This window comes from Curtobacterium sp. MCLR17_036, from assembly GCF_003234445.2.
In the GTDB taxonomy this organism is placed as follows: Bacteria; Actinomycetota; Actinomycetes; order Actinomycetales; family Microbacteriaceae; genus Curtobacterium.
Genome location: NZ_CP126269.1, coordinates 2,617,229 through 2,840,712, shown reverse-complemented (window position 1 = coordinate 2,840,712; position 223,484 = coordinate 2,617,229). Strand labels below are relative to the sequence as shown.

At 72.7% G+C, this 223,484-nt stretch carries 224 protein-coding genes, 3 tRNA genes, 3 pseudogenes and 1 riboswitch (2 of these 231 running past the window's edge); of the genes and pseudogenes, 123 read left to right on the top strand and 107 right to left on the bottom strand.

What is annotated here, in order from left to right; genetic code table 11:
* Together DEI99_RS13340 and DEI99_RS13335 are read left to right on the top strand one after the other, a co-directional pair.
* Positions 1-307 carry the 3' end of an HAD family hydrolase gene (locus tag DEI99_RS13340; protein WP_111041913.1) on the top strand. It extends 557 nt beyond the left edge of the window, so 307 of the gene's 864 nt are visible here — the last part of the coding sequence; the start codon falls outside the window, past its left edge; the stop codon is at positions 305-307.
* Between the two features lie 88 nt (positions 308-395).
* A tRNA-Ser gene (locus DEI99_RS13335) sits at positions 396-483 on the top strand.
* Between the two features lie 56 nt (positions 484-539).
* Here the strand turns inward: DEI99_RS13335 and DEI99_RS13330 are convergent.
* On the bottom strand, positions 540-1,502 hold the full coding sequence (locus DEI99_RS13330; RefSeq protein WP_111041914.1) for a helix-turn-helix domain-containing protein: 963 nt from the start codon (positions 1,500-1,502) through the stop codon (positions 540-542).
* 33 nt (positions 1,503-1,535) lie between these two features.
* Positions 1,536-2,021 (bottom strand): hypothetical protein, encoded by a 486-nt coding sequence (locus DEI99_RS13325; RefSeq protein WP_111041915.1) that lies wholly within the window; start codon positions 2,019-2,021, stop codon positions 1,536-1,538.
* Between the two features lie 99 nt (positions 2,022-2,120).
* On the opposite strand from DEI99_RS13325, the gene DEI99_RS13320 reads away from it, so the two are divergent.
* On the top strand, positions 2,121-2,696 hold the full coding sequence (locus tag DEI99_RS13320; protein ID WP_111041916.1) for a GNAT family N-acetyltransferase: 576 nt from the start codon (positions 2,121-2,123) through the stop codon (positions 2,694-2,696).
* Complete coding sequence (locus DEI99_RS13315) at positions 2,693-3,256, top strand: GrpB family protein (protein WP_111041917.1); 564 nt, start codon at positions 2,693-2,695, stop codon at positions 3,254-3,256. The genes DEI99_RS13320 and DEI99_RS13315 overlap by 4 nt, the downstream gene beginning before the upstream one ends.
* 3 nt (positions 3,257-3,259) lie before the next feature.
* Here DEI99_RS13315 and DEI99_RS13310 read toward each other — a convergent pair whose 3' ends face one another.
* The 4 genes from DEI99_RS13310 to DEI99_RS13295 form a co-directional block, all read right to left on the bottom strand.
* The gene (locus DEI99_RS13310) at positions 3,260-3,658 is read right to left on the bottom strand and encodes a hypothetical protein (RefSeq protein WP_111041918.1); all 399 of its coding nucleotides are present in this window, start codon (positions 3,656-3,658) and stop codon (positions 3,260-3,262) included.
* On the bottom strand, positions 3,655-3,909 hold the full coding sequence (locus DEI99_RS13305) for a hypothetical protein (protein WP_111041919.1): 255 nt from the start codon (positions 3,907-3,909) through the stop codon (positions 3,655-3,657). Before DEI99_RS13305 ends, DEI99_RS13310 begins: the two co-directional genes overlap by 4 nt.
* Positions 3,910-3,927: 18 nt before the next feature.
* Positions 3,928-5,466 carry a glycoside hydrolase family 36 protein gene (locus DEI99_RS13300; protein WP_220037157.1) on the bottom strand — a complete coding sequence of 513 codons (1,539 nt, stop codon included), beginning with the start codon at positions 5,464-5,466 and terminating at the stop codon, positions 3,928-3,930.
* Between the two features lie 105 nt (positions 5,467-5,571).
* Entirely contained in the window at positions 5,572-6,411 is an 840-nt protein-coding gene (locus DEI99_RS13295) for a DeoR/GlpR family DNA-binding transcription regulator (RefSeq protein ID WP_258369422.1), read from the bottom strand.
* Positions 6,412-6,495: 84 nt separating this feature from the next.
* Between DEI99_RS13295 and melA the strand changes: the two genes are divergently transcribed.
* The 6 genes from melA to DEI99_RS13265 are packed head-to-tail and all read left to right on the top strand — an operon-like array spanning position 6,496 to position 13,258.
* Complete coding sequence (gene melA, locus DEI99_RS13290; RefSeq protein ID WP_111041920.1) at positions 6,496-7,812, top strand: alpha-galactosidase; 1,317 nt, start codon at positions 6,496-6,498, stop codon at positions 7,810-7,812.
* A gap of 46 nt (positions 7,813-7,858) precedes the next feature.
* A complete protein-coding gene (locus DEI99_RS13285; protein WP_258369423.1) occupies positions 7,859-9,202 on the top strand; it encodes an ABC transporter substrate-binding protein in 1,344 nt (447 codons plus the stop codon).
* Positions 9,203-9,210: 8 nt separating this feature from the next.
* Positions 9,211-10,170, top strand: coding sequence for a carbohydrate ABC transporter permease (locus DEI99_RS13280; protein ID WP_111041921.1), 960 nt, complete (start codon positions 9,211-9,213; stop codon positions 10,168-10,170).
* On the top strand, positions 10,170-11,072 hold the full coding sequence (locus DEI99_RS13275; RefSeq protein ID WP_111041922.1) for a carbohydrate ABC transporter permease: 903 nt from the start codon (positions 10,170-10,172) through the stop codon (positions 11,070-11,072). Before DEI99_RS13280 ends, DEI99_RS13275 begins: the two co-directional genes overlap by 1 nt.
* Before the next feature lie 39 nt (positions 11,073-11,111).
* Entirely contained in the window at positions 11,112-12,260 is a 1,149-nt protein-coding gene (locus tag DEI99_RS13270) for an SIS domain-containing protein (protein WP_111041923.1), read from the top strand.
* A complete protein-coding gene (locus tag DEI99_RS13265; RefSeq protein ID WP_111041924.1) occupies positions 12,257-13,258 on the top strand; it encodes an N-acetylglucosamine kinase in 1,002 nt (333 codons plus the stop codon). Before DEI99_RS13270 ends, DEI99_RS13265 begins: the two co-directional genes overlap by 4 nt.
* A 624-nt stretch (positions 13,259-13,882) precedes the next feature.
* On the opposite strand, the gene DEI99_RS13260 is transcribed toward DEI99_RS13265, so the two are convergent.
* Together DEI99_RS13260 and DEI99_RS13255 are read right to left on the bottom strand one after the other, a co-directional pair.
* Positions 13,883-14,905 carry a LacI family DNA-binding transcriptional regulator gene (locus DEI99_RS13260; protein ID WP_111041925.1) on the bottom strand — a complete coding sequence of 341 codons (1,023 nt, stop codon included), beginning with the start codon at positions 14,903-14,905 and terminating at the stop codon, positions 13,883-13,885.
* A 68-nt stretch (positions 14,906-14,973) separates the two neighbouring features.
* Positions 14,974-16,206: a Gfo/Idh/MocA family protein gene (locus DEI99_RS13255; RefSeq protein WP_502867008.1), complete on the bottom strand. Its 1,233-nt coding sequence runs from the start codon at positions 16,204-16,206 to the stop codon at positions 14,974-14,976.
* A gap of 201 nt (positions 16,207-16,407) precedes the next feature.
* Between DEI99_RS13255 and DEI99_RS13250 the strand changes: the two genes are divergently transcribed.
* The 5 genes from DEI99_RS13250 (at position 16,408) to DEI99_RS13230 (ending at position 21,061) form a co-directional block, all read left to right on the top strand.
* Entirely contained in the window at positions 16,408-17,382 is a 975-nt protein-coding gene (locus DEI99_RS13250) for a carbohydrate ABC transporter permease (protein ID WP_258369426.1), read from the top strand.
* A gap of 11 nt (positions 17,383-17,393) precedes the next feature.
* A complete protein-coding gene (locus DEI99_RS13245) occupies positions 17,394-18,335 on the top strand; it encodes a carbohydrate ABC transporter permease (protein WP_220037158.1) in 942 nt (313 codons plus the stop codon).
* Positions 18,336-18,361: 26 nt separating this feature from the next.
* On the top strand, positions 18,362-19,735 hold the full coding sequence (locus tag DEI99_RS13240) for an ABC transporter substrate-binding protein (RefSeq protein WP_181434453.1): 1,374 nt from the start codon (positions 18,362-18,364) through the stop codon (positions 19,733-19,735).
* A gap of 89 nt (positions 19,736-19,824) precedes the next feature.
* Positions 19,825-20,295, top strand: a complete 471-nt coding sequence (locus tag DEI99_RS13235; protein ID WP_111041927.1) for a BLUF domain-containing protein — start codon at positions 19,825-19,827, stop codon at positions 20,293-20,295.
* Between the two features lie 94 nt (positions 20,296-20,389).
* Positions 20,390-21,061: a ScbR family autoregulator-binding transcription factor gene (locus DEI99_RS13230; RefSeq protein WP_181434454.1), complete on the top strand. Its 672-nt coding sequence runs from the start codon at positions 20,390-20,392 to the stop codon at positions 21,059-21,061.
* A gap of 23 nt (positions 21,062-21,084) precedes the next feature.
* Here the strand turns inward: DEI99_RS13230 and DEI99_RS13225 are convergent, their stop codons facing one another.
* Entirely contained in the window at positions 21,085-21,513 is a 429-nt protein-coding gene (locus DEI99_RS13225) for a BLUF domain-containing protein (protein ID WP_111041929.1), read from the bottom strand.
* Between the two features lie 77 nt (positions 21,514-21,590).
* Positions 21,591-22,745 (bottom strand): AI-2E family transporter, encoded by a 1,155-nt coding sequence (locus DEI99_RS13220; RefSeq protein ID WP_111041930.1) that lies wholly within the window; start codon positions 22,743-22,745, stop codon positions 21,591-21,593.
* 52 nt (positions 22,746-22,797) lie between these two features.
* Between DEI99_RS13220 and DEI99_RS13215 the strand changes: the two genes are divergently transcribed.
* From DEI99_RS13215 to DEI99_RS13205, 3 genes are read left to right on the top strand one after another with little or no spacing between them, the layout of a single operon-like run.
* Positions 22,798-23,532, top strand: a complete 735-nt coding sequence (locus DEI99_RS13215; protein ID WP_111041931.1) for an MSMEG_4193 family putative phosphomutase — start codon at positions 22,798-22,800, stop codon at positions 23,530-23,532.
* A 33-nt stretch (positions 23,533-23,565) separates the two neighbouring features.
* Positions 23,566-24,093 carry a DUF3090 domain-containing protein gene (locus DEI99_RS13210; RefSeq protein WP_071260632.1) on the top strand — a complete coding sequence of 176 codons (528 nt, stop codon included), beginning with the start codon at positions 23,566-23,568 and terminating at the stop codon, positions 24,091-24,093.
* Entirely contained in the window at positions 24,090-24,848 is a 759-nt protein-coding gene (locus DEI99_RS13205; protein WP_111041932.1) for an SCO1664 family protein, read from the top strand. Before DEI99_RS13210 ends, DEI99_RS13205 begins: the two co-directional genes overlap by 4 nt.
* A 31-nt stretch (positions 24,849-24,879) precedes the next feature.
* On the opposite strand, the gene DEI99_RS13200 is transcribed toward DEI99_RS13205, so the two are convergent.
* Both DEI99_RS13200 and DEI99_RS13195 read right to left on the bottom strand, forming a co-directional pair.
* Positions 24,880-26,898: a vWA domain-containing protein gene (locus DEI99_RS13200; RefSeq protein ID WP_111041933.1), complete on the bottom strand. Its 2,019-nt coding sequence runs from the start codon at positions 26,896-26,898 to the stop codon at positions 24,880-24,882.
* Positions 26,891-28,306 carry a MoxR family ATPase gene (locus DEI99_RS13195; RefSeq protein WP_111041934.1) on the bottom strand — a complete coding sequence of 472 codons (1,416 nt, stop codon included), beginning with the start codon at positions 28,304-28,306 and terminating at the stop codon, positions 26,891-26,893. The genes DEI99_RS13200 and DEI99_RS13195 overlap by 8 nt, the downstream gene beginning before the upstream one ends.
* Positions 28,307-28,521: 215 nt before the next feature.
* Here DEI99_RS13195 and DEI99_RS13190 point away from each other — a divergent pair, with 215 nt between their 5' ends.
* The 6 genes from DEI99_RS13190 to DEI99_RS13165 all read left to right on the top strand — a co-directional run bounded on the left by DEI99_RS13190 (position 28,522) and on the right by DEI99_RS13165 (position 36,640).
* A complete protein-coding gene (locus DEI99_RS13190) occupies positions 28,522-29,967 on the top strand; it encodes an MFS transporter (protein WP_349774914.1) in 1,446 nt (481 codons plus the stop codon).
* A 149-nt stretch (positions 29,968-30,116) separates the two neighbouring features.
* The gene (locus DEI99_RS13185) at positions 30,117-30,797 is read left to right on the top strand and encodes a GntR family transcriptional regulator (protein ID WP_111041935.1); all 681 of its coding nucleotides are present in this window, start codon (positions 30,117-30,119) and stop codon (positions 30,795-30,797) included.
* A 470-nt stretch (positions 30,798-31,267) separates the two neighbouring features.
* Positions 31,268-31,357: transfer RNA gene (locus tag DEI99_RS13180), tRNA-Ser, on the top strand.
* A gap of 611 nt (positions 31,358-31,968) precedes the next feature.
* On the top strand, positions 31,969-32,961 hold the full coding sequence (locus DEI99_RS13175) for an AAA family ATPase (protein ID WP_258369428.1): 993 nt from the start codon (positions 31,969-31,971) through the stop codon (positions 32,959-32,961).
* Positions 32,961-34,292, top strand: coding sequence for a DUF58 domain-containing protein (locus tag DEI99_RS13170; RefSeq protein ID WP_284180826.1), 1,332 nt, complete (start codon positions 32,961-32,963; stop codon positions 34,290-34,292). The genes DEI99_RS13175 and DEI99_RS13170 overlap by 1 nt, the downstream gene beginning before the upstream one ends.
* Complete coding sequence (locus tag DEI99_RS13165; protein ID WP_111041938.1) at positions 34,289-36,640, top strand: transglutaminase TgpA family protein; 2,352 nt, start codon at positions 34,289-34,291, stop codon at positions 36,638-36,640. Before DEI99_RS13170 ends, DEI99_RS13165 begins: the two co-directional genes overlap by 4 nt.
* Positions 36,641-36,791: 151 nt before the next feature.
* Here DEI99_RS13165 and DEI99_RS13160 read toward each other — a convergent pair whose 3' ends face one another.
* The 4 genes from DEI99_RS13160 to DEI99_RS13145 form a co-directional block, all read right to left on the bottom strand.
* On the bottom strand, positions 36,792-37,400 hold the full coding sequence (locus DEI99_RS13160; protein WP_111041939.1) for a TetR/AcrR family transcriptional regulator: 609 nt from the start codon (positions 37,398-37,400) through the stop codon (positions 36,792-36,794).
* Positions 37,401-37,608: 208 nt separating this feature from the next.
* Positions 37,609-38,382 (bottom strand): trimeric intracellular cation channel family protein, encoded by a 774-nt coding sequence (locus DEI99_RS13155; protein WP_111042895.1) that lies wholly within the window; start codon positions 38,380-38,382, stop codon positions 37,609-37,611.
* Positions 38,383-38,669: 287 nt separating this feature from the next.
* Positions 38,670-41,054 (bottom strand): bifunctional metallophosphatase/5'-nucleotidase, encoded by a 2,385-nt coding sequence (locus tag DEI99_RS13150; RefSeq protein ID WP_284180825.1) that lies wholly within the window; start codon positions 41,052-41,054, stop codon positions 38,670-38,672.
* 90 nt (positions 41,055-41,144) lie between these two features.
* Positions 41,145-42,305 carry a Gfo/Idh/MocA family protein gene (locus DEI99_RS13145; RefSeq protein WP_111042897.1) on the bottom strand — a complete coding sequence of 387 codons (1,161 nt, stop codon included), beginning with the start codon at positions 42,303-42,305 and terminating at the stop codon, positions 41,145-41,147.
* 77 nt (positions 42,306-42,382) lie between these two features.
* Here DEI99_RS13145 and DEI99_RS13140 point away from each other — a divergent pair, with 77 nt between their 5' ends.
* From DEI99_RS13140 to DEI99_RS13120, 5 genes are all read left to right on the top strand, one after another.
* Positions 42,383-43,804 carry a glucose-6-phosphate dehydrogenase gene (locus DEI99_RS13140; protein ID WP_111042898.1) on the top strand — a complete coding sequence of 474 codons (1,422 nt, stop codon included), beginning with the start codon at positions 42,383-42,385 and terminating at the stop codon, positions 43,802-43,804.
* 54 nt (positions 43,805-43,858) lie between these two features.
* A complete protein-coding gene (locus DEI99_RS13135) occupies positions 43,859-44,644 on the top strand; it encodes a dienelactone hydrolase family protein (RefSeq protein WP_111042899.1) in 786 nt (261 codons plus the stop codon).
* A 98-nt stretch (positions 44,645-44,742) separates the two neighbouring features.
* Positions 44,743-44,815, top strand: a tRNA-Arg gene (locus DEI99_RS13130).
* A gap of 73 nt (positions 44,816-44,888) precedes the next feature.
* Positions 44,889-45,356: a GNAT family N-acetyltransferase gene (locus DEI99_RS13125; protein WP_111042900.1), complete on the top strand. Its 468-nt coding sequence runs from the start codon at positions 44,889-44,891 to the stop codon at positions 45,354-45,356.
* Positions 45,357-45,557: 201 nt separating this feature from the next.
* The gene (locus tag DEI99_RS13120; protein WP_111042901.1) at positions 45,558-46,109 is read left to right on the top strand and encodes a hypothetical protein; all 552 of its coding nucleotides are present in this window, start codon (positions 45,558-45,560) and stop codon (positions 46,107-46,109) included.
* On the opposite strand, the gene DEI99_RS13115 is transcribed toward DEI99_RS13120, so the two are convergent.
* Together DEI99_RS13115 and DEI99_RS13110 are read right to left on the bottom strand one after the other, a co-directional pair.
* Complete coding sequence (locus DEI99_RS13115; protein WP_146247195.1) at positions 46,096-46,290, bottom strand: hypothetical protein; 195 nt, start codon at positions 46,288-46,290, stop codon at positions 46,096-46,098. The genes DEI99_RS13120 and DEI99_RS13115 overlap by 14 nt on opposite strands.
* Positions 46,291-46,319: 29 nt before the next feature.
* Positions 46,320-48,434, bottom strand: a complete 2,115-nt coding sequence (locus tag DEI99_RS13110; RefSeq protein ID WP_111042903.1) for an acyltransferase family protein — start codon at positions 48,432-48,434, stop codon at positions 46,320-46,322.
* A 163-nt stretch (positions 48,435-48,597) separates the two neighbouring features.
* Between DEI99_RS13110 and DEI99_RS13105 the strand changes: the two genes are divergently transcribed.
* The 4 genes from DEI99_RS13105 (at position 48,598) to DEI99_RS13090 (ending at position 53,225) form a co-directional block, all read left to right on the top strand.
* Positions 48,598-49,770, top strand: a complete 1,173-nt coding sequence (locus tag DEI99_RS13105; protein ID WP_111042904.1) for an ROK family transcriptional regulator — start codon at positions 48,598-48,600, stop codon at positions 49,768-49,770.
* 180 nt (positions 49,771-49,950) lie between these two features.
* Positions 49,951-51,066: a sugar ABC transporter substrate-binding protein gene (locus DEI99_RS13100; RefSeq protein WP_111042905.1), complete on the top strand. Its 1,116-nt coding sequence runs from the start codon at positions 49,951-49,953 to the stop codon at positions 51,064-51,066.
* 129 nt (positions 51,067-51,195) lie between these two features.
* Positions 51,196-51,960, top strand: coding sequence for an ATP-binding cassette domain-containing protein (locus DEI99_RS13095; protein WP_071260693.1), 765 nt, complete (start codon positions 51,196-51,198; stop codon positions 51,958-51,960).
* Positions 51,957-53,225 (top strand): sugar ABC transporter permease, encoded by a 1,269-nt coding sequence (locus DEI99_RS13090; RefSeq protein WP_111042906.1) that lies wholly within the window; start codon positions 51,957-51,959, stop codon positions 53,223-53,225. Before DEI99_RS13095 ends, DEI99_RS13090 begins: the two co-directional genes overlap by 4 nt.
* A gap of 85 nt (positions 53,226-53,310) precedes the next feature.
* On the opposite strand, the gene DEI99_RS13085 is transcribed toward DEI99_RS13090, so the two are convergent.
* The 5 genes from DEI99_RS13085 to DEI99_RS13065 form a co-directional block, all read right to left on the bottom strand.
* The gene (locus DEI99_RS13085; protein ID WP_071260697.1) at positions 53,311-54,405 is read right to left on the bottom strand and encodes an alkene reductase; all 1,095 of its coding nucleotides are present in this window, start codon (positions 54,403-54,405) and stop codon (positions 53,311-53,313) included.
* A gap of 52 nt (positions 54,406-54,457) precedes the next feature.
* A complete protein-coding gene (locus DEI99_RS13080; RefSeq protein ID WP_111042907.1) occupies positions 54,458-54,670 on the bottom strand; it encodes a hypothetical protein in 213 nt (70 codons plus the stop codon).
* 57 nt (positions 54,671-54,727) lie between these two features.
* Entirely contained in the window at positions 54,728-55,168 is a 441-nt protein-coding gene (locus DEI99_RS13075) for a MarR family winged helix-turn-helix transcriptional regulator (protein ID WP_071261959.1), read from the bottom strand.
* A 418-nt stretch (positions 55,169-55,586) separates the two neighbouring features.
* Positions 55,587-58,277 carry an MMPL family transporter gene (locus tag DEI99_RS13070; protein WP_111043135.1) on the bottom strand — a complete coding sequence of 897 codons (2,691 nt, stop codon included), beginning with the start codon at positions 58,275-58,277 and terminating at the stop codon, positions 55,587-55,589.
* 83 nt (positions 58,278-58,360) lie between these two features.
* The gene (locus tag DEI99_RS13065; RefSeq protein WP_181434558.1) at positions 58,361-58,999 is read right to left on the bottom strand and encodes a TetR/AcrR family transcriptional regulator; all 639 of its coding nucleotides are present in this window, start codon (positions 58,997-58,999) and stop codon (positions 58,361-58,363) included.
* A 140-nt stretch (positions 59,000-59,139) separates the two neighbouring features.
* Between DEI99_RS13065 and DEI99_RS13060 the strand changes: the two genes are divergently transcribed.
* Complete coding sequence (locus DEI99_RS13060) at positions 59,140-59,637, top strand: AAA family ATPase (protein ID WP_181434559.1); 498 nt, start codon at positions 59,140-59,142, stop codon at positions 59,635-59,637.
* Between the two features lie 7 nt (positions 59,638-59,644).
* Here DEI99_RS13060 and DEI99_RS13055 read toward each other — a convergent pair whose 3' ends face one another.
* The 3 genes from DEI99_RS13055 to DEI99_RS13045 form a co-directional block, all read right to left on the bottom strand.
* Positions 59,645-60,202: a GNAT family N-acetyltransferase gene (locus DEI99_RS13055; RefSeq protein ID WP_111043138.1), complete on the bottom strand. Its 558-nt coding sequence runs from the start codon at positions 60,200-60,202 to the stop codon at positions 59,645-59,647.
* Between the two features lie 9 nt (positions 60,203-60,211).
* Complete coding sequence (locus DEI99_RS13050; protein ID WP_111043139.1) at positions 60,212-61,207, bottom strand: alpha/beta hydrolase; 996 nt, start codon at positions 61,205-61,207, stop codon at positions 60,212-60,214.
* Positions 61,208-61,283: 76 nt separating this feature from the next.
* A complete protein-coding gene (locus DEI99_RS13045; protein WP_111043140.1) occupies positions 61,284-62,216 on the bottom strand; it encodes an NADP-dependent oxidoreductase in 933 nt (310 codons plus the stop codon).
* A 93-nt stretch (positions 62,217-62,309) separates the two neighbouring features.
* Between DEI99_RS13045 and DEI99_RS13040 the strand changes: the two genes are divergently transcribed.
* Positions 62,310-62,804, top strand: coding sequence for a MarR family winged helix-turn-helix transcriptional regulator (locus DEI99_RS13040; RefSeq protein ID WP_111043141.1), 495 nt, complete (start codon positions 62,310-62,312; stop codon positions 62,802-62,804).
* A 182-nt stretch (positions 62,805-62,986) separates the two neighbouring features.
* On the opposite strand, the gene DEI99_RS13035 is transcribed toward DEI99_RS13040, so the two are convergent.
* Entirely contained in the window at positions 62,987-63,178 is a 192-nt protein-coding gene (locus tag DEI99_RS13035; protein ID WP_111043142.1) for a hypothetical protein, read from the bottom strand.
* Between the two features lie 146 nt (positions 63,179-63,324).
* Between DEI99_RS13035 and DEI99_RS13030 the strand changes: the two genes are divergently transcribed.
* Together DEI99_RS13030 and DEI99_RS13025 are read left to right on the top strand one after the other, a co-directional pair.
* Positions 63,325-65,379 carry a transglycosylase domain-containing protein gene (locus tag DEI99_RS13030; protein WP_284180824.1) on the top strand — a complete coding sequence of 685 codons (2,055 nt, stop codon included), beginning with the start codon at positions 63,325-63,327 and terminating at the stop codon, positions 65,377-65,379.
* 113 nt (positions 65,380-65,492) lie between these two features.
* Positions 65,493-65,693: a PLDc N-terminal domain-containing protein gene (locus DEI99_RS13025; protein ID WP_111043182.1), complete on the top strand. Its 201-nt coding sequence runs from the start codon at positions 65,493-65,495 to the stop codon at positions 65,691-65,693.
* Between the two features lie 91 nt (positions 65,694-65,784).
* Here DEI99_RS13025 and DEI99_RS13020 read toward each other — a convergent pair whose 3' ends face one another.
* From DEI99_RS13020 to DEI99_RS13005, 4 genes are read right to left on the bottom strand one after another with little or no spacing between them, the layout of a single operon-like run.
* Positions 65,785-66,789, bottom strand: coding sequence for an ABC transporter substrate-binding protein (locus DEI99_RS13020; RefSeq protein ID WP_111043181.1), 1,005 nt, complete (start codon positions 66,787-66,789; stop codon positions 65,785-65,787).
* A gap of 11 nt (positions 66,790-66,800) precedes the next feature.
* Entirely contained in the window at positions 66,801-67,754 is a 954-nt protein-coding gene (locus DEI99_RS13015; RefSeq protein ID WP_258369695.1) for an ABC transporter ATP-binding protein, read from the bottom strand.
* Positions 67,751-68,953 carry a FecCD family ABC transporter permease gene (locus DEI99_RS13010; protein WP_284180823.1) on the bottom strand — a complete coding sequence of 401 codons (1,203 nt, stop codon included), beginning with the start codon at positions 68,951-68,953 and terminating at the stop codon, positions 67,751-67,753. Before DEI99_RS13010 ends, DEI99_RS13015 begins: the two co-directional genes overlap by 4 nt.
* Entirely contained in the window at positions 68,950-70,029 is a 1,080-nt protein-coding gene (locus DEI99_RS13005; protein ID WP_502867007.1) for a FecCD family ABC transporter permease, read from the bottom strand. The genes DEI99_RS13010 and DEI99_RS13005 overlap by 4 nt, the downstream gene beginning before the upstream one ends.
* 28 nt (positions 70,030-70,057) lie before the next feature.
* Between DEI99_RS13005 and DEI99_RS13000 the strand changes: the two genes are divergently transcribed.
* Together DEI99_RS13000 and DEI99_RS12995 are read left to right on the top strand one after the other, a co-directional pair.
* Positions 70,058-70,897 carry a siderophore-interacting protein gene (locus DEI99_RS13000; protein ID WP_111041466.1) on the top strand — a complete coding sequence of 280 codons (840 nt, stop codon included), beginning with the start codon at positions 70,058-70,060 and terminating at the stop codon, positions 70,895-70,897.
* Positions 70,898-70,916: 19 nt separating this feature from the next.
* A complete protein-coding gene (locus DEI99_RS12995) occupies positions 70,917-71,666 on the top strand; it encodes a hypothetical protein (RefSeq protein WP_111041467.1) in 750 nt (249 codons plus the stop codon).
* A 721-nt stretch (positions 71,667-72,387) separates the two neighbouring features.
* On the opposite strand, the gene DEI99_RS12990 is transcribed toward DEI99_RS12995, so the two are convergent.
* Genes DEI99_RS12990 through DEI99_RS12980 form a run of 3 tightly spaced genes read right to left on the bottom strand, consistent with a single transcriptional unit; the run spans position 72,388 to position 75,673 of the window.
* Positions 72,388-73,299: a carbohydrate ABC transporter permease gene (locus DEI99_RS12990; protein WP_111041468.1), complete on the bottom strand. Its 912-nt coding sequence runs from the start codon at positions 73,297-73,299 to the stop codon at positions 72,388-72,390.
* 1 nt (position 73,300) lies between these two features.
* On the bottom strand, positions 73,301-74,272 hold the full coding sequence (locus DEI99_RS12985) for a carbohydrate ABC transporter permease (RefSeq protein WP_111041469.1): 972 nt from the start codon (positions 74,270-74,272) through the stop codon (positions 73,301-73,303).
* A gap of 45 nt (positions 74,273-74,317) precedes the next feature.
* The gene (locus DEI99_RS12980) at positions 74,318-75,673 is read right to left on the bottom strand and encodes an extracellular solute-binding protein (protein ID WP_111041470.1); all 1,356 of its coding nucleotides are present in this window, start codon (positions 75,671-75,673) and stop codon (positions 74,318-74,320) included.
* A 244-nt stretch (positions 75,674-75,917) separates the two neighbouring features.
* Between DEI99_RS12980 and arfA the strand changes: the two genes are divergently transcribed.
* On the top strand, positions 75,918-77,420 hold the full coding sequence (gene arfA, locus DEI99_RS12975) for an arabinosylfuranosidase ArfA (RefSeq protein ID WP_111041471.1): 1,503 nt from the start codon (positions 75,918-75,920) through the stop codon (positions 77,418-77,420).
* 333 nt (positions 77,421-77,753) lie between these two features.
* On the opposite strand, the gene DEI99_RS12970 is transcribed toward arfA, so the two are convergent.
* A complete protein-coding gene (locus DEI99_RS12970; RefSeq protein ID WP_111041521.1) occupies positions 77,754-78,746 on the bottom strand; it encodes a LacI family DNA-binding transcriptional regulator in 993 nt (330 codons plus the stop codon).
* Between the two features lie 255 nt (positions 78,747-79,001).
* Here DEI99_RS12970 and DEI99_RS12965 point away from each other — a divergent pair, with 255 nt between their 5' ends.
* The 4 genes from DEI99_RS12965 to DEI99_RS12950 all read left to right on the top strand — a co-directional run bounded on the left by DEI99_RS12965 (position 79,002) and on the right by DEI99_RS12950 (position 84,255).
* Positions 79,002-79,937: a carbohydrate ABC transporter permease gene (locus DEI99_RS12965; RefSeq protein WP_111041472.1), complete on the top strand. Its 936-nt coding sequence runs from the start codon at positions 79,002-79,004 to the stop codon at positions 79,935-79,937.
* Positions 79,934-80,905: a carbohydrate ABC transporter permease gene (locus DEI99_RS12960; protein ID WP_220037137.1), complete on the top strand. Its 972-nt coding sequence runs from the start codon at positions 79,934-79,936 to the stop codon at positions 80,903-80,905. The genes DEI99_RS12965 and DEI99_RS12960 overlap by 4 nt, the downstream gene beginning before the upstream one ends.
* Positions 80,906-81,003: 98 nt before the next feature.
* The gene (locus tag DEI99_RS12955; RefSeq protein ID WP_111041473.1) at positions 81,004-82,338 is read left to right on the top strand and encodes an ABC transporter substrate-binding protein; all 1,335 of its coding nucleotides are present in this window, start codon (positions 81,004-81,006) and stop codon (positions 82,336-82,338) included.
* A gap of 87 nt (positions 82,339-82,425) precedes the next feature.
* Positions 82,426-84,255 carry a glycoside hydrolase family 35 protein gene (locus DEI99_RS12950; RefSeq protein WP_111041474.1) on the top strand — a complete coding sequence of 610 codons (1,830 nt, stop codon included), beginning with the start codon at positions 82,426-82,428 and terminating at the stop codon, positions 84,253-84,255.
* Between the two features lie 147 nt (positions 84,256-84,402).
* Here DEI99_RS12950 and DEI99_RS12945 read toward each other — a convergent pair whose 3' ends face one another.
* Positions 84,403-84,708: a biopolymer transporter Tol gene (locus DEI99_RS12945; protein WP_111041475.1), complete on the bottom strand. Its 306-nt coding sequence runs from the start codon at positions 84,706-84,708 to the stop codon at positions 84,403-84,405.
* Between the two features lie 44 nt (positions 84,709-84,752).
* Here DEI99_RS12945 and DEI99_RS12940 point away from each other — a divergent pair, with 44 nt between their 5' ends.
* The gene (locus tag DEI99_RS12940; RefSeq protein ID WP_258369333.1) at positions 84,753-85,826 is read left to right on the top strand and encodes a spore photoproduct lyase family protein; all 1,074 of its coding nucleotides are present in this window, start codon (positions 84,753-84,755) and stop codon (positions 85,824-85,826) included.
* 82 nt (positions 85,827-85,908) lie between these two features.
* On the opposite strand, the gene DEI99_RS12935 is transcribed toward DEI99_RS12940, so the two are convergent.
* The 3 genes from DEI99_RS12935 to DEI99_RS12925 form a co-directional block, all read right to left on the bottom strand.
* Entirely contained in the window at positions 85,909-86,085 is a 177-nt protein-coding gene (locus DEI99_RS12935; RefSeq protein ID WP_111041476.1) for a CsbD family protein, read from the bottom strand.
* Positions 86,086-86,238: 153 nt separating this feature from the next.
* A complete protein-coding gene (locus tag DEI99_RS12930) occupies positions 86,239-87,339 on the bottom strand; it encodes an SDR family oxidoreductase (protein ID WP_111041477.1) in 1,101 nt (366 codons plus the stop codon).
* A gap of 37 nt (positions 87,340-87,376) precedes the next feature.
* A complete protein-coding gene (locus tag DEI99_RS12925) occupies positions 87,377-87,775 on the bottom strand; it encodes a DUF3253 domain-containing protein (protein ID WP_111041478.1) in 399 nt (132 codons plus the stop codon).
* An 81-nt stretch (positions 87,776-87,856) separates the two neighbouring features.
* On the opposite strand from DEI99_RS12925, the gene DEI99_RS12920 reads away from it, so the two are divergent.
* Complete coding sequence (locus tag DEI99_RS12920) at positions 87,857-89,197, top strand: alpha-amylase family glycosyl hydrolase (protein ID WP_111041479.1); 1,341 nt, start codon at positions 87,857-87,859, stop codon at positions 89,195-89,197.
* A 93-nt stretch (positions 89,198-89,290) separates the two neighbouring features.
* Here the strand turns inward: DEI99_RS12920 and mmsB are convergent, their stop codons facing one another.
* The 3 genes from mmsB to chvE form a co-directional block, all read right to left on the bottom strand.
* Positions 89,291-90,472 carry a multiple monosaccharide ABC transporter permease gene (mmsB, locus tag DEI99_RS12915; RefSeq protein ID WP_111041480.1) on the bottom strand — a complete coding sequence of 394 codons (1,182 nt, stop codon included), beginning with the start codon at positions 90,470-90,472 and terminating at the stop codon, positions 89,291-89,293.
* Entirely contained in the window at positions 90,459-92,012 is a 1,554-nt protein-coding gene (gene mmsA, locus DEI99_RS12910) for a multiple monosaccharide ABC transporter ATP-binding protein (RefSeq protein ID WP_111041481.1), read from the bottom strand. The genes mmsB and mmsA overlap by 14 nt, the downstream gene beginning before the upstream one ends.
* 105 nt (positions 92,013-92,117) lie before the next feature.
* Complete coding sequence (chvE, locus tag DEI99_RS12905) at positions 92,118-93,251, bottom strand: multiple monosaccharide ABC transporter substrate-binding protein (protein WP_111041482.1); 1,134 nt, start codon at positions 93,249-93,251, stop codon at positions 92,118-92,120.
* A gap of 180 nt (positions 93,252-93,431) precedes the next feature.
* On the opposite strand from chvE, the gene DEI99_RS12900 reads away from it, so the two are divergent.
* On the top strand, positions 93,432-94,472 hold the full coding sequence (locus DEI99_RS12900) for a LacI family DNA-binding transcriptional regulator (RefSeq protein ID WP_181434412.1): 1,041 nt from the start codon (positions 93,432-93,434) through the stop codon (positions 94,470-94,472).
* Between the two features lie 5 nt (positions 94,473-94,477).
* Here DEI99_RS12900 and DEI99_RS12895 read toward each other — a convergent pair whose 3' ends face one another.
* Positions 94,478-96,460, bottom strand: coding sequence for a glycoside hydrolase family 127 protein (locus DEI99_RS12895; protein ID WP_111041484.1), 1,983 nt, complete (start codon positions 96,458-96,460; stop codon positions 94,478-94,480).
* A gap of 173 nt (positions 96,461-96,633) precedes the next feature.
* On the opposite strand from DEI99_RS12895, the gene DEI99_RS12890 reads away from it, so the two are divergent.
* From DEI99_RS12890 to DEI99_RS12860, 7 genes are all read left to right on the top strand, one after another.
* Positions 96,634-97,632, top strand: a complete 999-nt coding sequence (locus DEI99_RS12890; RefSeq protein ID WP_111041485.1) for a LacI family DNA-binding transcriptional regulator — start codon at positions 96,634-96,636, stop codon at positions 97,630-97,632.
* A gap of 557 nt (positions 97,633-98,189) precedes the next feature.
* Positions 98,190-99,896, top strand: coding sequence for a xylulokinase (locus tag DEI99_RS12885; RefSeq protein ID WP_111041486.1), 1,707 nt, complete (start codon positions 98,190-98,192; stop codon positions 99,894-99,896).
* Positions 99,893-100,609: an L-ribulose-5-phosphate 4-epimerase gene (locus tag DEI99_RS12880; RefSeq protein WP_111041487.1), complete on the top strand. Its 717-nt coding sequence runs from the start codon at positions 99,893-99,895 to the stop codon at positions 100,607-100,609. The genes DEI99_RS12885 and DEI99_RS12880 overlap by 4 nt, the downstream gene beginning before the upstream one ends.
* Positions 100,606-102,147, top strand: a complete 1,542-nt coding sequence (gene araA / locus DEI99_RS12875; RefSeq protein WP_111041488.1) for an L-arabinose isomerase — start codon at positions 100,606-100,608, stop codon at positions 102,145-102,147. Before DEI99_RS12880 ends, araA begins: the two co-directional genes overlap by 4 nt.
* A 3-nt stretch (positions 102,148-102,150) precedes the next feature.
* Positions 102,151-103,404 (top strand): D-arabinono-1,4-lactone oxidase, encoded by a 1,254-nt coding sequence (locus tag DEI99_RS12870; protein ID WP_111041489.1) that lies wholly within the window; start codon positions 102,151-102,153, stop codon positions 103,402-103,404.
* A gap of 103 nt (positions 103,405-103,507) precedes the next feature.
* Positions 103,508-104,407, top strand: coding sequence for a cation-transporting ATPase (locus DEI99_RS12865; protein WP_111041490.1), 900 nt, complete (start codon positions 103,508-103,510; stop codon positions 104,405-104,407).
* Between the two features lie 120 nt (positions 104,408-104,527).
* Positions 104,528-105,052 (top strand): DUF2510 domain-containing protein, encoded by a 525-nt coding sequence (locus DEI99_RS12860; RefSeq protein ID WP_111041491.1) that lies wholly within the window; start codon positions 104,528-104,530, stop codon positions 105,050-105,052.
* Positions 105,053-105,086: 34 nt separating this feature from the next.
* On the opposite strand, the gene DEI99_RS12855 is transcribed toward DEI99_RS12860, so the two are convergent.
* The gene (locus DEI99_RS12855) at positions 105,087-106,043 is read right to left on the bottom strand and encodes an ArsR/SmtB family transcription factor (RefSeq protein ID WP_111041492.1); all 957 of its coding nucleotides are present in this window, start codon (positions 106,041-106,043) and stop codon (positions 105,087-105,089) included.
* A 56-nt stretch (positions 106,044-106,099) separates the two neighbouring features.
* On the opposite strand from DEI99_RS12855, the gene DEI99_RS12850 reads away from it, so the two are divergent.
* A complete protein-coding gene (locus DEI99_RS12850) occupies positions 106,100-107,398 on the top strand; it encodes an MFS transporter (protein WP_181434413.1) in 1,299 nt (432 codons plus the stop codon).
* Positions 107,399-107,410: 12 nt separating this feature from the next.
* Here DEI99_RS12850 and DEI99_RS12845 read toward each other — a convergent pair whose 3' ends face one another.
* A complete protein-coding gene (locus DEI99_RS12845; RefSeq protein WP_111041494.1) occupies positions 107,411-107,896 on the bottom strand; it encodes a DUF2087 domain-containing protein in 486 nt (161 codons plus the stop codon).
* The gene (locus tag DEI99_RS12840; protein ID WP_111041495.1) at positions 107,896-109,218 is read right to left on the bottom strand and encodes a GNAT family N-acetyltransferase; all 1,323 of its coding nucleotides are present in this window, start codon (positions 109,216-109,218) and stop codon (positions 107,896-107,898) included. The genes DEI99_RS12845 and DEI99_RS12840 overlap by 1 nt, the downstream gene beginning before the upstream one ends.
* Before the next feature lie 80 nt (positions 109,219-109,298).
* Between DEI99_RS12840 and DEI99_RS12835 the strand changes: the two genes are divergently transcribed.
* The 3 genes from DEI99_RS12835 to DEI99_RS12825 are packed head-to-tail and all read left to right on the top strand — an operon-like array spanning position 109,299 to position 111,204.
* On the top strand, positions 109,299-109,673 hold the full coding sequence (locus DEI99_RS12835) for a GntR family transcriptional regulator (protein ID WP_111041496.1): 375 nt from the start codon (positions 109,299-109,301) through the stop codon (positions 109,671-109,673).
* Positions 109,658-110,548: an ABC transporter ATP-binding protein gene (locus tag DEI99_RS12830; RefSeq protein WP_111041497.1), complete on the top strand. Its 891-nt coding sequence runs from the start codon at positions 109,658-109,660 to the stop codon at positions 110,546-110,548. Before DEI99_RS12835 ends, DEI99_RS12830 begins: the two co-directional genes overlap by 16 nt.
* The gene (locus tag DEI99_RS12825; RefSeq protein ID WP_111041498.1) at positions 110,545-111,204 is read left to right on the top strand and encodes an ABC-2 transporter permease; all 660 of its coding nucleotides are present in this window, start codon (positions 110,545-110,547) and stop codon (positions 111,202-111,204) included. The genes DEI99_RS12830 and DEI99_RS12825 overlap by 4 nt, the downstream gene beginning before the upstream one ends.
* A gap of 319 nt (positions 111,205-111,523) precedes the next feature.
* Here the strand turns inward: DEI99_RS12825 and DEI99_RS12820 are convergent, their stop codons facing one another.
* The 7 genes from DEI99_RS12820 to DEI99_RS12790 form a co-directional block, all read right to left on the bottom strand.
* Entirely contained in the window at positions 111,524-112,999 is a 1,476-nt protein-coding gene (locus DEI99_RS12820) for a cryptochrome/photolyase family protein (RefSeq protein ID WP_111041499.1), read from the bottom strand.
* A gap of 241 nt (positions 113,000-113,240) precedes the next feature.
* Positions 113,241-114,560 carry an MFS transporter gene (locus tag DEI99_RS12815; RefSeq protein WP_111041500.1) on the bottom strand — a complete coding sequence of 440 codons (1,320 nt, stop codon included), beginning with the start codon at positions 114,558-114,560 and terminating at the stop codon, positions 113,241-113,243.
* Between the two features lie 53 nt (positions 114,561-114,613).
* The gene (locus DEI99_RS12810) at positions 114,614-115,348 is read right to left on the bottom strand and encodes a signal peptidase I (RefSeq protein ID WP_111041523.1); all 735 of its coding nucleotides are present in this window, start codon (positions 115,346-115,348) and stop codon (positions 114,614-114,616) included.
* Entirely contained in the window at positions 115,345-116,208 is an 864-nt protein-coding gene (locus DEI99_RS12805) for a hypothetical protein (RefSeq protein ID WP_111041501.1), read from the bottom strand. Before DEI99_RS12805 ends, DEI99_RS12810 begins: the two co-directional genes overlap by 4 nt.
* Positions 116,205-116,798 (bottom strand): TasA family protein, encoded by a 594-nt coding sequence (locus DEI99_RS12800; RefSeq protein ID WP_111041502.1) that lies wholly within the window; start codon positions 116,796-116,798, stop codon positions 116,205-116,207. Before DEI99_RS12800 ends, DEI99_RS12805 begins: the two co-directional genes overlap by 4 nt.
* A gap of 79 nt (positions 116,799-116,877) precedes the next feature.
* Positions 116,878-117,432 (bottom strand): alternate-type signal peptide domain-containing protein, encoded by a 555-nt coding sequence (locus tag DEI99_RS12795; protein ID WP_111041503.1) that lies wholly within the window; start codon positions 117,430-117,432, stop codon positions 116,878-116,880.
* Between the two features lie 356 nt (positions 117,433-117,788).
* Positions 117,789-118,616 carry an ornithine carbamoyltransferase gene (locus DEI99_RS12790; protein ID WP_111041504.1) on the bottom strand — a complete coding sequence of 276 codons (828 nt, stop codon included), beginning with the start codon at positions 118,614-118,616 and terminating at the stop codon, positions 117,789-117,791.
* Positions 118,617-118,860: 244 nt separating this feature from the next.
* Here DEI99_RS12790 and DEI99_RS12785 point away from each other — a divergent pair, with 244 nt between their 5' ends.
* Positions 118,861-119,244: an SdpI family protein gene (locus tag DEI99_RS12785; protein ID WP_181434414.1), complete on the top strand. Its 384-nt coding sequence runs from the start codon at positions 118,861-118,863 to the stop codon at positions 119,242-119,244.
* Here the strand turns inward: DEI99_RS12785 and DEI99_RS12780 are convergent.
* The 4 genes from DEI99_RS12780 to DEI99_RS12765 all read right to left on the bottom strand — a co-directional run bounded on the left by DEI99_RS12780 (position 119,219) and on the right by DEI99_RS12765 (position 121,235).
* On the bottom strand, positions 119,219-119,689 hold the full coding sequence (locus DEI99_RS12780; protein ID WP_111041506.1) for a tetratricopeptide repeat protein: 471 nt from the start codon (positions 119,687-119,689) through the stop codon (positions 119,219-119,221). The genes DEI99_RS12785 and DEI99_RS12780 overlap by 26 nt on opposite strands.
* Positions 119,686-120,099 (bottom strand): hypothetical protein, encoded by a 414-nt coding sequence (locus tag DEI99_RS12775; RefSeq protein ID WP_111041507.1) that lies wholly within the window; start codon positions 120,097-120,099, stop codon positions 119,686-119,688. The genes DEI99_RS12780 and DEI99_RS12775 overlap by 4 nt, the downstream gene beginning before the upstream one ends.
* Positions 120,096-120,641, bottom strand: coding sequence for a cysteine hydrolase family protein (locus DEI99_RS12770; RefSeq protein ID WP_111041508.1), 546 nt, complete (start codon positions 120,639-120,641; stop codon positions 120,096-120,098). Before DEI99_RS12770 ends, DEI99_RS12775 begins: the two co-directional genes overlap by 4 nt.
* 66 nt (positions 120,642-120,707) lie before the next feature.
* Complete coding sequence (locus tag DEI99_RS12765; RefSeq protein ID WP_146247095.1) at positions 120,708-121,235, bottom strand: hypothetical protein; 528 nt, start codon at positions 121,233-121,235, stop codon at positions 120,708-120,710.
* Positions 121,236-121,336: 101 nt separating this feature from the next.
* On the opposite strand from DEI99_RS12765, the gene pnuC reads away from it, so the two are divergent.
* From pnuC to DEI99_RS17260, 3 genes and pseudogenes are all read left to right on the top strand, one after another.
* Positions 121,337-122,002, top strand: coding sequence for a nicotinamide riboside transporter PnuC (gene pnuC / locus DEI99_RS12760; RefSeq protein ID WP_111041510.1), 666 nt, complete (start codon positions 121,337-121,339; stop codon positions 122,000-122,002).
* 79 nt (positions 122,003-122,081) lie between these two features.
* On the top strand, positions 122,082-122,714 hold the full coding sequence (locus DEI99_RS12755; RefSeq protein WP_111041511.1) for a hypothetical protein: 633 nt from the start codon (positions 122,082-122,084) through the stop codon (positions 122,712-122,714).
* A pseudogene (locus DEI99_RS17260) lies at positions 122,681-122,857 on the top strand (hypothetical protein); the annotation flags it as partial. The gene DEI99_RS12755 and the pseudogene DEI99_RS17260, both read left to right, overlap by 34 nt.
* Here DEI99_RS17260 and DEI99_RS12750 read toward each other — a convergent pair.
* The 4 genes and pseudogenes from DEI99_RS12750 to DEI99_RS12735 form a co-directional block, all read right to left on the bottom strand.
* Positions 122,809-123,876 (bottom strand): annotated as a pseudogene (locus DEI99_RS12750) (ABC transporter permease); the annotation flags it as partial. The pseudogenes DEI99_RS17260 and DEI99_RS12750 overlap by 49 nt on opposite strands.
* 41 nt (positions 123,877-123,917) lie before the next feature.
* Positions 123,918-124,856 (bottom strand): ABC transporter ATP-binding protein, encoded by a 939-nt coding sequence (locus DEI99_RS12745; protein ID WP_111041512.1) that lies wholly within the window; start codon positions 124,854-124,856, stop codon positions 123,918-123,920.
* Between the two features lie 125 nt (positions 124,857-124,981).
* A complete protein-coding gene (locus tag DEI99_RS12740; RefSeq protein ID WP_111041513.1) occupies positions 124,982-126,643 on the bottom strand; it encodes a glycoside hydrolase family 13 protein in 1,662 nt (553 codons plus the stop codon).
* A gap of 164 nt (positions 126,644-126,807) precedes the next feature.
* Positions 126,808-127,536 (bottom strand): NUDIX hydrolase, encoded by a 729-nt coding sequence (locus DEI99_RS12735; RefSeq protein WP_258369341.1) that lies wholly within the window; start codon positions 127,534-127,536, stop codon positions 126,808-126,810.
* Between the two features lie 101 nt (positions 127,537-127,637).
* Here DEI99_RS12735 and DEI99_RS12730 point away from each other — a divergent pair, with 101 nt between their 5' ends.
* Complete coding sequence (locus DEI99_RS12730; protein ID WP_146247096.1) at positions 127,638-128,192, top strand: hypothetical protein; 555 nt, start codon at positions 127,638-127,640, stop codon at positions 128,190-128,192.
* A 116-nt stretch (positions 128,193-128,308) separates the two neighbouring features.
* Here DEI99_RS12730 and DEI99_RS12725 read toward each other — a convergent pair whose 3' ends face one another.
* Together DEI99_RS12725 and DEI99_RS12720 are read right to left on the bottom strand one after the other, a co-directional pair.
* The gene (locus tag DEI99_RS12725; protein ID WP_258369343.1) at positions 128,309-129,280 is read right to left on the bottom strand and encodes a family 16 glycosylhydrolase; all 972 of its coding nucleotides are present in this window, start codon (positions 129,278-129,280) and stop codon (positions 128,309-128,311) included.
* Between the two features lie 706 nt (positions 129,281-129,986).
* A complete protein-coding gene (locus DEI99_RS12720; RefSeq protein ID WP_258369345.1) occupies positions 129,987-130,997 on the bottom strand; it encodes a threonine aldolase family protein in 1,011 nt (336 codons plus the stop codon).
* 59 nt (positions 130,998-131,056) lie between these two features.
* Between DEI99_RS12720 and DEI99_RS12715 the strand changes: the two genes are divergently transcribed.
* Together DEI99_RS12715 and DEI99_RS12710 are read left to right on the top strand one after the other, a co-directional pair.
* A complete protein-coding gene (locus DEI99_RS12715; RefSeq protein WP_111041515.1) occupies positions 131,057-131,971 on the top strand; it encodes a metallophosphoesterase in 915 nt (304 codons plus the stop codon).
* Between the two features lie 168 nt (positions 131,972-132,139).
* Positions 132,140-133,216 (top strand): NADP-dependent oxidoreductase, encoded by a 1,077-nt coding sequence (locus tag DEI99_RS12710; protein WP_111041516.1) that lies wholly within the window; start codon positions 132,140-132,142, stop codon positions 133,214-133,216.
* Between the two features lie 121 nt (positions 133,217-133,337).
* Here the strand turns inward: DEI99_RS12710 and DEI99_RS12705 are convergent, their stop codons facing one another.
* From DEI99_RS12705 to DEI99_RS12695, 3 genes are read right to left on the bottom strand one after another with little or no spacing between them, the layout of a single operon-like run.
* On the bottom strand, positions 133,338-134,180 hold the full coding sequence (locus DEI99_RS12705; RefSeq protein WP_111041517.1) for an ABC transporter permease: 843 nt from the start codon (positions 134,178-134,180) through the stop codon (positions 133,338-133,340).
* Entirely contained in the window at positions 134,167-135,177 is a 1,011-nt protein-coding gene (locus DEI99_RS12700) for an ABC transporter ATP-binding protein (protein WP_502867006.1), read from the bottom strand. The genes DEI99_RS12705 and DEI99_RS12700 overlap by 14 nt, the downstream gene beginning before the upstream one ends.
* A complete protein-coding gene (locus DEI99_RS12695) occupies positions 135,174-136,241 on the bottom strand; it encodes a LolA family protein (protein WP_111041518.1) in 1,068 nt (355 codons plus the stop codon). Before DEI99_RS12695 ends, DEI99_RS12700 begins: the two co-directional genes overlap by 4 nt.
* Before the next feature lie 130 nt (positions 136,242-136,371).
* Between DEI99_RS12695 and DEI99_RS12690 the strand changes: the two genes are divergently transcribed.
* A complete protein-coding gene (locus DEI99_RS12690) occupies positions 136,372-137,334 on the top strand; it encodes a sugar-binding transcriptional regulator (RefSeq protein WP_111041519.1) in 963 nt (320 codons plus the stop codon).
* Positions 137,335-137,538: 204 nt separating this feature from the next.
* On the opposite strand, the gene DEI99_RS12685 is transcribed toward DEI99_RS12690, so the two are convergent.
* Positions 137,539-138,564 carry a GTP-binding protein gene (locus tag DEI99_RS12685; protein WP_111041520.1) on the bottom strand — a complete coding sequence of 342 codons (1,026 nt, stop codon included), beginning with the start codon at positions 138,562-138,564 and terminating at the stop codon, positions 137,539-137,541.
* A 44-nt stretch (positions 138,565-138,608) separates the two neighbouring features.
* Here DEI99_RS12685 and ykgO point away from each other — a divergent pair, with 44 nt between their 5' ends.
* A complete protein-coding gene (ykgO, locus tag DEI99_RS12680) occupies positions 138,609-138,731 on the top strand; it encodes a type B 50S ribosomal protein L36 (protein ID WP_056224971.1) in 123 nt (40 codons plus the stop codon).
* 28 nt (positions 138,732-138,759) lie between these two features.
* Positions 138,760-139,416 (top strand): histidine phosphatase family protein, encoded by a 657-nt coding sequence (locus DEI99_RS12675; RefSeq protein WP_071260892.1) that lies wholly within the window; start codon positions 138,760-138,762, stop codon positions 139,414-139,416.
* Positions 139,417-139,506: 90 nt separating this feature from the next.
* Here DEI99_RS12675 and DEI99_RS12670 read toward each other — a convergent pair whose 3' ends face one another.
* Positions 139,507-141,234, bottom strand: a complete 1,728-nt coding sequence (locus DEI99_RS12670; protein ID WP_284180822.1) for a glycerol-3-phosphate dehydrogenase/oxidase — start codon at positions 141,232-141,234, stop codon at positions 139,507-139,509.
* A 191-nt stretch (positions 141,235-141,425) separates the two neighbouring features.
* Here DEI99_RS12670 and DEI99_RS12665 point away from each other — a divergent pair, with 191 nt between their 5' ends.
* From DEI99_RS12665 to ald, 3 genes are all read left to right on the top strand, one after another.
* Entirely contained in the window at positions 141,426-142,388 is a 963-nt protein-coding gene (locus DEI99_RS12665; RefSeq protein ID WP_258369559.1) for a sugar-binding transcriptional regulator, read from the top strand.
* 60 nt (positions 142,389-142,448) lie between these two features.
* Entirely contained in the window at positions 142,449-143,408 is a 960-nt protein-coding gene (locus DEI99_RS12660) for a helix-turn-helix transcriptional regulator (protein WP_111042674.1), read from the top strand.
* A 124-nt stretch (positions 143,409-143,532) separates the two neighbouring features.
* Positions 143,533-144,633: an alanine dehydrogenase gene (gene ald / locus DEI99_RS12655; protein WP_111042673.1), complete on the top strand. Its 1,101-nt coding sequence runs from the start codon at positions 143,533-143,535 to the stop codon at positions 144,631-144,633.
* A gap of 409 nt (positions 144,634-145,042) precedes the next feature.
* Here the strand turns inward: ald and DEI99_RS12650 are convergent, their stop codons facing one another.
* Positions 145,043-145,873 carry a TspO-related membrane protein gene (locus DEI99_RS12650; RefSeq protein WP_111042672.1) on the bottom strand — a complete coding sequence of 277 codons (831 nt, stop codon included), beginning with the start codon at positions 145,871-145,873 and terminating at the stop codon, positions 145,043-145,045.
* Between the two features lie 167 nt (positions 145,874-146,040).
* On the opposite strand from DEI99_RS12650, the gene DEI99_RS12645 reads away from it, so the two are divergent.
* The 8 genes from DEI99_RS12645 to DEI99_RS12610 all read left to right on the top strand — a co-directional run bounded on the left by DEI99_RS12645 (position 146,041) and on the right by DEI99_RS12610 (position 154,172).
* The gene (locus DEI99_RS12645) at positions 146,041-147,024 is read left to right on the top strand and encodes a magnesium and cobalt transport protein CorA (protein ID WP_111042671.1); all 984 of its coding nucleotides are present in this window, start codon (positions 146,041-146,043) and stop codon (positions 147,022-147,024) included.
* 74 nt (positions 147,025-147,098) lie between these two features.
* On the top strand, positions 147,099-149,210 hold the full coding sequence (locus DEI99_RS12640; protein WP_111042670.1) for an alpha-galactosidase: 2,112 nt from the start codon (positions 147,099-147,101) through the stop codon (positions 149,208-149,210).
* A gap of 190 nt (positions 149,211-149,400) precedes the next feature.
* Positions 149,401-150,684, top strand: a complete 1,284-nt coding sequence (locus tag DEI99_RS12635; RefSeq protein WP_284180821.1) for a chloride channel protein — start codon at positions 149,401-149,403, stop codon at positions 150,682-150,684.
* A gap of 95 nt (positions 150,685-150,779) precedes the next feature.
* Complete coding sequence (locus DEI99_RS12630) at positions 150,780-150,992, top strand: Rv0909 family putative TA system antitoxin (protein WP_071260932.1); 213 nt, start codon at positions 150,780-150,782, stop codon at positions 150,990-150,992.
* Between the two features lie 136 nt (positions 150,993-151,128).
* Positions 151,129-152,421 (top strand): aminotransferase class V-fold PLP-dependent enzyme, encoded by a 1,293-nt coding sequence (locus DEI99_RS12625; protein WP_111042668.1) that lies wholly within the window; start codon positions 151,129-151,131, stop codon positions 152,419-152,421.
* Positions 152,418-152,867: a Fe-S cluster assembly sulfur transfer protein SufU gene (gene sufU, locus DEI99_RS12620; protein ID WP_111042667.1), complete on the top strand. Its 450-nt coding sequence runs from the start codon at positions 152,418-152,420 to the stop codon at positions 152,865-152,867. The genes DEI99_RS12625 and sufU overlap by 4 nt, the downstream gene beginning before the upstream one ends.
* Before the next feature lie 135 nt (positions 152,868-153,002).
* Positions 153,003-153,470 (top strand): GNAT family N-acetyltransferase, encoded by a 468-nt coding sequence (locus tag DEI99_RS12615; protein ID WP_111042666.1) that lies wholly within the window; start codon positions 153,003-153,005, stop codon positions 153,468-153,470.
* 198 nt (positions 153,471-153,668) lie between these two features.
* Positions 153,669-154,172, top strand: a complete 504-nt coding sequence (locus DEI99_RS12610) for a GNAT family N-acetyltransferase (protein ID WP_111042665.1) — start codon at positions 153,669-153,671, stop codon at positions 154,170-154,172.
* Here the strand turns inward: DEI99_RS12610 and DEI99_RS12605 are convergent.
* The gene (locus DEI99_RS12605; protein ID WP_111042664.1) at positions 154,165-154,977 is read right to left on the bottom strand and encodes a hypothetical protein; all 813 of its coding nucleotides are present in this window, start codon (positions 154,975-154,977) and stop codon (positions 154,165-154,167) included. The two genes, DEI99_RS12610 and DEI99_RS12605, sit on opposite strands and share 8 nt — an antisense overlap.
* 18 nt (positions 154,978-154,995) lie before the next feature.
* Positions 154,996-156,048, bottom strand: a complete 1,053-nt coding sequence (locus DEI99_RS12600) for a zinc-binding alcohol dehydrogenase family protein (protein ID WP_111042663.1) — start codon at positions 156,046-156,048, stop codon at positions 154,996-154,998.
* A 92-nt stretch (positions 156,049-156,140) separates the two neighbouring features.
* Here DEI99_RS12600 and DEI99_RS12595 point away from each other — a divergent pair, with 92 nt between their 5' ends.
* Positions 156,141-156,716 carry a TetR/AcrR family transcriptional regulator gene (locus DEI99_RS12595; RefSeq protein WP_111042662.1) on the top strand — a complete coding sequence of 192 codons (576 nt, stop codon included), beginning with the start codon at positions 156,141-156,143 and terminating at the stop codon, positions 156,714-156,716.
* On the opposite strand, the gene DEI99_RS12590 is transcribed toward DEI99_RS12595, so the two are convergent.
* Positions 156,670-157,125, bottom strand: coding sequence for a GNAT family N-acetyltransferase (locus DEI99_RS12590; protein WP_111042661.1), 456 nt, complete (start codon positions 157,123-157,125; stop codon positions 156,670-156,672). The genes DEI99_RS12595 and DEI99_RS12590 overlap by 47 nt on opposite strands.
* A 53-nt stretch (positions 157,126-157,178) precedes the next feature.
* Here DEI99_RS12590 and DEI99_RS12585 point away from each other — a divergent pair, with 53 nt between their 5' ends.
* On the top strand, positions 157,179-157,748 hold the full coding sequence (locus DEI99_RS12585) for a uridine kinase family protein (protein WP_111042660.1): 570 nt from the start codon (positions 157,179-157,181) through the stop codon (positions 157,746-157,748).
* On the opposite strand, the gene DEI99_RS12580 is transcribed toward DEI99_RS12585, so the two are convergent.
* Positions 157,736-158,218 carry a MarR family winged helix-turn-helix transcriptional regulator gene (locus DEI99_RS12580; protein WP_111042659.1) on the bottom strand — a complete coding sequence of 161 codons (483 nt, stop codon included), beginning with the start codon at positions 158,216-158,218 and terminating at the stop codon, positions 157,736-157,738. The genes DEI99_RS12585 and DEI99_RS12580 overlap by 13 nt on opposite strands.
* Positions 158,219-158,279: 61 nt before the next feature.
* Between DEI99_RS12580 and DEI99_RS12575 the strand changes: the two genes are divergently transcribed.
* The 3 genes from DEI99_RS12575 to DEI99_RS12565 all read left to right on the top strand — a co-directional run bounded on the left by DEI99_RS12575 (position 158,280) and on the right by DEI99_RS12565 (position 161,069).
* Positions 158,280-158,648, top strand: coding sequence for a VOC family protein (locus DEI99_RS12575; protein WP_111042658.1), 369 nt, complete (start codon positions 158,280-158,282; stop codon positions 158,646-158,648).
* Between the two features lie 509 nt (positions 158,649-159,157).
* On the top strand, positions 159,158-160,561 hold the full coding sequence (locus DEI99_RS12570) for an LLM class flavin-dependent oxidoreductase (protein ID WP_220037173.1): 1,404 nt from the start codon (positions 159,158-159,160) through the stop codon (positions 160,559-160,561).
* Positions 160,562-160,565: 4 nt separating this feature from the next.
* Positions 160,566-161,069: a GNAT family N-acetyltransferase gene (locus DEI99_RS12565; RefSeq protein ID WP_071260953.1), complete on the top strand. Its 504-nt coding sequence runs from the start codon at positions 160,566-160,568 to the stop codon at positions 161,067-161,069.
* Here DEI99_RS12565 and DEI99_RS12560 read toward each other — a convergent pair.
* Both DEI99_RS12560 and DEI99_RS12555 read right to left on the bottom strand, forming a co-directional pair.
* On the bottom strand, positions 161,042-161,797 hold the full coding sequence (locus tag DEI99_RS12560) for an SGNH/GDSL hydrolase family protein (protein ID WP_258369554.1): 756 nt from the start codon (positions 161,795-161,797) through the stop codon (positions 161,042-161,044). The genes DEI99_RS12565 and DEI99_RS12560 overlap by 28 nt on opposite strands.
* Before the next feature lie 210 nt (positions 161,798-162,007).
* The gene (locus tag DEI99_RS12555) at positions 162,008-162,466 is read right to left on the bottom strand and encodes an SRPBCC family protein (RefSeq protein ID WP_111042657.1); all 459 of its coding nucleotides are present in this window, start codon (positions 162,464-162,466) and stop codon (positions 162,008-162,010) included.
* 74 nt (positions 162,467-162,540) lie between these two features.
* Here DEI99_RS12555 and DEI99_RS12550 point away from each other — a divergent pair, with 74 nt between their 5' ends.
* From DEI99_RS12550 to epsC, 5 genes and pseudogenes are all read left to right on the top strand, one after another.
* Positions 162,541-163,578, top strand: coding sequence for a dipeptidase (locus DEI99_RS12550; protein WP_111042656.1), 1,038 nt, complete (start codon positions 162,541-162,543; stop codon positions 163,576-163,578).
* An 80-nt stretch (positions 163,579-163,658) separates the two neighbouring features.
* A pseudogene (locus DEI99_RS12545) lies at positions 163,659-164,324 on the top strand (PDDEXK nuclease domain-containing protein); the annotation flags it as partial.
* Between the two features lie 70 nt (positions 164,325-164,394).
* Entirely contained in the window at positions 164,395-164,673 is a 279-nt protein-coding gene (locus tag DEI99_RS17220) for a PDDEXK nuclease domain-containing protein (protein ID WP_349774913.1), read from the top strand.
* Positions 164,674-164,824: 151 nt separating this feature from the next.
* A complete protein-coding gene (gene cysK, locus DEI99_RS12540) occupies positions 164,825-165,763 on the top strand; it encodes a cysteine synthase A (RefSeq protein WP_111042655.1) in 939 nt (312 codons plus the stop codon).
* Positions 165,760-166,341 (top strand): serine O-acetyltransferase EpsC, encoded by a 582-nt coding sequence (epsC, locus tag DEI99_RS12535; RefSeq protein WP_502867005.1) that lies wholly within the window; start codon positions 165,760-165,762, stop codon positions 166,339-166,341. The genes cysK and epsC overlap by 4 nt, the downstream gene beginning before the upstream one ends.
* A gap of 19 nt (positions 166,342-166,360) precedes the next feature.
* Here epsC and DEI99_RS12530 read toward each other — a convergent pair whose 3' ends face one another.
* Entirely contained in the window at positions 166,361-166,660 is a 300-nt protein-coding gene (locus DEI99_RS12530) for an excalibur calcium-binding domain-containing protein (protein ID WP_220037195.1), read from the bottom strand.
* Between the two features lie 141 nt (positions 166,661-166,801).
* On the opposite strand from DEI99_RS12530, the gene DEI99_RS12525 reads away from it, so the two are divergent.
* Positions 166,802-167,185, top strand: coding sequence for an MmcQ/YjbR family DNA-binding protein (locus DEI99_RS12525; protein WP_111043173.1), 384 nt, complete (start codon positions 166,802-166,804; stop codon positions 167,183-167,185).
* Positions 167,186-167,225: 40 nt separating this feature from the next.
* Here the strand turns inward: DEI99_RS12525 and DEI99_RS12520 are convergent, their stop codons facing one another.
* Complete coding sequence (locus DEI99_RS12520; RefSeq protein ID WP_111043174.1) at positions 167,226-167,705, bottom strand: MarR family winged helix-turn-helix transcriptional regulator; 480 nt, start codon at positions 167,703-167,705, stop codon at positions 167,226-167,228.
* An 89-nt stretch (positions 167,706-167,794) separates the two neighbouring features.
* Between DEI99_RS12520 and DEI99_RS12515 the strand changes: the two genes are divergently transcribed.
* Positions 167,795-168,586: an SDR family NAD(P)-dependent oxidoreductase gene (locus DEI99_RS12515; protein WP_111043175.1), complete on the top strand. Its 792-nt coding sequence runs from the start codon at positions 167,795-167,797 to the stop codon at positions 168,584-168,586.
* Here the strand turns inward: DEI99_RS12515 and DEI99_RS12510 are convergent.
* Complete coding sequence (locus DEI99_RS12510; RefSeq protein ID WP_111043176.1) at positions 168,570-169,211, bottom strand: MOSC domain-containing protein; 642 nt, start codon at positions 169,209-169,211, stop codon at positions 168,570-168,572. The genes DEI99_RS12515 and DEI99_RS12510 overlap by 17 nt on opposite strands.
* A gap of 199 nt (positions 169,212-169,410) precedes the next feature.
* Here DEI99_RS12510 and DEI99_RS12505 point away from each other — a divergent pair, with 199 nt between their 5' ends.
* From DEI99_RS12505 to DEI99_RS12495, 3 genes are read left to right on the top strand one after another with little or no spacing between them, the layout of a single operon-like run.
* Positions 169,411-169,965 (top strand): RNA polymerase sigma factor, encoded by a 555-nt coding sequence (locus DEI99_RS12505; RefSeq protein ID WP_071260970.1) that lies wholly within the window; start codon positions 169,411-169,413, stop codon positions 169,963-169,965.
* Complete coding sequence (locus DEI99_RS12500) at positions 169,962-170,627, top strand: hypothetical protein (RefSeq protein WP_111043177.1); 666 nt, start codon at positions 169,962-169,964, stop codon at positions 170,625-170,627. Before DEI99_RS12505 ends, DEI99_RS12500 begins: the two co-directional genes overlap by 4 nt.
* Positions 170,624-170,932 (top strand): hypothetical protein, encoded by a 309-nt coding sequence (locus DEI99_RS12495; protein WP_111043178.1) that lies wholly within the window; start codon positions 170,624-170,626, stop codon positions 170,930-170,932. Before DEI99_RS12500 ends, DEI99_RS12495 begins: the two co-directional genes overlap by 4 nt.
* A gap of 91 nt (positions 170,933-171,023) precedes the next feature.
* On the opposite strand, the gene DEI99_RS12490 is transcribed toward DEI99_RS12495, so the two are convergent.
* The 7 genes from DEI99_RS12490 to DEI99_RS12460 form a co-directional block, all read right to left on the bottom strand.
* Entirely contained in the window at positions 171,024-171,905 is an 882-nt protein-coding gene (locus tag DEI99_RS12490; protein WP_284180820.1) for an aggregation-promoting factor C-terminal-like domain-containing protein, read from the bottom strand.
* Positions 171,906-172,184: 279 nt separating this feature from the next.
* Positions 172,185-172,640, bottom strand: coding sequence for a MarR family winged helix-turn-helix transcriptional regulator (locus DEI99_RS12485; protein ID WP_284180819.1), 456 nt, complete (start codon positions 172,638-172,640; stop codon positions 172,185-172,187).
* A gap of 176 nt (positions 172,641-172,816) precedes the next feature.
* Positions 172,817-173,467, bottom strand: a complete 651-nt coding sequence (locus DEI99_RS12480; RefSeq protein ID WP_284180818.1) for a GntR family transcriptional regulator — start codon at positions 173,465-173,467, stop codon at positions 172,817-172,819.
* A gap of 135 nt (positions 173,468-173,602) precedes the next feature.
* Positions 173,603-174,049, bottom strand: coding sequence for a DUF1810 domain-containing protein (locus DEI99_RS12475; RefSeq protein ID WP_284180817.1), 447 nt, complete (start codon positions 174,047-174,049; stop codon positions 173,603-173,605).
* Complete coding sequence (locus tag DEI99_RS12470; protein ID WP_284180816.1) at positions 174,046-174,837, bottom strand: YqjF family protein; 792 nt, start codon at positions 174,835-174,837, stop codon at positions 174,046-174,048. Before DEI99_RS12470 ends, DEI99_RS12475 begins: the two co-directional genes overlap by 4 nt.
* A complete protein-coding gene (locus tag DEI99_RS12465; RefSeq protein WP_284180815.1) occupies positions 174,834-175,232 on the bottom strand; it encodes a DoxX family protein in 399 nt (132 codons plus the stop codon). The genes DEI99_RS12470 and DEI99_RS12465 overlap by 4 nt, the downstream gene beginning before the upstream one ends.
* Before the next feature lie 39 nt (positions 175,233-175,271).
* Positions 175,272-176,537: a bifunctional phosphopantothenoylcysteine decarboxylase/phosphopantothenate synthase gene (locus DEI99_RS12460; RefSeq protein WP_284180997.1), complete on the bottom strand. Its 1,266-nt coding sequence runs from the start codon at positions 176,535-176,537 to the stop codon at positions 175,272-175,274.
* Between the two features lie 61 nt (positions 176,538-176,598).
* Here DEI99_RS12460 and DEI99_RS12455 point away from each other — a divergent pair, with 61 nt between their 5' ends.
* Positions 176,599-177,411, top strand: a complete 813-nt coding sequence (locus DEI99_RS12455) for an NRDE family protein (protein WP_284180814.1) — start codon at positions 176,599-176,601, stop codon at positions 177,409-177,411.
* Positions 177,412-177,471: 60 nt separating this feature from the next.
* Here DEI99_RS12455 and DEI99_RS12450 read toward each other — a convergent pair whose 3' ends face one another.
* On the bottom strand, positions 177,472-178,377 hold the full coding sequence (locus tag DEI99_RS12450) for an SDR family oxidoreductase (RefSeq protein WP_111043190.1): 906 nt from the start codon (positions 178,375-178,377) through the stop codon (positions 177,472-177,474).
* A 167-nt stretch (positions 178,378-178,544) separates the two neighbouring features.
* Between DEI99_RS12450 and DEI99_RS12445 the strand changes: the two genes are divergently transcribed.
* From DEI99_RS12445 to DEI99_RS12435, 3 genes are all read left to right on the top strand, one after another.
* Complete coding sequence (locus DEI99_RS12445) at positions 178,545-179,654, top strand: LLM class flavin-dependent oxidoreductase (RefSeq protein ID WP_083404819.1); 1,110 nt, start codon at positions 178,545-178,547, stop codon at positions 179,652-179,654.
* Positions 179,655-179,906: 252 nt separating this feature from the next.
* Positions 179,907-180,530: a hypothetical protein gene (locus tag DEI99_RS12440; protein ID WP_111043189.1), complete on the top strand. Its 624-nt coding sequence runs from the start codon at positions 179,907-179,909 to the stop codon at positions 180,528-180,530.
* A 638-nt stretch (positions 180,531-181,168) separates the two neighbouring features.
* Positions 181,169-181,660, top strand: coding sequence for a pyridoxamine 5'-phosphate oxidase family protein (locus tag DEI99_RS12435; RefSeq protein ID WP_071260992.1), 492 nt, complete (start codon positions 181,169-181,171; stop codon positions 181,658-181,660).
* 148 nt (positions 181,661-181,808) lie between these two features.
* Here DEI99_RS12435 and DEI99_RS12430 read toward each other — a convergent pair whose 3' ends face one another.
* Positions 181,809-183,047: a putative hexosyltransferase gene (locus DEI99_RS12430; protein ID WP_284180813.1), complete on the bottom strand. Its 1,239-nt coding sequence runs from the start codon at positions 183,045-183,047 to the stop codon at positions 181,809-181,811.
* Between the two features lie 216 nt (positions 183,048-183,263).
* Here DEI99_RS12430 and DEI99_RS12425 point away from each other — a divergent pair, with 216 nt between their 5' ends.
* Complete coding sequence (locus DEI99_RS12425; protein ID WP_284180812.1) at positions 183,264-183,650, top strand: RidA family protein; 387 nt, start codon at positions 183,264-183,266, stop codon at positions 183,648-183,650.
* A gap of 136 nt (positions 183,651-183,786) precedes the next feature.
* Here the strand turns inward: DEI99_RS12425 and DEI99_RS12420 are convergent, their stop codons facing one another.
* The 5 genes from DEI99_RS12420 to DEI99_RS12400 are packed head-to-tail and all read right to left on the bottom strand — an operon-like array spanning position 183,787 to position 188,972.
* Entirely contained in the window at positions 183,787-185,367 is a 1,581-nt protein-coding gene (locus tag DEI99_RS12420; protein WP_284180811.1) for an N-acyl-D-amino-acid deacylase family protein, read from the bottom strand.
* Positions 185,364-186,014 carry a bifunctional 4-hydroxy-2-oxoglutarate aldolase/2-dehydro-3-deoxy-phosphogluconate aldolase gene (locus DEI99_RS12415; protein ID WP_284180810.1) on the bottom strand — a complete coding sequence of 217 codons (651 nt, stop codon included), beginning with the start codon at positions 186,012-186,014 and terminating at the stop codon, positions 185,364-185,366. The genes DEI99_RS12420 and DEI99_RS12415 overlap by 4 nt, the downstream gene beginning before the upstream one ends.
* A gap of 29 nt (positions 186,015-186,043) precedes the next feature.
* Positions 186,044-187,021, bottom strand: a complete 978-nt coding sequence (locus DEI99_RS12410; RefSeq protein ID WP_284180809.1) for a sugar kinase — start codon at positions 187,019-187,021, stop codon at positions 186,044-186,046.
* Positions 187,018-187,839, bottom strand: a complete 822-nt coding sequence (locus tag DEI99_RS12405) for an IclR family transcriptional regulator (protein WP_284180808.1) — start codon at positions 187,837-187,839, stop codon at positions 187,018-187,020. The genes DEI99_RS12410 and DEI99_RS12405 overlap by 4 nt, the downstream gene beginning before the upstream one ends.
* The gene (locus DEI99_RS12400) at positions 187,836-188,972 is read right to left on the bottom strand and encodes an alanine racemase (RefSeq protein WP_284180807.1); all 1,137 of its coding nucleotides are present in this window, start codon (positions 188,970-188,972) and stop codon (positions 187,836-187,838) included. The genes DEI99_RS12405 and DEI99_RS12400 overlap by 4 nt, the downstream gene beginning before the upstream one ends.
* A gap of 199 nt (positions 188,973-189,171) precedes the next feature.
* Between DEI99_RS12400 and DEI99_RS12395 the strand changes: the two genes are divergently transcribed.
* Entirely contained in the window at positions 189,172-190,584 is a 1,413-nt protein-coding gene (locus DEI99_RS12395) for an MFS transporter (protein WP_111042618.1), read from the top strand.
* 133 nt (positions 190,585-190,717) lie between these two features.
* Positions 190,718-191,494 (top strand): endonuclease/exonuclease/phosphatase family protein, encoded by a 777-nt coding sequence (locus tag DEI99_RS12390; protein ID WP_111042617.1) that lies wholly within the window; start codon positions 190,718-190,720, stop codon positions 191,492-191,494.
* Between the two features lie 612 nt (positions 191,495-192,106).
* Here the strand turns inward: DEI99_RS12390 and DEI99_RS12385 are convergent.
* The 3 genes from DEI99_RS12385 to DEI99_RS12375 are packed head-to-tail and all read right to left on the bottom strand — an operon-like array spanning position 192,107 to position 194,768.
* Positions 192,107-192,778, bottom strand: a complete 672-nt coding sequence (locus tag DEI99_RS12385; protein WP_071261009.1) for a methionine ABC transporter permease — start codon at positions 192,776-192,778, stop codon at positions 192,107-192,109.
* On the bottom strand, positions 192,775-193,815 hold the full coding sequence (locus DEI99_RS12380) for a methionine ABC transporter ATP-binding protein (protein ID WP_111042615.1): 1,041 nt from the start codon (positions 193,813-193,815) through the stop codon (positions 192,775-192,777). The genes DEI99_RS12385 and DEI99_RS12380 overlap by 4 nt, the downstream gene beginning before the upstream one ends.
* Positions 193,815-194,768, bottom strand: a complete 954-nt coding sequence (locus DEI99_RS12375) for a MetQ/NlpA family ABC transporter substrate-binding protein (RefSeq protein ID WP_111042614.1) — start codon at positions 194,766-194,768, stop codon at positions 193,815-193,817. The genes DEI99_RS12380 and DEI99_RS12375 overlap by 1 nt, the downstream gene beginning before the upstream one ends.
* Before the next feature lie 138 nt (positions 194,769-194,906).
* On the opposite strand from DEI99_RS12375, the gene DEI99_RS12370 reads away from it, so the two are divergent.
* Entirely contained in the window at positions 194,907-195,401 is a 495-nt protein-coding gene (locus DEI99_RS12370; protein WP_071298046.1) for a 2'-5' RNA ligase family protein, read from the top strand.
* A 94-nt stretch (positions 195,402-195,495) separates the two neighbouring features.
* Here the strand turns inward: DEI99_RS12370 and DEI99_RS12365 are convergent, their stop codons facing one another.
* From DEI99_RS12365 to DEI99_RS12355, 3 genes are all read right to left on the bottom strand, one after another.
* Positions 195,496-196,740 carry an FAD-binding protein gene (locus tag DEI99_RS12365; RefSeq protein ID WP_111042613.1) on the bottom strand — a complete coding sequence of 415 codons (1,245 nt, stop codon included), beginning with the start codon at positions 196,738-196,740 and terminating at the stop codon, positions 195,496-195,498.
* 65 nt (positions 196,741-196,805) lie between these two features.
* Positions 196,806-198,287, bottom strand: coding sequence for an MDR family MFS transporter (locus DEI99_RS12360; RefSeq protein ID WP_111042612.1), 1,482 nt, complete (start codon positions 198,285-198,287; stop codon positions 196,806-196,808).
* 113 nt (positions 198,288-198,400) lie between these two features.
* Entirely contained in the window at positions 198,401-198,682 is a 282-nt protein-coding gene (locus tag DEI99_RS12355) for an acylphosphatase (RefSeq protein ID WP_111042620.1), read from the bottom strand.
* Positions 198,683-198,814: 132 nt separating this feature from the next.
* On the opposite strand from DEI99_RS12355, the gene DEI99_RS12350 reads away from it, so the two are divergent.
* The 7 genes from DEI99_RS12350 (at position 198,815) to DEI99_RS12320 (ending at position 205,430) form a co-directional block, all read left to right on the top strand.
* Positions 198,815-199,522, top strand: a complete 708-nt coding sequence (locus DEI99_RS12350; RefSeq protein ID WP_111042611.1) for an NUDIX hydrolase — start codon at positions 198,815-198,817, stop codon at positions 199,520-199,522.
* A gap of 11 nt (positions 199,523-199,533) precedes the next feature.
* Positions 199,534-200,805: a quinolinate synthase NadA gene (nadA, locus tag DEI99_RS12345; protein WP_111042610.1), complete on the top strand. Its 1,272-nt coding sequence runs from the start codon at positions 199,534-199,536 to the stop codon at positions 200,803-200,805.
* A gap of 17 nt (positions 200,806-200,822) precedes the next feature.
* Positions 200,823-202,529, top strand: coding sequence for an L-aspartate oxidase (locus DEI99_RS12340; RefSeq protein WP_111042609.1), 1,707 nt, complete (start codon positions 200,823-200,825; stop codon positions 202,527-202,529).
* Positions 202,526-203,410, top strand: coding sequence for a carboxylating nicotinate-nucleotide diphosphorylase (nadC, locus tag DEI99_RS12335; RefSeq protein WP_111042608.1), 885 nt, complete (start codon positions 202,526-202,528; stop codon positions 203,408-203,410). The genes DEI99_RS12340 and nadC overlap by 4 nt, the downstream gene beginning before the upstream one ends.
* Before the next feature lie 2 nt (positions 203,411-203,412).
* Entirely contained in the window at positions 203,413-204,552 is a 1,140-nt protein-coding gene (locus DEI99_RS12330; protein ID WP_111042607.1) for a cysteine desulfurase family protein, read from the top strand.
* 79 nt (positions 204,553-204,631) lie between these two features.
* A complete protein-coding gene (locus DEI99_RS12325; protein ID WP_111042606.1) occupies positions 204,632-204,919 on the top strand; it encodes a hypothetical protein in 288 nt (95 codons plus the stop codon).
* Between the two features lie 220 nt (positions 204,920-205,139).
* The gene (locus tag DEI99_RS12320; RefSeq protein WP_111042605.1) at positions 205,140-205,430 is read left to right on the top strand and encodes a hypothetical protein; all 291 of its coding nucleotides are present in this window, start codon (positions 205,140-205,142) and stop codon (positions 205,428-205,430) included.
* Between the two features lie 9 nt (positions 205,431-205,439).
* Here the strand turns inward: DEI99_RS12320 and DEI99_RS12315 are convergent, their stop codons facing one another.
* Positions 205,440-205,907 carry an MSMEG_6728 family protein gene (locus tag DEI99_RS12315; RefSeq protein WP_111042604.1) on the bottom strand — a complete coding sequence of 156 codons (468 nt, stop codon included), beginning with the start codon at positions 205,905-205,907 and terminating at the stop codon, positions 205,440-205,442.
* 88 nt (positions 205,908-205,995) lie between these two features.
* Here DEI99_RS12315 and DEI99_RS12310 point away from each other — a divergent pair, with 88 nt between their 5' ends.
* Positions 205,996-206,592, top strand: coding sequence for an NAD(P)H-dependent oxidoreductase (locus tag DEI99_RS12310; protein WP_071262024.1), 597 nt, complete (start codon positions 205,996-205,998; stop codon positions 206,590-206,592).
* Positions 206,593-207,076: 484 nt separating this feature from the next.
* Here DEI99_RS12310 and aroQ read toward each other — a convergent pair whose 3' ends face one another.
* Entirely contained in the window at positions 207,077-207,520 is a 444-nt protein-coding gene (gene aroQ / locus DEI99_RS12305; RefSeq protein WP_111042602.1) for a type II 3-dehydroquinate dehydratase, read from the bottom strand.
* 139 nt (positions 207,521-207,659) lie between these two features.
* On the opposite strand from aroQ, the gene DEI99_RS12300 reads away from it, so the two are divergent.
* On the top strand, positions 207,660-209,330 hold the full coding sequence (locus tag DEI99_RS12300) for a sodium:solute symporter family protein (RefSeq protein ID WP_111042601.1): 1,671 nt from the start codon (positions 207,660-207,662) through the stop codon (positions 209,328-209,330).
* Positions 209,331-209,360: 30 nt separating this feature from the next.
* Positions 209,361-209,690, top strand: coding sequence for a hypothetical protein (locus DEI99_RS12295; RefSeq protein ID WP_111042600.1), 330 nt, complete (start codon positions 209,361-209,363; stop codon positions 209,688-209,690).
* A gap of 196 nt (positions 209,691-209,886) precedes the next feature.
* Here DEI99_RS12295 and DEI99_RS12290 read toward each other — a convergent pair whose 3' ends face one another.
* A complete protein-coding gene (locus tag DEI99_RS12290) occupies positions 209,887-210,417 on the bottom strand; it encodes a DUF3800 domain-containing protein (RefSeq protein WP_111042599.1) in 531 nt (176 codons plus the stop codon).
* A gap of 105 nt (positions 210,418-210,522) precedes the next feature.
* Between DEI99_RS12290 and DEI99_RS12285 the strand changes: the two genes are divergently transcribed.
* The 3 genes from DEI99_RS12285 (at position 210,523) to DEI99_RS12275 (ending at position 212,554) form a co-directional block, all read left to right on the top strand.
* Complete coding sequence (locus tag DEI99_RS12285; RefSeq protein WP_349774923.1) at positions 210,523-210,930, top strand: VOC family protein; 408 nt, start codon at positions 210,523-210,525, stop codon at positions 210,928-210,930.
* 43 nt (positions 210,931-210,973) lie between these two features.
* Positions 210,974-211,600, top strand: a complete 627-nt coding sequence (locus DEI99_RS12280) for a DNA-3-methyladenine glycosylase I (protein WP_111042597.1) — start codon at positions 210,974-210,976, stop codon at positions 211,598-211,600.
* A 150-nt stretch (positions 211,601-211,750) separates the two neighbouring features.
* Positions 211,751-212,554 (top strand): DJ-1/PfpI family protein, encoded by an 804-nt coding sequence (locus tag DEI99_RS12275; protein WP_111042596.1) that lies wholly within the window; start codon positions 211,751-211,753, stop codon positions 212,552-212,554.
* Here DEI99_RS12275 and DEI99_RS12270 read toward each other — a convergent pair.
* On the bottom strand, positions 212,551-213,030 hold the full coding sequence (locus DEI99_RS12270) for a GNAT family N-acetyltransferase (RefSeq protein ID WP_111042595.1): 480 nt from the start codon (positions 213,028-213,030) through the stop codon (positions 212,551-212,553). The genes DEI99_RS12275 and DEI99_RS12270 overlap by 4 nt on opposite strands.
* Positions 213,027-213,812 carry a LysR family transcriptional regulator substrate-binding protein gene (locus tag DEI99_RS12265; protein WP_181434502.1) on the bottom strand — a complete coding sequence of 262 codons (786 nt, stop codon included), beginning with the start codon at positions 213,810-213,812 and terminating at the stop codon, positions 213,027-213,029. The genes DEI99_RS12270 and DEI99_RS12265 overlap by 4 nt, the downstream gene beginning before the upstream one ends.
* 33 nt (positions 213,813-213,845) lie before the next feature.
* Between DEI99_RS12265 and DEI99_RS12260 the strand changes: the two genes are divergently transcribed.
* Both DEI99_RS12260 and DEI99_RS12255 read left to right on the top strand, forming a co-directional pair.
* Positions 213,846-214,235 carry a DUF5997 family protein gene (locus tag DEI99_RS12260; protein WP_111042593.1) on the top strand — a complete coding sequence of 130 codons (390 nt, stop codon included), beginning with the start codon at positions 213,846-213,848 and terminating at the stop codon, positions 214,233-214,235.
* 43 nt (positions 214,236-214,278) lie between these two features.
* Positions 214,279-214,785: a hypothetical protein gene (locus tag DEI99_RS12255; protein ID WP_111042592.1), complete on the top strand. Its 507-nt coding sequence runs from the start codon at positions 214,279-214,281 to the stop codon at positions 214,783-214,785.
* A gap of 11 nt (positions 214,786-214,796) precedes the next feature.
* Here the strand turns inward: DEI99_RS12255 and DEI99_RS12250 are convergent, their stop codons facing one another.
* Entirely contained in the window at positions 214,797-215,234 is a 438-nt protein-coding gene (locus tag DEI99_RS12250) for a phage holin family protein (protein ID WP_111042591.1), read from the bottom strand.
* Between the two features lie 167 nt (positions 215,235-215,401).
* Between DEI99_RS12250 and DEI99_RS12245 the strand changes: the two genes are divergently transcribed.
* Complete coding sequence (locus tag DEI99_RS12245) at positions 215,402-215,929, top strand: Lrp/AsnC family transcriptional regulator (RefSeq protein WP_071261071.1); 528 nt, start codon at positions 215,402-215,404, stop codon at positions 215,927-215,929.
* Positions 215,930-215,963: 34 nt separating this feature from the next.
* Here DEI99_RS12245 and DEI99_RS12240 read toward each other — a convergent pair whose 3' ends face one another.
* The gene (locus DEI99_RS12240) at positions 215,964-216,395 is read right to left on the bottom strand and encodes a GNAT family N-acetyltransferase (protein ID WP_111042590.1); all 432 of its coding nucleotides are present in this window, start codon (positions 216,393-216,395) and stop codon (positions 215,964-215,966) included.
* A gap of 111 nt (positions 216,396-216,506) precedes the next feature.
* Here DEI99_RS12240 and DEI99_RS12235 point away from each other — a divergent pair, with 111 nt between their 5' ends.
* The 5 genes from DEI99_RS12235 (at position 216,507) to ribH (ending at position 222,607) form a co-directional block, all read left to right on the top strand.
* Positions 216,507-217,823, top strand: a complete 1,317-nt coding sequence (locus tag DEI99_RS12235) for a hypothetical protein (RefSeq protein ID WP_284180806.1) — start codon at positions 216,507-216,509, stop codon at positions 217,821-217,823.
* A gap of 84 nt (positions 217,824-217,907) precedes the next feature.
* A complete protein-coding gene (locus tag DEI99_RS12230) occupies positions 217,908-220,178 on the top strand; it encodes a beta strand repeat-containing protein (protein WP_284180805.1) in 2,271 nt (756 codons plus the stop codon).
* 369 nt (positions 220,179-220,547) lie between these two features.
* Positions 220,548-220,682: riboswitch (FMN riboswitch) on the top strand.
* Positions 220,683-220,773: 91 nt separating this feature from the next.
* A complete protein-coding gene (locus tag DEI99_RS12225; protein ID WP_111041064.1) occupies positions 220,774-221,415 on the top strand; it encodes a riboflavin synthase in 642 nt (213 codons plus the stop codon).
* Entirely contained in the window at positions 221,415-222,131 is a 717-nt protein-coding gene (gene ribB / locus DEI99_RS12220; protein WP_502867004.1) for a 3,4-dihydroxy-2-butanone-4-phosphate synthase, read from the top strand. Before DEI99_RS12225 ends, ribB begins: the two co-directional genes overlap by 1 nt.
* Complete coding sequence (ribH, locus tag DEI99_RS12215) at positions 222,128-222,607, top strand: 6,7-dimethyl-8-ribityllumazine synthase (protein ID WP_111041063.1); 480 nt, start codon at positions 222,128-222,130, stop codon at positions 222,605-222,607. The genes ribB and ribH overlap by 4 nt, the downstream gene beginning before the upstream one ends.
* A 92-nt stretch (positions 222,608-222,699) precedes the next feature.
* Here the strand turns inward: ribH and DEI99_RS12210 are convergent, their stop codons facing one another.
* On the bottom strand, positions 222,700-222,870 hold the full coding sequence (locus tag DEI99_RS12210) for a hypothetical protein (RefSeq protein WP_017888559.1): 171 nt from the start codon (positions 222,868-222,870) through the stop codon (positions 222,700-222,702).
* Positions 222,871-222,936: 66 nt separating this feature from the next.
* Positions 222,937-223,484, bottom strand: the 3' portion of a protein-coding gene (locus tag DEI99_RS12205; RefSeq protein WP_111041077.1) for a TetR/AcrR family transcriptional regulator. The gene runs 1 nt beyond the window's last position; only the last 548 of its 549 coding nucleotides appear in the window; the start codon is cut by the window's right edge — 2 of its three bases fall inside, at positions 223,483-223,484; its stop codon occupies positions 222,937-222,939.

The window sequence follows — 223,484 nt, the reverse complement described above, 5'->3', positions numbered from 1 at the left end:
GCAGATGGGCCTGCACAAGGTCTCGTACTCGGTCGGCTGGACGTCGTGGCTCGACATCGCCCCCGAGGGCGTCACGAAGGCCACCGCGATGGAGCGCGTGCGCGAGTGGCTCGACATCCCGCGGTCCCGCGTCTTCGCCGCGGGTGACGGACGCAACGACATCGACATGCTGCGGTGGGCCTCGACCTCCGGTCGCGGCGTCGTCATGGGCCAGGCGCCCGACGACGTCGCCGACGCGGGCAACGAGCTCACCGGCGGCGTGACCGACGACGGCCTGGCAGCGGCGCTCGACTCCCTGCCGCGCTGATCCGCGAAGGCGCTGACGCGCAGCCGGACGGGAGGCCCGGGTAGACTTCCCGGGACGCGGTCACGTCTCGCCACGTGGTCGCGTCACTGGAGGGTTGTCCGAGCGGCCGATGGAGCCTGTCTTGAAAACAGGTGGGCAGAGATGTCTCGTGGGTTCGAATCCCACACCCTCCGCCATCGCCGGGTCGCGCCGTGGCCGTCAGGGCCGAGCGTGACTCTGCCTGCTCCGGGCCTCATGTGCGGAGCGTGGTGCTCGGGTTCTCGCCGAACTCCCGCAGGTAGTACCCGGCGAACCGGCCGAGGTGTCGGAAGCCCCAGCGCAGGGCGACCTCGGCGACGGTGACGCGGGTGGGGTCCGCCTGCTGCAGTTCGCTCCGGATGCCGCGGAGCCGTGCCTGCCGGATGAGGACCGTCGGTGCGGCGAGGTCCGCACGGTTGAGCGCCTCCTGCAGCCCGCGCAGGCTCAGTCCCGCGGCAGCCGCGACGTCGTGCGAGGTGATGGGGTCGCCGTTGCGGTCCGCGATGAACTGCAGGGCGCGACCCACGTTGCCGTGGTACTCCCCGAAGAGTCCCTCGTCCGTCTCGGCGAACGCGTCGAGGACGAGTCGGCCGATGCTCTGCGTCAACAAGCGTCGCCGCAGGGGGAGCAGTGTCGGGTCGAGCAGTTCGGGTGCTGCGGCGGCGAGCCGGCGTTGGAGCACGGCGAGCGGTTCGGCGTCCGGGTGCCGCTTGAAGCGCAGTGCGCGGGGCTCGGCGTTCCGGCGACTCGCGTCGAGGTCCCGGAGGTAGGTCGCATCGAAGTCGACGGCGTGCAGGACCGTGTCCGCGGGGGCCTCGAGGGTCAGGGCGCGGCCGGTCGGGTACATCGCGGCGGTGCCCGGGCGCAGGACCTGTTCGTGGTCGGTCCCGGCGTCGATGGCTGCCGTGCCGTGCTGGGCCCAGGTCAGCAGGTAGCGGCCCTCGGGCTCGATGCGCCCCCACCGGTCCGCCGTGAGCGTCGAACTGCGGAGCGTCATCGACGGGTCGCCGACCGCCCGGACCCGGTACGCGAACGGCCTGCCGGACGCGGTGAGCGACACGCGGCGTGCGTTGTGGAGGTGCTCGTAGAAGGCCGTCGCCTGGTCCACGTCGTGGCCGGAGGCTTCACGACGGACGGCGGGGTCCGTGTGTGCGTTCGAGCCGTCGGTGATGGCCATGTCGATGGCATCCTAGACCGAGGGCGAGCCGCCTCAGTGGTACTGTCGGCACCCCTCGCGACCGCGCGGCTCGAGGTCCGACCCGACGCGGACGAGTTCCCAGCACCGCGGGTCACCGGAACCACCGTCGATGCCGAAGGCGATCGTCATCTCGCCCTGCCTGCCGGTCGCGAACCCGCCCCCACCACAGTCGGGCGTCGGCGACGACAGGTGGAAGTTCTGGACGTCGACCTGCAGGTCCCAGGTCCCGGTGCAGCTGACCGTCGCGGGGGTGCCGGGGTCGACCGGGGCGCTCGTGTCACCGCGCGTGACCCAGGTGGGCATGTCGGTCATCTCGAAGGTCCCGTCCCCGTGCAGCGTCAGGCGGCTGGACGCGTGCGTCCACGTGCCGGCGAGGTCGGCCGGTCCCTGCGCGTTCGGGTAGCGGTCGAAGAGCCCCGCGCAGCCGGTCAGGGCGCACGCGGTCACCGCCAGCAGGACGGCGGTCGTGACGAACCTGCGACGTGGACGGAGGTGCATGGTAGAACGCTATCCGGCCCCGTCCGCGGGCGGCCGCGCCACGGCGCGACCGGTCCGCCGACGATCAGCCCAGACCCAGCCCGAACGGAGGCGACCGAGATGCCGCTGGACCACCGCGACCGCCCAGATCATGCGCCCTCCGATCCGGGCACCAGGCTGCGCCCGATCCGCGTCGAGGACGCAGCCGTCCTGGCGTCCGTCATCACGGCGAGTGCGGACCACCTGCGGCCCTGGGAGCCGGCGCGCTCACCGTCCTACTACACGGAGCGCGGGCAGCACGACGTGATCGTGCAGGCACTCGCTGCGGGGCGGGCGGGGACCGCGGTGCCGTTCGTCATCGAGTCCGGCGACGGGGAGCTGCTCGGCCGGATCACCCTGAGCGGAGTCACCCGGGGTGCGCTGCAGTCGTGCGCGCTCGGGTACTGGGTACGGGCCGACCGGACGAGGCAGGGGCACGCCACCCGCGCGGTCCGTGCGGCGGTCGACCACGCGTTCGACGTGCTCCGGCTCCACCGGGTGCAGGCCGAGACCCTGCCCGAGAACGTCGGCTCGCAGCGGGCACTGGCCGCGGCGGGCTTCACGCGGTACGGCTTCGCGCCCGAGTACATCAGGATCGACGGGGTCTGGCGGGACCACGTGATGTTCCAGGTCATCGCTCCGTCGGGGTCGCCGTGATCGAGGTCGTCGCGTACCGGGCGTCGTGGGCGGAGCGGTTCGCGGCGCTGCGGGACGCGTACGCCGCCGCACTCGACACGGCGGGTGCTCCGTTCCGGAGCATCGAGCACGTCGGCAGCACCGCCGTGCCGGGCCTGGCGGCGAAGCCGGTCGTCGACGTCGACGTCGTGGTGGACGCCGCCGACGTGCCCGCCGCCGTGGCCGCGCTCGCGACGATCGGGTTCGAGCCCCGCGGCGAGCTCGGGGTGCCGGGCCGACAGGCGTTCCGGACCCCCGAGCGCTTCGCGCCGAGCAACACGTACGTCGCCACCGCCGGCTCGCTCGCGCTGCGGAACCACCTGGCCGTCCGCGACGTCCTGCGGTCGGACGCGGTGCTGCGCGACGAGTACGCCGCGGTGAAGCGCCGTGCGGCCGGACGGGCGTCGGACATCGACGAGTACATCGCGATGAAGAGCGACGTGCTCGGTCGCGTCCTGCGTGCCGCCGGGCTGTCCGACGAGGACCGCGCTGCGATCGCCGCGACGAACCGCCGGATCACCGGACGCGGCGCCGGCGGCTGACGGTCACGGCAGGAACGGCTGCGGGTACGGCACCAGCAGGTCGCCGCCGGTCAGCGCGAGGAGGCCCGCCAGACCGACCAGCGAGGTCGCGACCAGGGCGACGAGCGCGAACCGGACCGCGGAGCGACGGTCGTGCCGGGCGACCCGGGCCGCCATCAGGAGCAGGAGCAGACCGAGCAGGTGTGCCCCGACGGCGACCGGCAGCCCGAGCGTCACCGCCCCCTCGTGCGGGTCCGAGAAGTCGTCGGCCGTGCTGCAGTTGTCGACGTCGGACGCGAGGTACAGGAACAGCCACGTCAGGAAGCCTGCGACGACGCCGGACCCGGCGGTCAGCCAGAACAGCACCGCCCAGCCCGTGGCGGTCCAGCCGGTGCCCCGCTCGGTGTGCTCGGTGGCCGTCACTGCTCGGACTCCTCCGACGCACCGTGCTCCGCCTCCCACTCGTCCTTGCGGGCGACCGCCTGGTCGAGCTGCCGGTTGCGGGCGGCTCGGTCGGCGAGGACCTGCCAGACGGACGCGGCGACGGCGAGCAGCGCGCACCCGACCCCCATGAGCATCCGCGAGAGGCGACCGTCGGCGGTCGCCAGCAGCCAGACCGCCAGGGCTGCGAACCCGAGGATCCAGAGGCGGAGGAGCGGACCGATGCTCTGCACACCGTCACCCTACGGCGGTCAGCGACCCAGTGCCTCCCGGCCGACACGTGCCTCGGCGACCGCCGGACGGAAGTCGACGACGCGCTCGTCGACCGCGAAGCGGTACCGGTCGAGCCGGCGCACCCGCGGCTGGTGGCCGAGGAACGACGCGAGGTCGGCGCGTTCCCGGGGCGCGAGCTGCTGCACCGGATCCGAGGTGGACCGGAAGCCGCAGACGCGGGCGAGGTCGGCGAGCAGGGCGCGCTGGTCGGCGTCGAGGGTCCCGGCGCCGGCGCGGAAGGACACGACGTCCGGGTCGATCCGGTACAGCGGGTGCATCCAGGAGCGCTCCAGCGGGCCGATGAGCCCGTTGAGACCGCCTTCGTGGCTCGGGTCGGGGACGGTGGCGTCGTCCTTCCAGAACGAGGCGGTGTCGGGTCCGGCGCGCATCGCGTCGAGCACACCGATCGACGCGAGCATCGGCGCGCCGCAGCCGAGCAGGTGCACGTCGTCGCCGACCACCCGGCGGACGAGCGTGATCGCGTCGCGGTAGACCCGTTCGCGGTCGCCGGCCCGGTGGCGGACGCCCCGCAGGGCCGCTGCGGACAGGAAGTCGAGCTTCAGGTACCGGAAGCCCCAGCCGACGACGGCACGGAACACGTCGGTCAGGTGCTCCTGGACGGCCGGCAGCGTCGTGTCGAGCGCCCAGTAGTGGGTGTCCCAGTTGTGGCCGGCGACGATCGGGCCCTCGCCGTCCTCGCGCTGGACGAGCCAGTCCGGGTGCTCGAGCGCCGTGCGGGAGTCGGGCAGGCAGATGAACGGCGCGAGCCACAGGCCGGGTCGCGAACCGCGTGCCGCGATCCGTTCGGCGATCGGTGCGAGGCCGTCGGGGAAGTCCGCGTTCGGCATCCAGTCGCCGACGATCTCCTCCCAGCCGTCGTCGACCTGGACGACGTCGAACGGCAGGTCGCCGAGGGCGTCGACGGACTGCTCGATCCGCTCGGCGTCGATGTCCTCGAAGAACGAGTACCAGCTGCACCAGACGGTCGACACGGAGCCGGCGTCGGGCGACGAGCCGAAGTGGGCGGCGAGCTGCGCGGCGTAGGCGTCGAACACGCCAGCCTCGTCGCCGACGGCGAGGAACCACTGCCCGCCGGCGTCCTCGGTGCGGCCCCACAGGCGCGTACCGTCGGCCCCGGCGCGGGGGAGCCCGAGTCCGACGGCACCGAGCAGCACGACCCGGCCGTCGGCCAGGGCGACGGCGACGGCGCCGTTGCCCTCGTGCCGGTCCGGGGTGTCGTTGGCCGCGTCGTCGGCGGTCACCGTCCGGTCGGGGTCGCCGGCGATGCGCAGGGGTGCGTCACCGATCGGCGTCCACCCGGTCGGCGACCACGAGGTCCAGCCGTGCCGGTGGACCTCGACCGCCTCGCCGTCGTGCTCGACGGTGAGCGGGCCCGGGTCGAGCAGCCAGCCGCCCGCCACCGGGGTCGCGGTCGGGTCGTCCGGACCGGACGTGAGCAGGCGCACGGTCCGTGCGGTCCGGGGGAGCTGCTGGGCCGGGGCGTCGTCGTGGTGCACGGTCGGCAGTATGCCGTCGCCGGTCACGCCACGACCAGCGCCGACGGACAGGTGCGCAGTCGGTCTGCGCGATCGGTCCCGCGACCCCGCGACCCCGCGGCGCGGTCAGCGCGGGTCGGACGTCTGGCTCGCGACGACGTGCACCCGCACGCCGAGGTCCGCGATGCGTCCGAGCTCGGCCCGGTCGGCGCCGTCGTCGGTGACCAGGTCGTGCACGTCCTGCATGCCGACGACCGGCGCGAGCGTGGTCCGGCCGATCTTCGACGAGTCGGCGACGACGATCGTGCGCTGTGCGTTGCGGAGCATCGCGGCGTTCGTCCTCGCCTCGATCTCGTCGTGCGTGGTGGCACCGCCGGCGGCGCTGACCCCGTCCATCCCGACAAAGGCGGCCCCGACGTTCATCGCGCCAAACGCGTTCTCGGCCAGGACCCCGACGAGTTCGAACGAGTGCGGTCGGATGGTGCCACCGGTCATCACGACCCGCAGGTTCGGCCGCGCACCGATCTCGCCGGCGGTCGTCAGCGAGTTCGTGACGATGGTCAGGCCGTTCCGGAAGACCAGGGACCGGGCGACCGTCGCGGCCGTGGTGCCGCCGCCGATCGCCACGGCCAACGGGCCGTCCGGCAGCAGCGCTGCCGCCGCCCGTCCGATGCGCTGCTTGACGGCCTGCGAGCGCCCTTCGCGCAGCCGGACCGGGATCTCGGCCGTCGGGACCGCGATCCGGGCACCGCCGTGCGTGCGGGTCAGCAGCCCCTGCTGCTCGAGGTCGGCGAGGTCGCGGCGGGCCGTCGCGGCGGACACCCCGAGCGACGTGACGAGGTCCTGCAGCGAGACGGCGCCCTGCTCGGACAGCAGTTCGAGCACGGCGAGCATGCGCCGCGACCGCTTGCCCGACCCGGAGGCGGGGGACGTCGGCGACGGCGACGAGGAGCGGTCATCGATCACGAGTGCGATCGTAGCGGTCAGTCATTCTGATCGTTTCGCTCGGAATGTTGGACGAACGGCGATTCCACTCCATGATTCCTGAGCATGACCCGTGTTGCGTTCATCGGTGCCGGCAGCGTCGTCTTCACCCGACAGCTGCTCGCCGACCTCCTCGGCTTCGAGGACCTGCCCCCGCTCGACCTCCGACTCCACGACGTGGACGAACGGCGGCTCGCCGTCGCCGAGGGGACCGCCCACCAGGTGAGCGAGCGGTTCGGTCGACCGGTCCAGGTGACCGCGACGACCGACCGCCGCCGCGCACTCGCCGACGTCGACTTCGTCGTCAACATGGTGCAGATCGGCGGCGTCGACGCGACCCGGCTCGACCTGGAGATCCCGGCGCGGCACGGACTGCAGCAGACCATCGGCGACACCACCGGTGTCGGCGGCGTGTTCCGTGCACTCCGCACCTTCCCGTTCCTGACCGGCCTGCTCGAGGACATGCGGGCCGTCGCCCCGGGCGCGGTCCTGCTGAACTACACGAACCCGATGGCGATGAACGTCTGGTGGGCGAACGTCGTCGCCCCCGAGATCACGACCCTCGGCCTCTGCCACAGCGTCTACTGGACGGCGAACGACCTCGCCGAGCTCCTCGGCCTGCACGTCGACGACACCCGGTTCCGGGCCGCCGGCGTCAACCACCAGGCGTGGCTCCTCGACTGGACGCACGACGGCGAGGACCTCTACCCCCGCCTGCGCGAGCGGATCCGGCAGGACCCCGAGCTGCAGCGCCGGGTGCGCGTGGAGATCTTCCGACGCATCGGCGCGTACCCCACCGAGACGAGCGAGCACTCGTCGGAGTACCTGCCGTGGTTCCTGCGGTCCGCCGAGCAGATCGACCGCTTCCGCCTGCAGCCGCTCGAGTACGTCGGGATCTCGGAGGAGAACCTCGCCGAGTTCCAGGCGGCGGAGCGCGCGCTGGCGAACGGCGAACCGCTCGAACTCGAGCAGGGCGCCGCCGAGTACGCGCCCCAGGTGATCCACTCCCTGGCCACGGGCACCGAGCGGGAGATCCACGCCAACGTCGTGAACCACGGGCTCATCGACAACCTGCCGGACGGCTGCGTCGTCGAGGTCCCGACGACCGTCGGCGCCGCGGGGATCGCCCCGCAGCCGATGGGGGCGCTGCCCACGGCGGCGGCCGCGCTCAACCGCTCGTACGTCTCGGTCAACGAGCTCACGATCCAGGCCGCACGCGACGGCGACCCGCTCGCGCTCCGCCAGGCCGTCCTCGTCGACCCGAACGCGTCGTCGACGCTGACGCCCGCGCAGATCTGGGACCTCTGCAACGAGCTGGTGGCCGCCCACGGCGACCTGCTGCCGGAGCCGCTCCGGGTGCAGCTCGACCCGGCCGCCGTCTGACGACGGCGCCGACCGACCGACGCACGCGACGACGAAGGAGTCCGCAGTGACACGAAGAGGAACCCGCGCCACCCCGACCGGCCCCGGTCGGCGCCGCGCGCGCTGGACCGCGGCGGCCGCCGTCCTGACGGTCGTCGGCTCGGCGCTCGCCGGCTGCGCCACGCAGGGTGCGACGACGCTCGACACCTCGGCCCCCGTGCACCTGACCATGTGGTCGGGACAGAGCGACCAGGCCGAGAAGCTCCTGCAGGCGCTCGTCGACGAGTACGAGGACGACCACCCGAACGTGACGATCGACATGTCGCCGGGTGCGTCCTCGACGGACGAGCTGCTGCAGAAGCTCGCGGCGTCCTTCGCCGGCAACGACTCACCGGACATCTCGTACACGTTCGGGTCGTGGGCGAGCCAGCTCGAACGCTCGGACCGCACGCTCGACCTCCGCGACACCATCGAGGAGCCGGACGTCGCCTGGGACGAGTTCACCCAGGCCGCACGAAACACCGCCCAGCCCACGGGCGGCAAGGTGATCGGGTTCCCCGCGGTCGTCGACAACATCTCGCTGCTCTACAACACTACCGTGTTCGACCGGGCCGGTGTCGCGTACCCGACCGCCGACTGGACGTGGGAGGACTTCCGCAAGGCCGCGAAGCAGCTTACCGAGAAGGACAGCAACACCTTCGGGTACGGCTACTCGGTGTCCGGCAGCGAGGAGACCACGTGGCAGATGTGGCCGCACCTCTGGCAGAACGGCGGGGCGATCCTCAGTGAGGACGGCAAGCAGGCGGCGTTCGACTCGGCCGCCGGCGTGGACGCGCTCTCGTTCCTCCGCGACATGGCGGTCGAGGACCGGAGCGTCTACCTCGACCAGACGGACACGAAGTTCGCGCAGCTCTTCGAGAGCGACCGCATCGGCATGATCACCTCCGGCCCGTGGGAGCTGTCCGCGCTGCAGACCGCCGGGACCTCGTACGGGGTCGTCCAGCTGCCGGGGACCGACGGGGACCACCAGACGGTGTCCGGCCCCGACCTCTGGACGCTGTTCGACAACAAGGACGTCAACCGCGCCTACTGGGCCACGGACTTCGTGAAGTGGTTGACCGCGAAGGAGCAGGACGAACGCTTCAACGTCGCCGTCGGCAACCTGCCGCTGCGTTCGAGCGAGGCGACCAGTGAGGCCTTCCTGCAGCAGGCGAAGGCGCTCCCCGGCCTCGACGTCATGCAGGAGAACTCCGCGAACGCGAAGCAGACCCGTCCGACCGTGCCCGGCTACAACGGCCTCTCCGAGGCGTTCGGCAACGCGGTCGCGCACGTGCTGCAGGGCGACGGCGACCCGAAGACCGCACTCCGGCAGGCGAGCGACGCCGCCGACAAGGCACTCCGCCAAGGCTAGGAGCACCCATGACCACCTTCGCACTCCGCCCCGCCGAGCACACGGAGCAGCCGGACGGGCCCGGCTCCGGCCGACGTCGTCGTCGTCGCTCCGCCGGCGCCGTCCGCGAGGGCCTGGCGGGCTGGGGCTTCGTCGCCCCGGCGCTCGTCATCGTCCTCGGGCTCACCCTGTTCCCCGGCGCCTGGGCGCTCCTCCTGTCGTTCCAGAGCTGGGACGGCTTCAGCCCGGCGACGTTCATCGGCGGCCAGAACTACGCGGACCTCGTCACCGACGACGGCGTGCGTGCCGCGGTGATGCACACCGTGCTCTACACGGTGCTGTTCGTGCCGGCCTCGCTGCTGCTCGGGCTCGCACTCGCCGTCGCGCTCAACCGCCGGATCCGGTTCATCGGGCTCTACCGCACCGCGATCTTCGTGCCGTTCGTCGCCTCGGCCGCGGCGACCGGCATCCTCACCACCTACCTGTTCAGCCCGCAGTTCGGCATCGTGAACAACGTGCTCCGGGTCCTGCACCTGCCCCAGCAGGGCTGGTTGGAGGACCGCAGCGAGGCGATGCTCGTCATCGTCATCATGTCGCTGTGGGGGCAGGCCGCGTTCACCACGGTGATCTACCTGGCGGCCCTGCAGGACGTCCCCGGTGACGTCATCGAGGCCGCCCGGATCGACGGTGCGAACGCCTGGCAGACCTTCTGGCGCGTGGTCTGGCCGCACCTCGGCCCGGTGACCGCGTTCGTCGCCATCTACCAGACCCTGCAGGCGATCCAGCTCTTCGACCTCGTCTACGCCACCACCCGCGGCGGGCCCCTCGACGCCACGCAGACCATCGTCTACTTCCTGTGGAAGACCGCGTTCCAGAACCTGCAGTTCGGGTACGGCTCGGCCATCGCCTACGGGATGTTCTTCGTCACCCTCGTCGCCACCGTCGTCGTCACGCTCGTGCAGCGGCGCGCCGGAAGGAGCTCGCTCTGATGTCCACCGAGACCCGGGTCCTCGACACCCCGCTGCGGCGGGACGCCGTCGTCGCCGCCCGCCCGAGCACGACCACACGCCGTCGACGCCGCTGGCCGTTCAGCCCGTGGCACCTGCTCCTGCTGCCGGTGTCGGTGCTCTTCCTGCTGCCGTTCGTCGAGATGTTCCTCACCTCGATCGAGCCGGCGTCCGAGATCAACAAGTTCCCGCCGTCGTTCATCCCGACGCAGTTCACCCTCGGCGGCTACTCGCGCCTGTTCGCCGAGTCGGACATCCTGCACTGGCTGCTCAACACGGTCATCGTGTCGGCGTCGGCCATCGCGTCGCACCTGGTGCTCTGCTCGCTCGCGGGCTACGGCTTCGCGCGGCTGCGGTTCCCCGGACGCACCTTCGGGTTCCTCGCGATCCTCGCGACGATCATGATCCCGTCGCAGCTGCTCATGATCCCGACGTACGTCATGTTCGCCCGGCTGCACCTCGTCGACCACCTCGGCGCCGCGATCGTCCCGTGGCTCGCATCCGCGTTCGGCATCTTCCTCATGCGCCAGTTCTTCCTGTCGCTGCCGGCGGAGCTCGAGGAAGCCGGCATGATCGACGGCTGCAACCGCCTGCAGGTGTTCTTCCGGATCGTCCTGCCGCTCGCCCGTCCCGCCCTGGCGACGCTCGCGATCTTCACGCTGCTCGGGTCGTGGAACGACCTGGTCTGGCCGCTCGTGGCCATCAACAACGACCACGCCTTCACGCTCCAGCTCGGCCTGACCAACTTCCAGGGCGTCCGTCGCACGGACTGGTCGTTGCTCATGGCGGGGAACGTGGTCGCCACGCTCCCGCTCATCCTCCTGTTCCTGGTCGCCCAGAAGCAGTTCGTCGCGACGATGGCGTCGGCGGGCCTCAAGGGCTGACGCCCGCCCCCGTCCCGTTGCACCCCGGAAAGGAACCCCGTGACCACCGACGTCACCACCCCGTCCAGCGCCACCCTCGGCGAGATCCACCAGCAGCCCCGGGCATGGCGCGACCTCGCCGTGCTCCTCGACCAGGCGCGCGGCCCGCTCGACGCCTTCCTCGAGCGGGCACTGCGCGACCCGCGCACCCGTGTCGTCCTGACCGGCGCCGGCACGTCGGCCTTCGTCGGCCGGATCGTCGCCGAGTCGCTGCGGGGGCGTCTGCACCGTCGCTTCGACGCGGTGTCGAGCACCGACATCGTCGCCGACCCGCGCACCGTGCTCGCCGAGGACGTCCCCGTCCTGCTCGTCTCGTTCGCCCGGTCGGGCAACAGCCCGGAGAGCGCCGCCGCCACCGAGCTCGTCGACGCGATCGCGCCGAGCGCCCACCACCTGGTCATCACCTGCGACCCGACCGGAGCGCTGGCCGTCGGTCACCGGGACCGCGAGGACTCCTTCGTCCTGACGATGCCCCCGCAGACGAACGACACCGGCTTCGCCATGACCTCGAGCTTCTCGAGCATGCTGCTCGCCGCGCTCCTGGCGTTCGTGCCGTCGGACGCCGCGGTGCTCGACCGCGTCGTCGCGACGGGGGCGCGCGCGCTCGCCGCCGAGGACGGCCTGGACCGGATCCTCGACCGGTCGCCCCGACGCATCGTGTTCCTCGGCGGCGGCGCCCTCGCCGGACTCGCCGAGGAGTGCGCGCTGAAGACCCTCGAACTGACCGCCGGCACCATCGCGGCGTTCCACGACACCCCGCTCGGCTTCCGGCACGGACCGAAGGCGGTCCTCGACGACGAGACGGTCGTCGTGGTGCTCCGCTCCGCGGACCCGCGGGTCCGCCGGTACGACGACGACATCGTCCGCGAGATCCGTGCCGACCGGCCGGACCAGGTCGTCGTCGTCGGTGCCGACGAGCACGGGACGGCGACCGCCCTCGACCTCGTGTTCCCCGAGGCCGAGGGGCTCGACGACGGACTGCGCGCGGTCGGCTTCGTCGCCGTCGCCCAGCTGCTCGCACTGCACGCCTCGGTGCGGCTCGGCTGCACGCCGGACAACCCGTTCCCGGACGGCACGGTGAACCGCGTCGTCCGCGGGGTCACCATCCACCCGCTCGAGGCGGTCGACGCCGCACGGGGACGGGCATGACGCTGTTCCTGGGCCTGGACGGCGGCGGCACGAAGACCGCCGTCGTCCTGGCCGACGGCGACGGCCGGGTGCTGGCGCGCTGGCGCGGGCCGGCGTGCTCGTGGCTCGACGTCGGCGTCACCGCGGTGGCGGACGTCGTCGGCAGCGGGACGCGGGCCGTGCTCGCCGCGGCGGGACGCTCCGCCGCCGACGTCACGCACGCGTTCCTCGGCCTGCCGGGCCACGGCGAGTCCGCGGGTGCCGACGCGCTGCTCGACGCGATCCCGGAGCCGGTCCTCGGCCACCGCCGGTACACGGTCGGCAACGACATGCTCGCCGGATGGGCGGGGTCGCTCGGCGGCCGCGACGGCATCAACGTCATCGCCGGCACCGGCTCGATGGCGTACGGCGAGCGGGGCTCCCGCACGCACCGGGTCGGCGGGTGGAGCGAACTCATCGGCGACGAGGGGTCGGCGCACTGGATCGCGCGCCGCGGCCTGAACGCCTTCAGCCGGATGGCCGACGGGCGCCTGCCGCGGTCGGCGCTGTACGACCTGCTCCGCGAGCGGACCGGCATCGCCGCCGACCTCGACCTCGTCGGCCTGGTCATGCACGACTGGCAGGCCGGCCGCACCGAGGTCGCGGCGCTCTCCCGTGTCGTGACCGCCGCTGCCGGGGCGGGCGACCCGGTGGCCGCCAGCATCCTCGACGACGCCGTCGAGGAGCTCGTCCAGCAGGTCCGCGTCGTCGCACACCGCATCGGGGACGACGGCGACGGACGTCCGACGGCCGTGTCGTCGTCGGGCGGCGTCTTCTCGGACGACGGCTTCCGCAGCCGCTTCGCCGCCCGCCTGGCCGCCGAGCGCGGTGCTGACACCGGTCGGCGGTTCACGCTCGTCGAGCCGGAGCTGCCGCCCGACCTCGGTGCCGTCGTCTACGCCGTGCGTCGCGCCGGCGAGCCCGTCCCCGAGTCCTGGGACACGGCGGAGCCGGCGGCGGTCGTCGACGTGACCGGCTGACGGACGGGAGGCCCGTGGCGACGCCGCCACGGGCCTCCCGTCCGTCAGCCTGGTCGCCCACCTCGTGCGCCCACCCTGCGAAAGCGACACGTGCACGCCGACTGTTCGCGTGGACCTGTCGCTTTCGTGACAGGGTCCCCGGGCCGGCCGTGAGGTGTGTCGCTTTCGCGGCACTGGGCAGCGCGGGCGGGGCTGGCCGGTTGCCCCGCGTGTCCACCCCGTGCGCCCGCGCGAAAGCGACACATGCACGCCGACTGTTCGCGTGGACCTGTCGCTGTCGCGACAGGGACCCGGGGCGGGCCGCGAGGTGTGTCGCTTTCGCGGCACCCGGCAGCGCGGGCAGGGCGGGAGGGACGCTCCGCGCGCCCGCCCCGCGCGCCCGCGCGAAAGCGACACATGCACGCCGACTGTTCGCGTGGGCCTGTCGCTTTCGCGACAGGGACCTGGGGCCAGCCGCGAGGTGTGTCGCTTTCGCGGCACCAGGCAGCGCAGCGCGGGCAGGGCCGGAGGGGTGCCCAGCGTGTCCACCCCGCGCGCGCCCGCGCGAAAGCGACACGTGCACGCCGACTGTTCGCGTGGGCCTGTCGCTTTCGCGACAGGACCCGGGGTCGCCCGCCGCCGGCGTCAGCGCCGCACGTCGCACCCGCAGCTCGCGCCGAGGACGAGCTCGGCGGGCACGAGGTCGCGGTGCCACTGGTCGTCGGGGCCGAGCCCGAGCACGCGGTCGACGGCAGCGGTGGCCATGGTGCCGGTGGGCTGGCGCACGACGGTGAGCTGCGGGTTCGTCCAGTCGGCCTCGGCGACGCCGTCGAAGGACACGACCGCGACGTCGTCGGGAGCGGACAGTCCGAGCTCGTGCAGCGCGCGGAGCACACCGACGGCCTGCATGTCCGAGCTGACGAAGACGGCGCGCGGGCGGTTCGGGGTGTCGAACATCCGCAGGCCGGCGGTGTGGCCGCCGCTGCGGGTGAAGTCGCAGCGGACGATCGGGCCGTCCGGCAGCCCGGCGTCGCGGAGCGCGCGCATCCAGCCCTGCTCGCGCAGCTCCATCGAGCCGGTGTGGCCCATCACGAGGCCGATGGAGGGGTAGCCGTGCTCGACCAGGTGCCGGGTGCCGTCGTAGGCCCCGCGCAGGGCGTCGACGCCGATGCTCGGGTGGTCGGGGACCTCGAAGAAGGTGTTGAGCAGGACCATCGGGATGCCCGGGTCCGTCATGGTGGACAGATCCGGCCGGGTCATGATGCTCGTGACGATGATGCCGTCGACCTGGCGGGCCGACAGGCTGCGGAGCCGCTCGCGTTCCTGGACGGCGTCGCCGTCGCTGTTCGCGAGCAGGACGTCGTAGCCGCGGGCTGCGGCGGCGTGCGTGACCTCGACGGCGAGCTCGGACCAGAACGGGTTGTCGAGTTCCGGCACGATCAGCCCGAGCATCTTCGACGACCCGGTGCGCAGCGCCTGCGCACTGGCGTTCGGCCGGTAGCCGAGGACACGGATCGCCTCGCGCACCCGCGCGGCGGTGGCGGCCGCGACGGGCCGGGGACCGTCGTGCACGACGTAGCTGACGACCGAGGTGCTGACGCCGGCGTAGCGGGCGACGTCGGCGCGGGTGACCGCCCGCGGGGTCGTCGGGACGGTCACGGCAGCCACCTTCGTCGGGTCCGGGGGAGCGCCGTCGGGTGCCGGTCCGCTGACGGACCGGCACCCGACGACACCTGTTACTCGGACGCGATCGTAGTCGACGCGGCGGCCTCCGCCGGTGCGGGGGCGTCGCCGAAGTCCGGGACCTCGAGGCGTGCGCCGCCCTGCAGCGCCGACTGGTGCGCGATGATGCCGGGCAGCGTGAAGCGCGCGGCGGTCCAGGCGTTCACCGGCGGCAGGGTCCGGTCGACCACCGCGCGGACGAAGTCGTCGGCGAGGAACTGGTGGCTGCCCTCGTGCCCGGTCGGCACGCCGTCGTACTCGGCCGGCAGCCGGTCGGTGTCGTGCACCCGGGCGTAGCCGGAGACGAACGCGTCGCGCAGGGACGGGTCGACGTCGGCCAGGCGCGGGTCGTCGAGGTCCATCGTCGCCTGGGTGTCGATCTGGTCGCTGATGTCGTGCGAGTCCTCCTTGTCCTGCCAGACGCTGACCTTCGCGAGCTGCTCGAAGCTCGCCTCGGTGCCGAAGTAGCGGAAGCGGGACTCGCGGATGTGCGACGGGTAGCCGACGCGGCGCATCTCGTTGATCCGCATGACGCCGCCGTTGTCGAGCTCGAACAGGGCGGTGGCGTTCGAGAAGTCGTTGTCGAACTGGCTGACGTCCTTGTCGAAGACGCCGTCGCCGCGGTCATCGCGGACGCCGATGCAGCTGACGCTGACCGCGTGCCCGGGGATCGCGCCGAGGACGCCGCCGACCGAGTGCGTCGGGTAGAGCATGGGCGGGTAGCTGGCGGTGCGCTTCCAGTCCTCGCCGCCGCTGTACTGGTACGCGGCGTAGAAGCCGAGGTCCATGTCGTGCACGTAGTCGCCCTCGGCGTAGAACACCCGGCCGAACGCACCGGCGGCGGCCTGCTTGCGGGCGAACACCGTGGCGGGGTTGTAGTAGCTCGTCTCGCCCATCATGTAGGTCAGCCCGGTCTCGCGGACGGCCTCGATGATGTCGCGGATCTCGTCGACCGAGATCGCCATCGGCACCGCGGAGTACACGTGCTTGCCGGCGCGCAGGGCTGCGACCGCCAGCGGGCCGTGCGTCCACCGTTGCGTGAAGATCGCGACGGCGTCGACGTCCGAGGCGAGCACGGCGTCGAAGTCGGGGAACGTGCCGTCGAGGTGCTGTGCCTCGACGAGTTCGGCGGCGCGCTCGTCGACGAGGTCCGTGACGTACACGCGGTCGACGTCGGGGTGGAGCTTGAACAGCTTGGCGAACTGGGGCGCGAACTGGCCCGCGCCGACCATACCGACAGAGATCATCAGTGACCTTTCCAGGGTGGGGGATGCATCGCCGAGCGGAGCGCTCCGGTGCAGATCGGAGTCATCCTGACACGCGTGGTCTACACGTGACAACCCCCGCAGACACCCGCTGGATCGACTCTTGTCACCGACGGTCCCCACGTGTAGATTCCCGGCTCACGGACTGCTGCACGTCAGTCCACCGCAGACGAAGGAGTCGCGATGGCAACCGAGAGCCCCGTGTCGTCACCCCTGACGACCGCCAGCACGAGACGGAGGAGTCGGCCCGCCGACCTCGCCCGTGCACGGACCACGTCCCGACCGCGTCGGCCCAGGAACGACCTGTGGCTCGCGCTCGTGTTCATCGCCCCGGCCGCGGTCGGGTTCGCGGTGTTCCTCGCCTGGCCGACGGTGCGGGGCATCTGGCTGAGCTTCACCTCGTACAACCTGCTCACCGAACCCGAGTTCACCGGTCTGCAGAACTACGAACGGCTGGTGCAGGACTCGATCTTCTGGCACTCGATGGTGGTGACCGTCGAGTACGTCCTCGTCAACATCGTCATCCAGACCCTCGTCGCGCTGTTCATCGCCGTGATGATGCACCGGTTGACGAAGTCGACCTTCGTGCGCGGCATCGTGCTCGCGCCGTACCTGGTGTCGAACGTCGTCGCGGCGCTCGTGTGGCTGTGGATCCTCGACACGCAGCTCGGCATCGGCAACGAGCTGCTCGCGGCACTCGGCCTCGACCGCATCCCGTTCCTGCAGAGCGACGTGTGGGGCATCCCCTCGATCGCGCTCATCAACGTCTGGCGGCACGTCGGCTACACGGCGCTGCTCGTCTTCGCGGGGCTGCAGTCGCTGCCCGAGACCGTGTACGAAGCCGGCCGCATCGACGGGGCCAGCGAGTGGAAGATGTTCTGGCGCATCACGGTGCCGCTGCTCCGCCCGATCCTGTCCCTGGTGCTCATCATCACCGTCATCGGGTCGTTCCAGGTGTTCGACACCGTCGCCGTCACCACGCAGGGCGGCCCCGCGAACGCCACGAACGTCGTGCAGAACTACATCTACAACCTGGCGTTCGGCCGGTTCCAGTTCGGCTACGCGTCCGCGGTCTCGGTCGCGCTCCTCGTCGTCCTCAGCATCATCACCATCGTGCAGTACCGACTCACCCGCTCGGGTGAGTCGGACCTGGACTGAACGGAAGCGCCATGACCACGACACTCACCCGCTCCGTCACCACGTCCCGCCCGCCGCGGATGGGCGCCGGACACCGTCGCCGCCCCTCCGTCAGTCGCGTCGTCGCCTGGGCCGCGATGGTCCTCGTCATCGTCGTCACCCTGTTCCCGTTCTACTGGATCCTGCGCACCGCCCTGTCGTCGAACACCGCGATCAACGCCGACCCCACCTCGCTGCTGCCGGTCGGGTTCAGCCTGGGCGGTTTCGAACGCGTCCTCGGCCTGCAGTCCACGGAGGAGGCCCTGGCGCAGGGCGGCTCCGGCGCCGCGCTCGACTTCTGGCGCTACCTGCTCAACTCGATCGTCGTGTCGACCCTCGTCACGGTCGGCCAGTTGTTCTTCTCGGCAGCGGCCGCGTACGCGTTCGCCCGGCTGCGGTGGCCCGGTCGCGACCGCGTGTTCGGGGTGTTCCTGGCCGGGCTGATGGTCCCCGCGATCTTCACGCTGCTGCCGAACTTCACGCTCATCAAGCAGCTCGGGCTCGTCGACAACCTGCTCGGCATCGCGCTGCCGACGATGTTCATGACGCCCTTCGCGGTGTTCTTCCTGCGCCAGTTCTTCCTCGGCATCTCGAAGGAGGTCGAGGAGGCCGCGCTCATCGACGGCGCCGGCAAGGTCCGGGTGTTCTTCCGGCTCGTCATCCCGATGGCGTCGGCCCCGATCGCGACCCTCGCGGTCCTGACGTACATCACGAGCTGGAACGACTACTTCTGGCCGCTCATGGTCTCGTACACCGACAGCTCGCGGGTGCTGACCGTCGCGCTCGGCGTCTTCAAGTCGCAGAGCCCGCAGTCCGGCACCGACTGGGCCGGGCTCATGGCCGCGACCCTGGTGGCGGCGCTCCCGATGATCGTGCTGTTCGGCGTCTTCGCCAAGCGGATCGTCAACTCCATCGGCTTCTCCGGGATCAAGTGACCCGGCGCTCGGACAGGACCCACACCATGACGAACCACCTGACCCGCCGCACGCTCCTGGCGGGCGGCGCCTCCGCCCTCGCGCTCGGTGCGCTCACCGCCTGCTCGTCGCCCGGTCGCGCCCGGACGGACCGCTCGGGCGCACGGACCGTGAGCTACTGGCTCTGGGACGCGAACCAGCAGCCCGCCTACCAGGCCGTCGCCGACGCCTTCCACCGCGCGAACCCGGACATCACCGTGCGGATCACGCAGCTCGGCTGGAACGACTACTGGACGAAGCTCACCGCGGGCTTCATCGCCGGCACCGCCCCCGACGTCTTCACCGACCACCTGACGAAGTTCCCGCAGTACGCCGACCTCGACGTGCTGTACCGGCTCGACGAGCTCGACGCGACGAAGGGCATCCGCGACGACGACTACCAGTCCGGCCTCGCCGAACTGTGGAAGGGCCGGGACGGCCACCGCTACGGCTCGCCGAAGGACTGGGACACCATCGCGATGTTCTACGACCAGCGGGCGATGGCGGCGGCCGGGGTGTCGGCCGAGGAACTCGGGGCGCTCGAGTGGAACCCGGACGACGGCGGGACGTTCGAGCGGATGATCGCGCGGCTGACCGTCGACACGAAGGGACGGCGCGGCGACGAACCGGGCTTCGACAAGGACCACGTCGCGGTCTACGGGTTGTCGTCGAACGGGTCGGGTGGCGACGGTTTCGGCCAGTCGACCTGGTCGCCGTTCACCGGGTCCACCGACTGGGCGTACACGAACGAGAACCCCTGGGGCGACCGGTTCCGGTTCGACGACCGCGTCGTGCAGGACACCCTCGCCTGGTACTACGGCCTGGCCGACAAGGGCTACATGGCGAAGTACGGCGTCTTCTCGACCACGACCGGCCCGGAGGTGCAGCTGGCGGCCGGCAAGTGCGCGCTGTCGTTCAACGGGTCGTGGATGATCGGCTCGTACCTCGGCACGGAGGGCCTCGACGTCGCGGTGGCGCCGACCCCGGTCGGTCCCTCCGGGCGCCGCGCGTCGATGTTCAACGGCCTTGGCGACTCGATCACGAAGCAGGCGAAGGACCCCGAGGCGGCGGCGGCCTGGGTCGCGTTCCTCGGCAGCGACGAAGCCCAGCGCATCGTGGGGGAGCGCGGCATCGTCTTCCCGGCACGTCCCGCCGGCACCGCGGCCGCCGTGGCGTCGTTCCGGGAGCGCGGCCTCGACGTGTCGGCGTTCACCCGGCAGGTCGAGGAGGACACCACCTTCCTGTTCCCGGTCACCCGCAACCCCGCCGACGTGCAGGCCCTGTTCCAGCCGGCGTTCGACGACGTGTACGCCAACGGTGCGCCGGTCTCGACGCTGACCGGCGTCAACGAGCAGGTGAACACCCTCCTCGCGCTCACCTGACCGGTCGCGTCGTCCGCACACCGCGTCGCCCGGTGCGGTGTGCGGACGAGCGTTGACCGCTCCGCGGGGTGCGACACAGACTGGCGGGGATGACTTCCCTCACCTCACTCGTGTACATGTCCGTCGCCGTCGACGAGATGACCGACGAGCAGCTGGTCGCCATGCTCCGCGAAGCCCGGCTGCGGAACGAGGCCCTCGGCGTCTCCGGCCTGTTGCTCGCGAAGGGCGGCCGTTTCATGCAGGTCCTCGAGGGTCCGAGCTGGAGCGTCGAGGACCGTTTCGCCGCGATCGAGCGCGACCCGCGCCACCACGGCGTGAAGTCGCTGTCCCGCGAGGAGATCGACACCCGACGCTTCGACGGGTGGTCGATGGCGTTCGGCAACCCCTCGGACACCGAGGTCCGTGACGAGCCCGGCTTCAGCACCTTCCTCACCGAGCGCAGCGGGCTGCCCGCCGGGCTCGCCGGTGCGCCTGCGGACTGGCTGCTCCGCTGGTTCCGCGGTCGCGACCTGCAGGACGTGCCGGAGGAGCGGATCACGCTCGGACGGCACGCCGCCTGACGGGTCCGCGCACCCCGGCGGTGGTCGTCACACCCCCTGGACGGGAGGCCCGTGGCGGCGCCGCCACGGGCCTCCCGTCCGGGAGACTGGTCACGTGGAACGACGTGCGCAGATCCTGACGGCCGCGGCGGCGGAGTTCGACCGCGTCGGCTTCGCCGGCGCGACGATCGCGGGGATCGCCCGCGGGGCGGGCGTCTCCCAGGGAACGCTGCACTTCCACTTCCCGACCAAGCTCGCGCTCGCGCTCGGGGTGATCGACGAGCAGAACGTCCGGACCTTCGACGTGGTCAGCCACACGGACGCGTCGCCGACCGCGGCGCTCGTGCGGGCCTCGCACGGCATCGCCACCCTGCTCCGCACCGACCCGGTCGTCCGCGCCGGCATCCGCATGTCGCTCGAGCGCGGTGAGTTCCGCGCCGCGACCGTCAGCTTCTACGAACAGTGGATCGCCGGCATCGTCGACGTGTTCCGGCTGGCGATCGCGAGCGGTGAGCTGCGGACGGACCTGTCGGCCGAGGAGCTCGGAGCGACCGTCGTGCCGTTCTTCACCGGCGTCCAGCTCGTGTCCGACGTGCGGACCGGGCGGGCGGACCTGTTCCCGGCCGTCGCGACGATGTGGCGGGTGGTGCTCGCGGCGACGGCGGACGCAGCGCACCGCGAGCGGCTGCTCGGTGTCGTTGCAGACCTGTTCGGTGTCGTTGCAGACCCGTTCGGTGTCGTGCCGGACCCGTTCGGTGTCGTGCCGGACCCGTTCGACGGGTCCTGACCGGCCGGTGCGCGGCCCGTCGGTCAGAGGTCGTGCAGCTCGCGGTCCCGGAACCACTTGAGCAGCCACGCGGCGCTCGTGCGGTCGAACGACGGCGGGAAGTCCATCGTGCCGGACAGGAACGGGCTGAAGCCGGCCTCGGCGCGGACGTCGGCGTCGTCGAGCGCCCGGTACGCCATCGACCAGCCGTCGAAGCGGCGCTGCTCGATGTCCTCTCTTACGAGCGACTTCACCTCGCCGTGCCGCGGGTCGCGGGCGATCACCGAGAAGCGGTCGTCGACGCTCCAGGCCGGTCCCTCGAGCAACTGCATGAACCGGCCGCCCTTGGCGAGCAGCAGCCCGGACACCCCGAGCGCGTGGTTGCGCAGCCGTGCTTCGTCGAGCAGGGTGGCCAGCTCACCGTCGTCGAAGGGCACGACGGCGCGACTCATGTAGACGATGGAGACGAGCACTGCTCCATCTTCACGTGGCCGGGCCGCCCGAGCGAACCGATGTCCGGAGAGCGTCCCGCCGCGCCCTGCCCGCTCGGTCAGTCGGCGGGCCGCTCGTGCGCGGTGATCGACTCGTCGCGCTTCTTCCGCCAGGGGCGGGCGGGGGTGTCCGGGCCGTCCCAGACCAGGACCGCACCCCAGGCCGCCGCGAGCAGCGGCACGGAGATGATCGCGCCGGTGATGCCCGCGAGCACGGTGCCCGCGGTCAGGCCGATGAGGATGACCAGGCCGTGCAGCTTGAGCGTGCGGCCCATCACGACGGGCTGCAGGAAGTTGCCCTCGAGCTGGTTGACCAGGACCACGATGCCGACCACGATGAGCGCCTGCACCGGGCCGAGGGCCACCAGCGCGACGAGGGCCGCGAGGATGCCGGCCGCGGTGGCGCCGACGATGGGGATGAACGCCGTGATGAACACGATGACGGCGAGCGGCAGGGCGAGCGGGACGCCGACGATCGTGATGCCGACGCCGATGCCGATCGCGTCGACGGCGGCGACCGTGGCGGTGCCGCGGACGTAGCCGCCCAGGGTGCCGACGACCCGGTCGCCGACCCGACGGGCACGGGCGTACTGCTCTCCGGTGAAGGGACGGAGCAGGAACTCCCAGATGCTCGGGCCGTCCTTGAGGAAGAAGAACAGCACGACGATCATCAGGACGAGCCCGGTCAGGAAGTTCGCGGTCGCAGATGCCCCGGCGATCGCACCCGAGCCGAACTGCGCGCTCGTCACGAAGTCGGTGACGCCGCCGACGGCGTCGTCGATCTGCGACTCGGAGATCGAGATCGGCAGGGTCTTCGCGAAGTCCTGCAGCTTGCCGAAGCCGTCCACCGCGGAGTCCTGCAGCTGCGACCACTGGTTCTCGACCGCGACGACGATCAACCAGCCGACCAGTCCGAGCACGGCGAGCACGCCGACGAGCACCGCGAGCGTCGCCAGCACGGACGGCACCCGGTGCTTGCGGAGCCACGAGACGACCGGGTGCATGGCCGAGGCGATGATGAGCGCGAGCAGGACCGGGATCGTCACGACGCTCAGCACACCGCCGGCGTAGACCACGCCGGCCAGCAGCACCACGACGATGATCACCTGCAGGGCGCGCATGGCGAGGCGACCCATCGAGTCGGACCAGGTCGCCTGGACCTTCGAGGGCGTGGTCGGGGCGGGCGGACGCGGGGCGTCGCGGAAGAGCGGCATACCCGAGACGCTACCGACGGACGGCCCGCTGCGCCCGCCTAGGATCGGGGACATGGCGACCGTCCTCCTCGTCCGTCACGGACGCACCACCGCGAACGCCTCCGGGGTCCTCGCCGGCCGCACGGCCGGCGTGCGCCTCGACGCCGTCGGGCGGACCCAGGCCGAGCGGACCGCCGAGCGCATCGCCGCCGTGCCCGTCGTGGCGGTGGTCACGAGCCCCCTGGAGCGCTGCCGGCAGACCGCCCGCGTGATCCTCGACCGGCAACCGGGCGACCCGGTGTCCAGCGTCGAGCGGGCCATCACCGAGGCGGACTACGGCGACTGGCAGGGGCGGACCCTCGCCGACCTGTCGAAGGAGCCGCTCTGGCGGACGGTGCAGGCGAACCCGAGCGCGGTCGTGTTCCCCGGTGGCGAGTCCATGCAGACCATGCAGTCGCGCGCCGTCGCCGCGATCCGTCGCATCGACGCCGCCGTCGAGGCCGAGCACGGCCCCGGCGCGGTGTGGGTCGCGGTGAGCCACGGCGACATCATCAAGTCCGTGCTCGCCGACGCGTTCGGCATGCACCTCGACCTGTTCCAGCGCATCGGCGTCGGACCGGCCTCGGTGTCCATCGTGCGCTACGGCGAACACCGCCCCGAGGTGGTGGCCACGAACACCGAGTCCGGCGACCTCGGCTGGCTCGCATCCGCGCCGGCACCGAGCGGGGACGCCGCGGTCGGCGGCGGCGCGGGCCACCCGACCGCCCCCGGCACGACCACGACGGCGCCGGGTCACGCCGGAGCCTGAACGGCCGTCGGCGCGCGCTCCTACAATGCGGGTATGCCCACCATCGTCCACGGCTTCGACTGGCCGGACCGTCTCGTCGTCGGCACCATCGGCCGCCCGGGCGAGCGCGCGTTCTACATCCAGGCGCGCTCCGGCCGCCGGGTGACGAGCGTCGCGCTCGAGAAGGAGCAGACCGCCGTGCTCGCCGACAAGATCGACGAGCTGCTCGACGAGGTCGCTACGGTCGAGGGCAACCGGTTCAGCGTGCCCCCGACCGTCCCCGACGAACTCCGCGACCCGGCCCCGCTCGACCAGCCGGTCGAGCCGGAGTTCCGTGCCGGTGCACTCAGCCTGGGCTTCGACCCCGCGACCGCGCAGGTCGTCATCGAGGCCTACCCCATCGACGACGAGGTCGAGATCGTCTCGGAGGAGAGTGAGGACGGCACCGAGATCGAGGCGGTCGTCGAGATCCCGGAACCCGCCGAGCTCTTCCAGGTGAAGATCCCGGTCGGCACCGCACGGGCGTTCGTGGAGCGCACGCGCGAGGTCGTCGCCGCCGGCCGTCCGCCCGGCACCGCATGAGCGACGGGTCGCTGACCATCACGGCCCGCATCCGAGAGGCGTCGAACGCGACCTTCCTGGCGGACCTGGACGGCGAGGCCGTCGTCTACAAGCCGATCCAGGGGGAGCGTCCGCTGTGGGACTTCCCGGACGGCACGCTCGCCGGCCGCGAGGTCGCGGCGCACCTGGTGTCCGAGGCGTTCGGGTGGGGCATCGTGCCGCCGACGTGGCTGGGCGACGGCCCCTACGGCCCGGGCATGGTGCAGCGGTGGCAGCACGTCGACCCCGAGCAGGACGCCGTCGACCTGGTCGACCCGGACGCCGCCGAGGCCGACGGGTCGCCGTGGTTGCCGGTGCTCGAGGCGATCGACGAGCACGACCGGCCCGTCACCCTGGTGCACGAGGACTCCGAGGCCCTGCGGCGGATGGCCGTCTTCGACGTGGTCGTCAACAACGCCGACCGCAAGGGCGGGCACGTCCTGGCGATGCCGGACGGGCACCGGTTCGGTGTCGACCACGGCCTGACCTTCCACGTCGAGCACAAGCTCCGCACCGTGCTGTGGGGGTGGATCGGGGAGCCGCTCGGGCCGGACGAGCTCGAGGGGCTCGACCGGGTGTCCGAGGCGCTCGGCGGTGACCTCGGCGACGCACTCCACGACCACCTCACCCCGGTCGAGGTCGACACCGTGCGCGCCCGGTGTGCGGCACTCCGCGCGGTGGGCGTGTTCCCGCCGCCCCCTGGTCACGGTCCGGCCGTGCCCTGGCCGCTGTTCTAGCCGGGCGCCGGCCAACCGTCGTGCCGGGGCTTCAGAGCCCCCAGCCGTCGCGGAAGAGCGCGCCGCCCGCTCCCCGTCGGGACCCGAGGTACGAGTCGACGACGGCCACGCCGAGGTCGTCGTTCTCGGGCGCCACCACCGTGCCGTCGACGCGCTTCGCCATGGCGTCGATGAAGCGGGCGAGCCCCGGGTCGTCGCCGAGCCGGAAGAACGTCGTCTGCGCGCCGAGCCGTCCGGAGTTCTCGAGTTCGCGCACGGTCAGCGCGATCGTCACCGGGTCCGGCGGGTAGTCGAACCAGACCTGCCCGTTCGGTTCGAGGTGCGACGTCGGCTCGCCGTCGGTGACGATGAGCAGGACGGGCTGGGCCGCGGGGTGCTTCCGGAAGTGCCGGTTGGCGAGCAGCAGGGCGTGGTGCAGGTTCGTGCCCTTGTCCCACATGGCGTCGAGGCCGACGAGCTGCTCGACGTCCATCACCTCGGCCTCGCGACCGAAGGCGATCAGCTCCAGGTCGTCGCCGCGGAAGCGGGTCGACACCAGGGTGTGCAGCGCGAGGGCGGTGCGCTTCATCGGAACCCAGCGGTCCTCCATCGCCATCGAGAACGACGTGTCGACGAGCAGGGCGACGCACGCCTGGGTGCGGGCCTCGGTCTCCTGCACCTCGACGTCGTCGATCGTCAACCGGACGCCGGGGCCCTGACGGCCGGAGGCGGCCGTCCTCGTCACGGCGTTCGTGATCGTCCGGGGGATGTCCCACGGCTCGGTGTCGCCGTACGCCCACTGCCGCGACGCACCCGAGGGCTCGCCGGCGGCACCCGAGCGTCGGAGGTCCCGCGCGCCCTGGCGACCGGACATCCGCTGGGCGACGTCCTTGAGCAGGCTCTTGCCGAGCTGCCGCATCGCCTTCGGGGTGAGCCGGAGCTGCCCGTCGGCACCGCGACGCATCGCCCCGGAGTTCCGGAGCGCCTGCTCCAGGCGCTGCAGGGTCTTCGCGTCGACCGCCGCCTCGGCACCGAGCTGCCGGGACAGCGCGTCGAGGTCGAGGTCGTCGAGCTCCGACCCGGGGCCGGACTGGGCGAGCTGGTCTGCGAGGGCGTCGAGGTCCGCGATGTCCTGGAACACCCCGGTGCCGTCGCCGAGCCCGAGGCCCTGCTGCCCGTCCATCTGCTCCGACCCGCCCCAGTCCTCGCCGGGTCGCAGGGCGCGCAGGGCACCGTCGAGCTGGGACAGCTGCCCCATCAGGTCGGGGGAGCCGAACGCCTGCTGGGCGAGCGCGTCGAGTTCGTCGCGCTGCTCCTGCGTCATCGAGTTGCGCATCCGCTGCGCCGCCGCCGCGCGGGCCGCGAGGTCGTCGAGCAGTTCATCGACGTTCGCCGGGTCCGACGGGAAGTACTCCCCGTGCTGCGCCATGAAGTCGTCGAACTGCTGCTGGGTGTCCTCGCCGCGGGCGTGCGCCTCGAGCAGGGCGTTGAGGTCCTGCATCATGGCGCTGACCGCCGCGCGGTCCTCGTCGGTGGCGCCCTCGAGCGCCTGCTTCATGCCGGCGAAGCGCTGGTCGAGCACCTCGCGCCCCAGCAGGTCCTTGATCTCGTCGTACTTCTGGCGTGCGGTCGGGCTCGTCCAGTCGTAGTCGCCGAGTTCCTGCACCGCGGCGGCGGGGGAGGGCGACAGGCTGTCGAGCTGCAGTTCGGCCAGGGCGCGGTCGCCGTCGTCGATGTCGACGTTCCGGGCGAGTTCCCCGCGCTCGGCCAGCAGCGCCTGGTCGAGGAGCTCGCGCACCCGCTGCAGGGTGCCGTCGAGGTTGTTCTTCGCGGTCAGCTCGCGGCGGCGTTCGGCCACCCGGCGGGCCAGGTCGTCGAGGCCGCGCTGCGACCGGCCGCCGCGCCGCAGGAACTCCCGCATCGCCCGCTCGGGCGAGGCGCCGCCCATCACGTCCTGCCCGATCGCGTCGAGCGCCTCGGCCAGGTCGACCGGCGCCGCGAGCGGGTCCGGCCCGTCGGTGTAGCGCCCGTACCGGGTGTCGCGCGTCAGTCGCCGGTTCTGCCTAGCCATAGACGGCTTCGCCCCCGCCGGACTCCTTGCTGATGCGTCGGGCCAGGAAGAGCCCCTCGAGTGCGAGTTCGATCGCACCGGCCCGCTCGCCGTCGTTCGTCGCGCCCATCCGGTCGCACACCTGGTCGTACAGGTCGGACTCGCCGATCGACGGCAGCCCTTCGAGGAACGCCCGGGCGCTGACCTGCTCACCCGTGGTGACCATGGTGCCGCCGTCGAGCGCGTCCACGAGCACTGCTAAGTCCAGGCCCCTGAAGCGGGAGCGCACGGTCTCGGCGGTCGCCGTGCGGAGCAGGTGCTCGAGCACCTCGTCGGCACGGTCCTCCTCCCCGTTCTCGAACTCGATCTTGCCGCCGAGGACGTCCACCGCGGTCTCGAGGTCGATCGGCCGGGCGACGGCCTCGTCCTCGCCCTGGCGTGCGGCCCGGTGCACCGCGGCGGCGGACACCGTCTCGGCACCGGCGATCGCGAACCGGGCGCTCACACCGCTGCGCTGGTCGACGGCGCTCGAACCACGCAGTGCGCGGGTGAACCGGGCGAGGATCTCGATCAGGGCGTCAGGGACCGCGGCCGTCAGCTGGGCCTCCTGCCGGATGACGGCGATCTCGTCCTCGAGCTCGATCGGGTAGTGCGTGCGGATCTCGGCGCCGAAGCGGTCCTTCAGCGGCGTGATGATCCGGCCGCGGTTCGTGTAGTCCTCGGGGTTCGCGCTCGCGACGACGAGCACGTCGAGCGGCAGCCGCAGCACGTAGCCGCGGATCTGCACGTCGCGTTCCTCCATCACGTTGAGCATCGCGACCTGGATGCGTTCGGCCAGGTCGGGCAGCTCGTTGATCGCGACGATGCCGCGGTGCCCTCGGGGGACCAGCCCGAAGTGGATGGTCTCCGGGTCGCCCAGGCTGCGGCCCTCGGCGACCTTCATCGGGTCGACGTCGCCGATGAGGTCGGCGACGCTCGTGTCCGGCGTCGCGAGCTTCTCGACGTAGCGGTCGTCGCGGTGCCGCCAGCTGATCGGCAGGGCGTCGCCGAGCTCCTCGGCACGTCGGGTGCTCGCGGTGGTGATCGGTTCGTACGGGTGCTCGCCGAGCTCGGAGCCGGTGATGACCGGCGTCCACTCGTCGAGCAGGCCCTGCAGGGTGCGCAGCAGGCGGGTCTTGCCCTGGCCGCGCTCGCCGAGCAGGACGACGTCGTGGCCGGCGATGAGGGCGCGTTCGAGCTGGGGGATGACGGTGGTCTCGAAGCCGTGCAGGCCGGGCCACGGATCGGTGCCCTGGCGCAGGGCGGTGAGCAGGTTGTCGCGGATCTCGGCGCGGACCGTCTTCTGGACGTGACCAGAGGTGCGGAGCTCGCCGACCGTTCGGATGTCAGGTCGGGTCACGTCGTCGACGCTACGCCGCGCCGGCGACATGGACCACAAGACGGACGGGAGGCCCGTGGCGGCGCCGCCACGGGCCTCCCGTCCGTCCGCTTGTGAGTTTCCATAGCAATTGCAATGATTGAGATCCCGGTGACGGAGCCGGATTCGAGTAGGGGGATCCGGCTCCGTGCCCGGACCGGGTGAACCGGACCGCTCCGCTACCGGATCCGAACCATCTCGTCGATCCGGGCGTACGTTCCCCATTCGTGAGCAGCACGAACGCGACGATCAAGAGCCTGGTACCCGCTCGGATGGACCGACTGCCGTGGACACGGTTCCACTGGAGCGTGGTCGTGGGCCTCGGGGTGTCCTGGATCCTGGACGGCCTCGAGATCCAGATCGTCTCGAACGCCGGGTTCCAGGCGGACCTCGACCTGTCGACGCAACAGGTCACCTCGCTCGGCACGATCTACCTGGTCGGACAGGTCGTCGGTGCGATCGTGTTCGGGCGCATGTCCGACCGCCTCGGTCGACGGAAGCTGTTCATCCTCACCCTGGCCATCTACCTGATCGGTTCCGGCATCGCCGGGTTCGCGCAGGACTTCTGGTTCCTCGCGGTGTTCCGCTTCGTCGCCGGGCTCGGCATCGGTGGCGAGTACGCGGCGATCAACTCTGCCATCGACGAACTCATCCCGTCGAAGTACCGCGGACACGTCGACATCGCGATCAACGGGACGTACTGGGGCGGTGCGGCCCTCGGCGCCTTCGCGAACATCTACCTGCTCGACACCGCCCACTTCGCCGAGAACATCGGCTGGCGCATCGGCTTCTTCCTCGGCCCGGTGCTCGGCATCGCGATCATCTTCCTGCGTCGGCACATCCCCGAGAGCCCCCGCTGGCTGATGACGCACGGCCGCGAGCAGGAGGCCGAGGCGACGGTCACGCAGATCGAGGCGTCGGTCGAGAAGTCCACCGGCCATCGCCTGCCCGACGTCGACGACTCGAAGGCGATGACCGTCACACCGACGGACAACGTCAAGTTCCGCACCATCGTGAAGGTGCTGTTCCGGCAGTACCCGACACGGACCCTGGTCGGCGCGACGATGATGATCACGCAGGCGTTCCTGTACAACGCGATCTTCTTCACCTACGCGCTCGTGCTCACCAACTTCTTCGGGCTGAAGACCGCCGAGACCTCGGTCTACTTCTTCCCGTTCGCGATCGGCAACCTGCTCGGCCCGATCATCCTCGGCCGGTTCTTCGACACCTGGGGCCGCCGCCAGATGATCTTCTCGACGTACCTGGTGTCCGGTCTCGTGCTCGCGACGTCCGCGTTCCTGTTCCAGGCCGACGCGATCAGCGCCGGCGTGCAGGTCGTCTTCTGGTGCGTGTCGTTCTTCTTCGCCTCGGCCGGGGCGTCGAGCGCGTACCTGACCGTCAGCGAGATCTTCCCGCTCGAGCTCCGGTCGCAGGCCATCTCGTACTTCTTCGCGCTCGCGCAGATCTTCGGTGCCGTCGCGCCGCTCATCTACGGGGCGCTCATCGGCGACGGGTCGTCCCGCGAGCCGTTGTTCTGGGGGTACCTGCTCGGCTCGGCCGTGATGATCGCCGGTGGGATCGTGGCGCTCGTGTTCGGGGTCGACGCCGCGAGGAAGGGGCTGGAGGACGTCACCCAGCCGCTGTCGGTGCTGACGAAGTCCGACCGCGACTGACATTCTGTATCCGGAGTGTTTAGCGCGCTGCGGTGCGGCCTGCCAGCGTGCTGGCATGGCACTCCTCCACAGCGCGATCCCGGCGCCACCCATCCACCGCGGTCGGCGCGCACCCCTCGGCGGTCCTGAGCGTGCGTGAGTCTGGCGTGATGGAGAACCCAGCCCGGCGCACCGCCCTCGGCGACCTCGATCCACACGGTCTGCGGCGCAGCCTGCTCCGCGACGCGGTCTTCCTGCGGCTGCTCGACTGCGTGCTGCGCGGCGTCTACCGGCGCGGCCAGCGGCTCAAGCTCGACGCCATCGCGCAGGACATGCGGGTCTCGCGCACGCCCGTGCGCGAGGCACTCGTCACACTCGAGACCCTGCGTCTCGTGTCGGTGCAGCGGTACGTCGGCGTCGTCATCACGCACTGGTCCGTCGACCAGATGACCGAGCGGATGCGGATCATCCGCGCGATGCTCGCCGAGCCGCCCGCCGGCGGGGTCGCCTGCCCCGACCGCTTCGACCCGCTCGTGCTCCGCGACTGCTGGACCGAGGCCGGTGCCTTCGTGGAACTCGGTGCTTGGTACCTGCGCCGTCGCGGGGCGCCGGTGAGCGCGGACTGGGTGGCGTCGCAGCGCATCCTGCTCGACATGTTCTCGACGGACGACGTCGCGCTCGCGAACGGGATCGACGCGGTCGTCGACCGTCGACGTCGGCTCGACATCGTGGAGCGGGCCGTCGACGCCGCGGACCGCGACGCGCTCGACGACTGCGCCGCCGCGCTGCTCGAGCTGGCCGGGGCGCTCATCGCGCTGCCGGACCGCTTCCGGGTGGCCGTCCCGCGCTGACCGGGCGGGCGGCGGGGTGTTCCGCCGGGCGGTGCGGTCTGCCGGAGCTGCACGACCGGCCGGGGCGGCGCGGTCGGCCGGGGCGGCACGACCAGCCGGGGCGCTCGGTCGCGGTGGCGCTGTCGTCTTCGGGGGAGTGCGAGGGAGGAAGTGAGAGGTGGGGGCGCGGTGGTGGGCCGCGCCCCCAGGAGTCGCTCCCCGGGGTGCCGGACGATCGGGCACGCCGGGCCCGTGATCGGGGAGCGACGTCGGGTGCTGTGTCGCGACAGAGGGGACGAGCCCCGGAACGTGATCGCCGCGTCTCGACGATCGTAAGCACCGGGGTACGTGGCGACAACCCCCGGGTGTCCCCATTCCGGGGGACTCCGTCGTCACGGGCGGTGTGCGGGAGCCACGCGCGGGGGTGTCGTCCGGGTCGATCCGGGGCCGGTCCTTCCTGTATGGTGGTCGCAGCGCTCGCGAGAGTGCTTGGAGACGTCGCATAGTCCGGCCGAGTGCACCACCCTGCTAAGGTGGAGTCCCCTTTGAGGGGACCGAGGGTTCAAATCCCTCCGTCTCCGCGCTCCTCGAAACCCCGGTCCGATCGGACCGGGGTTTCGTCGTTCCCGGGGGCGTCTCGTGCGCGGCGCGGCGCGGCACGCTCGAGCGGCGCGACCCCGTCCTCGCGCGCATCGAGTGAGCAGAAACGGTCGAGTACGCGCTCGGGACCCGACTTCTTCTGCTCACTCGCGGCAGGAGTCGCGGCGCGGCGCGGCCCGGTCCGGCGCGACCCGGCCCTCGCGCGCATCGAGTGAGCAGAAACGGTCGAGTACGCGGTCGGTACTCGACTTCTTCTGCTCACTCGCGGCCGGAGCCGCGGGGCGCGAAGCACCGGCCCGATGCCCTGTCCTCGGTTCCCGTGCGCGGAACGGCCCGGTCCGGCGCGACCCGGCCCTCGCGCGCATCGAGTGAGCAGAAACGGTCGAGTGCGCGGTCGGTACTCGACTTCTTCTGCTCACTCGCGGCCGGAGCCGCGGGGCGCGGGGCGCGAGGCGCGGGCGCGAAGCACCGGCCCGATGCCCTGTCCTCGGCTCGCGTGCGCGGAACGGCCCCGAGGGTGACGCATCCTCCCCTCCTTGTCACCGGGCCGAGGTAGCATGCACGACACCTGTCCCGAGACGAGGAGTCCTGCGTGCCGGAAGCGACCGCCCCCGCCTTCCCCCTCGAACGCATCCGAGAGGTCGGCGACGCCATCGTCGCATCGGTCTCGACGGTGATCGACGGCAAGGTGGACGCCATCCGCACCGCGCTGACGGTGATGCTCGCCGAGGGGCACCTGCTCGTCGAGGACGTGCCCGGCGTCGGCAAGACCGTGCTCGCGAAGGCGCTCGGGGCCTCCGTCGGCGGATCGGTGAACCGCATCCAGTTCACGTCCGACATGCTGCCGTCCGACGTGACCGGGGTGAACATCTACGACCAGTCGTCGGCCACGTTCCGGTTCTCACCGGGCCCGGTGTTCGCGAACGTCGTCATCGGCGACGAGATCAACCGCACCAGCCCGAAGACCCAGTCGGCCCTGCTCGAGGCGATGGCCGAGTCGCAGGTCACCGTCGACGGCGTGACCCGGCAGCTCGAGCGGCCCTTCATGATCGTCGCGACGCAGAACCCGATCGACATGGAGGGCACCTACCCGCTGCCCGAGGCGCAGCGCGACCGCTTCATGGCCCGGATCACCATGGGCTACCCGAGTGCCGACGCCGAGCGGCACATGCTCGCGAACCGCGGCGGCGGCGATCCGCTGGCGCACCTGCGACCGATCGTCGACGTCGCGACCCTCCGTGCGGTCATCGAGTCGGTGGCGGGTGTGCACGTCGCACCCGACGTCGAGGCGTACATCGTCGCGATCGTCCGGGCGACCCGCACGCACCCCGACCTCGTGCTCGGCGCGAGCCCCCGTGCCACGCTCCACCTCGCGCAGGCGGCCCGTGCGCACGCGGCGCTGCTCGGCCGGCCCTTCGTGACCCCGGACGACGTCGCCGCCCTCGCCCCGATCGTGCTCGCGCACCGGCTCGTCCCGGTCGCGCGCGGCCTCGGCGGCACGGGTGAGGACACCGTGCGCGAGATCGTCGTCCGGATCGTGTCCGACACCGCCGTGCCCTTCACAGCGACCCCCGTCCGCTCCTGATGCCCGGCCGTCCGGCACCGTCGCCGCTGCTGCGCCGTGCCGGTGCGGCGCGCTCGACCGCGGCCCGGTTCGGACGGCGCGGCCTGGTGCTGCTCCGGCGCACGCCGTTCCCCCGACCCACGCTCCGCGGGTGGACCGTCATCGCGGTCGGCATCGGGCTCGTCGGCGGCGGCCTCGTCGGCGCCACGAGCGTCGCCGTGTCCGCCGGGCTGCTGCTGCTCGTGCTCGTCGTGCTCGGCATCGTCACGGCGTTCGTCGTGGCGGCGCCGCTGCGGGGCAGCCGGAGCACCGCGCGCGCCATCGTGCAGGTCGGCGAGGTGTACCGGGAGCGCATCTCGCTGAGCGGCACGAGCATGCCCTTCGGACCGCGGTCGACGCTGCTCGTGCGGGAGCAGCTCGAGGACGCCTTCGCGAGCGTGTCCGACGCGGCGACCTACGCCGAGGTCGGCCCGGGGCTGCCGCCCGCGCTGCTCGACGTCGAGGCGCTCGCCATGCACCGCGGGCGCACGCTCGTCGGCCCGGTGACGATCCGCGTCGAGGACGCGTTCGGCCTGCTGCGCATCGACCGTCCCGTCGTGGCAGCGGAAGAGGTCGTCGTGGTCCCGGCGTCGACGCCGCTCACCGCCATCGACACCGGGGCCCTGGCCGGAGCCGTCTCCGCCGACGAGGGCCGGGTGGGTCAGGGTGGATCGGCCGACGACAGCGAACTCCGCCCGTACCGCCCCGGCGACCCGATCCGCCGGGTGCACTGGGCACAGAGCGCGCGACGCGGCGAGCTGTACGTCCGGCAGACCACCCAGGCCCAGCCGCCGGAGGCGGTGATCGCACTCGACGTGCGCCGCGAGTCGTACCAGCGCCTCGGCCGCGACGACCTCGCCGAGATCTCGGACCTCGGCGGCGACCAGGCGTTCGAACACGCCGTGGTCGTCGCGGCGAGCGTCGCCCGCGCCCTCGCCGCCCGGACCTCGCGCGTCGTGCTCGTGAGCGACAGCCCGGACGGGAGCACCCGGCACGTGGGCGACGCCGGTGGACTGACCGACGTGCTCGTCGGACTCGCCGACGTCCGGCTCCGCACCGACGCCCGGGACGTCACGGACGTCCTGCCCGAGGTGCGCGGGCGTGACGTGCACGGCATGACCGCCGTCGTCACCGGTGCCTGCACCGTCGAGCAGGCCTCCGAGCTCGTCGCCGCCACGAACGGGTCGAGCCGGGGCATCCTCGCGACCATCGTCCCGCCGGACCCGGTGGTGCGCGGCATCCTCGACCGTGCCGGCTGGCGCACGCTCGTCGTGCCGGTCGCCGGCGCGCAGGTCTCGGGGGCGGCGCGGTGAGCGGCGTCGCAGCACGGTCGCGGGACCGCGTCGACGTGCACGAGATCCTCGACCGCGACGACGACGCCCGCGACGTCCCGAGCGCCTGGGTCGTCGCGCTCGCCCCGCTGCCGGTGCTCGTCGCGGCGCTCGCCATCCGTCCCCTCGTGCAGGGGATCGCGTGGTGGATCTCCGGGGTCCTCGTCGTCGCGGTCCTCGTCGCGGTGGTGCTCGCCGTCCGTCGCCGTGCCCCGGGGGTCCGCTTCGTCGCGCTGGTCGGCACGCTCCTGGTGGTGAGCTGCCTCGCCGCCCTCGTGAACGACGTGCAGCCACTGGGCTGGCTCGACGCCGACGGCGCGCTCGGGCAGACGCTGGCGGCGATCCGGCTCAACCCGGCGCCGCTGCCGCAGACCGACGCCATCCGGCTGATCGTCACGGTGTCCATCGCCTGGGTGGCGGGCGTCTCGGTGTTCCTGGCCGCGGTCGCCCGCATCCCGTCCCTGGCCGCGGCGCCGGCGCTCGTGATCCTCGTCGTGCCGGGCGTCATCACCGGGGAACCCGCCGGGGGCGGCCTGGTCGTCGTCACCGCCGTCGCCTTCCTCGCGTTGCTGTGGCTGTCGGTCCGTCCGGTCCAGCGCGCCCTGCCCGCCGCGGTGGTCGGTGCCGTCGGGCTCGTCGTCGCGATCGGCCTGCCCGCGGTGGTGCCGCTCAACGCGAGCTGGCTCTCGGGGGTGACCGGAGCGGTCCGGTCGCCGATCCAGCCCGGACGACCGGGCACGCTGCTCGAGCTCGGCGACGACCTGCGCCGACCGAGCGAACTCGAGGTCTTCCGCTACCGGTCCTCAGACGGCCAGCCCGAGTACCTCAAGCTCGCCGACCTCGACGAGTTCGGTACGGGGGACTGGGTGCCGACCGTGACGAACGCAGCCGACGCCCAGACCGCGGACCAGCAGCAGTGGGCCGTCGGCGTGAACCCGCGACTGGCCACCCGCGGCGACGTGACCGTCCGCATCACCGGGCTCTCGAGCAACTACCTGCCGGTGCCGTCGGGTGCGGTGGCGCTGACGTCGCGGTCGACGAACCTCGACCTGTCGCAGTGGCGCTGGATGGGCAACTCGAGCACCGTGCGTTCGACCGGCCCGGCGACGGCACGGGGTGCCACCTACGAGGCCACGGGGGCGTCGACGTTCGCGAACGACTACCTCGACGCCGTCGCGGACTCCGGGGCGCTCGACCGGACCGACGGCCGCGGCTACCAGGCGCCGAGCGCGGAGCAGCTCCGCACCGACCTCGCGCTGCCGCAGGACCTGCCCGCGAACATCTCGGACACCGCCGAGCGCGTCGCGGGTGGCGTGTCCGGCGAGTACCAGCAGGCCCGCGCCCTCGAGCAGTGGTTCCGCAGCGACCTGTTCACCTACTCCGAGACGGCTCCGGTCGAGCAGGGCTACGACGGCGACAGCATGGACGTCGTGTCGACGTTCCTGCAGGTCCGCGAGGGCTACTGCGTGCACTTCTCGTCCGCCATGGCGGTGATGGCGCGCTCGCTCGGGATCCCGTCGCGGATCGCGGTCGGCTACCGGGCCGGCGCGCCGCAGCCCGACGGCGAGTACGCGGTCTCGAACCGGCAGCTGCACTCGTGGCCCGAGCTCTACATCCAGGGTGCCGGGTGGGTGGCGTTCGAGCCGACCCCCGATTCGGACGAGGCTGCCGCGCCGTCCACCGAGCCGACCGCGACGCCGAGTGCGGTGCCGTCGGAGACACCCCTGCCGACGCCGGGCCAGACCGACCCGGCCGACGCGAGCGCCACCCCGACGCCGACGGCCTCGACGGCTCCCGGTGCCGCCGGTGCGTCCGGCAGCGGCGGGCAGGGACCCTCGGGGTTGCTCGTCGGCCTCGTGCTGGTCCTCGCACTGTTGCTCGCCCCCGGCGTGGTGCGCACCGTCCGTCGGCGCTCCCGTCTGGCGGCCGTCGCTGCCGGGCGCTCGCCGGCGGTCTCCGCCTGGCGTGAGGTCCTGGACGACGTCGCCGACCACGGCTACGCGCCGACGCTGGCTCCGGCGGGTGACGCCGCAGCGGTGGCCCGCACGGCCCGTGCGGTGCTCGGCCGACTCCGGTCGGTCGTGCCCGGGGCGGTGCTGCCGCACCTCGAGGCCGTTGTGGACGCGGTCGACCAGGAGCGGTTCGCCGCGGGTGGAGCCGCAGCGGTGGACGCCGGTGCGCTCGTCGCGCACGTCCGGCAGGTCCGGACGGAGCTCGACGCCTCGGTCCCCGTCGCACGGCGGGTGCGGTCGCGGTTGCTGCCGCCCAGCCTGGTGCCGTCGTCGGCCTGGTCGCACGAGGGCCGCGGGTCCCGCCGACGCACCGCCTGACGCGGACGCGGCGGGGCACACCCCGGTGCGGGTCCGACCACGGCGCGACGCCGACCCGTCCTCGGCTGCCGACCGACGCGGCTCCGTCGTCGGGCGCAGCGCTCGCGGTCAGATGGTCGGCGAGCGAGCCGTCGGCCAGCCCACCCCGCCGCTAGCGGCGGCGCATGACCGCCTCGACGAGCCGGGCGATGACCTCGCCGGGCTCGACGTCCGGCGACGCCGGGGTGTCGAACACGATGCCGACGTTGGCGGCGACCAGCACGGTGGCGAAGTCGTCGGCGGACATGCCGGTGTCGACCTCGGGGTGGGCGCCGAACCACATCTCGACGAGTTCGACGACCCCCTCGTGCAGCGACCGCCGTTGCCGGACGAACTCGGGCATGAAGTCGGGGTGCCGGATCGCGTAGCCGCGGAACGCGGAGAGCAGGGCGAACTGCGCGCTCTGGTCGTGCCGACGGAAGGCCTGCCGGACGACGTCGCCGAGGTCCCGCGCCGAGACGTCGTCGTGCACGAGTTCCTGCAGCGCGCCGAGCACCAGGTTGGTCTGGCGCTGCATGACCTCGGCGAGCAGGTCCTCCTTCGAGGAGAAGTTCGAGTACACGGCGCCCTTGCTGAACCCGGCGCGGGCGGCGACGTCGTCGAGGCGGGCGCCGTGGACGCCCTGTTCGGCGAAGACCTGGGCCGCCGCGGTGAGCAGTCGGGCACGCACCTCGGCGCGCGGGGTGCGTGGAGTGGGCTGGTCGGCGGCGACGTCGGTCATGTGATCCTGGTTCGACCGGTTGGTGGTCCGGGGGAGCGGTGGGTGGGACCTGCCGCGCCGCGCGCGCTGATCTCGCGCGGCACCAGCGAAGCCCTCTCACGTCTGCTGGAACCGGCGCATTCGGGTCACGTCGGTGCAGGCGGACGCTGAGCCGGGACGATACCCGGCGGCATCGATGGTACGCCCGATGCCCTGCGTGGCGCAGCCCTCAGTCGTCGGCGGCGTGGTCGTGTCCGCTGCGGACGCTGCCCGCGCCGCTGCGGCGACCCGGGCGGCGGAGCAGCCGCAGGGCGTCCGGACGCAGGCTCCGACCGCGGCGCAGCAGTGACCCGAGCGTCGACTTGGGCTGCCACTCACGGCCGTTCGGCAGACCCCACCCGCGGCGCACCGCGCTCCAGCGTAGCCCCAGCGAGAGCGCGATCGCGGCGACGATGCCGATGGTGGGCGAGCCGAGCGCCGACGCGATCACCATCACGGCCGAGGCGGCGACGGCCACCGTGGCGTAGAGGGCGTTGCCGCCGAACACCGCGGGCACGCGGCGCAGGAGCAGGTCGCGCATCGCGCCGCCGCCGACCGCGGTGATGGTCCCCATGATGATCGCGGCGGGCCAGTCGAGTCCGGCGTCGTACGTGCGCTGCACGCCGACGACGGCCCAGAACCCGATGACGGCGGCGTCGAGCACGGTGAACAGGCGGTCCCAGGTGAGCTCGGAGAACGACACGAGGAACGCGATGAGGGCCCCGGCGACGGCGACCGGCACGTACAGCGGGTCGACGAGCGCGACGGGCGGCCCGTTCTGCAGCAGGGTGTCGCGCAGCATGCCGCCGCCGAGTCCGGAGACGAACCCGACGACGAGGAACCCGAACAGGTCGAAGTCCATCGCCCGCGCGATCGACCCGCCGAGCAGCGCGGACGCGAAGACGCCGGCCAGGTCGAGCACGTTCGTGACCGACGCCAGGCCCTCGACGGACAGCAGGTTCATGGGGACCATCAAACAACAGTTCGCCCGACCGGCGACCCGGTGCCGAGAGTGGGTGTCCTCCGTCGTTTCCCTGGAGACGGAGGACACCCGCGCCGCGGGGTCTCGTCGAACGGAACCACCGCCGACATGAGAGGCGACCCGGCGCGACGCGTCGCGATGCGACAGCCCTGAGAGTACCCCGCCGATCGGCGGATCCACAGCGGATGGCGACGACCGGACAGTGGCCGGTACGCGGGACGGGCCGCCCCACCGTGGTGGGACGGCCCGTTCGGCCAGGAGGCGCGGTGTCAGTCCGTCAGGACCTTCGCGTCGCGCCGTGCGCGCTTCCGGCGGACGGCCACCAGCGCGGTGACGCCGGCGAGCAGGAGCAGCCCGGCAGCCACGGCCGGGGCGGTGAGGTCCGCACCCGTCCAGGCGAAGTCGCCGCCGGCGGTGTCGGAGGCCGACGGCTCGCCGTCGGTACCGGAGCCGGCCCCGTCGTCGGTACCGGTGCCGGCCCCGTCCCCGCCGCCGGGCAGCGCCTGACCGCCGTCGTCCGGGGTCTCGCCGTCACCGGGGACGCCGTCGCCGGGGGTCTCGCCGTCGCCCGGGGTGCCGGGGTCCGTCGGGTCGGTCGGGTCGGTCGGCTCGACCGGTGCGGCGACGGGGATCGTCGCTGCGAGCGTCACCTGCTGGCCCTGCGGCAGGGTCACCACGAGCGGAGCGTCGACCGTCTCGACGGCCCGCGCCGAGGTCGTGTCCGCGGGGACCGTCGCCGCCGGGGTCTCGACGGCCGGCACCTCGAACGTGAGGGTCGCGTGTCCCTGCTCGTCGGAGTTGTCGGTGATCGTCGGGTCGATCGCGGCCGAGGCGAGCACCGGACCGTCGCCCGCTGCGACCGTGACCGAGCCGGCGGCGGCGGGGTCGTCGCTGCTGAACACGAGGGACGACAGCTCGATCTCGACGTCGTCACCGGGCTGGAACCCACCGGCCGGGGCCGGGGAGATCGTGGCTCCGACGGCGTTCTGGTCGGTGGGGGGAGCGACGACGTCCTGCTGCTCGAAGTAGTCCACCTGCGCCTGCAGGTCGACCTGACCGGAGTCGGCGATGTTCGCGCCCTTCGCGAAGGCCCCGAAGTTGTCGCCACCGGTCGACAGGAACGAGTTCACCGTCACCTTGAGGGTGTCGTCGAGGGCGATCGGCTCGCCGTCGAGGGACATGCCCGTGATGCGCTCGCCGCGCCCGCGGGCGGGGTCGTAGGTGTAGGCGAAGCCCTGCGAGATCCCGAGCTTCAGGAACGGTCGCGGCAGGCCGTCCGGCTGCCACTGCTGCTCGAGTGCGTCCTTGATCTGCTGTCCGGTCATGTCCTCGGTCACGAGGGTGTTCGCGAACGGCTGGACGAGCGCGGCTTCCTTGTAGGTGACGGTGCCGTCCGGGTCGGAGGGCCCGGTCGAGGCGTAGAGCAGGTCGGTGCGGAGACCACCCGGGTTCATGAAGGCGACCTGCGACCCGTTCCGGGCGGTCGCGGCGCGCTGGACCTCGGCGATGTTGTTGCCGAGCGTCGACTCGCCGCCACGGTTCTCGGTGGTGCGGTCCGACTGCACGGCGCGGCGGATGTCGCTCGTGATCGTGCCGAGCGGCTTCGCGCCCTCGACGTCGGCGACGGCCTCGGCGGCGGTGACGATGCCGGTCACCTCGTCGACCGAGGTCCGGTCCGCCGGGACACGGGTGTCGCCGTTCACGGACTGCACGTCCGCGGTGATGCCGGTCAGCTGCTTGTCCGTTCCGACCGTGAGCCGCAGGTGGCCGTAGTTCACGCCGTACGAGCCGGTCTGGATGACGGGTCGGTCGACGCCGGTGGGGCCGGGGACGGAGTGCGAGTACGTGGCGTGCGTGTGGGCCGAGACGATCGCCGAGACCCGCTCGGAGACGCCCGAGGTGATCCTGCCGAAGACACCGGCGGTGGCGTCGGCGCGGGAGCCGGTCGCGGCGCCCTCGTGCACGAGGAGCACGAGGACGTCGGCCTCGCCGTTCCCGTCCACACCGTCCGTCAGCTGCTCGGCGTACCGGTTCACCTGGCTGACGACGGGGGCCATCGCGAGCCCCTCGACCCCGCCCGGGCTGACGAGCCCGGGGATGAGGTCCTCGGTCGTCGCGCCGATGAAGCCGACCTTGACGCCGCCCTTCTCGACCACCTGGAAGGGCTGGAAGGCGGGCGTCGTGGTGCCCTCGCGCACGATGTTCGCCGAGATGTACGGCCACTCGGCGCGGTCCTCGATGCGGCCGGTCAGGTCGTCCTGGCCCTTGTCGAGCTCGTGGTTGCCGATCGCGCTGACGTCGAGGTCCATCGCGTTGAGCGCGTCGATGGTCGGCTCGTCCCGCTGGATGAGGGACGTGAACGTCGAGGCGCCGACGTTGTCGCCGACGCTCGCGAAGATGGTGTTCGGGTTGGTCTCGCGCCACGACTGCACGACGGCGGCGAGCTTCGCGGCGCCTGCTGCCTTGTCGGCGGCGGTGCCCTCGGACTCGATGCGACCGTGGAAGTCGTTGACGTCGATGATGTCGATCGTCGTGTCACCCTCGGCGGCGAGGGCGGCGGACGGGATGGACAGCGCGACGAGCACGCCGGCGGTCGCGAAGGCCGCGCCGCTGGCGGTGCGCCGTCGGCGGCGCGGGGAGGAGTGGAGGTTCATCGACACGAGAACCTAGGAGGACGTACAGGCGACGCGCCAGGGCTGGAGGCGCTTCGTCACATGACGTTCACATTGGCAACACTCGTCGTTCTACCGGGTGGGGACCTCGCGCCACGTGTCGTCGGCGGCGGACCCGACCACGGCGGCGACGACGTCCGCGGCACGTGCTCCGTCCGCGAAGGTCGGCAGGCCGTCGGGGGACTCCCCGCGGACCGCGGCGTACGTGTCCGCGACGAAGGCCGCGAAGGCGTCGAGGTACCCCTGCGGGTGCCCGGCCGGCACGACGGCGACCCGCCGCTGGTCCGGGTACCCCTGCGTCGGGTCGCGCACCACGATCTGCGCACCGCGCTCGTTGCCGAACCACGCCGACTCCGGCTGCTCCTGGTCGAACGCCGCCGAACCACGGGTGCCGTCGACCTCGAACCACAGCCGGTTCTTCCGCCCGGCGGCCACCTGCGACACGACCACGTTGCCGATGCGTCCGGCGGCGGTCCGGAACGTCGCGACCGCGGTGTCCTCGGTGGTGACCTCGGCCCGCTCCGTCGCGTCCGCCACCGGGTCCGGGTCGGGCGATCCGGAGAACGAGGGTCCCGAGGCGGCCGGTCGGGTCGGGTACACGACGTCGGTCACGGCCGACACCGAGGTGAACCGCTCGCCGGTGACGAACTCCACGAGGTCGCACCAGTGCGAACCGATGTCCGCGAACGCACGCGAGGACCCGCTCGCGGTCGGGTCGACCCGCCAGCTCGAGGCGTCCTCGTCGAGCATCCAGTCCTGCAGGTAGTGCCCGTGCACGGCGAGGAACCGACCGAGCTCCCCGTCGGCGATGCGCGCCCGGACCTCGCGGACCATCGGGTGGTAGCGGTACACGAACGGCACCGTCGCGACCACGCCGGCGTCGGCCGCCGCCGCGACCAGCTCGGCGGCCCGAGGCGGGTCGGTCGCCAGGGGCTTCTCGCACACCACGTGGATGCCGGCGGCGATCACGGCGAGTGCCTGCGGGTGGTGCTGGTCGTTCGGGGTGCACACGTGCACGACGTCGGGCGCGTCGGCGATGACCTCGTCGAGCGAGGCGTACCCGCGCGGCAGGTCGAGCTGCGCCGCGACCTGCGCGGACCTGGCGGCATTCCGGCCGAGCACGCCGAGCACCTCGGCGCCGGCGGCCCGGGCCGCGCGGGCGTGGACCCCCGCGATCATGCCGGTGCCGACCACGGCGACGCGCAGGCGTCGCTCCCCGTACCCACTGCTCATGGTGCTCCCTCGCGCCGGACTGCCCACCACCGTAGCGGCCCGGCCATCCACCGGGCGCGGTGGGTACGGTCGGAGGCATGTCGAGCCTCCAGACCAGCCTGCTCATCCTCGGAGCGAGCGGCGACCTGTCCAAGCGCCTGCTCCTGCCGGGCCTCGCCACCCTGCTGGACGTCAAGGAGGACTGGGAGGTCCAGCTCGTCGGCGCCGGCGTGGAGGACCTGTCGCACGACGACTGGAAGCAGCTCGTGCACGACGCCTTCGCCGACGCGCAGGGCTCGAAGAACGAGGAGGACGAGGGCGCGCACGCCGAGGCGCCGCTGTCGGAGCGGCTGCAGGCGGTCGTGGACGCCTCGACCTACCGCAAGGCGGACGTGACCGACCAGGACGACCTCCGGGCGCTCCTCGACGCGTGCGACCACGACCCGGCGATCTACTTCGCGCTGCCCCCTGCGGTCACCGAGAAGAGCTGCGCGCAGCTCGCGCACCTAGACCTGCCCCCGCACACCCGGCTGGCGCTCGAGAAGCCGTTCGGCACCGACGCGGCGAGTGCCGAGCACCTCAACGACCTGCTGCACTCGTTCGTGCCCGAGGAGCGGATCCACCGCGTCGACCACTTCCTCGGCCGGTCCACGGTGCTCAACCTCATCGGCCTGCGGTTCGCGAACCGCATCATCGAACCGCTGCTGTCGTCGCAGCACGTCGAGCGCGTCGACATCGTCTACGACGAGACCCTCGGTCTCGAGGGGCGCGCCCGCTACTACGACAAGGCCGGCGCCCTCACGGACATGATCCAGAGCCACCTGCTGCAGGTGATGGCCGTCGTCGCGATGGAGGCACCGGCCTCGATCGACGCCGACGACCTGCGCACGCAGAAGGAGCTCGTCCTCCGCGCCGTCCGGCCGTGGGGCGGCGACGTCGTCGCGTCCGGCAAGCGCGCCCGGTACACGGCGGGCACGGTCGGCGACCGCGAGCTGCCGTCGTACGTCGACGAGGACGGCGTCGACCCGTCGCTCGGCACCGAGACCCTCGCCCAGCTGACGCTCGAGATCGCGAACTGGCGGTGGGCGGGCGTGCCGTTCACGCTCCGCTCCGGCAAGGCGCTCGCGAAGCAGCGGCGCGAGATCCTCATCACCTTCAAGGAGTCCCCGCACGTGCCGGTCGGCCTCACCGGGGTCGCGCACCCGGACCGCCTGCGGATCTGGATCGCGCCGGACGAGATGCAGCTCGAGCTCAACGTGAACGGCCCCGGCGACCCGTACACGATCGACCACACCTCGCTCGACACGACCTTCAACCCGGGCCGGTTGAGCGCCTACGGCGAGGTGCTCGCCGGGGTGCTCGAGGGCGACGCGACGCTGTCCGTCCGCGGCGACAGCGCCGTGCAGGGATGGAAGGTCGTCGAGCCGTACCTGCAGGCGTGGCGCTCGGGGGAGACCCCGCTCGACGACTACGCGGCAGGGTCGGAGGGGCCGGAGGCCTGGGACAACATCGACGGCTGAGGACACCGGGCGGCGCCGGGCGGTGTCGGGCGGGGTCGGCGTAGCGTCGGTGGCGTGACCACCATCGACGACGTCCTGCAGACCGTTCCCGAACCCGCCGGTGCCGACATCCGTGTCGAGCCCGTCCACTACGACCACGAGGGCACCGACCTGCTCGGTGTCCTCGCCAAGGACGCTGCCGTCGCCGGGCCCCGCCCGGCCGTCCTCGTCGTGCACGACTGGCACGGCGTCAACGAGCACGTCGAGGCGCGGGTCACCATGCTCGCGCGTCTCGGCTACGTCGCCTTCGGCGCGGACATCTACGGCGCCGGCGTGCGACCGGGCGACGACACCGCCGGCCAGGTCGCCGGATCGTTCTACCAGGACCTGCCGCTGCTCCGCGCCCGTGCGACCGCCGGCCTCGAACGGCTGCGTCAGGACCCCGAGGTCGACCCGTCGCGCATCGTCGTGATGGGCTACTGCTTCGGCGGTTCCACGGCGCTCGAGCTCGCCCGGACCGGGGCCGACCTGGTCGGTGCGGTCTCCTTCCACGGCGGCCTCATCGCCCACGACCCCGCCGACGTGTCGGCCGTCCGCGCGAAGCTGCTCGTGCTGACCGGCGGAGCGGACCCGATCGTGCCGGACGAGGCCGTGCACGCCTGGCAGGACGAGATGCGCACCGCACCCGAGGTCGACTGGCAGGTCGTGACGTACTCCGGCGCGATGCACGCGTTCGCGGTGCCGGGGACCGATGCGCCCGACCACGGCGCGCAGTACCAGGAGCGGGCGGACCGTCGCTCGTGGCAGGCGCTGCGCGTGTTCCTGGCCGAGGTCTTCGACGAGGAGGCCGCGGCGCTCTGAGCCCGGAGCCCTGCGACACGCCGAGGGAGGCGGTCAGGCGGCCTCGATTGGCGCCCTGGCCGGAGCTGTTGTAGAGTCTTCCACGGCCGCAAGGCCACGCGCTCGTAGCTCAATGGATAGAGCATCTGACTACGGATCAGAAGGTTGGGGGTTCGAGTCCCTTCGAGCGCACATCCCATCACGAACGGCCCCGGCGGACTCCGCCGGGGCCGTTCCCGTTCCCGGCCCCTCGTAGGGTGGTCGGATGAGCGTCTCCGTCCGCCCCGTCCTCGCCGCCGACCGTGAGCGCTGGTCCGCGCTCTACGCCGGCTACCGCGCGTTCTACGCCCTGCCCGACGACCCCGAGGCGGTCGACACGACCTGGCGCTGGGTGTCGACGGGGGAGCACGGCATCACCGGACTGGTCGCCGTGGACGACACCGCCGGTTCCTCGGACCTGCTCGGTCTCGCGAACGTCCGTCGGTTCGCCCGGCCGTCCTCGGCGACCACCGGCCTGTACCTCGACGACCTGTTCACCGACCCGGCGGCTCGTGGCCGCGGTGTCGCGACGGCGCTCCTGCACGAGGCGGGGGCCCTCGCCGCGCGCGAGGGAGCCAGCGTCGTCCGGTGGATCACCTCGGCGGACAACGCGACGGCGCGGCGCGTGTACGACCGGGTCGCGGCGGCGACCCCGTGGGTGACGTACGACCTGGTGCCGGGGCGCGACCGCTAGCGCGGCGGCTGCTGCGGCGGACCGGGAGGCTACGCACAACCGAAGTGCAACCGAACCGGACGACTGCGCGGCGCGTACGCACTTGGGTTGTGCGAACGCCATCGGCGCCGCGTGGCCGCCCCACCCCCCCCGAAACCGGGGATGCGCCGTGCTTCCCTCGGCCGCCCGTGGACTGCTAGCTTCAGCGCAAGAGGGGGAACCATGAACCGAACGACCCGACCCACCCGCACCGCCACCGCCACGTTCGCGGTCGGGCTCGCGCTGGCTGCCACGACCGTCCTGGCCGGCTGCACGGCCGGCGGCTCGTCGCCCGACGCGTCGCCGGCGGCACACCGCAAGGCCACCAGCGTCGAGGTGACCGCCGACCCCGCGTCCGTCGCGGCCGAGCACTTCGCCGTGCTGTCGCGTCCGTTCGCCGCCAGCGACGCCCTGCCCGACGACGACCCGGGTCCTGAGCACATGGTCCCCAACAGTCAGCGCCTCGTCGCCACGGTGCACGGCACGAAGTACTGGATCGCCGCCACGGACGGCGGCGGAGTAGCCCTGATCTCCCGGAACCGCGGTGCGGACAGCGCCGAGAACTGGTCGGTCTCGTCGGGCGAGGAGGTCGCCGAGGCCTCCGTGGTCACGAGCATGCTCGACGACTCCGGCCACCAGACCGCACTCGTCTCCGACGGCTACACCGCGTCCGGTGCGGACGCGATGCACGAGGTCGCCACCAACGTCTGGACGGCAGACCTCAGCGCCGACTGATCGCGCTGACGATCATCCCGGTGCACACCAGGAGCACGCCGCACACGGCAGCCACGGCCCCGACCGCCCCGAGACCGTCCAGGTCGGAGGAGAACACCAGGGCGAACCCGGCCACGGCGAGCGGGACGCCGACCAGGTAGGCGACGACGACGGAATCGGGGCTGCGCTGCTGCTGGTCCACGTCGGCACCGTAGCGCACCGCAGCGCCGGTCAGCGCTCGAAGGCGGCCAACCGCCGCTGCAGTGCCTGCGCCAGGTACGGCTCCAAGGACGACGCCCACGTCGCGGTGATGTGGGTCGAGTCCCGGTAGACGAGCACGCCGCCGACGACCGCCGGGCACGAGGTGTCCGAGCAGTACCGGTCGGACAGGTCGACCATCGCCGCGCGACCCCCGACCGCGCGGAACGCCTGCACGGCCTCGGCCGTCGAGTCGGTCTGGCCGAGCGCCTCGGCCCGCGGACGGTCGCACGAGGTGTCGGTGTCGCCGGACATCCGGCTCACGCACGTGACGACGTCGGGCCGGGGGACCGGGTTGTCGCGGATGGCGATGACCGGGAGCTCCGTGCCGGCCGCCTGGCGCCACGCGTCGACCAGGCCGTTCCGGGTGGCGGCGTCGCGTGCGCGTCCGGCGGGCAGGCTCACCGGCCGCTGGGTGGTGGAGTGCGTGACGACGAGGGCGTCGGCGTCGCGGTGCTCCTCGACGAAGGCGATGGCCTGGTGCTTCCACTTGTTGCAGCCGCGCATCGTCGCCGGCGTGGGGGCGTCCTGCTGGGCGGTCGTCAGGTAGCAGCCGCCCGTGCCGGCCAGGTCGATGCGCCAGCCGTTGTCGTCGGCGATCCTCTCGTACGCGCCGAGCAGGGCGTTGCTGTGCGAGTCGCCGATGACGAGCAGGTGCTTCGACCAGCCGGTCTCCTTGCCGAGCACGCAGGTCCGGAACGTCCCGTGCCAGCACTCGCTGCGGTTCGCGTCGTCGTCCGCTGCCGACGCGGGGTCGGGGACCCGCACGTCGGCCAACGTCGGGTCGACGCAGGGGTCGGCCGAGCCGATCGCGGCCGCGGCGCCGAAGCAGGACTCGGCGTCGTCCTCGTTGTCGGTCGTGACCTGCTCGGTGACGGTGGCGGCGTGGACCTGCTGGATGCGCACGGCGGTCAGCGTCGAGGCCCCGAGCGTGACGACGGTGAAGGTGCAGATGACACCGAGCGCGACGACCCGCAGGGGTTGCAGGTCGCGGAGCCAGGCGGCGGTGCGCACGGGTTCCTCGAACCAGAGCGTCGTCGCGGTCGCCAGGCCCACCGCGACGAGGAGCACGGCCGTCTTCGTCAGCCCGTCCAGCGGGCGGCCGAGCAGGATCGGCAGGACGACCACGAGCGGCCAGTGCCACAGGTACAGCGCGTACGAGATCCGGCCGGTGAAGGCGACGGGGCCGAGCGCACCGGCGGACTCGACGACCGTGCCGGCGCCGAACAGGACCACGAGGGCCGCTCCGGCCACCGGCAGCAGCGCCGCGATCCCGGGGAACGCGGTGTCCGGCGTGACGACGACGAGCGAGAGCGCGACGGCTGCGGCGCCGGTGCCGGCGCCGATGAGGCGGACGCGTCGGGCGACGAGGGTGCGCACCTCGGGCAGGTGGACGGTCGCGACGAGGCCGCCGAGGGCGAACTCCCACGCCCGGGTCGCGGTGGAGAAGTACGCGACGCCGGGGTTCGTGTGGGTCTGGACGACGCTGCACACGAGCGACAGGACGACGACCGCGCCGAGCAGGAGCCGGGCGGCGGCGAGCGGTCGGAGCCGTCCCCGCACCGCGGCCCCCAGCCCGAGCAGCAGGAGCGGCAACGCGATGTAGAACTGCTCCTCGACCGACAGCGACCAGAAGTGCTGGAAGGGCGAAGGAGCGGCGGCTGATGCCAGGTAGTCGACGGAGTCCGCAGCGAGCACCCAGTTCTGCACGTACAGGGTCGACGCGATGAGCTCGCGGCCGTACTGGCCCCAGAGCGCGCTCGGCACGGCGAGCAGCACGACGCCGCCGGTCACCAGGATGGTGAGGAACGCCGCCGGCAGCAGGCGTTTCGCCCGCCGCGACCAGAACCGTCCGAGCCGGATCGTGCCGGTCGCGACCTGCTCGCGCACCAGGATCCCGGTGATGAGGAAGCCGGAGATGACGAAGAAGACGTCGACCCCGACGAACCCGCCGGGCAGGGCGTGCGGCCACAGGTGGTAGACGACGACGGCGGCGACCGCCACGGCGCGGAGGCCCTGGATGTCCCACCGTGTCGCGTCGCGCTGGCGGTGCGCGGGGCCCCGCTCGCCCGGCGTTGCAGTACTCACTGCGGACGATCCTACGAGACGGCACGGTGACGGCGAGGCGCGTGCACGGCGCGCCCTGCGCAGTGGAGCAACGGCCCGCCGGACGGGCGGTGCGTGGCGGACGTCCGCCGTGCCTCCCGACCGGGCGGACGGGCGGTCGGGAGCCGCCCGTTACGCTGTCCCCGTGTCAGAGCCGCGCCGCAGTCCGGGGAACCAAGCTTCACTGCGTGAAGCCAACCGGGGTCGAGTGGTCAGCGCGGTCAAGCGCCACGGCGGGTTGACGCAGGTCGAGCTCGCCGGCGTGACCGGGCTCTCGCCCGCGACGGTCTCGAACATCGTCAAGGAGCTCGTCGCGACCGGTGCCCTGCACGCCACGCCGAGCACGTCGAGCGGCCGTCGCGCCCTGCGCGTCACCCTGCCGCACGGTCTCGGGTTGGTCGCCGGGGTGCACGTGTCGCCGCGGCACCTGCGCCTGGCGCTGTCCGACCTGAACGGCGCCGTGCTGGCCGAGCGGCACACGCCGCTCGCCCGCGACCACCGGGCGGACGCCGAGCTCGACAAGACCGCGCTGCTCGTGCTCGACATGGTGGAGTCGATCGAGTCCTCGGTGGACGAGGTGCTCTCGGTGGGCCTCGCGGTCGCCGCTCCGATCGACGCGAGGACGGGCATGACCGCGCGCGGCGGGATCCTGCGGGGCTGGGACGGGATCGAGCTCGGGCGGTCGCTCGCCCGGCGGCTCGACAAGCCCGTGCAGGTGGACAACTCGGCGAACCTCGCGGCGCTCGCCGAGCACCGCAGCGGCGCGGCCCGCGGCCGCGACACCGTCGTGACGCTCGACGTCGGGAACGGCATCGGCGCCGGCCTCGTGCTCGACGGGCGCCTGTTCCGCGGGCACCACGGCATCGCGGGGGAGTTCGGGCACACCCCGGTCGTGCCGAACGGCCCCATCTGCCGGTGCGGCAACCGCGGCTGCCTCGAGGCCGTGGCGGGGGCGCCGGCCGTGCTCGAGGGGGTGCGGGACGAGGTGGGGACGCTGAAGCTCGCCGACCTCATCCTGCGGGCGATGGCCGGCGACCAGGTCTGCATGCGCGCGGTCGCCGACGCCGGTCGGGCGATCGGTGCGGCAGCGGTCGGGCTCTGCAACGTCATCGACCCGGAGCGCGTCGTCGTCACCGGGGAGTTCGCCCGCGCCGGGGAGCTGCTGCTCGGCCCGATGCGGCACGCGCTGGAGTCATCGCTCATCGTCGACGTCGCGGGCACCCCGGACGTCGTGCAGGGCCAGCTCGGCGAGAAGGCCGCGGTCACCGGAGCGCTGGCCGTGGCGATCGAGGCGGTCGACGTCAGGCGCGTGCGCTGAACCGCACGGCGGACGGACGCACCGAGCCGGGCGGCGGCGAGGTGCAGCGGGCTGCGGTGCCCGGATAACGTTTTCGTCACGAGCCGCACGCGTTGTGTTCAACTCTTGCAGCCAAGAACACTCGCTGCCACACTCAGGGCACCGCCAACGACGGCGGTCCACCTGTTGGAGGGCGTTTCGATGAAGAAATCCACCACACGAGCGATGCTGGGCGTCAGCGCCCTGCTGCTCGCGATCACCACCCTGGCCGGCTGTTCCAACGGAGCCGACGCGGGGACCGGTTCCGGCGGCGGGGGCGGCGACGCCTCGAAGGCGAAGATCGGGCTGCTCCTGCCCGACTCCGTCACCGCCCGCTACGCAAGCGCAGACCGCCCGCTCTTCACCGCCGAGGTGAAGAAGCAGTGCAGCGGCTGCTCCGTCGTCTACGCGAACGCCGACGGCGACGCGTCGAAGCAGCTGCAGCAGGCCCAGTCGATGCTCACGCAGGGCGTCAAGGTCCTGGTCCTCGACCCGTTCGACGGCGAGGCGGCAGCGTCCATCGTGCAGCAGGCCAAGGCCAAGAAGGTCCCGGTCATCTCCTACGACCGGCTCATCGACAGCCCCGACCTGAGCTACTACATCTCGTTCGACAACGAGAAGGTCGGTGAGCTCCAGGGGCAGGCCCTCGTCGACGCCCTCAAGGCGAAGAAGGTCCCGGAGGGCTCGGGCATCATCATGGTGAACGGCTCGCCGACCGACAACAACGCCTCGCAGTTCAAGAAGGGCGCGCACTCGGTCATCGACGACAGTGGTTACAAGGTGCTCGCCGAGTACGACACCCCCGGGTGGGACCCGGCCAAGGCGCAGGACTGGGCGGCCGGCCAGATCAGCAAGCTCGGCGCGGACAAGATCACCGGCGTCTACGCGGCGAACGACGACACCGGCGGGGGCGTCATCGCGGCCCTCAAGTCGGCCGGCGTGAGCGAGCTCCCGCCCGTCACCGGACAGGACGCCTCGCTCGCCGGCATCCAGCGGATCCTCGCGGGTGAGCAGTACATGACCGTCTACAAGGCGTTCAAGCCCGAGGCGTCGAAGGCCGCCGACCTCGCGATCCAGTTCGCGAAGGGCGACACCCCGAAGGGCGACACCACGGTGCAGACCGCCGGTGGCGCGAGCGTGCAGTCCACGCTGCTCGACCCGGTGGCCGTGACCACCGACAACGTCGAGTCGACGGTGGTCAAGGACGGCCTCTACGAGGTGTCGAAGATCTGCACCTCGCAGTACGCCGCCGCCTGCACCAGCGCCGGCATCAAGTAGGTCCGACCCCGCCCGCCCGGTCCCCAGTCGGACCGGGCGGGCCCCATCCGATCGAGGACGACACCCGTGAGCACGACACCCGTGAGCAACGCGTCACCAGCAGCAGCACACCACCCCGTCGAACCGGTCATGTCCCTGCGGGGGATCTCCAAGCGGTTCGGCGCCGTCCAGGCCCTCAGCGACATCGACCTCGACGTGTTCCCCGGCGAGGTCGTCGCCATCGTCGGGGACAACGGCGCCGGCAAGTCGACGTTCGTGAAGATCCTCGCCGGGGTCTACACGCCCGACGGCGGCACCATCACGTTCGACGGCGACGAGGTCTCCGTCCCCAACCCGGCGGCGGCGCAGACGCTCGGCATCGCGACGGTGTTCCAGGACCTCGCACTCGCCGACAACCTCGACGTGGTGTCGAACCTGTACCTCGGCCGCGAGATCGCGCACCCCCTGCTCGACGAGGAGGAGATGGAGCGGCGCTCGTGGGAGCTGCTCCAGCAGCTCGCCGCCCGGATCCCCTCCGTGCGGATCCCCATCGCGTCGCTGTCCGGCGGGCAGCGGCAGACGGTCGCCATCGCCCGTTCGCTCATCGGCGAGCCGCAGGTCGTCATCCTCGACGAGCCGACCGCGGCCCTCGGCGTCGCGCAGACCGCCGAGGTGCTCAACCTGGTCGAGCGGCTCCGCGAACGCGGTCTCGGCGTCGTGCTCATCAGCCACAACCTCGCCGACGTCCAGGCGGTGGCCGACCGGGTCGCCGTCCTGCGACTGGGCCGCAACAACGGGACGTTCCGCATCGACGACGTCTCCTACGAGGAGATCATCGCGGCGATCACCGGCGCCACCGACAACGCCGTCACCCGCCGCGCCGCCGCCAGGACCGAACAGGAGCCGACAGCATGAGCAAGACCGACGAGACCCTCACCGCGGCGACGCCGACCGCGTCGGCGGCCGACCTGCAGGACGAACGGCTCCTGCGCGACCAGGGCATCGGGGGTGCCGCCAAGGCGTTCGTCCGCCGGGTGCGCGGCGGTGACATCGGCTCGCTGCCGGTCGTCGTCGGCCTCATCGTCATCTGGGCGGTGTTCCAGGCGCTGTCGCCCGACTTCCTGTCGCCGGGGAACCTCGTGAACCTCGCACTGCAGTGCGCCGCCGTCGGCACCATCGCGATCGGCATCGTCCTGGTGCTGCTGCTCGGCGAGATCGACCTGTCGGTCGGCAGCGTCAGCGGACTCGCGGCCGCCATCCTCGGCCAGGGGCTGACGACGCTCGGCTGGCCGCTGTGGCTCGTCATCGTCGTCGCCCTCGCGGTCGGCGCCGCGGCCGGCCTGCTCTACGGCCTGCTGTTCACGCGCTTCGGCGTGCCGAGCTTCGTCATCACGCTCGCGGGGCTGCTCGGCTTCCTCGGGTTGCAGCTGCTCATCCTCGGCCCGAACGGCTCGATCAACCTGCCGTACGACTCGCCGATCGTGCAGTTCGCCTCGGCGTCGTACCTGCCGCCGTGGCTCGCCTACGTGCTCGCGGCCGTGGCCGCCGGCGGCCTGTTCGCCACCGAGGTGCGTCGCGCCGCCCGACGCCGTCGTGCCGGTCTGTCGACGAGCGCGCTGTCGCTCACGATCGCGAAGTCGGTCGCGCTGTTCATCGGCCTCGGGGTCATGGTCTGGTACCTGTCCCGCGACTTCGGCACCGGCACCTCGTTCGTGTTCTTCGTCGTGCTCGTGGTGCTCATGAACTTCGTGCTGAAGCGCACCCGCTGGGGTCGCTCGGTCTTCGCCGTCGGCGGCAATGTCGAGGCCGCCCGCCGGTCCGGCATCCGGGTGAACCGGATCTACATCTCGGTGTTCGTGCTCACGTCGCTCTTCGCCACGATCGGCGGCATCCTCGCCGCCGCCCGCCTCAACTCGGCGAGCCTGTCCTCGGGCGCGGGCGACACGAACCTCAACGCCATCGCCGCCGCCGTCATCGGCGGGACGAGCCTGTTCGGCGGCCGGGGGAGCGCCTGGTCGGCACTCCTCGGCATCATCGTCATCCAGTCGATCTCGAACGGGCTGACCCTGCTCAGCCTCGACTCGTCGATCCGCTACATGATCACCGGCGCGGTCCTGCTGCTCGCCGTGATCATCGACTCGCTGTCGCGGCGCAGCCGCGCCAGCCACGGCGCGGCCTGAGCGCGGACGGAACGGTCCGACCGACGGACGGGAGGCCCGGTGCGAGCGTGCACCGGGCCTCCCGTCCGTCAGCTGGTCGCGTCGGCTACGCGACGGACGCGCGCACCTCGGCCAGCGTCGGGTAGTCGGTGTAGCCCTCGGCAGAGGCACCGTAGAAGAGCTCCGGACGCGGCTCGTTGAGCTCCGCGTCGCGCTCCCAACGGTGCGCGAGGTCCGGGTTCGCGATCGCGGCGCGACCGACGGCCACGGCGTCGGCGACGTCCTGGTCGAGGATGGCGATCGCCTCGTCGCGGGTGGTCAGCGACGAGAAGCCGGAGTTCACGACGAACGGCGCACCCGCGGTGCGGCGGATGTGCTGCACCAGGTCGCTCGTCGGCTCGGCGTGCAGCACGTCGACGAAGGCGAGCCCGAGCGGCGCCAGGCCCTCGGCGAGTGCCGTGTAGGTCGCGCGCACGTCGGCGTCGTCCTCCTCGAGCACGCCCTGGATCCCGTGCTGCGGCGACAGGCGGATGCCGGTGCGGTCGGCGCCGACGGCCTCGGCGACGGCCGTGGTGACCTCGACCGCGAAGCGGGCACGGTTCTCCGGGGAGCCGCCGTACTCGTCGGTGCGGGTGTTCGACACCGGCGACAGGAACTCGTGCACCAGGTAGCCGTTCGCGCCGTGCACCTCGACGCCGTCGAGCCCGGCGGCGATCGCGTTGCGGGCGGCCTGGGCGAAGCCCTGCACGGCCTGCCGGACCTCGTCGGTGGTGAGCTCGTGCGGCACCGGCATGTCGGCCTTCGAGCCGTCGGGCAGGTGCGTCTGACCGGGCGCCGCGACGGCGGACGGGCCGACGATGCGCGGCGTCTGCGAGATGGCGGTGTGCGAGACGCGGCCGCCGTGCATGAGCTGCATGACGATGGTGCCGCCCTCGGCGTGCACGGCGTCGGCGACGCGGCGCCAGCCGGCGACCTGCTCGTCGGTCTCGATGCCGGGCTGCCCGGGGTAGGAGCGGCCTTCCTGCACGGGCCACGTGCCCTCGGTGATGATCATGCCGAGGCCGGCGCGCTGCCGGTAGTGCTCGACGAGCAGGTCGTTCGGGATGCCCTGCTCGCCGGCGCGCGTCCGGGTGAGGGGGGCCATCACGATGCGGTTGTTCAGGGTGAGGGCGCCGAGTTCGGCGCGTTCGAAGAGCTTCACGTGTCGGTGCAACCGGCTGTTGTGCTCCGCAATTCCGTCTCGGGCCGGATGGTCATTCGCGCGGGCAGACGAGCGTCGACGAGCGGACCTGGCCCTCGGGGCGGATCACCTGGTGCTGGGAGAGCGGCTTGCCGCAGAGCGGGCAGCCCCGGTCGATCGTGCGGTCGTCGATGCCCTCGGGGCGTCCGGCGCCGATCTGCGACGGGCCCATCTTGTCGATGAGCGTCGTGTTCCACCGTTCGTACCACTTCGCGAAGCGTCCCACGAGGGTGTCCTCTCAATTCGTTCGTGCACGAACCATTGTGCCACCGATCGGGTCCGATCACACCTGGTCGACGCGTTCCAGCAGATCGGTGAGCTCGTCCTTCAGGGCCTCGAGCCGGGCGAGCGGCCACCCGAGCCGGTCCGCGACGGCGAGCGGGACCGCCTGCGCCCGGTCGCGGAGTGCGCGCCCCGCCGTGGTGAGCGAGACCTCGAGCTGCCGTTCGTCGGCCGTGCTGCGCGTGCGGCGGACGTAGCCCGAGGCCTCCAGCCGCTTCAACAGCGGGCTCAGCGTCGCGGAGTCCAGGCGGAGTTCCCCCGCGATCTCCCGTACGGACCGGGGGTCGCGTTCCCACAGTGCGAGCAGCACGAGGTACTGCGGGTGGGTGAGGCCCATCGGCTCGAGCAGGTCGCGGTACAGCCCGATGACGCTCCGGCTCGTAGCGGCGAGGGCGAAGCACAGCTGCCGGTCGAGCGCGAGCGGGTCCGGTTCGTCGGTCATCGTTCCAGCGTACCGTTCGTGCACGAAGGGTCGCGAGGGCTGGGGGTTCGTGCGGGCCGGGTGGGCGCGGTGCGGGTTCGGCGGAGCGGGTGGGCGCGGTGCTGGTCGGTGCGACGTCGGTGCTGGTCGGTGCGACAAGGTCGGTGTCGGACGACGTCGATGTTGTCGCACGCGTGTCGGCGCGAGGGGTGCCGACGTGGTCGCGACAAGGTCGGTGTCTGACGACGTCGATGTTGTCGCACGCGTGACGACGCGAGGGGTGCGGACGTGGTCGCGACATGGTCGGTGTCGGACGACGTCGATGTTGTCGATCGGGGTCCGAGTCCCGGGGCCAGGCCCGGCCTCCCCAACCCGGACGCACCGGAGGCCCGGCGCCGGTCACGTGGACCGGCACCGGGCCTCCCCGGTGGTGCGTCGACTACGCGCGGTGCGCGGGCGGGTGCCCCGAGTCGTGCGGGTGGGCGTCGGGCTGCACCGGCAGGGCGTGGGCGCCGGTGTGGGTGTCCTCGGCGCCGCGGGGATCGGCGCCGCGGGAGTCACCGCGCGAGTCGCCGCCGTGCGCGTCGCCGTGCGAGGCGTCGCCGCGTTCGAGCTTGGCGCCCTCGACGTCGACGTCCGGCACGATGCGGTCGAGCCACTTCGGGAACCACCAGGCGCTCTTGCCGAGCAGGTGCATCGCCGCCGGGATGAGCAGCATGCGGACGACGAACGCGTCGACCAGCACACCGAACGCCAGGCCGAAGCCGATCGGCTTGATCGTGGACGAGTCCGAGAAGATGAAGCCCGCGAACACCGAGATCATGATGATCGCGGCCGCCGTGACCACCGCGCGTCCGGCGTGCAGACCGCGCTGGACCGCGACCTTCGCCGAGGCGCCGTGGGCGTAGGCCTCACGCATGCCGGACACCAGGAAGAGCTGGTAGTCCATCGCGAGCCCGAACAGGATGCCGATCTCGATGATGGGCAGGAAGCTCAGGATCGGTGCCGGGTCGTGCACACCGAACACGGAGCCGAGCCAGCCGAACTGGTAGATCGCGGTCAGGCCGCCGAAGGACGCCAGGACCGACAGGATGAAGCCGGCGGTCGCGGTGATCGGCACGAGGAACGACCGGAACACGATGATCAGGATGATCAGCGAGAGCCCGACGACGACCACGAGGTACAGCGGCAGCACGTTCGAGAGCTTCTCGGACACGTCGATGTTCGCCGAGGCGTTGCCGGCGACGCCGAGGGTGACCGTGCCGTCGTCGGTCGAGACGGTCTGCTCGCGCAGGTCCTTCACGACCTCCTCGGTCGAGACGCTGTCCGGGCCGCCGTCCGGCTTCACCTGGAAGGCGATGATGTCGCGCGCCTTCGAGGTGCCGATGGGCAGCACGGCCGCGACGTCGTCGTTCTTCGCGATCGCCTGACCGATGGTGACCTCGGTCGCGGTGACGTCGCTCTTGCTGATCGCGTCCGGCAGGGTCGCGACGACGAGCAGCGGGCCGTTCTGGCCGGCGCCGAACTCCTGCTCGAGCGTCTTGTAGGCCTTGTACTGGCTCGACTCGACGGCCTCGGACGACCCGCTCGGCAGGCCGAGGCGCATCTGGGTCGCGGGGAGGGCGATCGTGCCGAGGACGGCGACGCCGGCGACGAGCGTGACGATCGCGCGCCAGGTCGACATCGGCTTGTTCGGGACCCGGGTGGAGCCCGTGTTGCCGATCTTGGCGCGCTCCTTCTTGCGCAGGATCCGCATGCCGATGAGCGACAGCAGCGCCGGGGTGAAGGACGTCGCGATGCAGATCGCGAAGAAGACCGCGACGGCGCCGACGGTGCCCATCAGGCCGAGGAACGGGATGCCCGTGATGTTCAGCGCGAGCAGGGCGACGATGACGGTCGCACCGGCGAAGACCACCGCGTTGCCGGAGGTGCCGTTCGCCAGGCCGATCGACTCGTGCACGCCCATGCCCTGCTTGAGCTGGGTGCGGTGCCGGTTCAGGATGAACAGCGAGTAGTCGATGCCGACCGCCAGGCCGAGCATCACCCCCAGCACCGGCGTGACCGAGATGAACTCGACCAGGCTCGAGAACGACAGCGAGGCCAGCGAGGCGACGCCGACGCCGAGCACGGCGGAGACGAGCGGGATCGCCGCGCCGATGACGGTGCGGAGCATGAGGAACAGCACGAGCGCGGCGATGATCACGCCGACGATCTCACCGGGACCGAGGATCGACGGGACGCCCTGGGCGATGTCGTTCGAGACGAAGACGTCGACGCCCTCGATGTCGGCCGAGTCGGCATCGTCCGCGATGGCGGTCTTCGTGTCCGCCGGGACCTCGTAGGTCGACTTGGTGAACTGGACGGTGCCGATCGCGGCGCTGCCGTTCGACGAGACGAACCGGACGTCCTTCGACAGGTCGAGCAGCGCCGAACCCTGCTCGAGCTCGGTCGAGCTGTCGTCGAGCTTCTTCGCGTTCGCGTCGATCTCGTCCTGCGCCGCGGACAGCTGCTGCGCACCCGCGTCGATCTGCTGCTGCTGGGCGTCGATCTGCGCCTGCGCCTGGGCGAGTTGTGCCTGCGCGGCAGCGGCTGCTGCGGCACCGGCGGCCTGCGCCTGGGCCTTCTGCGCGTCGAGCTGGTCCTGCGCGTCCGCGATCTGCTGCTTGCCGGAGGCGAGTTCCTTCTCCTGCGCGTCGAGCTGGTCCTGACCGCGCTCGAGCTTCTCGCGGCCGTCGCTGATCTCCTTGCGGCCGTCGACGATCTTCTGCCGCTGCTCGTCGAGCTGGTCCTGCGTCGCGAAGCCGCTCGTCGTGCCCTTCACGCCGTCGAGCCGCTCGAGCTTCGTCATGAAGTCGTCGATGTCGGACTGCTGCGCGTCGGAGAACGCCTTGCCGTCCGTCGTCTGGAAGACGATCGTCCCGTTGCCGCCGTTCGCGGACGGGAACTTGTCGGCGAGCTCGTCCTGCACCTGGCTGGTCTTGGTGTTCGGGATCGAGATCGCGGACGAGATCGTGCCGGCGAACAGGGCGTAGGTGCCGCCGACGATGCCGAGGATCACGACCCAGGAGATGATCACGAGCCAGTGGCGTCGTGCCGAGAACCGTCCGAGACGGTAGAGGAGACCGGCCATGCGAGTGCCTGCTTCCTTTCCTTGTCAGGTGCTGTGGTGCGGGGTGCGCCGGTGGACCCCTGGAGGGTGGAGTGTGTGGCGGGTCAGTCGCTCGGCATGTACCCGCTGCGCACGCTGTGCACGAGGCGGGCGAGCAGGGCGTCCCAGTCGCGGACCGCGTCGTCGTCGAGTCGCGGTCCGGTGGTCGTCAGCCAGTGGTCGGCGATGACGACGATCCCGCTCATCAGGGACTCGACGAGCAGTGCGGCGTCGAGCGGGTCGGCGGCCGGGTACCGACGGGCGACCTCGGCGCGGAGCCGGTCGGTCACCCGCGAGAACGCGGTCTGGGTGAGGACCGCGGCCTTCGGGTCCTCCTTGCCGGGGTCGCCGAGGATCCGGGACATGCTCGCGATGGCCGGGGCGAGGTCGGCTCCGCGGGCGGCCGACTCGAGTTCCTCGAACATCGACGCACGCGACCCGTCGCCGACCGGGGTCCGCGCCATGTCCGCGAGGAACCGGTCGATGATGACGGAGAGCTCCTGCTCGCAGACCGCCAGCAGCACCTCGTCGAGGGAGCCGAAGTGGTTGAAGACCGTCCGCCGGGCGATGTCGGCGCGTTCGGCGAGGTCGTCGACCCCGAAGTCGCGGCCGCCCCGTTCGTCGACCAGGTCGCGAGCGGCCTGCAGGATCGCCGCACGGTGCTTCGCCTTGAGGGCGGCACGACGGTCGTTCGCGATGGTCACGTCTGACGACACTAGGTGCATCGTTGCACTCGGTGCACCTTCTCCGGGTGCTTTCCCGGTTTCGTACCCCGGGACGGACGGGAGGCCCGGGGCGGGCCCCGCCACGGGCCTCCCGTCCGGTGCCCGGTAACGTCGTGCCCGTGGCGACGATCGTGCTCATCAGCGGCGCTCCGGGAAGTGGCAAGACGACGCTCGCGGCGGCGCTCGCCGCCGAGCTCGGCTGGCCGCGGGTGGACCGCGACCAGCTGTACGCCGGTCTCTCCGCCGGTTCCGGGTACGACCGCGACGCGGTCGTCCCGCACGGCGTCCGGCTGTTCTGGTCGGCGACGGCGCACCTCGCGGCGGCGGGGTGCAGTGTCGTCGCGGACGCGACGCTGTACCGCGACCAGTCCGAGGCCGACGTGCGATCGGTGCTCGCGCCCGTCGGCGACGTCCGGAACGTGCACTGCCGGTCGGCACTCGCGTCCGACCGGTTCGTCGCACGGGGGCACCCGCAGGCGGTCAACGACCGCGTCGCCCGCAACGCGCCCCTGGTGACCGAGCCGCTCGCGCTCGGGGTCCCGCTGCTCGAGGTCGACACGACCGACGGGTACGACCCGGCGCTGCCGTCGGTCGTCGCGTGGCTGCGTCCGGTCTGACGGCGCGTCAGCGCACGTCGTCGTCCCACGGCACCGGCGTCGTCTCGCCCGACTCCCAGTCGCGGCGCAGGACCCCGTAGCCGACGGAGGCGACCGCGGTGCCGCCCTCGACCGGCCAGCCCTCGCGGTAGTGCGCCTCCTTCACCCAGCCGGCGCGGACGAAGACGCGGCGCATGGCGGTGTTGTCCTCGCGGGTCTGGCCCTCGAAGCGCGTGACCTCCGGCATCGTGCGGAACACGTGGTCGGTCACTGCCCGCAGGGCCGGGGTGCCGAGCCCGCGCCCGCGGTGCGCGCCGGCGATGCGCAGGTCGAACAGCGGGACGGGGTCCTCGAGGTCCTCGAGCCGGACGATCCCGACGCGGCCGTGCTCGTCGTGGTCGAGCCAGAACGTGTCGTGCTCGTCGTCGCGGTACGCCCCGGCGTCGACGGCGGCCACGGCGTCCGCCCGGCCGATGCGCCGGCGGACGTGGAACGGGAACTCCTCCGACGACAGGAAGTCGACCAGGGCGTCGCGGTCCGGGCCGGTCGGGTCGAGGCGGGTGAGTCGGACGGCGCCTTCGGTCATCCCGTCACGCTAGCGGGCGGGCAGCGTGGTCGACCAGCGCGCGATCGCGTCGTAGGCGTGCTCCCGCACGTCCGGAGCGGACAGCACGACGTCGTGCACGGCGCCGGCGAGGCGGCGGACCGTGACCTCGGTGCCGAGCGAGAGCGCGCGGTGCGCCACGGTGTCGACGTTCAGGGCGACGTCGGCGTGCGCCATCCCCGGGTCCCACCGGGGCTGCAGCATGCTCTTGTCGCTGAGCAGCACGAGCACGGGGACCTCGAGCCCGAGGCCGTGCTCGACCTGCGCCTGGCCGTCGAACACGGCGGCGAGCCATCCGGGGTGCAGGGGGAACCCGCGGTCCGGACGCCACTGCTGGTCGTACGTCCACGAGCCCTCGCCGGCGGTCGACACCGTGCGCGTGTAGAAGCCGGGGTCGACGGCGGGCATCGGTGCCAGGGGGTTCCGTCGGGCTCCGAGCCGGACCACCGGGGTCATCAGGGCCCGACCGACCGCGGTCGCCTGGAACTCGAGCCACGGACTGTTGAGCACCAGGCCGTCCACGAGGTCGCGGTGCCGGGCCGCCCAGAGCGACAGGGTGAGGCCGCCGGTCGAGTGGCCCATCGGGACCAGGCGGCGACGGGTGCTGCCGGGGTGCTCGGCGGAGATCGCGTCGAGCGCCGCGGCGATGTCCTCGTCGTAGACGGCGAGGTCGGACACGTCACCCGGTGTCTGGTGCGGGCGGAGGCTGCGCCCGTACTTCCGCAGGTCGAGCGCGTGGAACCGGGCGCCGAGGCGCTCGAGCCGTTCCGCGAGCTCGACCTGGAAGAAGTAGTCCGACCACCCGTGCACGTACAGCACGTCGACCCCGTGCAGCGGGCCGCGGCCGTGCATCAGCATGTCGGTGGGCGTGTGCCGGCGCCGGACGAGGGTGGCGACGACCGGCCCCTCGGCGTCGGGCGCGAGGGGCAGTTCGAGCCGCTCGTACGGCGCCCCGAGGACGTCCTCGTGCCAGTGCTCGTCCACCATGGGGCGAGCGTATCCGGCGGCGCTCGCCGGGGTCGGCCCGGTGGTGTCCCGGGCCGACCCGCTGGCGTCCCCGTGCTCAGGAGGCGAGGACGACGACCTTGCCGGCGACGCGGCCCTCGCTCGCCTCGGCGTGCAGGGCGGGCAGTTCGGCGAGCGGGATCCGCCGGGTCACCTCGACGGTGAGCTCCCCGGCGTCGACGAGGGACACGAGCTCGGCCAGGCGGTCGCGGTCCGGCAGCACGAACACCGTCGCCGCCCGCACCGACCGCGAGGCGTCGTCTGGCGTGGCCATGAACGCGGTGGTGCTGACGACCGCACCGCCGTCACGGACCGCGGCGACGTCGGCGGCGAACTCGTCCGGGTCGATCGGCGCCAGGTTGAGGAGCACGTCGACCTGCCCGTCGATCGCGTCGAGCAGGTCGGAGGCGGTGTGGTCCACGACCTGGTCGGCGCCCGCGGCGCGGACCGCCTCGGCGCTGCGCGGGCTGGCCGTCGCGATGACGTGCACGCCGGCGCGCTTCGCGAGCTGGATCGCGTACTTGCCGACGACGCCGCCGGCGCCGACGATCAGCACGCGCTGCCCCGCCTGCAGGTGACCGTCGTCGAACAGTGCCTGCCACGCGGTCAGGGCGACCGACGGCAGTGCAGCGGCGTCGGCGAGCGGGATGCTCGTCGGGGCGGCGACCAGGGCCTGCGCCGGTGCGACGACGTACTCGGCCGCGCCGCCGTCCCGCTCCATCGGCAGGAACCCGATGACCGCGTCACCGACGGCGAGGTCCTCGACGCCGTCGCCGAGGGCGTCGACCGTGCCGGACACGTCGTACCCGGGCACGTGCGGCAGCTGCACCGGGATCGGCAGGAAGCCGCCGCGCATGCCGTTGTCCGCGGCGTTGAACGCGGAGGCGGCGACCCGCACCCGCACCTGACCGGAGGTGGGGACCGGCAGGTCGACGTCCTCCTGTCGCAGGACCTCAGGACCGCCGACCTCGTGGAACCGTACTGCCTTCATGGTGAACTCCTCGTGTTTGTTGCTTCGAGTTCGAAGCACTTGTTGGAACCGTAGCACTGCTTCGAACTCGAAGCAACAGGTAGGATGCGATCGATGGACGACACACCCCGCACCCTGACCGCCACCGAGCTCCAGGCGTACTTCGCCTTCACCGAGGTGGGCAGCCTGCTGCGGCACGCGGTCGAGCAGCAGCTGCGCGACGTCGGCGGGCTGAAGTACGTGCAGTTCCAGCTCCTCGCCCGCCTCGGCGACGCGCCCGCCGGCCAGCAGCGGATGACGGACCTGGCCGACGGCGTGGTCTACAGCAGGAGCGGGCTGACCTACCAGGCGCAGGTGCTCGAGCAGCGCGGGCTCGTCACGCGGGCGCCGTCACCGGACGACGAGCGCAGCACGGTCGTGACGATCACCGACGACGGCCGTGCCGTGCTGGCGGCCGTGTTCCCCGGGCACGTGGAAGCGCTGCAGCAGCTGCTGTTCGCGTCGTTGTCCGACGCGGACGTCGACGACCTGGCGCGGATCCTCGGTCGGGCCGCCGAGCACCTGCGGGCGAACCCGCCCCGGTCGGCGACCCCGCGCCGCCGCGGCTGATCCCGTCGCTGGTGCGGCTTCGGCCAGCGCTGCCGCCACCACAGCCGGCGCTGCCTCGGCCGGCGCTGCCACCACCACGGTCGGGCAGCGTCCCTGCCGCGGCCGGGTGGTGCCGCTGTCGCAGCCGCGGTCAGGCCGTGCCGCTGTCGCAGCCGCGCGGTGCCGCCGTCGCTGCCGCAGCCTCAGCTGCGCGGCGCCCGGGCGAAGAGCAGGGTCACGGCGGTCAGGGCGACGGCGCCGACGATGAGGACCCAGGCGACGACCGCGACCAGGCCGTCCCAGGGGCTGATGAGCAGGCCGACGCCGACCAGCAGCGCCACGACGGCCCCGACGAGGGCGAGGCGATGGGGTCGTGCGGGGTCGGTGCGTGCCACCTGACCAGCCTAGGCCCCCGGTCCGGCTAGGCGGTCTCCCAGCGGACACGCGGGCGATCCGCGGCGGAGTCCCGGCGGTCGCCCGAGCGGGGCTGGGACGCTCCACGAGCCGCGCCGGACGGTGCGGTGCGAGGGGGAGCAGGACGATGACGATCAGACGTGCAGGGGGAGCCGGCCTCGGCTTCGTGGGCGGCAGTGTGCTCGCCGGGTTGTTGGTCGGGATCGGGGTGACGCCCGTCATCGCGGTCGCCGGCCTCGGCGCGACGTCGGCGATCGGGGTGTTCGAGTCGATGCCGGAGCACATCGAGATCGGGGACCTGCCGCAGCGCAACGAGATCTGGGCGTACCGCGGCGGGGAACCCGTGCACCTGACCGACGTCTGGTCCCAGGACCGCCAGCAGTTGACGCTGGACCAGATCGACGACGACCTCGAGCACGCGGCGGTGGACGGCGAGGACAAGCGCTTCTACGAGACCGGCGGTGTGGACGCGACGTCGATGGTGCGGTCGCTGGTGAGCGTCGCGGCCTCGCGCGGCGAGGGCGGGTCGGGTGGGTCGACGCTCACGATGCAGCTCGTCCGGAACATCAAGATCCAGCGGGCGAGCGAGCTGCCGACGCTCGCGGAGCAGACGGCCGCCTACCAGGAGGCGACGAAGCGCTCGCCGCAGCGGAAGCTCGCCGAGATGAAGCTCGCGATCGGGCTGGCGAAGAAGTACTCCAAGCAGGAGATCCTCACCGCCTACCTGAACATCGCGTACTTCGGCGACCAGACCTACGGCGTGCAGTCGGCGGCGCGCCACTACTACGGCAAGTCCGCGACCGACCTGACCCCGGCCGAGGCGGCGTCCCTCATCGCGATCGTCCAGTGGCCGGAGCGCCGGGACCTCTCGACGCCGGACCACCACCGGGACAACACCGCCCGTCGCAACGTCATCCTGCGGTCGATGCACGAGCAGGGGCACCTGACCGAGGACGAGTACCGTGCCGCGCGGCAGGCCCGGCTCGCCGACCTCGTCCACCTCACCGCCCCGCAGCAGGGGTGCGCGGCGGTCGAGGCGGGCGCGGCGTACTTCTGCGACTTCGCCACGCGCGTCGCCGAGCGGCTCCCGCAGCTCGGGGCGACGAAGCAGCAGCGGGCGGACGCCTGGCGCACCGGTGGGTACCGGATCCAGACGACGCTCGACCTCGACCTCAACGCGACGCACGCGCAGCTGCTCGACCGGTACGACCCGAAGACCGAGACCCGGCTGGCCCTCGGCGCCACGCTCGACACCGTCGAGGCGGGGACCGGGCGCGTGCTGACGATGGCCCAGAACACCGACTACGACCGGTCGGCGCAGGCGCCGCGGACCGCGACCTCGCTCAACTACGCGGTCGACCGGGCGGACGGCGACGCGACGGGGTTCCAGACCGGCTCGACCTACAAGATGTTCACCCTGCTGGCGTGGCTCGAGTCCGGCCGGAGCCCGGACACCGTCGTCGACGGCACCCCGCACCCGCACAGTTCGTGGACGGCGTGCGGCGAACCGCTCGAGGCGTTCTGGCAGCCGAAGAACGACTCGCCCGCCCAGCGGGGTCCGTACTCGGTCCGGTCGGCGACCGCGCAGTCGGTGAACGCCGCGTACCAGTCGATGGCCGAGCAACTCGACCTGTGCGACGTCCAACGGGTCGCGACGCGGCTCGGCGTGCACCTGGCCACCGGCGGTGAGCTCCCGTGGAACCCGGCGTCGTTGCTCGGCACCGAGAGCATCGCGCCGCTGACGATGGCCGCCGCCTACGCCGGCATCGCGAACGGCGGCTCGTACTGCGCCCCGGTCGTCGTCGACCAGGTGACCGGCCCGGACGGCACGGAGCTCGGCGGTCAGCCGCGCACCTGCTCGCAGGCCGTCTCGCCGCAGACCGCCGCCACCGCGTTCCAGGTCATGCAGGGCGCGTTCCGAGGCGGCACCGCTGCGGGCGGCCAGACACCGGACGGCACGACCCTGTTCGGCAAGACCGGCACCACCGACGCGGCCGACCAGATCTGGCTGATCGGCGGCAGTTCGCGTGCGGTGACGGCCTACTGGCAGGGCAACACCGACGGTGCGAAGCACAACCTGCGCTCGTACTCGAACGGCCAGGGCGACACCTACGCCGGTGCCCGGGCCTCGGTGTGGCGCGAGGCGCAGACGGCCGTGAACGCCGCACTCCCGGCGGGGTGAGACGGTCGGCCGCGGTCATCCGACCGTGGGTGCCGGATCATCCGCCCGGACGATCCGGCACCGCACCGGCCCGGCGTAGCGTCGGTGCTCCGACACACCCGAAGGAGCACCAGATGGCCCACCTCGCCGTGCTGACCGCACTGATCGTCCTCGACGTCGTCGCACTCGTCCTGTGCTGGCGGTCGACCCACCGTGGGGAGGCGACCAAGGTCCTCTGGACGCTGCTCGTCGTGTTCGTCCCGGTGCTCGGTGCCGTGGGACTTCTCGTGGTCGAGGGCGTCGCCGCGGCGGCGCGGCGGGTGGTGCAGCACTGACGCCGGTCACGTGCGGTGGACGCGACCACCCGACGGACGGGAGGCCCGGTGCCAGCTGGCACCGGGCCTCCCGTCCGTCACACGGGTGCGTCTACGAGAGCTTCTCGCTGTCGTCCAACCAGCCCGCGAGCTGCGTCATGTAGTCGGCCTGCGAGGCGTAGTCGAGCGCCGGGAAGGTCCAGCTGTGCACCTGGCCGGCCTGCAGGGCCGCGTTGTCGGCGAAGGTCGGCTGCTTCTCGAGGTCGGCGACCTGGTACCCCTGCTGCGACAGCAGCAGCACGTCACCGCTGATCTGTCCGGCGTTCTCCCACGAGTAGATGCCCCAGTAGAAGCCCTTCGGCTTCGGGTCGACGAAGTCGACGCCGAACGACCGGTACATCTGCAGCGTCGGCTCGTCGGCCGGCCGCGTGACGTAGGCGCCGTCGCCGTCGGCGTACATCGACACGACCGACAGGTCGTGCTCCTCCGCCGCGCGGGACAGCGCCTGCTCGGCGGTGTCGAAGCGCTTCTCGGCCGCGTCGACCGTCGCCTCGTCGGCACCGAGCGACTCGGACAGGTCGGCGATGTGCTCGATGACGTCCTCGCCCTCGCCGCCCCACTCGACGGTGGCGACGGGTGCGATGGCCTCGACCTGCTCCTGCTGCTCCTTGTCCTTGAAGCCGTACGAGGGCTGCGTGGTGTCGAGCGTGCCCTTCTCGTCGGTCGGGTAGACCGAGGTCACGACGAGGTCCGGCTTGAGCGCGGCGAGCTGTTCGAGGTCGATGTCCCCGTAGGCCGTACCGAGCTGGGTGATGCCGTCGGTGTCGAGGTCGTCGAACCGGGCGTCCTTCGTCATCGGCTGCTGGCCGAACGTGCCGACGGGGCGCAGTCCGTACTCGACGAACGAGATCGCGATGTCGTTCAGGGCCACGATGCGCTTCGGCGTGTGGTCGACCTTCACGGTGGTGCCGGTGGCGTCTTCGTAGGACCAGGCGCCGGACGAGCCGGTGCCGCCGTCGGCGCGGTCGTCGTCCGACCCGGTGCCGGAGCAACCGGTGAGGACGAGGGCCGAGACGGCCACGGAGGTCAGGAGGGCGGCGCGGAGGGAGTGCTTCACGTTAGGAGAGGCTAACCTAAGTCGGGGTCGGCCGCCAGTGCCTGCCGGTCGTGCTCGTCGGCTTCGGGGACGATCATCGGCGCGCCCGTCACCGGGTCTGCGAGGACCCGCGCGTGCAACCCGAAGGCGTGCTCGAGCAGCGCCGGCGTGAGCACCTCGGTCGGCGTGCCGTCGGCGGCCACCCCGCCGTCGTGCAGCACGACGAGCCGGTCCGAGTAGCGCGCCGCGAGCGACAGGTCGTGCAGCACCATGACGACGGTCGAGCCCTGCTCGCGGTTCAGGCGACGCACGAGCCGGAGGACCTCGAGCTGGTGCGCGAGGTCGAGGTACGTCGTCGGCTCGTCGAGCAGCAGCGTCTGCGCCTGCTGCGCCACGACGAGCGCGATCCACGCGCGCTGCCGCTGCCCGCCGGACAGGCTCGCGACGTCGCGGTGGGCGACCTCGGTCAACCCGGTCGCCGCGATCGCCTGCTCGGCGACGGCGGCGTCCTCGGCGGTCCACGGCTTCGCCCACGACTGGTGCGGGTTCCGGCCACGCATCACCAGGTCGAGCACGCTCGTGCCGGCCGGCGCGACGGGGGACTGCGGCAGGATCGCGAGCTTGCGGGCGACCTGCCGGTTCGGCTCGCGGCGGATGGGTGCGCCGTCGAGCAGGACCTCGCCGGCCTGCGGCTTGAGCACGCGGCCGAACGCCTTGAGCAGCGTCGACTTGCCGCAGCCGTTCGCGCCGAGGAAGGTCGTCACGGTGCCGCGTTCGATGCGCAGGTCGAGCTCGGTGAGCACGGCGTGGCGGTCGTAGCCGACGGACAGGTCGCGCGCCTCGAGCACCGGCGGGGTCGTGTGTCCGCGCGGGGCGGTCGCCCCCGTGGTGGTCGCGTTCGTGGCGCCGGTGGTGGTCGCGGTCGCGGTCGCGTTCGCGTTCGCGGTGGCGGTGGTGGTCGTGCTGGTTCCACCTGTGGTGGTCATCGGGACATCTCCTTGCGGTGACGGACGAGGAGCCAGATCAGGTACGGGGCCCCGATCACGGTCGTGACGATGCCGACCGGCACCTGCCACGGGAAGGCCGAGCGGGACACCAGGTCGGCGGCCAGCACGAGCAGCGCGCCGAGCATGCCGGCGAGCAGGAGGGGCGGGCGGTTCGTCCGGGCCAGCCGGAGTCCGACCTGCGGCACCACGAACGCGACGAAACCGACCGGACCGGCCGCCGCGACCGCCGCCGCGGTCAGCACGACCGCGAGCGCGATCACGAGCAACCGGTGTCGCTGCACGCCGAGGCCCACCCCGGTCGCGACGTCGTCGCCGAGCTGACCGATCCCCAGGGCCGCGCTCGTCGCCAGGGCGAGCGGCACCGCGACCGCGGCCACCGCGAGCAGCGGCCACAGGCTCGACCAGGACGTGCTCGACAGGCTGCCGACGAGCCACTGCGAGGCGGCCGCCGCCGCCGTGATCTTGGCCCGCACGAGCAGGTAGCTGGTGACGGCGTCGAGCGTCGCCCCGACGCCGATCCCGACGAGCACGAGCCGGTAGCTCTGCACGCCGCCGCGCCAGCCGAGCCCGTACACGACGGCGGCGGCGACGAGCGCACCGATCGTCGCCGCGACCGGGATCCCCGCGCCGAGCACCGAGGACGACACCGAGTAGGTGCCGCCGCCGAGCACCACCGCGGCGACCGCGCCGACGCTCGCGCCCGAGGTGACGCCGATGATGTCCGGCGTGCCGAGGGGGTTGCGGGTGAAGGTCTGCGTCAGCGCACCGGCGACGCCGAGCGTCAGGCCGACGAGCGCGCCGGTGAGCACCCGCGGCAACCGCAGCGTCGTGACGATGAAGCCCTCGGGGCCTGACTCGAGCCCGAGCAGCGACCGCACCACCACGCCGGGGGCGATCCACGTCGAGCCGATCGCCACGCCGAGCACGACGAGCACGAGCACGGCGACGATCGACGCCACCGTCCAGCCCAGGACGCGGGGGCGCCAGGCGAGTCCGACCGGGCCGATGCGGATGCCGGCGCGGGGGCGGGCGACGGGGGTGCGGGCGACGGTGCTGTTGCTGGTGCTGGTGCTGGTGGCGCCGGTGGTGGCGCTGGCGCTGTTGCTGGCGCTGGTGCTGGTGGTCGTGCTGGCGCTGGCGCTGGCGCTGGCGCTCGCGCTGCTGCTCGGCGCGCTCACAGCGACACCAGCGATCGACGACGGGCGACGGCGACGAACACCGGGCCGCCGATGACGGCGAGCACGATGCCGACCTCGACCTCGGAGAACCCGCCCACCAGGCGCCCGACCACGTCCGCGAACAGCACGAGGGCGGCGCCGACCAGCGCGGACACCGGCAGGGTCCACCGGTGACCGGTACCGACGAGCGCCCGGGCCACGTGCGGGACCGTCAGGCCGACGAACCCGATCGGCCCGGCGGCCGCGGTCGCCCCGGCGGCGAGCAGCGTGATCCCGCCCAGGCCGATGAGCCGGGCGACCAGGACGTCCTCGCCGAGGCCACGCGCCAGGTCCGAGCCCAGCCCGAGGGCGTCGAGCGCCCGGGTGTTCCACACCGCGAGCACGAGCCCGACCAACAGGAACGGCCAGACCGCCGCGAGCACGTCGAGCTGCCGGGCCGCGAGCGAGCCGACGACCCACAGCCGGTAGGCGTCGAGCGAGTCCTGGTCGGTGAGCACCACGAAGGACGTCAACGCGCCGAGCAGCGCGGACACCGCGGCACCCGCCAGGGCCAGCGGGACCGGGCTGGCCGTGCCGCTGCCCGCGATCGTCACCGAGAAGACCACCACGCTCGCCACCATCGCGCCGGCCAGGGCGAACCAGACGGTCGCGCCGGTGCTCGTGACGCCGAAGACGTACACGCCGAGGACCACCGCGAGCCCGGCTCCAGCCGACACCCCGAACAGGCCGGGGTCGGCGAGGGGGTTGCGGGTGTGCCCCTGCATGAGCAGTCCGGCGATGCCGAGTGCCGCACCGACGGCCGCCCCGATGAGCGTGCGGGGGATGCGGGACCCCCAGACGATCGCCTCGTCGGTGCCCGAGCCGGTCCGTGTCAGCCCGGCGAGCACCTGGTCGACGCCGATCCGGTTGCTGCCGAGGAGCATGCTCGCCACCGCGACGAGCGCGAGCACCCCGACGAGTCCGACGACGACGGCGGTGCGGCGGCGGACGGCGGAGCGGTGCACCCCGAGGGCGGCGGGCACGTCGCGCGTCGGTGCTCCCGGATCGGGAGCCAGAGCGGGGGAGGGGGCTGGCACGGAGATCATCTTAGGTTAGCCTTGCCTCATGGCGAAGACCCCGCGGCTCCTGCCCCAGAACCCCCGGCTCTTCCGCGCCCGGGTCCTGCGGAGTGAGCGCCTGACGCCGTCGGTGCAACGAGTCACCGTCACCGGCGACGACCTGCACGAGTTCCCGTTCCTCGGCTTCGACCACTGGTTCCGCCTGTTCGTGAAACGCCCCGACCAGGACCGCTTCCACATGCCGGACCTCGACGGCACGAAGTGGTGGCCGACCTTCCTCGCCATCCCCGAGGACGTCCGCCCGCACTGCGCGAACTACACCGTCGCCGGCTACCGCCACCGGACCGACGGCACCGCCGAACTCGACGTCGACTTCGTCGTGCACACGACCGCCGACGGCGAACCCGAGGGTCGCGCGGCCGTCTGGGCCTGCGCCGCCCGTCCCGGTGACGAGCTCGCCCTGCTCGACCAGGGCTGCATCTTCGACGCCCCGACCGACGCCACCGAGGTCATCATCGCCGCCGAGGAGACCGGCCTGCCCGCCGTCGTCGGCATCGCGGCCTCGCTGCCCCGCGACACCGTCGGGCACATCGTGCAGGAGGTCCCGACCGCCGCCGACGTCCGCCGCCTCGACGCCCCCGCCGGCGTCCGCGTGACGTGGCTCGTCCGCGACGAGGTCGACCCGGGCGCGGTGCCCGGCCGTGCGGCGCTCGCCGCGCTCCAGCGCATCGTGCCGTCCGACGACCGGGGCTACGCGTTCGTGGTCGGCGAGTCCGGCCTCGCCACCGAGGGGCGCCGTCACCTGCACCGCGCCGGCCTGCCGAAGACCCGGATCACGTTCTCCGGCTTCTGGAAGCGCGAGGCCCGCGAGCCCGTCCCCGCCTGAGCCGTGGTTGGCTTGCCCCATGGGGATCCGTGGGGTGGGCGTCGTCGGTGCGGTCGTGGCAGCGGTGCTGCTCGTGACGGGGTGCTCCGTCACCGGTGACACACCCGCGCCGAACCGGACGGCCGCCGCGCGGGCGACGCCGACGGCCACGCCGACCCCGACTCCGACGCCCACCCCGACCGCGACCCGTCCGGCGATCGCGAGCCCGGCCGAGCGCACCGTCACCGCGGGCCGGGTCGCCGACGGCACGAGCGCCTCGGCCTCCGGCAGCGGCGACGCGAACGTCGCGTTCACGAGCTCCGGGCCGATCGCGGTCGTCGTCGAACTCGACTGCTCGGCCTGCACCGGCACGGCGACCGTCACCGCGCCCGGCAGGATGTCGCCGTTCGGCCGGGCCTCCGCGCCACTGCGGGCGTCCTTCCTGACCGGGGTGCTGTCGTCCGACGGCCCCGAGCAGTCGGTGATCGTCGAGGCGCGCGGCTCATGGTCGGTGACGCTCCGCAGCTGGAACGACCTGCCCCTGGTCAGCGGGGCGCAGTCCGGCAAGGGGCCGGCCGTGCTGTTCTTCTCGGACGACGTGTCGCACGTGACGGTCGACTACCGCCCGGCCGGCTCCGGCGACTCGTTCTCCGGCCGCGTGTTCACGACCTCGGGCCGGCCGCAGCTGTTCGGCGACTCCGGGGCGTTCGCGAGGTCGTACGACGTCGACCTGCCGGGCGTCATGGCGATCCAGACCAACGGCACGTGGACGGTCACCCCGACGCCCTGACCGCCTGCAGTGGGCGTCCGGCCCGCGTTCCTTCCCATCGCGCGCGGCGTGGGAAGCGGTTTCGCGCGTGGGAGGTCGTTCCTTCCGGCTGCTTACGCTCGTTTCTGCTTCCCACGCGCGGAACTGCTGCCGGGGGCGCGCAGCGCGAGCGCGAGATGGACAGGAGGCCCGTGGCGGTGTCGCCACGGGCCTCCCGTCCCATGTTCCTTCCCATCGCGCCCGGCGTGGGAAGCCGTTCCGCGCGTAGGGGGTCGTTCCTTCCGGCTGCCGACGCGCGATTCCGCTTCCGACGCGTGATTCCGCCTCCCTCGCGCGGAACTGCTGCGGGGCACGCGGCGTGGTGCGAGACGGACGGGAGGCCCGTGGCGGTGTCGCCACGGGCCTCCAGTCCGACGTTCCTTCCCATCGCGCCCGGCGTGGGAAGCCGTTCCGCGCGTAGGGGGTCGTTCCGTCCGGCTGACTACGCGCGGAACTGCTGCCCACGCGCGGTTCTGCTTCCCACGCGCGGAACTGCTGCCGGGGCCGCGCAGCGCGACCGCGGGACGCACAGGAGGCCCGTGGCGGTGTCGCCACGGGCCTCCAGTCCGACGTTCCTTCCCATCGCGCCCGGCATGGGAAGCCGTTCCGCGCGTGGGAGGTCCTTCCTTCCGGCTGCCGACGCGCGATTCTGCCTCCGACGCGCGATTCCGCCTCCCACGCGCGGAACTGCGCCCGGGCAGCGTCAGCCCTTGAGGCCCGAGCCCGTCACGCCCTCGACGATCTGCCGCTGGAAGATCAGGTAGAGGATGATCAGCGGCAGCGCCGCCAGGATCGCACCCGCCTGGATGTCGGCGTAGCGCTGGCCGAAGCTGCCCTGCACCGTGGCGAGCCCGACCGGGATCGTCATGAGGTCCGGGTTCGACAGCACGAACAGCGGCAGCAGCAGGTTGTTCCAGACCCCGACGAAGGTCAGGATCGTCACCGCTGCGATCACCGGGCGGGACAGCGGCAGGATGACCGACCAGTACACCTTCCAGATGCCGGCACCGTCGATGCGTGCGGCCTCTTCCAGCTCCTTCGGGATGCCGTCGAAGAACTGCTTGAAGATGAACACCGCGATCACGGCGGGCACCTGCGGGAAGATGACCGACCAGTAGGTGTTGAGCAGCCCGACGGCGTTGAGCTCCTGGAAGATCGGGATGATCAGCACCTGGGTCGGGATCATGATGCCGAGGATGATGAGCAGGAACGCGACGTTCCGCCCTCGGAACACGAGTCGGGACAGCGCGAAGGCCGCCATCGACGCGAACAGCACGGTGAGGACCGCGGTCACGATGCTCGTGATGGCGCTTGCGAGGTACCAGTTCCAGATGTCGCCGGCCTGGAACAGCGACGCGTACGAGTGCAGCGTCGGGTTCCAGTTCGACAGGATCGCGTTCGCGCCGAGGGCGGCGACGCCGTTGTCGGACAGCGACGTCTTCAGGGCGAACACGCTCGGGATCAGCCAGATGATCGCGAACACCGTCAGGACGATGCCCGAGGCGATCGAGAAGCCGCGGCCGCTGACACCGATCTTCGCGGCGCTCGTCGGCGCGGCGGAGGAGACGCCGGTGCGCAGCTTCCGGCCGGTGGTGATGCTCTCGGTGGCGGTCATGTCAGGCCCCGATCTCTCGCTTGGCGGCAGCGCGCTCGACGAGCTGCCGGATGACCGCGATCGCCACGATCACGATGAACAGGAGGACCGACGCGGCCGATGCGGCACCGAGTCGGTTGTCGGTGAAGCCGACGCCGGTGATGAGCTGCAGCGAGACCTGGGTGGAGATGCCTGGCCCGCCGTTCGTCATCAGGTAGACCTGGTCGAAGATCTTCAGGCTCGCGATGATCTGCAGCAGGATGACCAGGGTCGTCGTGCGGCCGAGCAGCGGCAGGGTGATCGACTTGATCTGCTGCCAGTTCGACGCACCGTCCACGGCCGCCGCCTCGTACAGCTCGCGCGGGATCTCCTGCAGGCCGGCCAGGTAGAGCACGAAGTTGAACCCGAGGGTCCACCAGATGGTGGCGATCGCGACGCCGATCATCGCGGTGTTCGGGCTCGACAGCATGCCCGAGCCGGGCGTCATGCCGATCGCCGACTGCAGGCTCGCCCACAGACCGGTCGCCGGCGTGAAGATGAACACCCAGATGAGCGAGATCGTCGCGGACGGCAGGATGAACGGCAGGAAGAACGCCAGGCGGAAGAACCACTGACCGCGGTTCATCCGGTTCGTCAGCACGGCGAACACGAACGCCAGGACGACGAGCGGTGGGGTCGTGTACAGCGTGAACTGCAGGGTGTGCCAGAGCGACGACCAGAAGTCGCTGCGACCGAGCATCTCGGCGTAGTTCGCCAGCCCGGCGAAGCTGCCCAGCCCGGTGCGGACGGTCGAGGTGTTGAAGAAGCTCGTGACGATCATCCAGACCGTCGGGCCGAGCAGGAAGGCCACGTAGAACAAGCCGAACGGGGCGAGGAACAGCCAGCCGCTGCGGCCCTGGCCGCGGTTGACGCTGGAGCCGTAGGTGCGGCTGCGGCGGGGACGGGGCGCGGTGGTCGCGTCCGTCGGCCGGTCGAGGACAGGTGCTGTGGTCACGTCATCGTGCCTTTCGCGCGGTGTTCACGGCGTTCACGTGCCCGGTCACAGCGGGCTCGGGGTGTTGAGGTAGGTCGCGAGCTGCGACTTGATGGCCCGGAGGGCCTGGGCGGGCGACGAGCTGCCCTGCTGCACGAGTGCGAGCTGTGCGCCGACGGTGCCCTCGAACGTCGAGCCGGACCCGCCGTACCAGGCGGGGTCGTCGAACACGGCGGTCTCGGCGGCCGCCGCGTAGTTCGACTGCGGCTTGAGCTCCTTGTAGGCGGTGCTGTCGAAGGTCGGGATGTAGGCGGGGACGTGCCCGCCCTCGGCCCACGTCAGGCTCTGCTCGAGCATCTGCTTGATGAAGAGCATGTGCTGCTTGCGCTGCTCGGGCGTGCGCGCCTTCTTCGGCAGCACGAAGGTGTGCGAGTCGGCCTGGGTCGCCGGCTTGTCGTAGAGCTGGGGGATCGGCGCCATGCCGAACTTGAGCCCCTTGATCGACTGCGCGGTGCTGATCTCCCACTCGCCCTGCATGAAGAAGCCGGCCTTGCCGTCGAACATGAGCGACTGCGCGGTGGCGTAGTCGAGGGCCTTGTTGAGCCAGCCCTCCTTCACCCACTTCTGGGTGCGGCTCGTGACCTCGTTGTACGCGTCCTCGTTGACGGTGAGCTTCCCGCCGCCGTCGCTGATGAACGGGGTCGCGCCCTCGATCTGGTTGTACATCGTCCAGAAGAACCGCCACGGGGTGGCCGTCTCCGGCACGACGTTCGCGACGTTGAGCGCCGTCCCGCCGGTGACCTTCGCGACCGCGGCGAGGGCCTTCTCGAAGTTCTCCATGCCGTTCAGGTCGACGAGGTTCCCGTCACCGTCGATGAGGCCCGCCTTCTTGCAGACGTCGACGTTGTAGAAGAGCACGAACGGGTGCGTGTCGAGCGGGATCGCGATGTTCTTGCCGTCGGTCTTCTGTGCCGTCCAGGCCTTCTGGTTGAAGTCGGCCGCGCTCAGCCCGACGCTCGCCAGGTCGTCCGAGGTGATCGGGTCGAGCAGGTCGCCGTCCCAGAGCGGCTTCGCCCGGGTCAGGTGGGCGACCGCGACGTCCGGCGGCTTGTTCCCGACGGTCGCCAGTGTCAGCTTCGAGTAGTACGGGTTGCCCCACGCGAACGTGGTGGCCTGCAGGGCGCTCGACCCGCCGTGCTGCTTGGCGTAGCCGTCCTCCATCGACTGCATGCGGACGCCGTCGCCGCCGCCGAACAGGTTCCAGAAGACGAGCGTCTCCGGGTTCAGTGCGCTGCCGGCGAGACCGGCGGCGAGGGGGCTCGAACAGGCGGCGAGCGGCAGCACGGTGGCGGCTGCTGCTCCGGCGGCGAGGAACCCGCGACGCGACAGACGCGACGCGGGGGTTGCGGATGGGTTCGGCATGGCATCACTCCAGCGGGACGGGCCGATCCGGGGGCGAGGGGTGACGCTCCCGGCGGAGCAACTCTGCTCCGTGAGCGCTCACATTACTCATCCGCAGCGATGACCACCACCCCTTCCGCAGGGCCGTCCGACCCGGTAGCGTTTCCGACAGGTGAGCGCTCACTTTCGTGACGGACCGTCCCGCAATCCGTGCTCGCCGCACTGTGCACCACCGGCACCACCGCCACACGATCAAAGGAGATCCATGCCCCGCACACACCTCGTCCTGGACGCAGCGTTCACCGTGGGGCCGGTGCGACGTCGCCTCTTCGGCGGCTTCGTCGAGCACCTCGGCCGGCACGTCTACGACGGCATCCACGAGCCCGCGCACGAGACCGCCGACGAGCAGGGCTTCCGCAAGGACGTCGTCGAGCTCGTCAAGGAGCTCGGCGTCTCGGCCATCCGCTACCCCGGCGGGAACTTCGTCTCCGGTTACAAGTGGGAGGACGGCGTCGGCCCGGTCGAGCAGCGCCCGCGCCGCCTCGACCTCGCCTGGCACTCGACCGAGACGAACGAGGTCGGGCTGCACGAGTTCCAGCACTGGCTCGACCTGGTCGGCTCGGAGCTCATGCTCGCCGTGAACCTCGGTACCCGCGGCACGCAGGAGGCCATCGAGCTCCTGGAGTACGCGAACATCGACGCCGGCACGGCACTGTCCGAGTACCGCCGGTCGAACGGCCGGACCGAGCCCTTCGGCATCTCGATGTGGTGCCTCGGCAACGAGATGGACGGTCCGTGGCAGCTCGGCCACAAGAACGCCGAGGACTACGGCAAGCTCGCCGCCATGACCGCCAAGGCGATGCGGCAGATCCAGCCCGACCTCGAGCTCGTCGCCTGCGGTTCCTCCGGGGCGTCGATGCCGACGTTCGGCGAGTGGGAGCGCACCGTCCTCGAGCACACCTACGACGACGTCGACTACATCTCCGCGCACGCCTACTACGAGGAGGACGACGACCTGCCGTCGTTCCTGGCCTCCGGCGTCAACATGGACCACTTCATCAAGACGGTCACCACGGCCGCCGACCACGTCCAGGCGCAGAAGAAGTCCGACAAGCGCATCGACATCTCGTTCGACGAGTGGAACGTCTGGTCGATCAAGAAGTGGGAAGCGAAGGCCAAGACCTTCACGCTCGACGAGTGGCCGGTCGCACCCCGTCTGCTCGAGGACGTCTACACCGTCGCCGACGCCGTCGTGGTCGGCGGGCTGCTCATCTCGCTGCTCCGGCACGCGGACCGGGTGGCCTCGGCGTCGCTCGCGCAGCTCGTCAACGTCATCGGTCCGATCATGACCGAGCCCGGCGGACCGGCCTGGCGCCAGACGACGTTCTTCCCGTTCTCGCTGACCTCGCGGCTGGCCCACGGCACGTCGCTGCAGGTGAAGACCTCGGGTGACACCGTCGACGGCGGCAAGTACGGCGAGGTCCCGGTCGTGGACTCGGCAGCCACCCTGTCCGAGGACGGCGCCGCGGTGTTCCTGGTGAACCGTCACCCGTCCGAGTCGACGACCGTCACGATCGACCTCGCGGGCCTCGGCGTGCAGGGCGACGTGCGGGCAGAAGGCGTCTGGGACGACGACATCCACGCCGTGAACGACCTGCAGGACACCTCGCGCGTCGGTCTCCGCACGAACGAGACCGTCCGCCGCGAGGGCGACACCGTCACGATCGAGCTGCCCCCGGTCTCCTGGACCGCCGTGTCGATCGGCTGAGACGCCTCGGCGCACGCTGCGGCGGGCGTCGAGTGAGCACAGGGGACGTCGGGCGCGCTGCGCTCGGCGTCCTCTGCTCGGTACGGGCGAACGGACGGACGGACGGACGGGCGGGCGGACAGGCGGACGGGAGGCCCGTGCCGGGCTGGCACCGCGCCTCCCGTCCGCCTGCTGGTCGCCGAAGCGACAGATCTGCAGCCGGCTGCGCCGACCAGTCCGCGGAAGCGACAGACCCCCGAGGAAGGTTCGCGGCAGAGTGTCGCTTTCGCGGACCACGGACCGCGAACCGCGAACCGCGAACCGCGAACCAGGGCCCCGGCCCGGCGGCCAGCCCTACGGCAGCGCGGGCGGCGGCGCCGTGCTCGCCCGCTCGACCAACCGCACCGGCACGAGGTCCGTCGTCGGGCGGGCGGGGGAGCCCTCAATCTGCGCCAGGAGTGTCGCGACGGCGCGGCGGCCGACCTCGTCGAAGGACTGGTGCACGGTGGTGAGCGGCGGCCAGAACGACTCCGACTCGGGGAAGTCGTCGAAGCCGACGACGCTGAGCGACGCCGGGACCTCGCGGCCGGCCTCGTGCGCCGCCCGGAGCACCCCGAGTGCGGTCTGGTCGTTCACCGCGAAGACGGCCGTGATCTCCGGTCGTGCTGCAATCTCGCGGCCGGCGCGGTAGCCGTCCGACGCCGCCCAGCCGCCGGTGATCACCGGGGGCACCGGGCGTCCGGCGTCCTGCAGGGTGTCGCGCCAGGCGACGAGCCGACGGTCGGCGGAGTAGGACCCGTCCGGACCGGCGACGTGCCAGACGGTCTCGTGGCCCAGGTCGAGCAGGTGCTGGGTCGCCAGCCGGGCACCCTGGGCCTGGTCGATGTCGATGGACGGCCGGTCCGTCGTGCCCGTCGAGTCGACGACCACCAGGGGGACGCCGTCGGGCAGGACGACCTCGGCGGTGTCGATGATGTGCGACTCGATGACGATCACGACGCCGTCGACCGCCTGTTCGTGCAGGCGGGACAACGCCGAGCGCACGCCCTCGCCCGTGCGGGACGCCATCGGGAGCAGCGTGATCGTGAAGTCGGCGGCTGCGGCGGCGGCGGAGATGGCCTCGAGCGTGCGCATGTTGCCGAAGGACGCGAGCGTGAACATGATCACGCCGATGGTCCGGAACCGGCCGGAGCGCAGGGCCCTGGCGGCGCGGTTCGGGCGGTAGCCCAGGTCGTCCATGACGCGCTGCACGCGGTCGCGGGTGTCGGGGCTGACGTTGTCGAAGCCGCGTGCCACCCGTGAGACGGTCTGCATCGACACGCCGGCGACCTCGGCCACGGCGGCCATCGACGGTGCGCGTCGCGGGCTGGTCAGCTCGGTGGTCAACGCGTCTTCCTCCGTCGGGGCACCCGCCGCGGACACGACCGGGATGATCGAACGCTAGTGCATGTTGACGTTGCCATGCTACGGTTCAGCCGTTCGATGTTGACGTCAACATCGACGACTCCGGCATCGGACCAGCAGTACCCCGATGCCGCCGACACCGTCGCGGCACATCTGCTCGACCGGTCGGGACCCGAACGCAGCAGACAAGGGAGTCACATGAGCACGCTCGCAGCGCGCCCGGCCGAGGCGGCCTCCGCCCCGCGGCCGTCCGCTCGCCGCCCGAAGCCCCGGGGGCGGTACACCGGCTGGCTCTTCGTCGGCCCCTTCGTCGTGGTCCTCGTGGCCATGCTCATCGTCCCGATCGGCTACGCGCTCTGGCTCAGCCTGTTCCGCGACCAGCTCATCGGCGGCAACCAGTTCGTCTGGTTCGCCAACTACGTGCAGCTGTTCCAGGACGCCAAGTTCTGGTCCGGCTTCGGGCGGGTCGCGATCTTCCTGGTCGTCCAGGTGCCGATCATGCTCGGCCTCGCGCTCGTCGCCGCCCTGGCGCTCGACAGCGCGCGGCTCTGGGGCACGTCGTTCTTCCGGATCGCGGTCTTCCTGCCCTACGCCGTCCCCGGTGTCGTCGCGGCCCTCATCTGGGGCTTCATCTACGGCAACCAGTTCGGTCTCACCGGCGCGGCGAACGACGCGCTCGGCATCGACCTGCTGCAGCCGTTCAGCCCGAGCTGGGTCCTCACGTCGATCGGCAACGTCGTCACGTGGGAGTTCCTCGGCTACAACATGCTCATCTTCTACGCGGCCCTCCGCACCGTCCCCGGCGAGCTGTACGAAGCGGCCGAGCTCGACGGCGCCGGTCCGCTGCGCACGGTGTTCTCGATCAAGCTCCCGGCGCTCCGCGGCCCGATGGTCATCGCCACGATCTTCTCGATCATCGGCAGCTTCCAGCTCTTCAACGAGCCGAACCTGCTCAAGACGCTCGCCCCGAACGTCATCGGCAGTGCCTTCACCCCGAACATGTACGCCTACTCGCTGTCCTTCAGCGGTCAGCAGTTCAACTACTCCGCCACGGTCGCGATCGTGATGGGCGTGATCACCGCGGTGATCGCCTACGTCGTCCAGGTCCGCGGCACCCGCGAGGAGAACCGATGAGCACCATCCAGCACCCCGGCGGGCCCGCAGCGGCCACGGTGACCGAGGCGACCACGACGCAACGTGCGCCGCGCACCCGCTCGATCCGCGCCTCCCGAAAGGCCGAGCAGCACGTCGACGGACGCAAGCCGAAGCGTTCCGGCCTGCTGACCGCGGTCATGGTCGTCTTCGTCGTGTACTCGTTCGCACCGCTGTTCTACCTGCTCGTGAACAGCACGAAGACGCAGGCGTCGCTGCTCTCGACGTTCGGCCTGTGGTTCGGCGGGGACTTCAACCTGTGGCAGAACATCGTCGACACGCTGACGTACAACGACGGCATCTTCCTGCAGTGGTTCGGCAACACGCTGCTCTACGTCGTGGTCGGCGCGGGCGGGGCCACCCTGCTCGCCACCGTCGCCGGCTACGGCATGGCGAAGTTCCAGTTCCCCGGTCGCCGCGCGGTCTTCGCCGTCGTCCTCGGTGCCATCGCGGTCCCCGGCACGGCCCTGGCGGTCCCGACGTTCCTGCTGTTCTCGCAGGTCGGCCTGACCAACACCCCGTGGGCTATCATCCTGCCCTCGCTCATCAGCCCGTTCGGCATGTACCTGATCTGGACCTACGCGGTCGACGCGATCCCCGCCGAACTGCTCGAGGCCGCCCGCATGGACGGCGCCGGCGAGTTCCGGATCTTCTTCACCATCGCGCTCCGGCTGCTCGCGCCCGGTGTCGTCACCGTCCTGCTGTTCGCGGTCGTCGCCACCTGGAACAACTACTTCCTGCCGCTCATCATGCTGAGCGACCCGAAGTGGTACCCGCTGACGGTCGGTCTGAACCAGTGGAACGCGCAGGCCACCGGCTCCGGTGCGCAGCCGATCTACAACCTCGTCGTCACGGGATCGCTCCTCACGATCATCCCGATCGTGGTCGCGTTCCTGTTCCTCCAGCGCTTCTGGCAGTCCGGCCTCGCGGCCGGCTCCGTCAAGGCCTGATCCGTCGGACGGGAGGCCCGGGGCGACCCCGCCACGCGACTCCCGACCCGGCACACAGCAGCTCCACCCCCTCTCCACGAAGAAGTGAAAGGCACCCCATGAACAAGCGTCTCCGGCGCGGGCTCAGCGCCCTCGCCATCGGCGTCACCGCCGCCATCGCCCTGTCCGCGTGCGCCTCCGGCGGGTCGTCCGCCGGCGGTTCGGCCGACGACATCGACAAGGCCCTGAAAGACGGCGGCACCCTGACCTACTGGTCGTGGACCCCGTCGGCGAAGGCCCAGGTCGCGGCCTTCGAGGACCAGTACCCCAAGGTGAAGGTCAAGCTCGTCAACGCCGGCACCGGCGCCGACCAGTACACGAAGCTGCAGAACACGATCAAGGCCGGCTCGGGTGCCCCCGACGTCGCCCAGGTCGAGTACTACGCCCTGCCGCAGTTCGCCCTGTCCGAGTCGCTGCTCGACCTCAAGCCGTACGGGTTCGACTCGCTCGAGAAGGACTTCGCCAAGAGCACCTGGAGCTCGGTCACGGTCGACGACAAGGTCTACGGCCTGCCGCAGGACTCCGGCCCCATGGCGCTGTTCTACAACAAGAAGGTCTTCGACAAGTACGACCTCGCCGTGCCGAAGACGTGGGACGAGTACGTCACCGCGGCGAAGAAGCTCCACGAGGCCGACCCGAACGCCTACATCGCGGCGGACTCCGGCGACGCCGGCTTCACCACGAGCATGATCGCCCAGGCCGGCGGCACCCCGTTCACCACCGACGGCGACAAGGTCACGATCAACCTGCAGGACGAGGGCTCGAAGAAGTGGACGAGCACCTGGAACGAGCTCGTCGAGCAGGGCCTGCTCTCGCAGACCGTCGGCTGGACCGACGACTGGTACAAGCAGCTCGGCAACGGCGAGATCGCCACGATGATCACCGGCGCGTGGATGCCCGGCAACCTGGAGTCCGGAGTCGCCCAGGCCTCGGGTGACTGGCGCGTCGCCCCGATGCCGACCTACGACGGCGGCACCGCCCAGACCGCGAACAACGGCGGCAGCGCCCAGGTCGTCATGAAGCAGTCGAAGAACCCGGCCCTGGCCGCGGGCTTCCTCAAGTGGCTCAACTCGTCGAAGGAGTCGACGAAGGTCTTCATGGAGTCCGGCGGCTTCCCGTCGACCACCGCCGACCTCGACTCGACCGCGTTCCTCGACGAGAAGCCGGAGTACTTCGGCGGCCAGCAGATCAACAAGGTGCTCGTCGACGCGTCGAAGTCCTCGGACAACGACTTCACCTACCTGCCGTACCAGGTGTACGCGAACAGCGTCTACGCCGACACCGTCGGCCAGGCGTACCAGAACGGCACCTCGCTCGACGCCGGCCTCGAGGCCTGGCAGAAGGCCCTCGCGAAGTACGGCGAGGACCAGGGCTTCACGGTCTCGACGAAGTAGTTCCCGGTACTCCCGCGGGGCCGTGCGGACACCTCCGCACGGCCCCGCTCCACGCCCGGCCCCGGCCGGCAACGAGAAGGTCACACCATGCGCTTCGCCATCGGCGACACCGACTTCCTGCTCGACGGCGAGCCGCACCGGATCCTGTCCGGTGCGATCCACTACTTCCGCGTCCACCCCGACCTGTGGGTCGACCGGATCCGCAAGGCCAAGCTGATGGGCCTCAACACCATCGAGACGTACGTCGCCTGGAACGCGCACGCACCGGCGCCCGACGTCTTCGACCTGAGCGGCGGGCTCGACCTCGGCCGCTTCCTCGACCTGGTCGCCGCCGAGGGCATGCACGCCATCGTGCGCCCCGGGCCCTACATCTGCGCCGAGTGGTCGAACGGCGGCCTGCCGTACTGGCTCTTCGCGGACGGCACCGTCGGGGTCCGCCGCGACGAGCCCGGCTTCCTGGCGGCCGTCGACAGGTACCTGCAGCACCTGGCCCCCGTGCTCGTGCCCCGGCAGATCGACCACGGCGGCCCGATCGTCCTCGTGCAGGTCGAGAACGAGTACGGCGCCTACGGGTCCGACCCCGTCTACCTGTCGAAGCTCGAGCAGATGCACCGGTCGATCGGGCTCACCGTCCCCTTCACGAGCGTCGACCAGCCGATGGGCACCATGCTCGAGGACGGCTCCCTGCCCTCGCTGCACAAGACCGGTTCCTTCGGGTCGCGTTCCGTGGAACGCCTGGCACGCCTGCGCCAGGCGCAGCCGACCGGTCCGCTCATGTGCTCGGAGTTCTGGGACGGCTGGTTCGACAGCTGGGGCGAGCACCACCACACCACCCCTGCGGCTGCCTCGGCGTCGGACCTCGACGACCTGCTCGCCGCCGGGGGATCGGTGAACATCTACATGTTCCACGGCGGCACGAACTTCGGCTTCACGAACGGCGCGAACGACAAGGGCGTCTACCGCCCGATCGCGACGTCGTACGACTACGACGCGCCGCTCGACGAAGCAGGCCGTCCGACGGAGAAGTTCCACGCGTTCCGCTCGGTGATCGAGCGCTACGCGCCCGTGCCGCCGCTGCCGGCGTGGATGGAGCCGGGTGGGTCCGGCCGGCTCGCGGCCGGCGCGGCTGACGGCACCGGTGTGGAGGCCCGGGTCGCCCCCGCTACCGACCTCGCCGTCCGACTGGACCGCGTCGCATCGCTGCGTTCCCTGCTGCCCGCGCTCGCGTCGTGGTCCGCGCACGACGAGCCGCCGACCTTCGACGCGCTCGGTGCCGCGAGCGGCTTCGTCGTGTACCGGGCCGAGGTGGACCTGCCCACCGGCGGCGTGCTCACCGTCGGCACCGAGGTACGCGACCGTGCGGTCGTCTCCGTCGACGGTGTGGTCGTCGGCGTGCTGGAGCGGGAGCACCACGACCGCGCGATCGTCCTGCCGCCGGTCACCGGCACGCTCGAACTGCTCGTCGAGGACCAGGGCCGCGTCGACTACGGCCCGCGCATCGGCGAGCCGAAGGGCCTCGTCGGGGGAGTGGCCGTCGACGGCCACCCGCTGGCACGCTGGACCGCTGCGCCGCTCGCCCTCGACCCGATCGCACCCGCCGCGCTCGCGGCACTGGCGGAGACCGCCCCGACCGGGGGCGACGTGCTCGCCGGTCCGACGTTCGCAGCGGGGTCGTTCGACCTCGACGGCGTGGACGACCGCTACCTGTCGCTGGACGGCTTCCGCAAGGGAGTTGCCTGGGTCAACGGGTTCTGCCTCGGCCGGTACTGGTCGCGCGGGCCGCAGCAGACCCTCGCGATCCCCGGCCCGGTCCTGCGCCAGGGCCGGAACGAGCTCGTCGTGTTCGAGCTGCACGCCGCCGCCTCCCGCACCGCGTGCCTGCTGCCCGAGCCCGACCTCGGCCACACCGAGGCGTAGCGGCCGCGCCGGGCGCCGGCGCCGGGCGCCGGCGCGGGGCCGCGCGGGGCAGAATCGCGCGTACCTGGTCGAATCGCGCGTACATGGTCGGAACTTCCGACCATGTACGCGCGATTCCGCTTCCCACTGCGGGCGTCATGGGAAGGATCAGGCGGAGTCGAGGGCGTCGAGCTCGGCCACCGCCCGCTCGGCGTCCGCGATCCGGTCGGCCTCGGGGCGCGTCCACCACTCGGGGCCGCGCTCGCCGAGCCCGTGCTTCGCGAGCCCGTTCCGGTGACGGGCCGCCGCCAGGGCGTCGTCGTCGCCCGCACGCTTCGCGGTCTTCACGGCGTTCCGCCCGCGCCCCAGGTGGGAGCGGAGCGCGGCGGCGAGGTCCTCGGGCAGGGCCGGGTCGGTCCGGCGCCAGCGCCGACCGTCCACGACGAAGAAGTGGTCGTCGGGTTCGGCGGTCATGCCCCGAGTCTGCACCGTCGGTGGTCCCCGGTAGACAGGTGTCGATGAGCAACGCACGCGTCCGCCCGATGCTCGACATCCGTCGCATCTACGCCGAACCCGCCGCCCTCGACCTGCAGCGCGGGCAGGAGGTCGTCGGGCAGTGGCCGGACGCCGAGGTGGTGCCGGTCGAGTCGCACTGGAACATCCCCGAGGTGCACGGCGACGAGCGAAACGTGCAGCGCTGGGTGCGGATCAAGACCGAGGCCCTCGTGCTCGGGGTGAAGAAGTCGCTCGTCACCCGGCCGAACGGGCGCTCGGCCGACTTCATCGCCCCGTCCACGGCGAACGGCTGCGCGATGGCCTGTGCCTACTGCTACGTGCCGCGGCGCAAGGGCTACAGCAACCCGGTCACCGTGTTCGCGAACATCGATCAGATCACGAAGCACGTCGCCCGGAACGTCGCGAAGCAGGGGCCGAAGACCGAGCCGAACCAGTGCGACCCGGAGTCGTGGGTCTACGACATCGGGGAGAACAGCGACTGCTCGGTCGATGCGATGATCAGCGACAACGTGCGCGACCTCTGCGACCTGTTCCGGATGACCCCGACGGCGAAGGCGTCGTTCGCGACGAAGTACGTCAACCGCGACCTGCTCGACTGGGACCCGATGGGGCGCACGCGCATCCGGTTCTCGCTCATGCCGCACGAGACGGCGAAGGTCACCGACATCCGCACGAGCCCGATCGCCGAGCGGATCGCCGCCGTCAACGACTTCGTCGACGCCGGGTACGAGGTCCACCTCAACTTCTCACCGGTCATCCTGACGCCGACGTGGGAGTCCGACTGGGCCGAGCTGCTGTGCCAGGTGGACGACGTGCTGTCCCCGGCGGCGAAGGCGCAGCTCGCGGCCGAGGTGATCTTCCTGACGCACAACCAGCCCCTGCACGAGGTCAACCTCGGCTGGCACCCGAAGGCAGAGGACCTGCTGTGGCGCCCGGACCTGCAGGAGCAGAAGGTGTCGCAGAACGGTGCGGTGAACGTGCGCTACCGGTCCGGTATGAAGGGGCAGCTCGTCGAGCGCTTCCGCGAGCTCGTCGCCGAGCACCTGCCGTCCTGCCGCATCCGGTACGCGTTCTGACGCTGCACACCCCTGGCGCGTCCCCCCGACGCGGAACGGCCCCGGCGCGAGTGTCGCGTCGGGGCCGTTCCTGCAGGTCGACCTACTTGCCGTCGAGGGCGTCCTTCGCCTTCTCCTTGTCGAGGCGTCCCTCGCCCATGACCTGGTCCTTCTGGCCCTGGTGCTTGAGCTCCGCGTCGTCGGTGTGCTTGCCGACGGCCTCTTCGGCCTTGCCGGCGACCTTCTGCGTGACGTCCTTGGCCTTGTCTCCGAGCGACATGATCGCTCCTTTCGTCCGGGTCCCGCCGAGGGTCCCCGGCGCGTCTGTCCCCGACTGAACCACGCCCTCACCCGCGGCTCACGGAGGAACCCGAGGTCCGTGTACCCCGCGGCGCCACCACGGGGTACATCGACGCACGGGACATGCTGCTGATCAGGGGATGAGACGGTCCTCGCGGTACCGGGCGAACAGGTCCGCGAAGGCCTGCTCGGTCCGACGGAACGCCGTGAAGCCGGCAGCCCGGCTCTTGCCCATGTCCGTGACGACCTCCATCGCCCGACCGAGGTCGGCGTCGGTGTGCCACCACGACGCGAGCCTGGTGATGTCCGATTCGACCAGGCCGTGCCGCTCGGCGATGCCGGCCCACTCGGCCTCGTACGGGGCCATCTGGACCTCGAGCGGGCGGGGCGCGTCCTGGTACCCGACGACGCGCGCCGGGTCGACGCCGAGGTGTGCCGCCAGGCGCGGCCACATCCAGCGCCAGCGGAAGACGTCACCGTTCACGATGTTGAACGGCTCGTCGGCGCCCTCTGGCGAGGTCGACGCCCACACCATGTGCTCGGCGAGGATGCCGGCGTCGGTCATGTCGGTCAGGCCGTTCCACTGCGCCTCGCTGCCCGGGAACACGAAGTCGAGCCCGAGTTCCTTCGCCAGGGTCGCCTGCACGGCGATCGTCAGGCCCATGTTCATGGCGTTGCCGACGGCGTGCCCGATGACGGTGTGCGAGCGGTGCACGGACCAGGTGAAGCCCTGGCGCTCGGCGGCGGCGAAGAGCTCGTCCTCTTGCGCGTAGTAGAAGTTCGGGGTGTCGAGGCGCGGCTCCTCCTCGTGGAAGGGCGTGTCGGGCATCTCACCCGCTGCGTACGCCTCGAACGGGCCGAGGTAGTGCTTCAACCCGGTGACGAGCGCGACGTGCGCCAACGGTGCGTGCGCCAGCGCTGCCAGGAGGTCGCGGACCATCCCGCCGTTCACGCGGATGTTCTCGGCCTCGGTGTCCTGGCGCTGCCACGCCGTGAAGAACACGTGGGTGGGTCGCTCGTCCGCCAGCGCGGCGGACAGGCTCTCGGGGTCGCGGAGGTCAGCGGCGACGGTCCGGACGCCGTCGCGGCCGATCGGCCGGCGGGACAGCGCCGTGACCTCCCAGCCGTCGTCGAGCAGGTGGCTCACCAGGGCGGAGCCGGTGATGCCGCTCGCTCCCACGACGAGGGCTCGGGGCTGGACAGGGGTCGGTTCGGTCGATCCGGTTGCAGTCATCCCTGCATGCAACCGACGATGGACGACACGTGTTCCCTCAGCGCGGGCGACGGATGCGGATCGGCCCCTTCGCCGTCGACGGGTCGACCACGGAGCCGCCCTGCGTGATCTCGACCTCGCCGCGGGCCACCATGCGACGGGCGGCGCGGCGAGCGGGTTCCATCAGCGGCCGCCAGTCGTCGGGGTCGAGCGACCGGGCGACCTCGGACGGGCAGATGCTCGAGGTCCGTGCGCGCGCGGCGAGCAGCTCGTCGATGCGTTGTTCGAGGGCCCGGTCGGTGGCGTCGACTCCGTGCTTCCGGCACGCTGCGGAGCAGTACCGCGCTTCCGGCGCCGCCGACGAGGGCATCGTCCGCCCGCACGACGCGCACGTGCGCTCGGCGTGCTCCGCCTCGTTCGCCGCGGCGTCCGCTTCCGTCCTGATCGCGCGTCCCATGACCTCATCCTCGTCCTGCTGCTCCTGTCCGTTCCCAGCACGAGCGCACCCGGCGCAGGTCCGGCTGGCAGCATCGGACCGGTGAGCACCGACACCGCACCCACCCGTCACCCCGAACCCGCGTGGGTCGAGCACGTCATGTGGTGGCACGTCTACCCGCTCGGGTTCGTCGGCGCCGACGTCCGACCGGGGTCCGCCGTCGAGGACCGCCCGGTCGAGCACCGCCTCGGTCGCATCGAGCCGTGGCTCGACCACGTCGTGGACCTCGGCCTGAACGGCCTGCTGCTCGGACCGGTGTTCGCGAGTTCGACGCACGGCTACGACACCGTGGACCACTTCCGCGTCGACCCGCGCCTCGGTGACGACGACGACCTCGACCGCCTGGTGGCCGCCGCGCACGAGCGGGGGATCCGGGTCGTGCTCGACGGCGTCTTCAACCACGTCGGCCGCGAGCACCCGGCGTTCCGGGCGCTCGAGGAGCACGGCCCCGACGCCGAGACGGCCGACCTGTTCGCGATCGACTGGACGGGGTGGGCGCCGGGGCAGCCGGTGCCGGTCGGACTGTTCGAGGGACACGACATCCTCGTGGCGCTCGACCACGACAGCCGGGCGACCGAGGACCTCGTGGTGCAGATCATGACGCACTGGCTCGAGCGGGGGATCGACGGGTGGCGGCTCGACGCGGCCTACGCGGTGCCGCCGTCCTTCTGGGCACGGGTGCTGCCGCGGGTGCGCGAGCGGTTCCCCGACGCGTGGTTCAGCGGTGAGGTGATCCACGGCGACGCCGCGGCGATCGCCCGCGACTCGACGATGGACTCGCTGACGCAGTACGAGCTGTGGCAGGGCATCTGGCACGGCATCGCCGACCGGAACGGCCACGAACTCGCGCACGCGATCGAGCGGCACGACGCCCTGCTCGCCACCTTCGCCCCGACGACCTTCGTCGGCAACCACGACGTCACCCGCATCGCGAGCGCGGTCGGGGAGCCGTTCGCCGGCCACGCCGCCGCCGTGCTGTTCACCGTGGCGGGGACCCCCGTGGTCTACGCCGGCGACGAGTACGGCTGGACCGGCGTCAAGGAGGAACGCGAGGGCGGCGACGACGCGGTCCGTCCCGAGTTCCCGGCCGAGCCGCCGGCACCGACGGAACTGGCCCACGTGTACGAGGCCCTCATCGCCCTGCGGCGGCGGAACCCCTGGCTGCACCGGGCACACACCGACGTCGTCCACCTGACGAACACGGCCGTGGTCCTGTGCACCGCGACGGCGGACGCGGCCGTGGTGACCGCCCTGAACCTGTCGGACGACCCCGTCGACCTGCCCGCGGCCGACGCGACGCGGGTCGAGGCGGGCGGTGCCGATCTCGGGGACGGGACCCTGCGCCTCCCGGCCCGGGGGTGGGCGGTCCTGTCGAGATCGTGAGCAGAAACGGTCGGGTCCACATCGAGGACCCGACCGTTTCTGCTCACCAAGCGAACGCGCGAACGCGCGAACGCGCGAACGCGGGCGCGCGCCCTACTTGCGCGCGGACGCCGCCCGGCGCTTGTTGAAGACGTCGAACGCGACGGCGGCGAGCAGCACCAGGCCCTTGATGAGGGACTGGAACTCAGTGCCGACGCCGAGGATCGACATGCCGTTGTTCAGGATGCCGATGATGAGGCCACCGATGATCGCGCCCGGCACGGTGCCGATGCCGCCCGTGACGGCCGCGCCACCGATGAACACCGCGGCGATGGCGTCGAGCTCGAACCCGTTGCCCGCGCTCGGCGAGGCCAGGTTGAGCTGGCCGGTGAAGACCACGCCGGCCAGGGCCGAGATGACGCCCATGTTCACGAAGAGCAGGAACGTGACGCGCTTCGTCTTGACGCCGGACAGCTGCGCGGCGAGCGCGTTGCCGCCGATCGCGTAGATGTGGCGGCCGAAGACCGCGCTCCGCATGATCACCGAGTACACGACGACGAGCAGGCCGAGGATGACGAGCACGATCGGCGTGCCGTTGTAACTGGCGAGCAGCAGCGCGACGTAGATGACGAGGGCGACGCCGAACGCGAGCTTGATGATGAACCACAGGAACGGCTCGGCCTCGAGCTGGTACTTGCGCCGGGTCGCACGGCCGCGGAACGCCACCCCGACCATGATCGCCGCCGCGGCGATGCCGAGGATCATCGTGAGCGGCTCGTACCCGGACGTGCCGAACGAGGGCAGGAAGCCCGAGCCGAGCGAGCGGAACCCGTCCGGGAACGGCGAGATCTGCTGGTTCTGCAGGGCGATCTGCGCCGCACCGCGGAAGGCCAGCATGCCCGCCAGGGTCACGATGAAGGCCGGGATCCCGAAGTACGCGATCCAGAAGCCCTGCCACGCGCCGACGAGGGCACCGAGGACCAGGCAGAGGACCACGGCGACGGGCCAGGGCAGACCCCACTGCGTGATCATGACGCCCGCCATGGCACCGGTGAAGGCGACGACCGAGCCGACGGACAGGTCGATGTGGCCGGCGATGATGACCATCACCATGCCGATGGCGAGGATGAGGATGTAGCTGTTCTGGACGACCAGGTTCGTGACGTTGATCGGTGCCAGCGTGATGCCCTCCGTCGTCACCTGGAAGAAGATGACGATGACGATCAGCGCGATGAACAGGCCGATCTGTCGGAGCTGCCCGGTGAGGTAGCCGGCGGCGGACTTAAGCGCGTTCATTGACAGGGGTCTCCCGTTCCTGGGTCATGTACTGCATGAGGACCTCGGGTGTGGCCTCGGAGCGGGGCACATCAGCGGTGATGGTGCCCTCGGAGAGCGTGTAGATGCGGTCGCAGATGCCGAGCAGTTCGGGGAGTTCGGAGGAGATCACGATGACCGCCTTCCCCTGGTCGGCGAGCTGGTTGATGATCGTGTAGATCTCGTACTTCGCACCGACGTCGATGCCGCGGGTCGGCTCGTCGAGGATGAGCACGTCGGGGTCGGCGTACATCCACTTCGACAGGACGACCTTCTGCTGGTTGCCGCCGGAGAGCTTGCCGGTGAGGACGTCGACGTTCGGCGCCTTGATGTTGAGGCTCTTGAGGAACTCCCCGGCGACGGTCGTCTCGCGGGACGCGTTCACGAACCCCCACTCGGCGAGCTTGCCGAGCGCCGACCCGGAGATGTTCCGCTTGATGTCGTCGATCAGGTTGAGGCCGTAGCGCTTGCGGTCCTCGGTGACGTAGGCGATGCCGTTGTCGATCGCCTGGGTCACGGTGTGCGTCTTGATCGGGACGCCCCGCTTGTAGACGGTGCCGCTGATCCCGGTGCCGTACGACTGCCCGAACACGCTCATCGCGAGCTCGGTGCGCCCGGCGCCCATCAGCCCCGCGATGCCGACGACCTCACCGGCACGGACCGTCAGGTTCGCCTGGTGGATGATCTCGCGCGAGCCGTCGAGCGGGTGGTGGACGGTCCAGTCCTCGATCCGCAGCAGCTCCTCGCCGATGACGGGGTGCTCGCGCTCGGGGTACCGGTTCGACAGGTCGCGGCCGACCATGCCGCGGATGATGCGGTCCTCGGAGACGTCGTCGGCGTGCATGTCGAGCGTCTCGATGGTCTTGCCGTCGCGGATGATCGTGACCTTGTCCGCGATCGCCTTGATCTCGTTGAGCTTGTGGCTGATGATGATCGCCGTCATGCCCTCGGCCTGCAGCGAGCGGATGAGCTCGAGCAGGTGCGCGGAGTCGTCGTCGTTCAGGGCGGCGGTCGGCTCGTCGAGGATGAGGAGCTTCACGTCCTTCGAGAGCGCCTTGGCGATCTCGACGAGCTGCTGCTTGCCGACGCCGATGTCCACGATCTTCGTGACCGGGTTGTCCTTGAGCCCGACGCGCTGCAGGAGCTCGGCGGCGGCCAGGTTCGTCTTGTTCCAGTCGATGAAGCCGCCGGTCGACCGCTCGTTGCCGAGGAAGATGTTCTCGGCGATCGACAGGAACGGGCTGAGCGCGAGCTCCTGGTGGATGATGACGACGCCGGCCGCCTCGGAGTCGTTGATGTCCGAGAACCGGACGGGTTCGCCGTCGAGCAGGATCTCGCCGTCGAAGGAGCCGGCCGGGTAGACACCCGACAGCACCTTCATGAGCGTCGACTTGCCGGCGCCGTTCTCCCCGCAGATCGCGTGGACCTGGCCACGCTCGACCTCGATGGAGACCCCCTGGAGCGCCTTGACGCCGGGGAACGTCTTGGTGATGTCACGCATCTCGAGGATGGTGTCCGTCACGTCGACCGCCTTCCGTAGTGCGCGCTCGTGGCGCGCAGGTGGGGACGGACGGGAGGCGCGGGGCGGAGTCGACCCGCGCCTCCCGTCCGACAGGTGGGTTGCGTCCTACTTGAGGTCGGCGTCGGTGTAGTAACCCGAGTCGACGAGGACCTTCTGGTAGTTGTCCTTCGTGACGACCGTCGGCTGGAAGAGGAAGGTGGGGACGACCTTGACCTTGTTGTCGTACGTCTTCGTGTCGTTCACCTCCGGCTTCTTGCCGGCGAGCAGGTCCTCGGCCATCGACGCCGACTTCTCGGCGAGCTGGCGGGTGTCCTTGTAGATCGTCGAGTACTGCTGACCCTTGATGATCGACTTCACGCTGGCGGCCTCGGCGTCCTGGCCCGTGATGGTCGGGAGCGGACGGCTGCTGGTGCCGTAGCCCGCGCCCTGCAGCGCGGAGATGATGCCGATCGACATGCCGTCGTACGGCGAGAGCACGCCGTCGAGCTTCGTGCCGCCCGAGTACGACTTCGCGACGAGGTTCTGCATGCGGGCCTTGGCGGTCGCCGGGTCCCACTGCTGCGTGGCGGCCTGGGTGAAGCCGTCCTGGCCGGAGCCGATCGTGATCGTGCCGTCCTCGATGTACGGCTTGAGGGTCTTCATCGCGCCGTTGAAGAAGAACGTGGCGTTGTTGTCGTCGGGCGAGCCGGCGAACACCTCGATGTTGAACGGACCCTTCTCGTCGGTCTTCTCGCCCTGCTCGTCGAGCAGGCCGAGGCCGGTGAGCAGGCTGTTCGCCTGGTCGACGCCGACCTTCTCGTTGTCGAACGACACGTAGTAGTCGACGTTCTTGTTGCCGGTGAGCAGACGGTCGTACGAGATGACCTTGATGCCGGCCTTGGCGGCGGCGTCGAGCTGGTCGGACAGCGAACCGCCGTCGATCGACGCGACGATGAGCACCTTCGCGCCCTTCGTGATCATGTTGCTGACCTGCTGCACCTGCTGCGGGATCTTGTTGTCCGCGTACTCGAGGTCGACCTTGTAGCCGGCCTTCTCGAGGTCGCTCTTGACGGCGTCGCCGTCCTTGATCCAGCGTTCGGAGACCTTGGTCGGCATCGCGACGCCGACGAGGGCGCCCTTGTTGGCGTCGCCGCTGTCACCGCCGTCTCCGGTCGCTGCTCGGCCGCCGGCCGAGCATGCTGCCAGGGAGAACGCGATGCCGAGGGCCGCGATCCCCGCGACGATCCTGCGCTTCTTCATCGAAGTACCTGTTCCTCTCACGTCGTCATCGACGCGCTCGGGTGGCGGAGCACGTGCGCTCCACCGGGGTGATGCTCGTGTGAGCGCTCACATCTTGTGGGTTCCGTGACGGGGTGTCAACTCATCGTGACCGTTTCGCGACCTTGCCGCGCCGCGCGGACCGAGCGGTACGGTGTGCACGTGACGACGACTCCGGCCCGTGGGGGCAAGGCCCGCAAGGCGCCGACGATCTTCGACGTGGCCGAACGCGCCGGCGTCTCGCACCAGACGGTGTCCCGGGTGATCAACGGCGACCCCACCGTGCGGGAGCAGTTCCGGTCGCGGGTCACCGACGCCGTGAGTGCGCTCGGCTACCGTCCCCGCGCCGCGGCCCGGGCGCTCGCCGGGGGCCGCAGCCGCGCGCTCGGCATCATCACCGCGGGCGACGCCCTGTACGGGCCGTCGAGCACCTCGATCGGTTTCGAGCGGGCGGCCCGGTCCGCCGGGTACCACGTGCTGCTCTCGACCCTGCCCGAGGACCCGCGCCCCGTCGACCTGTCCGGCGCGCTCACGACGCTGCTCGCGCAGGACGTCGCCGCGATCGTCCTCGTCGCCGCGGACAACCGCGTGCTCGACGCACTCGCCTCGCTCACCGTGCCGGTCACCGTTCCCGTCGTCGTCGCGAACGCCGTGCAGCGCGACGCCGCCCGTGCGCCGTCGGCACCGAGCGTCGCCGCGGTCGCCATCGACCAGGCGGCGGGCACCGCGCTCGTCATGCAGCACCTGTTCGACCGCGGCCACCGACGCATCGTGCACATCGCCGGACCGCACGTGTCCCAGGAGTCCGAGGTGCGCCGCGCGTCCTACCTGCGGATCATGGCGGACGCCGGTCTCGAGCCGGTCGTGCTCGAGGGGGACTGGACCCCCGCCAGCGGCTTCGAGGCCGCGCGGCACATCGACGTCCACACCGTCGACGCGGTGTTCGCCGGCAACGACCAGATGGCGCTCGGCGTGCTGCACGCCTTCGCCGACGAGGGCCTGCGCGTGCCCGACGACATCGCCGTCGTCGGGTTCGACGACATCCCCGAGGCGGCCCACTTCACGCCGCCGCTCACCACCGTGCGGCAGGACTTCCGGGCGATGGGCGAGCGGGTGCTCGAGAGCGTCCGGTCACTGATCGAGGGCGAGCCGCGCGACGAGACGCTGCTCGCGCCCGAGCTCGTGGTGCGCCGGAGCGCCTGACCGGACTACCGCGCGAGCGGCAGCCAGACCCGCATCGGCAGCGCGCCGCGGTTGGCCCAGGCGTAGTACGGCACGGCGACCGCCGTCACCGCCGTCGCACCGGCATCCGAGCCGGCCACGTCGTCGACGCCGGTCGTGTCGGTGGGGTGCGCCGCGCCTCCTGGTCGGTCCAGCCGTCGGTACGGCCACGCGGACTGCTCGTGTGCGGCCGGGGCGGACCCCGGCACGCGCAGCGTGACGACGCCGTCGAGCAGGTCGTCGCGGTGCTCCTCGGTGATCGGCGCGTCCGCGTCGACCGTCAGGTCGTCGACGGTGAAGCCCTGCTGGTCCGCCTGCTCGACGGCGTAGACGAGCGGGCCGCGCTCGATCGCGACCTGCCCACGGGCGGCGTCGATGCGGGCGTCGGCGACCCAGCGGTGCGGGGTCGTGTCGAAGACGAGCTCGACGGTGTCGCCCGCTGTCCACGTGCGCTCGACCACGTGCAGCGTGCCCGCGGCGGGGTGGTCCCGGCCGTCCGGACCCGTCACGGTCGTGGTGTCGGACCAGGCGGGGATCCGCAGGCCCAGGGCGAGCGGGCCGTCCTCGGTGACCGTCACGCGGACGCGGCCGTCGTGCGGGTAGCCGGTCTCGACGCGCACCGGACCGAGGTCGGCGGTGGCGTACTGGTGGACCTGCAGGCCACCGTCGGTCACGGTCGCCAGCGAGCCGTCGAGGCTCGCGAAGGTGCGCATGATGTTCGGCGGGCAGCAGGCGCAGTCGAACCAGCCGCGGCGCCCGTGCGCGGGGGAGCGGTTCTCGTCCCGGTGCGCGTGGTCCCGCTGCTGCAGCGGGTTGACGTAGAAGTACTCGGTGCCGGCCAGGCTCACCCCGGCGAGGAACGCGTTGTACAGCAGGCGCTCGATCGCGTCGGCGTACACGGGCTTGCCGGTGGCGAGCAGCAGCCGCCAGGCCCACTGGACCCCGCCGATCGCGGCGCAGGTCTCCGCGTAGCCGCGGTCCGTCGGCAGCTCGTACGGGTCGCCGAACGCCTCCCAGTCCCAGCGCGCCCCGAGGCCGCCGGTGATGAACGCCTTCGTCGCGGTCATGTCGGCGAACTGGCGCTCGCTCGCGGCGAGGAGCTCGGTGTCACCGGTCTCCACCGCGACGTCGACCGCGCCCGCCGCCAGGTACACGGCACGGACCGCGTGGCCCTCGACGGTCGTGGCCTGCCGCACCGGCACCCGGTCCGAGAAGTACGTCGGCTCGCCGCCGGCGCGCTCGATGATGCCGTGCCCGCGGGCGTCGACGAACCAGTGCGCCAGGTCGAGGTAGTCGCGGGTGCCGGTCTCGCGGTACAGCTCGACCAGGCCCATCTCGACGACGGGGTGCCCGTCGACGTCGCGGGTCTTCGGCGTGCCGTCCGGTGCGGCGCCGTCGCCGAACGTGCGCACCAGGTGGTCGGCGTTCTTGATCGCGACCTCGAGCAACGCGGTGTCGCCCGTCGCGCGGTGCTGGGCCACGGCCGCCTGGTACAGGTGACCGGCGCAGTACAGCTCGTGGCTCCACTTGAGGTCGGTGTACCGCTCGCCGCCGCTCCGCACCTGCTGCACGGAGTCGACGTAGCCGTCCTCGGCCTGCGCCTGCGCGTACAGCGAGGTGACCTCGCGCTGCAGTTCGAGCAGGTCGTCGGCGGGAGCGCGGCCGTACTCCCACGCGACGGCCTCGAGCCACTTCGTCACGTCGGAGTCCATGAACACCGGGCCGACGGCCTCGCCCTGCTCGAGCCCCGCGGCGATGCGCAGGTTGCGGAAGTTGCCGGCCGCCTCGAGCTGTCGGTGACCGCTCCGCACCGCGTCGCGGCCGTTGCGCTCCTGGCGGAGCGCCCAGAAGCCGCCGGTGATCCGGGCGTCGCCGGCGGGCAGCGGGCGGAGCACGACCCGTGCGTCGGCGGTCGGCAGGACCGGGGTCGCGGTGCGCGCACGGCGGTCGGTCGCGAGCGTGGTGGTCATGTCGCCTCCTTGCGATGTGACGAGCGGCGCCGGAGCCGGACGGTGCCGGCGCAGCGCCGGAAAACGCTTTCTGCTGCCGACGGTACGACACGCAGCAGGAGGCGCGCAAGGGCCCGTGCCTGGGGGTTCCGTATGATCGTGGTCACCACCCGACCGCCGGAAAGGGGTTTGCCGTGACCGTGGAGCGCCCCGTGCGGCCCGTCCGGATCACCGACGTCGCGGCGCTCGCCGGGGTCTCGATCGGCACCGCGTCCAAGGCCCTGAACGGCACCGGGCAGCTGCGGGAGTCCACCCGGCAGCGGGTGCGGGACGCGGCAGACGCGCTCGGCTTCCTCGGGGACGCCCGGGCCCGTGCGCTGTCCTCCGGCCGGACCTACACGGTCGGCATGATCACCACGGACTCGTTCGGCCGGTTCTCGATCCCGGTGCTGCTCGGTGCCGAGGACGCCCTGTCCGCCGGGCAGATGGCCGTGCTGCTCTGCGACACCCGCGACGACCACGTGCGCGAGGCCCACTACCTGCGCTCCCTGGCGGCCCGCGGTGTCGACGGCATCATCGTGACCGGCCGCTCCGCCGACGCCCGACCGCCCATCGACGTGCCGATCCCCGTCGTCTACGCGTTCACGCCGTCGACCGACGCCGCCGACGTGTCGGTCACGCTCGACGACGCGGCCGGCTCGTCGGCGGTGGCGTCGCACGTGCTGTCGCTCGGGCGCTCGCGGGTCGCCGTCGTCACCGGGCCGCTGCGCGCGCGGTCCGCGGTCCGCCGGGTCGAGGGTGCGTCGGTGGCGCTCGGGTCGCACCTGGTCACCGAGCCGCTGTTCGGCGAGTGGTCGGAGCGGTGGGGGCGACAGGCCGTGGACGTGCTCGCACGGCAGTCGCCCGACGTCGACGCGATCGTGTGCGGCAGCGACCAGATCGCGCGGGGCGTGTGCGATCGGCTCCGGGAGCTCGGGCGGTCCGTGCCGGGCGACGTCGCGGTCACCGGCTTCGACGACTGGGACGTGATGGCCCTGGCGTCGCGCCCACCGCTGACCACCGTGGACCTGCGGCTCGAGGAGCTCGGTCGCGTCGCCGGCCAGGCCCTGCTCGCCCTGATCGACGGCGGGACGGCCTCGCCGGCGTCCGTGACCCCGTCCCTCGTCATCCGCGAGAGCACCGTCGTCGCGTAGCGCGCGGCCCGGTGCCGGTGTCGGTGTCGGCGGTCCCTCCCTACCGGTCACGACACCCCGTCACCCGCTGCCGAGCGGTCACGACTCGTCGCTCGGCGCGTACTGAGTCGACCCGTCGTGACCGCTCGACGGCGAGCCAGCGGTTTGTCGTGACCGGCACGTGCGCGGTCGTCGAGCCTGTCGTGGTACGGCGGATCGGGACTCGCCCGGCCGTGGGCTGTCGGGTGGTCCCGACTCGCGCGGTGTGGGCTGTCGAGTGGTCGGACCTGCGCGGGTGCGGGCGCCCGGCGGTCGCACGACGTCGTCACGCTCATCCGTCGAGCGGTCACGACCTGCCGTGGATGAGGCGTCGAGTGGTCGGGAACGGTCGGCTGCGGATGCGCCGGACGACGATCCGTGACCGGTCGGCGGAACTGAGCGGGGCGTTCCGACCGCTGGGGAGGCGGGCGGACGAGTACAACTGGCGGCTTCGCGGCGCGCCGGGCGTTGCACGGGTGAGCGCTCACGTGCCAGGATGTGAGCGCTCACGGAGAACGACGAGGTTCTGGGAGGAACGCATGGGCGACGACCGTCGACACCAGGTCGAGCACGGCCGGACGACGTTGGGAATCGAGCTCGGCTCCACCCGCATCAAGGCGTGCCTCGTCGACGAGGACCTCGTGCCGATCGCCGCCGGGTCCCACGAGTGGGAGAACGCGTTCGTCGACGGCCGCTGGACGTACTCGCTGGAGGCCGTCGAGACCGGCCTCCGCGCCGCGTACGCCGCCCTCGTCGCGGACGTCGAGGCGCAGTACGGCGTCCGCCCGACCACCTTCCGTGCCGTCGGGGTGAGCGCGATGATGCACGGCTACCTGGCGTTCGACGGCGACGGCGAGCTGCTCGTGCCGTTCCGCACCTGGCGCAACACCTCGACCGGCCCGGCCGCCGAGCGGCTGAGCGAGGCGCTGTCCTTCAACGTCCCGCTCCGGTGGTCGATCGCGCACCTGTACCAGGCGGTCCTCGACGACGAGCCGCACGTGCCGTCGATCGCCGGCGTCACGACGCTCGCCGGCTACGTGCACCGCCGTCTGACCGGGCGGAACGTGCTCGGGGTCGGCGACGCGTCCGGCGTGTTCCCGATCGAGGGCGGCCCCGTCGACAGCGGCCCGGGGGAGCCCGGAGCCCGCGACTGGGACGCCGCGATGCTCGCCACGACGCAGGAGCTGCTCGGCGACCGGGTGCCCGACCTGCGCGCGCTGCTGCCCGAGGTCCTCGTCGCCGGCGAGGACGCGGGCGCGCTCACGCCCGAGGGTGCCGCCTGGCTCGACCCGACCGGGACGCTCCGGGCCGGCGTGCCGCTCTGCCCGCCGGAGGGCGACGCCGGTACCGGCATGGTCGCCACGAACGCCGTCGCGCCCCGGACCGGCAACGTCAGCGTCGGCACGAGCATCTTCGCGATGGTCGTGCTCGAACAGCCGCTCAGCACGCCGCACGAGGAGCTCGACGTCGTCACGACGCCGTCGGGCGACGCCGTCGCGATGGTGCACTGCAACAACGGTGCGAGCGAGATCGCGGCATGGGCGCGGGTCTTCGGTCGCTTCGCCGAGGCCGCGGGCGAGCGGTCCGGCACCACGGCGCCGGACCTCGACACCGTCTACGCCACCCTGCTGGCCGAGGCGGAGCACGCCGACCCGGACGCCGGTGGCCTGCTGTCGTTCAACTACCTGGCCGGCGAACCCGTCACGCACGTCGAGGACGGCCGCCCCCTGCTGCTGCGCACCCCCGGCGCCCGGTTCACCCTCGGCAACCTCGTGCGCTCCGAGGTGCACGGCGCCTTCGCGACGCTGGCGATCGGGATGGAAGTGCTGCACGGCGAGCACGTCCGGGTCGACCGGATGACCGCGCACGGCGGGCTGTTCCGCACGCCGGGCACCCCGCAGCGGTTGCTCGCCGCGGCACTCCGCGTGCCGGTCGCCCTCGAGGAGACCGCCGGCGAGGGCGGCGCGTGGGGCATCGCCGTCCTCGCCGCCTACCTCGAGCACACCGACCAGCAGCTCGCCGACTACCTGTCGGACACCGTCTTCGGCGGTGACGCCGTGCACGTCGCCGAGCCGGACCCCACCGACGTCAACGGCTTCCAGACCTACCTGGGCCGCTACCGGGCCGCGCTGCCCGTGCAGGACGTCGCAGCGGCGGCGACCCGCACCAGCGCGACCACGCGCCCGGCCGAGCAGACCGACGGCGCCGACCCGCGCCTCCCGGCAGAGCAGGAAGTGACCCGATGACCGACACCGACACGACCGATGCGACCACCCGACGGGCCGTCGCCGAGGCCCGCGAACGCGTCGCCCGCCTGCACGGCGAGCTCGTGCGCTACGGCCTGGTGATCTGGACCGGCGGCAACGTGTCCGAACGCGTGCCCGGCACCGACCTGTTCGTCATCAAGCCGAGCGGGGTGTCGAGCGACGACCTCACGCCGGAGAACCAGGTCGTCTGCACCCTCGACGGGGTGCCGGCCGAGGGCTGGGGCAACGAGCACGGACCGTCCAGCGACACCGCCGCGCACGCCCACGTGTACCGGAACATGCCCGAGGTCGGCGGTGTCGTGCACACCCACTCGACGTACGCGACGGCCTGGGCCGCCCGCGCCGAGGAGATCCCGTGCGTCATCACCGCGATGGCGGACGAGTTCGGCGGCCCGATCCCGGTCGGCCCGTTCGCGATCATCGGCGACGACTCGATCGGCCGCGGCATCGTCGACACGCTGAGCGGGCACCGCAGCCGCGCGGTGCTCATGCAGAACCACGGCGTTTTTACGATCGGTCGCGACGCGAAGGACGCCGTGAAGGCCGCCGTGATGTGCGAGGACGTCGCGCGGACGGTCCACATCGCCAAGCAGGGCGGCGAGGTCGTGCCCATCGACCAGGAGAACATCGATCGACTCTTCGATCGCTACCAGAACGTCTACGGACAGAACCCCGAAGGAGCGCTGCGATGACGCAGGACACCCCGACGCACGTCGTCGACCCCGCCGAGACGTTGGCGGGCTACGAGGTCTGGTTCCTCACCGGCTCCCAGGGGCTGTACGGCGAGGAGACCCTGCGCCAGGTCGAGGAGCAGAGCAAGGCGGTCCACGCGGAGCTCGCCGGGCACCTGCCGGTCAAGCTCGTCTGGAAGCCCGTCCTGAAGGACGCCGACGGCATCCGCCGGGCGCTCATCGAGGCGAGCGCCGACGACAAGGTCATCGGCGTCACGACCTGGATGCACACGTTCAGCCCGGCGAAGATGTGGATCGGCGGGCTGCAGGCCCTCACGAAGCCGCTGCTGCACCTGCACACGCAGGCGAACGTCACGCTGCCGTGGGCGGACATCGACTTCGACTTCATGAACCTCAACCAGGCCGCGCACGGCGACCGCGAGTTCGGCTACGCCCTCGCCCGCCTCGGCGTCCGGCACGCCACGGCCGTCGGGCACGTCTCCGACCCGCGGGTCGTCTCGCGGGTGGAGAACTGGACACGCGCCGCAGCCGGTGCGGCCGCGGTCCGTGCGCTCAAGCTCACCCGCTTCGGCGACAACATGCGCTACGTCGCCGTCACCGAGGGCGACAAGACCGAGGCCGAGATCGAGCTCGGCGTGCAGGTCAACACCTGGGCGGTGAACGAGCTGGCAGCGGCGGTGGACGCCGCAGCGGCGGACACTGCGGCGGTCGATGCACTCGTGGCGTCGTACGACGAGTCCTACGATCTGGTACCCGAGCTGCAGGACGGCGGCACCCGTCGCCAGGCGCTCCGCGACGGCGCCGCGATCGAGATCGGCCTCCGCACCCTGCTCGCGCAGAACGGCTCGGCTGCCTTCACCACGAACTTCGAGGACCTCGGCACGCTCAAGCAGCTGCCGGGCCTGGCCGTGCAGCGCCTGATGGCCGACGGCTACGGCTTCGGCGCCGAGGGCGACTGGAAGACGGCGGTGCTGGTCCGCGCGATGAACGTCGCCGGTGCCGGCCTGCCCGGTGGTGCCTCCCTGATGGAGGACTACACCTACGACCTCACCCCGGGCGCCGAGAAGATCCTCGGTGCGCACATGCTCGAGGTGTCGCCGACGCTCACCACCACGAAGCCGACGCTCGAGATCCACCCGCTCGGCATCGGCGGCAAGGACGACCCGGTGCGCCTGGTCTTCACTGCCGACGCGGGCGAGGCCGTCGTCGTCGCGCTGTCCGACACCCGCGACGGCTTCCGCCTCACCGCGAACGTCGTCGACGTGGTGCCGCCGACCGCGGCCCTGCCGAACCTGCCCGTCGGCCGCGCCGTCTGGGAGCCCCGCCCCTCGTTCCCGGTCGCCGCCGAGGCCTGGCTCACCGCCGGCGCCGCCCACCACACCGTCATGACGACCGCCGTCGGCCTGCAGGTCGTCGAGGACCTGGCGACCATGGTCGGCACCGAGTTCCTGGTCATCGACGAGCACACCACCGCCCGCGGGTTCCGCGACGAGCTGCGCCTGCAGCAGACGTGGCACCGGCTCGACCGGGGGTTCTAGACCGTGGCGGCGCGCACGAACTGGGCCGGCAACGTCGTCTACCGGGCGTCGGCGCTGGCCCGGCCGAGCACGGTCGACGAGCTCCAGCAGCTCGTCGCGACGACCCCGCGCCTGACGGCGCTCGGGTCGCGGCACTCGTTCAGCACCATCGCCGACACCGACGCCGTCCAGGTCACGCTCGGCGACCTGCCGCCGCTGTTCGAGATCGACACCGACCGCCGGGTCGTGCGTGTGGCCGCCGGTTCGACGCACAGCCAGGTGGCTGCCGGTCTGGAGGCCCGTGGCTGGGCACTCGGGAACCTCGCCTCCCTGCCGCACATCTCCACGGCCGGGGCCGTCGCCACGGGAACGCACGGCTCCGGCACCCGGAACCCGTCCCTCGCGCAGGCGGTGGTCGGCCTCGACGTCGTCCGCGCCGACGGCTCGCTCGCACGGGTGGACGCCGCGACCCCGGACGACGCCCTCGACGTGCACCGTGTGGCGCTCGGCGCGCTCGGTGTCGTCACCGCGGTCGAGCTCGCGATCGAACCGACGTTCCACATCGCCACGACCGTCTCCCTCGACCTGCCGTGGGACGCGGTGCTCGAGCACTTCGACGCCGTCGTCGCCGACGGCTACTCGGTGTCGCTGTTCACCTCGTTCGACGACCGCGGCGCCCGGCAGGTCTGGGTGAAGCACCGCCTGGGCGAGACCGCGCCGACGGTCGACCTCGTCGCCCTCGGTGCGCGCCCGGCCGACGGCCCGGTGCACCCGGGCGAGAACGACCCGGCGGGCGTCACCGAACAGGGCGGCGTGCCCGGCCCGTGGTCCGAGCGCCTGCCGCACTTCCGGTCCTCGTTCACACCGTCGACGGGGGCGGAGATCCAGGCGGAGTACCTGGTGCCCGCGGGCTCGGCGGTCGCGGCGCTGCAGGCGCTCCGGCCGCTGCGGTCGGTGTTCGAGCCGATCCTCATCGCGGCGGAGGTCCGCACCATCGCGCCCGACACCGCCTGGCTCGCACCGTCGTCCGGCCGGCAGTCGGTCGGGTTGCACTTCACCTTCCGCCGGGACGCCGACGCGGTGGCGGCAGCGGTCGAGCGGATCGAGGACGTGCTCGCGCCCTTCGACCCGCGGCCGCACTGGGGCAAGGTCGCCGCGATGGACCCGGAACGGCTGCACGCGGCCTACCCCCGCCTGTCGGACTTCGCGGCGGTCGCGCGCGACCTCGACCCGACGGGACGCTTCCGCAACGCCTACCTGGCGCGTGTCCTGGCCTGAGTCCGGCGGGCCGCTGCTGCTCACAGGCGCTTCGGATGGCTTGCCGGGCTGATCCACCGGGGCGTTGCTGAGCGTTCACATGTGCGAACGCAAAGGTCGGTGCATGGCGAACCTCAACCGCATCATCGGCATGGCCGGCAAGGTCATCGACAAGCAGCTGCAGAAGCGCGGGAACGGCGGGCACGGCGCACCCGCGGCCGGCTCGGGGCGTGGGGGCACCGACTGGCGCGACGTCGTCCGGAGCGCCGCAGACCGGCTGACCGGCGACGAGCGCGACCGGCAGGCGCAGCGACCGGCGGACCCGCTCGGACAGCAGCAGCACGGGCAGCAGCAGTACGGGCAGCAGCAGTACGGGCAGCAGCGGTACGGGCAGCAGCGGTACGGGCAGCAGCCGGTCGCACAGCCGCAGCGTGGGCCGGCCGACCCGGACGCCGTCGCGATCGCCAAGTACGACTACCTGCTCCGCACCGCCCCGCCGGAGCAGCTCGAACAGGTCCACCACGACGCCTTCGCGCGGCTGACCCCCGCGCAGCGGCAGCAGATCCGGGACCGCCTGAACTCCGAGCTCCCGCCGCACGAGCACCTGCGTGACGACTCCGCCGGTGGCATGGCCCGGGCGATGACCCGCGGCGAGGTCGCCCGGCCGGGACTGGTCCGTCGTGTCCTCGGTGGCGGGGCGACCGGGGGAGGCCGCGGCGGCCGCGGGGGTGCGTTCGTCGGCGGCGCGGCGGTCGGCGCCGGGGCGATGGCGCTCGGTGGCCTCGGCGCCGCCGTCGCGGGCGGTGCCGTGCTGAGCGCCGCAGCGGGGCCGGTGCTGGCCCAGGCCGCCGACCTCGGCGTCGACTTCGACGGCATCGCGTCCGGCCTCGGCGACCTCGGTGCCGCGGACCTCGGTGGCGCGTTCGAGGGGGTCGCCGGCGAGGGCGAGCAGCTCCTCGGCGGGTTCGGTGAGCAGGCGTCGGATCTCGGCAACGACTTCCTCGGCGGCCTGTTCGACCGCTGAGCGAGCCGCCCCGGTCGCCCGGACCACGGCCGGGGCCGCGCGTCGTGGCACCACCACGGGGGCGTGTGCGCCGACCGGTCGCCCCCGTAGTGTCGTCGACGGCAACGGAGGGGGAGCACAGTGACGCTGCCGATCGCCGGGTGGTACCCGGACCCGCAGGACCCGCAGCGCACGCGGTGGTGGGACGGCACCCGCTGGGGTGCCCAGGCGCCCGCGCCGGTCGTCCCGGTCCCGCCGCCGACCCCGGTGGTGACCGTACCCGCCGCGGCCTGGACCCCCGCGCCCGTGTGGGAGCAGGCACCGCGGCCGCCGGCACCGTCCGCGTACCGGTCCGTCCCGATCGCTGCGGCCGCACCGGTCCTCACCGGGCGCAAGGCCCGGATCGCGAAGGACCGCGCGACCCGGGCGATCAACCCGTACGGCTACGCCGGCCTCGTCCTCGCGCTCCTCGCCTTCATCGTGAACGTGTTCGCGATCCCCGGGATCCTCGGCCTCGTCTTCGGCGCGATCGGCCTGGCCCGTGCCGGCCAGCTCACCGGTCAGCGGATCACCGGCTTCGGGGTCTCACTCGCCGCGATCATCCTCGGGCTCGTGGCGTCGGTGTTCTTCGCCGTCCGCATGGCGCAGGTGGCCGCGCTGCTGTGACGGGTGGGAGCGGCGCAGGACACCCGCGTCGGTCTCACTCTCGGGCGCTCATCGCGTCGCCGACCGTGCTCCGGTAGTACAGCACCGCGCGCCCGTAGCGCGTCCGGTTGAGCAGGCCACCCCGTTCCATCACGCGCAGGTGCTGGTTGACGGCCGAGGTCGACACCCCGAAGCGCACCGCGAGGTCGGTCGACGACGCCGGTTCGCCCAGGGCGTCGAGCAGCGCCGCCCGGGTCGCACCGAGCAGGTCGCGGACGGCGCCGGCGTCCGGGTGCGGGGACGTCGACCACATCGCGCCCTGTCCCCGTGCCGGGTACATCACGGTCGGGGGCTGGTCGTCGTCGATCGGCACCGACGCCCGGACGACGAAGACCGACGGCACGAGCGTGAGCCCCTCGCCGGCGACCGGTCGGTCCCGCGCGATCGGACTGCTCAGGCGGACGTCGAGCAGCCGGCCGTCGTACCGGACGGCGTCGGACAACCCGCCGAGCACCGCCCCGATGCCGGCGTGTGCGGCGGTCCGGGCCCGGTGCGTGATGTCGGACTGCATGACGGCGCGCATGCGCGGCCAGTACGGGGCGAAGCAGAGCTCCCACGTCGTCGCGAGCGCCTGCTGCAGGCGGCCGACCACGGCATCGTGCCGACCGGTGAACACCGCCGGCACCGTCCCGTGCACGCGTTCCAGGTCGGCGTGCAGGCGCCCGCGGGTGATCCGGCCGAGCGCCGCGAGCTCGTCGTCGATCGAGGTCAGGGCCGACGCCGGACGAGGGTTGACGAAGTCCGCGACCCAGCGCCGGTCGTCGACCAGGCCGAGCAGGACCTCGTGGTCGAGCAGGGGCCGCACGGCGGCGATCCGGTCGAGCCACGGACGTTGCAGCGGGTACCGGTCCGGCGCACGGAAGGCACGGAGCCCGAGCCCGAGCTCGGACAACGGCGAGATGCCGAACCGGATCGCCGAGACGTCGGCGGGTTCCAGGCGGTACCGGATCATGAAGCCCCACGCTACATCGGTTGTCGCGGGTCGACGGGTGCTGGGAGAACTGGACCGTGAGCAGCGCCACCGAACCACTCGTCCCGATCCGCACCCTGGTCCGGCAGGACGCCACCCTGCGACGGCTGCTCATCGTGACGCTCGTCGACACCCTCGGCCGCGGCGCCTTCTTCACCCTCACAACGCTCTACCTGACGACCGTCGTGGGGATCGCGCCGGTCGCGGTCGGCCTCGGACTGACGGTCGCCGGAGCGGTCGGGGTGGCCGCCTCGCTCGTCTTCGGGCACCTGGCCGACCGGTTCAGCTCGCGGCGGATGCTCGTGTGGCTGCACCTCGTGCAGGGCGTCGCACTCGTCGGCTACGTCCTCGTGCACGACCTGCCGACCCTGGTGCTCACCGCCTCGATCGCCCTGTTCGCACAGCAGGGCGGCAGCTCGGTCCGGTCGGCGGCGGTCGGCCGGGCCTTCCCGGGTGCGGAGCGCGTCCGGGTGCGCGCGACGATGCGCACCGTGACGAACATCGGCATCGGCGTCGGCACGGCGGTGGCGGCGATCCCGTTGGCGATCGGCACGGGTGAGGCGTACCGGGTGACGATGGTCGCCGCGGGCGTGCTCTTCGTCACGTCGGCGTTCCTGGTGCTCGGCCTGCCCGCGTCCCGGACGGACGCGGCACCCGCTGGCCGTACCGACACGGGCACGATCGTGGTGCAGCCGCTCGACGGACGCAGCCCCTACCGGGACGTGCGCTTCCTGGTCGTCACCGCCCTGACCGGGGTGTTCGGCATCCAGTTCGGCCTGTTCGAGGTCGCCGTCCCGCTCTGGGTCGTCCAGCACACCGTCGCACCGGACGTGCTCGTGTCGCCGCTGCTGCTCGTGAACACCGTCGCGGTCGTGCTCCTGCAGGTCCGGATGAGCCGTGGGACGGACAGCGTCGCCGGGGCCGGTCGTGTGATGCGTCACGCCGGTTGGCTGATGGCGCTCGCCTGTCTGCTCTGGGCGGCGGCCGGGTGGGTGCACGGCGACGACTGGCTGCCGGTCGCGATCGCAGCGGGTGTCCTCGTGCTCGCGGCGGTCGTGCACTCGCTGGCCGAGATCACGTCGAGCGCCGCCGGGTGGGCGCTGAGCTTCGAGCTCGCGCCCGCCGACCGCGTCGGTGCGTACCAGGGCGTCTACGGCACGGGCTACGCGCTCGGGGCGATGGTCGCCCCGACGGTCGTCACGGTCACGGCGATCGACCTCGGGACGCCGGGGTGGGCGGTGCTCGCGATCGGCTTCCTCGCCGCGGCGCTCGGCATCACCGCGGTCGCGCGGCGCGCAGCTCGTGCCGACGCTGTCCACGTCGACCCCGTCGGCTGAGCGGGAGAGGCCTCAGCGACGCTCCTGAGCCGGACGGGACCCGGCCGGCACGAGCCGGTAGGACGCACCGTCGGCTGTCCGCTCGAGCACACCGAGGTCGACGGCGTCACGGCGGACGAGTGCGACGTCCTCGGCGACCATCGCGATCGCTGCGTTCAGCACCGGCTCCGGCACGGCGCGTGCGGGTCCGAGCCGGGCGAACACGAGCTCGACGATCCGGATCGACAGCGGGTGCCGCTCGTCGGCCCGCAGCGGCATCCGGCCGATCCGGTCGAACTCGAGCAGCGCCGCGGGACCCTGCAGGTCGCGCAGGTCCTGCGCCGTCCGGCCGAGCGCGGCACCGTCCGGGCCGTCCTCGCCCAACCAGTCGAAGGCCGCGATCGCGGCGCGGGTCCGGTCGTCGACTTCGGCGCCCCCGACCACCGCGGCGCGCAGCGTCGGGCTCGCCAGGACCGCGACGGCCTGCCGGGCCCGGGCGAGCGAGCCGGCGGCGTCCATCAGAAGTACGTGATCCCGTGCGGCGTGCGCGGCGGGGTGAGCATCGCGCGCAGCAGCTGGACCGACGCGGGGTCGGCGGCCTGCACGAGGCCGGCAGCCGCGAGCGTGACGGGGGAGACCGAGCCGATGAGCAGCGCGCCGAGCTCGGCGACGTCGAGCCGGACGTCGGACGCGGCCACGTCGACGTCGTCGGCCAGGCGCGTGACGGATCCCGTGCCCGACGTCACGTCGAGGCGGTACGTGCCGGTGGTGAAGCCGAGCGCGTCGCTGACCCCGAGGGTGAGCGAGCCGTCGACGGCGAACGGCCGCGACCCGAGCGCCGCCGCCACGTCGAGCACGCGGAGCCAGACGTGGTCCTCCTCGTGGTCGACGTCGTACGCGCGGTTGTCCCCGAGCGCGGCGACGATCGGGTCGTCGAGGCGCGACCGGTTGTACCGGACGACGTCGTTCAGGTCGACGGAGAGCAGGAACTCCCACAGCGCGGTGTACGCCCGGTCGTCCGTGTAGACGAGGTCGACGACTTCGACCGTGGTGTCGGCGCCGCGTTCCTCCTTCACGCGCCAGGTGACGTAGCCGTCGAGCTCGTCGGAGCCCTCGGCCCGGTGCATCGCGGCCCGGACGTCGTGCACCGGCTTGCCGTCCTGCCCGCGCAGCCCGAACACGATCGGCCAGGTGCTGCGGTTGCGGACCATCGAGCCCGGCGTGCGCGCGTGGAAGCGGTCGAACAGCTCGCGGCCGGGGCCGTCGGCGAGCCACTCGGGCGTGACGACGGAGACCGAGCCGGTCGCGGGGACGAGCAGGGGCAGGGCGCGCTCGCGGCGGACGTGCACGGCGCGCTCGCGGATCGCACTGCCGAAGCCGAAGCGGCGGTAGATGGTGCCCTCGGACGCGGTGAGGGACGCCACCGCGTAGCCCTCGGCGGCGCCGCGCTCGAGCGCGTGCGTCATCATCCGGCGCAGGATGCCGCGGCGTCGCTCGGTCGGGCGGACGGTGACGGCGGAGATCGCCTGCGTCTCGACCGACGAGCCGTCGCCCCAGCTCAGTGCCTTGGGGAACCACGTGAAGGTGCCGGCCGGCCAGGTCTCGTCGACGGAGCCGGGGAAGGGTTCGCGCACGTACACGCCGAGGAAGGTCTCCCCGTCGGCGATGAAGTCCGCTGCCATGCGCGCCGCGCCCTCGGCGTCGGGGTGCGCTTCGTGGAAGCCGAGCCCGACGGCGCGCATCCACGCTTCCGTCTCGGCGGTCGGCGCCCCCTGGTCGTCGGTGCTCGGCGCGAACTCGCGCAGGTCGTAGCGGTCGTCGAATGCGTCGTTGCTGGCCACGACCCGACCCTACCGGGGTTGACGGCGTCGAGGGCTGGTCGTACTGTAATGGTGTACATACACAGTTGTCAGGGAGGAACGTGCGGATCATCCTGTCGAGCACCAGTTCGGTGCCGATGTACGAACAGATCAAGACCCAGGTCCGCAACGCCGTGCACGCGGGGGAGCTCACCGAGGGGGCGCTGCTCCCGTCGCTCCGCCAGCTCGCCCTGGAACTGCGGGTCAGCGTCATCACCGTGACCCGCGCCTACAACGACCTCGTGGCCGAAGGGCTCGTCCGCAACGAACACGGACGCGGCTTCGTCGTCCGCGCGGTCGACGCCGACGAGGCCGACAGCGCCCTGGCGGCACGACTCGACACCGCCACCGCGGAACTCGTGTCCGCGGCCCGGGCGGCCCGCCTCACCATCGACGACATCCGACGGAAGGTCGAAGACGCATGGAAGCAGCACTGAACGACGACGCCATCAGCATCCGGGGCGTCCGCAAGCAGCAGGGGACGTTCGCACTGCGCGACGTCGACGTCACCGTCCCGACGGGCTTCGTCACCGGCCTCGTCGGCCAGAACGGCGCCGGCAAGACGACCCTGGTCAAGTCCGTGCTCGGACTCGTCGGCGTCGACGCGGGGACGATCACCCTGTTCGGTGACGCCGACCCGCTCGACGCCGCCGCTTGTGACCGCATCGGCGTCGTGCTCGACCAGGTGACCGCAGCGCCGGAGTGGCGGGTCGGGTCCGTCGGCAAGCGCGTCGGGCTCCTGTACCGCCGGTGGGACGAGCGCCTGTTCCGCGACCTGCTCGACCGGTACGACGTCCCCGTCGGCAACCGCGTCGGCGGGCTCTCCCGCGGTCAGACCGTCAAGCTCTCGCTCGCGATGGCGCTCGCGCACCACCCGGACCTGCTCGTGCTCGACGAGCCCTCGAGCGGCCTCGACCCCGTGGCCCGGCGGCACCTCGCCGACACCGTCCGCGAGTTCGTGCTCGACCCCGGGCACACGGTGCTCTTCTCCACCCACATCACGGCGGAGCTCGACGACCTCGCCGACCACGTCGTCGTGCTCGACCACGGCGAGGTCGCCTACGCCGGTGCGCTCGACGACCTGCACGAGCGCTTCGCCGTGGTCCGCGGCGCCGGCGCCTTCCCGGAGGCAGCCCGCTCCGCGACCATCGGGCTCCGGAACGACCCGAGCGGCCGGTGGGAGGGGCTCATCCGGGTCGACGACACGGTCGCGTTCGGACCCGAGGTCGTCATCGACCGCGCGACCACCGACGACGTCGTCGTCCACTTCGCCGAGCACCGCGAACCGACCCGGAAGGAACTCGCAGCATGAGCACCGCACTGGCCCGCTTCACCCGTTTCGACCTCACCACCATCGCGCTCACGCAGCCGCTCCGCGTGCTCCTGCCGCTCGGGTTCATCGTCGTCTTCTCGGTGGTCTTCCCGGTCCCCGGCACCGGCATCGTCATGGGAGCCGCGATCGCCGCGGTCTCGGCGTCCGTCCCGTTCCAGGCCGACGAGCGCGGTCGGCTCGACACCCTGTACGGCATCGCCCCGGTCGGCCGCACCGCGGTCGTGCTCGGCCGGTACGTCTCGATGGTCGTCTACGCCGTCGTCGCCCTCGGCGTCGGGGTCGCAGCGACCCTGGCCGTCGCCGCCGTCCGGCAGCAGGACGTGGCCTGGCCGTTCCTCGCGACCATGCTGCTCGTCGGGGCGGGCGCCGTCTTCGTCGCCGTCGCCGTGCAGCTGCCGTGGTTCTTCGCCCTCGGCTACACCCGGGGACGGCCGATGGTCTACATCCCGATCGCGGTGATCGCCGTCGGCGCCTTCCTGGTCGGGCAGACCGGTCTGGTCGGGTCCTCCGGCAGCCCGGCGGACTTCGCGGCCCCGTCCGGGGCGGTCGCCGCCACCGTGCTCGGGATCGGCGTCGTGCTGCTCGCCGCCTCGGCGGCCCTCGCGGTGCGGCTCTACCGGCGCCGCCAGCTCTGACCGGCACCACCCGCGGCCGTCTGCGCACCGGCGGCAGGCTGGGCACGACCCGCGGCCGTCTGCGCACCGGTGGCAGTCGGGACACGTTCCGTGCCCGTCCGCGCACCGGTGGCAGTCGGGGCACGTTCCGTGCCCGTCTGCGCACCGGTGGCAGGCGGGGCACGACCCGCGACCGTCTGCGCACCGGCGGCAGGCGGGGCACGACCCGTGCCCGTCCGCACACCGGTGGCTGTCGGGACGCAGCCCGGTGTGCAGCCCGGGACGCACCTCGGGACGCGCCCCGGGCAGGAGGACCCGGCCCCGTCGCGGGCGGGAGCCGTCAGGACCGGGTGCGCCGGGCCTCCTGGGCGACCACCGCGTCGAGGTCCGGCAGCCGGCGCATCTGCTGCAGCGGCCGGACCATCCGGGGGTTGTCCCGCAGGGCGTCCTCGGCGCGCGCCAGGAACGCCCAGTACCCGGCGGTGAACGGGCAGGCGTCCGCGCCGACCCGCACGGTCGGGTCGAAGCGGCACCCGCCGCAGTGGTCGGACATGCGGTCGATGTAGCGGCCGCCCGACGCGTACGGCTTCGTCGCGACCATGCCGCCGTCGGCGTGCTGGGACATGCCGATGATGTTCGCCGGCATCACCCAGTCGGTGCCGTCGACGAAGACGTCGGTGAACCACTCCGTCAGGTGCACCGGGTCGTAGCCACGTTGCAGCGCCCAGTTGCCGAGCACCATGAGGCGCTGGATGTGGTGCAGCCAGCCGTGGTCGTGCAGGCCCTGCACGGCGGTGCCGAGGCAGGCCGCGTCGATCGCAGAGGCGTCGAGCTCCTGCCACCAGTCGGGCAGCGGCTCGTGTGCGCCGAGGGCGTTCTCCGAGGCGCCGTACTCGTCGCCGAACCACCAGTACAGGTGCCAGACGTAGTCGCGCCAACCGGCGACCTGCCGCACGAACCCCTCGACGCTCGCGAGCGGCGCGGCCCCGGTGCGGTGTGCCTCGAGTGCCGCACCGACCACCTCGACCGGGTCGAGCACGCCGAGGTTCATCGGCACGCTGAGCAGCGAGTGCGCCATCGTCCAGTCGTTCGTCAGGGTGGCGTCCTCGAACGGACCGAAGTCGCCGAGCCGCACCGCGACGAAGTCCTCGAGCGCGAGCCGGGCCTCGTCCGCGGTGACCGCGAACCGGCGTCGGTCGTCGCGGCCGACGAACCGGACGAGGCCGTCCCGCTCCCACCGGTCCAGGTCGAGCCGGACCTGCTCGTCGACGTCGTCCTCCTCCGGCCACCACGGGTCGGGCAGCCCGAGGGTCGTCGCGCCCCGCGGCGGCGGCTCGCGGTTCTCGTCGTCCAGGCTGAAGCGCCCGCCGACCGGTCGGTCGCCGTCCATGAGCCAGCCTTCGCGGCGGCGGACCCGCTCGTAGTGGGCCTCCATCCGGAAGCGACCCGTGCCCTGCGCCGCCCACTCGGCGAAGTCGGTTTCGTCGGTGACGAAGCCGCGGCTCGGCAGGATCTCGGTGTCGTGCCCCCAGTGCCGCACCTCGGCGCGCATCGTGCGCGAGGGCGGGTCGACCACCTGCAGGCCGCTCCGCCCGGCGAGGGCCTGGCGCAGGGTGTCGACCTGCACGTGCTCGGCGCGGTCGCCGAGCTCCCGGACACGGTGCCGCAGCGCGCTCAACCACAGGTGTGCCTTCGCACGGTGGACGGGTCGGGCCGCGAAGAACTCCCGGGCCTCGACGACGAGCGCAGGTCCGCCGTCGTCGAACAGGGGACCGTACTGGCCGGGCAGGACCAGGCGGCGGCGCGCTTCGGGCATGTCAGGACGCTACCGACGACCGCTGACGGTCGCGTCTGCCCCCGACCGATCGACGGACGGGAGGCCCGGGGTGGCGCCGCCACGCGCCTCCCGTCCGTCGTCGCGGTGCGACCAGGTCGCCTGCCGCGGTCGTCCTGCCGGTGCCGGTCGGCGACCGGGACCGGCACCAGGACCGGGACCGGGACCGGCACCAGGACCAGGACCAGGACCGGGACCGACCGGGACCGCGCAGCGTACGCCGTCAGGCGCCGCGACCGGCTGGTCGCCGGACGGCGCACCACACCGCCGCCGCCAGGGCGAGGACGGCTGCGGCGCCCCAGCCGGCGGCCGGGCTCGCGGCCGTCGTGACGAGGACGACCGCCGACGTCCCCACGGCCGTCCCGAGCTGGGCGCCGGTGTTGACGATGCCGGCGGCGCTGCCCGCCAGGGTGCCACCGACCGAGGTGCCGAGCCCGGTCGCGCTGACCGAGGCCGCAGCGAGCCCGAGGCCCAGCACGGCGACCCCGCACCCGATGCCGAGCCAGGACCCGCCGGCGACCACCAGGACGACGTTGCCGGTTCCGACGGCCAGCAGCCCGACGGCTCCGAGCCGGTCCGGACCGAGGCGGTCCGCCAGGCGCCCCGTGACCGTCGACCCGAGCACCACCGCCAGGCTGAAGGCCATGAGCGTCAGTCCGGAGAGCAGCGCCGGGATGCCGAGCCGGTCCTGCAGCACCAGGGTCGCGACGACGGACGACGAACTGGTGGTGGCGGTGTTCACGAACGACTGGGCGGTACCGCGACGGAGCGGACGGGCGGCGAAGGCCGCTCGCGGCACCAACGGCGACCGCGCGGTGCGGAGTCGCCACACCAGGGCCGCCGCGACCAGCACTCCGACCAGGAGCAGCCCGACGCCGGCCGCACGGGTTGCCGACCGTTCGAGCAGCGCCGTCCCGGCGACCACGGGCATGACCGCGGCGACCAGCAGCACCGCGCCGAGCACGTCGAGCGGAGCGCGGTCGCGATCGCCGGGTTCGTCGTGCACCACCAGGAGCACCCCGGCGGCGAGTGCCGCCGCGACGGGCGCGTTGACCCAGAACACCGCGGGCCAGCCGAGCGCCGAGGTGAGGACCCCGCCGACCAGGAACCCGGTGGCACCCGCCGCCGCCCCGACCGCGCTCCACGCGGCGAGTGCGCGCGACCGCGCCGACGGTGCCGGGGTCGCGTGCAGGAGCAGCCGCAGGGCCGACGGGGCCGAGACCGCGGCGGCGGCTCCCTGCACCGCCCGGGCGACCAGCACCTGCGGCAGACTGTCCGCCGTCCCGCCCACCACGGACACGGCGCCGAAGGCCGCGATGCCGACGAGCAGCACCCGACGGTGTCCGTACCGGTCGCCGAGGCGGGCACCGAGGACGAGCACCGCGCCGAAGAACATCGCGTACGTCGTGGCGACCGGACCGGCTGCCCCGGCGTCCGCCCCGACCCCGTCGAGGATCGCGGGCACGGCCGTCACCACGCTCGTGACGCCGAGGACGTCCACGAACTGCACCAGGCACAGGACGGTCACGACGGCGGGACGCATGCCTGCACCGTACGTGACGACGGCTCACGCTGTTGCCCCGGAACCGCCTGGCGTCAGCGACGTCCGCTCGGCGCAGCCCGCCGTGCGCCACGACCGCGCTGGTGCCGGGGGAGTGCGGCACCGTGCAGGCGGCGCGTGGGGCCGGAACGGCGCGCGGTGCCGACGTGTCGCCGCCGGTCAGTGCCGTCGGTGCTGTCTGTGCTGCTGCTGCGTCGTCGTCCGTGCCGGCGCTGCCCGGACGAGCGTCGGACCGCGGCCACGACGCCCCTCGTCACCAGGACCGCGCCCCAGGCGATGAGCGCCACGGCGACGGTGGGCACGAGCCAGCCGCGCGCGCCGTTCACGGCCTGGTTCACGTACCCGACCGCCGGGACGCTGTACCAGACGACGCCGCGCACCTGGGCGGACGACACCGGGGCGTCCGCCTCGGCGTTGGCGTCGCCCTTCGTCGTGAACGTGGACGCGCCGTCGGAGGACCGCGCGACGGCGACCACGCGGTGGCTGACGAGCACCTGTTCGCCGGAGACCGCCTGGTAGGTGACGACGTCGCCCGCGGCGATGTCGTCGGGCGGGGTCGGCCGGACCACCAGGAGCGTCCCGGCCGGCAGGGTCGGTTCCATGGACTCGGTGAGGACGGTCAGCGGCACGGACCCGGTCGCCTTCGGCACGACGACGAGCACGGCGGCGAGTCCGGCGAGCAGCAGCAGCAGGCCGACACCGAGACCGCCGGCGACGGCGCGTGCGACGGGCCGCCACGAGCCGCGACGGACGTCACCGACGGCGGTCACGCGCCGCACCGGATGGTCTGCCCGGCGGCATCCGTGGACCGTGTGACCGGACCCTCGCCGGCGACGGTCGTGGTCGGACGTCCGGCGTCGTCGAGGACCTGCACGACCACGGTCTGCGTGCCGTCGGCCGGCAGCTCGTCGGCGCGGACGGTGAGCTGCCCGGGGGTCGTCCTCGACGGGGTCCCGACCGGCGTACCCCGGACGAAGGCGCCGTACGGGGTGGTGGCCGGTCGCGTCGAGGTGGGCCACGTGATGTCGACGGCGGTGCCGTCGCGCTCCGTGCAGGTGATCGCGGGTGCGGTGTTCAGGTAGAACCCGCTCCGGGAGGCGTCGGACCGCCAGGTCCCCGTCGTGCTCACCGCGCTGAGGACGATGTTCGCGCTCGCCTCGGCCGGCGTCCCGGGCTTCGGGGTGCTGCGCGTGCACCAGACCGCGCTCGCGCCGACCGCGAGCGGTGTCGTCAGGCTCGGCAGCGCGGCCCACGTGCCCGAAACTGAGCCGGAACCGACCGGGGCGTCGTCGGTGCAGGCACCGACGGACGGCACACGCCAGGCGACCACGTCGATCCAGGACGCGAGCGGTTCGGGCGTGCCGCTCGGGGACGACACGGTGGTCGTCGTCGTGCCCGCGATGTTGCCGGGGTTCCGCAGCGTGACGGCCTTGGTCACCGAGGGGGCCAGGGAGGAGAACGTCGAGGACGTCGCGCCGCCCAGTGCGAGTGAGGTCGCCGGCGTGCCCATCGTCGTGCTCGACCCCGTCTCGCGGCTGGTCGACCAGAGCGCCCAGGCCGTGCCGGACCCGCTCGCGACGAGCACGGAGCAGACCAGGACGGCGAGCAGCAGGCGCAGCCGGCCGCTCACGGTGCCACCTGCGTGCCGCTCACGGTCAGGGTGAAGTCGGTGACGGCGCCGGACACCGACTGCGGGGCGTCCGCCGACAGGGCGACCTCGATGCAGGCGGTCCCGGTGGCGCCGACGGGGAGCGTGTAGTACCCGCTGCCGGTGTCGAACGAGGCGAGCGGTCCGCGGGCTCCGCCGAGTCCCGGTCGGCACGACGACGCGGAACCGACGCTCGACAGGTGCAGCGTCTGGGAACCGAGCACGTCGGCGTCGGTGGCGTCGCCCCAGGTGACCTCGGTCGACGACGTCACGACCCGGATGGACAGCGGGACCGTGCCGGAGTTGCGCACGGTGAACGTGCCGGTCGTGCTGGTGCCCGGGCCGAGGGCGGGTGTCCGCGTGGTCGAGAGCGCACTCACCGACAGCGCGGCCGTGCCCGACCGGATGGTGGCACCCTGCGTGCTCGCCGACGCGTTCCACAGCGCGTACGTCCCGCCGGACCCGAGCAGGGCGACGAGCCCCCCGGCGGTCAGGGCGGCCGCCGTCGTCCACACCCAGCGGTGACGCCGGGGAGCGCGGTGGCGCCCGGTCGGGCGGGCCCTGCCGGTCATGCTCGTGGCCTCCGTGTGGTGTGACGGTCGACGGTGGGGTGGGTGCGGCCGGCGCCGGTCGAGCCGGCCGCCGCGGACGTCAGGAGCCGATCGTGCGCTGCTGCAGCGTGAAGGTCAGGCCGCTGACGTCGACGGTGCCGTCCTGGCCGGTCTCGGCGGACTCCGGCAGCTCGATGGTGAAGAGGACCTCGACGGTGGTCGTGGCGTCGGACGGCGAGACGTCGAACGTGTTCGAGCCGGGGGCGGACTGCGTCACAGCACCGCTGTCAGAGGTGACCGACAGCGTCCGCTCGGTCGCGTCGACGAGGGCGCGGTCGCCGGTGATGCTCTGCGGCTGGTAGGTCAGGGCCGCTGCCATGTCGTCGCCGGTCGCCTCGACCTGCAGCGTCTGCCGGAACCGGTAGGTGTTGCCCGGCACCATGCGCACGTCCGCCGGGCGGATGACGGCGGAGCGTCCGTTCGTGACGTCGGTCCAGCGACCGTCGTCGACGGCGCGCAACGACAGCGTGCCGGAGGCCACGGTGCCGCCCTGGGTCGACGCCTCTGCGTTCCAGAGGGCGAAGGTGCCGGCGCCGCCCAGGAGCAGGGCGATGCCGGTGGTGCCGGCGATGACGCCGGTGACGATCTTGTGCACGAGGGATCCGTTCCTGCGCAGCGCACTGCGCTTCCGGGCAGCACTGTGGTTCGGGTCGGCGTGCTGCAGTGACGGTGTCTCCGGTCCCGGGGGACCGCCGGCTGACCGGTGCCGGTGCGGATCGGCGAGCCCCCGGTTCGGTGACACGGAAGGGGCCCGGATCGCGCTTGATGACGACCGTACGCTCGCCCACGAACACGGGCACCGCGGATCATGCGCCTGCATGCACCCAGAACAGGGGTGATTTGTGTCCGCTGTTGTGCCGACGGCTTTGTACCCCGATTTCACCGCGGTTTCCGGGCGCCGACGTGATCACCCCGCGTGCGTGTCACGCGCTCCCGCGTCGCTGCTCGCGGTCACACCGCGAGTTCGAGGCAGTAGGCCATCACGGCCTGCTGCACGGGCAGCAGCGCCGCCTTGAAGCCGTGGCCGACGAAGGCGCGATGCTCGAGCGCACCGGCGCTCGCCTCACGCCCGCGGATGAACGGCGGGCACGGCGCGAACCGCACCCCGTCCGGCGCGCGGTCCAACAGCTCGGCGGTGACGCGGTACGGCGCCAGCTGGTCGCCGTGCGCCCCCGGACCGTCCGTCAGCACCACGTCGGCGGAGCGGACCGCGGCGTCGAGGTCCTCGTCGAGACGGACGCCCGCCATCGCGAGCGCCGCGGGGCAGCTCTGCACCAGGTCGAGGCCGAGGACCTGCGCTGCCTCGCGCCAGGCCCGGCCGATGTTGCCGTCGGCGCCGACGAACAGGAACCGCAGCGACCGCGGATCGACGCCCTCGGCACGCAGCGCGAAGAGGTCGGACAGCACCTCGCAGGGGTGGTTGACGTCCGTCATCGCGTTCACGACCGGCAGGACCCCGGCCGCCGCGAGCGCCTCGGCGACGCGGACGTCGCGGTGCCGCACCACGACGAGGTCGGCCCAGGACGACAGGTACGCCGCGACGTCCGACAGGTCCTCCGGCTTGTCGAGCGTCTGCTCCGGGAACAGGATCGGCTGCAGCCCGAGCAGGGTCGCCCCGCGCTCGAACGACACCCGGGTCCGCAGGCTCGTGGCGGGGAAGAACAGCACCGCGCACCCGTCCGTCACCGGCCCGCGACCTGCGCGGTAGGCGTCCGCGAGCGCGAACACCTCGTCGACGTCGGAGGCGGACCAGTCATCGAGTCTGACGAGCGAGCGCATCCGACCACCGTACGGGCCGCCCGGTCGGCCCGGTCGTCGCCCTGGTGGGCCGGTCGTCCCCACCGTCCGGCGGCCGTCACGGTGACCGGCGTCCGGACGGGAGGCGCGGTGCGGGCCTGCCCCGCGCCTCCCGTCCGTCGACCGGTCGCGGCCCGCGCGCCGGACGGGCGCCGCCCCGTCACCAGCGCAGGTGACGGGGCGCACGCGGTGCGCCATGCTGGTACCGGAGGGAAGGGGACGGGACGTGGCGGACGCAACACCTCCGGGCATCGCCGCGGCGATCGCGGTCGCCGTGCTCCTGGCGGGCGTCGCCTGGTCGTTCCTCATGCTCGGACGGGTCGCCCTGACCGGGGGCCGCAACCACACGGTCGGCTTCCGACTGCCGTCGGTGATGCGCAGCGACGCCGCGTGGCGGGCCGGTCACCGTGCTGCTGCGCGACCGCTCCTGGTGGGAGCGTGGGCGGTCACCGTCCTCGCGCTCCTGTCACTCGCGGCGTCCCCCGCCACCGTGCCGTACGTGGTCGTCGTCGTCGCCACCGTCGGCGCGCTGCTGGTGCAGGTGCTCTGGGCGACCGTCGCGGCGCACCGCGGAGCGCGTCGCGTCAGTCCGGGGTCCGCTCGCGGGTGAGCGCGACCGCGAGCGCCAGCCGTGCCGACGCGAGCAGATCCGGATCGCCGTCCAGCCGCAGCTCGACCGCCCTGCGGAAGTCGTCGACGGCGCGGTCCGCCCGGCCGGCGGCGAGCAGGGCCTTCCCGCGGTGCTGGCGCATGACGGCCTCGTGCCCGGTGCCGACGCACTCGGACACCAGGGCGTCGTACTCGGCGACCGCGGCGTCCGTCTCGCCGAGGTCGCGGAGGCAGTCGGCCCGCAGCGCGCGCACCCGGCGCGACGGCTCGTGACCGTCGAGCAGGTCGAGCGCCGCCGCTGCGGCACCGCTCCACAGGAGCTCGAGCGGCTCCGCGAGCGGGTCGCCGGTCAGACCGAGACGGAAGGCACCGAGGTCGGTGATCTCCGGGCGCAGGTCGTCCGCCCGGATCACCCAGCCCGGCCCGCCGACGACGGGCGCGGTCACGGCCGGGTCCGGAACGGCCAGTCGGCCGGGTGGGTGAAGGGCGTGGCGACCACCTGGACGGGGTCCTCGTGGACGACGTGTCCCGGTGTCCGCGTCCGGAGTTCGACCCATCCGACGCCGTACCGGTCGAGGAGCGCGAGGTACGGCTCGCACAGCTGCAGGCAGGACGCGGCACCGTCCCGGAACCAGGACCGCGCTCCGGGGTGCAGCACAGGGTCGTAGCAGTCGGGTGCGACGGTGGTCGGGTCCGCGTAGTGTTCCTCGGCCCGCGCGTTCGCGCACGCGAGCCAGTCCCGGTCGGCGTCGCCGAGCATCCCGTCGTGGCGCAGGCCGTTCGCCAGGGCGAACACCCCGGGGTGCCGCCCGTGCCGGTTCGGCACCGCGCTCTGGTACCGGACGAACCCGGTCACGCGTCGAGCCCGAGGACCACGAGGTCGTGGGGCACGGCCGCGAAGCGCTGGCCGGGGTAGCGCAGCCCGCTGAAGTACATGTTCGTGTGGGCGATCACCTGCGCTCCGGTGATCGCGACCCCGTCGTGTTCGGCGTCGGTGGTCGTGTGCGCGTCCGACACCAGCGTGACGTCGAACCCCCGTGCCGCCGCGGCCTGCGTCGTGGTGCGGATGCAGTGGTCGCTCTGGGCGCCGGCGACCACGAGGTGCCGGGTGCCGAGCCCCTCGAGGACCGCGGCGAGGTCGGTGTCGGCGAAGGCGTCGCGGTGGGTCTTGCGCACCAGGGGTTCGTCCGCGGCGCGACGGAGCGGCGGCTGCAGCTCCCACTCCGGGCTGCCCTCGACGAAGTCGTCGTGGTCCTGCACCCAGACGACCGGCACGCCCTCGGCCCTGGCCCGGTCGACGAGGGCAGCGGTCCGGGCGACGACCCCGTCGGCGTCGGTGCAGCCGGGCAGGACCCCGACCTGCAGGTCGATGACGAGGAGGACAGTCGTTCCGCGCATGGTGTGATCCTGTCAGCACCGCCGTGCGGGCGGGCGGCGCACCACCGCGGGCGGCGCACGGCCCGGTCAGTCCGTCGCACCCCGGGGCGGATCGACGAGCAGCCCGACCCGGTCGGCCAGGTAGTCCTCGAGCGGTACCGCGGCGCCCGCCGTGGGGGACCAGCGGACGAGCGGCGCGTCGCCGTCGACGAAGAGCACCCCGTCGGAGCCGCGCAGCGAGTCGTCCAGGGGGAGCGGCACGGCGTCGTGGTTGACGGTGTCCCCGTCGCGGAAGTGGCCCTTCGCCGCCGCCGCCCGGTAGGCGCGGCGGACCTCGGCGGACACCGACACGAACTGCGACCTGCCGGGGTCGGTCACGCGGGTGATCCGGCCGGTCGCCCAGACGCGGCCCGAGGTCTCCGACGACGAGCCGAGCAGCAGGGCCCCGACGCGCCAGACCCGGCCGAGCGGACGCATCACGGGTTCACGACGGATGCCGAGCACCGCCTTCGGGCGCACGTACTCGCCGAGCGCCTCGTCCGGCACCCGCGCGGCCTGCAACCGTGCGGCGGCTGCGTCGAGCAGCTCCCGCGTCCGCCGTACCCCGTCCGTCACGGTGCACGAGCGTAGTCCGCGCACCGTCACGCGGCGCCGCACGGCGGCCGGAATGCCGAGCACCCCCGTACCGTTGGACCGGTCGAATCCGAGGAGGGCCCATGGGCATCGTGCGTTGGCTGTTCGACGCGCAGATCGTCATCGGTGACCAGACGGTGCTCTGGCGCGAGGTGATCGGCAACGTCTTCGGCCTGCTCAGCGCCCTCGGCGGCATGCGCCGCAAGGTGTGGGCGTGGCCGGTCGGACTGGTGGGCAACGCCCTGCTCTTCACCGTCTTCATGGGTGCCCTGTTCGACACCCCGAACCCGGTCAACCTGCTCGGCCAGGCCGGCCGCCAGGTCATGTTCATCATCGTGAGCATCTACGGCTGGTACCGCTGGACGCACCGGCCGGAGCAGGCGACGACCTCGATCGACCCGCATTGGGCGTCGTGGCGCACGCGGGCGCTGCTCGTCGTCGGCATGGTCGGCGGCACCGCGCTGCTCACCCCCGTGTTCCGCGCACTCGGGTCGTACGAGCCGGTGTGGAGCGACGCCTGGATCTTCGTCGGGTCGCTGCTCGCCACCTACGGCATGGCGAAGGGCTGGGTCGAGTTCTGGCTCATCTGGGTCGCCGTCGACCTGGTGGGCGTGCCGCTGTTGTTCTCGGCGGGGTACTACGCCTCCGGCCTGATGTACGTCTTCTACGGGGTGTTCACCCTGACCGGCTTCTTCGTCTGGATGCGCCAGCGCACCAGGCCCTCGGCCGCCCCCGTCACCGTCGGCTGAGCGAGTCCGGGGGCAGCGCCGGGGCACGCCCCCCGGTCGGGGTCACGACAACGGCCCGCCGATGCGGTGGAATGAGCAGATGGTGACCCTGCACGACGCGCGCGCGGAGGACGACCAGTCCCTCGCGGAGCGCACCGTCCGCGGCGCGATCCGCGCCTACCGTCTGCACTCGTTCAACGAGGTCGACGCCGCCGTGGTCGCCGAGGTGTCGTGCGTCCCGCTCGAGACCGTCGAGCGGCTGTTCCCCGCGTGGGACGCCCTGCTGCTCGTCACCTACGACCGGTGGACGCAGCTGCGGGGGACCCGGCGGCAGGCACCGCCCGTGTGCACCATCGACCACGTGCGGATGACCCTGGCCGAGGACGTCGCCGACCCGGGCCTCGTGCGTCTGCTCGCCGGGGTCGTCACCATCGCGAGCTCGGAGTCCCGGTTCGCGGACCTGTTCCGGAAGCGCTTCGAGGAGTACGTCGAGGAGCTCGCCTGCGGCTTGCAGGGTGACTTCGACCGCGGGACGGAGGAGTCGGCGATCCCGGCGCACCAGGCGGCGACGCAGCTGCTCGCCGTCTACGAGGGCATGCAGATCCAGATGCTCGTCCGCCCGTACGTGGACGTCCTCGTCGAGTTCGACCGGGCGGTCCACACCCTGCGGCAGGGCTGGCGGCAGCGTGAGGTGCACTCGTGGGAGATCGAGGCGATCACCGCGGGCGTCTGACCCGCCGCCAGGACAGGACCTGCCGCACGGTCACCTTCGAGCCGTACTGGGCGACCGAGTGCCGGAACAGGTACTGCGCGAACCACAGGAACAGCCCCGCCACGACGAAGACCTCGGCGACGCAGACGATCGACTCGACCACCGTCAGCGAACCGACGGCGTTCCGCACCATCGCGGTGACGGGGGTGAACGTCGGGAAGTACGTGAAGAACGTCGCGACCGGTGACGACGGTGTGGTCATCACGAAGAAGGCCGCGTAGATCGGGATGATGAGCGCGAAGATCGCCGCCGACTGCAGCGCCGAGGCGTCCTTGATGGACGGGACGGCGGCGCCGACGGCGACGAACAGCCCGGACGCGAGCAGCACGCCGCCGACGAGCAGCAGCGCCCCGACGAGCATCCGCCACGGGTCGACGACCACCCCGCCGAGCCGCGACGCGACGAGCGGCAGCAGGGCGGCCGTCCCGACGAGGCCGGGCACGACGAACACCGCGACCTGCACGAAGCCGACGAGCAGCATCGCGATGACCTTGCCGCGGATGAGGTCGCCGGCGGTCACGGTGGTGAGGATCATCTCGGAGATGCGGTTCTCCTTCTCCTCGACCACGACCGTCACCATGCGCGAGGCGAGCAGGATCACGAGCCCGAAGAACGCCGCGACGTAGAGCAGCGGCGGCACGATCGACAGCCAGCCGGGAGCCACGGCGCCGTCGGCGTACGTCGTCAGGTCGGTGTCCGGCGGGTTCCGGAGCAGGTCGACCGTCTCGGGGTCGTCGACGGCGGTCGCGACGCTCTGCTCGAGCACGCGCTCGGCCAGGGTCGAGTAGCCGCCGTTCACGAAGAGCCCGCGGTCGGCACCGTCGATGCGCACCGGCTGCGACGACGGCGACGCGGGGTACTCGATGAGCAGGTCGAGCGTGCCGTCGCGCACCCGGTCGCGGTCCGCCCCGACGTCGTCCGAGGGGGAGCCGCCCCACCGCGCGGCGATCCGTTCCGACACCAGTCCGGAGTGGTCGACGTAGTGGAACGGGGTCTTCGTGGCGGACGTCCCGCTCACCACCGAGGACGTCCCCGCGGCCTGGCCGATGCCGACGAGCAGGGAGACGACGACGATGACGACCGGCAGCGCGAGCGTGCCGATCCAGAACGCGGGCTTCTTCACGGCCCGGACGAACTCGAACCGGACGACGGTGCCGAGACGGCTCACGCGCGGGCCCCCGCACCGGCGGTCTCCGCCGTCAGGGCGTCGTGGCCGTACACCTGCACGAAGATCTCGTCGAGGGGGATCCGGCGCATCGCGAACGCGGTGACGTGCACACCGGCGGCGACGAGCGACGCCAGGATGTCCGCGCCGTCGGCGGCCGCGGCCGCGGTCGGCACCAGGTAGGCGACGTGCCCCTCGTGCCGGGCGAGCCGGTACAGGTCGGACGGCGGGACCGTGCCGTCGACCCCGACGCGCGCGACGGCGCCGCCGAAGGCGTCCTGCACGTCCGGGATCGTGCCGTACGCGGCGGCGGTGCCGTCCTTGAGCAGCAGGATGCGGTCGCAGAGCCGTTCGACCTCGTCCATGTGGTGCGTGACGAGGATCACGGTGGCGCCGTCGGCCTTGCGCTCGGCGACCAGGTCGAGCAGCAGTCGTCGGTTGACCGGGTCGAGGCCCTTCGTTGGTTCGTCGAGGATGAGCAGCCGCGGCCGGTCCATGATCGTGATGCCGAGCTGCACCTTCTGCTGCTGGCCGCCGGAGAGCTTGTCGACGCGGGCCTTCGCGCGGTCCGCAAGGCCGACGCGGGCCAGGTAGTCCATGCTCCAGGCCGTGGCGTCCGTGCCGCGCAGGCCCCGCAACCGGCCGAAGTACGACATCACGTCGATGACGGACTCCTTGCGGTACAGCCCGCGCTCCTCGGGCAGGTAGCCGATCCCACCGGTCGCGGGTCGGTACGGTTCGCCGTCGATCGTCAGGGTGCCCTCGGTCGGGGCGGTGATGCCGAGCAGGGCACGGATCGTGGTGGTCTTGCCGGAGCCGTTGCTGCCGAGCAACCCGAACGTCTCACCGGGAGCGATGTCGAACGACAGGCGGTCGACGACGGTGCGGTCGCCGAACCGCATCACGAAGTCCCGCACGTCGATGCTCGCCCCGCTCATGCCGCGACCCTACCGGGACCGGCTGACGGATCGGGACGGTGACGGCGGACGGACGGGAGGCCCGTGGCGGCGCCGCCACGGGCCTCCCGTCCGTCACCCGGTCGCGTGCCTGACGCGTGCCCGGCTCAGGAACGCAACCAGGCGGTACCGACGCCGGCCAGCGTGCCGTCGGCCACCGGAGCCGAGGCGAGCAGCAGCTCGCCCGACGGCAGGGCGAAGGGCTCGTCGCCGAACACCGTCACGCTCGTCCAGCCGTTCGGACGACGGAAGGCGAGCACGTCGTCGCGGCCGGTCTCGAGCCACTCGAGCCGCTCCTCGGACTGCAGCTGCCCGCGCAGGGCGAGGGCCTTCCGGTACAGGTTGAGCGTCGAGTCCGGGTCGGCGTCCTCGGCCTCGACGCTCGACCCGGCGAACCAGGCCGGCTGCGGCAGGTGCGAGCCGCCCGGACCGAAGCCGTACGACGGGCCGGAGCGGGTCCACGGGATCGGGACGCGGCAGCCGTCGCGGCCGACGTCGACGCCGGGGTTCCGGAAGAACGCGGGGTCCTGGCGGTCGGCGTCCGGGATGTCGCCGACCTCGTGCAGGCCGAGCTCCTCGCCCTGGTACAGGTACGCGGAGCCGGGCAGGGCGAGCTCGAGCAGCGTCGCCGCCTGCGCGCGGCGCAGGCCGAGCGCGAGGTCGAGGTCGTCGCGGGACCCGCCGGCGAGCAGCCAGGCGCTGCCCTGCTTGTCGGGGGAGCCGTTCCGCGGCGGCAGTGCGTAGCGGGTCGGGTGGCGGACGACGTCGTGGTTCGAGAACACCCACGTGGTCGACGAGCCCGACTGCTCGGCGAGGCCGAGGTTGAACTCGATGATCTCCCGGAATGTGCCGGCGTCGAAGTCGGCCTCGAGCAGGTCGAAGTTGAACGCCTGGCCGAGCCCGTCGGCGCTCGCGTAGCGCGCGCGGCGGTCGGCCGCGACCCAGGCCTCGGCGACCGCGGTGCGGGCCGGCGTGTACTCGTCGAACACCTTCCGCCACTCGGCGTAGATCTCGTGCACGTCGTCGCGGTCCCAGAGGATGTGCGAGCCGTCCTTCGGCGCGGCGAGGACCTCGGCCCACGTCGGCAGCTCGCCCTCGGGCAGGTCCTTCGCCAGCCCGTGGGCGACGTCGATCCGGAAGCCGTCCACCCCGCGGTCGGACCAGAAGCGCAGCGTGTGCAGGAAGTCGTCGCGGACCTCGCGGTTCGCCCAGTTCAGGTCGGGCTGCTCCTTCGCGAAGTTGTGCAGGTACCACTGGCCGTCGCCGACGGGGGACCAGGCCGGGCCGCCGAAGATCGACACCCAGTCGGCCGGCGGCTCCTGGCCGTCCGGGCCGGTGCCGTCGCGGAAGACGTAGCGGTCGCGGGCCGCCGAGCCCTTCTCCGACGCCAGGGCCTCGCGGAACCACACGTGTCGGTCGCTCGTGTGGTTGGGGACCACGTCGACGATGACCCGGATGCCGGCGCCGTGCAGCGCCTCGACCAGGCGGTCGAAGTCGTCGAGGGAGCCGAGCCGCGGGTCGACGTCACGGTAGTCGTCGACGTCGTAGCCGCCGTCGGCGAGGGCGGACGGGTAGAACGGGCTGAGCCAGACGGCCTCGATGCCGAGCGAGGCCAGGTACGGCACGCGCTCGGTGATGCCCGGCAGGTCGCCGATGCCGTCGCCGTTCGCGTCGGCGAACGAGCGCGGGTAGATCTGGTAGACGCTCGCCTGGCGCCACCAGGTCTCGTCGGTGGCTGCCGTTCCCGTCGTGGGCAGGACGTCGGTCATCGCGGTGCTTCCTTCGTTGTGGTGGTCGTGCCGGTCCCTGCACTCTTCTCCGGTCCCGCCGGGTCCGGCCGGAGGAACGCGGGACTCTCCCAGTTCCGGTCGGGCGGGGCGCGGGGCGCTCTGGACTCGGCTGGGGGTGGTCGGTGGGGCGCGCTCGGCGCGGGTCAGGCGGTCGGCGGCAGGGGGACCACGCGGTCGGCGTCCCACGGTTCGGTCCAGCCGAGCCGATCGAACAGTGCGTCGAGCAGTCCGGCGGTGAACCCCCACACCAGGTGCGGTCCGTGCGCCGACTCCACGGTGAACGCGGGACCGCGCCACTCCCGCCCGCCGTTCCGCAGGACGGTGACGCCGCGTCGTGCCGGGTCGAGGAGGTCCGCCACGGGGACCCGGAACACCGCGGCCGACTCGCGTTCGTCGACCACCCGGATCGGTGACGGCTCCCGCCACCACCCCAGCACCGGTCGGACCAGGTGGTTCGAGTGCTCGAGCGGCACCGCGGGCAGCGTCCCGAGCACCTCGACACCGGCGGTGTCGATGCCGGTCTCCTCACGGGCCTCGCGCAGGGCGGCGGCGGTGGCGTCACGGTCCCCGGGATCGATGCGGCCGCCCGGGAAGGCGACCTCGCCGGGGTGCGAGCGGAGGGTCGCCGCACGGGCCAAGAGCAGGACGTCGAGGTCGCGGCCGACGGCCGGGGCGCCGGTGGGGTGGTCGCTCGGCGTGCGGGTGCTCGGGACGTCGTCGAGCACGCCGAAGAGCATCAGGACGGCAGCCCGGCGCGGGCCGGTGGAGGACCGCCGGTCGAGCGACCCGTGCGCGGCCGGGCGGTCCGGTCCGACGACGCCGGCGAGCGCGGCCCGCGCCGCGACTGCTGTCTCCCGCCGGTCGATCGTCACCGGTCCAGCCTAGGCGGCGCGTTCAGCGGTCTCTCGGCCGGGTCCGCCACGGTGGGCCGGGAACGGGTCACTCGAACGTCTGGGGAACAACGATGGACCGCATGCGTGCACTGCCGCTGCCGGCACTGCTGCCGCTGATCTTCGCCCTGCTCTTCGCGGCCTGGTTCGCCCTGGGCGTGCTCGTCGAGGCCGACGGCTTCGCGCCGCTGCAGCGGGCGGTCGGCGCGTTCTTCTATGCGAGCATCGCGACGGTGTGCTTCGGGTTCGCCATCCGCAACCGCCGGCGGCGTCTCGGCGGCGCGCAGGGCACGGTCGCGGTGCAGCGTGCGGTCCGGACCGGCGCCCTGCCCGAGCACGAGCGGGTCGACGCGTCCGTGTGGCGCCCCGAACTCGAGCTGCTGCGACGTCGGTACCGCTCCACACTGGCGATCGTCCCGGTGATGGCGGTGCTCGGCGCCGGGTTCTCGATCTGGGCCGCGTTCACGATCACCCCGCTGTGGTGGGGGTTCCTCGTGGTCTTCGTCGTGCTGTGTGCCTGGGGGTACCGGGACGCCCGACGGTCGGTGCGCTCGATCGACGGACTGCTCCCCGCCCTCGAACCGCTCCCCGCCCTGCCCGGGTCGTCGGGCGTCGTTCCGATCCGGGATCCTGCCTGACGACACGGGTCCCGGATCGTTGGCCGCGCCCCGTCACGGTCGTCGCGCCCCGGTGAGATCGGGCGCAACGACCGCAGCGGGGCGCGGTCGCGCAGGCCCCCTCGGGCCCGCACCGCTCACTCGGTGGTGGACACCCAGTCGATGAGCAGGTGTCCGGACGCGCCCCAGTTGCCGACCTGGAACATGAAGCGGTGCGGCGTCGTCGGGACGTCCTGCGTCACCGTGTGGAGCACCTGACCGTCGACCTTGTAGGTGACCGACCGACCGGGGTCCCAGTCCACCGTGTAGGTGTGCCAGTCGCGCCACGAGACGCCGCTCGGCACCTGGACCCGCTCGGCTTCGCGGCCCGGGGTCATCGAGTGCTGGAAGGCGGACGGGCTCGCCTCGAAGTTGCCCTCGGGGAAGTCGATCTCGCCGTCGGCCCACCGGTTCGACGTCGGCCAGAGCATGAAGGCCGCCCCGTTGCCGTCGCCGCCGGTCGCCCGTGCACGCACGGAGAACGAGCCGCCGACGTGGTCCCAGGCGCCGGTCTTCGTGCCGAAGGTGCCCGCAGCACCCGCACCGGTGCCGAGTGCGACGTCGAGGACGCCGTCGTGCGCCGTGACCGTGCGGCTCGGCGCGTAGATGCCCGAGGTGCCGTCCGGGTACGGCTGCCACGACTGCGCGTACGCCGACGCGACCTGGCCGAGCGCCGCACCCGCCGAGAACTGCTCGACGAACGAGGAGTCCGGCGGGGACGCTGCCGTGGCGGCCTCGTCGACCGGGGCGGGCTCGGGCGTGGGGGTCGCCGTCGGCTCGTCCGCCGGGGCGGGAGCCGGGTCCTGCGTCGGCGTCTCCGTCGGCACCGGGTCCGTCGGCACCGGGTCCGTCGTCTCCGAGGGTTCCGGAGCCGACGACTCCGACGGAGCGGGTGACGGGGTCAGCGTGTCCGGGTCGGTGGGGTCGGACGTGGGCGGGGCCGTCGGCGGGGCGTGGTGACGGTGGTGGTGGCCGTCCCAGCCCCACCAAGCGGTGGCGGAGGCTGCGGTCGGGACACCGAGCACGAGCGCACCGGTGGTGGCGGCGGCGATGAGGACGCGGCGGTTCACCGCGTGCTCCGGTCGGCAGTGGTCAGGTGGTCGCTGGTGCGCTGGGGACGGCGCAGGGTTTGGGTTGCGATGTCGGGCTCCTCGGTGAGGTGGGGCACTGGCATGGACGGCGTCCGTCGTGGGCGCCCGGGACATCATGCACGATGATTACCCCCGTTCGGGGGTGATGACCGCAATCTGCACCCCCGGCGCGATTCCTTCGCCTCCTGTTCACCGCCCCGCCGCGCCGCGCCGAGGCCGTCGAGCCGCCAGGTGCCAGGCGCCGCGGCCGTCGGGTCGGCGGGGTCGTCGGGGCCGTCAGGTCGTCGGGTCGTCGGGTCGCCGGATCGCCGGATCGCCGGATCGCCGGATCGTCGAGCCGCCGCGATCGTCGGGTCGCCGCATCGCCGCATCGCCGCATCGCCGCGTCGCCGCGTCGCCGCGTCGCCGCACTGCCGGGACGCGCGTGCCACGTCGGCTGCGGACCGAGAAGCCGTCGCGTGCGTGACGGTCGTGGTTCGCGATCCCCGGACTGCACGAACCAGGACCGTCAGCGATCACGAGAGAGGACGGGTCCCGGCGCGGGCACCGGACCCCGGCGCGGACCCAGGGCGTGGTGCGCGGCGCGGATCCCCGGCGCGGGCCCCGGACCCCGGCGCGGACCCAGGGCGCGGTGCGCGGCGCGAATCCCGGGCGCGGTGCGGAGCGACGTGCTCCCGAGCCCGTGTCAGCGGGGGAGCGTCCGCAGCACCTCGGCCGCCCGGACGGCGTCCTCCTGACTGACGTCGAGGTGCGTCACGAGCCGGACCCGACGCGGCCCGAGCTGCATGAGCCGGACCCCGCCGGCGGCCGCGGCCTCGACGAAGGCGGCCGGGTCGGCGACCTCGGCGAAGACGATGTTCGTGTCGACGTGTGACGGGTCGACGTCGAGGGCCTCGGCCAGCAGCCGCGCGTTCGCGTGGTCCTCGGCGAGCCGGTCGACGTGGTGGGCCAGGGCGTACCGGCCGGCCGCGGCGAGGAACCCCGTCTGCCGCATGCCCCCGCCGTACCGCTTCCGCCAGATCCGCGCCGTGGCGATGCGCTCCGCCGAGCCGACGAGCACCGACCCGACCGGGGCGCCGAGGCCCTTCGACAGGCAGACCGAGACGGTGTCGAAACCGTCGGCGAGCTCGTGCAGGGGCGTGCCCGACGCGACGTGCGCGTTCCACAGCCGGGCGCCGTCCAGGTGCACGGCGACGTCGTGCGCCCGCGCGTAGGCCTGCACCGCGCGGACCTCGTCCTGCGGCTGGATCGTCCCGCCGCCGAAGTTGTGGGTGTTCTCGATCGCGATCGCGGCGGTCGACACCGAGTAGGCGCCGGCGTTCGGTTCGGCCAGCTCGCGCACGGCGTCGGCGACGAGTCGACCGCGGTCCGACGGCCACGTCCGGGTCGTGATGCCGGAGAACACCGCGGCGGCACCGAGTTCGGCCCGCACCACGTGCGCCTGCTGGTCGGCGACGAGCTCCGCTCCCGGGGCGACGAGCAACCGCAGCCCGAGCTGGTTCGCCATGGAGCCCGTCGGGGTGAACAGGCCGGCCTCGTGCCCGAGCAGCGCGGCGACCTCGTGCTCGAGCGCCGTGGTCTCCGGGTCCTCGCCGAAGACGTCGTCGCCGACCTCGGCGTCGACCATCGCGGCACGCATGGCCGCGGTCGGACGGGTGACGGTGTCGGAGCGGAGGTCGATGAGCGCGTCGGTCACCAGGCAACGCTAACCCGCCCGCCAGCCGCTGGACCACCGGCGCAGGTACCGTGGCGGGCATGCAGCCGCCGGCACCGGGAACCCTCCGCATTCTCCACCTCTCCGACACCCACCTGACGGGCGACGGCGCCCTGCACCAGGGGTCGGTCGACACCGCCGCCGCACTCGACCGCGTGCTCGCCCATGCCGAGGGCGTCCCCGGGGTCGGGCTCGTCGTGGTCTCCGGGGACGTCTCCGAGGACGGCAGCCGCGCGTCGTACGCCGCCGTGCTCGAGCGCGTCGGCGGGTGGGCGGAACGGCACGGAGCGGCCCTCGTCGCCGTGCCCGGCAACCACGACCTGCGCGAGGGCTTCCGCCAGGTGCTCGCGAACGGACACGTGCTCGGCGAGGGCGGCGTCCGGCTCGCACACACGATGGAGTACCACCCGCCGACGGTCCCGGTCTCCGGGCAGTCGATCGTCGCCGGCCGGCGCATCGTCACCGTGGACACGAGCGTGCCGGGAGCCGGGTACGGCGAGGTGTCCGAGGCCGCGCTCGAACGGCTCCGCACCGCGCTCGCCGGGGACGACGCGCCGCACGGCAGCGTCGTCGTCCTGCACCACCCGCCGTTGCCCGCGCCGACCGCACTGCACGACGCCCTCCGCCTGCAGAACCCCGGCGACCTGGCCGGGGCGATCGGCGGCTCCGACGTCCGCGTCGTGCTCGGCGGTCACTACCACCACCACTTCGCCGGGTCGCTGGCCGGCGTCCCGGTCCTCGTCGCCCCGGGCGTCGCGAACGACACCGACGTGACCGGCGCGTACGACGAGGAGTCGGCGCACGTCGGCAGCGGGGCGCTCGTCGTCGACGTCTCCGAGGACGGCTCGATCTGGTCGACGCCGTTCCGCGTCCCCGACCCCGACGCCGACCCGCTCGCCTTCCACCTCGATGCCGACGCGGTCGCGTCGGTCATCGCGCAGGCCGGCAAGCACTGACGACGCGCGCGGTGGACGCGCGTCGAGGCGGACGGGAGGCCCGTGGCGGATCCGTCACGGGCCTCCCGTCCGTTGCCCGGTCGCGTCCGCAGGCCGGTACCCCGCCTGTTCGGGCTGCACGCGGGAACACCGAGTAGGCCGGAGCCACCACGCAGCGAAGGAGCAGCCATGCGACACGGCAGTGCAGTCCAGTTCGACCGGTACGGTGACTTCGACGTCGTCGAGCTCGTCCCGCAGGAGAAGCCGACGGCCGGACCCGGTGAGGTCGTCGTCGAGATCGTCGCGGCCGGCCTCAACCACATCGAGCGGTTCCTGCGCGAGGGCAAGCTCCGGGACCACGTGGACCTCGAGTTCCCCGCGCACCAGGGCGTCGACTTCGCCGGCATCGTCCGCGCCCGCGGCGACGGCGTGAAGGACCTGCGCGTCGGCGACGAGGTCATGGGCCACGCACCCACGGGCGGTGCCCACGCGACCTGGATCGCGGTGCCGCGCGGTGCGGTCATCAAGAAGCCGGAACACGTCGGGTGGGAGGTCGCCGGCGGCCTGTACCTGGCCGGCTGCACGGCCGTCTCCGTGGTGCGGTCGCTCCGCCTCGGCCCCGGCGACACCGTGGTCATCACTGCGGCCGCCGGCGGCGTCGGGCACATCGAGTGCCAGCTCGCGCACGACTCCGGCGCGACCGTCATCGCGCTCGGCAGCCCCCGCAACCACGACTACCTGCGGCAGATCGGCACGTTGCCGGTCGCCTACGGCGAGGGCGAGGAGGAGCGGATCCGCGACATCGCGGACGGCCGCCCGATCACGGCCTTCATCGACAACCACGGCGAGAGCAACGCCGAACTGCTGGCAGAGCGACTCGGTGTCAGCGACGAGCGGTTCGTGTCGTCCGAGGAGCGGCGGGACATCGAGGTGCGGTTCCTGCGCGCCCCCGCCGAGGACGAGGAGACCCGCGAGCTCCTGACCCTGCTGGCGAAGGCCGTGCAGGACCGCCGGGTGCAGGTCCTCATCTCGGGGTTCTACCCCTTCGAGTACATCGTCGAGGCCTACGAGGACCTGGCCGAGATGAAGTCGCGCGGCAAGGTCGTGATCGGCATGCAGACCGTCGAGACGGGTGCACGACTCGACTGGTACCGCTCCGAGAAGGCCCGCGACCTGCGCGACCGGTACGCCGACGCGCGCGCCACCGAGGACCCGCAGGGCACCGAGCCGAGCATGGCCGGCGGCTCGACCACGCCCGCCGAGTGACCGGCGGGCCGCCGGGCGGGTCGCCGGGCGGGGACGAGCCCGGCCGGCAGCTGGGAGGCCGGTCGGTGGCCGGGTGTCCGGGCGGCAGCGCGGTGGCCCGACGGCAGCCGGCTCGTCGTGCTCAGGCCAGGACGTCCTTCGTGGCGAACCGGCTGTAGGCCAGGGCACCGAAGACCACGACGTAGCCGAGTTGCAGCACCGCGTTCGACCCGAACGAGTCGAACGAGATCGGGTCGCGGAGCAGGTCGCCGAAGCCGAGCCACTGGTGCGAGAACAGGAACGGGTGCAGCCACTCGAGCTGGGGCAGCTGGTCGAGCACCTGCGACGCCCCGGCGAGCACGACCGTCGCGGCCATCGCGCCGACCGGCACGTTCGTCAGCGTGGACGCGAACAGCCCGATCGCGGACAGGCCGAGCATCGACAGCGTCACGTAGAGCGCGAGGAGCAGGGCGCGGCCCGCGTACGACCACCCGCCGACCTGCGTGCCGGACAGCAGCGTCACGGGGCCGATCGGGAACAGCACGGCACCGATGGCCGCGCCGACGAGCACCACGAGCAGCGTCGCCGCGAGGCAGAACGCGACCGCGCCGACGTACTTCACCAGGATGAAGCGCAACCGGCCGGTCGGGGCCACGAGCAGGTACCGGATCGTGCCGTGGCTGGCCTCGCCCGCGACCGTGTCGCCGGACACGACCCCGACGGTCAGCGGCAGGAACAGGGGGATCGAGACCGTCAGCGCGGTGAACGCGACGAACAGGCCGTTGTTCGTGATGTCACCGAGGAACGCCGGGCCGCCGTCGTCACCGGACGTCGCGACCCGCACCGCGACGGCGATGAGGATCGGCACGAGCGCCAGCGCCCCGAGCATCGCCCAGGCGCGACGACGACGGAACACCAGCGCGAGCTCGGAGCCGAGCAGTGCGAAGGTCCGCTGTCGACGGACGACGGCATCAGGCTGCGACATCGAACCCCTCTCCGGTGAGCGCCACGAACAGGTCCTCGAGGGTGCCCCCGCCCACGGTCAATCCGCGGACGCGGACGTCCGCTCGGACGAGCTCGGCCGTGATCGTCTCCGGTGCCACCTGCGGCGGCAGGTCGGCGACGAGGACGTCCGCGCCGCCCTCGTGCCGCGGCGCCAGGCCGAGCGCGGTCAGGACGGTGGCGGCCTGGCCGACGTCCGGCGTGCGGACCGTGACGGTGCGAGCGCCGGCGGAGCGGAGGTCGTCGAGGGTGCCCTGCGCGACGAGCTTGCCGGCGCGCATGACCGCGGCGTGCGTGCAGACCTGCTCGATCTCGGCGAGCAGGTGGCTCGACACGAACACCGTGGTGCCGTCGTCGGCGAGGGACCGGATGAGGTTGCGGACCTCGCGCGTGCCCTGCGGGTCGAGGCCGTTCGTCGGTTCGTCGAGCACGAGCAGGTCACGCGGGGCGAGCAGGGCGTTCGCCAGGCCGAGGCGCTGCTTCATGCCGAGCGAGTACGCGTGCGCCTTCTTGTCGGCGGCGTGCGACAGTCCCACGCGGTCGAGGGCGCGTGCCACGCGCTCCCGACGGGTGCGTGGGTCCGACGTCGGGTCGGCGGCGTCGAAGCGTTGCAGGTTCGCCCGACCGGACAGGTACGGGTAGGCGGCCGGACCCTCGACGAGCGCTCCGACGCGGGGGAGCACCCGGTGCAGCGCCGACGGCATCGGCTGCCCGAGGACCTCGATCGAGCCGCCGGTCGCGCTCGACAGCCCGAGCAGCATGCGGATCGTGGTCGTCTTGCCCGAGCCGTTCGGCCCGAGGAACCCGAACACCGCGCCACGCGGCACCGCCAGGTCGATGCCGTCGACGGCGCGCTGCCGCCGGAACACCTTCTGCAGGCCCGTGGTGCGGATCGCGAGGTCGGAGGCGGTGCCGGGGGACGACGCCGACCGCGTCGACGGTGTGGTCGGTCCCGCGGCGGGTGGTTCCGTCGTGCTCACTTCGCGGCGGCGACCAGCGACGACACCGGGACGGCACCGGCGAGGACCCGGCCGTCGTCGGTCAGGTAGACCGAGACGAGGGACGTCTGCACCGCGCGACCACCGTCGACGGGCGTCGTCAGCTGGTCGAGCAGCCCGGAGGCCTGCTCACCGAGGGACGACTGGTCGACCGTGCCGGCGGGGAGCTCCGCGATGGTGTCCCAGCCCGTACCGGTGACCGCCGGGCCGGCCGGTCGGTCGCCCCGGGCGTGGTCGCGTGCGTGCTGGCGGACGTCGGAGAGGTCCTTCTCGGTGACCTTCGCGTTCGCGGGCGCCGTGAAGTCGAACAGCCGCTCGGCGGGTGCGCCGTAGGACAGGCTGGTGAAGCCGACCTGCACGGCCGGGTCGTCCTGGCCCGCTGCCGTGACGGCGGCGCGCAACGGCAGCCCGGTCTGCTGGTCGACCGCCAGCTGGACCGAACCGACGAGGGTGCCGGACGACTTCGGGGTCAGCGTGATCTGCCAGGCGTCGTGGCCGGCGACACTGACTCGGGTCGGCTTGGACACCGTCGTGGTCGGCGTGATCGCGTCGACGGCCTGCCGGGCGATGTCCGCCGGGGTCGTCGTGCCGTCCTGCAGGTGATCTCCTGCGGAACCGCTCGGCAGCGTCACGTGGGTGGCGGTGCGGTCCTCCGAGTCCCAGGTCCAGACGTCGGACCCGTTGCGGACGACGTCCTGCTCGGCGAGCTGCTGCGTCAGCTGGAAGCGCTGCTTGTCCTCGCCGTCCACGTAGACCCGCGCGGTGTGCGACGAGGTGAGGAGTCCGAGCACGTCGGAGGCGTCGCCCTCGAGCGAGGACCCGCCCGACCCGGTCGGCAGCTCGGGGAGGCCGAGGTCGCTCGTCTGCGCGAGCTTGCCCGAGTAGGCCGCGTCGGACGAGTGCGCGATGCTCGCGATGACGTCCGCGGCGCTCGGCTGCGTGCCGGCGATCGGCTCCTGTGCGGCGCTCGCGATCATCGGGGCGGCGACGGCGCCGGCCACGACGACCGGTGCGATGACTGCTGGCAGCCAGGCTGACTTCTTCATCGGGATCCCCTCGTGGAGCGTTCGAGACGTGGGTACCGTACGTCCGACCCCCGACAGCCCGCTGTGCGTTCCGGGGGGAGTGCGTCCTCCGGCCCACGGAGTGCCGAGGGCGTCCCGCTACGATCGCCCCATGTCCGCCGAGCTCCCCGCCGCCGAGGGTTCCCGGACCCGCTTCCCGCTCGACACCGTCTACCAGGCGGCGCGGATGTACTACCTCGAGGACGCCACCCAGGCCGAGATCGCCTCGCGGCTCGGGGTCTCCCGCCCCACCGTGTCACGCCTGGTGAGCGAGGCCCGCCGCGCCGGACTCGTCCGCATCGAGGTCGTCGACCCGTTCCAGGACGAGACCGTGGCGCTCGCCGAACGCCTGCAGGTCGTGCTCGGCCTCGGCGCCGTGCACCTGGCGGCGGTCACCCACACGGCGACGCTCGGGGTCGACCTGGCCGGCCCGATCGCCGCCGCCGTCGAGGGCATGAACCTCGCGCCGGGCGACGCCGTCCTCATGTCGTCCGGCAGCACCGTCTACGACGTCGCGCACACCGCCGTGCCGCCGATGCCCGGCGTCCAGCTCGTGCCGACGGTGGGCGGCCAGGCGGACCCGACGCCGTGGTTCCAGACGAACGAGATCACCCGGGCCGCCGCCGAGCGCTCCGGTGCGATCCCGGCGTTCCTGTTCGCGCAGGCCCTGCCCTCCGCGGCGATGCGCGCGACGCTCGACGAGGACCCGGCGTTCCAGCACGTCGTGGGGCTGTGGGGACGGGCGAAGGGCGCGATCCTCGGCATCGGGGCACCGGCGCCGACCCGGGACTCCTCGGCGCGGGGCGTGCCCGTCGACGACGCCGTGTTCGACCGTGCCGCGGGCGACGTCTGCCTCAACTTCTACGACACCGACGGCGCCGCCGTCGAGTTCCCCGGCAGCGACCGGATGGTGCGGACGTCGCGCGAGGTGCTCGCCGCCGTCCCGCACGCCGTCGGGGTCGCCGTCGGCACCGCCAAGGTGACGAGCATCCTCGGCGCGGTGCGCGGCGGTCTCGTCAACGAGCTCGTCACCGACGCCGCGACGGCGCGCGCGGTGCTCGACGCACTCGCCTGACGTCGGGCGGCGTCGGCGGCGTCGGTGCACGCGCATCGAGCGACGACCCACGCGTCGATCGTCTCGTGGTCCGTCGCAGGATGCACGCGCACCCGATGCGGGCGCATGTTCCGACGGCCCACGCGTCGATCGAGTCGTGGACGGTCGGAGGGAGCGCGAACACGCACGCCGCAGGCGCTCCCGCTGCCGGGCGCGGCGCCGCCGTCAGTCGTGCCGGTGCTCGGATGCGGGGTCGACCGCGGGCCAGACCGGGAACGGGTCCGCCCAGCCGCGCCAGACGTCCGGGCCGGCGAGCAGCTCGTCCGGCGTCAGGAGCGCACCGTCCAGGGCCCGCTCGATCGCCCGGACGTCGAGTCGCTCGCCGACGAACCACAGTGCCTGCCCGACGGGGGCGTCCGCATCCCACGACGGGTTCGCGGTGGGGTCGAGGGCGAGCATCGCGCCGACGCTCGACCACGAGCCGACGTGGTCCGGGCGCGAGGCCAGCCGGAAGAAGCCCTTCGACCGCAGAACCCGGCCGTTCACCCCCGCCGCCAGGTCCTGCTCGATGACGGCGGCCAGGCGTCCGGGGTGGAACGGCAGCGGCTCGCGGTAGCGCATCGACACGAGGTCGTCGCGGACCTCCCGCCCGGTGTCCGCGCCGCTCGACAGCGCCCGCATCCAACCGGCCCCGGTCGCGAGCACGCGCGCCGCGCCGCCGTTCGACGCCGGCAGGTCCGCAGCGCTCCGGATCGTCGGCAGAGCGACGATGACGGCCTGGGGCGCCAGCCGGTGCAGCAGGGCCACGAGTGCCCGCCGCCGGACCCCGGACAACGGTCCGACACGGTCGAGGGCGATGACCGTCGCGTACTCGACGAGCGCGGCGACCCGGTCGGCCTCGACGAAGGCGTCGTCGACGTCCGACCACAGCAGGTGCGCGAGGTCGTCCGCCCGCAGCACACCCACGACGTGCCGCAGGACGCGATCGTCGCCGGTCTCGGCCCTGGCGGCGTTCGCGAGCAGCATGCCGACCGCGCGGGCGTCGGTCCCCGGGTGCAGCGTGACGACGAGTCCGTGCTCCGCCGAAGGTCCGCACACCAGGTCGAGCTGGTCAGTTCGATCGGCGATCGCACGCGCGGCGGCGAGGGCGCGCTCCGCGACGTGCATCCGGTGGCCGGAGCTGATCCGAGCAGCGACGCGGTCCGCGTCCTCCTGGTGGAGGGCCGTGACGAGGGTGATGACGGGAGACATGTCGGCTACTCTAACTGAAAAGCATTCTCAACAAGGAGGCACGCATGAAGGTCCGCAACTCGCTCAAGGCGCTCAAGAAGATCCCCGGCTCGCAGGTGGTGCGCCGCCGCGGCCGCGTCTACGTCATCAACAAGAAGGACCCACGCTGGAACACCCGCCAGGGCTGACGTCGGCGGCCGTCCGTAGGGTGGCTCCATGCGACTGCTGCTCATCCGCCACGGCCAGACCCCCGCGAACGTGCACGGCATCCTCGACGCCGAGGTGCCCGGCCCCGGCCTGACCGAACTCGGCCAGCGGCAGGCCGACGCCCTGCCCGCGGCGCTCGCCGACCGCGGCATCGAGCGGCTCTTCGTCTCGTCGATGGTCCGGACACAGCACACCGCGGCACCCCTGGCGGCGTCGCTCGGGCTCGAGCCGGTGGTGCTGCCGGGCCTCCGCGAGATCTCGGCGGGGGACACCCAGGGCAAGCGCGACGCGACCTCGGTCCAGATCTACATCTCGACCGTGCACGGGTGGTCCGGCGGCGACCGCAGCACGCGGATGCCCGGCGGCGAGAGCGGCGACGAGTTCTTCGCGCGCTACGACGACGCGGTGCGGCAGATCGAGGCGAGCGGGGTCGCGGTGGCGGCCGCGGTCAGCCACGGCGCCGCGATCCGCACGTGGGCGAGCGCCGCGGCGCAGAACACCCCGGACCACTTCGGCACGAAGCGGAACCTCGAGAACACCGGCATCGTCGAGCTCGAGGGGTCGTCGGACGACGGCTGGCGGCTGGTGGACTGGGAGGGCGAGCCGATCGGCGGCGAGCAGCTCATCGACCGCACGGCCCAGGACCCGACCGGCGAACGCGCCTGACGCGACCAGCAGCCCGCGAACGCGACCAGCGGACGGACAGGAGGCCCGGTACCAGCTGGTACCGGGCCTCCTGTCCGTGGGGGACGAGGGCTACGCGAGCTGCGACGCCGACGTGAGCGGCACGATCACGCGGTGCGACTCGCGCAGGACGTCGAGGGTGCGCTGGACCTCGTCCGCGCGCTCCTCGGTCGTCCAGCCGAGCGCCTCGGCGAGGACGTCGGCCAGCTCGTCGAGCAGGTCGATCGTGACGCCGCCGACGAACGCCAGGTTCGTGCGGCGCAGGACGACGTCGACCAGGTGCACGGCCTGCTCGTGGCGGGCGAAGTACGCGACCTCGGCGCGGGTGAGCGACGGGTCCGACTCCAGGGCCTCGACCGGGCCGTCGACCAGGACGTCCACGACCTCGGCTGCGCGGGTGCCGTAGCGCTCGAGCAGGCCCTCGACCAGGGACTCGTCGAGCCCGTGACCGTGCGCGGTGACCCACAGGGCACGCTGGGCGTCGGTGGTCGGGAACTCCTTGCCACCGCCGATCGGCATGCCGGTCGTGTCGACCGTGCGGGTGATGCCGAGCTTGGTCGTCGCCTCGGTGGACAGGTGCGCCGCGAGGGCACGGAACGTCGTCCACTTGCCGCCGACGAGCGACAGCACGGTCGACTTCGGCAGGCCGGCGATGGGGGTGTCCACGATCCGGTAGTCACGCGACACGAAGCCGGGGGCGGTGTCCTCGTGGCGGGGGAGGGGGCGGATGCCGGAGTAGCTGTAGACGATGTGGTCGCGGGTGACCTCGATCTGCGGGAACACGTGCTTCACGAGCCCGAAGAAGTAGTCGATCTCCTCGTCGGTGGTGACGACCGGCTTCGACGGGTCGGCGTCGATGTCGGTCGTGCCGATGAGCACCCGGCCCTTGAGCGGGTAGATGAGGACGATGCGGCCGTCGTCGTTCTCGAAGAACAGCTCGCGGCCCTTGGTGGCCTCGAGCAGCTCGTCGTTGTGGACGACGATGTGCGAGCCCTTCGTGCCGCCCATGAACTTCGTCTCGCCGCCGAAGGCCTCGTTCGTCAGGTCGGTCCACGGGCCGGAGGCGTTGATCACGACGTCGGCGGTGAAGACGAACTCGTCGCCGGTCTCGCGGTCGCGGAGCAGGACGCCGCCGTCGCGGGTGCCGGCTGCCTCGACGTAGTTGACGGCGCGTGCCTTGTCGGCTCCGGCGGCCAGGCCGTCCTTCAGGACGTCGAGGGCCAGGCGCTCGGGCTCGTGCACGCTCGCGTCGTAGTAGGTGCCCGTGTACTTCAGGTCACGGTTGAGGGCCGGCATGTCCTCGAGCGCGGCCTTCTTCGTGCGGAACACGTGCTTCGGGACGGAGCCGCCGTCACGTGAGAAGGAGTCGTAGATCGTCATGCCGATCTTGATGAGCATGGCGCCGCGCTCCTTGGTGGAACGCTGCTTGTGCGTCAGCATCCGCAGCGGGGCGTTCATGATGCCGGAGAACGTCGAGAAGATCGGCATCGTCGTCTGCAGCGGCTTCACGTAGTGCGGAGCGATGCGGATGAGGCCGTTGCGCTCCTGCACGCTCTCGCGCACCAGGCGGAACTCGCCGTTCTCCAGGTAGCGGATGCCGCCGTGGATCATGTGACTCGACGCTGCCGAGGCACCGCCGGCGTAGTCGCCGCGCTCGACCAGGGCGACGTCGACGCCCTGCATCGCGAGGTCGCGGAAGGTGGCGATGCCGTTGATGCCACCACCGACGATGAGGACCTGCGCGTTCGGGCGCTCGGTGAGGGCGGTCACCGTCTTCCTGGGCTGTGTCGTCTTCGACATGGTTCGTCGCTTCCTTCGTCTGTTCGTGGGGTCACCAACGATCGTGCGCTCCGGCGAGAGTGCGGGCAACCTGGGTGCACGAACGTGCAGCACACCTGTCGCGCACCGGGATCGAGCAGCCGGGAGGCGCGACCAGGGTTGCAGAGGCCGTGCACGTCCGTGCATGGTTGCGTTCGACAGATCGGAGCACCATGAGCGATGCGGCTCAGCCCATGCGCACGCAGCAGGCGCTGCGCGCCGCGCACCTCTACTACCTGCAGGACCTGACGATGGACGCGATCGCGGACGAGCTCGGGACCTCGCGGTCGTCGGTGTCGCGCCTGCTGAAGTACGCCAGGGACACCGGGCTCGTGGACATCCAGATCCGCTCGCCCCTGGACCAGGCCGCGGCGCTCAGCCGCTCGATCCGGTCGCGCTTCGGGGTGCACGCGCACGTCGTCCCGGTGCCGGACCACACGAGCGACGTCGACCGGCTCGAGCGGGTCGCGCTGTCGGCCGCGCGCATCCTGACGCAGTACGTCGAGTCGAACATGGTCATCGGGCTGTCGTGGGGCTCGACGGTGAGCGCCGTCAGCCGCTACCTCGTGCCGAAGACGACGCACGGCTCGACGATCGTGCAGATCAACGGGGCCGCGAACACCCGGACCACCGGCATCGTCTACGCGTCCGAGATCCTCCGCCGCTTCGGCGAGGCGTACGGCGCGTTCGTGCAGCAGTTCCCGGTGCCGGCGTTCTTCGACGACCCTGCGACGAAGGAAGCGTTGTTCCGGGAGCGCTCGATCCGCCGTGTGCTCGACCTGCACGAGCGGATGGACCTCGTCGTGTTCGGTGTCGGTGCCCCGCAGGCCCCGGTGCCGTCGCACGTGTACTCGGGCGGGTACCTCGACCCCGAGGACCGTGACGAGCTCACCCGGGCCGGGGTGGTCGGCGACGTCTCGACGGTGTTCTACCGGGCCGACGGCTCGTGGAAGGACATCGGGGTGAACGCGCGCGCCGGTGCCCCCGACCTCGACACGATCAAGCGAGCGCCGCGCCGGGTCTGCGTCGTGGCCGGGCGGGGGAAGGCGGCCTCGCTGCGCGGCGCGCTCGCAGCGGGACTCGTGACCGACCTCATCCTGGACGAGAGCGTCGGACAGGCGATCCTGCAGCCGTGACGCTCGGCGTCGAGCGGCCGCGGGCGTCGAATGTCGGTGGCTGCTCGTACGTTCTGGTGCATGGTGCTTTCCATCGAGCGACACCCCGGCCGGTACTTCCGGCGGCTCGTCGGCAGTGACTTCGACGAGGCCCTCGCCTTCTTCGAGAGCGACTACGACTTCCGCGCTCCGATCGTCCGGCGCACCCGTCCGCAGTCCCACTGGGACTTCGCCGACGTGGGGGACGGCCGGCTGTCCCTGCGCTCGTCGCGCTTCATGGCGGACCTGCGCACCGAGAGCCGCGTCGACGACGAGTTCGTCGTGGCGTGGCTGCGCAGCGGTGCCGGACGGCTCACCTCGGGCAGCGACACGCACGTGTTCGAGCCGGGGGTGCCGGTCGTCGTGCCCTTCGCCGAGGTCTACTCCCTGCACCACCGCGACATCGGCCTGAACCTCGTGCACCTCGACCGCGACTTCGTCCGGTCCGTCGCGGGTGACGACGACTTCGCGTTCGACACCCTGCAGCGCCCCACGGCCCAGGGGGTCGCCACCTGGCAGGCCGTCGTGCGGGCACACTCGTCGACCTGGCTCGACGTCGACCACCGCCTCGACGCGTCGGGCGAGCGCACCATCGCCGAGGCGTTCGTCACGGCGGCGCTGCAGGCGTTCCCGCAGCGCAGCCGGTGGCGCTCGTCCGTGGCCGGCACCGGTCCCGAGCACGGTCGGCTCCGCCGCGCCCTCGAGTACGTGCACGCCCACGCCCGCGAGCCGATCGGCACGCCCGAGATCGCCGTCGCGGCGGGGCTCAGTCCGCGCGGCCTGCAGCAGTCGCTCCGACGGCACCTGGACCAGACCCCGGGCGAGCTCCTGCGCAGCGTGCGCCTCGACGGCGCCCGCGCGGACCTGCTCGACGGCGACCGCGAGGAGACCTCGGTGGCCGACATCGCGCGTTCGTGGGGCTTCGGGCACCTCGGGCGGTTCTCGTCGACCTACCGCGCACGGTTCGGGGAGCTGCCGAGCGAGTCGCTCCGCGCGCGCTGACGGTCCGGCCGAATCCGATCGCACGGATCGCGCCGAAGTCGTCCGGATGTTCGGCCGTAACCTCGTTGCAACGAATCCGGCGCTGAATGGTGGGACGACCGCACCACCCACGAAGGAGTCAGCGATGCGCATCGGCGTCCCCACCGAGATCAAGAACAACGAGTACCGCGTCGCGGCGACCCCGGCAGGCGTCGCCGAACTGGCGTTGCACGGGCACGAGGTCCTCGTGCAGTCGGGAGCGGGCACCGGCTCGGCGTTCACCGACGACGAGTACCGCGTGGCGGGAGCGACGATCGTCGACGCCGCCGCCGAGGTCTGGGCGCAGGCCGAGATGATCCTCAAGGTGAAGGAGCCGGTCGCGGCGGAGTACCCGCTCATCCGCGCGGGGCAGGTCCTGTTCACCTACCTGCACCTGGCCGCCGACCGTCCCCTCACCGACGCGCTCGTCGCCTCCGGCGCCACGGCGATCGCCTACGAGACCGTGCAGCTGCCCGACCGTTCGCTGCCGCTCCTCTCGCCGATGTCCGAGGTCGCCGGGCGGCTCTCGGCCCAGGTCGGCGCGTTCCACCTCATGCGCACGAACGGCGGCCGCGGGCTGCTGCTCGGCGGCGTCCCCGGCACGCCGAAGGGCCGCGTCGTCGTCATCGGCGGCGGCGTCGCGGGGGAGCACGCCGCGACGATGGCGCTCGGCATGGGTGCCGACGTCACCGTGTTCGACATCAGCCTGCCGCGGCTCCGCGCCCTCGACGCCCGGTTCGACGGCCGCGTCACCACGCTCCGGTCGTCGGCCCACGCGATCGCCGAGGCGCTGCGCGACGCCGACCTGGTGATCGGCTCCGTCCTGATCCCCGGGGCGTCGGCGCCGAAGCTCGTCACCGACGCGATGGTCGCGGACATGCGCCCGGGTTCGGTCCTCGTCGACATCGCCATCGACCAGGGCGGCTGCTTCGAGGGCTCGCACCCGACCACCCACGACGACCCGACCTTCGCCGTGCACGACGCCGTGTACTACTGCGTGGCGAACATGCCCGGCGCCGTCCCGCGCACGAGCACGATCTCGCTGACGAACGCGACCCTGCCCTACGCCGTGGCGATCGCCGACCGGGGCTGGGAGCAGGCCACCGCGGCCGACCCGGCACTGGCCCTCGGCGTGAACGTGCACGCCGGCGAGGTCACGAACGCCGCGGTCGCCGCCGCGCACGGGCTGGTCGCAGCCGCGCGCTGAGGCCGGGCTCGATCGCGAAAGCGACACTTCTCCGCCGAACATCCGCGGTGAAGTGTCGCTTTCGCGGGGTGGACGGGGCCGGCCCGGCGGGTTCTGTCGCTTTCACGCCACAGCCCCCGGCTCCGTGAGCCCGCGACGCCCCCGTCGGGCTGGGTCGCGAAAGCGACAGTTCTCCGCCGAACATCCGCGGTGAAGTGTCGCTTTCGCGGGGTGGACGAGGGCGTCGCGGCGGGTTCTGTCGCTTTCACGCCACAGCCCCCGCCCCCGTCAGCCCGCGACGGCCCCGTCGCGCTGGCTTGCGAAAGCGACACTTCTCCGCCGAACATCCGCGGAGAAGTGTCGCTTTCGCGGGGTGAACGAGGCCGGCCCGGCGGGTTCTGTCGCTTTCACGCCACAGACCCCGGCCCGGTCAGCCCGCGACGGAGTCCGCCCGGCCGAACACCGGTGCCGTCGCCCGGCCCTCGCCCGCTCCGGACCACCCTGCGCGCGCCCGGACCGCCGCGGTCACGACGACCACGGCCACCGCGGCGACCACCGCCGTCGTGGCCGTCGGCACGGAGACGAGCGGCCCGTCGAACCGGGCGACCGCGACCCACGCCAGACCCCAAGCGAGCGAGGCCGCGGGTGCCAGCCGCCCCCGACCCCAGAAGGCGACCAGGACCCCGACCAGACCGGCCACCGCGGCGATCGCGACGCCCCAGACGTCCTGCCCGAACCCGAACCCGCGGAAGCCCGCGGCCGTCAGCACCGCGGCCGTGTTCGCCGCCGTCGCGACGCAGACCCACCCGAGGTAGAGCCCGAACGTGCCGTCGGTCAGCACTGCCTCGACGACGCCGGTCGAGCGGGTCCGGCGCAGGATCGAGAACGTCCACACCAGCACCGCGAGCAGCGCGACGATGATCGGTTCGCTCGCCCACAGCCACCCGAACTGCACGGACAGGATCCACGCGGCGTTGAGCAGCAGCGACAGGATCGCCGGCACCACCAGTCGCTCGTGCCGGTCGTCGTTCGCGGTGCGGAAGAGCTGCAGCACCGCGTAGCCGATGAGCCCCGCGTAGACGACGCTCCAGATCGAGAACGCGGGGCCGTCCGGGGCGATCGCCGTCGACGACGCCGACAACGCTCCGCCGGCGGCGTCCTGGATGGGGGTGCCCCCGGCAGCGCCCGAGCCGACGTACGCGCCGATGACGGCGACGACCGCGCTCACGGCGACCGCGACGCGCTTCCAGATCCTCTTCATGACAGTCCCTTTCGTCAGCATGCTGATGACCTGCACCGTAGGCGGTGCGTGAGGGCGGTCGTGCAGCGCACGCACAGGCAGGACGCACGCCGTGTGGCGGGGTGGGTACGGGCCTCCCGGCCGGCCACCGGGCACCGACGTGCCGCGACCCTGCGTACGGTGGTCCCGTGAGCCTCGAGCTGAACACCGTCTACGTCGACCGCATCGCCCCGATCGCGAGTCCCTCGCTCGACGACACCTTCCGGATGATGGCCGAGCAGGGCGCGAGCTCCTGCATCGTCCTGCACCAGCCCGACGCCCAGGAACTCGGCGACGTCGCCGTCGCACTCGACCTGCACGAGCTCGCGGTCGAGGACTCCGCCGAGGGGCACCAGCGACCGAAGCTCGAGCGCTACGGCTCGACGCTGTTCGCCGTGCTGAAGCCGGCGCTCTACAACGACCAGCAGGAGGAAGTAGCGTTCGGCGAGGTGCACGCGTTCGTCGGCGAGGACTTCTTCCTGGCGGTCGTGCAGGCCGACCCGCGGGGCCGGCAGACCGTGCCGCGGGCCCTGCAGCGGATGAGCGGCAAGCCCGGGCTGGTGACGGTGGGGCCGCAGGCGCAGCTCTGGGCGCTGATGGACTCCATCGTCGACGGCTACCTGCCGGTGATTGACGGGCTCGAGGAGGACATCAACCAGATCGAGGACCAGCTGTTCAGCGGCGAGGCCGGGGTGTCCCGGCGCGTGTACGAGCTGTTCGGCGAGGTCGTGGACTTCCAGCGGGCAGCGCGCCCGCTCATCCACATCATCGAGAGCCTGCACCGGGGCGCCGAGAAGTACCACCTGCCGATCGAGATGCAGCGGCGCTTCCGTGACGTGCTCGACCACGCCATCCGGATCGTGGAGCGCCTCGACACGTTCCGGCAGCTGCTGCAGAACGCGCTGACGGTCGACTCGACGCTGGCCGCGCAGAAGCAGAACGACGACACGAAGCGGATCTCCGGCTGGGCGGCGATCCTGTTCGCCCCGACGCTCATCGCCGCGATCTACGGCATGAACTTCACGCACATGCCCGAGCTCGGGTGGACGTGGGGGTACCCGCTGGCGATCGTCGCGATGGTGCTCTTCGCCGCGGCGCTCTGGGTGGTGTTCAAGGTCAAGCGCTGGTTCTGAGCCGCGCGTCGAGTTGCGACGGCCGGGTCCGACCCGGAAGGCTCGGACCCGCAACGACGCCGACTGGAGCCCGCATGCCGCACGACATCGTCCACCTGACCGCCGGGGGCGTCTCCCTCGTGCTCGACTGCCGCGACAGAGCGCTCCCCGCCGTCGTGCACTGGGGTGCGGCGCTCGGCCCCCTCGACGAAGCGGCGCTCACCGCCCTGGCGGACGCCGACGTCGCGCCGGTCTCCCCGAACGAGATGGACGAACCCGTGCGGGTCGCCGTGCTCCCGGAGCCGCACCGCGGGTGGAGCGGCCGCCCCGGGCTCGCCGGCCACCGCGACGGCCACGACTGGGCGCCGGCCTTCACGGTGCGCACGCTCGACGTCACCGACACGACGGTGACCGCGGACGCCGTCGACGACACCGCCGGACTCGCGGTGCGCCTGACGGTCGAGGTGCTCGGCTCCGGCCTGGTGCGCGCCCGTGCCGCCGTCACGAACACCGCCGAGGGCGTCTGGACGGTCGAGGACCTGACCGTCGCGCTGCCGATCCCCTCCCGTGCGCGCGAGGTCCTGGACTTCGCCGGGCGCTGGGGCAAGGAGCGCACCCCGCAGCGCCGCGCGCTCGTCGTCGGCACCCACCAGCGCGAGGGCCGGAAGGGCCGCACCGGCGCCGACGCCGCGACCGTGCTGAGCGTCGGCGAGCCAGGCTTCGGTTTCGCGCGCGGCGAGGTCTGGGGCGTGCACACCGGCTGGAGCGGCAACCACCGGCACCACGCGGAACGCCTGGCGACCGGCCGCCAGGTCATCGGCGGCGGGGAACTCCTGCTGCCGGGCGAGGTCCGGCTCGACACCGGTGCGACGTACGAGGGGCCGTGGGTGTACTTCGCCCACGGCGACGGCCTCGACGAGCAGGCGCGGCGGTTCCACCGCTGGCTCCGGAGCCGTCCCGGTCACCCGCACACCCCGCGGCCGGTGACCATCAACGTCTGGGAGGCCGTGTACTTCGACCACGACCTCGCCCGCCTGACGGACCTCGCCGAGCGGGCCGCCGCCCTCGGCGTCGAACGGTACGTGCTCGACGACGGCTGGTTCCGCGGCCGACGCGACGACCACGCCGGCCTCGGCGACTGGTTCGTCGACGAGGACGTCTGGCCCGACGGCCTCGGCCCCATCGTCGACCGGGTCCGCGCGCTCGGCATGGAGTTCGGGCTCTGGTTCGAGCCCGAGATGGTGAACGAGGACAGCGACCTCGCGCGGGCGCACCCGGAGTGGATCATGCAGGCGGACGGCCGGATGCCGGTGCGGTCCCGACACCAGCAGGTCCTCGACCTCGCGATCCCCGCGGCCTTCGACCACGTGCTCGAGCGGATGACGGCGATCATCGGCGAGTACATGGTCGACTATGTCAAGTGGGACCACAACCGCGACCTCGTCGACGCCGGTTTCCCCGGAGGCGGGGCCGCCGTGCACGAGCAGACCCTGGCGACCTACCGGCTCATGGCGACGCTCAAGGAACGCTTCCCCGCACTCGAGATCGAGTCGTGCTCGTCCGGAGGCGCCCGCGTCGACCTCGGGGTCCTCGAGCACACCGACCGGGTGTGGGTGTCGGACGACATCGACCCGCTCGAGCGGCAGCACATGCACCGGTGGACGCAGCAGCTCCTGCCGCCGGAACTGCTCGGCGCGCACGTCGCGAGCGGGACGAACCACACCACCGGTCGCGCCCACGACCTCGCCTTCCGCGCCGGAACGGCCCTCGTCGGGCACCTCGGCATCGAGTGGGACCTCGCCCGGGCCACCCCGGCGGAGTCGACCGCGCTCGCCGAGTGGATCGCCCTGTACCGGGAGCTCCGCGGTCTGCTGCACGGCGGGGACCTGGTGCGCTCGGACGAGACCGACGACTCCCGGCTCGTCTACGGCACCGTGGCTGCCGACCGTCGGAGCGCGGTGTTCTTCCTGGCGAGCATCGGCCGCTCGGACGTCTCCGGCACCGGCCGGGTCACCTTCCGCGACCTCGACCCGGGCACCTCCTACCGCGTCGACCCGATCGTCATCGGGGACGGGCACGGCCTGGTCCGGCCCGACTGGTGGTCCGGCCCGCGGGTGTTCGACGGCCGCGTGCTCGGGACCGTCGGCCTGCAGCCGCCGCTCATGCCGGCCGACTGCGTGGTGCCGTTCCGGGTGACGGCCGTCTGACCGCGGGCGGGCGGCGACCGGACGGGAGGCCCGGCCCGGCCCCGCCGCTCGGCGTGCGCCCGCCAGGTGGTCGAGCGGGCCGCGTGCTCGGGTCGGCCGGGTGCTCGGGTCGGCCGGGTGCTCGGGTCGGCCGGGTGCTCGGGTCGGCCGCGTGCTCGGGTCGGCGGTGGGGATCGCTAGGCTCGTCGTCATGCCGCACTCCGGTCTCGCGACCCCTGTCTGGGCGATCAAGCTCGCGGTCATCACCGCCCTGGTCGGTGTCTCGGGCGGCGTCGCCGGGATCGCGGTCTGGCTCGCCCTGCAGCTCATCCAGTTCGTGGCGTTCGGCTCCGGCTTCGGCGGGCACCTCGAGGCCGCCGACGCCCCCTCCGGCCTGAACCGGTTCCTGGCGCTCACCGCCGCGGGCGTGCTGACCGGCGTCGCCTGGTGGGCGCTCCGCCGCTGGGGTCGGACGATCGTGCCGGTCACCGCAGCCGTCGACGGCAAGCGGATGCCGGCCCTGGCGACCCTGGCGAACGCGGGCGTCCAGATCCTGGCCGTCGGGCTCGGCGCGTCGATCGGCAAGGAGGTCGCGCCGCGCGAGGTCGGGGCGTGGCTCGCCCAGGTCGTCACCCGCCGCGCGGGGCTGACCCCGCGGGAGACGAGGATCCTCGTCGCCTGCGGCGCGGCCGCGGGTCTCGCCGCCGTCTACGACGTGCCCCTCGGCGGCGCGCTCTTCGCGGTCGAGGTGCTGCTCGGCGAGATCAGCCTGGCGACGGCCCTGCCCGCCTTCGCGACGAGTGCGATCGCGGCGATCACGGCCCGCCTGGTGATCCCGGACGAGGTGCTCTACGACGTGCCCGCGATGCACCTGTCGCCGTCGCTGCTCGTCTGGGCCGTCGTGGTCGGACCGGTGCTCGGGTTCGCCGGCGTGGGCTTCGTCAAGCTCACCAACCGGCTGCAGGGCCTCGCGCCGAAGGGCTGGCGCCTGCTCGTCGTGCTCCCCGTGGTGTTCGCGATGATCGGGCTCGTCGCGGTGCCGTTCCCCGAGATCCTCGGCAACGGTCGAGCGCTCGGACTCGTCGCCATGAACACGTCCCTCGACGACCGGCTGTTCGCCGGACTCTCGCCGATCCTGCTGCTCCTGCTGCTCGGGGTCCTGCGGACGGTGACGACCGCGGCCACCATCGGCGCGGGAGCGGTCGGCGGCACCCTGACGCCCTCGATCGCCGTCGGGTCCGCGATCGGCGGCGGACTGGGCGGGGCGTGGCTGCTGCTCTGGCCGGCCGACGGCCCGGGTCTTGCCGCCTTCGCGTTCGTCGGCGCCGCGGCGTTCCTCGCCACCACGATGCGGGCACCCTTCACCGCGCTCGTGCTGGTCGTCGAGTTCACCCAGCAGGGCGTGGACGTCCTGGTGCCGGCACTGCTCGCGGTGTCCGGCGCGGTCGCCGTCGCGCACGTGCTGGCACGCCGGCGCAGCGCCCAGATGGTGTGAAGACCCCGAACGTCCCGGTACACACCGGTGCACCCCGGCCTAGCATCGGCGGCACGGCGGAGCGTCCGGCTCCGCACCGAAGCGAGGAGCAGCCGATGGCGGGGTTCGACGACATCACCAAGAAGGCCCAGGAGTTCCTGAAGGACGGCAAGGTCCAGGACGCCCTGAAGAGCGAGAAGGCGGAGGACGTCAGCGATAAGATCCTCGGCGGGGTCGCCGACGCCGTCAAGAAGGCGACGGGCGGCAAGTACGACGACAAGATCGACGGCGCCCGTGACGCCGCCGACGAGAAGATCGGCAACGAGTAACCGACGCCCGATCCGACGGCCCCGGACCACGACGGTCCGGGGCCGTCGTGCTGCCGACTGGACGTGGTCGGGAACAACGGCCACCATGGACGGGTTGCTCCGGACAGCAGCACCAGGAGGACGAGACGTGACAGTCGTGGCGCCGAACCAGCCGCTCACCGAGGCCGAGGTCGAGACGATCAAGCAGGACTTCCCGATCCTCGCGCAGGACGTGAACGGGCACCCCCTGGCGTACCTGGACTCCGGTGCGACGGCCGAGCGTCCGCACCAGGTCCTGGACGCCGAGCGCCGGTTCCTCGAACACGACAACGCCGCCGTCCACCGCGGCGCGCACACGCTCGCGGCGCTCAGCACCGACGCCTACGAGGAAGCCCGCGCCACCGTCGCCGGGTTCATCGGTGCCGCCGGTCCGAACGAGGTCGTCTGGACCGCGAACGCCACGGACGCCCTCAACCTCGTCGCCCACGGCCTGGCTGCCGCCAGCCTCGGGCGCGGCGGTGTCGACGCGGCCCGCTTCCGTCTCGGCGTCGGCGACGAGGTCCTGGTGACCGAGGCCGAGCACCACGCCAACCTCGTGCCCTGGCAGGAGCTCGCCGCCCTGACCGGCGCGACGCTCCGCTGGATCCCGGTCGCGGACGACGGCACCTGGACCGCCGAGGACGCCGCCGCACGCATCACCGACCGAACGAGGGTCGTCGCGTTCGCCCACGTCTCGAACGTCACGGGGATGGTCGCCCCCGTCGAGCAGGTCGTCGGGCTCGCGCACGCCCGCGGCGCCCTCGTCGTGCTCGACGCGTGCCAGTCCGCGCCGCACCGACCCCTCGACGTGCAGCAGCTCGGCGTCGACTTCGCCGCGTTCTCCGGGCACAAGATGCTCGGCCCGAACGGCATCGGCGTGCTCTGGGGGCGCAGCGAGCTCCTCAACGCGCTGCCGCCGTTCCGCACCGGCGGCTCGATGATCACCACCGTGACGATGGAGCACACGGAGTTCATGCCGGCTCCCGAGCGCTTCGAGGCCGGCACGCAGCCGGTGTCGCAGGCCGTCGCGCTCGCCGAGGCCGTCCGGTACCTGCAGGGCATCGGCATGGAGCGGGTCCGCGCCCACGAGGAGCACCTCGCCCGTCGGATGCTCGACGGCCTCGCCGCGGTCCCCGGCATCCGCGTCGTCGGGCCGCCCGCAGGCGTCCCCCGCTCCGGCCTCGTGTCGTTCGACGTCGACGGGGTGCACGCCCACGACGTGTCGCAGTACCTCGACGCCCAGGGCATCGCCGTCCGTTCCGGGCACCACTGCGCGCAGCCCCTGCACCGCCGCCTCGGCCTGACGGCGACGAGCCGCGCGAGCACCTACGTGTACACGACCGAGCACGACGTCGACCGGTTCCTCGCCGCCGTCGGCGAGGTCCGCGGCTACTTCGGAGCGACCGCGTGAGCACCCTCGACTCCCTGTACCAGCAGGTCATCCTCGACCACGCGAAGGCCCGGCACGGCGACGGCGAGCTCGCCGACGCGGACGCCTCGCACTTCGAGAGGAACCCGACGTGCGGCGACGAGATCACGGTCAGCCTGCGGCTCGAGTCCGGCACGGACCGCATCGCCGGGCTCGGCTGGCAGGGCGACGGCTGCTCGATCTCGATGGCCTCGGCGTCGGTCCTGACGGACATGGCCGTGGGCCGGACCGTCCCCGAGTTCCTCGCGCTGACCGAGGAGTTCCGCACGATGATGCGCTCCCGCGGCGTCGGGGAGCCCGACGAGGACGTCCTCGAGGACCTCGTCGCCTTCCACGGCGTCTCGAAGTTCGTCATGCGGGTGAAGTGCGGCATGCTCGCGTGGGTCGCTGCGGAGGCGGCCGCGCGTGAGGCGACCGCGTCCCGCTGAGCCGGGCGCGGCTCGCGATCGTGACCACGTGGCGGACGTGAGTTCGCGTGCGGGCACGACCCGTGCCTCCCGTCCGCAGCCGGGGGCCGACCGGTCCGCGGAACGCTCGGGTCGTGTGCCGGACCGGGGACCGCGGTGATCATCGAGACGGAGCACCCCGGCGCGGTCCGGGCCCGGTCGATCGTGCGGGCGTACCTGACCGAGGTCGCGTCGCGGTGGTACGGGAGGCCGGCGACGTCGGCCGAGGTCGAGCAGGCGCTGCTCGACGAGCCCTCCGACGACCTGCAGGGCGACACCGGGGTCTTCCTCGTCGCCGTCGACGGGGTATCGGTGGTGGCCTGCGCCGGGGTGCGCTTCGTCGGCGACACCGGTGAGCTGACGAAGGTGTTCACCCTGCCGGAGCACCGCGGCCGCGGCGTCGGCTCGGCGCTGCTGCGCCACGTCGAGGAGCTCTGCCGGGCGCGGGGGACCACGACGCTGCGCCTGGACACCCGGGCCGAGCTCGCCGAGGCCTGCGCACTCTACGAACGACTCGGCTTCGAGCGGGTCGCGCCCTTCACCGACGACCCGTACTCCGACCGCTGGTACGCCCGCGCGCTCTGACGCCGCCGCGCGGCTGCCGGGTGCCGGGTGTCGGGTGTCGGGTGCTGTTTCGCGCGTCGGGGGGTCGTTCCGCGCATGGGGAGCTGTTCCGCGCGGAGGAGGGCTGGCGAACCGGCCTCCCATGCGCGGATCTGCTTCCCACGTCACACGCCATGGGAAGGAACGTCGTGCTCGTGGCCCCGCCCCTACGCTTGCCCCGTGATCGATCGCGTGCGTGCCGCCGTCCCCGAGGACCTCGAGGGCCTCGCCGCGATCGAGGACGAGGCGGACAGCGCGCTCGTCGACCTGCTGCACCCCGAGCGCTGGGACCCGGCGCCCTCCGGCGTCGAGCGTGCCGCGCAGCCGGGGTTCGTCCTGGTCGCCGAGGTCGACGGACGGGTGGTCGGCTTCGCCCACGTGCTCACGACGGCCGGGTGGGCGCACCTCGAACAGCTCTCGGTGCTCCCCGCGCACGGTCGGCGCGGGCACGGTCGGGCGCTCGTCGAGGCGGCGAAGGAGCGTGCCCGCGCGGAGGGGTACCGGACGATGACCCTGCGGACCTTCGCCGACGTCCCGTGGAACGCGCCGTTCTACGCGTCCGCCGGGTTCGTCGAACAGGAACCGTCGACGGACGCCGACCGGGCGCTCGTGGACGTCGAGGCCCGCCTCGGTCTCGACCGGCTGGGGCGTCGGGTGCAGATGGGGGTCGAGCTGCTCAGTTGATCGCGCCGATCTCACGGAGCGCGTCGCCGACCGTGACGTGCTCGTCGTGTTCCTGCGCTCGCAACCACCGGGCCTTCGCGCGCGCCACGGTGGTGTCGTCCAGCCCGAGCAGCTCGTACAGGCCCTCGAGCTCGCGGTGCACGAGGTTCGCGAGCCGGAGCGGGTACTTCCGCTCCGGGCTCGCGTAGCCCTGCTCCGCGAGCTGCGAGAGGACGTCGGGGTCGGTCTCCCGCGCCTCCATGAGCAGGACGACGCTGCGCGATCGGGTCAACCCGGACAGGAACGCGGACCGGACCTGCGGGTCCGGGTCGGTCGCGAGCACGATCTCGACGGCGAGCGGGAGGTCCTGTTCTCCGGCGAGCTCCCAGCGTTGGCTGGTGTCGCCGTTGATCGCGGTGAGCACGTCGGGGTGCACGCCGAGGCCGCGCTCGCCGCGTGCCGGAGCCGGAGCCGGAGGCGCCGCGTGCCGAGCTGCACCGTCCGAACGCGCCGAGGGGAAGCCGACGCCCGCGTACACGGCGTGCGCGATCGGCAGGAACTGCAATGCCTCGTGCAGCACGGTCGCCGCGTCCTGCACCGCCGGAGCGGTCACGTCCCCGTCGGCGGCGTCGAGTGCGGCCGTGTAGGCGGACAGCGCCGCGTGCTGCTGCTCGACCGCCCCCGCGAACATCTCCTTGCCGCGGACGGTGTCGCCGACGAGCCGCGGGTCGAGGTGCACCGACATCGCGCTCGGGTCCGGCAGGGCGCCACGAGCCGTGGCGCCGCCCGACATCGTGACGGTGAAGGTGTCGTCGTCATCGGTCACGTCGTCGACCGTACCGGGTCAGGGGAGCGTGACGACGAGCTTCCGTGCGGAGACACCGGCGCGGAGCTCGGCGAGCGCGTCCGGGATCGCCGACAGCCCCGTCCCCACGACCGAGGCGGTCGGGGTCGCTTGGTAACCGCCGCTCCGCAGGGCCTCGGGCAGGAAGTCGCGGAAGATCGCGGGGCCGACCTCGGACTCGGTCGGGCGGCCGCCCCAGATCGCGGTGACGTGCACCCCGTGTCGACGCTCGAGCCGTGCACGGATCGTCGTCACCGGCGTCGGGTACGCCGATGCGAGTCGACCGGAGCCGGTGGCTGCCCGGACGATCGGGAGCGTGCGGGTCAGCGATCCCTGGCCGAAGGCGAGGGTGCCGGCCAGCTGCCGATCGGCGAGGGCCTCGAGGATGCGGCGGGCGGCGCCGTCGTCGCGGTAGTCGAACACGGCCTCGGCACCGAGCGACCGGACGAACGCGTGGTTCCGGGGCGAGGCGGTGCCGATCACCGCGTACCCGGCGGCCCGGGCGAGCTGGACGGCGTTGGCGCCGACGCTCGTCGACGCTCCCCACACCAGGACGACCTGGCCTCGGTCGACCGGTTCGGCCGTCGGGAGCGGCAGGCCGAGCTGGTCCGGCTCGAACAGACCCGCGGCTGCGGTGGACACCGCGAGCGGGAGGACCGCCGCCTGCTCGGTCGCGAGGCCCTGCGGCACCGCGGTCGTCAGTCGTTCGAGCAGCAGGACCTGGTGCTGGAACGCGCCTTCGGCGGCGCTGTTCCGGTGCTGCTCCTGCCCGGCCGCGTACCCGAGGACCCGGTCGCCCACCTGGAAGCGCTCGACGCCCGGCCCCACGGCGAGGACCGTGCCCGCGACGTCCGACCCGATCACCGTCCGGTAGCGCAGCTTCGGGTACACCACGTGCCGGAGGAGCCCGCTGACGGCGTCGACCGGGTTGACGGCGACGGCCTCGGCGCGGACGACGAGTTCGCCGGGGCCGGGCTGGGGGACCGGTGCGGGGCCGACGGTGAACCGACCGCTCGACGAGGTCCAGAGTGCTGCGTTGCCCGATGGTGCCATGGTGTCCGGTTCCCTTGCTCGCTGCGAGTGATGACACGACGTGTCATCGTCCATTCAACCACGACACGACGTGTCATCACTACTGTGGACCCATGCGTTGGACTCCGGATGCCCGCGGGCGCCTCGAGCGGGCGGCGTTCGAGCTCTTCACCGAGCAGGGCTACCAGGCCACGACGGTGCCGCAGATCACCGCGCGGGCCGGGCTGACCACACGGACCTTCTTCCGGTACTTCGCCGACAAGCGCGAGGTGGTCTTCGCCGGCGACGAGATCCCGGTGCTCGCCCGCGACGCCATCGAGGCTGCCCCGGCCGGGCTCGACCCGCTCGACATCGTCGTGCACGGCCTGCGCCGGGTCGCCGACGAGCGGTTCGAGGGTCGGCACGACGAGGTCGGTGCGGTGCGGCGAGTGGTGCTGGCCGAGTCGTCGCTGCGCGAGCGTGACGCGCGGAAGCGGGCCGACCTGACCGACGCGGTGCGCGAGGGGTTCGTCGACCGAGGTGTCGACCCGACCGAGGCGGCCGTGGTCGCCGAGACGGCGGTGATGCTGTTCCACCTGGCGCTCGAGGCCTGGCTCACCGGCCCGCAGGGGCGCCGAATGGCCGACGTCGTCGACGAGCAGCTCAGCGTGCTCCGGACGCTGCTCGACCGGCACCGCGCAGGGTCATGAAGACGTCGACGCCGTCGTCGCTGTCGGGTGCGAACCCGTGCCGCTCGTACAGGCGTCGGGCAGGGCTGCCGGTCAGCACGTTGAGCCGTGTCGGCCCGGCGTGCGGTTCGTCGAGGACCGCCCGGAGCACCGACGACCCGGCCCCACGGCCCTGGACGTCCGGTGCGAGGTAGAAGTGCTCGACCCACCGGGTGTCGCCCTCGACCCGCACGGTGACGGACCCCGCGTCGTGCCCGTCGACCACGACGATCCGGGTCAGCCGCGGCTCGAAGGCGTCGCGCAGGCGCTGCCGGACGCGCGTCTCGTCGAACACCCCGAGCCGGGTCAGGTCGTCGCGGAGCACCACGGCCCGGAGCTCGACGAGCCACTCGAGGTCGTCCGGGGTGCTCGCGCGCAGTACGACGTCCACCCGCCCAGCCTACGGAGACCGGGGCCCGGTCACCGATCTCGTACGCTTGGCCGATGGACCTCGACGGCGTCACCGACCTGCTGCGGTCCCGTGTCGCGTCGGCGCAGCACCCGCTCGTGGTCGGTGTCTCCGGGTACTGCGGATCGGGCAAGTCCACGCTGGCCCGCCGGCTCGAGCAGGTGCTCCCCGGGGCGGTCCGGGTACGGGGCGACGACTTCCTCGACCCGGAGCGGTCTCACCGACGGTCGACCGACTGGGACGGCGTCGACCGGCAGCGACTGGTGTCCTCGGTGCTCGCACCGCACCGAGCCGGACGGGCGAGCACGTTCCGGCGCTTCGACTGGTCGGTGCGCGCGCTCGGTCCGGCGGAGCCGCTGCCACGGGCCGAGGTGCTCGTCGTCGACCTCGTCGGGCTGTTCCACCCCGAGGCCCTCCCGCACCTGGACGTGACGGTCTGGTGCGACGTCGACCTCGACACGGCGGTCCGCCGGGGGCTCGCCCGCGACCGGGCGCTCGGCCGACGACACGATGCCCTGTGGCGGGACGTGTGGGTCCCGAACGAGCGCGACTTCGCGGAGCGGTACGCGCCGCGGGACCGCGCGACCGTGCGCTACGAGGGCTGACCCGGCTCGGCTGCGCTCGGTGCGGTGCCGCCGCGCAGCGACCCGACCATCGCACGCAGGACCCGGCGGGCGTCGGCGCGCTGGTCCTCGGTGAGGTCCCGGAGCATCCGCTGCTCGACCCCCCGGACGGCGGCGCTCGCCTGCGCCAGGCTCCGCCGCCCGCTCGCCGTCAGCTCGGTGGGCAGCGCCTTGCCGACCGACGGCTCCGACGCTCGCGTGACGGAGCCGTCGCGTTCGAGGGCCTGCAGCAGCACGTTCATGGACTGCCGGGTGACGAAGGTGCCGCGTGCGAGCTCGGAGTTCGACAGCCCGGGCCGTTGCGCGAGCAGCTCGAGGCACGAGTAGTGCGTGATCGTCATGCCGAGCGGCCGCAGCACGGCCTCCATCGACGCGCGGAGGGCGCTCGCGGCCTCCTTGAGCAGGTAGCCGATCGAGGTCTCGAGGTCGATGCCGTCGCCGTCTTGACTCATGTCAGTAGTCTGACATACGCTCGGGTGTGTCAGAAGACTGACACCAACGAAGGAGCACCCCATGCCCGTCACCGGCCCCGACTTCATCTCGCTGCAGACCCGCGACCTCGCCGCGTCGCAGTCGTTCTACGAGCAGTACCTCGGTCTCGTCCGGGCGCAGGCCGGCCCGCCGCACGCCGTCGTGTTCGAGACGACGCCGATCGCCTTCGCCCTGCGCGACCTGGTGCCCGGCACCGACCTCGATGCCGTCCCCCAGCCGGGCGTCGGCGCGGCGATCTGGCTGCACGCGACCGACGTGCAGGCGATCCACGACACCCTCGTCGCCGACGGTCACCGCATCGTCTCCGCGCCGATCGACGGTCCCTTCGGCCGGACCTTCACGTTCGCCGACCCCGACGGCTACCACGTCACGCTGCACGACCGGGCCTGAGCCGCGGGGTCGAAGTCGCGCCGCACGACCAGCGTGTGTTCGCGCCGTGCGCCCGCGCGGTTCCGGAACACCCCGGTCGTGCGACGCGCACCCGCGCCGGCGGCCACGCGCAGGCACCCGCCGACGCGCACCCGTGCCTGCGGCCACGCAGGCACCCGCCGACGCGCACCCGTGCCTGCGGCCACGCAGGCACCCGCCGACGTGTACCCGTGCCTGCGGCCACGCAGGCACCCGCCGACGTGCACCCGTGCCTGCGGCCACGCGCAGGCACCCGCGCGGCGGCCCGGCGGAGGCGCCCGCCGCGCCCGCCCGGCCGGACCGGCGGAGGCGGCACCCGACGGGGCCCGCCCGGACGGCGGGCGCGAGCGGGTACCGGACAGGAGGCCCGTGGCGGGCCCGCACCGTGCCTCCCGTCCGTCCGTCGGTCGCCGCGCACCCGCGCACCCGCCGTCGTCACGCTTCGTCACGATCCGTGACGGGCACAGGTCGCGGACGTAGCGTCTCGACCCGTGAGCAGCAGCAGCGAACACCGGCAGATCCGCTTCAACGCGTTCGACATGAACTGCGTCGCGCACCAGTCCTCCGGACTGTGGCGGCACCCCCGCGACCGGTCGCGGGACTACCGCGACCTGAGCTACTGGACGGACCTGGCGAAGACGCTCGAGCGCGGGGCGTTCGACGGCATCTTCATCGCCGACGTCCTGGGCACCTACGACGTGTACGGCGGGTCGAACGAGGCCGCGCTCCGCACCGGGTCGCAGGTGCCCGTGAACGACCCGGTCCTGCTCGTGTCGGCGATGGCGTCGGTGACCGAGCACCTGGGCTTCGGCATCACGGCCGGCACCGCGTACGAGCACCCGTACCCGTTCGCCCGTCGCATGTCGACGCTCGACCACCTGACCAAGGGCCGGGTCGGCTGGAACGTCGTCACCGGGTACCTGCCGAGTGCCGCGCGGAACATGGGCCAGGCCGACCAGCTGTCGCACGACGACCGCTACGACGTCGCCGACGAGTACCTCGAGGTCCTCTACAAGCTGTGGGAGGGCTCGTGGGAGGACGACGCCGTCGTCGCGGACCGCGAGGCCGGCGTCTTCACGGACCCCGCGAAGGTGCACCCGATCGAGCACCACGGCACGCACTTCGACGTGCCGGGCATCCACCTGTCCGAGCCGTCGGTGCAGCGCACGCCGGTCATCTACCAGGCGGGTGCGTCACCGCGCGGCATCCGCTTCGCCGCCGAGAACGCCGAAGCGGTCTTCGTGGGCGCACCGACCGTCGAACAGCTCGCGTCGACCGTCGCGAAGGTCCGTGACGCCCTGGAGGCAGCTGGTCGCGACCGGTACGCCGCCCGCGTCTACACGCTGCTCACCGTGATCACGGACGCCACCGACGAGCTCGCCCAGGCGAAGTACGAGGACTACCTGTCGTACGCCTCGGAGCTCGGTGCGCTGGTGCTCAACTCCGGCTGGATGGGCGTCGACCTGTCGCAGTGGGACCTCGACGAGCCCCTGGGCGACGTCGAGTCGAACGCGATCCAGTCGGCCGCGGCGAACATCGCGGCGGCCACCGGCGAGGACGGGTCCTCGTGGACGATCCGCGACCTCGCCCGGCACACCGCGATCGGCGGGCTCGGGCCGGTGGCGGTCGGCGGGGGAGCGACCATCGCCGACCGGCTGCAGGAGATCCAGGAGCTGACCGACGTCGACGGGTTCAACCTCGCCTACGCGGTGACGCCCGGGACGTGGGAGGACGTCATCGAGTTCGTCATCCCGGAGCTCCGTGCCCGCGGGGCCTACCCCGAGGAGTACGAGCCGGGGTCGCTCCGGCAGAAGCTGCACGGCCGCGGGGACCGGTTGCCCGACGAGCACCGTGGGGCGTCGTTCAGGATCGCGAGCCGCACCGCCGTAGGCTGACCGGGTGATCGAGTCGTCCGTGGTCGTGCGTCCTGCGACCGGGGACGAGACCGACACCTGCATCGACCTGTGGGCGGCAGCCGTCGCCGAGCGGGACGGCGTCGCCGAGGACCCGGCCGTCCGGGAGCGCGCGCGGCAGAAGTTCGCCGCGGAGCACGTCGCGTGGCTGGTGGTCCCCGGGGCCGACGGCGCGATCGACGGCTTCGTCCTGGTCACGGCGCCGGGGACCGGTCGGTCGACGGATCCGTCGGACGCCGCCTACCTGTCGTTGCTCGCGGTGCGCCCCGGGGTGCAGGCCCGCGGGGTCGGGCGGTCCCTGCTCGCCGAGGCCGTGCACGACGCCCGCGCCGCGGGACACCCGCGTGTGGTGCTGCACGTGCTCGGCGACAACGACCGGGCGGTCCGGCTGTACGAGGCGGGCGGCTTCGCACCGACCGGCGACGAGTTCGCCCACGCCCTGACCGGTGGGACGACGCGGGTCTACGCGACCGGCGTCCACGTCGGGTAGGTCGCCGACCGGCCGTCGCCGGACGAGCGCCGGGTGACCCGCCGACCGACCCACGGCAGGACGTACTCGCGGTAGTAGCGGGCCTCGGCCCGGAAGCCGGTGCGGCCGGCGTGCACGGACGCGGGGTCGGCGGCCGCCGGGCCGTCCAGGACGGCGTGCAGCGCCAGGTCGGCGACGCGCTGGTGCCCGGTCGCGTTCATGTGCAGGCGGTCCTCGGACCAGAACTCCGCGCGGCGCAGGTGCGGGTCGCGGGAGACGTCGACGAACGGCAGGCCGCGACGGCTGGCCAGGTCGCCGAGCGCTCCGGCCCAGGCGTCACCGCGACGGTTGATGAGCGACCCGAGGGGCAGCCGCGCGCTCGGGTCGGCCGGGCTGAGCAGTGCCATCCGTGCGCCGCGCGCCTCGACCCGGTCGACGGCGGACTCGACCCGGCCGATCAGGGCGTCGACGTCGAAGCGGGGGCGGAGCAGGTCGTTCCCGCCGGCGCAGAACGTGATGAGCGTCGGCGCAGGGTCGAGGTCGAGCGCCGCGTCGAGCTGCCCGTCGAGGACCCCGGCGAGCAGCCGTCCGCGCACCGCGAGGTTGGCGTAGGAGACGTCGGCGTCCGACGCAGCCGCCATCGCGCTCGCGAGTCGGCCGGTCCAGCCGGGGAGCGGAGCGGGACCGGCGTCGCCGATGCCCTCCGAGAAGCTGTCGCCGATCGCGACGTAGCGGATGGTCTCGTGCATGTGCTCATCATCGTGCACATGGCTGTGCAGGTTCCAGGTGCTGTGCGGTACGTCCACGAGCAGCGCTCGGCGTCGCTCGGCCGGGTCGCTCGGCCGGGTCGCTCGGTCGGCGCGCTTCGTGAGCAGCAACGGTCGGGTCGCCACACGGCACTCGACCGTTCCTGCTCACGAAGCGCGCGAGGCCATGGCCGACGCCGGACGGACGCCGGGTCAGCGCGCGGCGTCGAGCTCGGCCGCGAGTGACGCGTTGCGCTCGGCGACGAGCCGCGGCATGTACCGCGCCAGCGCGAGCACCTCGGCCAGGCGCCCCAGCGGGCCGAGCGGTGCGCGGAACGTGATCGTGTCGACCATGCGCGTGCCGCCGGCCGACGGCTCGAAGCGGTGCTCGTGGTGGAACCGGGCGAACGGTCCACGTACCTGTTCGTCGACGAACCGGTGTGGTGCCTCCAGATCGGTGATCCGACTCGTCATCCGCCAGACGACCCCGAAGTGCCGCGCCCGCCAGGTGACGGTCTCGCCCAGGCCGATCGTGCCGGACGTGGTGCCGGCGACGGCGCGTTCGCCGCTCGCGGCCATCGAGCGCTCGTGCGCACCGATGTCGAGCGAGAGCGCGAAGGCGCGCTCGGGGGAGCAGGCGAGCTCGGTCTCGAGCCGGAAGGAGACGGTCACCGGACCGTCCGGTCCGTCGGCGTGTTCGTGGAGGCCACCCGACGATCGTAACGACGGGCGGTAGCGTCGCAGGCATGACGTTCGACGCGCTCCCGTTCCCGGTCATCGACGGCCACAACGACCTGCCCTGGGAGCGTCGCGAGACGCACGACTCCGGCGTGGAGGGCATCGACTCGGAGCAGGGCAGCCTGCACACCGACCTGCCGAAGCTCCGGGCCGGCGGGGTCGTCGGCCAGTTCTGGTCGGTGTTCGTGCCCGCCGACGACGCCGACCCCGTCCGGACGACGCTGCAGCAGATCGACCTCGCGCACCGCATCGTCGAGCGGTACCCGGACACGCTCGCCCTGGCTCGCACCGCGGCCGAGGTCCGTGCTGCGATCGACTCCGGTCGCATCGCGTCGCTGCTCGGCGCCGAGGGCGGACACTCCATCGGCGACGACCTGGCGGTGCTGCGGGCCTTCGCACGCCTCGGCGTCCGGTACATGACGCTGACGCACAACGACGACACCCCGTGGGCGGACTCGGCGACCGGCGCACGGGCGCACGGCGGTCTCACGGACCGGGGCCGGCAGGTCGTGGCCGAGATGGAGCGCATCGGCATGCTCGTCGACCTGTCGCACACCGCCCCGTCGACGATGCGGGACACCCTCGACGTCGCGACCCAGCCCGTCGTCTTCAGCCACTCGTCCACGGTCCACGTGGACGACCACCCCCGCAACGTCCCCGACGACGTGCTCGCCCGCCTGGCGGACAACGGCGGCGTGGTGATGATCACCTTCGTGCCGAAGTTCGTGTCGCGGGCCTGGGCGGACTGGGAGGAAGCCGGCCAGGTCGGCGAGCCGCCCCTGGTCACCGTGTCCGACGTCGCCGACCACGTCGAGCACGCCCGCGACGTCGCCGGGGTCCGGCACGTCGGCCTCGGTGGCGACTACGACGGCACGCCGGTGCTCCCGCCGGACCTGCGGGACGTCTCCCGCTACCCGGTGCTCGCGGCGGAACTGCAGCGGCGCGGCTGGGGCGAGCAGGACCTGCGGGCGCTCGCCGGGGGCAACGTGCTGCGCGTCCTCGAGGCGACGGACGAGCGGTTCGCGCGGACGGCGTCCGTGCGCTGACGCGGAGGGGCGAAGACCTCTCGTCTGCCGTCCATACCGATTGATGGACAGGAATCCGTCCGGGCGTCCACCATCGGCGGATGACCGAAGCCGCCGCACTGCCGACCGAGTACGCCGAGACCTTCCAGATCATCCGGGACCGCGTCACCGCGACGCGCAGTCGTGTCCAACTGGCGGCCAATGCCCACCTCATCCACCTGTACTGGTCCATCGGCTCGGTCCTGCTCGAACGGTCGAGAGCCGGTCGGTGGGGAAGCGGGGTCCTCCGGCAGCTGGCAGCGGACCTGCGGGCGGAGTTTCCGTCCATGAAGGGCCTGTCGCTGACCAACCTCAAGTACATGCGGCAGTTCGCGGCGGCTTGGCCCGACGAAGCGTCAATCGGTCAACAAGCTGTTGACCGATTGCCCTGGGGGCACATCACGCTGCTCCTCGGCGTCGCGGACGACGCACATCGGGCCTGGTACGTGCAGTCTGCTGTGCAGGGATCGTGGTCGCGCAACGTTCTCGGGCACAACATCCGCTCGGGCATCGCCGAGCGGCACGCTGCGGCCCCGACGAACTTCAGCCGTGTCCTCGATGGCGACGATGCCGATCTCGCGCAGCAGATCACCCGTGATCCGTACGTCCTGGACTTCCTGGCGGTGGACGGCGACCGCGACGAGCGAGCCATCGAGACCGCGATGGTGGACCGCATCGCGGACACGCTGCGCGAGTTCGGGGTCGGGTTCGCGTTCGTGGGCCGTCAAGTGCACTTCGACGTGGACGGCAGTGACTTCTTCGTCGACCTGCTCTTCTTCCACGTGGCAGCTGCGGTACGTGGTCGTCGAGCTCAAGACCGGCGACTTCCGTCCGGACCACGTCGGCCAGCTGTCGTTCTCCGTCACCCTCGTCGATGCGCGGCTCCGCCGCGAGCTGCATGCCGAGACGGTCGGGCTGCTGTTGGTCGCGGGCGGGAACGACTCGGTCATCCGCTACTCACTCGGCGCCTCGAACGCTCCGGTCGGGGTCGCGTCGTACGACCTCCTGCCTCCCGGACTCCAGCGGGCACTGCCCAGCGAAGCGCAGCTGCAGCGGGCACTCCGTGGCGGCTCGTGAGCAGATCGCGGTGATCAGGGGGCGCGACACGCGTCCGCTCCGCACGCACCGTCACGGACAGCACCGCCCGGGGTCCGGTCGCTAGGATCGGGCGCATCCCCGCGCCTCCAGGAAGAGCGATGCGCGACCTGATCTGCAGAGGACGGACCGGATGAGCGGCACCATCTACGACAACATCTCGCAGGCCTTCGGCAACACCCCGCTGGTCCGCCTCAGTCGGCTGCCGAAGCCCGGCGGTGCCGAGGTCCTCGCGAAGCTCGAGTTCTACAACCCCGGCGCGAGCGTGAAGGACCGCCTCGGCGTCGCGATCATCGACGCCGCCGAGGCCGCGGGGGCGCTGCAGCCCGGCGGGACCATCGTCGAGGGGTCGTCGGGCAACACCGGCATCGCGCTCGCCCTGGTCGGCGCCGCCCGTGGTTACCGGGTCGTCATCACGATGCCGGAGACGATGAGCGTCGAGCGTCGTGCCGTCATGCGCGCGTACGGTGCCGAGATCGTGCTGACCCCCGGCCCCGAGGGCATGAAGGGCGCCGTGGCCCGGGCCGAGGCGATCGTCGCGGACACCCCCGGCGCGGTCCTCGCCCACCAGTTCGAGACCGCTGCGAACGCCGCGATCCACCGGAAGACCACCGCCGAGGAGATCCTGCGCGACACCGAGGAGCACGTCGACGTGTTCGTCGCGGGTGTCGGGACCGGCGGCACGATCACCGGTGTCGGCCAGGTCCTCAAGGAGCGCGTGCCCGGCGTGCAGATCGTCGCCGTGGAACCGAAGGACTCGCCCCTGCTCTCCGAGGGCAAGGCCGGCCCGCACAAGATCCAGGGCATCGGCGCGAACTTCGTGCCGGAGGTCCTCGACCGCAGCGTCATCGACGAGGTCTTCGACGTCGAGCTCGACGACGCCCTGCGGGTGGCACGGGCGCTCGCGACGCAGGAGGGCATCCTGTCCGGGATCTCGTCCGGCGCGATCGTGCACGCCGCCCTCGAGATCGCGGCTCGCCCCGAGAACGCCGGCAAGCGCATCGTCGCCATCGTCTGCGACACGGGCGAGCGCTACCTGTCGACGGTGCTCTTCGAGGGGCTCACTGCGTGAGTCGTCCTGGTCGACCAGGCGTGCTGCGGACCATCCGGGAGGACCTGGCCGCGGCACGCCGCGGTGACCCCGCCGCACGGGGGGACCTGGAGAACGCGATCGTCTACTCCGGGCTGCACGCGATCTGGGTGTACCGGGTGACGCACCGGCTCTGGACGGCGCAGGGCCTGCCCGGCTCGCGGTTCGCCGCGCGGGTGCTCGGCCAGGTCGCCCGCTCGCTGACGGGCATCGAGATCCACCCCGGGGCCCGGATCGGGCGCCGCTTCTTCATCGACCACGGCATGGGAGTCGTGATCGGCGAGACCGCGGTGATCGGCGAGGACGTGCTCGTGTTCCACGGCGTCACGCTCGGGGGTCGGGGCGGGGACAGCCCGCGGGCACGCCGGCACCCGGTGGTGGGGGACCGGGTGGTCCTCGGCGCAGGGTGCTCGCTGATCGGCGGCATCACGGTCGGGTCCGACTCCGTGGTCGGAGCCGGCACGGTCGTCACGAAGGACGTCCCCGCCGGATCGGTCGTGACCGGTGTCGCGGGCACCGCCCGGCCGCGCTCCGGCCACGAGGGCGTGCCGACGCTCTAGGACGTCGGCACGCGCCGGCTCAGCTCTTCTCGCAGGCGATGCCGTCCTTGTCGCGGTCGAGCTTCGTGTTCGCGCGGTAGAGCGCGTCGTCCTTCTTCACGGTGCCCTTGAGCGCACGGTAGGTGGTCTTGCCGCCGGAGACGACCTTGTTCTTCGTGACGGACTTCTTCGCGATGCCACCGGAGTACACCTTGTGCACGGCGGTGCAGTTCGCGTAGCTCTTCGGCGCGGCCTGCGCGCTGGTGGCGCCCCCGACGGCGACGGTGGTCGCGAGGACGGCGGTGGCGGCGGCGACGCCGAGGGTTCGGATGATGCGCACGGGTTCCCCCAGGAACGGTTCGTGGTCGTCGCGGGCGACGGCCGCGTCGGGCGCGCGGCGAGGCGATCCTACGACCTGAACGTCCCTCACGACCTACCCCCGAACGGGGATCGTGCGGGATCCGTGCGGCATCCTGGGGAGATGGACGGCGAGCAGCTGCACGAGGTCGCGATCCGCACGGCGACCGGGTTGCCCGCGGTGCGCGAGACCGAGCCGTTCGGTGAGGGCGCCCTGGTGTACAAGGTCGTCGACAAGATGTTCCTCATGGCCACCGTCCTGCGCGGGGTCCCGATCGTGAACCTCAAGTGCGCGCCGCCGCACGGTGCCGCACTGGTCCGCGACCACGACGAGATCTCGCCGGGGTGGCACATGAACAAGCGGCACTGGATCGCGATCGCTCCCGGGGGCGGGGTCGACGAGACCCTGGTGGAGGACCTCGTGGCGAACGCCTACGACCTCGTGGTGGCCGGCCTGCCGCGTGCGAAGCGTCCGCTCGACCCGTCGCGTTGCGCGCTGCCGGACTGACCCCGGGCGCGGACCGCCGCGACCCTCGGCCTCGTGCTGCTCAGGGGGACGGTGTCGGCGGCGTCCATGCCTCCGGCCCGAGGTCTGCCGAGACGTGACGGGCGATCTCCCCGAGCGCCTGTGCCCGGGCCGGGCCGAGGGCGTCGAAGACGACACGGTCGACGAGGGCCCGGTGCGCCGGCGTGGCCCGGGCGACGACGTCGTGCCCGGCCGGGGTCAGGAGGGCCAGGGTGTACCGGCCGTCGTCGGGATCCGTCGCCCGCGTGGTCCATCGCTTGGCCTCGAGCCGCGTCACCGCGCGCGACAGGCGGGAGAGCGTGCAACTCGCGTACCCGGCGAGCACGCTCATCCGCAAGCGCCGGTCCGGGGCGACGTCGAGCGCGTACAGCACTCCGTACTCGAAGTGCGTCAGACCGCTGTCCCGCTGCAGCTGCGCGTCGAGGGCCGCGGGCAGTCGCTCCAGCAGCGTCGCGACCGCCGCCCAGGTCTCGAGTTCCTGCGCACTCCACGGGGCTGCCATGTGCTCATCCTATCCGTGACTTGCCCAGGCAAGCGACGGTGGGTAGCGTGACTTGCCCAGGCAAGTCATGCGATCGGAACGGGAACACCATGGACCTCCAACTCACCGGCAAGTCGGCCTTCGTCAGCGGGTCGACGCAGGGGATCGGGTACGCCGTCGCCGACGCGTTGACGGCCGAGGGGGTCGACGTCGTCGTGAACGGGCGCGACGCCACCCGCGTCGAGGCCGCGGTCGAGCGCCTCCGGAGCGCACACCCGGGCTCGGCTCCCCGCGGGATCGTCGCCGACTTCGCGGATGCAGGATCCGTCGAGCGGCTGCTGTCGTCGGTCGGCGACGTCGACGTCCTCGTCAACAACGTCGGGCTGTTCGGGCTCGCTGACTTCGACCAGCTCACCGACGACGACTGGGCCCGGTACTTCGAGGTGAACGTGATGAGTGCCGTGCGCCTGTCACGCAGGCTCCTCGGCCCGATGCTGGACCGCGGGTGGGGCAGGATCATCTCGATCGGCAGCGAGTCCGGTGTGAACGTGCCGGTCGACATGGTCCACTACGGCGTGACGAAGGCTGCGCTCACCGCGCTCGGCAACGGCCTGGCGAAGCGGACGCGCGGGACCGCTGTGACCGTGAACACCGTGCTCGGTGGACCGACCTACTCCGAAGGCGTCGCCGGCGCGGTCGGAGCGGTCGCCGCCGCACGGTCCGTGCCCGTGGCCGAGGTGCGCGACGAGGTCATCGGACAGAACCGCACGACGCTCCTCGAGCGGTTCCTCGACCCGCAGGAGATCGCCGACGTCGTCCGGTGGCTCGCCAGCCCACGGGCGTCGGCGACGAACGGCGCGGCGGTCCGCGCGGACGGTGGTGTGCTCACCGCGGTGCTGTAGCCCGAGCGGCGACCTTCGACAGGTCCCGCACGACCTTCGGCGCCAGCCGCTCCCCGGACTCGAGCACCGATCGTGCGCGCTCCGGCGAGAGGTCGCCGAAGATCTCGCCGATGGTCACCCCGTGGTCGGGGCGGTACGTCACCTCGATCGGGTCGCCCGCGGTGACGGTGCCGGACCGCACCACGCGGAGGTACGCGCCTGGCCGCCCCTCGTCGGCGAAGCGTCGCACCCAGCCGTCGATCGCCATCCGCCGCGCGAACGTGCCGCACGGGATCCGGGGGATCGTCACCTCGAGCTCGAGGGTCTCGCCGACACGCCAGCGTTCGCCGGTCACGGCTCCCGTCACGTCGACCCCGCTGGTGCGCAGGTTCTCGCCGAACAGCCCGGGCGCGACCTCGCGGTCGAGCGCATCGGCGAAGTACGCGGCGTCCTCGTCGGCGTAGGCGTAGACGGCCTGGTCCTCGCCGCCGTGGTGCTTCCGGTCCGCCTGGACGTCCGCGTACAGGCCGAGGGGCCGGACCCGCACGCCCCCGGTGACCGGGCGCTTGTCGATGGCGGTGACCCCGATCGTCCCCGAGTCCGGGAGCAGACGGTCGACGCGGCAGACGGCGGTGACGAGCGACATGGGTCCACTCTCGCGCACCGACTGCCGCGACGGAAGCCGAGCGGGGTGTGACGGAACGGCTCGTCGGTACGTCCCACCGGTGAGGATCCAGACCCGCTGGTCCGACACAGGAGTCACCGTGCTCGAACCCGACACCGTCCGGACGACGTCGCACGGCCGTGCCCAGCTGAACCCCACCCACCACCAGTAGAAGGAAGTCGTGCACCACCAGCCCCTCGACGAGCTCGACGACGCGGTCCTCGCCGGCCGTTCGTCCGACGGCGACGTCCGGGCCTTCGAGGTCCTCATCCGTCGCTACACCCCGCTGCTCCGCGCCTACGCCCGTCGCACCCTCGGCTCGACGGACGAGCTCGACGACGTCGTGCAGGAGACCTTCATCACCGCGTGGGACCGCCTGGACGGGCTCGTCGAGCAGGCCCGCGTGAAGTCGTGGCTCATGCGGATCCTGAGCCGGAAGTGCCTCGACCGCATCCGTGCCCGACGCGACCACGACGACGTCACCGAACTCGAGGTGGCAGCACCCTCCGACGACGCCCCGGAACGCGTCGCCGAGGCCCGGTCCCGAGAAGAAGCGGTGGAGCGCGCGCTCGCCGAGCTCCCCGACGCACAACGACGGTGCTGGATCATGAAGGAGGTGCTCGAGTACCGGTACGAGGAGATCGCCGCCGAACTCGACCTGCCGCCCTCGACGGTCCGCGGGCTCCTGTCCCGAGCGAGGAAGAACATGATCCGACTCATGGAGGCCTGGCGATGACCGCCCCCGACGGAACCCCGCTCGACGCGCTCGAGCCCGACGACCTCGACGGTCACACGATCGACGAGCTCGCCGACTACCTGGACGCCGGCATGCGCCCGGCCGACCCGAGCATCGACGACTCCGCGGCCTGTCAGAACGCCCTCGCGGCGATCCTGCGGGTGCGGCAGGCGTCGCACGGTTCGCTCGAGGCCGCTGCCCTCGTCGAGGCCCCGGCCGACGAGTCGTGGATCGGCAACGTGCTCGCGAACATCTCGATCGAGAGCCGGTCCGGCCGCGACGTGCCGCTCCGCCCCCGGTCGGCGTCCGAGCAGCCGGTGATGACCGAGGGCGCGATCCGGTCGCTCATCCGGCGCACCGGCGACGGCGTCCCCGGGGTGCTCATCGCCCGGTGCCGCCTGGACGGCGACGTGACGGTGCTCGGGTCGCCGGTGCGGGTGGTCGTCGAACTCGCGGTCGTGCCCGGCGCTGCGATCCCGTCGACCGCTGACCTCGTCCGCGGTGCGGTCGCCCGGGCCGTGTCCGAGCAGACCGACCTGGTCGTCGAGGGCGTCGACGTCGTGGTCCGCGACCTGCTGCCGGAGACGCCCGCCGCCACCGAGCCGGAGACGCCCGGGGCGACCGGCACCACCGACGCCACCGACACGGAGGGGACCCGATGAGCACCACCGACGACGTCCTCGCCGCCCTCGAACACGTGGTCACCGGTGTCCCCGGCGTGGCCGAGCTCTACCGCGCCCGACCCACCGTCACGAGCGCCGTCCAGGCCGTCCGCGGTCTGACGACGGGCGGGACGTCCGCCCGGGTCGTCGTCGACGGCGACGTCCTCCGGGTCGTCATCGGGACCGACGGCGTCCGGCCGGCGCCCGACGTCGCGTGCGACGTCCACGACGTCGTCCTCGACGCGGCCGCCGAGCACGGGCTGCCGCTGTCCCGCGTCGACGTGCGCGTCGCGCGGGTGGGGTGACCCCGGCGGACGGACGGCCGGGAGGCCCGTGGTGCGCGATGCGCCGCGGCGTCCGTCCGGCGCGCGGTCACCGCGCACCCCAGGGGTCGGCTCAGTAGAAGTTGCTCGCCTGCGAGTGCGCCCACGCGGCGCACGGCGTGCCGTACGCCTCGCTGATGTAGCGCAGCCCCCAGGTGATCTGGGTGGTCGCGTTCGTCTGCCAGTCCGGAGCGATCGTCGCCATCTTCGAGCCGGGGAGCGCCTGCGGGATGCCGGTCGCGCCGCCGTTCGGGTTGACGGCCCGGTAGTCCCAGCCGGACTCCTTGGTCCACAGGTTGTCGAGGCACTGGAACTGGTCCGCGCCCCAGCCGTACCCGGACGACGCGAGCGAGGTCGCGGTCGCCTTCGCACCCGCGACCGTGTTGCCGGCGGCGAGCGCGCGTACCCGCTCCTCGGCCTCGGCGGCGGCACGCGCACGGGCAGTGGCCTTCGCCGCCGCGGCGGCCTCCGCGTCGACGTCCCGTCGGTCCTGCGTCGCGCTCGCCTGTTCGACGTGGGCGGTGGAGGCGACGGTCGACGAGATCCGGGTCGTCAGCGCGGCGCCGGAGAGCTGCCGGTAGTCGCTCAGGGCGTCGACGCGGCGGGCGAGTGCGCTCGTGTCCGTCTTGTCGTTCGCGGTCCGCATGACGGTCTGCGCGGTGGAGATCGTCGCGGCGGCCTGTGCGCGGTCGAGGGCGGTGCCGCTCAGGGCGGGCCGCGGCGTCGTCGTCGCCGAGGCGCTGGCGGAGCCGCTCGGCAGGCCGAGTGCCTCGCCGATCGCGGGCTGCGTGCCCACGGTGAGGGCGCCGCCGGCGATCGCGAGGACCGCGGCACCACCGGCGACGATGGTCGCGCGGCGGCGGAGTGCCCGGCGAGCCCGTCGGGTGGGGGTGTCCAGTGCCTCGCGTCGGGTCGAGGCGGTGGTCGGGGTGGGTTCGGGGGTGTGTCCTGGCATCGGTTCCGGTGGTCGGGCGGCTCGTCGGCGGACTCCTCGCGCACCCTGCGGGGGCACACGTCGACGCCGCGCTCGGCACGGTCGTCGTGGGGAGGTCCGCCAGCCGGGGAGGACCGGACGGTGGTGTGGGGCCCGTCCGTCCGCCCGGGCGGCCGTGGGGGAGGCCGCCGGTGGGCGGAGCCGACACCATGACGCGTCGGGCTGGACAGCGCGTCCAGGGACGCTGGCAGAACCGTCCGTCCACCCTTCGGTAACGGTTCGGTAACGGCCGATCCGGGATCAGGACGTGTGAGGTTCCTGGACGCCGTCGCCCTGGGCAACGCGCTCGAGGGCGTCGAGCGCTCCGGCGATGGCCGAGACGTCCGATTCGTCGAGCTCGGCGATGAGCTCGGCGACGATGCCGGTGCGGTCGGAGCGTGCGCGTTCGACCGCCGCGATGCCCTCGGGGGTCGCGCTCACCATGAAGGCCCGGCCGTCCGTCGGGTCGGCCTCGCGCTCGATGAACCCGCGCTGCTCGAGCTCGGTCAGGATGCGCGTCATCGTCGGCTTCGTGACCACCTCGATCCGCGACAGGTCGCCGGGGCGCAGGGGTCCGTCGCTCTGGATGGTCGCCAGGGCGGACACGAGTCCGTACCCGAGCGAGGCCGAGTCGGACCGGGCTCGCCGGTTGATCTTGCCGACCGCCTGGGCCAGACGTGCGGCGACTGCGGTTCGGTCCGTCGATCGGGGACTCATGTGGCGCTCCGGGTGGGCGATCGGGTGGTCCGGCCGATGCTACCGGCTGGCGGGACCCGGACTCTGTGAGCGGCTCCGCGAGGGTCCGGACGTGCCGACCGGGAGGCCCGTGGTGCGCCCGACGCCCGTCCTGCGACGGCAGGACGGGCGGTTCCTGTGCGGCAGTACAGGCGGGCTCAGCGCTTCTCGCCGGGGAGCAGGTGGATCGCCTCGGTGGCCAGCTCGGCGGCGACGTTGTCGCCGGACTCGGTGGCGGCCCGCAGGCGCACGAAGTCCTCGGTCATGCGGTCCCAGTCGACGAGCTCGTCGAGGTTCGGCAGCCGCAGGCGGAAGGCCAGCCCGTCCATGGTGTCGCGGCAGACGCGCTGCAGGTTGGCGTTGCCGCACTCGGCGACGTACAGCGCGAACACGTCGAGGGCGTCGTGGTTGACGGCGCCGACGTCGTGCGCCCGGAACTCGGCGATGGTCTTGTCGAGCTGCGCGAGGATCTTCTTCCGCGCGCCGGCGCCCAGCCGCGGCACGGCCAGGCGGACGACGCCGCCGAACAGCACGCCGAGGGTCTGGATGGCCTCGACGACCTCGTCGGGCTTCGGCGTCGTGACGCGCGTGTAGCGGTTCGGCGCCATCTCGATCAGGCCGGCGCGGGCGAGCTGGCTCAGGGCCTCGCGGATCGGGGTGCGGGAGACGCCGAGCCAGGCGATGAGCTCGTCGTCGTTGAGCCGCTCGCCGGGGACCAGCGTGCCGTCCATGATCGCGTCGTGGATCTTGTGGCGGACGGTGTCGCGGAGCAGCTGGTGTTCGGTCGGGGCGCTGCTGGGGACCGGCATGCGGGTTCCTTCGTGGTCGTGGCGCCGGGGGCGTCGGTTCGGGATCGGGCAGCGCAGCACTGCGCCGTCCGGCATCACCGTACCTGATATACGACCGGTGTTGCGCTCGGCGCTCCGGTGCCACGGGGCGCGGTGTCAGCGGTCCCCGAGCAGCCGGAGGGTGGCCGGGTCCTCGGCGCCGTCGTACCAGCGGTCGAGCACCGCTCGGAACGGCGACGGCTCGTCGGCGACCCGGGCGAACAGCGTGGCCGACGACCGGAGCTTCAGTGCGTCGGTCGCACCGAGCAGCACTTCCACGGTCGGCGCGGGTGCCGCGGCCGCGACCCCGGCGGCCTCGCGCAGGCGGACGCCGAGCACGGGGTGGGCGAGGTACGCCCGCGCCTCGTCGGGCCCGGAGATCCCGTACCGCAGGGCGGTGGCGCTCCGCCCGAGCCCCGCGAGCTGCGGGAACACGAACCACATCCAGTGCGAGGTCTTCCGTCCGCGCCGCAGCTCGTCGACCGCCGACCCGTGCACGCCCTCCTGCGCACGGACGAAGCGGTCGAGGTCGAACGGGTCGTCGTCCGCATGTCGCCCGGTCACCGGATCACCCCGCCCCAGCTGTACCGGACGGTCGTGCCGTCGACCACGAGCAGCGAGTCCGGTTCGCGGTCGAACAGCCCGGACAGGCCGACCGCCGCGGGCAGGTCGCCCTCGAGCTGGTCGAGTCGTGCGGACCGGACGGTGAGCGGCGCGTGCTGTCGTTGCCAGAAGAGGGTCTGCGCCAGGTACCGGGCGTGGATGCCGGCGCGGGTGGTGAGCTCGGCGGCGAGGGGCGTGTCGACGACGTCGCCCGCGTGCACCCGGACCGAGGCGGCCCCTCGGGGTCGGGGAGCGTCGGGCGCCCGGTCCCGGTGCAGCGAGTGAGCCCACCGGAACGGGTGCCGGACGCGACCGCTGTGCCGGACCGAGCGGTGTGCGACGGTGTCCCCGCGCCGTCGCGACCCGGCGTGCGCGAAGGTGTACGGCACGCCGAGGAGCGCGTGTGCGGCGACGATCGCCGGGACGTTCGCCGTGTCGACGGTCCGGTACGTCACGCCGTGCCGCCCCTGGTCGTCGACCGTCAGCACCTCGAGCGTCACCTCGGTCATCCGGCCGAGCCGGCCCGCCGACGGGAACGGCGGCACGCGGGTCTCGTCGAAGACGTAGGCCGAGAGCCCCACCCAGGCGCTGCCGTCCACGACGTCGGGCCGTGTGCCACGGGGGACGAGCCGTGCGAGCGCCCCGGGGTCGCTGCGCCAGTGCGCGAAGACGATGTCCTGCCAGGCGTGCACGGTGACCGGGCGGTGCAGCAGCGGCCCGGCGGCGCGCTCCCGCGCCCGGTCGGTCACCGCTTCGGCGCGTGTCGGCCGACGCGCACGGCCCAGAGCACGAGGGGTGCCTGCAGGGGGAGACGGAGCACCGAGACGATCCGCATCGCCCGGCTCGACCGCGGGTGGTCGAGCAGGTCGGCCGCCATCTTGACGTTCGCGGGGAACACCGCGGCGAACAGTGCCGCGGCCGCCCAGCCCGACGCCCGGCGGGTGGCCGGGAACGCGAGCCCGGCCGCGATGCCGAGCTCGGCGACGCCGGACGCCACGGTCGTCAGGCGCGGCGGGAGCGCGTCCGGCACGATCCGGTCGTAACCGCGCGGTCGCAGGAAGTGGGTCGCCCCGGCGCCGCCGAGCAGCACCGCGAGCACGGTGGCGGTCCGGGTGGCACGTCGGATCCGATCGCGTCGTCGCATGCCCCCATCGTGCCCGTCGCGCCTCGGAGCGCCCGGAGGTCAGACGAGCGCGGTCGCGACGAGGTCCAGGACGGCCGTCGCCACCTCGGCCTTCGTGCCCGAGGTCTCGCGGACCACCTCGCCGCCGGGCACGAGCACCTCGATCGCGTTCTCCTCGCGTTCGAAGCCGGCCGACCAGCCGACGTGGTTCACCACGAGCAGGTCGGCGGGCTTGCGGGCGATCTTGGCGCGACCGAGCTCGATGCGGGCGGCACGGTCCGGTTCGGTCTCGGCGGCGAACCCGACGACGACCTGCCCGGCGCGCCGCGCGGCGACGAGGTCGGCGAGGACGTCGGGGTTCCGCACGAGCTCGAGCGACATCCGCTCGCCCTGGGCGTCCTTCTTGAGCTTCTCCTCGAGCACCTCGGCCGGTCGGTAGTCGGCCACCGCCGCGGTCATCACCACGACGTCGGCCTCGGCGGCGGCGGTGTGCACGGCGTCGGCGAGTTCGAGCGCGGACCCGACCGGCACGACGGTCGCGTCGAGCCCCTGCAGGAGCCCTGCCTCGATGTTCGCCGACACGAGCGTGACCTCTGCGCCGCGGGCCGCGGCCGCCGCCGCGATCGCCAGGCCCTGCCGTCCGCTCGAGCGGTTGCCGACGAAGCGGACCGGGTCGAAGGGCTCGCGCGTCCCGCCGGCACTGACGACGACGCGGACGCCGTCCAGGTCGCCCTGTTCGCCCCGGGCGCCGCCGGACGTCGCGGGCCGGTCGTCACCGGTGCGCCGGCCCGGCGTGGTCGGGTCGTCCAGCACCGCGAGCGCGGCGGTGACGATGTCCGCGGGCTCCGCCATCCGCCCGATGCCGGCGTCGTCGCCGGTCAGCGCACCCACCACGGGGCCGACGAGGTGGACGCCGCGCGCGCGGAGCGTGGCGACGTTCGCACGGGTCGCCGGGTGCTCCCACATCTGCGGGTGCATCGCGGGTGCGACGACGACCGGGGCGTCGGTGGCGAGCAGGGTCGTGCCGAGCAGGTCGTTCGCCAGGCCGGCGGCCATCCGTGCCAGGGAGTCGGCCGTGGCGGGGGCCACCACGACGAGGTCCGCGCGACGGCCGAGGGCCACGTGGCGCACCTCGGCGACGTCGTCCCAGACGCTCGTGGTGACGGGGTTCCGGCTCAGGGCCTCGAGCGTCGGCAGCCCGACGAAGCGGAGGGCGCCCTCGGTCGGCACGACGTGCACCTCGTGGCCGCGCTGCACGAGGTCGCGGACGACGCCGACGGCCTTGTAGGCGGCGATCCCCCCGGTGATCCCCACGATGACGGTCAGGGCGCGCTCTGCTGCTGCGTTCACGTCGATCACGCTACCGGCGCGTGCGAGGATCGTCGCCATGTGCACCGTCGTCGTCCGCGTCGCGCCCGGGTCCCCGTGGCCCGTCACCGTGCTCGCCCTGCGCGACGAGTCACCGGAGCGCCCGTGGGACCCGCCCGCCGCGTGGTGGCCCGACCGCGACCCGGACGTCCGCGGTGTCCGCGACCGTTCCGCCGGTGGCGCGTGGCTCGCGGCCTCGGACCGGGCCGGCCTCGCGGTCGTGCTCAACCGCTCCGAACCCGTCGCGAGCGACGACGGGACCTGGACGACCCGGGGCGTGGTGCCGGTGGACGCCGTCGCGGACGACCTGCTCCCCGGGCACGACGGCACGCTGCCGACCACTCGGGCCTTCAACCTGGTGCGGGCGACGGCCGAGGGCGCGACGGTCCTGACCTGGGACGGCACCGAGGTCCGCACCACCGACCTCGGTCCCGGCGTGCACATGGTCACCCACGGCGAGGCCGACGACCCCGGGGCGCCGCGCATCGGCCGCTGGCTCGAGGCCTTCCGGGCCGTCGACGCCCCGACGGGGCCACCCGAGGTCGGGCCCGCCGACGAGCTCCGCGCGCTCGGACGCGACGGCGCCGACAGCGACACCGACACCGACCCCGGCGACGGGTGGGGCGGCTGGTTCGGGGTGCTCGCTGACTCGGCCGCGCTGCCGGTCGACCACCCGGACGCGATCCTGCGCGACGTGCACGAGGCCGAGGGGCACATGACGACGCTCTCGGTCGTCGCCGCGGCGATCGGTCCGGACCGGACCGTCCTGCAACACGCACGACTGGCCGAACCCGGTCGGCTGGACACGGCGGTGGAGCTGCACCGCGCCTGAGGCGACAGGCGGGGCGGGCGGGGCGCGGGCCTCCCGGCCGACCGCCGCCACCCACCCGGGTCAGAGCGGCGGACGTGTCCCGGTGAGGTCCTCGGCGACCGCCCAGAGCGAGCGCGCCAGGTCAGCGCTGCGCGCCGAGCCCGGGATCGACGCGGACGTGGTCGGACCGGTCATGCCGAACGCGCCCGACGGGCCGTAGTAGGCGCCGCCCACCGCGTTCGGGCCGACGGCGGCGTAGAGCAGCGGCTCGGTGCCCTGCTCGACGTCCTGCGCGAAGGGCATCGGCCGGTTCGCGCGTGCCGGACCGGAGCGTCCGAGCGACCGACCCGCCGTCATGAGGTTCGTGCGGGTGATGCCGGGGTGCGCGGCGGTGCTCACGAGCGGGACGTCGGCCTCGACCGTCAGGCGGTGCAGGTGCAACGCGAGGAGCAGGTCGGCGAGCTTCGACTGCCCGTAGGCGCGCCAACCGTTGTATCCGCGCTCCCACTGCAGGTCGCGGAACCGGATGCGACCACCCATCGCGGCCAGGCTCGACATCGTCGTGACCCGGGGCGCCTCGGCACTCAGGAGCGAGGGCAGCAGCAGGTTCGTCAGCGCGAACGGGCCGAGGAAGTTCGTGCCGAACTGCAGCTCGAAGCCGTCGACCGTCTCGAACCGCTTCGGGGGAGCCATCACGCCCGCGTTGTTGACGAGCACGTCGACGGGGCGGTCCTCGCCGACGATGCGCTCAGCGAAGGTCCGCACGCTCGCCAGGTCGGCCAGGTCGAGCTCGCGCACTTCGACGTCGGCGGCGGGGTTCGCCGCACGGATCTCGGCGGCGGCGGTCTCGCCCTTCGCGACGGTGCGGACGCCGAGCACGACGCTCGCGCCGGCCTCGGCGAGGCGCAGTGCGGCCTCCTTGCCGGTGCCGCTGTTGGCGCCCGTGACGACGATGCGGCGTCCGGTCTGGTCGGGGAGTCTCGGCATGCCCGTGACCGTACTCGGGGCAGCTGGCGGCTCGTGCCGTCCTCGTGGTGGTTCGTGCCGTCCTCGTGGTGGTTCGTGCCGTCCTCGTGGTGACTTGTGCCGCCCTCGTGGCGGCTCGTGCCGCCCCCGTGGTAGTTTTATGCAAACGCATCGAAATGGAGGCTCGCATGAGCAACGCATTCGGCACCGACCGTCCCTCGGACGTCCCGCCGCCCGCACCCGACCGGGTCGGCCCCGTGCAGCTCGGCCTCGACACCTTCGGTGACGTCACCGAACTGCCCGACGGCTCGGTCAAGTCCGACGCGCAGAGCATCCGCGACGTCGTCGAGCAGGCGGTGCTCGCCGACCAGATCGGCATCGACTTCATCGGCGTCGGCGAGCACCACCGCGCGGACTTCATCGTCAGCGCGCCCGAGGTCGTCCTCGCCGCGATCGCCGCCTCGACGTCCCGCATCCGGATGGGCAGCGCCGTCACCGTGCTCTCCTCGGACGACCCGGTCCGCGTCTACGAGCGCTTCGCCACCGTCGACGCGATCTCGGACGGACGCGCCGAGGTCATCCTCGGCCGCGGGTCCTTCACCGAGTCGTTCCCGCTCTTCGGCTACGAGCTGTCCGACTACGAGGTCCTGTTCGAGGAGAAGGTCCAGCTCTGGGCCGCCCTGCGCGGCGGCGACAAGGTCACCTGGTCGGGCACCAAGCGCGCACCGCTCGTCGAGCAGGACGTCTTCCCGAAGCTCGAGCACGGCCCGATCCCGACCTGGATCGGCGTCGGTGGCTCGCCCCAGTCCGTCATCCGCGCGGCCTCGTACGGCATGCCCCTGTTCCTCGCGATCATCGGCGGGCAGCCCGCCCAGTTCGCCCCGTTCTCGCGGCTCTACCGCCAGGCGCTCGCCCAGCTCGAGCTGCCGCAGCAGCCCATCGCGATGCACTCGCCGGGCTTCATCGCCGAGACCGACGAGGAAGCCGCGGAGCGCTACTGGCCGTACCACAAGGCCGTCACCGACCAGCTCGGCCGGGAGCGCGGCTGGCCGCCCCTCGACGTCGCCGGCTACCGCGCAGGCCTGTCGGCCGGCGGCTCGCTGTACGTCGGCTCGCCCGAGACCGTGGCGCGCAAGATCGCCCGCAACATGCGCATCCTCGGGGTCTCCCGGTTCGACATGCGCTACGCGACGGGTCGCCTGCCGCACGACGACATGATGCGCTCCATCGAGCTCTACGGCACGCGGGTCGCCCCGCGGGTGCGCGAGCTCCTCGCCGAGGCCGTCCCGGTCGCCTGAGGACTGACGCCCGGGTCGCGGACGCGGTTGCGTCCGCGTCCGCTGCCGCGTGTGTGGCCGCGTTCGCGTCCGCGTCCGCTGCTGCGTCCGCGTTCGCTGCCGCGTGTGTGGCCGCGCTCGCTGCCGCGTGTGTGGCCGCGTTCGCTGCCGCGTGTGTGGCCGCGTTCGCGGTCGCTTCTCGTCCGGGACGGCCGGGAGGCCCGGGCTGCGTCCGCAACGCCGCTCACGGGTGCCGCGGGTACGGTCCAGGGCATGTCGTCACGCCCCACCGCACCAGAACGCCGGTTCCGAGGACGCATCATGGGCGTCGGCACGACGTCCGGCGCGCGCATCGTCGTGGGGATGTGGGAGCGGTCGCCGTTCGGCGCGTTCACCGACGTGTTCCTCGAACTGCCGGACGGCACCAGCGTGCTCTTGGCCCCGGACGAGATCGTCGCCGCCTACGTCTCCGGCACCTACCGCTTCGACACCGTCTCGGTGGTCGACGTCCGCGCTCGACGGACCGCCCGCGGGCTGGAACTGTCGGCCGGTGCCCTCGAGGCGTCGATCGACGTCGGAGCGATCTCCCCGCTCGGCAGGCTGCTCCGCATCGTCCCGAAGCCGATCGCCCGCGACCCCCGGTGGCTCGCCGCGATCGACCCCGTTGCCCGACTCGTCGCCCCCGGATCCGGCACGGCCGGCTCGGCGGGCAACGGCCGCCGCGAGTACTACGGCGTGACCGGGGCGCACGACGTCACCGGCGTCCGCGGCACCTGGGCGGGGGAGTCGCTCGGGTCGCTCGCCCCGCTCGACCCGCCCGTCGCGTTCGGCTTCGCCTCGATGCCGAGGATCCCGCAGGTGGTCGACGTCGAGACCACGATCCGCGAGCCGGCCTGACCCCGCGGGCGGCCGCGGACTCTGTGACCTGTCGAGTGGGGTGCGTTCTGTCCCATCGCGTGTGGTGTCGGAAGCGGTTCCGCGCGAAGGGGGTCGTTCGTTCGGGCTTCCCACCCGCGGTTCGCCTTCCCGTGCGCGGGACTGCCCACCGCCGGCGCCGGCCGGGCCCGGCTGACCGTGGTGTCCGGGCGGTCGCTCCGCCACGAGGTCGTGCCCGTGGCCGTTCTGTCCCATCGCGTGTGGTGTGGGAAGCGGTTTCGCGCGTAGGGGGTCGTTCGTTCCGGCTTCCCACGCGCGGTTCGTCTTCCCGTGCGCAGAACTGCTCAGCGCCCGCGCCGACCGGGCCCGGCTGACCGTGGTGTCCGGGCGGTCGCTCCGCCACGAGGTCGTGCCCGTCGTCGTTCTGTCCCATCGCGTGTGGTGTGGGAGGCGGTTTCGCGCGTAGGGGGTCGTTCGTTCGGGCCTCCTACGCGCGATCCGACTTCCCACGCGCGAAAGCGCCCCCGCCGCGCGCCCCCCCACCCCGCGCCCCCGCGCCCGCCCCCAGACACACCCGCCCGCTGAGGGGCACACTGGACGCAACGGTTCGGCTCCGTCAGCCCTCGGGCACGGCGGGGCGCACGACGCAAAGGAGCATCATGACCGACACGCAGACCGACCAGCGCGCCGCCATCTCGGACATCGTCCACGGGGCCCACACCGCACTGCTCACCACCGTGAGCGAGGACGGGCACCTGCACGCCCGCCCCCTCGCCGTGCAGGACAAGACCTTCCACGGGACGCTGCGGTTCCTGGTGCAGGACGGCAGCGAGAAGGTCGAGGACATCGCCCGCAACCCGCACGTCAACGTCGCCATCGAGTCGCAGGGCGGCTACCTCTCGATCGCCGGCACCGCCACGGTCACGCAGGACGACTCGGTCGTCGACGAGCTGTGGTCACCGTTCGCCGAGGCCTGGTTCCCCGAGGGGCGGCAGGACCCGTCGATCCGACTCCTCACCGTCGAGGGTGTCTCGGTCGAGTACTGGACGCAGGACACCGGTCCGGTCGGCAGCCTCGTGCAGATGTTCAAGGCCGCGATCGGCAAGCAGAGCCAGCCGGACACCGGCGACCACGGCACCGTCGAGCTCTGACCCGAGCAAGGACCTCCGAGCGCTGACCACCCAGCGCTACACCGGCCGGCCAGACGCGGAACGACGAGATCGATGTCGTGCGACAGCGATCTCGTCGTTCCGCATCCGCACGGGTCCGGCGCACCCATGCCCGCACAGCAACCCCTGCCTACGGGGGCCCGAGCAGCCAGAGCACCGCGACGAGCACGGGTTGCCCGGCCAGTGCCGCGGTGACGAAGGTGCGACGCATCCAGGGCCGCGCGACCAGCTCCGGCGAGCCGAACAGCGGCGCCAGGGGCATGAGCAGGCGGGGCGTGGAGGCCATCGGCAGCGAGACCGCGAACACGTACAGCGCGTAGGCCGCCGAGTAGAGCACGGTCGTCTGGCCGAGGCGCAGCGTCGACCGGCGGAGCAGCCACACCGGGTAGCCGACGAGCAGGAACAGCACGATGAGCACGCCCCCGACGCCGAGCCACCGCGACGCGATGAGGAACCACGGGGTCATCGGCACGAAGTCCACGCGTCCGATGAAGTTCACCCACCACGACATCTCGGTCTCGAGGTAGGCGTTCGGCATCCCGGTCACGTGCGAGGCGATGACCGGCCAGGCCAGCCCGGCGGCACCCATCGCCAGGCCCGCGGCGACCACCCGGACCTGCTCGCGCAACGGGAAGGTGTCGAGGACCCGTCCGTCCGACCGCCGCGCGCGGACCCAGCGGATCAGCGCGACGACCCCGAGGACGAGCGGGATGGCGAGAGCCCCGGGCCGCGTGAAGGCCGCGACGACCCCGAGCAGCGTGAGCAACCCGTACCGGCGACGTTCGAGCGCGAGCAGCGCCCCGAACGACAGCGCGAGGAACATGCTCTCCGCGTAGCCCACCTGCAGCAGGAACGACAGCGGCCCGCAGGTGAAGAAGAAGACGGCCCACATGGCGGCGGCGTGCCCCGCACGGTCGCGGACCAACCGGTGCAGCAGGAACGCGGCGACCAGCCCGGCCACCAGGGCGACGATCGGTGCACCGATGGTGAAGGGGACCCCGGTCGAGGCGGTCAGCATCCGGATCGTGAACGGGAAGGCGGGCAGGAACGCCCAGGCGTTCTGCGCGACGTTCCCGGCGGCGTCGACCGGCAGCGCGGTGGGGTAGCCGTGCAGCGAGATCTGTTCGTAGTACTGCCCGTCCCACGCCGTCAGGAACGCCCCGAACCCGTCACCGTTGCCCCAGATCGCGTTCTCCGGCAGCGCGCGACCCACCAACGGGTACGCGAGCGCCAACCAGAGCGTCGAGAGCAGACGCCCGCCGGTCCACACGAGCAGGACCGCGGCCCACGCCGGTAAGGACGCCACGGTGTCGAGCACCCGACGGCGTCCGGGCGCGACGGCGACAGCGTCGCCGTCCACGCGGCTCACGCGCGGGCTCCTCGGTGGGCGGGCATCGGGGTCGGCACCGGGACAGGCTAGCCGGTCGACCCGCGTGGTCCCCTCGGAACGCGCGAGCGTGCTGGCGCCGGACGGGAGGCCCGCCCCGCGTTCTGCATGCCGGAACGCGTCCGTCCCGTGGTCGGCTCCCGAGCAGACCCCCCGCCTAGCCTGGAGTCCTCATCCACCGACTGACGAGGAGCCACCGTGCCGAAGACCGCCATCGTGACCGACAACGCCCCGAAGCCCGCCGGCCCCTACAGTCAGGGCATCGTCGCCAACGGCTTCATCTACACCGCCGGCTTCGGCCCGCAGGACCCGTCGACCGGCGCGATCGCGGACGACGTGGCCGGCCAGACCGCGCAGGTGCTCGCGAACGTGGCCGCGGTGCTGGCGGAGCACGGCGCCACCCTCGACGACGTCGTCAAGGCGACCGTGCACCTCGAGCACTCCGACCGCGACTTCCCGGCCTTCAACGAGGAGTACGCCAAGCACTTCTCGCAGCCCTACCCCGTCCGGACCACCGTGCAGTCGCACCTGGCGAACATCCTGGTCGAGATCGACGTCGTCGCGGTGCTGCCCGCGGCCGAGTAGGCCCGCACCCGGCACGTCCGCTCGGCCCGCCGACGCGCCGACCCGCCGACCCGCCGGAGCCCGCACGAGCGCGCCCCCGTGCGGTCATCGCGCCCCGAGGAGTCGGGGTGCGACGACCGCACGGGGGCGCGGTTCGTCAGGCGGTCGTCCGTCGGAGACCGGCTCCGGGCGTCGCGTGCGTCAGGGCTCCGTCGCGCAGGACCGGGACGCCCGCCACCAGGACGTCGTCGATGCCCTCGGCCACGCGCATCGGCTCGGTGTAGGTCGACCGTGCGGCGACGCGCTCGGGGTCGACGACGACGAGGTCGGCCGTCCACCCCGGCGCGACGACGCCCCGGCGGCCGAGGCCGAACCGCTCCGCCGACCGGGTGGACAGGTGCTGCTGCACCGCGGCCCAGGACAGCAGGCCGGCGCGGGCGTACTCGCCGAGGTAGCGCGCGAACGTGCCGTACGCCCGCGGGTGCGGGTGCGTGCCGACGAAGATGCCGTCCGACCCGCCGGTGTGGCCGTCGTGGCGGAAGAGTCCCGCGAGCTGCGCGGGGGTGCGGGGACGCGGCACGCGCATGACGACGGTGACCTGCAGGTCGGAGTCGACCAGGACGTCGAGCGCGAGGTCGACCGGGTCGGTCCCGGTGGCGTCGGCGGCCTCGGCGAGGGTCCGTCCCTGCAGCGCGTGGAACTCGGCGGCCGGCACGTGGGAGAGCGTGATCTGGTCCGCCCACCCGGTGCCGAGGTCCGCTCGACCGAGCACCCGGTCGAGCACCGCGGCCCGGATCTGCTCGCGACCCCCGGTGGTGTCGAGCGCCCGGGCCAGGTCCTCGGTGCCGGGGCGGGCGAGTTCGGCGGGCAGGAGCAGCATCGACAGGATCGTGCAGCCGCGCGAGTACGGGTAGGCGTCGAAGGACAGCGCGACGCCCCGGTCGGCAGCGCGGTCGAGTTCGGCGAGCGCGAGCTCCACCGGCGCGTGCAGGTGCGAGATGTGAGCACTGCCGCCCGCCGTGCCGGCGATGGCGACGATCTCGTCGATGCCCGCTGCCGCGTTCGTCTCGTACCCGCCGCGCATGTGGGTGACGTAGGGGACCCCGGCCGGTGCCGCCTCGGCGGCGAGCTCGGCGATCTCGTCGGTGCCGGCGAAGAGTCCGGGCACGTAGTCGAGGCCGGTGGCGAGACCGACGGCGCCGTCGGCCGTGCCCTGTCGCACGAGGGCACGCATCGCGTCGAGCTGGCTGCGGTCGGCCGGCCCCTGCTGGTCGCCCATCACCTCGTGTCGGACGGTGCCCGCGGGGACGAGCGTCGCCACGTTGATCGCGGTGGTGCCGTCGTAGGTGGCCAGCAGCCCGGCCACGCCGTCGCCGCGGTACGTCGGGTGTGGCCCGTCGATCGCCGCGAAGTACCGGGCGGCGTACGACCCGTCGCCCGGCGCCGGGCCGACGCCGTCCTGACCGGTGATGATCGTCGTCACGCCCTGGCGGAGGAGCGCGAGCTGGACCCCGTCGTCGAACACGAGCGACCCCGCGTGCGAGTGGGCGTCGACGAAGCCCGGCATGACCACGCGGCCCGTGCAGTCGACGACCTCGGCGTGCTCGGGGACGTCCAGCCGCGCACCCACGGCGGCGATCGCGCCGTCGACGACGAGGACGTCCGCCCGACGGAACGCGCCGTCGTCGCCGATGACGGACCCGCCGGCCAGGTGCACCGGTGTCGTCGTCGCCGTCATCGGTGCAGCGCCGCGACGAGTCGTCCGGCCCGGGCGCGGAGGGCGTCGAGGTCGCCGTCGCGCAGGGCGTCGCCGACGAGCGGCGAGCCGAGGCCGACCGCGACGGCCCCCGCTGCCAGGTAGTCGGCGGCGTCGTCCACCCCGATGCCGCCGGTGGGGATGACGTCGACGAAGTCGAGCGGGGCGAGCACCTGCTTGAGGAACCCCGGCCCGCCGAGCTGCGCGGCCGGGAAGACCTTCACGGCGCGGGCGCCGTGCTGCCAGGCCGTGACGATCTCGGTCGGGGTGGCGGCACCGGGGTACCAGCCGAGACCGCGCTCGTGGGCCCGGTGCCCGATCGCGGGGTCGGTGTGCGGGCTGACCGCGAAGGACGCCCCGGCCGCTGCCGCCTCGTCGAGCTGTCTCGGTTCGAGGACGGTCCCGACCCCGATCGCCGCCGACCGGCCGTACTGCTCGGTGGCCCAGGCGATGCCCTCGCGCCAGCGCGGCGTGTTCGTGGTGATCTCGATCGCGCGGACCCCGGACTCGACGAGCACGCCGATGACGTCCTCCAGGTGCTCGCCCGTCCCGCCGCGGAGGATCGCGATCGCGGGGCCGGCCTCGTGGCGGTGGCGGGGCGGTGCTGCGGCGGGCGACGTCTCGGTCACGGGGGCCTCTCGGTTCGGGGGCGCGACCATCAGCGGTCCACCCGGTCGTGCACGGTGTGGTCGGTGTCGGGGGCGTCCTCGACGGTGACCAGGGCGTCGGGGTCCGGTCGGCCCCAGTCGCTCGCCACGCTGCAGGCGAGCGCACCGGCGTCGGCCGCACGGTCGAGCGCGGTGGTGGCGTCCGTGCCGGTGAGCACCGCGGCGAGCCAGCCGGCCACGAACGCGTCGCCGGCGCCGACGGGGTCGACGACGCGGACGGGTGTCGCGGCCCGCCGGTGCAGGACGCCGTTGACCGAGGCGACCGCGCCGCGGGAGCCGAGCTTCACGACGGCCGTGCCGTCGGCGAGTGCGGCGAGGTCGTGCGCGAGGGCTTCTTCGTCGTCCGGGCGCTCGTCGCGACCGAGGACCAGCCGGGCCTCGTCGTCGCCGGCGAACACCACGGCCGACCGGGCGACGACGTGTCGGTAGCTGGCACGGGCCCGTTCCTCGTCGATGAGCTTCGAGCGGTGGTTGACGTCGAACGACACCGGGACGCCGGCGGCAGCGGCGCGGTCGAGCACCGCGTCGACGGTCGCCCGCGCCGTGTCCGACAGGGCCACCGTGATGCCGGTCAGGTGCACGAGCGCAGCCTGCTCGACGATGCTCGCGGGCACGTCCGTCGGGACGAGTGCCGAGCCCGCCGAGCCACGGCGGTGGTACGTCACCCGCGTCCGGCCGTCGGTGAGCCGTTCCTTCATCATGAGCCCGGTCGAGTGCTCCGGGTCCGGCACGGCGACGACGTCGACCCCGGCGCCGCGCACGTCGGCGACGACGCGGTCGCCCGCGGGGTCGGTGCCGACGCGGCCGACCCAGGTCGTCGGGACGCCGGCGCGGACGAGCCCGATCGCGACGTTGCTCTCGGCGCCGCCCGTGTCGATCCGCATCGCGTCGAGGTCGGGCACGGCGCCGACGGCCTGCCCGCTCAGCAGCAGCATGGTCTCGCCGACGGTGACGACGCGGCCGGTCACCGTGCGGACCTCGTCAGGGCGAGCTGCGCCGAGGACGAACCGAGGGCGACGGAGATCTCGTGGGCGGTGCGGACCACGCCCGCCCCGAGCTCGCGGACCGCGGCGGCGGGGAAGCGCGACGCGAGCCCCGAGATGCTCATTGCGCCGACCACCTGGTTGGCGTGGTCGAGGACCGGCGCCGCGACGCACCGGATGTCCGGTTCGTTCTCGCGGTCGTCGACGCCGTAGCCGCGCGCGTGGGTCCGCTCGACCTCGTGCCGCCAGCGCTCGTCGTCGGTGATCGTGTGGTCGGTCATCGCCCGAGCGGGCTCGGCGAGCACCCGGGCGAGCAGGTCCAGCTCGCCGAATGCCACGATCGCCTTGCCGGAGGCGGTGTTGCGCATCGGCAGGCGGTTGCCGATGCGGGACCCCATCCGCACGGTCCCGCGGGTCTCGACCTTGTCGACGTACACGATGTCGGTGCCGTCCGGGACGACCAGGTGGCAGGTCAGACCCGTCTGCTCCGCGGTGCGCCGGAGGAACGGTGCGGCGGCGGCCCGGAGGTCGATGCCCTCGAGGTAGCTCTGGCCGAGCAGCAGCGCGCCGAGCCCGAGCGTGAACCCGGTGTCGGCGGTGCGTCGGAGCAGGTCGGTCTCGACCATCGGCGCGGTCAGGCGGAGCACGGTCGACTTCGAGGTGCCGAGTTCGTCGGCGAGGGCGCCGAGGCTGACCGAGACCTCGCCGTTCCGGGTGCGGTCGGCGATGCAGTCCAGCAGGCGCAGCCCGCGCCGGAGCGACAGCGCGGCGTTGCGCACGGGGACGTCGGGCGTCGTCGTCACCGGAACTCCGTCTCGATGGTGTCCGTCACCGTGTCGTCGTCGGCGAGGACGAGCACCCGTCGCCACTTGTCGAACACCGTGCAGGGGTGGGAGATGCCGAAGACGACCACGTCACCCGGCGTGATCGCCGGCGCCCCGTCCGTCAGCCGCAGGTAGCAGTGCTGGTCGTCGAGGCGGGCGACGGTGACCGACCCGGGGGCGGGGGCGACGGGGCGGGCGTGCGCCGTGCCTCCCGGCCGGAGCTCGCGCACGACCGGCAGTCCCTCGTCGAAGCTGATGTCCCGCTTGCCGACGGCCACGATGGCCAGGCCGGCCTCGGGGGTCGAGGTGACCCGGCCCCAGACCCGGATCGCGGACTCGAGCCGGCCTTCCTCCGGGTGCCGCCCGAAGGGCGTGCGCTCGGCGTAGAAGCCGTCGTCGTGGGTGAGCGAGGCGCCGGACCGCAGCAGCACGTCGACGTCGTCGGGGCGATCGGTGACCGCGTCGACGACGGCGTCGAACCAGGCGCTGCCGCCCATGCCGAGCAGGGTGCGGGGAGCCGTGACGAGCGAGCGGACCGCCTCGGTCGCGCCGAGCACGCCGCGGACGTACTCGCGGGCCTCGTCGGGACCGGGCAGGCCGCCCTCGTAGCCGGTGACGCCGCGGACGTCGAGGCCCGCGTCGCGTGCGGTGCGGGCCAGGGCGACACCGGCCTCGGGGGAGCGCACGCCCGTGCGGCCCCCGGGGAACCCGATCTCGACGAGCACCGGGAGCGCGCCGTGCTCGGCCGCCGCTGCGACCCCGGCCGCGGAGTCGACCTGGAAGAGCACGTCGGCCTCCGGGTCCTCGGCGCGCCGGCCGGCGATCCAGGCGAGGCCGGCGGGGTCGAGGACCTCGTTCGCGATGAACAGGCGGTGGATGCCGTGGCGCCACGCGACGAGCGCCTGCTGCACGGAGGCGACGGTGACGCCCCACGCGCCGAGGTCGATCTGCCGTCGGGCGAGCGCCGGCGCCATGTGCGTCTTCATGTGCGGGGCGAAGAGCAGGCCGTGGCGGTCCACGTACGCCTGCATCACGGCGGCGTTCGCGGCGAGCGCCGACTCGCGGAGCGTCATCGCGGGCAGCAGGACGTCGTCGAGCACGTGCTTCGTCATCGGGCCTCCTCGTGCTGGTGCGGGTGCTGGTGCTGGTGCTGGTGCGTGCCAGCTGGTGCTGGTGCGTGCCAGCGGGTGCTGGTCGTGCCAGCCTCGCCGGGTCCCCGTGTCCCCGACAACGCCCACACCCCGACCATTCTGCAACGCAGAACGGAGAGCGGCCGGGGTGCTCCGGTGCGGGCATACGATCGCCTGTGACATGACGACGACGACATCGACGCCCAGCCGGCGACGGGCCGGCAGCACGGCGGTCGCCGTGCTCGTCGCGGGGACCTTCTTCATGGAGCTCCTCGACGGCACGATCCTGGCGACCGCCGCCCCGGCGATGGGGCGCGACCTCGGGGTCGACTCCGCGGCGGTCGGCGTCGCCATCACGGCGTACCTCGTCACGCTCGCGGTGTTCATCCCCGTCTCCGGTTGGCTGACCGACCGCGTCGGGTCCCGCACGGTGTTCGCCGGCGCGATCGCCCTGTTCACCGTCGCCTCGGCACTCTGCGCGATGTCGACCGGGCTCGTCGACCTGACCCTGTGGCGGATCCTGCAGGGGCTCGGTGGGGCGCTCATGGTGCCCGTCGGCCGGCTCGTGGTGCTCCGCAGCGCCGGACGCGAGCAGCTCGTGACCGCGATCGCGATCCTCACCTGGCCGGCCCTCGCCGCGCCGATCATCGCCCCGTTCGTCGGCGGCGTGCTCGTCGACACCCTGTCGTGGCACTGGATCTTCCTCGTCAACATCCCGCTCGGCGTCGTCGCGTTCGTCGCGGCGCTCGTGCTCGTACCGCAGGAACGCACGGCGCAGCGGGTGCCGTTCGACTGGTTCGGGTCCCTGCTCGCCTGCTTCGGGCTCGGCTCGCTCGTGGTGATGGCGTCGCTGCTCGCCCTCGACACGATCCCGGTCGCCGCCGTCGTGGTGTCCGGGATCGTCGGCGCCGTGTGCACCTGGTTCGCGATCCGCCACTTCCGTCGGGCGCCGCACCCGATCATGGGGCTCGATGCCTTCCGGCTCGAGACCTTCCGGGTGTCGCACGCCGGCGGCAGCCTGTTCCGCCTGGCCGTCTCGGCGGTGCCGTTCGTGCTGCCCCTGCTGTTCCAGGACGCCTGGGGGTGGAGCGCCGTGCTCGCCGGGTCGGCGGTGCTCTGGGTCTTCGTCGGCAACCTCGGCATCAAGCCGATGACCACCCCGTTCCTGCGCTGGTTCGGCTACCGGCCGGTGATCATCGTGTCGTCGGCCGTCGCGGCCCTCACCGTCGTCGCGATGGCGTTCATGACCGAGGACACCCCGTTCTGGCTGCTCGCCGTGCTGCTCGTGGTGAGCGGCGCCGCACGCTCGGTCGGGTTCACCGCGTACAACACGATCGCCTTCGCCGACGTCGAGCAGGCCGACATGACCCCCGCCAACACGCTGTCCTCGACGCTGCAGCAGACCGCCGCCGGCTTCGGGGTCGCGGTCGCCGCCGTCGTCATCCGGGCCGCCGGCGGGCTCGGCGGTGACGGCCCCTACGCCGTCGCCTTCTGGGTGATCGCCGTGCTCCTCGCCGTCGCATGCGCCGAGGGGGTCCTGATGAGTCGTACAGCGGGGGAGACCGTCCGCCCGGCACGCCGCGTCCGGGCCTGAACCGGCCGGTGTCCGTTTCCGACGCGGTCGCTCCGAGGGACGCCGGCAGGCGTTACAGTCTCAGCAACTGTTTGTGGACCCCGAGTACGGTTGCCGCGGCAGGGTGACCGGACCACCCGGACAGGAAGGCAGCATGGCCGCGCCAGATCAGCAGAGCACGACGGCAACCGACGAGCCCGTGCAGCCGACATCCCTCCGTGTCGTCAGCTACAACCTGCGCGAGCACACCGCGAACAGCGAGCTCGCCGCGTTGGCCGAGTCCTCCGAGGCCGACGTCCTCTGCGTCCAGGAGTGCGACAGCAACGACCTGGCCCCGTCCATCGGCGGCCTGTCGCTCGCCGCGTCCACCCGGACGAACCGCCTCGGCCTGGCCATCTACAAGCGCGACGACCGCTTCGAGGTGCAGGACTTCAGCATCCACTCGCTGCAGAAGTCCCTGCACGACCGGGTGCTCGCCCCCGCGCACGAGCGGCTCATCGCGATGCACCTGCGCGACACCGAGGCCGACGCCGAGGTCGTCGTCGCGTCGTTCCACGCCTCGCCGCTGACCGCGACGAACTCCCTGCGCCGCAAGCAGATCGAGGCGGCGCACCAGTTCCTCCGCGACCTGGCGAAGGACGTCCCCGCGGTCATGGTCGGCGACTTCAACTATCCGTGGTTCCAGACGAACCTGCGCCGCAAGATCGAGCAGCACGGCTTCGCGCTGTCGCTCTCCGACCAGCCGACCTACCTGCGCTACCGCAAGTTCACCGGCCACTTCGACTTCGCGACGAGCGTCGGCCTGCACATCGCGGGGGTCGAGACCCTGCCCGCAGGCATCTCGGACCACCGTCCGATCCTGGTCCGCGCGCACTACGAGCACCCCGGCGAGACCGGCACCGTCGTCACGATCGAGTCCCCGGCCGCCTGACGCCGGCGCCCCTGAGATCGCACTCCGGCCCGTTTCCCGCCCTGGGACGCGGGCCGGACTGCGATCTCGGCCTGCCGCGCCCCGCGCCCGGCGTCCCTGAGGTCGCACTCCGTTCCGGTACCGGCTCCGGGAGGCGGGACGAAGTGCGATCTCGGGCGCTCGCGCCCCGCGCCCGGCGTCGGAAAGGAGGCCCGGTGCCGGTCTCGTGGACCGGCACCGGGCCTCCAGGCGGTCGCGTCCAGAGCGTGGGCCGAGGCAGCAGGACATGCCGCGCGTGGTGTGCCGAGGTCGCACCTCTTGCCGCCTGCACGGGCCGGGAACGGCACTTCGCGCGACCTCGGCGCCGCCCGGCCCGGCGCCGCCCGGCCCGGCGCCGCCCGGCCCGGCGCCGCCCGGCCCGGCGCCGCCCGGCCCGTCGCCGTACGGCCCCGGCGCCGCACGACCCGGCCGCACGACCTCGGTGCCGAGGCAGCAGGACATGCCGCACGTGGTGTGCCGAGGTCGCATCTCCTGCCGCGTGCCCGGGCCGGGAACGGCACTTCGCGCGACCTCGGCGCCGCCCGCGCCGGCCGCTGCACCGCCCTGGCCGCACGGCCCGGCCGCGCGCCCGCGTCAGCGCCGCAAGGTCGCGCGGGCCAGACGGTTGCCGACGAACTGGCCGAGCTGCACGATGACGACGATCGCCGCCACCGAGACGTAGACGATCCACCAGTCGTAGCGCTGCGAGCCGTAGGTGATCGCGTACTCGCCGAGACCGCCGCCGCCGACCAACGCACCCTGCGCCGTCATGTCGACGATGCCGATGTAGATGAACGTGTAGCCGAGGATGAGCGGGCCGAGGCCCTCGGGGATGAGCACCGTCAGCAGGATCGAGACCGGGTGCGCGCCCGATGCCCGAGCCGCCTCGACGACGCCGGGGTCCACCGCGAGCAGGTTCTGCTCGACGATGCGCGACACCGCGAAGGCCGCGGCCAGCGAGATCGCGAACGTCACCGCGGGCACGCCGATCGTGGTCTGCACCACGACGCGCGACAGCGGGGCGATCGCGGCGAGGAAGATCACGAACGGGATCGGCCGGACCAGGTTCACGACGACGTTGATGACGGTGTACGCGGTGCGGTTGCCGAGCAGGTTGCCCGGCCGGGTCGCGTAGAGCAGCAGGCCGAGGGCCAGGCCGATGACGCCGGCGATGACGAGCGACACGAGCGACATCACGATGGTGTCGCGCGTCGCCGCCAGGAAGACGTCGAACGTGTCGATCACGCTCTGGAACGAGTTGTTCACGCGGCTGCCTCCTCGTCGGTCGTGACCCCGTCGGCGCGCAGGGCGGCGACGGCCCGGTCGACGGCCGCCGGCTCGTCGGCCGTCAGCTCGTACGTGAGCGAACCGATCCGGCGCTCGCGGATCTCGCCGACCCCGCCGTAGACGAGCTCGGCGCTGACCCCGGCGGACCGGAAAGCACTGTCGATGCGGTTCTGCAGCCCGGCCTCGTCGGTGATCTGCACCGTCACCAGGCGGCCCGGGTGGCGTTCGCGCAGGCGGGTGAGCGTGTCGACGGAGGGCCGGTCGTGCAGGGCGGTGCGGACGAACCGCTGCGCCGCCGGCGTCTGCGGCGATGAGAAGACGTCGTAGACGTCCCCGACCTCGACGACGCGTCCCCGTTCCATCACGACGACCCGGTCGGCGATCTGCCGGACGGCGTCCATCTCGTGGGTGATGACGATGATGGTGACGCCGAGCTCCTGGTTCACGCGGCGGAGCAGCCCGAGGACCTCGGAGGTGGTGTCCGGGTCGAGGGCGCTCGTCGCCTCGTCGGCGAGCAGCAGGTCCGGCGAGGCCGCGAGTGCCCGGGCGATGCCGACGCGCTGCTTCTGCCCGCCGGAGAGCTGCTCCGGGTAGGCGTGGGCGCGGTCGAGGAGCCCGACGAAGTCGAGCAGTTCGGCGACGCGTCGGTCGCGCTCGGCCTTCGGGACACCGGCGACCTTGAGCGGGTACGCGACGTTGCCGGCGATGGTGCGGGACCGGAACAGGTTGAACTGCTGGAAGATCATCCCGATCTTCCGGCGGGCCTGTCGGCGGTCTCGCTCCGGCAGGGCGGTGAGCTCCTGCCCGGCGACGGTGACCGAGCCCGACGAGGGGAGCTCGAGGGCGTTCACCAGCCGGACGAGGGTGGACTTGCCGGCACCGGAGTACCCGATGACGCCGAGGACCTCTCCCTGGTGCACGTCCAGGGAGACGTCCTCGACGGCCACCACGGTCTCGCCGGTGTCGGCGCGGCGGTAGAGCTTCGAGACGCCGCGGAGTTCGACGAGGACCGGCACTACTGCTTGGCCGCCTTCGCGTCCTGCTCGACCTTCGCGAGCTCGGCCTGCAGCTCCGAGGCGCTCTCGTCGCGGGAGACGGCCTCGGGCAGGTCCTTCGCGAAGGCCTTCTGCACGGACTCGTCCTGGAACAGCTCCGCCAGGGCGAGGTAGGTCTTGTCGTCCTTGTCCTCGTCGCGGGCGGCGAAGACGTTCACGTACGGGGCGGCGCTCGCGCTCGAGGGGTCGTCCTGGTAGATCGCGTCCGAGATCGGCAGGCCCGCGGCGGTCGCGAAGTTGTTGTTCACGACGGCGGCGGCGACGGAGCCCTGCTGCAGCGCGTTCGCGGTCTGCGAGGCCTCGAGCGGCTGGATGTCGACCTTCTTCGTCTCGATGTCCGCGGTGGTGGAGAACGCCGAACCGCCGTCCTTCAGCGTGACGAGGTCCGCTGCCTGCAGGATGAGCAGCGCGCGCGCCTGGTTGATCGAGTCGTTCGGGATCGCGACCTTCGCGTTCGCGGGCAGGTCGGAGGGCTCGTCGTACTTCGTCGAGTACAGCGGCAGCGGGTAGACGGCGGTCGAGCCGATCGGCTGCAGGTCGTCGTCCGAGGTGACGTTGTAGTCCGCCAGGTACTGGATGTGCTGGAACTGGTTGAGGTCGACCTGGCCGTCCTTCAGCGCGGGGTTCGGCAGCGAGTAGTCCGCGAAGTTCGTCAGCTCGACGGTGACGTTGAGCTTCTCCTTCGCGAGCTTCGTGTACGTGCTCCAGTAGGACAGCGACTTGTCCGCGACACCGATCGTGACGGTCTCCGGGGCGGCGTCGCCGGCAGCAGCGCCACCCTCGTCGCCCCCGGAACGGACGGCGGCGACCACGACGGCGACGACGATCGCGACGACGACGACCGCTGCGGCGACGATCCAGCCGATCGGGCGCTTGCCCTTCGGCTTCTCGGGCAGGACGGGTGCTGCGGACATGCTGGTGCTCCTCGTGGGGGATGCTGCGGGGACACCGCGGTGGTCCGCGGCGTGCAGTCGAGTGTGGCCGGACCACGGGCGCGGTGCGACTTGCGTTCCGCCGTGTTACACGCAGCCGGCCCGGGCAGACTCGGACGGGTGCGCAGCATCGAACTCGTCCTCGACGGTCCCTCGGACGCAGCCGTCCGGGCGCTCTGGCAGACCCTGGTCGCCGCGGAGCTGCCGAGCCTCGGACACTCGGGCACGAACGACCCGCACGTCACCCTCGTGGCGGGCGAGGCCCTGCCCGTGCCGACGGACCTCGACGCCCCGGTGCCCGGGGCCCTGCGCGTCGCCGGCGTCCTGCTCTTCCCCGCCGGGCCCGGGCGGCACGTGCTCGGGCTCGGTGTGGTCGTCGACGGGCCGCTCGCACGCTTCCACCGCGCGGTCGACGCCGCCGCTCCGGGATCGACCGACTCGTCGCTGCCGGGCCGCTGGGCGCCGCACGTCACCCTCGCCCGTCGCATCCGCGACGTCGACCTGCCCGCGGCGCTCCGGGTCCTCACGGCCGACGCACCCCTGCCCGAGGTGCTCACGGTGGGCGGTCTCCGCCACTGGGACGGGGACGCGAAGGTGGTCACCCGCCTGCGGTGACCGGCCTGGCGGACCGGCACCGGGCCTCCCGGACGGCTCCGACGTGGAACCCGCGTTCCGCAGGCCAGCAGGCTGCGCGGCCGGGAGGCCCGGTTCAGGTCCCGAGCACCCGCTCGCCGAACGCGGATGCGAACGTCCGGTCCGGGTCGGCGCGCGCGACGAGGTCGCGGAACTCCGGCAGTCGCGGGTACAGCGCGGCGACCGCGTCGCGGTCGAGCGAGCTCATCTTGCCCCAGTGCGGCCGGCCGTCGAACGGCGCGAGCCGCGCCTCGAGGTCGGGCAGGAGCGCCGCGACCTCGTCCGGGTGCTTCTGCCAGGTGAACGCGATGCACAGGACGTCCTCGCCCTGGGTCGGGCTGAGCCACAGGTCGTCGGCGGCCGTCGTCCGCAGTTCGCAGACGTGCAGGTGCGGCTGGATCCGGTCGGCGAGCCCGCGCAGTGCGTCGAGTGCGGCGGCGTGCCGGAGCGGGACGAAGTGCTCGCTCTGCACCTCGGAGCCGTGGCTCGGCACCGACTCGATCGGGAAGTGCGGCAGGCGGTCCCACCACGGTCCGACGGACCCGTCGCGGGCGGTGTGGTGGCCGTCGCCGGGGGAGCCGGGCAGCCGCGGGGCGCCGAACAGCTCGTCGGGGACCGTGACGTCGTCGGCGCCCGCCGGCACCCGGGTCTTCACCAGGACCTCGCGCACCTCGTCGCCGAACACCGTGTACGTGCAGACCGAGGTGCCGGCCGCGTGGACCTCGGCGACGTGGTCCAGGAAGGTCCGCCAGGGGAGCGGGCCGTAGGTGTCCTGCCGCATCCGCCAGGACGGCTCGACATCGAGCGTCACCCGCGTGACGATGCCGGTCAACCCGAGGTGCAGGACCGCGCCGTCGAACCCCGGGTCGCCGCGGCTGACGGTGCGCGGGGTGCCGTCCGGACCGAGCAGCTCGAGCGCACGGACGGCCGTCGTCAGCGATCCGAGGGCCGTCCCGGACCCGTGGGTGCCCGTGGCCGTGGCGCCGCCGACCGAGATGTGCGGCAGCGAGCCCATGTTGTGCAGGGCGAACCCGGTGCGGTCGATGTCCGGAGCGACCGTCCCGTACCGGGTGCCGGCGCCGACGGTGGCGGTCCGTGCGTTCGGATCGACGACGAGGTCCGTCGGGATCCCGGTCAGGTCGAGCAGCACGCCGGGCGCGTCCGCGACGTCGTTGAACGAGTGCCGCGTGCCGAGCCCGTGCACGCGGCGGTTCGCGGCGACGATCTCGGCGGCCTCGTCGACGGAGCGCGGTCGCAGCACTCGTTCGGCCCCGTAGGTGACCGTGCCGGACCAGTTCAGTTCGCTCGACGTCGACCGCATGGGGCCCACCATGCCACGCGGGGCCCGCTCCGGGCTCCGGAGCGGGCCCCGCGGGGCAGTGGGCGTCAGTGCGCGGGCGGGGGCGTCGGTGCGCCCTCGGGGACCTCCGGACGCCGGACGAACAGCGACGCCACGATCCCGGCGAGCGAGATGAACGCGCCGACCAGGAACGCCGTCCGCACGCCCGAGGCGGTCGCGCTCGCCACGGCATCGGCCCCGGCGTCCGTCGCCGCGGTGGCAGCACCGATCGTGAGCAGCGTGACGAACAGTGCGGTGCCGGCCGCGCCGGCGAGCTGCTGGGCGGTGCCGAGCACGGCGCTGCCGTGCGAGTACAGCTTCGGCGGCAGGCCGCCGAGCGCCGCGGTGAACAGCGGCGTGAAGGTCAGGGCCAGGCCGATGCTCAGCACGACGTGGGCGCCGAGGACGAACCAGACGCTCGTGTCGGTGCCGACCGTCGCGAGTGCCCAGAGCACCGCGCTGACGATGACCGAGCCCGGGATGAGCATGACGCGCGGGCCGTACCGGTCGTAGACGCGACCGACGACGGGGGAGAGCAGGCCCATGAGCAGCCCGCCGGGGAGCAGCAGGAGGCCGACGTTGAGGACCTCGAGACCGAGGACGCGTTCCAGGTAGATCGGCAGCAGGATGAGCGTGCCGAACATCGCCATGAAGCTCAGTGCCATCGCGACGATCGGCACCGTGAACCCGCGGGTGCGGAACGTGCGCAGGTCGAGCAGGGCGCTGTCGGTGCGCTGCAGGCGCGTCTGTCGGACGACGAACACCACGAGGGCCGCCACACCGACGACGAGCGCGCCGATCGGCACGGCGAGGCCGGTCGATCCCGACTCGCCGATGCTCGACAGGCCGTAGACGATGCCGCCGAACGCGAAGGCCGACAACACGACGGACAGGACGTCGAGCGGGGCCTTGCGCGGCGTCGAGACGTTCTGCACCTTGAACGCGCCGAGCACCAGGGCCGCGAGCGCGATGGGGAGCACGAAGCCGAACAGCCAGCGCCACGAGAACGCGTTGAGGATGAGGCCGGAGATCGTCGGGCCGATGGCCGGGGCCACCGAGATGACGATCGAGATGTTGCCCATGATGCGACCGCGGCGAGCCGGGTCGACGAGGGTCAGCACCGTCGTCATGAGCAGCGGCATCATGATCGCCGTCCCGCTCGCCTGCACGATGCGCCCGACGAGCAGCACGGAGAAGCCCGGGGCCAGCAGGGCGATCAGGGTGCCGGCCGAGAACAGGCCCATCGCCGCGAGGAAGACCGGGCGGGTGTCGAAGCGCTGCAGCAGGAACCCGGTGATCGGGATGACGACCGCCATGGTGAGCAGGAAGCCGGTGGTGAGCCACTGGCCCGTCGCCGCGCTGATCTGCAGGTCGTCCATCAGCCGCGGCAGCGCCACGCCCATGATCGTCTCGTTGAGGATGACCACGAACGCGGAGACGAGCAGCAGCCCGATCACCAGACGGGTCTCGGCAGCGGACGGCGGTGAGACGCTCCCCGTGCGCGGGGCGGAATCGACGGCCTGGGTCATGCGGGGGCTCCTGGTGGATCACGAGGGGTGGGAACGAGGGGGCGCGGACCGCGCAGACAGGGCAACCGCCTGAACGGATTCGATTATTCCGCTCCCGTGCCGACTCGACCCGCTCAGTGCAGGATCGCGAACCCGTCGGCGTCGCCGTGCGGTACGACCGGCCGCAGTGCGACGTCGGTCACGGTCGCCGACGGCGGTCCGGTCCGCAACCAGCCCATGAGCGCCTCGACCGCGGGCGAGGGGCCTTCGGCCTCGACCTCGACGGTGCCGTCCCACAGGTTCCGTGCGTAGCCGACGAGCTCGAGCCCGTCCGCCTTCCGTGCGGTCCACCACCGGAAGCCGACCCCCTGGACCGTCCCCGACACGACCGCGTGCATCCTCGTCACCGTTGCCATGCCGCTCACCGTAGGCGTGCGCGGGCCCCGGGAGTTTTCGTCCCGGTGACGATGTGTTTCCGGTTCGTGACGACGGGTGATAGTGTCACACCTACCCGAACAGTTCGGGTCATGTTGACCATAAGGTGTCCGATGGAGCAGGCAGGCATCCGCGTCGCGGTCTCGACCGTGATCGTCGCGCTGCGGCCGCACCCGGACACCGGTGCTCCCGCACTGTGGATGCCGCTCGTACGCCGGGTGGCCGAGCCGTACGAGGGGTCGTGGGCACTGCCCGGCGGCTGGGTGCAGCCGGACGAGGGGCTCGAGGACTCCGCTGCCGCCCGCCTCCGCGAGACGACGAACGTGCAGCCCCGCTACCTCGAGCAGCTCTACGCGTTCGGTGACGTCGACCGCTCCCCGTCGCGGGTCGTGTCGATCGTGTACTGGGCCCTCGTGCACCCGGACGAGGCGAACTCGGTGCCCGACGACTGGAACGTCCGGTGGTTCCTGGCCGACGAGCACCCGCCGCTCGCGTTCGACCACGACCGCATCGTCGAGTACGCCCTGTGGCGGCTCCGCAACAAGATGTCCTACTCGCGGATCGCGCAGGCGTTCCTCGGCGACCGGTTCACCCTCGCCGAGCTCCGCGGCGTGTACGAGGCGGTGCTCGGCCGAGCGCTCGACCCCGCGAACTTCCGTCGACAGGTGGAGAAGACCGACGCGGTCCTGCCGACCGACGAGACCACGAGCGGGGACCGGCACCGTCCGGCCCGGCTGTACCGCTCGAACCCCGACCTGGCCTACGCGGACAACGGCCCGCTGCAGACCGGGGCCGATCAGCACCAGCAGCGGAACCGATAGGAAACCCTCCCGTGTCCATCGCCACGACCATCGAACGCATCTCCAACGGCCAGGCCGGCGGCAGCACCTGCACGCCTGACCTCGCCCTGCCGACCTGGGACTTCGACGCCCGACCCGGGTACGGCCCGGGCTCGTCGATGTCCGACGTCATCCCCACGAGCGCCCCGCGCCAGGGTGTCCTGCCCGACGAGTACAAGACGGCTCCGACCGACGAGCTGCACGAGCGCATCGAGCGGGCGAAGGCCACGCTCGGCGACCGGGTCGTCGTCCTCGGGCACTTCTACCAGCGCGACGAGGTTGTCCGGCACGCGGACTTCCTCGGCGACTCGTTCCAGCTCGCGAACGCGGCGCTGACGAAGCCCGACGCCGAGGCCATCGTGTTCTGCGGCGTGCACTTCATGGCCGAGACCGCCGACATCCTGGCGCGGGACGACCAGCGGGTCATCCTGCCGAACCTCGCCGCCGGCTGCTCGATGGCCGACATGGCCGACATCGACAGCGTCGAGGCCGCGTGGGCCGAGCTGACCGCGGTCTACGGCACCGAGCCCGACGCCGACGGCCGCGTGCCGGTGATCCCGGTCACCTACATGAACTCCGCCGCCGACCTCAAGGCCTTCTGCGGCCGCAACGGCGGCATCGTGTGCACCTCGTCGAACGCCGCGACGGTGCTCGAGTGGGCCTTCGAGCGCGGGCAGCGCGTCCTGTTCTTCCCCGACCAGCACCTCGGCCGCAACACCGCCAAGGCGATGGGCATCAGCACCGACCGCATGCCGATGTGGAACCCACGGCTGCCGGGCGGCGGCAACACCGCGCGGGACCTGCTCGAGGCCGAGGTCATCCTGTGGCACGGCTTCTGCTCGGTGCACCGCCGGTTCACGGTCGACCAGATCGACCAGGCCCGCCGCGAGCACCCCGGCGTGCAGGTCATCGTGCACCCGGAGTGCCCGATGGCGGTCGTCGACGCCGCGGACCACGCCGGCAGCACCGACCTCATCCGGAAGACCGTCGCCGCGGCCACCGAGCCGACCACGTTCGCGATCGGCACCGAGATCAACATGGTCAACCGGCTCGCCGCCGAGTACCCGCAGCACACGATCTTCTGCCTCGACCCGGTCGTCTGCCCCTGCTCGACGATGTACCGGATCCACCCGGGCTACCTCGCCTGGGTGCTCGAGGCACTCGTCCGCGGCGAGGTCCTCAACGAGATCGTCGTCCCCGCCGACGTGCAGGCCGACGCCAAGGTGGCGCTCGAGCGGATGCTCGCGGCGAAGCCGCGGGTCTGACGGGCGGGGGACCGACCGTGCACGTCGTCGTCGTCGGGTCCGGCATCGCCGGTCTGACCGCCGCGATCCGCGCGAGCACCGCCCACGACGTCACGCTCGTGACGAAGGGGGCGCTCGCCGACGGCGCCACCGCGTACGCCCAGGGCGGCATCGCGGTCGCGCTCGGCGCCGACGACACGTCGGCGCTGCACCAGGCCGACACGCACGTCGCGGCGGCCGGCAGCGCCGACGCCCGCGCCGTCGAGGTCCTCTGCACCGACGGCCCGGCCCGGGTCCGCGACCTGCTCGCCCTCGGGGTGCCCTTCGACCGCTCGTCGGACCCGGCGACCCTCGACCGGTACGGCGACGACCTCGCCCGCGGTCGCGAGGCCGCGCACGGTCGCTGGCGGGTGCTGCACGCCGACGGCGACGCGACGGGCGCCGCCGTCGAACGGACCCTGATCGACGCGCTGCACCGCCGACACGTGACGATCCTCGAGCGCACGAGCCTGACCGACCTCGTCGTCCGCGGTGGTGCGGTCGTCGGCGTCGACGTCCTCGACCTGCTCGGCGACCCGCGGCGGATCGACGCCGACACCGTCGTCATCGCCTCCGGGGGAGCGGGGCACCTGTACCGCGAGACGACGAATCCGCTCGTCGCGACGGGCGACGGCGTCGCCGCGGCCTGGCGGGCGGGCGCCGTCGTCGCCGACCTCGAGTTCGTGCAGTTCCACCCGACGCGACTCGCCGTGCCCGGTGGCGGGTTGGTGTCCGAGGCCGTCCGCGGCGAGGGTGCCGTGCTCCGCGACGCCTCCGGCCACCGCTTCATGACCGACGTGCACCCGGACGCCGAACTCGCCCCGCGCGACGTCGTCGCCCGGGGGATCGCCGCCGCGGTGCGCGACCAGGGCGGCGCACCCGTGCTCCTCGACGCCACCGCACTCGGCGCCGACTTCCTGACCGGACGCTTCCCCGGGCTGACCCGGGCCACCCGTGCGGCCGGCTTCGACTGGACCCGACAGGGCGTGCCGGTGTCCCCGGCGGCCCACTACGCGATGGGCGGCATCGCCACCGACGCCGAGGGCCGGACGAGCCTGCCCGGACTGCTCGCGGTCGGCGAGGCGGCCTGCACCGGCGTGCACGGCGCGAACCGACTCGCCTCGAACTCCCTGCTCGAAGGACTCGTCTTCGCGGTCCGCGCGGCGGACGCGGTCGCCGGGCCGCGACCCGGCCTGCTCCGCCTGCGCGGCGACGCCGGTCTCCACGTCACCACCGTGCCCCGAGCGGCCGACACGGGTCGCGCCGCTCCCCACCTGGTCGGCCGTCACGCGCCTCCGCAGGCTCCGCAGCGCGCCGGCACCGGCAGGAGTGGGCCCGGTCCGGACCGCTCGGGAGGCCCGGATCACCGTGACGGGACCGCCGACCTCCGACAGGCGGTGCAGTCCGTCATGACGGACCGGGTCGGACTGCTCCGCGACGCCGCCGGGCTGGCGAGCGCGCGACGCGACCTCGACGCGCTCACCGCGGCGACCGGCGGCGGCGTGCGCGAGCACGAGGACCGCGCGCTGCTCGACCTCGCCCGACTCGTCGCCCGCGCCGCCGAGACCCGCACCGAGTCCCGTGGCGCACACGCCCGCACCGACCACCCCGACACCGACCCGACCGCCCCGGCCTCGTACGCCTGGGTCGCCGAGGCCGCCCCCGTCCCCGTCCCCGTCGCCGTCCAGCAGGAGGTACCCGCATGACCACCGACCCCGGCACCGTCCCGCCGCACGCCCTGCGCCGCGTGATCGAGACCGCGCTCGAGGAGGACGCACCCTGGGGTGACGTCACGAGCGAGACGCTCATCCCCGCCGAGGCGACCGCGACCGCGACCCTCGGCGCCCGCGAGCCCGGCGTCCTGAGCGGTGGCGGGGTCTTCGTCGCCGTCATGCACGCCGTCGACCCCTCGATCGACGCCGTCGTGCACGTCGCCGACGGCAGCGCCTTCGCCGCGGGGGACGTCCTGGCGACCGTCACCGGTCCGGCGCGCGCCGTGCTCCGCGCCGAACGGGTCGCCCTCAACCTCGTGCAGCGGATGTCCGGCATCGCGACGACCACCGCAGCGTACGTCGCCGCCGCGGCCGGCACGTTCGCGCGGATCGTCGACACCCGGAAGACGACGCCCGGACTCCGCGCGCTCGAGCGGTACGCCGTCCGGTGCGGCGGTGGCCACAACCACCGCACCTCGCTGTCCGACGCCGTGCTCGCCAAGGACAACCACCTCGCGGTGCTGCTGGCCGGGGGCACCGAGATCGGCGACGCCCTCCGGCAGGCCCGCGAGCGACTCGGGCACACGGTGCACGTCGAGGTCGAGGTGGACCGCCTCGACCAGGTCGAACGCGTCGTGGCTGCCGGGGTCGACACGATCATGCTCGACAACTTCACGCCCGACGAGCTCGTGGCCGGGGTCGGCATCGTCGCCGGTCGGGCGCTCGTCGAGGCGTCCGGCGGGGTCTCCCTCGACACCGTCGCGGCCATCGCCGCCACCGGGGTCGACGTCGTCTCCGTCGGGGCGCTCACGCACTCCGCCCGCGCACTCGACCTCGGTCTCGACATCGAGGTCGCGGCGCCGGCGCGGGACTGACCGTGTTCTACCTGGACCGCGCCGCGACCACACCGGTCCGCCGCGAGGTGCTCGAGGCGATGTGGCCCTGGCTGACCGGGGCGTTCGGCAACCCGTCCTCCACCCACGGCGTCGGGGACCAGGCCGCCCGGGGGCTCGCGGACGCCCGGGCGACGGTCGCCGGGGTGCTGGGCTGCCGACCGGCCGAGGTCGTCTTCACCACCGGCGGCACCGAGGGGGCGAACACCGCCGTCAAGGGGATCGCCCTCGCCGCACCCCGCGGCCGGCACGTCGTGACGAGCGCGATCGAGCACGAGGCCGTGCTGGAGAGCTGCGCCTACCTCGCGCGGTTCCACGGCTTCGCGGTCACGGTGCTGCCGGTCGGGTCGGACGGCCGGGTCGACCCGGAGGTCCTGCGCGCCGCGCTCCGGCCGGACACCACGCTCGTCTCGATCGCGCACGCCGACAACGAGATCGGCACCGTGCAGGACGTCCCGGCGCTCGCCGCGGTCGCCCACGGGGTCGGGGCGCGCTTCCACACCGACGCCGTGCAGTCCGCTCCGTGGCTGCCGGTCGGACCCGACGCGCTCGGGGTCGACGCGGTGTCGCTCTCCGGCCACAAGCTCGGCGCGCCGAAGGGCACCGGCGTGCTCGCCGTCCGGTCCGGCGTCCCGCTCGAACCGCTGCTGCACGGCGGGGGACAGGAACGCGGACGGCGGTCGGGCACCGAGGACGTCGCCGGTGCGGTGGCGGTGGCGACGGCGCTCCTGCTGGCGTCCTCCGCTGCCGGTGCTGCCTCCGCCGCGGCCACGAGCGTCCGCGACGCCGTGCTCGACGGCGTGCTCGCCGCGGTCCCCGGGGCCTTCGTCACCGGGTCGCGTACGCACCGGCTGCCGGGGCACGCGTCGTTCTGCTTCCCCGGCGTCAACGGCGAGACGGTCCTGCTCGAACTCGAGCAGCGCGACGTCGTGTCGTCGTCGGGGAGCGCCTGCGCGGCCGGGAGCACCGACGCCTCGCACGTGCTCACCGCCCTCGGCATCCCGGAGGACGTCGCCCGCACCGCCCTCCGGCTGACCTTCGACGAGACGCTCACGGCAGCCGACGTGCCGCTCGTCGTCGACGCGGTGGCCGATGCCGTGGCGACGGTCCGCAGCCTCGCCTGACGTGTACTAGACGTTCTACTCCATCTCTGGGTACGTGTCCCCCCTTCTGCGGACACGAGAAGTGCGTCAAGGTGGTCCCATGACGAACACGACGGCCACCGGCACCCGGCAGGAGGACCGCTTCCGCGCGGTGCAGCTCCTCCCCGCGCCGGCGACGGTCCTCGCGCTCGTCCTGGGCGCGCAGCACGACCTCGGCAGCGCGCCGCTCGGACTCATCGCCCTCGTCGGCGCCCTCGCCACCGCCGGGAGCGCCCTGCTCCCCACGGTGCGACCCGCCGTGGAGCGACGGGTCGGGTCCGCCACCCGACGGTCGATGCCCGCGCCGACCGAGACGGACCGGTACCGAGAGGACACCGGACACCCCTGAGGTCCACCACCACCCGGGCACCCGACCCGAGTGGTGGCCCAGACCGGACGTCGAACCCCTGATCGGCGCCCGGCGCGGGGCGCGACGTCCCCTGTCGTCGTGTCCCGCCGCACACCACGACCCGCCGTGGGTCACGACGTCCCACCCCCCGATCGGACGTCGGATCCCCTGCAGCCCACGGCGGGTCGGCGGTGTCGCCGATGCGCGCTAGCGTCGGCGCATGCCCTCGTACCGCGTGACCCTGGCCGTCGGAGCCCTGGCCCCCGGCACCGCTCCGGACGCGGTCCTGCCCGCCGCGGCTCGGCTCGTCGCCGAGCACACCGTCGTCGAGGCGCAGGACGTCCGTCTGCTGCGCGGGGTGCCGTGCGCCGTGGTGCGCTTCGAGGCACCGGACGACGTGACCGCCGCCGGGATCCGTGACGCCGCGGTGACGGGACTCCGCGACGTCGTCGAGGTCCGGTCCGACGTCGTCACCCGGCGCGACGGCGGGCGCTGGACGCCGGTCGCCTGAGCGGGTGCCTCAGCTCGGGCGGACGGCGGGCTCCGGGACCCCGGGCCAGAGGTACTCGAGGTCGTCGGGCACGTCGGGGAACAGCTCGCGGTAGTGCTCCGGCGCCTTCTGCACGAGCTTCGACCGGTGCGAGCGGTGCAGGGCCTCGTCGCGGTTCCACGGCGGGATCGGGACGTCGCCGTGCTCGTAGGTCTCCAGGTCCTCGGGGACCAGCGCGAGGTCGGCCAGGGTCTTCTCGAGGCAGGTGTCCGCGTGACCGCGTTCCAGCCAGACGCGGCACGTCGCCTCCTGGTAGGCCATGAGCGCCGGGCGGTACCCGCGCCACATCGCCGTGACCGGGTGGTGCTGCCAGCCGTAGTCGGGGAGCGTCAACGCCCGCATCACCTGCAGCGTCTCCACGCGCTGCTTGCCCAGCCGCTTGTCGTCGAGGGACTCGGCCGAGGCCCGGAAGTCGGCGTACGGCAGGAAGGTCTGCATCGCCAGGACGGTACCCGGCGACGCTGGCACCCGACACAAGTCGTCACAACCCGGACCCGGTGACCGACGACGTGTGAGCATCGGGTGCATGAGCGGAGAACTGGTGGTCGGCGTCAGCGGCAGCCCGTCGGACCCCTCGCGGACGTCCACCCTGGTCGGCGCGACGGTGGCGCGACTGGCCCAGGACATCGAGGGTGCCCGGACGGAGACGATCGAGATCGGCCCGTTGCTGGCCGACCTCGGAGCGGCGTCGTCCCGCGAGGCGATGTCCGACCGCACCCGCCGGGCGCTCGAGACCGTTGAGGCCGCGGACGTCCTCGTCGTCGGCAGCCCGGCCTTCCGGGCCGCGTACTCCGGTGCCTTCAAGCTCTTCTTCGACTGGATCGGCCAGTACGACCTCGTCGACACCCCGGTGCTCCTGACCGCCACCGGCGGCAGCGACCGGCACGCCCTGCTCGTCGAGCACCAGATGCGTCCGCTGTTCGGCTTCTTCCAGTCCACGACCCTGCCGCTCGGCGTGTTCGGCAACGAGCGCGACTTCACGAAGCGCGACGGCGGCTACGACATCGGCAGCATCGACCTCGAGCTCCGCATCGACCAGGCCGTCCGACGCGCCGTCCCCCTCATCCGCGGAGGCTTCGCCACCGCCGGGCTCACCGAGGTCCGCCGCCCCGCCGACTTCTGACGCCCCGGGTGCCGGGTGCCGGGTGCTGTTTCGCGCGTAGGAGGTCGTTCCGCGCGTGGTGAGTCCTTTCGCGCGTAGGGGGCCGGTTCTTCCGGCTCCCTACGCGCGGAAGTGCTTCCCATGTCGCGTGTGATGGGACGGAACGTGCGCGCGGTGGATGCGCGGGGTGCCGGACGGGAGGCCCGGGGCGGGCCGGCACCGTGCCTCCCGTCCGCCTCGTGGCCGGGAGTTCCGGGTGCTGTTCCGCGCGTGGTGAGTCTTTCCGCGCGTAGGGGGCTGGTTCTTCCGGCTCCCTACGCGCGGAAGTGCTTCCCATGTCGCGTGCGATGGGACGGAAGGTGCGCGCGGTGGACGCGAGGCGCGCCGGACGGGAGGCCCGGGGCGGGCTGGCACCGGGACTCCTGTCCGCCTCGTGGCCGAGAGCCGAGAGCCGAGAGCCGAGAGCCGAGAGCCGAGAGCCGGGAGCCGGACGCAGGCCCTGGCGTCAGCCGAGCAGCGACGCCAGGTGCGCGACCGCCAGGCGGTAGCCGTCGGCGCCCGCGCCCGCGATGACCGCCGTGGCGGCGGTCGCGACGTGGTCGACGTGGCGGAAGGGCTCGCGCTTCCACGTGTTGGACAGGTGTACCTCGACGACCGGGACCGCGAGTGCCTCGACGGCGTCGTGCAGCGCGACCGAGGTGTGCGCGTAGGCGGCGGGGTTGATGACGACCCCGACGAAGTCGTCGAGCGCCTCGTGCAGCCACTCGACGAGTTCGCCCTCGCGGTTGCTCTGCCGGAAGTCGGCCTCGAGCGAGTGGACGGCCGCCTCGGTGTGCACGATCGCCTCGATCTCGGCGAGCGTCACGGTGCCGTACTGCTCGGGGTCGCGCCGGCCGAGGATGTCCAGGTTGGGGCCGTTGAGGACGAGGATGCGCGACTGCTCGGTCATGTCGCGAGCCTACCGAGGGCGGGCAGCGCCGGACCCGACCGCTGCCGGGGCGGCGATGTGAACGGTCACAATTCGGTGTAACGTTCCCGTCCGGGTCGGCGGAGTTGTCGACTGCAACACACTGACGTGGAGATGTTGAATGGTTCTCGCTGCAGCGAACGAAGGGATCCGGCTCGACTTGGGCTGGGTCGACTACCTGATGATCATCGTGTACTTCGGGGTCGTCATCGGGATCGGGTTCACCGCCCGCAAACAGGTCCGGACGAGCATGGACTTCTTCCTGTCCGGCCGTTCGATGCCGGCGTGGATCACGGGCCTGGCGTTCGTGTCCGCGAACCTCGGCGCCACCGAGATCCTCGGCATGGCGGCCAACGGTGCCCAGATCGGCATGGCGACCCTGCACTACTACCTGGTCGGCGCCGTGCCCGCGATGGTGTTCCTCGGGCTCGTGATGATGCCCTTCTACTACGGCTCGAAGGTCCGCTCCGTGCCGGAGTTCATGCTCCGCCGCTTCGGCAAGGCCCCGCACCTGGTGAACTCGATCGCCTTCGCCGTGTCGAACGTGCTCATCGCGGGCATCAACCTCTACGCGATGGCCATCGTCATCGAGGCGATGCTCGGCTGGCCGGAGTGGCTCGCCATCGTCGTGTCCGCCGGCTTCGTGCTCGTCTACATCACCCTCGGCGGCCTCTCCAGCGCGATCTACAACGAGGTCATGCAGTTCTTCGTCATCATCGCGGGCCTCATCCCGCTGACGATCGTCGGTCTGCACCGCGTCGGCGGCTGGGACGGCCTGTCGAAGGCGATCACCGAGACGCAGGGCGTGCAGCACCTGCAGGCCTGGGCCGGCACCGGCTTCGGTGACGTCACGAACCCGATCGGCGCCAACTGGCTCGCGATCGTCCTCGGCCTGGGCTTCGTCCTCGGCTTCGGCTACTGGACGACCAACTTCACCGAGGTCCAGCGTGCGTTCTCGGCGAAGAACATGTCCGCCGCCCGTCGCACCCCGCTCATCGCTGCGATCCCGAAGCTCTTCATCCCGGCCATCGTCGTGATCCCCGGTCTCATCGCCGCAGCGGTCGTCGGCAACCAGTTCGCCGACGGCTCGCTCACCTACAACGACGCGATCCCGAAGCTCATCCAGATGTACCTGCCGACCGGCGTGCTCGGCGTCGCGGTCACCGGTCTGCTCGCGTCGTTCATGGCCGGCATGGCGGCGAACGTGTCGTCCTTCAACACGGTCTTCACGTACGACATCTGGCAGCGCTACATCAAGCCGAACATGCCCGACGTGCACTACCTCAAGACGGGCCGCTGGGTGACCGTCGTCGGCGTCCTGGTCGGCATCGCGACGGCGTTCATCGCCGCGCAGGCGTCGAACATCATGACGTACATGCAGACGCTGTTCTCGTTCTTCAACGCCCCGCTGTTCGCCGTGTTCATCCTCGGCCTGCTCTGGAAGCGCATGACGACGCAGGGCGCGCTCTGGGGCTACGTCCTCGGCATCGTCACCCCGACGATCACCTGGATCGCGTACCTCCTGAACCCGGACCTGTTCGCCACCGCGACCGCCGAGACCCTCTACGGCGCGATCATCTCGTTCGTCACCGTGCTCGTCGTCGGCTTCGTCGTCTCGATGCTCACCAAGCCGAAGGACGAGAAGGAGCTCAGCGGCCTGGTCTACGGCATCGGCAAGATCGACCTGCACGGCGACTCCGTGGCGACCGACACCGCCTGGTACCGCTCGCCCGCGCTGCTCGGCACGGTCGCGCTGGTGCTCTGCGTCGTCCTGTACCTCCCGTTCCTCTAGGCCCGCGAACACCCGCGAAGGAGATCCCCCATGAGCGACACCACCACCGCCATGACCGAGGAGCAGAAGGCCGCCCTCGTCCGTTCCACCCGCCGACTCGACCTGCGCCGCATCCTCGGCGGCCTGTTCGTCCTGTACGGCGTCATCGTGACCATCGTCGGCATCGTCCACTGGGACAGCGACCCGGAGAAGACCGGCGGCATCCACATCAACCTGTGGGTCGGGCTGTCGATGCTCGTCGGCGGGCTGCTGTTCTTCCTCTGGGACCGGCTGAACCCCGTCCCGGCGGAGGACATCATCGGCCAGGCCGAGGCCGAAAGCCAGCAGAAGGCGGCCGGCGAAGGCCGAGAGCTCGCCTGAGCAGACGGTCCCGACCGTCGGACGGGAGGCGCGGTGCCGGTCGGCGCCGTGCCTCCCGTCCGTCTCGGGGCTGGTTGACGACGCCCGCGGGGCGTCCTAGTATTGATATGTCGACCGCGTGCTGCTCGGTCGGAAGCGAGCCCCGGAGCATCCTGCAGCCAGCGCGGGACCGGGGTCTTGCGCTGTCCGGCCAAGTTCACGGCACACGGACGACCGATCCGTCGAACTCGTGGTCGAGCGCGGCGACGTGTGCGCCGCACGGCAGGTCGGCCAGCGCGACAAGCGGCTCGTCGTCCGGGCGCACGTGCTCGTGTCGGATCGAGCGCCCGACCCCTCGGCGTCGGAGCGCATCGAACATCGATCGGTCGGCGTCGTCGTGGGCCCGTCCGCGGGACTCGATCACGATCTCTCCGACTCCGCGTTGCTCGAGTTCCCACACCAGTCGTTCGAGACAGTGGCGTCGCCGGCGTTCGACGCGCGCGGCTGCCCCGTCGTAGCGGACGACGACGACCGCGAGCGCGCGACGCAGGAGTCCGAGCCACGAGATCCGCTGCGCGTGCAGCGCTTCGTACCAGTGCAGCTTCCGCATCCGACGGGGCGTCGCGGCTCGGATCTCGGCGCGGACGTCGTCGCGCTCCTGGTCGTGCACGACCACCGCCGCCATCACGTACACGGTGCGGTCGCGACCTCCGCCGGGTTCGGACTCGCCGACGTACGCCGTCTGCATCGAGCTAGTATATTAGGTTCCGGTTGCTTCGCCCGTGAAACGGTTGCGCGCCTGCCCCTCGCCGCGTCAAGTTGAGCACGAGGAAAGGACGACCCCGTGGACACGATGGTCTTCATCAACCTGCCCGTCGCCGACCTGGAGCGCGCGAAGGCGTTCCACGAAGCGCTCGGCTACTCGATCAACCCGGCGTTCAGCGACGACACGGCGGCGTGCGTCGTGGTGAGCGACACGATCTTCGTCATGATCCTGACGGCGGCGAAGTTCACCCAGTTCACCGACAAGGCCATCGCCGACGTCGACACGATCGAGGTGATCACCTCGCTGAGTGCGGCCTCGAAGGACGAGGTCCACCGCATCGTCGACGCGGCGGTCGCCGCCGGCGGCACCGAGGACCGTCCGGGGATGGACCTCGGCTTCATGTACCAGCGGAGCTTCACGGATCCGGACGGGCACCGCTGGGAGTACGTCTGGATGGACCCGCAGGCCGTGCAGGACGGACGGCCGGCGCAGTGACCGCGAGGCCGGCGGTGTCGGCCGACCACGCCAGGATGGGTGCATGACCACCGAGCCCCTGCCCGACCGTGCAGCGTCGACCCCGGACCTCGTCGTCGGGGACGACGGTCTCGCCCGTCCGGTGTGGGCGTCGTCGGACGCCGTGCTCCGTGACTACTACGACACCGAGTGGGGGATGCCGGTCCGCGACGAGCGCGGGGTGTTCGAGCGGCTCTCGCTCGAGGCGTTCCAGTCCGGTCTGTCGTGGCGCACGATCCTCGTGAAGCGGCCTGCGTTCCGTGCGGCGTTCGCCGACTTCGACCCGGACACCGTGGCGGGCTTCGGCGAGGACGACGTCGCACGGCTGACGGCCGACGCCGGCATCGTGCGGAACCGGGCGAAGATCGCCGCGACGATCACGAACGCGAACGCGACGGTCGCCCTGCGCGCGGACGGCGGGCTGTCCGACCTCGTGTGGTCCTTCCGGCCGGCCGCCACCCCCGCGCCCGTCACCGCAGCCGAGGTGCCGACGACGTCGGACGAGTCCGTCGCGCTGTCGAAGGCGCTCCGGAAGCGCGGCTTCGCGTTCGTCGGACCGACCACGATGCACGCCCTGATGGAGGCCCTCGGCATCGTCGACACACACCTCGTCGGCAGCCACCGGCGCGGGACCTCCGGGGTCTGGCGCTGAGCAGCACCGAGCAGCACCGAGCAGCCCGAGCAGCCCCGAGCAGCCCCGAGCAACGCCGAGCAGCGCCGAGCGGCAAGCTGAACAGCGCCGAGCAGCCCCGTGCGGGTGACCGCAGCACCACGAGGACGACGGCGGGGCTAGGGTCGCGGCATGAGCACCGAGAACCCGCGCGTGCGGCCCGTCCACCCCGTCCTCGCGGACACCGTGGCGGTCCCGCTCGACGCCGAGGTCCCGACGCCCGATCCGGCGGCCGACGGCACCGTCCCGGCGCACGGTCCGGACGAGGTGCGCATCGCCTTCCTGCTCTTCCCGCACCTGACGCAGCTCGACCTGACCGGTCCGGCCCAGGTGCTGTCCCGCGTGCCCGGTGCGCGCGTCGAGTACGTCGCCGCGACGCTCGACCCGGTCCCGAGCGACTGCGGGCTGTCCCTCGTGCCGACCACGACGTTCGCCGAGGCGGCGTCGGCGGACGTGCTCGTCGTGCCGGGCGGCGAGGGCGCCTTCGACGCGATGGCCGACCCGCGCGTGATCGGCTTCGTCCGGGGCGAGGCCGAGCGCGCCACCTGGGTGACCTCGGTCTGCACGGGGGCGTTCGTGCTCGGTGCCGCCGGGCTGCTCGCCGGCAAGCGGGCGACGACGCACTGGGCGTCGAGGCCGATGCTCGAGGCCTTCGGTGCGCAGCCGGTCGACGACCGCGTGGTCGACGACGGTTCGGTCGTCACGGCGGCCGGGGTGAGCGCCGGCATCGACATGGCGCTGTGGCTCGCGGCGGAACTCGCGGGGCGTGCGGCGGCAGAGGCGATCCAGCTGCAGCTCGAGTACGACCCGCAGCCACCGTTCGACGCGGGTTCGGCCGCGCGTGCGGACGCCGTCGTGGTCGCCCGGGCCCGGGCTGCCGCCGAGGACGCACGCGGCGAACGCGTGGACCGGGCCGCCGCGGCGGTCCTGCGCTAGTCGTCGTCTCCCAGGGGGCGGCGCATCTGCGCCGACGTCACCTGGTAGCCGAGCGCCGCGTAGAGCTCCTGCGCTCCGGTGTTGTAGCCGAACACGTTGAGGCCGATGCTCGTCGCGCCGTGTTCCGCGGCAGCCCGGTGTCCGAGCTCGAGTGCGCGGCGGGCATGGCCGAGGCGCCGGTGCGTCGCGACGATCTCGACGTCGAACACCCACCAGTCCGGGCTGCCCGGTGCGAACGGCCCGATCCAGAGGTGCCCGACGACGGTGCCGTCCTGGTCGGTGACGTCCCACACCAGGTGTCCGTCGGCGGGGGAGCCGCCCGGGAACCAGCGGTCGCGCGACTGCTGCTCGTTCGCCTCGGCCTGCTCGCGGGTCTCGCCCGCCTGCATCCGGGACGCGACGTACTCGGCCATGGTGCGGTCGAGCCAGGCCGGGAGGCGCGTGGCCGGCATCGCGACCAGCCGCGTGTCCGTCACCGGTTGCCCTTCGACCCCCGGCTCGGCTTGCCGCGCATGCGCCCCCGGCCGGGGACCGGCCCCTTGCCCGTGTTCGAGCCCTTGCCACTGCCCGACTTGCCGCCGCCGGGCGACTTCGCCTTGGCCTTGCCGCCGGCACCTGCGCCGGCGTTGCCGCCGGCACCCTTGCCCGAGCCGGTCTTCGCCTTGCGTGCCGAGGCCGAGCCCGAACCAGGGCCTCCGGCGTCCGTCGAGGCATCCGCTGCCCGTCGTGAGCTGTTCGCGGTCCGGCCGCGCACGACGCCGATGAAGTCCTCGGTCACCTCGGTGGAGTCCTGGTCGCGCCAGACCAGGGCGATCCGGGTGCCGGGCGCGTCGGTCAGGGGTCGTGCGACGAGGTCCTTGCGGCTCGCAGCCCGGAACAGCGACTGCGGGAGCACCGCCACGCCGACGTTCGCCTCGACCAGGTCGAGTGCGCCGTCGACGTCGGCGGGCACCGGGCCCGCGTCGACGACGTGCACCTCGGTCGCGCCGAGGTCGACCTCGTCGAGTTCCGCCAGGGGGGAGTCCTTCGGCATCGCGACGACGGCCGTCTCGGTCCAGAGCGGGATCGCGTTGTGCTGGCGGGAGACGGGCATGCGGGCGAAGGCCATGTCGGCCTCGCCGGCCAGGGCGTCGTCCACGTCGCCGGCACCGATCGGGCGCAGCACGAGGCCGATCGTCGGGAATCGTTCGCGCCAGACGCGAGCCCACTTGGCGGGGGAGACCCCCGGCACGAAGGCGATGGTGAGTGCCGCGGTCATGCAGACGAGCATAGGGGCCGTACCCTTGACCCCATGGCGCAGGAACAGACCATGAAGCCCGAGACGGCTGCGAAGAAGCTCGGCATCTTGCTGGCGGCCGCTCCGGAGTCCTTCCGGGACGCTCCCGTCACGCGGACCGCCTTCGACGAGCTCCGGAACGAACCCCCGACGTGGCTCGAGGACCTCCGACGCGACGGTCCGCACCCGCGACCGGTCGTGGCGCAGAAGCTGGGGGTGTCCATCTCCGGGCTCACCCGTGCCGGCGTCGAGGACCCGCTGACCACCGCGGAGATCAAGACGCTGCTCGAGCAGAAGCCCGAGTGGCTCGTCCGCGAGCGAGCGACGCAGGCCGCGGTGCACGCCGAGAACGCCCGGGTGAAGCAGGAGCGCGCCGCGAAGGCCGCCGCCCGCGACGAGGACTGACCCCACCCCGACCCCGCACCACCCACCGGGACGAGACACGGACGTGCACGAGACCGTCGCCGACGCCATGCTCGTCGTGCCGCAGTTCGCGTCGGTGTGCTGCATCGTCGGCGACCGGTACCGTCCGCGCCCGGCCGTCGTCGTGCCGGCGGCGGTGATGCTCGTCGCGATGCTCATGCCCGTCGTGCACGCCGGCGCCGCCTGGACCCTGCTCGCAGCGACGCTGCTGCTGGTGCTCGCACCGCTGCCCGTGATGCGTCGCCGCCGTGCCGACGGTCGTCGGGCGGAGCCGATGGACGTGCACCGGGCGCTGTCGTCCGTCGTGATGGCCGGGATGCTGCTGATGGGACACGCGGTCGGTGTCACCGGTGACCACGGCGGGCACGCCGTCGTCCTGTCCGCGGTGCTCGGCGCCGGTGTGGTCGGCTACTGCGCCTTCAGCGGCTGGCTGCTCCGGTACGAGTGGGGCCGTGCGGACCGGCGCTCCGTCCGCAGCGGCGAGGTCTTCGCCATGACGGTCGCCGTGGTGGGCATGACGCTCGCGATGTAGCGCCGGACGGCTCAGTCGCGTCGGGCCGGAGCGTCGGCTGCGTGCGTCACCCGGTCCTTCGCGGCCCGGACCGTGTCCGCCGGCACCGGCGGCACACCTCGTCGGATGCCCCGGACGCCGATCGCGAACAGCACGGCGGTGACCAGCGCGAACAGGACGAACGTGACGGCGGTCGCCGCCCAGACCGGCAGCGCCAGTGCCAGGAGCGCGACCACGAGGCCCGCCAGCAGCACGAGCGTCGTCAGGGCGGAACCCACGGCGATCCCGGTCAGCACGAGCCCGGTCCTCGCCCCGTCGATGCGCTCGCCGATCTCCCGCCGAGCCGAGGCCACCTCGTCGCGCACCGCCCGCAGGACCGGTTCCAGTGCCTTCTGCACCAGGCCCGCGGTGACGGTGTCACGCAGCGACGGCTTGGCGGTCGGGGTGTCGTCGTGGTCGGTGGTGCTCACGGGGTCTCCTGTCCGGGTGCGGTCGGCCGCGTCCGGTCCTGTGACGCAGCAGGACCCAGGATGGTCACGTTCCCGAGCAGGTGCTCGGTGTCCTCCCAGCTCGGCGGCCCCCGGACGTGGCGGTCGGTCCCGTCGCCCGTGCCGCGTCGGCGCGGTAGCGTCGGGGCGTGTCCGATCGCGCTGCCCGTCGCCCCGAGCCCGCTCCGCGCCTCGACGAGGTCGACGAACGCATCCTCTGGACGCTCGCGGCCGACGCCCGGATCCCGAACAACCGACTGGCCGCTGCGGTCGGCATCGCACCGTCGACGTGCCTGGCCCGTGTCCGGGCGCTCGAGGACGCCGGGGTGATCCGGGGGTACCGCGCCGACGTCGACGTCGCCCGGCTCGGGTTCTCGATCGAGGCGATGGTGTCCGTGCGAGTGCACGCCGCCGCCCGCCGCGAACTCCGCGACTTCGCGAAGCGGCTGCTCCGGGTGCCCGTCGTGCAGGACGTGTCGTTCCTGGCCGGCGACAAGGACTTCCTCGTGCACATCGCCTGCGAGTCGACGGAACAGCTCCGGGACTTCGTCGCCGACGAGCTCAGCGGCGACCCGTCGGTGGCGACGACGCAGACGAACATCGTGTTCGAGCGGCTCGTCGCCGACCGCTCCGGGCAGGGGCGCTCGTTCGACGAGCTCCGACGCTGGCGCGCATGAGGCGACCGCTGCGCCCGTGCCGGTCGGTCCGGCGTCAGCGCGTCCGGGTCATCGGGACGTGGGGGATGCGGTCCTCCAGGTACTCGTCGCCCGAGCGCACGAAGCCGAACCGGGCGTACCACTGCTCGAGGTGTGCCTGTGCGCCGAGCACGATGACGGGGGAGCGGGACTCGGCGATCGCCGCCTCGATGAGCTGCCCGGCGAGGCCCTGGCCGCGGGCGTGCTTCGCCGTCGCGACGCGTCCGATCCGCTCGGTGCCGTCGGGCTCGCGCAGCAGGCGGAGCGTGGCGTCGACCGAGCCCTGACCGGCCCAGAACTGCACCGTGCCGGGTTCCAGGTCGCGGCCGTCGACGTCGGCGTAGGCGCACTCCTGTTCGACGACGAAGACGTCCTGCCGCAGCCGGAGGACCTCGTGGAGCGTGACGACGTCCATGTTGCGGGTCGGGGCGTTGAAGATCGAGACCACGGTCGGCCTTTCCTGAAGATTTCTTGCGAAACGGGTTCCGTCTCGACGCAGAGCGGCGTACATTGCCGGTCAACCACTCTACGTGCGCAGCCGAGATCAGGAGGTGAGCGCATGGACACGACGCTTCGTGCACCCTGGCTCGCCGCCGTCCGGATCGCCCTCGTGGGCGTCGGGACACTGGCCGCGCTCGTGCTGCTCTCCCTGCTGTTCGGGGCGCGCCCCGCGGCAGCGGCCGAGTCCGCGCCGGCGACGACGAGCACCCACCAGGGCGTCCTCGGCCACGTGACCGAGGGGCTCGGTTCGGCCGTCGACGACGTCACGAACGGCGTCGGCAGGGCAGTGGGCGGCGTCGTGGAGCCGGTCACGAAGGCCGTCGTTCCGGCACCTCCGGCCCCCGCGGAGCCCGCACCCGTGGCCACGAAGCCCGCGCCGGCCGCCACGAAGCCGACGCCCGCCGCACCCGCATCCGCACCCGCGCCCGCGCCCGTCGCCCCGAAGCCCGCCCCCGCCGCGCCGTCGAGCCCCGCTCCGGCACCGGCACCCCACCACCAGGCTGCGACACCGTCGTACGCCACCCCTGCCGCCCCTGCGGCCCGGCCGACCACGCGCCTGACGCAGGGTGTCGTCGACACGGTGGGTCGTGCCTCCCGGCCGGTCACCGACACCGTCGCCGGCGCGCTCCGTCCCGTCACCGACACCGTGCAGGCCGTCACCGACGGCCGCCCGGTGACCGCCGTGGTGGGCACCGTCGACGACATCGTCGGCAACGACGTGGTCGGGACCGTCACCGCACCGGTGACGGACCTCGTGGACGACACCCTGGCGGGCGTCGGGACGGTCGTCGGATCGGTCCCCGACACGGTGACCGGCGTCGTCCCGTCCGTCGGCGAGACCCTGCCAGGAGGCTCGGATCCCGTCCTCGGCGCACCGTCGCCCGTGCCCGGTGGCACGACCGTCCCGGTGCTCGGCTCCGACGTGCCGGCTGCGGCCCCGACTGCCCCGGCCGTCGTCTCGACGACCGGTCCGGATGCCGCCGCCGCGCCTGCTGCGCGGGCGACGCGCGAGCAGCAGCCGGCACGAACGGCGGGTGCCGACGGGCGGATCCCCGACCCGGGCGTCACGCCGACGATGGTCGTCTCCAGCGCGACGGTGACCCCCGGCGCGACGGCGGACGTCGCGGACGCGACGGTCGGCGGCACGGCACTCCGGGTGCCCGCCGACGGGGACGGCCACGGCGGCCCGTCCGACGCGCCCGTCGCGGGTGTCCTCGGTGGCAACGCCTCCTCGACCACCGGCGGCGCGACCGCCGTCGGCACCGTCGGTTCGACCGACGACTCGTTCTCCCTCGCCGCGGGGTCTCGCGGCACGCTCTCCGACGATGTGGTCCCCGCATCGGTCGTCGGCGAGCACGACGTCGCCCCTGACTGAGATCGGCGCACCTGTCCACCACGGCAGGCACGCACACCCGACCGCGACCGCGGTCGGACGACATCTCGATCAGGGAGTACGACCATGAACAAGTACGTCTCGCGAGGGCTCTGGTTCGCCCTCTGCGTCGGCGGCCTCACGCTCGGAGGAGCGGCTGCGGCGAACGCGGCCACGACCTCCGGAGCCGACGGCACCGTCTCGGGCACCCAGGTGGTCCCGTCCGTGGACGCCCCGGTGTCCCTCACCGGCAACGCACTCGGGGTGCTCGGCGACGCGGTGTCGTCGGCGACCGCGACCCCGGCCGCTGCCTCGCCGTCCCCCTCGAGCGCGGCGGTGCCGTCCACGGCTCCGACGACCTCGGGTGCGAACGGCACGGCCTCCGGCACGCAGGTCGTGCCGCAGGTGACCGCCCCGGTGCACGTCGGCGGCAACGCCGTCGCGGTCGGTGGCGACGCCGCCTCCACCGCAGCACCCGCCGCTGCACCGGCTCCCGCAGCACCGAGCACGGCAGCACCGAGCTCGGCACCGGCGACGTCCGGTGCCGACGGCACGGCCTCCGGCACGCAGGTGGCCGGTGACGTGACCGCTCCGGTCACCGCCACCGGCAACGCCGTGGCCGTCGGCGGCGACGCTGCGTCGACGTCGGCCCCCGCCGGCACGTCGTCGTCCGCTCCGTCCTCGGCGGCGCCGTCCTCGGCGGCAGCGTCTTCGGCGGCGCCGAGCACGTCGGGGTCGGACGGCACGGCCTCGGGGACGCAGGTGTCCCCGGTCGTCAGCGCCCCGGTCACGGTCTCGGGCAACGGAGTCGGCGTCCTCGGCGACGGGACGAGCACCGACTCGGCGCGGCCCACCGGCTCCTCGTCCTCGACCGGCACTCCCGCGTCGGCCAGCACCTCGGGTCAGGACGGACTGCTCTCGGGCACCCAGGTGCTCGGTGCGGTCTCGGTCCCGGTGACGGTCGGTGGGAACGGCATCGGTCTGATCGGTGACGGAACGAGCACGGGTACGGGTACGGGCACGTCGGGTTCGACGGGTTCCGCGCCGGTCGTGGGTGGTTCGACCTCCGGGTCGGACGGCACGGCTTCGGGGACGCAGGTCACTCCGGTGGTCTCGGTTCCGGTGACGGTCGGTGGGAACGGCATCGGTCTGATCGGTGACGGAACGAGCACGGGTACGGGTACGGGCACGTCGGGTTCGACGGGTTCCGCGCCGGTCGTGGATGGTTCGACCTCCGGGTCGGACGGCACGGCTTCGGGGACGCAGGTCACTCCGGTGGTCTCGGTCCCGGTGACGGTCGGTGGGAACGGCATCGGTCTGATCGGTGACGGAACGAGCACCGGCACGGGTACGGACACGTCGGGTTCGACGGGTTCGACGGGTTCCGCGCCGGTCGTGGGTGGTTCGACCTCTGGTTCGGACGGCACGGGTTCGGGGACGCAGGTCGCTCCGGTGGTCTCGGTCCCGGTGACGGTCGGTGGGAACGGCATCGGTCTGATCGGTGACGGAACGAGCACTGGCACGGGTACCGGTTCGTCGACCTCGACCGGTTCGACGCCGGTGGTGGGTGGTTCGACCTCCGGGTCGGACGGCACGGCTTCGGGGACGCAGGTCACTCCGGTTGTCTCGGTTCCGGTGACGGTCGGTGGGAACGGCATCGGCGTCGTCGGTGACGGCACCAGCACGGGTACCGGTTCGTCGACCTCGACCGGTTCGACGCCGGTCGTGGGCGGTTCGACCTCTGGGTCGGACGGTACGGGTTCCGGGACGCAGGTCAGCCCGGTGATCGACCTGCCCATCACCATCGGTGGGAACGGCATCGGCATCGTCGGTGACGGCACCAGCACCGGGACCGCTCCTGGTACCGGGACCGGCACGACCCCGGGTGACGGTGGAAATCCCGGTGACGGCACCACCCCTGGTGACGGCACCACCCCTGGTGACGGCACCGCTCCTGGTGACGGCACCGCTCCTGGTGACGGCACCGCTCCTGGTGACGGCACCGCTCCTGGTGACGGCACCACCCCTGGTGACGGCACCACCCCTGGTGACGGCACGAACCCCGGTGACGGCACCACGCCCGGAACCGTGACCAACCCCGGGACGTCCACGGGCACGACCGACGTGCCCCGGGCCTCCACTCCGGCCGTGGTGACCACCTCGGTCGTCCGCACCACCGGAGCGACCGTCGGCGGGACGACCACCGTGGCGGCGGGGGACGCGACGACGGCAGGCGAGGGTGCCGGCCAGCAGCAGCTGGCCTACACCGGAGCGTCCTCGCCGGTGCTGCCCCTCGGGTTCGCGCTCCTGCTGCTCCTCGCCGGTGCGGGCACGCTCGTGCTCCGTCGTCGGCACTGACCGTCGGGTCGACGAGGGGCGTCGCGCAGCAGCGGCGCCCCTCGCCGGCGTGTCCGGGACGGGGGTGTGCGTGCGCATCCACCGACGACCCACCGGTCGATCGACGCGTGCGCTGTCGGAAGGTGTCGACGCATCGGATGCGCGTGCACCTTCCGACAGGACACGTGTCGATCGTCGCGTGGTCGTGGTCCGTCGCAAGACCGCCCGACCGCCCGACCGCCCGACCGCCGGCTAGCCCAACCGCCCGACCGCCCGACGCCCGACCGCCGGCTAGCCCAACCGCCCGCCGCCAGCCCGCCCCCGCCCCGCAGCCCCGCCCCGTCACACCCGCACGCACCCAGGACCGGGTGGGGTATCGTTCGGACTACGCAAGCGCTCCGGGGTCGGTGTAATTCCGAACCGGTGGTGACAGTCCACGAACTGATGACGGGTGCGAACCCGACTGAGGTTGACCCGGTGGAAATCCGGGACCGACGGTGAGAGTCCGGATGGGAGGCGCGCTGACGGACAGGACGTCCCACGACCCGTGGTGGCGTGTGGTCCGTCGATGCCGACGATCGTCGAACGCCCCCGGAGTCCCGTTGAGAGGACACCAGTGTTCACCGGCATCATCGAGGAACTCGGCACCGTCACCGCCGTCGAGCAGCAGGGCGACTCCGTCGCGCTCACCGTGCACGGCCCCGTCGTCGTGCAGGACGCCCGCCACGGCGACTCGATCGCGACCAGTGGCGTCTGCCTGACCGTCGTCGAGCAGACCCCCGAGACCTTCACCGCCTTCGTCATGAAGCAGACCCTCGACATGAGCGCCCACGGTGCGCTCCGCGTGGGGGACCGCCTGAACCTCGAGCGTGCCGCGTCGGTCGGCGACCGGCTCGGCGGCCACATCGTGCAGGGCCACATCGACGGCACGGCGACCGTGCTCGAGACGGCCGACGGCGACGGCTGGCGCCGCGTGCGCTTCTCGCTCAGCCCGGCGCTCAGCCCGCTGATCGTCGACAAGGGGTCGGTCGCCCTCGACGGCGTCTCGCTCACGGTCAGCGCGGTCTCGCCGGAGGACACCGCCCCCGACGCCGCCTGGTTCGAGGTCAGCCTGATCCCCGAGACGCTCGAGGCGACGACCCTCGGCCTCCGCGTCCCCGGCGACCGGGTCAACGTGGAGACGGACGTCCTGGCCCGTCACGTCCGGCGGATGCTGCGGCTCGACGCCGCCACGGTGTCCGCACAGGAGGCCCGGTGATGGCCACGGAGACCGGCCAGCGCCCCGGGGCGCCCGACTCCACAGCCGCGGCCGCTGCCGCAGGGCTGGCGAGCGTCCCCGAGGCGGTCGCCGCCGTCGCCGCCGGGCGCCCGGTGATCGTCGTCGACGACGAGGACCGCGAGAACGAGGGCGACGTCATCCTGTCGGCCGAGCTCGCGACCCCCGAGTGGATCGCCTGGACCGTCGCACACTCGTCGGGCTTCATCTGCGCGCCGGTGAGCACCGAGATCGCCGACGCCCTCGACCTGCCGCCGATGGTGCAGCACAACGAGGACGTCCGCGGCACCGCCTACACGGTGACGGTCGACGCCGCCGTCGGTGTGACGACGGGCATCAGCGCCCACGACCGGGCGCGCACGCTGCGGGTCCTCGCCGACCCGGCGTCGGTGCGCGACGACCTGCACCGCCCCGGACACGTGGTGCCCCTGCGCGCGCGCCCGGGCGGGGTCCGTGAACGCGCGGGCCACACCGAAGCAGCGATCGAGCTCGTCACCGCGGCCGGGCTCCGGCCCGCCGCGGCGATCTGCGAGATCGTCGACGAGGACGGCGGCATGATGCGCCTGCCGGCGCTCGTCGCACTCGGGGCACGCGAGGGCGTGCCCGTCATCACCATCGCCGCGCTCGCCGAGTGGCTGGACGCGGCAGACCGGGCGGCGGCATCCGGTGCCGCGCCCACGGAAGGAACGACACGATGAGCGGAGCAGGCGCGGCAGACCGCGACCAGGTCGACGGCAGCGGCATCCGGGTGGCGATCATCGCCGGGCAGTGGCACGACGAGATCGCGGCGGGGCTCCTCGCCGGGGCCCAGCGCGAGGTCGAGCGCCTCGGCGCCACGGCCGACGTCATCCCGGTCCCGGGGAGCTTCGAGCTGCCCGTGGTCGCGAAGACCGCGCTCGAGGCCGGGTTCGACGCCGCGGTCGCCCTCGGGGTGATCATCCGCGGCGGCACCCCGCACTTCGAGTACGTCTCCGACGCGGCGACGAGCGGGCTCACCCGGGTCGCGATCGACACCGGCAAGCCGGTCGGCTTCGGCGTGCTGACGCTCGACGACGAGCAGCAGGGCCTCGACCGGGCCGGGCTGCCCGACTCGAAGGAGGACAAGGGTGCCGAGGCCGCGCACGCCGCGATCAGCACGGCCGTCACCCTCCGGACCCTGCGCGTCCTGGCGTAGTCCGGCGCGACGCCGCGCACCGACCGCGCGACCACGCAGAACGGCCCCGCACCTCTCGACGAGGTGCGGGGCCGTTCGGGCGTGCGGTCTGGCTACCGCTTGCCGAACACGTGGATCGGCAGGAAGAACGACAGGCTCATCAGGAGCACGCCGGCCATGAAGACGAAGGCCTGGCCGGACTCGACCTGGAAGGCGAACCCGAACAGGTACATCGACACCAGCAGCAGCAGGATCGAGAAAACAGCGGCGATGACGCGGCCCACGGGATACCTCCGGGTGTCGACGAGTGGAACATCGCCCAGTCTATCCCCAGGAGCGGGGACGCCGGTTCACGCTCCGGGTCGGGTCGCGATGAGCCGGTCGACGACGGTGAGCAGCGGCTCCATGTCGACGCTGCCGCGGTGCGGCCGGACGTCGCTCGCGGCCCCGAGCGACGCCTGGTGGTACAGACCGTCGCCGAGGAGCTTCACCGCCTGGGCCGTCGGCTCGTCGCCGAGTGCCTCGACCAGGGTCTCGAGCCACGCGTTCTCGGTGTCGTCGAGGGTCCGTCCGGCTTCCTCGTACCCGGCCTGCTGCAGGCGGCTCGCGGCGAGGAGCGCGAGGTCGAGCTCGCTGCCGACGAACAGGCAGTTGCGGACGAAGTAGCGGGCGGGCCCGTCCTCGGCCTCGCGCATCCGGTCGACGTCGATCGCGGACAGGTCGGAGAGCCGTTCGCAGAGCCCCTCGACCAGCGCCGCCTTGGACCCGAAGTGGTAGAGCAGTCCGCCCTTCGACACCCCGGCGCGCGCGGCGACTGCGTCGAGGGTCGCGGGACGCTCGCCTTCCTCGCACACGATGGCGACGAAGCTGTCGAGGACGCGGTCACGGGCACTGGCCA

Excerpts from the sequence above, each read along its gene's own strand:
- DEI99_RS13330 (WP_111041914.1), bottom strand. The coding sequence starts at position 1,502 with ATGGCCATCACCGACGGCTCGAACGCACACACGGACCCCGCCGTCCGT.
- DEI99_RS13325 (WP_111041915.1), bottom strand. The coding sequence starts at position 2,021 with ATGCACCTCCGTCCACGTCGCAGGTTCGTCACGACCGCCGTCCTGCTG.
- DEI99_RS13320 (WP_111041916.1), top strand. The coding sequence starts at position 2,121 with ATGCCGCTGGACCACCGCGACCGCCCAGATCATGCGCCCTCCGATCCG.
- melA (WP_111041920.1), top strand. The coding sequence starts at position 6,496 with ATGACCCGTGTTGCGTTCATCGGTGCCGGCAGCGTCGTCTTCACCCGA.
- DEI99_RS13280 (WP_111041921.1), top strand. The coding sequence starts at position 9,211 with ATGACCACCTTCGCACTCCGCCCCGCCGAGCACACGGAGCAGCCGGAC.
- DEI99_RS13275 (WP_111041922.1), top strand. The coding sequence starts at position 10,170 with ATGTCCACCGAGACCCGGGTCCTCGACACCCCGCTGCGGCGGGACGCC.
- DEI99_RS13265 (WP_111041924.1), top strand. The coding sequence starts at position 12,257 with ATGACGCTGTTCCTGGGCCTGGACGGCGGCGGCACGAAGACCGCCGTC.
- DEI99_RS13255 (WP_502867008.1), bottom strand. The coding sequence starts at position 16,206 with ATGATCTCTGTCGGTATGGTCGGCGCGGGCCAGTTCGCGCCCCAGTTC.
- DEI99_RS13250 (WP_258369426.1), top strand. The coding sequence starts at position 16,408 with ATGGCAACCGAGAGCCCCGTGTCGTCACCCCTGACGACCGCCAGCACG.
- DEI99_RS13245 (WP_220037158.1), top strand. The coding sequence starts at position 17,394 with ATGACCACGACACTCACCCGCTCCGTCACCACGTCCCGCCCGCCGCGG.
- DEI99_RS13240 (WP_181434453.1), top strand. The coding sequence starts at position 18,362 with ATGACGAACCACCTGACCCGCCGCACGCTCCTGGCGGGCGGCGCCTCC.
- DEI99_RS13235 (WP_111041927.1), top strand. The coding sequence starts at position 19,825 with ATGACTTCCCTCACCTCACTCGTGTACATGTCCGTCGCCGTCGACGAG.
- DEI99_RS13220 (WP_111041930.1), bottom strand. The coding sequence starts at position 22,745 with ATGCCGCTCTTCCGCGACGCCCCGCGTCCGCCCGCCCCGACCACGCCC.
- DEI99_RS13215 (WP_111041931.1), top strand. The coding sequence starts at position 22,798 with ATGGCGACCGTCCTCCTCGTCCGTCACGGACGCACCACCGCGAACGCC.
- DEI99_RS13210 (WP_071260632.1), top strand. The coding sequence starts at position 23,566 with ATGCCCACCATCGTCCACGGCTTCGACTGGCCGGACCGTCTCGTCGTC.
- DEI99_RS13205 (WP_111041932.1), top strand. The coding sequence starts at position 24,090 with ATGAGCGACGGGTCGCTGACCATCACGGCCCGCATCCGAGAGGCGTCG.
- DEI99_RS13200 (WP_111041933.1), bottom strand. The coding sequence starts at position 26,898 with ATGGCTAGGCAGAACCGGCGACTGACGCGCGACACCCGGTACGGGCGC.
- DEI99_RS13195 (WP_111041934.1), bottom strand. The coding sequence starts at position 28,306 with ATGTCGCCGGCGCGGCGTAGCGTCGACGACGTGACCCGACCTGACATC.
- DEI99_RS13185 (WP_111041935.1), top strand. The coding sequence starts at position 30,117 with ATGGAGAACCCAGCCCGGCGCACCGCCCTCGGCGACCTCGATCCACAC.
- DEI99_RS13170 (WP_284180826.1), top strand. The coding sequence starts at position 32,961 with ATGCCCGGCCGTCCGGCACCGTCGCCGCTGCTGCGCCGTGCCGGTGCG.
- DEI99_RS13160 (WP_111041939.1), bottom strand. The coding sequence starts at position 37,400 with ATGACCGACGTCGCCGCCGACCAGCCCACTCCACGCACCCCGCGCGCC.
- DEI99_RS13155 (WP_111042895.1), bottom strand. The coding sequence starts at position 38,382 with ATGAACCTGCTGTCCGTCGAGGGCCTGGCGTCGGTCACGAACGTGCTC.
- DEI99_RS13150 (WP_284180825.1), bottom strand. The coding sequence starts at position 41,054 with ATGAACCTCCACTCCTCCCCGCGCCGCCGACGGCGCACCGCCAGCGGC.
- DEI99_RS13145 (WP_111042897.1), bottom strand. The coding sequence starts at position 42,305 with ATGAGCAGTGGGTACGGGGAGCGACGCCTGCGCGTCGCCGTGGTCGGC.
- DEI99_RS13140 (WP_111042898.1), top strand. The coding sequence starts at position 42,383 with ATGTCGAGCCTCCAGACCAGCCTGCTCATCCTCGGAGCGAGCGGCGAC.
- DEI99_RS13125 (WP_111042900.1), top strand. The coding sequence starts at position 44,889 with ATGAGCGTCTCCGTCCGCCCCGTCCTCGCCGCCGACCGTGAGCGCTGG.
- DEI99_RS13120 (WP_111042901.1), top strand. The coding sequence starts at position 45,558 with ATGAACCGAACGACCCGACCCACCCGCACCGCCACCGCCACGTTCGCG.
- DEI99_RS13100 (WP_111042905.1), top strand. The coding sequence starts at position 49,951 with ATGAAGAAATCCACCACACGAGCGATGCTGGGCGTCAGCGCCCTGCTG.
- DEI99_RS13095 (WP_071260693.1), top strand. The coding sequence starts at position 51,196 with ATGTCCCTGCGGGGGATCTCCAAGCGGTTCGGCGCCGTCCAGGCCCTC.
- DEI99_RS13090 (WP_111042906.1), top strand. The coding sequence starts at position 51,957 with ATGAGCAAGACCGACGAGACCCTCACCGCGGCGACGCCGACCGCGTCG.
- DEI99_RS13075 (WP_071261959.1), bottom strand. The coding sequence starts at position 55,168 with ATGACCGACGAACCGGACCCGCTCGCGCTCGACCGGCAGCTGTGCTTC.
- DEI99_RS13070 (WP_111043135.1), bottom strand. The coding sequence starts at position 58,277 with ATGGCCGGTCTCCTCTACCGTCTCGGACGGTTCTCGGCACGACGCCAC.
- DEI99_RS13055 (WP_111043138.1), bottom strand. The coding sequence starts at position 60,202 with ATGACCGAAGGCGCCGTCCGACTCACCCGCCTCGACCCGACCGGCCCG.
- DEI99_RS13050 (WP_111043139.1), bottom strand. The coding sequence starts at position 61,207 with ATGGTGGACGAGCACTGGCACGAGGACGTCCTCGGGGCGCCGTACGAG.
- DEI99_RS13045 (WP_111043140.1), bottom strand. The coding sequence starts at position 62,216 with ATGAAGGCAGTACGGTTCCACGAGGTCGGCGGTCCTGAGGTCCTGCGA.
- DEI99_RS13040 (WP_111043141.1), top strand. The coding sequence starts at position 62,310 with ATGGACGACACACCCCGCACCCTGACCGCCACCGAGCTCCAGGCGTAC.
- DEI99_RS13030 (WP_284180824.1), top strand. The coding sequence starts at position 63,325 with ATGACGATCAGACGTGCAGGGGGAGCCGGCCTCGGCTTCGTGGGCGGC.
- DEI99_RS13025 (WP_111043182.1), top strand. The coding sequence starts at position 65,493 with ATGGCCCACCTCGCCGTGCTGACCGCACTGATCGTCCTCGACGTCGTC.
- DEI99_RS13015 (WP_258369695.1), bottom strand. The coding sequence starts at position 67,754 with ATGACCACCACAGGTGGAACCAGCACGACCACCACCGCCACCGCGAAC.
- DEI99_RS13000 (WP_111041466.1), top strand. The coding sequence starts at position 70,058 with ATGGCGAAGACCCCGCGGCTCCTGCCCCAGAACCCCCGGCTCTTCCGC.
- DEI99_RS12995 (WP_111041467.1), top strand. The coding sequence starts at position 70,917 with ATGGGGATCCGTGGGGTGGGCGTCGTCGGTGCGGTCGTGGCAGCGGTG.
- DEI99_RS12990 (WP_111041468.1), bottom strand. The coding sequence starts at position 73,299 with ATGACCGCCACCGAGAGCATCACCACCGGCCGGAAGCTGCGCACCGGC.
- DEI99_RS12980 (WP_111041470.1), bottom strand. The coding sequence starts at position 75,673 with ATGCCGAACCCATCCGCAACCCCCGCGTCGCGTCTGTCGCGTCGCGGG.
- arfA (WP_111041471.1), top strand. The coding sequence starts at position 75,918 with ATGCCCCGCACACACCTCGTCCTGGACGCAGCGTTCACCGTGGGGCCG.
- DEI99_RS12970 (WP_111041521.1), bottom strand. The coding sequence starts at position 78,746 with ATGGCCGCCGTGGCCGAGGTCGCCGGCGTGTCGATGCAGACCGTCTCA.
- DEI99_RS12965 (WP_111041472.1), top strand. The coding sequence starts at position 79,002 with ATGAGCACGCTCGCAGCGCGCCCGGCCGAGGCGGCCTCCGCCCCGCGG.
- DEI99_RS12960 (WP_220037137.1), top strand. The coding sequence starts at position 79,934 with ATGAGCACCATCCAGCACCCCGGCGGGCCCGCAGCGGCCACGGTGACC.
- DEI99_RS12955 (WP_111041473.1), top strand. The coding sequence starts at position 81,004 with ATGAACAAGCGTCTCCGGCGCGGGCTCAGCGCCCTCGCCATCGGCGTC.
- DEI99_RS12950 (WP_111041474.1), top strand. The coding sequence starts at position 82,426 with ATGCGCTTCGCCATCGGCGACACCGACTTCCTGCTCGACGGCGAGCCG.
- DEI99_RS12945 (WP_111041475.1), bottom strand. The coding sequence starts at position 84,708 with ATGACCGCCGAACCCGACGACCACTTCTTCGTCGTGGACGGTCGGCGC.
- DEI99_RS12940 (WP_258369333.1), top strand. The coding sequence starts at position 84,753 with ATGAGCAACGCACGCGTCCGCCCGATGCTCGACATCCGTCGCATCTAC.
- DEI99_RS12935 (WP_111041476.1), bottom strand. The coding sequence starts at position 86,085 with ATGTCGCTCGGAGACAAGGCCAAGGACGTCACGCAGAAGGTCGCCGGC.
- DEI99_RS12930 (WP_111041477.1), bottom strand. The coding sequence starts at position 87,339 with ATGACTGCAACCGGATCGACCGAACCGACCCCTGTCCAGCCCCGAGCC.
- DEI99_RS12925 (WP_111041478.1), bottom strand. The coding sequence starts at position 87,775 with ATGGGACGCGCGATCAGGACGGAAGCGGACGCCGCGGCGAACGAGGCG.
- mmsB (WP_111041480.1), bottom strand. The coding sequence starts at position 90,472 with ATGAACGCGCTTAAGTCCGCCGCCGGCTACCTCACCGGGCAGCTCCGA.
- chvE (WP_111041482.1), bottom strand. The coding sequence starts at position 93,251 with ATGAAGAAGCGCAGGATCGTCGCGGGGATCGCGGCCCTCGGCATCGCG.
- DEI99_RS12895 (WP_111041484.1), bottom strand. The coding sequence starts at position 96,460 with ATGACCACCACGCTCGCGACCGACCGCCGTGCGCGCACCGCGACCCCG.
- DEI99_RS12885 (WP_111041486.1), top strand. The coding sequence starts at position 98,190 with ATGGGCGACGACCGTCGACACCAGGTCGAGCACGGCCGGACGACGTTG.
- DEI99_RS12880 (WP_111041487.1), top strand. The coding sequence starts at position 99,893 with ATGACCGACACCGACACGACCGATGCGACCACCCGACGGGCCGTCGCC.
- araA (WP_111041488.1), top strand. The coding sequence starts at position 100,606 with ATGACGCAGGACACCCCGACGCACGTCGTCGACCCCGCCGAGACGTTG.
- DEI99_RS12865 (WP_111041490.1), top strand. The coding sequence starts at position 103,508 with ATGGCGAACCTCAACCGCATCATCGGCATGGCCGGCAAGGTCATCGAC.
- DEI99_RS12855 (WP_111041492.1), bottom strand. The coding sequence starts at position 106,043 with ATGATCCGGTACCGCCTGGAACCCGCCGACGTCTCGGCGATCCGGTTC.
- DEI99_RS12845 (WP_111041494.1), bottom strand. The coding sequence starts at position 107,896 with ATGGACGCCGCCGGCTCGCTCGCCCGGGCCCGGCAGGCCGTCGCGGTC.
- DEI99_RS12830 (WP_111041497.1), top strand. The coding sequence starts at position 109,658 with ATGGAAGCAGCACTGAACGACGACGCCATCAGCATCCGGGGCGTCCGC.
- DEI99_RS12825 (WP_111041498.1), top strand. The coding sequence starts at position 110,545 with ATGAGCACCGCACTGGCCCGCTTCACCCGTTTCGACCTCACCACCATC.
- DEI99_RS12820 (WP_111041499.1), bottom strand. The coding sequence starts at position 112,999 with ATGCCCGAAGCGCGCCGCCGCCTGGTCCTGCCCGGCCAGTACGGTCCC.
- DEI99_RS12815 (WP_111041500.1), bottom strand. The coding sequence starts at position 114,560 with ATGCGTCCCGCCGTCGTGACCGTCCTGTGCCTGGTGCAGTTCGTGGAC.
- DEI99_RS12800 (WP_111041502.1), bottom strand. The coding sequence starts at position 116,798 with ATGACCGGCAGGGCCCGCCCGACCGGGCGCCACCGCGCTCCCCGGCGT.
- DEI99_RS12790 (WP_111041504.1), bottom strand. The coding sequence starts at position 118,616 with ATGCGCTCGCTCGTCAGACTCGATGACTGGTCCGCCTCCGACGTCGAC.
- DEI99_RS12770 (WP_111041508.1), bottom strand. The coding sequence starts at position 120,641 with ATGCGCGGAACGACTGTCCTCCTCGTCATCGACCTGCAGGTCGGGGTC.
- pnuC (WP_111041510.1), top strand. The coding sequence starts at position 121,337 with ATGGGCATCGTGCGTTGGCTGTTCGACGCGCAGATCGTCATCGGTGAC.
- DEI99_RS12755 (WP_111041511.1), top strand. The coding sequence starts at position 122,082 with ATGGTGACCCTGCACGACGCGCGCGCGGAGGACGACCAGTCCCTCGCG.
- DEI99_RS12745 (WP_111041512.1), bottom strand. The coding sequence starts at position 124,856 with ATGAGCGGGGCGAGCATCGACGTGCGGGACTTCGTGATGCGGTTCGGC.
- DEI99_RS12740 (WP_111041513.1), bottom strand. The coding sequence starts at position 126,643 with ATGACCGACGTCCTGCCCACGACGGGAACGGCAGCCACCGACGAGACC.
- DEI99_RS12730 (WP_146247096.1), top strand. The coding sequence starts at position 127,638 with ATGCGTGCACTGCCGCTGCCGGCACTGCTGCCGCTGATCTTCGCCCTG.
- DEI99_RS12715 (WP_111041515.1), top strand. The coding sequence starts at position 131,057 with ATGCAGCCGCCGGCACCGGGAACCCTCCGCATTCTCCACCTCTCCGAC.
- DEI99_RS12710 (WP_111041516.1), top strand. The coding sequence starts at position 132,140 with ATGCGACACGGCAGTGCAGTCCAGTTCGACCGGTACGGTGACTTCGAC.
- DEI99_RS12705 (WP_111041517.1), bottom strand. The coding sequence starts at position 134,180 with ATGTCGCAGCCTGATGCCGTCGTCCGTCGACAGCGGACCTTCGCACTG.
- DEI99_RS12695 (WP_111041518.1), bottom strand. The coding sequence starts at position 136,241 with ATGAAGAAGTCAGCCTGGCTGCCAGCAGTCATCGCACCGGTCGTCGTG.
- DEI99_RS12690 (WP_111041519.1), top strand. The coding sequence starts at position 136,372 with ATGTCCGCCGAGCTCCCCGCCGCCGAGGGTTCCCGGACCCGCTTCCCG.
- DEI99_RS12685 (WP_111041520.1), bottom strand. The coding sequence starts at position 138,564 with ATGTCTCCCGTCATCACCCTCGTCACGGCCCTCCACCAGGAGGACGCG.
- ykgO (WP_056224971.1), top strand. The coding sequence starts at position 138,609 with ATGAAGGTCCGCAACTCGCTCAAGGCGCTCAAGAAGATCCCCGGCTCG.
- DEI99_RS12675 (WP_071260892.1), top strand. The coding sequence starts at position 138,760 with ATGCGACTGCTGCTCATCCGCCACGGCCAGACCCCCGCGAACGTGCAC.
- DEI99_RS12670 (WP_284180822.1), bottom strand. The coding sequence starts at position 141,234 with ATGTCGAAGACGACACAGCCCAGGAAGACGGTGACCGCCCTCACCGAG.
- DEI99_RS12665 (WP_258369559.1), top strand. The coding sequence starts at position 141,426 with ATGAGCGATGCGGCTCAGCCCATGCGCACGCAGCAGGCGCTGCGCGCC.
- DEI99_RS12660 (WP_111042674.1), top strand. The coding sequence starts at position 142,449 with ATGGTGCTTTCCATCGAGCGACACCCCGGCCGGTACTTCCGGCGGCTC.
- ald (WP_111042673.1), top strand. The coding sequence starts at position 143,533 with ATGCGCATCGGCGTCCCCACCGAGATCAAGAACAACGAGTACCGCGTC.
- DEI99_RS12650 (WP_111042672.1), bottom strand. The coding sequence starts at position 145,873 with ATGAAGAGGATCTGGAAGCGCGTCGCGGTCGCCGTGAGCGCGGTCGTC.
- DEI99_RS12640 (WP_111042670.1), top strand. The coding sequence starts at position 147,099 with ATGCCGCACGACATCGTCCACCTGACCGCCGGGGGCGTCTCCCTCGTG.
- DEI99_RS12635 (WP_284180821.1), top strand. The coding sequence starts at position 149,401 with ATGCCGCACTCCGGTCTCGCGACCCCTGTCTGGGCGATCAAGCTCGCG.
- DEI99_RS12630 (WP_071260932.1), top strand. The coding sequence starts at position 150,780 with ATGGCGGGGTTCGACGACATCACCAAGAAGGCCCAGGAGTTCCTGAAG.
- DEI99_RS12600 (WP_111042663.1), bottom strand. The coding sequence starts at position 156,048 with ATGGCACCATCGGGCAACGCAGCACTCTGGACCTCGTCGAGCGGTCGG.
- DEI99_RS12595 (WP_111042662.1), top strand. The coding sequence starts at position 156,141 with ATGCGTTGGACTCCGGATGCCCGCGGGCGCCTCGAGCGGGCGGCGTTC.
- DEI99_RS12585 (WP_111042660.1), top strand. The coding sequence starts at position 157,179 with ATGGACCTCGACGGCGTCACCGACCTGCTGCGGTCCCGTGTCGCGTCG.
- DEI99_RS12580 (WP_111042659.1), bottom strand. The coding sequence starts at position 158,218 with ATGAGTCAAGACGGCGACGGCATCGACCTCGAGACCTCGATCGGCTAC.
- DEI99_RS12575 (WP_111042658.1), top strand. The coding sequence starts at position 158,280 with ATGCCCGTCACCGGCCCCGACTTCATCTCGCTGCAGACCCGCGACCTC.
- DEI99_RS12560 (WP_258369554.1), bottom strand. The coding sequence starts at position 161,797 with ATGCACGAGACCATCCGCTACGTCGCGATCGGCGACAGCTTCTCGGAG.
- DEI99_RS12550 (WP_111042656.1), top strand. The coding sequence starts at position 162,541 with ATGACGTTCGACGCGCTCCCGTTCCCGGTCATCGACGGCCACAACGAC.
- cysK (WP_111042655.1), top strand. The coding sequence starts at position 164,825 with ATGAGCGGCACCATCTACGACAACATCTCGCAGGCCTTCGGCAACACC.
- DEI99_RS12525 (WP_111043173.1), top strand. The coding sequence starts at position 166,802 with ATGGACGGCGAGCAGCTGCACGAGGTCGCGATCCGCACGGCGACCGGG.
- DEI99_RS12520 (WP_111043174.1), bottom strand. The coding sequence starts at position 167,705 with ATGGCAGCCCCGTGGAGTGCGCAGGAACTCGAGACCTGGGCGGCGGTC.
- DEI99_RS12515 (WP_111043175.1), top strand. The coding sequence starts at position 167,795 with ATGGACCTCCAACTCACCGGCAAGTCGGCCTTCGTCAGCGGGTCGACG.
- DEI99_RS12510 (WP_111043176.1), bottom strand. The coding sequence starts at position 169,211 with ATGTCGCTCGTCACCGCCGTCTGCCGCGTCGACCGTCTGCTCCCGGAC.
- DEI99_RS12500 (WP_111043177.1), top strand. The coding sequence starts at position 169,962 with ATGACCGCCCCCGACGGAACCCCGCTCGACGCGCTCGAGCCCGACGAC.
- DEI99_RS12495 (WP_111043178.1), top strand. The coding sequence starts at position 170,624 with ATGAGCACCACCGACGACGTCCTCGCCGCCCTCGAACACGTGGTCACC.
- DEI99_RS12490 (WP_284180820.1), bottom strand. The coding sequence starts at position 171,905 with ATGCCAGGACACACCCCCGAACCCACCCCGACCACCGCCTCGACCCGA.
- DEI99_RS12485 (WP_284180819.1), bottom strand. The coding sequence starts at position 172,640 with ATGAGTCCCCGATCGACGGACCGAACCGCAGTCGCCGCACGTCTGGCC.
- DEI99_RS12480 (WP_284180818.1), bottom strand. The coding sequence starts at position 173,467 with ATGCCGGTCCCCAGCAGCGCCCCGACCGAACACCAGCTGCTCCGCGAC.
- DEI99_RS12465 (WP_284180815.1), bottom strand. The coding sequence starts at position 175,232 with ATGCGACGACGCGATCGGATCCGACGTGCCACCCGGACCGCCACCGTG.
- DEI99_RS12455 (WP_284180814.1), top strand. The coding sequence starts at position 176,599 with ATGTGCACCGTCGTCGTCCGCGTCGCGCCCGGGTCCCCGTGGCCCGTC.
- DEI99_RS12450 (WP_111043190.1), bottom strand. The coding sequence starts at position 178,377 with ATGCCGAGACTCCCCGACCAGACCGGACGCCGCATCGTCGTCACGGGC.
- DEI99_RS12445 (WP_083404819.1), top strand. The coding sequence starts at position 178,545 with ATGAGCAACGCATTCGGCACCGACCGTCCCTCGGACGTCCCGCCGCCC.
- DEI99_RS12440 (WP_111043189.1), top strand. The coding sequence starts at position 179,907 with ATGTCGTCACGCCCCACCGCACCAGAACGCCGGTTCCGAGGACGCATC.
- DEI99_RS12435 (WP_071260992.1), top strand. The coding sequence starts at position 181,169 with ATGACCGACACGCAGACCGACCAGCGCGCCGCCATCTCGGACATCGTC.
- DEI99_RS12420 (WP_284180811.1), bottom strand. The coding sequence starts at position 185,367 with ATGACGGCGACGACGACACCGGTGCACCTGGCCGGCGGGTCCGTCATC.
- DEI99_RS12400 (WP_284180807.1), bottom strand. The coding sequence starts at position 188,972 with ATGACGAAGCACGTGCTCGACGACGTCCTGCTGCCCGCGATGACGCTC.
- DEI99_RS12395 (WP_111042618.1), top strand. The coding sequence starts at position 189,172 with ATGACGACGACGACATCGACGCCCAGCCGGCGACGGGCCGGCAGCACG.
- DEI99_RS12390 (WP_111042617.1), top strand. The coding sequence starts at position 190,718 with ATGGCCGCGCCAGATCAGCAGAGCACGACGGCAACCGACGAGCCCGTG.
- DEI99_RS12375 (WP_111042614.1), bottom strand. The coding sequence starts at position 194,768 with ATGTCCGCAGCACCCGTCCTGCCCGAGAAGCCGAAGGGCAAGCGCCCG.
- DEI99_RS12365 (WP_111042613.1), bottom strand. The coding sequence starts at position 196,740 with ATGCGGTCGACGTCGAGCGAACTGAACTGGTCCGGCACGGTCACCTAC.
- DEI99_RS12360 (WP_111042612.1), bottom strand. The coding sequence starts at position 198,287 with ATGACCCAGGCCGTCGATTCCGCCCCGCGCACGGGGAGCGTCTCACCG.
- DEI99_RS12355 (WP_111042620.1), bottom strand. The coding sequence starts at position 198,682 with ATGGCAACGGTGACGAGGATGCACGCGGTCGTGTCGGGGACGGTCCAG.
- DEI99_RS12350 (WP_111042611.1), top strand. The coding sequence starts at position 198,815 with ATGGAGCAGGCAGGCATCCGCGTCGCGGTCTCGACCGTGATCGTCGCG.
- nadC (WP_111042608.1), top strand. The coding sequence starts at position 202,526 with ATGACCACCGACCCCGGCACCGTCCCGCCGCACGCCCTGCGCCGCGTG.
- DEI99_RS12325 (WP_111042606.1), top strand. The coding sequence starts at position 204,632 with ATGACGAACACGACGGCCACCGGCACCCGGCAGGAGGACCGCTTCCGC.
- DEI99_RS12320 (WP_111042605.1), top strand. The coding sequence starts at position 205,140 with ATGCCCTCGTACCGCGTGACCCTGGCCGTCGGAGCCCTGGCCCCCGGC.
- DEI99_RS12315 (WP_111042604.1), bottom strand. The coding sequence starts at position 205,907 with ATGCAGACCTTCCTGCCGTACGCCGACTTCCGGGCCTCGGCCGAGTCC.
- DEI99_RS12310 (WP_071262024.1), top strand. The coding sequence starts at position 205,996 with ATGAGCGGAGAACTGGTGGTCGGCGTCAGCGGCAGCCCGTCGGACCCC.
- aroQ (WP_111042602.1), bottom strand. The coding sequence starts at position 207,520 with ATGACCGAGCAGTCGCGCATCCTCGTCCTCAACGGCCCCAACCTGGAC.
- DEI99_RS12300 (WP_111042601.1), top strand. The coding sequence starts at position 207,660 with ATGGTTCTCGCTGCAGCGAACGAAGGGATCCGGCTCGACTTGGGCTGG.
- DEI99_RS12295 (WP_111042600.1), top strand. The coding sequence starts at position 209,361 with ATGAGCGACACCACCACCGCCATGACCGAGGAGCAGAAGGCCGCCCTC.
- DEI99_RS12290 (WP_111042599.1), bottom strand. The coding sequence starts at position 210,417 with ATGCAGACGGCGTACGTCGGCGAGTCCGAACCCGGCGGAGGTCGCGAC.
- DEI99_RS12285 (WP_349774923.1), top strand. The coding sequence starts at position 210,523 with ATGGTCTTCATCAACCTGCCCGTCGCCGACCTGGAGCGCGCGAAGGCG.
- DEI99_RS12280 (WP_111042597.1), top strand. The coding sequence starts at position 210,974 with ATGACCACCGAGCCCCTGCCCGACCGTGCAGCGTCGACCCCGGACCTC.
- DEI99_RS12275 (WP_111042596.1), top strand. The coding sequence starts at position 211,751 with ATGAGCACCGAGAACCCGCGCGTGCGGCCCGTCCACCCCGTCCTCGCG.
- DEI99_RS12265 (WP_181434502.1), bottom strand. The coding sequence starts at position 213,812 with ATGACCGCGGCACTCACCATCGCCTTCGTGCCGGGGGTCTCCCCCGCC.
- DEI99_RS12260 (WP_111042593.1), top strand. The coding sequence starts at position 213,846 with ATGGCGCAGGAACAGACCATGAAGCCCGAGACGGCTGCGAAGAAGCTC.
- DEI99_RS12235 (WP_284180806.1), top strand. The coding sequence starts at position 216,507 with ATGGACACGACGCTTCGTGCACCCTGGCTCGCCGCCGTCCGGATCGCC.
- DEI99_RS12230 (WP_284180805.1), top strand. The coding sequence starts at position 217,908 with ATGAACAAGTACGTCTCGCGAGGGCTCTGGTTCGCCCTCTGCGTCGGC.
- ribB (WP_502867004.1), top strand. The coding sequence starts at position 221,415 with ATGGCCACGGAGACCGGCCAGCGCCCCGGGGCGCCCGACTCCACAGCC.
- ribH (WP_111041063.1), top strand. The coding sequence starts at position 222,128 with ATGAGCGGAGCAGGCGCGGCAGACCGCGACCAGGTCGACGGCAGCGGC.